General features: G+C 64.5%; 223 protein-coding genes, 3 tRNA genes, 1 other RNA gene, 3 pseudogenes and 1 riboswitch (1 of these 231 cut by a window edge). Of the genes and pseudogenes, 162 read left to right on the forward strand and 68 right to left on the reverse strand.

Annotated elements, in window-relative coordinates:
• On the reverse strand, window positions 1-143 hold the beginning of the coding sequence (locus F8O07_RS06080) for a helix-turn-helix domain-containing protein (protein ID WP_158031194.1). Its footprint begins 1417 nt before the window's first position; the window shows 143 of its 1560 coding nt (coding positions 1-143); it begins with the start codon at window positions 141-143; its stop codon lies beyond the left edge, outside the window.
• A gap of 134 nt (window positions 144-277) precedes the next feature.
• Between F8O07_RS06080 and F8O07_RS06085 the strand changes: the two genes are divergently transcribed.
• Complete coding sequence (locus F8O07_RS06085) at window positions 278-688, forward strand: hypothetical protein (protein WP_158031195.1); 411 nt, start codon at window positions 278-280, stop codon at window positions 686-688.
• Between the two features lie 243 nt (window positions 689-931).
• Here F8O07_RS06085 and F8O07_RS06090 read toward each other — a convergent pair whose 3' ends face one another.
• The gene (locus F8O07_RS06090; protein WP_158031196.1) at window positions 932-2638 is read right to left on the reverse strand and encodes an L-lactate permease; all 1707 of its coding nucleotides are present in this window, start codon (window positions 2636-2638) and stop codon (window positions 932-934) included.
• A 122-nt stretch (window positions 2639-2760) separates the two neighbouring features.
• On the reverse strand, window positions 2761-3435 hold the full coding sequence (locus tag F8O07_RS06095; RefSeq protein ID WP_225733608.1) for a FadR/GntR family transcriptional regulator: 675 nt from the start codon (window positions 3433-3435) through the stop codon (window positions 2761-2763).
• 184 nt (window positions 3436-3619) lie between these two features.
• On the opposite strand from F8O07_RS06095, the gene F8O07_RS06100 reads away from it, so the two are divergent.
• From F8O07_RS06100 to F8O07_RS06125, 6 genes are all read left to right on the forward strand, one after another.
• Complete coding sequence (locus F8O07_RS06100; protein WP_158031198.1) at window positions 3620-4402, forward strand: (Fe-S)-binding protein; 783 nt, start codon at window positions 3620-3622, stop codon at window positions 4400-4402.
• Entirely contained in the window at window positions 4399-6063 is a 1665-nt protein-coding gene (locus tag F8O07_RS06105; RefSeq protein WP_158031199.1) for a LutB/LldF family L-lactate oxidation iron-sulfur protein, read from the forward strand. The genes F8O07_RS06100 and F8O07_RS06105 overlap by 4 nt, the downstream gene beginning before the upstream one ends.
• Window positions 6060-6692 carry a LutC/YkgG family protein gene (locus tag F8O07_RS06110; protein WP_158031200.1) on the forward strand — a complete coding sequence of 211 codons (633 nt, stop codon included), beginning with the start codon at window positions 6060-6062 and terminating at the stop codon, window positions 6690-6692. Before F8O07_RS06105 ends, F8O07_RS06110 begins: the two co-directional genes overlap by 4 nt.
• 66 nt (window positions 6693-6758) lie before the next feature.
• Window positions 6759-6855: riboswitch (TPP riboswitch) on the forward strand.
• On the forward strand, window positions 6848-7642 hold the full coding sequence (locus F8O07_RS06115) for an ABC transporter ATP-binding protein (protein ID WP_158031201.1): 795 nt from the start codon (window positions 6848-6850) through the stop codon (window positions 7640-7642). Its footprint overlaps the riboswitch before it by 8 nt.
• On the forward strand, window positions 7639-8415 hold the full coding sequence (locus F8O07_RS06120; RefSeq protein WP_158031202.1) for an ABC transporter permease: 777 nt from the start codon (window positions 7639-7641) through the stop codon (window positions 8413-8415). The genes F8O07_RS06115 and F8O07_RS06120 overlap by 4 nt, the downstream gene beginning before the upstream one ends.
• Before the next feature lie 149 nt (window positions 8416-8564).
• Window positions 8565-9623, forward strand: coding sequence for an ABC transporter substrate-binding protein (locus tag F8O07_RS06125; protein WP_158031203.1), 1059 nt, complete (start codon window positions 8565-8567; stop codon window positions 9621-9623).
• A gap of 108 nt (window positions 9624-9731) precedes the next feature.
• Here the strand turns inward: F8O07_RS06125 and gdhA are convergent, their stop codons facing one another.
• Entirely contained in the window at window positions 9732-11093 is a 1362-nt protein-coding gene (gene gdhA / locus F8O07_RS06130; protein WP_158031204.1) for an NADP-specific glutamate dehydrogenase, read from the reverse strand.
• Window positions 11094-11255: 162 nt separating this feature from the next.
• The gene (ilvD, locus tag F8O07_RS06135; RefSeq protein WP_158031205.1) at window positions 11256-13112 is read right to left on the reverse strand and encodes a dihydroxy-acid dehydratase; all 1857 of its coding nucleotides are present in this window, start codon (window positions 13110-13112) and stop codon (window positions 11256-11258) included.
• A gap of 132 nt (window positions 13113-13244) precedes the next feature.
• On the opposite strand from ilvD, the gene F8O07_RS06140 reads away from it, so the two are divergent.
• The 5 genes from F8O07_RS06140 to F8O07_RS06160 all read left to right on the forward strand — a co-directional run bounded on the left by F8O07_RS06140 (window position 13245) and on the right by F8O07_RS06160 (window position 19435).
• Window positions 13245-14018, forward strand: a complete 774-nt coding sequence (locus F8O07_RS06140) for a LiaF transmembrane domain-containing protein (protein WP_158031206.1) — start codon at window positions 13245-13247, stop codon at window positions 14016-14018.
• Window positions 14018-15139 (forward strand): alpha/beta hydrolase, encoded by a 1122-nt coding sequence (locus tag F8O07_RS06145; protein ID WP_158031207.1) that lies wholly within the window; start codon window positions 14018-14020, stop codon window positions 15137-15139. The genes F8O07_RS06140 and F8O07_RS06145 overlap by 1 nt, the downstream gene beginning before the upstream one ends.
• Before the next feature lie 83 nt (window positions 15140-15222).
• On the forward strand, window positions 15223-15972 hold the full coding sequence (locus F8O07_RS06150) for a TIGR00645 family protein (RefSeq protein ID WP_158031208.1): 750 nt from the start codon (window positions 15223-15225) through the stop codon (window positions 15970-15972).
• Complete coding sequence (locus tag F8O07_RS06155; protein WP_158031209.1) at window positions 15972-17696, forward strand: ATP-binding cassette domain-containing protein; 1725 nt, start codon at window positions 15972-15974, stop codon at window positions 17694-17696. The genes F8O07_RS06150 and F8O07_RS06155 overlap by 1 nt, the downstream gene beginning before the upstream one ends.
• Window positions 17693-19435: an amino acid ABC transporter ATP-binding/permease protein gene (locus F8O07_RS06160; protein WP_158031210.1), complete on the forward strand. Its 1743-nt coding sequence runs from the start codon at window positions 17693-17695 to the stop codon at window positions 19433-19435. Before F8O07_RS06155 ends, F8O07_RS06160 begins: the two co-directional genes overlap by 4 nt.
• An 18-nt stretch (window positions 19436-19453) precedes the next feature.
• On the opposite strand, the gene F8O07_RS06165 is transcribed toward F8O07_RS06160, so the two are convergent.
• Window positions 19454-20125: a metal-dependent transcriptional regulator gene (locus tag F8O07_RS06165; protein ID WP_158031211.1), complete on the reverse strand. Its 672-nt coding sequence runs from the start codon at window positions 20123-20125 to the stop codon at window positions 19454-19456.
• Window positions 20126-20204: 79 nt separating this feature from the next.
• Between F8O07_RS06165 and F8O07_RS06170 the strand changes: the two genes are divergently transcribed.
• The 5 genes from F8O07_RS06170 (at window position 20205) to F8O07_RS06190 (ending at window position 26695) form a co-directional block, all read left to right on the forward strand.
• Window positions 20205-21890, forward strand: coding sequence for an AMP-binding protein (locus tag F8O07_RS06170; RefSeq protein ID WP_225733201.1), 1686 nt, complete (start codon window positions 20205-20207; stop codon window positions 21888-21890).
• The gene (locus F8O07_RS06175) at window positions 21887-22618 is read left to right on the forward strand and encodes a polyprenol monophosphomannose synthase (RefSeq protein WP_158031212.1); all 732 of its coding nucleotides are present in this window, start codon (window positions 21887-21889) and stop codon (window positions 22616-22618) included. Before F8O07_RS06170 ends, F8O07_RS06175 begins: the two co-directional genes overlap by 4 nt.
• 106 nt (window positions 22619-22724) lie before the next feature.
• Complete coding sequence (locus F8O07_RS06180; protein ID WP_192496663.1) at window positions 22725-23276, forward strand: YceI family protein; 552 nt, start codon at window positions 22725-22727, stop codon at window positions 23274-23276.
• A 219-nt stretch (window positions 23277-23495) separates the two neighbouring features.
• Complete coding sequence (gene pta / locus F8O07_RS06185; protein WP_158031213.1) at window positions 23496-25586, forward strand: phosphate acetyltransferase; 2091 nt, start codon at window positions 23496-23498, stop codon at window positions 25584-25586.
• Complete coding sequence (locus F8O07_RS06190) at window positions 25583-26695, forward strand: acetate/propionate family kinase (RefSeq protein WP_158031214.1); 1113 nt, start codon at window positions 25583-25585, stop codon at window positions 26693-26695. The genes pta and F8O07_RS06190 overlap by 4 nt, the downstream gene beginning before the upstream one ends.
• Here F8O07_RS06190 and F8O07_RS06195 read toward each other — a convergent pair.
• Window positions 26628-27353 carry a GntR family transcriptional regulator gene (locus F8O07_RS06195; protein WP_158031215.1) on the reverse strand — a complete coding sequence of 242 codons (726 nt, stop codon included), beginning with the start codon at window positions 27351-27353 and terminating at the stop codon, window positions 26628-26630. The two genes, F8O07_RS06190 and F8O07_RS06195, sit on opposite strands and share 68 nt — an antisense overlap.
• Before the next feature lie 77 nt (window positions 27354-27430).
• Here F8O07_RS06195 and F8O07_RS06200 point away from each other — a divergent pair, with 77 nt between their 5' ends.
• From F8O07_RS06200 to F8O07_RS06355, 32 genes are all read left to right on the forward strand, one after another.
• Window positions 27431-29326, forward strand: coding sequence for a DEAD/DEAH box helicase (locus F8O07_RS06200; RefSeq protein ID WP_158031216.1), 1896 nt, complete (start codon window positions 27431-27433; stop codon window positions 29324-29326).
• A gap of 216 nt (window positions 29327-29542) precedes the next feature.
• Window positions 29543-31027, forward strand: a complete 1485-nt coding sequence (locus tag F8O07_RS06205; RefSeq protein WP_192496664.1) for a cytochrome ubiquinol oxidase subunit I — start codon at window positions 29543-29545, stop codon at window positions 31025-31027.
• Window positions 31028-31045: 18 nt separating this feature from the next.
• A complete protein-coding gene (gene cydB, locus F8O07_RS06210) occupies window positions 31046-32080 on the forward strand; it encodes a cytochrome d ubiquinol oxidase subunit II (protein WP_158031217.1) in 1035 nt (344 codons plus the stop codon).
• Window positions 32081-32279: 199 nt separating this feature from the next.
• Complete coding sequence (gene cydD, locus F8O07_RS06215; protein WP_225733254.1) at window positions 32280-33989, forward strand: thiol reductant ABC exporter subunit CydD; 1710 nt, start codon at window positions 32280-32282, stop codon at window positions 33987-33989.
• Window positions 33986-35770 (forward strand): thiol reductant ABC exporter subunit CydC, encoded by a 1785-nt coding sequence (gene cydC / locus F8O07_RS06220; protein WP_158031219.1) that lies wholly within the window; start codon window positions 33986-33988, stop codon window positions 35768-35770. Before cydD ends, cydC begins: the two co-directional genes overlap by 4 nt.
• A gap of 51 nt (window positions 35771-35821) precedes the next feature.
• On the forward strand, window positions 35822-38353 hold the full coding sequence (leuS, locus tag F8O07_RS06225; RefSeq protein WP_158031220.1) for a leucine--tRNA ligase: 2532 nt from the start codon (window positions 35822-35824) through the stop codon (window positions 38351-38353).
• Window positions 38354-38517: 164 nt separating this feature from the next.
• On the forward strand, window positions 38518-39204 hold the full coding sequence (locus tag F8O07_RS06230; RefSeq protein ID WP_158031221.1) for a helix-hairpin-helix domain-containing protein: 687 nt from the start codon (window positions 38518-38520) through the stop codon (window positions 39202-39204).
• The gene (locus F8O07_RS06235; protein ID WP_158031222.1) at window positions 39201-41444 is read left to right on the forward strand and encodes a ComEC/Rec2 family competence protein; all 2244 of its coding nucleotides are present in this window, start codon (window positions 39201-39203) and stop codon (window positions 41442-41444) included. Before F8O07_RS06230 ends, F8O07_RS06235 begins: the two co-directional genes overlap by 4 nt.
• Window positions 41445-41501: 57 nt before the next feature.
• The gene (gene holA, locus F8O07_RS06240) at window positions 41502-42512 is read left to right on the forward strand and encodes a DNA polymerase III subunit delta (RefSeq protein WP_225732811.1); all 1011 of its coding nucleotides are present in this window, start codon (window positions 41502-41504) and stop codon (window positions 42510-42512) included.
• A gap of 110 nt (window positions 42513-42622) precedes the next feature.
• Window positions 42623-42883 (forward strand): 30S ribosomal protein S20, encoded by a 261-nt coding sequence (rpsT, locus tag F8O07_RS06245; RefSeq protein WP_158031224.1) that lies wholly within the window; start codon window positions 42623-42625, stop codon window positions 42881-42883.
• 78 nt (window positions 42884-42961) lie between these two features.
• The gene (gene lepA / locus F8O07_RS06250) at window positions 42962-44830 is read left to right on the forward strand and encodes a translation elongation factor 4 (protein ID WP_158031225.1); all 1869 of its coding nucleotides are present in this window, start codon (window positions 42962-42964) and stop codon (window positions 44828-44830) included.
• The gene (gene hemW, locus F8O07_RS06255; RefSeq protein WP_158031226.1) at window positions 44827-45981 is read left to right on the forward strand and encodes a radical SAM family heme chaperone HemW; all 1155 of its coding nucleotides are present in this window, start codon (window positions 44827-44829) and stop codon (window positions 45979-45981) included. The genes lepA and hemW overlap by 4 nt, the downstream gene beginning before the upstream one ends.
• A 92-nt stretch (window positions 45982-46073) precedes the next feature.
• Window positions 46074-47108 carry a heat-inducible transcriptional repressor HrcA gene (gene hrcA, locus F8O07_RS06260; protein ID WP_158031227.1) on the forward strand — a complete coding sequence of 345 codons (1035 nt, stop codon included), beginning with the start codon at window positions 46074-46076 and terminating at the stop codon, window positions 47106-47108.
• Window positions 47109-47172: 64 nt separating this feature from the next.
• Entirely contained in the window at window positions 47173-48273 is a 1101-nt protein-coding gene (gene dnaJ, locus F8O07_RS06265; protein ID WP_158031228.1) for a molecular chaperone DnaJ, read from the forward strand.
• Window positions 48273-49142: a 16S rRNA (uracil(1498)-N(3))-methyltransferase gene (locus F8O07_RS06270; RefSeq protein WP_158031229.1), complete on the forward strand. Its 870-nt coding sequence runs from the start codon at window positions 48273-48275 to the stop codon at window positions 49140-49142. The genes dnaJ and F8O07_RS06270 overlap by 1 nt, the downstream gene beginning before the upstream one ends.
• 25 nt (window positions 49143-49167) lie before the next feature.
• Window positions 49168-49518 carry an HIT domain-containing protein gene (locus F8O07_RS06275; RefSeq protein ID WP_158031230.1) on the forward strand — a complete coding sequence of 117 codons (351 nt, stop codon included), beginning with the start codon at window positions 49168-49170 and terminating at the stop codon, window positions 49516-49518.
• Window positions 49463-50599 (forward strand): PhoH family protein, encoded by a 1137-nt coding sequence (locus F8O07_RS06280; RefSeq protein WP_158031231.1) that lies wholly within the window; start codon window positions 49463-49465, stop codon window positions 50597-50599. Before F8O07_RS06275 ends, F8O07_RS06280 begins: the two co-directional genes overlap by 56 nt.
• Complete coding sequence (ybeY, locus tag F8O07_RS06285; RefSeq protein ID WP_158031232.1) at window positions 50596-51063, forward strand: rRNA maturation RNase YbeY; 468 nt, start codon at window positions 50596-50598, stop codon at window positions 51061-51063. Before F8O07_RS06280 ends, ybeY begins: the two co-directional genes overlap by 4 nt.
• Window positions 51060-52409, forward strand: coding sequence for a hemolysin family protein (locus F8O07_RS06290; RefSeq protein ID WP_158031233.1), 1350 nt, complete (start codon window positions 51060-51062; stop codon window positions 52407-52409). The genes ybeY and F8O07_RS06290 overlap by 4 nt, the downstream gene beginning before the upstream one ends.
• The gene (era, locus tag F8O07_RS06295; protein WP_158031234.1) at window positions 52406-53392 is read left to right on the forward strand and encodes a GTPase Era; all 987 of its coding nucleotides are present in this window, start codon (window positions 52406-52408) and stop codon (window positions 53390-53392) included. The genes F8O07_RS06290 and era overlap by 4 nt, the downstream gene beginning before the upstream one ends.
• A 144-nt stretch (window positions 53393-53536) precedes the next feature.
• The gene (gene leuA / locus F8O07_RS06300; RefSeq protein WP_158031235.1) at window positions 53537-55315 is read left to right on the forward strand and encodes a 2-isopropylmalate synthase; all 1779 of its coding nucleotides are present in this window, start codon (window positions 53537-53539) and stop codon (window positions 55313-55315) included.
• A 6-nt stretch (window positions 55316-55321) separates the two neighbouring features.
• The gene (recO, locus tag F8O07_RS06305; RefSeq protein WP_158031236.1) at window positions 55322-56062 is read left to right on the forward strand and encodes a DNA repair protein RecO; all 741 of its coding nucleotides are present in this window, start codon (window positions 55322-55324) and stop codon (window positions 56060-56062) included.
• A gap of 12 nt (window positions 56063-56074) precedes the next feature.
• Window positions 56075-56920, forward strand: coding sequence for an isoprenyl transferase (locus F8O07_RS06310; protein ID WP_158031237.1), 846 nt, complete (start codon window positions 56075-56077; stop codon window positions 56918-56920).
• 105 nt (window positions 56921-57025) lie between these two features.
• On the forward strand, window positions 57026-58411 hold the full coding sequence (locus F8O07_RS06315) for a glycine--tRNA ligase (RefSeq protein WP_158031238.1): 1386 nt from the start codon (window positions 57026-57028) through the stop codon (window positions 58409-58411).
• Window positions 58408-59592, forward strand: a complete 1185-nt coding sequence (locus F8O07_RS06320) for a CPBP family intramembrane glutamic endopeptidase (RefSeq protein WP_158031239.1) — start codon at window positions 58408-58410, stop codon at window positions 59590-59592. The genes F8O07_RS06315 and F8O07_RS06320 overlap by 4 nt, the downstream gene beginning before the upstream one ends.
• 3 nt (window positions 59593-59595) lie before the next feature.
• On the forward strand, window positions 59596-60864 hold the full coding sequence (dusB, locus tag F8O07_RS06325) for a tRNA dihydrouridine synthase DusB (RefSeq protein WP_158031240.1): 1269 nt from the start codon (window positions 59596-59598) through the stop codon (window positions 60862-60864).
• Window positions 60865-60868: 4 nt separating this feature from the next.
• Complete coding sequence (locus tag F8O07_RS06330; RefSeq protein ID WP_158031241.1) at window positions 60869-62194, forward strand: deoxyguanosinetriphosphate triphosphohydrolase; 1326 nt, start codon at window positions 60869-60871, stop codon at window positions 62192-62194.
• Between the two features lie 84 nt (window positions 62195-62278).
• Window positions 62279-64216: a DNA primase gene (gene dnaG / locus F8O07_RS06335; RefSeq protein WP_158031242.1), complete on the forward strand. Its 1938-nt coding sequence runs from the start codon at window positions 62279-62281 to the stop codon at window positions 64214-64216.
• 43 nt (window positions 64217-64259) lie between these two features.
• Window positions 64260-65189 carry an NAD(P)-dependent oxidoreductase gene (locus F8O07_RS06340; protein WP_158031243.1) on the forward strand — a complete coding sequence of 310 codons (930 nt, stop codon included), beginning with the start codon at window positions 64260-64262 and terminating at the stop codon, window positions 65187-65189.
• A 28-nt stretch (window positions 65190-65217) separates the two neighbouring features.
• Window positions 65218-66513, forward strand: a complete 1296-nt coding sequence (locus F8O07_RS06345; RefSeq protein WP_158031244.1) for an alpha-hydroxy acid oxidase — start codon at window positions 65218-65220, stop codon at window positions 66511-66513.
• Between the two features lie 66 nt (window positions 66514-66579).
• Window positions 66580-67038: a GNAT family N-acetyltransferase gene (locus tag F8O07_RS06350; protein ID WP_158031245.1), complete on the forward strand. Its 459-nt coding sequence runs from the start codon at window positions 66580-66582 to the stop codon at window positions 67036-67038.
• 152 nt (window positions 67039-67190) lie between these two features.
• Window positions 67191-67811 carry a TetR/AcrR family transcriptional regulator gene (locus F8O07_RS06355; RefSeq protein WP_158031246.1) on the forward strand — a complete coding sequence of 207 codons (621 nt, stop codon included), beginning with the start codon at window positions 67191-67193 and terminating at the stop codon, window positions 67809-67811.
• Window positions 67812-67838: 27 nt separating this feature from the next.
• On the opposite strand, the gene F8O07_RS06360 is transcribed toward F8O07_RS06355, so the two are convergent.
• The gene (locus tag F8O07_RS06360) at window positions 67839-68441 is read right to left on the reverse strand and encodes a GNAT family N-acetyltransferase (protein WP_158031247.1); all 603 of its coding nucleotides are present in this window, start codon (window positions 68439-68441) and stop codon (window positions 67839-67841) included.
• Between the two features lie 80 nt (window positions 68442-68521).
• On the opposite strand from F8O07_RS06360, the gene nrdI reads away from it, so the two are divergent.
• Entirely contained in the window at window positions 68522-68950 is a 429-nt protein-coding gene (gene nrdI / locus F8O07_RS06365; RefSeq protein WP_158031248.1) for a class Ib ribonucleoside-diphosphate reductase assembly flavoprotein NrdI, read from the forward strand.
• An 80-nt stretch (window positions 68951-69030) separates the two neighbouring features.
• On the opposite strand, the gene F8O07_RS06370 is transcribed toward nrdI, so the two are convergent.
• Window positions 69031-69103, reverse strand: a tRNA-Asn gene (locus F8O07_RS06370).
• A gap of 158 nt (window positions 69104-69261) precedes the next feature.
• Complete coding sequence (locus F8O07_RS06375; protein ID WP_158031249.1) at window positions 69262-69507, reverse strand: hypothetical protein; 246 nt, start codon at window positions 69505-69507, stop codon at window positions 69262-69264.
• 157 nt (window positions 69508-69664) lie between these two features.
• Between F8O07_RS06375 and F8O07_RS06380 the strand changes: the two are divergent.
• Window positions 69665-69748 (forward strand): annotated as a pseudogene (locus F8O07_RS06380).
• A 143-nt stretch (window positions 69749-69891) separates the two neighbouring features.
• On the opposite strand, the gene def reads toward F8O07_RS06380, so the two are convergent.
• Window positions 69892-70458: a peptide deformylase gene (gene def, locus F8O07_RS06385; RefSeq protein WP_158031250.1), complete on the reverse strand. Its 567-nt coding sequence runs from the start codon at window positions 70456-70458 to the stop codon at window positions 69892-69894.
• A 111-nt stretch (window positions 70459-70569) separates the two neighbouring features.
• On the opposite strand from def, the gene F8O07_RS06390 reads away from it, so the two are divergent.
• Together F8O07_RS06390 and F8O07_RS06395 are read left to right on the forward strand one after the other, a co-directional pair.
• The gene (locus F8O07_RS06390; RefSeq protein WP_158031251.1) at window positions 70570-71493 is read left to right on the forward strand and encodes a DMT family transporter; all 924 of its coding nucleotides are present in this window, start codon (window positions 70570-70572) and stop codon (window positions 71491-71493) included.
• 21 nt (window positions 71494-71514) lie between these two features.
• Window positions 71515-72390 carry an SGNH/GDSL hydrolase family protein gene (locus F8O07_RS06395; RefSeq protein ID WP_158031252.1) on the forward strand — a complete coding sequence of 292 codons (876 nt, stop codon included), beginning with the start codon at window positions 71515-71517 and terminating at the stop codon, window positions 72388-72390.
• Here the strand turns inward: F8O07_RS06395 and F8O07_RS06400 are convergent.
• Window positions 72380-73114 carry a hypothetical protein gene (locus F8O07_RS06400; protein WP_158031253.1) on the reverse strand — a complete coding sequence of 245 codons (735 nt, stop codon included), beginning with the start codon at window positions 73112-73114 and terminating at the stop codon, window positions 72380-72382. The two genes, F8O07_RS06395 and F8O07_RS06400, sit on opposite strands and share 11 nt — an antisense overlap.
• An 87-nt stretch (window positions 73115-73201) precedes the next feature.
• Between F8O07_RS06400 and F8O07_RS06405 the strand changes: the two genes are divergently transcribed.
• The 8 genes from F8O07_RS06405 (at window position 73202) to F8O07_RS06435 (ending at window position 77398) form a co-directional block, all read left to right on the forward strand.
• Window positions 73202-73555, forward strand: coding sequence for a LexA family protein (locus F8O07_RS06405; protein WP_158031254.1), 354 nt, complete (start codon window positions 73202-73204; stop codon window positions 73553-73555).
• Window positions 73537-74862, forward strand: a complete 1326-nt coding sequence (locus F8O07_RS06410; protein WP_158031255.1) for a Y-family DNA polymerase — start codon at window positions 73537-73539, stop codon at window positions 74860-74862. Before F8O07_RS06405 ends, F8O07_RS06410 begins: the two co-directional genes overlap by 19 nt.
• 108 nt (window positions 74863-74970) lie before the next feature.
• Window positions 74971-75044, forward strand: a tRNA-Ile gene (locus tag F8O07_RS06415).
• A 168-nt stretch (window positions 75045-75212) separates the two neighbouring features.
• A complete protein-coding gene (locus F8O07_RS06420) occupies window positions 75213-75428 on the forward strand; it encodes a helix-turn-helix transcriptional regulator (protein ID WP_158031256.1) in 216 nt (71 codons plus the stop codon).
• Window positions 75429-75738: 310 nt separating this feature from the next.
• Window positions 75739-76620, forward strand: a complete 882-nt coding sequence (xerC, locus tag F8O07_RS06425; protein ID WP_192496665.1) for a tyrosine recombinase XerC — start codon at window positions 75739-75741, stop codon at window positions 76618-76620.
• A 54-nt stretch (window positions 76621-76674) separates the two neighbouring features.
• Window positions 76675-76905, forward strand: coding sequence for a hypothetical protein (locus tag F8O07_RS06430; protein ID WP_158031258.1), 231 nt, complete (start codon window positions 76675-76677; stop codon window positions 76903-76905).
• Between the two features lie 9 nt (window positions 76906-76914).
• Window positions 76915-77058, forward strand: a complete 144-nt coding sequence (locus F8O07_RS10560) for a hypothetical protein (protein ID WP_192496666.1) — start codon at window positions 76915-76917, stop codon at window positions 77056-77058.
• 43 nt (window positions 77059-77101) lie between these two features.
• Window positions 77102-77398, forward strand: coding sequence for a hypothetical protein (locus tag F8O07_RS06435; protein ID WP_158031259.1), 297 nt, complete (start codon window positions 77102-77104; stop codon window positions 77396-77398).
• A gap of 6 nt (window positions 77399-77404) precedes the next feature.
• On the opposite strand, the gene F8O07_RS06440 is transcribed toward F8O07_RS06435, so the two are convergent.
• Window positions 77405-77986 (reverse strand): adenylate kinase, encoded by a 582-nt coding sequence (locus F8O07_RS06440; RefSeq protein ID WP_158031260.1) that lies wholly within the window; start codon window positions 77984-77986, stop codon window positions 77405-77407.
• Window positions 77987-78084: 98 nt separating this feature from the next.
• On the opposite strand from F8O07_RS06440, the gene F8O07_RS06445 reads away from it, so the two are divergent.
• From F8O07_RS06445 to F8O07_RS06490, 10 genes are all read left to right on the forward strand, one after another.
• Complete coding sequence (locus tag F8O07_RS06445) at window positions 78085-78417, forward strand: hypothetical protein (RefSeq protein ID WP_158031261.1); 333 nt, start codon at window positions 78085-78087, stop codon at window positions 78415-78417.
• A 13-nt stretch (window positions 78418-78430) separates the two neighbouring features.
• Window positions 78431-80014, forward strand: a complete 1584-nt coding sequence (locus F8O07_RS06450; protein ID WP_158031262.1) for a hypothetical protein — start codon at window positions 78431-78433, stop codon at window positions 80012-80014.
• Between the two features lie 106 nt (window positions 80015-80120).
• Complete coding sequence (locus tag F8O07_RS06455) at window positions 80121-80426, forward strand: hypothetical protein (RefSeq protein WP_231830914.1); 306 nt, start codon at window positions 80121-80123, stop codon at window positions 80424-80426.
• 54 nt (window positions 80427-80480) lie between these two features.
• Complete coding sequence (locus tag F8O07_RS06460; RefSeq protein WP_158031264.1) at window positions 80481-80858, forward strand: hypothetical protein; 378 nt, start codon at window positions 80481-80483, stop codon at window positions 80856-80858.
• A gap of 72 nt (window positions 80859-80930) precedes the next feature.
• Window positions 80931-80998, forward strand: a tRNA-Ala gene (locus F8O07_RS06465).
• A gap of 99 nt (window positions 80999-81097) precedes the next feature.
• Complete coding sequence (locus F8O07_RS06470) at window positions 81098-81685, forward strand: hypothetical protein (RefSeq protein WP_158031265.1); 588 nt, start codon at window positions 81098-81100, stop codon at window positions 81683-81685.
• A gap of 53 nt (window positions 81686-81738) precedes the next feature.
• Window positions 81739-82302, forward strand: coding sequence for a hypothetical protein (locus tag F8O07_RS06475; RefSeq protein ID WP_158031266.1), 564 nt, complete (start codon window positions 81739-81741; stop codon window positions 82300-82302).
• Between the two features lie 6 nt (window positions 82303-82308).
• Entirely contained in the window at window positions 82309-83451 is a 1143-nt protein-coding gene (locus tag F8O07_RS06480; protein WP_158031267.1) for a hypothetical protein, read from the forward strand.
• Between the two features lie 11 nt (window positions 83452-83462).
• A complete protein-coding gene (locus F8O07_RS06485) occupies window positions 83463-85964 on the forward strand; it encodes an ATP-binding protein (RefSeq protein ID WP_158031268.1) in 2502 nt (833 codons plus the stop codon).
• A gap of 47 nt (window positions 85965-86011) precedes the next feature.
• Window positions 86012-86968, forward strand: coding sequence for a DNA-methyltransferase (locus tag F8O07_RS06490; RefSeq protein WP_192496667.1), 957 nt, complete (start codon window positions 86012-86014; stop codon window positions 86966-86968).
• On the opposite strand, the gene F8O07_RS06495 is transcribed toward F8O07_RS06490, so the two are convergent.
• Both F8O07_RS06495 and F8O07_RS06500 read right to left on the reverse strand, forming a co-directional pair.
• On the reverse strand, window positions 86945-88126 hold the full coding sequence (locus F8O07_RS06495) for a hypothetical protein (protein WP_158031270.1): 1182 nt from the start codon (window positions 88124-88126) through the stop codon (window positions 86945-86947). The genes F8O07_RS06490 and F8O07_RS06495 overlap by 24 nt on opposite strands.
• 138 nt (window positions 88127-88264) lie before the next feature.
• Complete coding sequence (locus F8O07_RS06500; RefSeq protein ID WP_158031271.1) at window positions 88265-89293, reverse strand: KTSC domain-containing protein; 1029 nt, start codon at window positions 89291-89293, stop codon at window positions 88265-88267.
• 37 nt (window positions 89294-89330) lie between these two features.
• Here F8O07_RS06500 and F8O07_RS06505 point away from each other — a divergent pair, with 37 nt between their 5' ends.
• Window positions 89331-90161 carry an HNH endonuclease family protein gene (locus tag F8O07_RS06505; protein WP_225733203.1) on the forward strand — a complete coding sequence of 277 codons (831 nt, stop codon included), beginning with the start codon at window positions 89331-89333 and terminating at the stop codon, window positions 90159-90161.
• 6 nt (window positions 90162-90167) lie between these two features.
• Here the strand turns inward: F8O07_RS06505 and F8O07_RS06510 are convergent, their stop codons facing one another.
• The 5 genes from F8O07_RS06510 to F8O07_RS06525 form a co-directional block, all read right to left on the reverse strand.
• Window positions 90168-93683 carry an FtsK/SpoIIIE domain-containing protein gene (locus F8O07_RS06510; RefSeq protein WP_158031272.1) on the reverse strand — a complete coding sequence of 1172 codons (3516 nt, stop codon included), beginning with the start codon at window positions 93681-93683 and terminating at the stop codon, window positions 90168-90170.
• Between the two features lie 8 nt (window positions 93684-93691).
• Window positions 93692-94267: a nuclease-related domain-containing protein gene (locus F8O07_RS06515; RefSeq protein ID WP_225733204.1), complete on the reverse strand. Its 576-nt coding sequence runs from the start codon at window positions 94265-94267 to the stop codon at window positions 93692-93694.
• Window positions 94264-94404: a hypothetical protein gene (locus F8O07_RS10565; protein WP_192496668.1), complete on the reverse strand. Its 141-nt coding sequence runs from the start codon at window positions 94402-94404 to the stop codon at window positions 94264-94266. The genes F8O07_RS06515 and F8O07_RS10565 overlap by 4 nt, the downstream gene beginning before the upstream one ends.
• A gap of 787 nt (window positions 94405-95191) precedes the next feature.
• A complete protein-coding gene (locus F8O07_RS06520; protein ID WP_158031274.1) occupies window positions 95192-96160 on the reverse strand; it encodes an ATP-grasp domain-containing protein in 969 nt (322 codons plus the stop codon).
• Entirely contained in the window at window positions 96153-96395 is a 243-nt protein-coding gene (locus F8O07_RS06525; RefSeq protein WP_158031275.1) for a hypothetical protein, read from the reverse strand. Before F8O07_RS06525 ends, F8O07_RS06520 begins: the two co-directional genes overlap by 8 nt.
• A 203-nt stretch (window positions 96396-96598) precedes the next feature.
• Here F8O07_RS06525 and F8O07_RS06530 point away from each other — a divergent pair, with 203 nt between their 5' ends.
• From F8O07_RS06530 to F8O07_RS06540, 3 genes are all read left to right on the forward strand, one after another.
• Window positions 96599-97744: a hypothetical protein gene (locus F8O07_RS06530; protein ID WP_158031276.1), complete on the forward strand. Its 1146-nt coding sequence runs from the start codon at window positions 96599-96601 to the stop codon at window positions 97742-97744.
• A 74-nt stretch (window positions 97745-97818) separates the two neighbouring features.
• On the forward strand, window positions 97819-98229 hold the full coding sequence (locus tag F8O07_RS06535) for a LexA family protein (protein WP_225733256.1): 411 nt from the start codon (window positions 97819-97821) through the stop codon (window positions 98227-98229).
• Window positions 98211-99491, forward strand: a complete 1281-nt coding sequence (locus F8O07_RS06540) for a Y-family DNA polymerase (protein ID WP_158031277.1) — start codon at window positions 98211-98213, stop codon at window positions 99489-99491. Before F8O07_RS06535 ends, F8O07_RS06540 begins: the two co-directional genes overlap by 19 nt.
• Window positions 99492-99495: 4 nt before the next feature.
• On the opposite strand, the gene F8O07_RS10765 is transcribed toward F8O07_RS06540, so the two are convergent.
• Window positions 99496-99624 carry a hypothetical protein gene (locus F8O07_RS10765; RefSeq protein ID WP_263969995.1) on the reverse strand — a complete coding sequence of 43 codons (129 nt, stop codon included), beginning with the start codon at window positions 99622-99624 and terminating at the stop codon, window positions 99496-99498.
• 224 nt (window positions 99625-99848) lie between these two features.
• On the opposite strand from F8O07_RS10765, the gene F8O07_RS06545 reads away from it, so the two are divergent.
• A complete protein-coding gene (locus F8O07_RS06545) occupies window positions 99849-102368 on the forward strand; it encodes a DEAD/DEAH box helicase (protein ID WP_158031278.1) in 2520 nt (839 codons plus the stop codon).
• Window positions 102369-102452: 84 nt separating this feature from the next.
• On the opposite strand, the gene F8O07_RS06550 is transcribed toward F8O07_RS06545, so the two are convergent.
• From F8O07_RS06550 to F8O07_RS06585, 8 genes are all read right to left on the reverse strand, one after another.
• Window positions 102453-102806, reverse strand: a complete 354-nt coding sequence (locus tag F8O07_RS06550) for a hypothetical protein (protein ID WP_158031279.1) — start codon at window positions 102804-102806, stop codon at window positions 102453-102455.
• Window positions 102803-103102, reverse strand: coding sequence for a hypothetical protein (locus F8O07_RS06555; RefSeq protein ID WP_158031280.1), 300 nt, complete (start codon window positions 103100-103102; stop codon window positions 102803-102805). The genes F8O07_RS06550 and F8O07_RS06555 overlap by 4 nt, the downstream gene beginning before the upstream one ends.
• Window positions 103103-103134: 32 nt before the next feature.
• Window positions 103135-103710, reverse strand: a complete 576-nt coding sequence (locus F8O07_RS06560) for a hypothetical protein (protein WP_158031281.1) — start codon at window positions 103708-103710, stop codon at window positions 103135-103137.
• 535 nt (window positions 103711-104245) lie between these two features.
• The gene (locus F8O07_RS06565; RefSeq protein ID WP_158031282.1) at window positions 104246-104569 is read right to left on the reverse strand and encodes a hypothetical protein; all 324 of its coding nucleotides are present in this window, start codon (window positions 104567-104569) and stop codon (window positions 104246-104248) included.
• Window positions 104566-104793, reverse strand: a complete 228-nt coding sequence (locus tag F8O07_RS06570; RefSeq protein ID WP_158031283.1) for a hypothetical protein — start codon at window positions 104791-104793, stop codon at window positions 104566-104568. The genes F8O07_RS06565 and F8O07_RS06570 overlap by 4 nt, the downstream gene beginning before the upstream one ends.
• 24 nt (window positions 104794-104817) lie before the next feature.
• Window positions 104818-105402, reverse strand: coding sequence for an FHA domain-containing protein (locus tag F8O07_RS06575; protein ID WP_158031284.1), 585 nt, complete (start codon window positions 105400-105402; stop codon window positions 104818-104820).
• Window positions 105395-106000, reverse strand: coding sequence for a hypothetical protein (locus tag F8O07_RS06580; RefSeq protein WP_158031285.1), 606 nt, complete (start codon window positions 105998-106000; stop codon window positions 105395-105397). Before F8O07_RS06580 ends, F8O07_RS06575 begins: the two co-directional genes overlap by 8 nt.
• Window positions 105997-110457 (reverse strand): FtsK/SpoIIIE domain-containing protein, encoded by a 4461-nt coding sequence (locus F8O07_RS06585; RefSeq protein WP_192496669.1) that lies wholly within the window; start codon window positions 110455-110457, stop codon window positions 105997-105999. The genes F8O07_RS06580 and F8O07_RS06585 overlap by 4 nt, the downstream gene beginning before the upstream one ends.
• A gap of 176 nt (window positions 110458-110633) precedes the next feature.
• Between F8O07_RS06585 and F8O07_RS06590 the strand changes: the two genes are divergently transcribed.
• From F8O07_RS06590 to F8O07_RS06605, 4 genes are all read left to right on the forward strand, one after another.
• A complete protein-coding gene (locus F8O07_RS06590) occupies window positions 110634-110930 on the forward strand; it encodes a WXG100 family type VII secretion target (protein WP_158031287.1) in 297 nt (98 codons plus the stop codon).
• Between the two features lie 134 nt (window positions 110931-111064).
• Window positions 111065-111361: a WXG100 family type VII secretion target gene (locus F8O07_RS06595; RefSeq protein WP_158031288.1), complete on the forward strand. Its 297-nt coding sequence runs from the start codon at window positions 111065-111067 to the stop codon at window positions 111359-111361.
• Between the two features lie 107 nt (window positions 111362-111468).
• On the forward strand, window positions 111469-113763 hold the full coding sequence (locus F8O07_RS06600) for a DNA/RNA non-specific endonuclease (protein ID WP_225733205.1): 2295 nt from the start codon (window positions 111469-111471) through the stop codon (window positions 113761-113763).
• A complete protein-coding gene (locus F8O07_RS06605) occupies window positions 113760-114179 on the forward strand; it encodes a hypothetical protein (RefSeq protein WP_158031289.1) in 420 nt (139 codons plus the stop codon). Before F8O07_RS06600 ends, F8O07_RS06605 begins: the two co-directional genes overlap by 4 nt.
• A gap of 332 nt (window positions 114180-114511) precedes the next feature.
• Here F8O07_RS06605 and F8O07_RS06610 read toward each other — a convergent pair whose 3' ends face one another.
• From F8O07_RS06610 to F8O07_RS06665, 13 genes are all read right to left on the reverse strand, one after another.
• Entirely contained in the window at window positions 114512-114919 is a 408-nt protein-coding gene (locus F8O07_RS06610; protein ID WP_158031290.1) for a hypothetical protein, read from the reverse strand.
• Window positions 114920-115019: 100 nt separating this feature from the next.
• Window positions 115020-115334: a hypothetical protein gene (locus tag F8O07_RS06615; RefSeq protein ID WP_158031291.1), complete on the reverse strand. Its 315-nt coding sequence runs from the start codon at window positions 115332-115334 to the stop codon at window positions 115020-115022.
• Window positions 115331-115717: a hypothetical protein gene (locus F8O07_RS06620; protein ID WP_158031292.1), complete on the reverse strand. Its 387-nt coding sequence runs from the start codon at window positions 115715-115717 to the stop codon at window positions 115331-115333. Before F8O07_RS06620 ends, F8O07_RS06615 begins: the two co-directional genes overlap by 4 nt.
• A 44-nt stretch (window positions 115718-115761) precedes the next feature.
• Window positions 115762-117093, reverse strand: coding sequence for a hypothetical protein (locus tag F8O07_RS06625; RefSeq protein WP_158031293.1), 1332 nt, complete (start codon window positions 117091-117093; stop codon window positions 115762-115764).
• The gene (locus tag F8O07_RS06630) at window positions 117093-119474 is read right to left on the reverse strand and encodes a hypothetical protein (RefSeq protein WP_158031294.1); all 2382 of its coding nucleotides are present in this window, start codon (window positions 119472-119474) and stop codon (window positions 117093-117095) included. The genes F8O07_RS06625 and F8O07_RS06630 overlap by 1 nt, the downstream gene beginning before the upstream one ends.
• A 932-nt stretch (window positions 119475-120406) precedes the next feature.
• Window positions 120407-121126, reverse strand: coding sequence for a hypothetical protein (locus F8O07_RS06635; RefSeq protein WP_158031295.1), 720 nt, complete (start codon window positions 121124-121126; stop codon window positions 120407-120409).
• Between the two features lie 53 nt (window positions 121127-121179).
• Entirely contained in the window at window positions 121180-121527 is a 348-nt protein-coding gene (locus F8O07_RS06640; protein WP_158031296.1) for a hypothetical protein, read from the reverse strand.
• A complete protein-coding gene (locus F8O07_RS06645) occupies window positions 121514-121801 on the reverse strand; it encodes a hypothetical protein (RefSeq protein ID WP_158031297.1) in 288 nt (95 codons plus the stop codon). The genes F8O07_RS06640 and F8O07_RS06645 overlap by 14 nt, the downstream gene beginning before the upstream one ends.
• A gap of 65 nt (window positions 121802-121866) precedes the next feature.
• Window positions 121867-122448: a nucleotidyltransferase domain-containing protein gene (locus tag F8O07_RS06650; RefSeq protein WP_192496671.1), complete on the reverse strand. Its 582-nt coding sequence runs from the start codon at window positions 122446-122448 to the stop codon at window positions 121867-121869.
• A complete protein-coding gene (locus tag F8O07_RS10570) occupies window positions 122420-122719 on the reverse strand; it encodes a hypothetical protein (protein ID WP_192496672.1) in 300 nt (99 codons plus the stop codon). The genes F8O07_RS06650 and F8O07_RS10570 overlap by 29 nt, the downstream gene beginning before the upstream one ends.
• Window positions 122716-123690 (reverse strand): DNA adenine methylase, encoded by a 975-nt coding sequence (locus F8O07_RS06655; RefSeq protein ID WP_318655795.1) that lies wholly within the window; start codon window positions 123688-123690, stop codon window positions 122716-122718. Before F8O07_RS06655 ends, F8O07_RS10570 begins: the two co-directional genes overlap by 4 nt.
• The gene (locus tag F8O07_RS10680) at window positions 123626-125149 is read right to left on the reverse strand and encodes a hypothetical protein (RefSeq protein WP_225733207.1); all 1524 of its coding nucleotides are present in this window, start codon (window positions 125147-125149) and stop codon (window positions 123626-123628) included. The genes F8O07_RS06655 and F8O07_RS10680 overlap by 65 nt, the downstream gene beginning before the upstream one ends.
• 119 nt (window positions 125150-125268) lie before the next feature.
• The gene (locus F8O07_RS06665; RefSeq protein ID WP_158031301.1) at window positions 125269-125670 is read right to left on the reverse strand and encodes a hypothetical protein; all 402 of its coding nucleotides are present in this window, start codon (window positions 125668-125670) and stop codon (window positions 125269-125271) included.
• 398 nt (window positions 125671-126068) lie between these two features.
• On the opposite strand from F8O07_RS06665, the gene F8O07_RS10685 reads away from it, so the two are divergent.
• Genes F8O07_RS10685 through ligA form a run of 7 tightly spaced genes read left to right on the forward strand, consistent with a single transcriptional unit; the run spans window position 126069 to window position 130645 of the window.
• A complete protein-coding gene (locus F8O07_RS10685; protein ID WP_225733208.1) occupies window positions 126069-126389 on the forward strand; it encodes a C40 family peptidase in 321 nt (106 codons plus the stop codon).
• Window positions 126389-126604 carry a hypothetical protein gene (locus F8O07_RS06675; protein WP_158031303.1) on the forward strand — a complete coding sequence of 72 codons (216 nt, stop codon included), beginning with the start codon at window positions 126389-126391 and terminating at the stop codon, window positions 126602-126604. The genes F8O07_RS10685 and F8O07_RS06675 overlap by 1 nt, the downstream gene beginning before the upstream one ends.
• Window positions 126601-126900, forward strand: a complete 300-nt coding sequence (locus F8O07_RS06680; protein ID WP_158031304.1) for a hypothetical protein — start codon at window positions 126601-126603, stop codon at window positions 126898-126900. The genes F8O07_RS06675 and F8O07_RS06680 overlap by 4 nt, the downstream gene beginning before the upstream one ends.
• Complete coding sequence (locus F8O07_RS06685) at window positions 126897-127682, forward strand: hypothetical protein (RefSeq protein ID WP_158031305.1); 786 nt, start codon at window positions 126897-126899, stop codon at window positions 127680-127682. Before F8O07_RS06680 ends, F8O07_RS06685 begins: the two co-directional genes overlap by 4 nt.
• Window positions 127679-128059 (forward strand): hypothetical protein, encoded by a 381-nt coding sequence (locus F8O07_RS06690; protein ID WP_158031306.1) that lies wholly within the window; start codon window positions 127679-127681, stop codon window positions 128057-128059. The genes F8O07_RS06685 and F8O07_RS06690 overlap by 4 nt, the downstream gene beginning before the upstream one ends.
• On the forward strand, window positions 128056-128640 hold the full coding sequence (locus F8O07_RS06695) for a TetR/AcrR family transcriptional regulator (protein ID WP_192496676.1): 585 nt from the start codon (window positions 128056-128058) through the stop codon (window positions 128638-128640). Before F8O07_RS06690 ends, F8O07_RS06695 begins: the two co-directional genes overlap by 4 nt.
• 7 nt (window positions 128641-128647) lie before the next feature.
• A complete protein-coding gene (ligA, locus tag F8O07_RS06700) occupies window positions 128648-130645 on the forward strand; it encodes an NAD-dependent DNA ligase LigA (protein ID WP_192496677.1) in 1998 nt (665 codons plus the stop codon).
• Between the two features lie 19 nt (window positions 130646-130664).
• On the opposite strand, the gene F8O07_RS10585 is transcribed toward ligA, so the two are convergent.
• A complete protein-coding gene (locus F8O07_RS10585; RefSeq protein ID WP_192496678.1) occupies window positions 130665-130841 on the reverse strand; it encodes a hypothetical protein in 177 nt (58 codons plus the stop codon).
• Window positions 130838-131032 carry a hypothetical protein gene (locus tag F8O07_RS06705; protein ID WP_158031309.1) on the reverse strand — a complete coding sequence of 65 codons (195 nt, stop codon included), beginning with the start codon at window positions 131030-131032 and terminating at the stop codon, window positions 130838-130840. Before F8O07_RS06705 ends, F8O07_RS10585 begins: the two co-directional genes overlap by 4 nt.
• Before the next feature lie 83 nt (window positions 131033-131115).
• On the opposite strand from F8O07_RS06705, the gene orn reads away from it, so the two are divergent.
• The 20 genes from orn (at window position 131116) to F8O07_RS06805 (ending at window position 150909) form a co-directional block, all read left to right on the forward strand.
• Window positions 131116-131706, forward strand: a complete 591-nt coding sequence (orn, locus tag F8O07_RS06710) for an oligoribonuclease (protein WP_158031310.1) — start codon at window positions 131116-131118, stop codon at window positions 131704-131706.
• Entirely contained in the window at window positions 131703-131903 is a 201-nt protein-coding gene (locus F8O07_RS06715) for a hypothetical protein (RefSeq protein WP_158031311.1), read from the forward strand. Before orn ends, F8O07_RS06715 begins: the two co-directional genes overlap by 4 nt.
• Window positions 131904-132130: 227 nt before the next feature.
• Window positions 132131-132469 carry a hypothetical protein gene (locus F8O07_RS06720; protein WP_158031312.1) on the forward strand — a complete coding sequence of 113 codons (339 nt, stop codon included), beginning with the start codon at window positions 132131-132133 and terminating at the stop codon, window positions 132467-132469.
• An 8-nt stretch (window positions 132470-132477) separates the two neighbouring features.
• On the forward strand, window positions 132478-132843 hold the full coding sequence (locus tag F8O07_RS06725; RefSeq protein WP_158031313.1) for a hypothetical protein: 366 nt from the start codon (window positions 132478-132480) through the stop codon (window positions 132841-132843).
• A complete protein-coding gene (locus tag F8O07_RS06730; RefSeq protein WP_158031314.1) occupies window positions 132830-133258 on the forward strand; it encodes a hypothetical protein in 429 nt (142 codons plus the stop codon). The genes F8O07_RS06725 and F8O07_RS06730 overlap by 14 nt, the downstream gene beginning before the upstream one ends.
• Before the next feature lie 639 nt (window positions 133259-133897).
• Window positions 133898-134152: a hypothetical protein gene (locus F8O07_RS06735; protein WP_158031315.1), complete on the forward strand. Its 255-nt coding sequence runs from the start codon at window positions 133898-133900 to the stop codon at window positions 134150-134152.
• Between the two features lie 1119 nt (window positions 134153-135271).
• Window positions 135272-136960 carry a GspE/PulE family protein gene (locus tag F8O07_RS06740; protein WP_158031316.1) on the forward strand — a complete coding sequence of 563 codons (1689 nt, stop codon included), beginning with the start codon at window positions 135272-135274 and terminating at the stop codon, window positions 136958-136960.
• A gap of 48 nt (window positions 136961-137008) precedes the next feature.
• The gene (locus F8O07_RS06745; RefSeq protein ID WP_158031317.1) at window positions 137009-138235 is read left to right on the forward strand and encodes a type II secretion system F family protein; all 1227 of its coding nucleotides are present in this window, start codon (window positions 137009-137011) and stop codon (window positions 138233-138235) included.
• Window positions 138236-138243: 8 nt separating this feature from the next.
• The gene (gene pilM / locus F8O07_RS06750) at window positions 138244-139845 is read left to right on the forward strand and encodes a pilus assembly protein PilM (protein ID WP_158031318.1); all 1602 of its coding nucleotides are present in this window, start codon (window positions 138244-138246) and stop codon (window positions 139843-139845) included.
• Window positions 139846-139885: 40 nt separating this feature from the next.
• Window positions 139886-140539 carry a hypothetical protein gene (locus F8O07_RS06755; protein WP_158031319.1) on the forward strand — a complete coding sequence of 218 codons (654 nt, stop codon included), beginning with the start codon at window positions 139886-139888 and terminating at the stop codon, window positions 140537-140539.
• Window positions 140536-142206 (forward strand): type IV pilus twitching motility protein PilT, encoded by a 1671-nt coding sequence (locus tag F8O07_RS10805; RefSeq protein ID WP_318655794.1) that lies wholly within the window; start codon window positions 140536-140538, stop codon window positions 142204-142206. Before F8O07_RS06755 ends, F8O07_RS10805 begins: the two co-directional genes overlap by 4 nt.
• Window positions 142193-142912: a prepilin-type N-terminal cleavage/methylation domain-containing protein gene (locus F8O07_RS06765; RefSeq protein ID WP_158031320.1), complete on the forward strand. Its 720-nt coding sequence runs from the start codon at window positions 142193-142195 to the stop codon at window positions 142910-142912. Before F8O07_RS10805 ends, F8O07_RS06765 begins: the two co-directional genes overlap by 14 nt.
• On the forward strand, window positions 142900-143469 hold the full coding sequence (locus F8O07_RS06770) for a hypothetical protein (protein WP_158031321.1): 570 nt from the start codon (window positions 142900-142902) through the stop codon (window positions 143467-143469). Before F8O07_RS06765 ends, F8O07_RS06770 begins: the two co-directional genes overlap by 13 nt.
• 283 nt (window positions 143470-143752) lie before the next feature.
• Window positions 143753-144004, forward strand: a complete 252-nt coding sequence (locus F8O07_RS06775) for a hypothetical protein (RefSeq protein ID WP_158031322.1) — start codon at window positions 143753-143755, stop codon at window positions 144002-144004.
• A 1-nt stretch (window position 144005) separates the two neighbouring features.
• Window positions 144006-144770, forward strand: a complete 765-nt coding sequence (locus tag F8O07_RS06780) for a prepilin peptidase (protein ID WP_192496679.1) — start codon at window positions 144006-144008, stop codon at window positions 144768-144770.
• Window positions 144771-144843: 73 nt separating this feature from the next.
• Window positions 144844-145350 carry a single-stranded DNA-binding protein gene (gene ssb, locus F8O07_RS06785; protein ID WP_158031324.1) on the forward strand — a complete coding sequence of 169 codons (507 nt, stop codon included), beginning with the start codon at window positions 144844-144846 and terminating at the stop codon, window positions 145348-145350.
• 68 nt (window positions 145351-145418) lie between these two features.
• Window positions 145419-148163 carry a phage tail tip lysozyme gene (locus tag F8O07_RS06790; RefSeq protein WP_158031325.1) on the forward strand — a complete coding sequence of 915 codons (2745 nt, stop codon included), beginning with the start codon at window positions 145419-145421 and terminating at the stop codon, window positions 148161-148163.
• A gap of 20 nt (window positions 148164-148183) precedes the next feature.
• The gene (locus tag F8O07_RS06795; protein ID WP_158031326.1) at window positions 148184-148912 is read left to right on the forward strand and encodes a hypothetical protein; all 729 of its coding nucleotides are present in this window, start codon (window positions 148184-148186) and stop codon (window positions 148910-148912) included.
• Window positions 148909-150174 (forward strand): C40 family peptidase, encoded by a 1266-nt coding sequence (locus tag F8O07_RS06800; protein ID WP_158031327.1) that lies wholly within the window; start codon window positions 148909-148911, stop codon window positions 150172-150174. Before F8O07_RS06795 ends, F8O07_RS06800 begins: the two co-directional genes overlap by 4 nt.
• A 12-nt stretch (window positions 150175-150186) precedes the next feature.
• The gene (locus F8O07_RS06805) at window positions 150187-150909 is read left to right on the forward strand and encodes a hypothetical protein (RefSeq protein ID WP_158031328.1); all 723 of its coding nucleotides are present in this window, start codon (window positions 150187-150189) and stop codon (window positions 150907-150909) included.
• On the opposite strand, the gene F8O07_RS06810 is transcribed toward F8O07_RS06805, so the two are convergent.
• The 3 genes from F8O07_RS06810 to F8O07_RS06820 are packed head-to-tail and all read right to left on the reverse strand — an operon-like array spanning window position 150895 to window position 153744.
• Window positions 150895-151887: a J domain-containing protein gene (locus F8O07_RS06810; protein ID WP_192496680.1), complete on the reverse strand. Its 993-nt coding sequence runs from the start codon at window positions 151885-151887 to the stop codon at window positions 150895-150897. The genes F8O07_RS06805 and F8O07_RS06810 overlap by 15 nt on opposite strands.
• A 16-nt stretch (window positions 151888-151903) precedes the next feature.
• Window positions 151904-152287, reverse strand: coding sequence for a hypothetical protein (locus F8O07_RS06815; RefSeq protein WP_158031330.1), 384 nt, complete (start codon window positions 152285-152287; stop codon window positions 151904-151906).
• Between the two features lie 8 nt (window positions 152288-152295).
• Window positions 152296-153744 carry a UvrD-helicase domain-containing protein gene (locus tag F8O07_RS06820; RefSeq protein ID WP_158031331.1) on the reverse strand — a complete coding sequence of 483 codons (1449 nt, stop codon included), beginning with the start codon at window positions 153742-153744 and terminating at the stop codon, window positions 152296-152298.
• A gap of 53 nt (window positions 153745-153797) precedes the next feature.
• Between F8O07_RS06820 and F8O07_RS06825 the strand changes: the two genes are divergently transcribed.
• From F8O07_RS06825 to F8O07_RS06880, 12 genes are all read left to right on the forward strand, one after another.
• Window positions 153798-155903 (forward strand): AAA family ATPase, encoded by a 2106-nt coding sequence (locus F8O07_RS06825; RefSeq protein WP_158031332.1) that lies wholly within the window; start codon window positions 153798-153800, stop codon window positions 155901-155903.
• Between the two features lie 29 nt (window positions 155904-155932).
• Window positions 155933-156838, forward strand: a complete 906-nt coding sequence (locus F8O07_RS06830; protein WP_158031333.1) for a hypothetical protein — start codon at window positions 155933-155935, stop codon at window positions 156836-156838.
• Window positions 156835-157230 carry a hypothetical protein gene (locus F8O07_RS06835; RefSeq protein ID WP_158031334.1) on the forward strand — a complete coding sequence of 132 codons (396 nt, stop codon included), beginning with the start codon at window positions 156835-156837 and terminating at the stop codon, window positions 157228-157230. Before F8O07_RS06830 ends, F8O07_RS06835 begins: the two co-directional genes overlap by 4 nt.
• Window positions 157194-158012: a hypothetical protein gene (locus F8O07_RS06840; RefSeq protein ID WP_158031335.1), complete on the forward strand. Its 819-nt coding sequence runs from the start codon at window positions 157194-157196 to the stop codon at window positions 158010-158012. The genes F8O07_RS06835 and F8O07_RS06840 overlap by 37 nt, the downstream gene beginning before the upstream one ends.
• Window positions 158013-158066: 54 nt before the next feature.
• On the forward strand, window positions 158067-160265 hold the full coding sequence (locus F8O07_RS06845; protein ID WP_158031336.1) for an ATP-dependent DNA helicase: 2199 nt from the start codon (window positions 158067-158069) through the stop codon (window positions 160263-160265).
• On the forward strand, window positions 160252-160827 hold the full coding sequence (gene lepB, locus F8O07_RS06850; RefSeq protein ID WP_192496681.1) for a signal peptidase I: 576 nt from the start codon (window positions 160252-160254) through the stop codon (window positions 160825-160827). The genes F8O07_RS06845 and lepB overlap by 14 nt, the downstream gene beginning before the upstream one ends.
• 33 nt (window positions 160828-160860) lie before the next feature.
• On the forward strand, window positions 160861-161181 hold the full coding sequence (locus F8O07_RS06855; protein ID WP_158031338.1) for a hypothetical protein: 321 nt from the start codon (window positions 160861-160863) through the stop codon (window positions 161179-161181).
• Window positions 161178-161411, forward strand: coding sequence for a hypothetical protein (locus F8O07_RS06860; protein ID WP_158031339.1), 234 nt, complete (start codon window positions 161178-161180; stop codon window positions 161409-161411). The genes F8O07_RS06855 and F8O07_RS06860 overlap by 4 nt, the downstream gene beginning before the upstream one ends.
• A complete protein-coding gene (locus F8O07_RS06865) occupies window positions 161404-161730 on the forward strand; it encodes a hypothetical protein (RefSeq protein WP_158031340.1) in 327 nt (108 codons plus the stop codon). The genes F8O07_RS06860 and F8O07_RS06865 overlap by 8 nt, the downstream gene beginning before the upstream one ends.
• Window positions 161727-162080 carry a hypothetical protein gene (locus F8O07_RS06870; RefSeq protein WP_158031341.1) on the forward strand — a complete coding sequence of 118 codons (354 nt, stop codon included), beginning with the start codon at window positions 161727-161729 and terminating at the stop codon, window positions 162078-162080. Before F8O07_RS06865 ends, F8O07_RS06870 begins: the two co-directional genes overlap by 4 nt.
• Window positions 162081-162999: 919 nt before the next feature.
• Complete coding sequence (locus F8O07_RS06875; RefSeq protein WP_192496682.1) at window positions 163000-167049, forward strand: DNA polymerase III subunit alpha; 4050 nt, start codon at window positions 163000-163002, stop codon at window positions 167047-167049.
• 34 nt (window positions 167050-167083) lie between these two features.
• Window positions 167084-169024 (forward strand): LGFP repeat-containing protein, encoded by a 1941-nt coding sequence (locus tag F8O07_RS06880; RefSeq protein ID WP_158031343.1) that lies wholly within the window; start codon window positions 167084-167086, stop codon window positions 169022-169024.
• A gap of 6 nt (window positions 169025-169030) precedes the next feature.
• Here the strand turns inward: F8O07_RS06880 and F8O07_RS06885 are convergent, their stop codons facing one another.
• The 6 genes from F8O07_RS06885 to F8O07_RS06910 all read right to left on the reverse strand — a co-directional run bounded on the left by F8O07_RS06885 (window position 169031) and on the right by F8O07_RS06910 (window position 175650).
• On the reverse strand, window positions 169031-169702 hold the full coding sequence (locus tag F8O07_RS06885) for an SOS response-associated peptidase (RefSeq protein ID WP_158031344.1): 672 nt from the start codon (window positions 169700-169702) through the stop codon (window positions 169031-169033).
• 423 nt (window positions 169703-170125) lie between these two features.
• Window positions 170126-170620 (reverse strand): hypothetical protein, encoded by a 495-nt coding sequence (locus tag F8O07_RS06890; RefSeq protein ID WP_158031345.1) that lies wholly within the window; start codon window positions 170618-170620, stop codon window positions 170126-170128.
• Between the two features lie 163 nt (window positions 170621-170783).
• Window positions 170784-172868, reverse strand: a complete 2085-nt coding sequence (locus F8O07_RS06895) for a DEAD/DEAH box helicase (protein ID WP_158031346.1) — start codon at window positions 172866-172868, stop codon at window positions 170784-170786.
• Between the two features lie 15 nt (window positions 172869-172883).
• The gene (locus F8O07_RS06900) at window positions 172884-173345 is read right to left on the reverse strand and encodes a hypothetical protein (RefSeq protein ID WP_158031347.1); all 462 of its coding nucleotides are present in this window, start codon (window positions 173343-173345) and stop codon (window positions 172884-172886) included.
• Between the two features lie 97 nt (window positions 173346-173442).
• Entirely contained in the window at window positions 173443-173985 is a 543-nt protein-coding gene (locus F8O07_RS06905) for a hypothetical protein (protein WP_158031348.1), read from the reverse strand.
• A 33-nt stretch (window positions 173986-174018) separates the two neighbouring features.
• Window positions 174019-175650, reverse strand: a complete 1632-nt coding sequence (locus tag F8O07_RS06910) for a RecB family exonuclease (protein WP_192496683.1) — start codon at window positions 175648-175650, stop codon at window positions 174019-174021.
• A gap of 850 nt (window positions 175651-176500) precedes the next feature.
• Here F8O07_RS06910 and F8O07_RS06915 point away from each other — a divergent pair.
• From F8O07_RS06915 to F8O07_RS06950, 8 genes are all read left to right on the forward strand, one after another.
• Window positions 176501-177487, forward strand: a complete 987-nt coding sequence (locus F8O07_RS06915; protein WP_158031350.1) for a hypothetical protein — start codon at window positions 176501-176503, stop codon at window positions 177485-177487.
• On the forward strand, window positions 177487-177888 hold the full coding sequence (locus F8O07_RS06920) for a hypothetical protein (protein ID WP_158031351.1): 402 nt from the start codon (window positions 177487-177489) through the stop codon (window positions 177886-177888). Before F8O07_RS06915 ends, F8O07_RS06920 begins: the two co-directional genes overlap by 1 nt.
• Window positions 177889-177931: 43 nt before the next feature.
• Window positions 177932-178432, forward strand: coding sequence for a hypothetical protein (locus F8O07_RS06925; protein WP_158031352.1), 501 nt, complete (start codon window positions 177932-177934; stop codon window positions 178430-178432).
• Window positions 178429-181068 carry a hypothetical protein gene (locus F8O07_RS06930; RefSeq protein ID WP_192496684.1) on the forward strand — a complete coding sequence of 880 codons (2640 nt, stop codon included), beginning with the start codon at window positions 178429-178431 and terminating at the stop codon, window positions 181066-181068. The genes F8O07_RS06925 and F8O07_RS06930 overlap by 4 nt, the downstream gene beginning before the upstream one ends.
• A 3-nt stretch (window positions 181069-181071) precedes the next feature.
• The gene (locus F8O07_RS06935) at window positions 181072-181779 is read left to right on the forward strand and encodes a hypothetical protein (protein WP_158031354.1); all 708 of its coding nucleotides are present in this window, start codon (window positions 181072-181074) and stop codon (window positions 181777-181779) included.
• Window positions 181780-181904: 125 nt separating this feature from the next.
• Entirely contained in the window at window positions 181905-182174 is a 270-nt protein-coding gene (locus F8O07_RS06940; protein ID WP_158031355.1) for a hypothetical protein, read from the forward strand.
• On the forward strand, window positions 182171-182989 hold the full coding sequence (locus F8O07_RS06945) for a hypothetical protein (RefSeq protein ID WP_158031356.1): 819 nt from the start codon (window positions 182171-182173) through the stop codon (window positions 182987-182989). The genes F8O07_RS06940 and F8O07_RS06945 overlap by 4 nt, the downstream gene beginning before the upstream one ends.
• Before the next feature lie 3 nt (window positions 182990-182992).
• The gene (locus F8O07_RS06950) at window positions 182993-183454 is read left to right on the forward strand and encodes a hypothetical protein (protein WP_158031357.1); all 462 of its coding nucleotides are present in this window, start codon (window positions 182993-182995) and stop codon (window positions 183452-183454) included.
• Window positions 183455-183466: 12 nt separating this feature from the next.
• On the opposite strand, the gene F8O07_RS06955 is transcribed toward F8O07_RS06950, so the two are convergent.
• Window positions 183467-184366, reverse strand: coding sequence for a hypothetical protein (locus tag F8O07_RS06955; protein ID WP_158031358.1), 900 nt, complete (start codon window positions 184364-184366; stop codon window positions 183467-183469).
• 136 nt (window positions 184367-184502) lie between these two features.
• The gene (locus F8O07_RS06960; RefSeq protein WP_158031359.1) at window positions 184503-185102 is read right to left on the reverse strand and encodes a hypothetical protein; all 600 of its coding nucleotides are present in this window, start codon (window positions 185100-185102) and stop codon (window positions 184503-184505) included.
• Window positions 185103-185330: 228 nt separating this feature from the next.
• Between F8O07_RS06960 and F8O07_RS06965 the strand changes: the two genes are divergently transcribed.
• Window positions 185331-185747, forward strand: a complete 417-nt coding sequence (locus tag F8O07_RS06965; RefSeq protein ID WP_158031360.1) for a hypothetical protein — start codon at window positions 185331-185333, stop codon at window positions 185745-185747.
• A gap of 57 nt (window positions 185748-185804) precedes the next feature.
• Window positions 185805-186554, forward strand: a complete 750-nt coding sequence (locus F8O07_RS06970; RefSeq protein WP_158031361.1) for an NERD domain-containing protein — start codon at window positions 185805-185807, stop codon at window positions 186552-186554.
• On the opposite strand, the gene F8O07_RS06975 is transcribed toward F8O07_RS06970, so the two are convergent.
• Window positions 186500-187048: a hypothetical protein gene (locus F8O07_RS06975; RefSeq protein ID WP_158031362.1), complete on the reverse strand. Its 549-nt coding sequence runs from the start codon at window positions 187046-187048 to the stop codon at window positions 186500-186502. The genes F8O07_RS06970 and F8O07_RS06975 overlap by 55 nt on opposite strands.
• A gap of 45 nt (window positions 187049-187093) precedes the next feature.
• Here F8O07_RS06975 and F8O07_RS06980 point away from each other — a divergent pair, with 45 nt between their 5' ends.
• The 7 genes from F8O07_RS06980 (at window position 187094) to nrdH (ending at window position 194649) form a co-directional block, all read left to right on the forward strand.
• Window positions 187094-187360, forward strand: coding sequence for a hypothetical protein (locus F8O07_RS06980; protein ID WP_158031363.1), 267 nt, complete (start codon window positions 187094-187096; stop codon window positions 187358-187360).
• A gap of 9 nt (window positions 187361-187369) precedes the next feature.
• A complete protein-coding gene (locus tag F8O07_RS06985) occupies window positions 187370-187963 on the forward strand; it encodes a metallophosphoesterase family protein (RefSeq protein ID WP_158031364.1) in 594 nt (197 codons plus the stop codon).
• Between the two features lie 57 nt (window positions 187964-188020).
• Window positions 188021-188332, forward strand: coding sequence for a hypothetical protein (locus tag F8O07_RS06990; protein ID WP_158031365.1), 312 nt, complete (start codon window positions 188021-188023; stop codon window positions 188330-188332).
• A gap of 230 nt (window positions 188333-188562) precedes the next feature.
• Window positions 188563-189204, forward strand: coding sequence for a S8/S53 family peptidase (locus F8O07_RS10590; protein ID WP_192496685.1), 642 nt, complete (start codon window positions 188563-188565; stop codon window positions 189202-189204).
• Window positions 189201-193760 (forward strand): helicase-related protein, encoded by a 4560-nt coding sequence (locus tag F8O07_RS06995; RefSeq protein WP_192496686.1) that lies wholly within the window; start codon window positions 189201-189203, stop codon window positions 193758-193760. The genes F8O07_RS10590 and F8O07_RS06995 overlap by 4 nt, the downstream gene beginning before the upstream one ends.
• Window positions 193757-194329, forward strand: coding sequence for a DUF2637 domain-containing protein (locus tag F8O07_RS07000; protein ID WP_158031367.1), 573 nt, complete (start codon window positions 193757-193759; stop codon window positions 194327-194329). The genes F8O07_RS06995 and F8O07_RS07000 overlap by 4 nt, the downstream gene beginning before the upstream one ends.
• A 56-nt stretch (window positions 194330-194385) precedes the next feature.
• Window positions 194386-194649, forward strand: coding sequence for a glutaredoxin-like protein NrdH (gene nrdH, locus F8O07_RS07005; protein WP_158031368.1), 264 nt, complete (start codon window positions 194386-194388; stop codon window positions 194647-194649).
• Window positions 194650-194655: 6 nt separating this feature from the next.
• Here the strand turns inward: nrdH and F8O07_RS07010 are convergent, their stop codons facing one another.
• Window positions 194656-194976, reverse strand: a complete 321-nt coding sequence (locus tag F8O07_RS07010) for a hypothetical protein (RefSeq protein WP_158031369.1) — start codon at window positions 194974-194976, stop codon at window positions 194656-194658.
• A 54-nt stretch (window positions 194977-195030) separates the two neighbouring features.
• Here F8O07_RS07010 and F8O07_RS07015 point away from each other — a divergent pair, with 54 nt between their 5' ends.
• The 7 genes from F8O07_RS07015 to F8O07_RS07045 all read left to right on the forward strand — a co-directional run bounded on the left by F8O07_RS07015 (window position 195031) and on the right by F8O07_RS07045 (window position 202565).
• Window positions 195031-195954: a hypothetical protein gene (locus F8O07_RS07015; protein ID WP_158031370.1), complete on the forward strand. Its 924-nt coding sequence runs from the start codon at window positions 195031-195033 to the stop codon at window positions 195952-195954.
• A complete protein-coding gene (locus tag F8O07_RS07020) occupies window positions 195954-197693 on the forward strand; it encodes a cell division protein FtsK (RefSeq protein ID WP_158031371.1) in 1740 nt (579 codons plus the stop codon). The genes F8O07_RS07015 and F8O07_RS07020 overlap by 1 nt, the downstream gene beginning before the upstream one ends.
• Before the next feature lie 48 nt (window positions 197694-197741).
• Window positions 197742-199832 carry a trypsin-like serine protease gene (locus tag F8O07_RS07025; RefSeq protein ID WP_158031372.1) on the forward strand — a complete coding sequence of 697 codons (2091 nt, stop codon included), beginning with the start codon at window positions 197742-197744 and terminating at the stop codon, window positions 199830-199832.
• 95 nt (window positions 199833-199927) lie between these two features.
• Complete coding sequence (locus F8O07_RS07030; RefSeq protein ID WP_158031373.1) at window positions 199928-200404, forward strand: hypothetical protein; 477 nt, start codon at window positions 199928-199930, stop codon at window positions 200402-200404.
• A gap of 3 nt (window positions 200405-200407) precedes the next feature.
• Complete coding sequence (locus tag F8O07_RS07035) at window positions 200408-200725, forward strand: hypothetical protein (RefSeq protein ID WP_158031374.1); 318 nt, start codon at window positions 200408-200410, stop codon at window positions 200723-200725.
• On the forward strand, window positions 200722-201639 hold the full coding sequence (locus tag F8O07_RS07040; RefSeq protein ID WP_158031375.1) for a hypothetical protein: 918 nt from the start codon (window positions 200722-200724) through the stop codon (window positions 201637-201639). The genes F8O07_RS07035 and F8O07_RS07040 overlap by 4 nt, the downstream gene beginning before the upstream one ends.
• A gap of 14 nt (window positions 201640-201653) precedes the next feature.
• A complete protein-coding gene (locus F8O07_RS07045) occupies window positions 201654-202565 on the forward strand; it encodes a hypothetical protein (RefSeq protein ID WP_158031376.1) in 912 nt (303 codons plus the stop codon).
• A 55-nt stretch (window positions 202566-202620) separates the two neighbouring features.
• On the opposite strand, the pseudogene F8O07_RS07050 reads toward F8O07_RS07045, so the two are convergent.
• A pseudogene (locus F8O07_RS07050) lies at window positions 202621-202917 on the reverse strand (MvaI/BcnI family restriction endonuclease); the annotation flags it as partial.
• A 49-nt stretch (window positions 202918-202966) separates the two neighbouring features.
• Window positions 202967-203143, reverse strand: a complete 177-nt coding sequence (locus tag F8O07_RS07055; RefSeq protein WP_158031378.1) for an antirestriction protein ArdA — start codon at window positions 203141-203143, stop codon at window positions 202967-202969.
• Between the two features lie 196 nt (window positions 203144-203339).
• On the opposite strand from F8O07_RS07055, the gene F8O07_RS07060 reads away from it, so the two are divergent.
• Window positions 203340-204515, forward strand: a complete 1176-nt coding sequence (locus F8O07_RS07060) for a DNA cytosine methyltransferase (protein ID WP_225733257.1) — start codon at window positions 203340-203342, stop codon at window positions 204513-204515.
• Window positions 204512-205126 (forward strand): Eco29kI family restriction endonuclease, encoded by a 615-nt coding sequence (locus tag F8O07_RS07065; protein WP_225733209.1) that lies wholly within the window; start codon window positions 204512-204514, stop codon window positions 205124-205126. Before F8O07_RS07060 ends, F8O07_RS07065 begins: the two co-directional genes overlap by 4 nt.
• Window positions 205127-205151: 25 nt before the next feature.
• On the opposite strand, the gene F8O07_RS07070 is transcribed toward F8O07_RS07065, so the two are convergent.
• Both F8O07_RS07070 and F8O07_RS10850 read right to left on the reverse strand, forming a co-directional pair.
• The gene (locus F8O07_RS07070; protein WP_158031380.1) at window positions 205152-206252 is read right to left on the reverse strand and encodes a DUF262 domain-containing protein; all 1101 of its coding nucleotides are present in this window, start codon (window positions 206250-206252) and stop codon (window positions 205152-205154) included.
• A 50-nt stretch (window positions 206253-206302) separates the two neighbouring features.
• Entirely contained in the window at window positions 206303-207079 is a 777-nt protein-coding gene (locus F8O07_RS10850; protein ID WP_158031381.1) for an FRG domain-containing protein, read from the reverse strand.
• 141 nt (window positions 207080-207220) lie between these two features.
• Here F8O07_RS10850 and F8O07_RS07080 point away from each other — a divergent pair, with 141 nt between their 5' ends.
• Complete coding sequence (locus tag F8O07_RS07080) at window positions 207221-207442, forward strand: recombinase family protein (protein WP_158031382.1); 222 nt, start codon at window positions 207221-207223, stop codon at window positions 207440-207442.
• A 103-nt stretch (window positions 207443-207545) separates the two neighbouring features.
• Here the strand turns inward: F8O07_RS07080 and ssrA are convergent.
• Window positions 207546-207904, reverse strand: a transfer-messenger RNA (tmRNA) gene (ssrA, locus tag F8O07_RS07085).
• Between the two features lie 147 nt (window positions 207905-208051).
• Here ssrA and F8O07_RS07090 point away from each other — a divergent pair.
• The 7 genes from F8O07_RS07090 (at window position 208052) to F8O07_RS07120 (ending at window position 214464) form a co-directional block, all read left to right on the forward strand.
• Complete coding sequence (locus F8O07_RS07090) at window positions 208052-208297, forward strand: hypothetical protein (RefSeq protein ID WP_158031383.1); 246 nt, start codon at window positions 208052-208054, stop codon at window positions 208295-208297.
• Between the two features lie 19 nt (window positions 208298-208316).
• The gene (locus F8O07_RS07095; protein ID WP_158031384.1) at window positions 208317-209342 is read left to right on the forward strand and encodes an ArdC family protein; all 1026 of its coding nucleotides are present in this window, start codon (window positions 208317-208319) and stop codon (window positions 209340-209342) included.
• A gap of 8 nt (window positions 209343-209350) precedes the next feature.
• Window positions 209351-212398, forward strand: coding sequence for a hypothetical protein (locus F8O07_RS07100; protein ID WP_192496688.1), 3048 nt, complete (start codon window positions 209351-209353; stop codon window positions 212396-212398).
• Complete coding sequence (locus tag F8O07_RS07105; protein WP_158031386.1) at window positions 212395-212952, forward strand: crossover junction endodeoxyribonuclease RuvC; 558 nt, start codon at window positions 212395-212397, stop codon at window positions 212950-212952. The genes F8O07_RS07100 and F8O07_RS07105 overlap by 4 nt, the downstream gene beginning before the upstream one ends.
• Before the next feature lie 64 nt (window positions 212953-213016).
• A complete protein-coding gene (locus tag F8O07_RS07110; RefSeq protein WP_225733210.1) occupies window positions 213017-213460 on the forward strand; it encodes a prepilin-type N-terminal cleavage/methylation domain-containing protein in 444 nt (147 codons plus the stop codon).
• 97 nt (window positions 213461-213557) lie between these two features.
• Window positions 213558-214004: a hypothetical protein gene (locus F8O07_RS07115; RefSeq protein ID WP_158031387.1), complete on the forward strand. Its 447-nt coding sequence runs from the start codon at window positions 213558-213560 to the stop codon at window positions 214002-214004.
• Window positions 213982-214464, forward strand: a complete 483-nt coding sequence (locus F8O07_RS07120; protein ID WP_158031388.1) for a type II secretion system protein — start codon at window positions 213982-213984, stop codon at window positions 214462-214464. Before F8O07_RS07115 ends, F8O07_RS07120 begins: the two co-directional genes overlap by 23 nt.
• 24 nt (window positions 214465-214488) lie before the next feature.
• Here F8O07_RS07120 and F8O07_RS07125 read toward each other — a convergent pair whose 3' ends face one another.
• The 3 genes from F8O07_RS07125 to F8O07_RS07135 are packed head-to-tail and all read right to left on the reverse strand — an operon-like array spanning window position 214489 to window position 217207.
• Window positions 214489-216285 carry an SIR2 family protein gene (locus tag F8O07_RS07125; protein ID WP_158031389.1) on the reverse strand — a complete coding sequence of 599 codons (1797 nt, stop codon included), beginning with the start codon at window positions 216283-216285 and terminating at the stop codon, window positions 214489-214491.
• 56 nt (window positions 216286-216341) lie between these two features.
• Window positions 216342-216962, reverse strand: coding sequence for an aminoacyl-tRNA hydrolase (locus F8O07_RS07130; protein WP_192496689.1), 621 nt, complete (start codon window positions 216960-216962; stop codon window positions 216342-216344).
• A 47-nt stretch (window positions 216963-217009) separates the two neighbouring features.
• Window positions 217010-217207, reverse strand: coding sequence for a hypothetical protein (locus F8O07_RS07135; RefSeq protein ID WP_158031391.1), 198 nt, complete (start codon window positions 217205-217207; stop codon window positions 217010-217012).
• Window positions 217208-217292: 85 nt separating this feature from the next.
• Between F8O07_RS07135 and F8O07_RS07140 the strand changes: the two genes are divergently transcribed.
• From F8O07_RS07140 to F8O07_RS07180, 9 genes are all read left to right on the forward strand, one after another.
• Window positions 217293-217637, forward strand: a complete 345-nt coding sequence (locus F8O07_RS07140) for a hypothetical protein (RefSeq protein WP_158031392.1) — start codon at window positions 217293-217295, stop codon at window positions 217635-217637.
• Window positions 217634-218416, forward strand: a complete 783-nt coding sequence (locus F8O07_RS07145) for a hypothetical protein (RefSeq protein WP_158031393.1) — start codon at window positions 217634-217636, stop codon at window positions 218414-218416. The genes F8O07_RS07140 and F8O07_RS07145 overlap by 4 nt, the downstream gene beginning before the upstream one ends.
• 19 nt (window positions 218417-218435) lie before the next feature.
• Window positions 218436-219305, forward strand: coding sequence for a hypothetical protein (locus F8O07_RS07150; protein WP_158031394.1), 870 nt, complete (start codon window positions 218436-218438; stop codon window positions 219303-219305).
• Window positions 219306-219347: 42 nt separating this feature from the next.
• Complete coding sequence (locus F8O07_RS07155; RefSeq protein WP_158031395.1) at window positions 219348-220190, forward strand: hypothetical protein; 843 nt, start codon at window positions 219348-219350, stop codon at window positions 220188-220190.
• A 19-nt stretch (window positions 220191-220209) separates the two neighbouring features.
• Window positions 220210-221094: a hypothetical protein gene (locus F8O07_RS07160; RefSeq protein WP_158031396.1), complete on the forward strand. Its 885-nt coding sequence runs from the start codon at window positions 220210-220212 to the stop codon at window positions 221092-221094.
• Entirely contained in the window at window positions 221091-221498 is a 408-nt protein-coding gene (locus F8O07_RS07165) for a hypothetical protein (RefSeq protein ID WP_158031397.1), read from the forward strand. The genes F8O07_RS07160 and F8O07_RS07165 overlap by 4 nt, the downstream gene beginning before the upstream one ends.
• A 194-nt stretch (window positions 221499-221692) precedes the next feature.
• The gene (locus tag F8O07_RS07170) at window positions 221693-222403 is read left to right on the forward strand and encodes a hypothetical protein (RefSeq protein ID WP_158031398.1); all 711 of its coding nucleotides are present in this window, start codon (window positions 221693-221695) and stop codon (window positions 222401-222403) included.
• Between the two features lie 328 nt (window positions 222404-222731).
• Window positions 222732-223205, forward strand: a complete 474-nt coding sequence (locus F8O07_RS07175) for a hypothetical protein (protein WP_158031399.1) — start codon at window positions 222732-222734, stop codon at window positions 223203-223205.
• A gap of 74 nt (window positions 223206-223279) precedes the next feature.
• Window positions 223280-224209, forward strand: a complete 930-nt coding sequence (locus F8O07_RS07180; RefSeq protein ID WP_158031400.1) for a hypothetical protein — start codon at window positions 223280-223282, stop codon at window positions 224207-224209.
• A gap of 563 nt (window positions 224210-224772) precedes the next feature.
• On the opposite strand, the gene F8O07_RS07185 is transcribed toward F8O07_RS07180, so the two are convergent.
• The 3 genes and pseudogenes from F8O07_RS07185 to F8O07_RS07195 form a co-directional block, all read right to left on the reverse strand.
• Entirely contained in the window at window positions 224773-225651 is an 879-nt protein-coding gene (locus F8O07_RS07185) for a HipA domain-containing protein (RefSeq protein ID WP_225733258.1), read from the reverse strand.
• 150 nt (window positions 225652-225801) lie between these two features.
• Window positions 225802-226107, reverse strand: a pseudogene (locus F8O07_RS10695) (HipA N-terminal domain-containing protein); the annotation flags it as partial.
• A complete protein-coding gene (locus tag F8O07_RS07195) occupies window positions 226100-226315 on the reverse strand; it encodes a helix-turn-helix domain-containing protein (protein ID WP_158031403.1) in 216 nt (71 codons plus the stop codon). The gene F8O07_RS07195 and the pseudogene F8O07_RS10695, both read right to left, overlap by 8 nt.
• Window positions 226316-227069: the final 754 nt, after the last annotated feature.

Consider the following 227069-nt stretch of genomic DNA (forward strand, 5'->3'; position numbering starts at 1 on the left):
ATCGCCGACTGACTGGTGCCGACCTGTTCGGCGAGCTCTGCCTGCGTGAGATTGCGGCCCTGCCGGGCGCTGCGAATCAGCAGCCCGACCTGCTTCACGAAGGGCGAGGGGGCGTTGGGGGTGGTCTTGATCGCCTGAGTCATATGCGCGAGTGTATCTCGTATCTGAGATATTCGGAATGTGACACGCAGGGTCGGAGCAGGCGGTCACGGTTTCGGCTCGGTAGTCTGAACCCGGTGCGGATGTGCCGCAGCCTCTGCCACGAAGGAGCATTCAGATGAACGCCGACTCTCGCAACTCGAAACCACGCATGAGCGCATCGTCTGGACCACGAGAGCGCGGGTGGGCGGGGTGGAAGCTGACCGCCTGGGCGGCGGGCATCATGCTGGTGCCTCTGATCGTGCTGCTCTTCGTGCCGAATCACGAGATCTGGACGCTCGCATGGTTCGCCTATGTCTCGCCGATCATCGCGGTCGTGTTCGGAGCCATCTGGGGCCGGGGGCGTGAGCACCCGAGCGAGCTGTGGCAGCTGCCGGCGGCCGTCGCGGTCATTTCGGCCGTCGTGGTGTTGATCTTCATGCGGCCGTTCGACGTCATGTCGGCCACGATCATCGTCGGCGAGTGCTTCGTCGTCGGCATGATCGGAACCCTGGTAGGGCTCGGTCTGCGCAAGCTTTCGGGCAAGTAGCGCTTCACACAGACGCGCCTGGCGCAGGGCGCTGGTGGCGGCAGGCGGGGGATGCGTCGTGCGCAGCACAGAGTCTGACACCGCTGGCCGATCGCGTCTGGACCTGGCAGTCGCTGACGAACCACGGGCATCCAGCCAGATGACGCAGCCGAAAGGGCATGCGAAAAGGCCCGGTCTGCTTCGCGAGAGTGCGAGGCAGACCGGGCCGAGTGCTGATCAGCAGTCGAGCTGATCAACGGTGGATCAGGCGGGGATCATCCAGCCGAGCACCGGTGTCGACTGCAGGAACACGATGATGCAGACGACCAGCAGCAGACCGAGCGACCAGGGGAGCGCCTTGCGCAGAATGGTCGACTCCTGACCCTTGAGATCGACAGACGTTGCGGCGATCGTCAGGTTCTGCGGGCTGATCATCTTGCCCACGACGCCGCCTGACGTGTTGGCAGCCGTGAGCAGGTGCTCATTGATGCCGATCTGGTGAGCAGCCGTCTGCTGCAGCTTCGCGAAGAGAGCGTTCGCCGAGGTGTCTGACCCGGTGACCGCCGTGCCGAGCCAGCCGAGGATCGGCGACAGGAAGGCGAAGAACACGCCGGTTGCGGCGAGCCACTGACCGATCCAGATGGTCTGCCCGGAGAGATTCATGACGTACGCGATCGACAGCACGGTGGCAACCGTGGCCAGCGAGATGCGCGACTTCACGATGGTGTGCCAGAACTCTGCGAGAGCCTGCCCGACTGTCATGCTGAACTTGCCGCCTGCGGTGAAGATGCTGAACACGATGGCGACGATGATTCCGGCGATCAGCAGCGTCGTACCGGGCGACGACAGCCATGTCAGTGTGTACGTGGCCGACGAAGAGATCTTGCCGTCGGCGGTCATCAGACTCTGGCTGAGGCCGGGCCAGGGAATCTTCAGGTCGGTGCCTGCCAGCAGCTTCGGAATGTTGGCGCCCATCGTCCAGAGCTTGGTGAAGCCGAAGAGTGCGATGACGATGATGTACGGCAGCAGAGCCATCCAGACACGCACGCCGGTGAGCGGCTCTTCTTTGACCTTCGACATCTGATCTTCGGGGGTCGTGGGCTTCCAGAACTTGAGCAGGATGGTGGCGATCAGGAAGCCGCCCAGTGCAGCGACGACGTCCGTGAGCTCGTAGACGAAGTGGTGAGCGCACCACCACTGCAGCACAGAGAAGGTGAGGCCGGTCACCAGTGCGGGGAACCAGAGCTGTCGCACACCGCGGAAGCCGTCGAGGATGAGCAGCAGCAGAATCGGCACAACCCATGCGATCAATGGGGTCTGCACGCCGACGACCTGTGCGATCGCCTCGGCCTGGGCCCGCTTGTCGCCGTCACCGGCGGTCAGGTTGCCGGCGGTGGTGATCGGCACGGCCATGGCGCCGAAGGCGACCGGGGCGGTGTTCGCGACCAGCACCGCGAGCGCGGCGCGCAGCGGCGGCAGACCGAGCGCCACCAGCATCACACCGGTGATCGCGACGGGCGCGCCGAATCCGGCGAGCGCCTCGAGCAGGCCGCCGAAGCAGAAGGCGATCAGCACAGCCTGGATGCGCATGTCGCCGCGACCGACGCTCGAGAAGATGCGTCGCAGGTCGTCGCTGCGCCCGCTGAGCACGGTGACCTCGTAGAACCAGATCGCCGTGATGACGATCCACATGATCGGGAACAGGCCGAAGACCGCTCCCTGGGTCGCTGCGGCGAAGGTGAGCCCGACCGACATCTTCATACCGAAGATGGCGACGAGCATCGCCGTCAGCAGCGCTCCGAGACCGGAGCGCAGAGCACTGATCTTGAACCCTCCCAACAGCACGAAGAACACCACGAGTGGGATGAGTGAGACGAGAGCAGTAAGCGGAAGGCTGCCGCCGATGAGGCTTGACTCCAGATTGGGAGTGAAGCCATCGCTAAGCAGGACCGCGGTGTCTGAGGGCGACATGGTCGTGATTCTCTCCTTCGAGAAGTCGGACGTTAGAGACGCAGATGCGTCGTTCGGGCAGATTATCTGGCGTGGTCAGACCACGTCAAGTCGTGAAATACGGTTAGTGTCTCAGGAGCGGGTCAGGCCGCTGCTGTGTGGGCCTCGGTCAGCTGGTAGTAGCCCGTGATGTGGTCGGTCACCAGGCGCGTCGCCGCCTCGTGGTCGCCGCGACGAAACGCCTCGAGGATGCCGGTGTGCTCGGCGTGCAGAGTGCGTGCGGTGGTCGGCCAGTCTGGCAGCTGTCTTGCGCGGTCGAGTGTGTGGTCGGCGATTGCCGTGCGCATGCCGTCCATGAGCGTGGAGATGAGCGGATTGGCCGCAGCGTCTGCGAGCGCGGCGTGAAAGCTGGCGTCCAGCGCCAGATACTGCTCGACGGGAAGGTCGGGGTCGGCCATACGATCGAGCAGACGCTGGGCCACCTCCCAGTCGGTGTAACCGGGGTCGGCGTGGCCTGCGACCCAAGACTCGAGCAGCAGACGGGTGTGTACGACGTCTTCGAATCGCACACTGCGTGAGCTGAGCTGCATTCCGAGCGCGAGTGCGAGAGCCTGCTGCGGCTCGGCGATCACGATGGTGCCGGAGTTCGGGCCTGAGCCCGTCGCAGAGGTGAGCGTGCCGAGTGCCTCGAGAATGCGCAGGCCCTCTCGAACCGTGCTGCGTGAGACCCCGAGCTGCTCGGCGAGCTGGCGTTCTCCGGGCAGACGATCGCCGACCGCGAGCGTACCCGCAGCAAGCTGGTCTCTGACCCAGGACATCACCGTCTCATGTGCTCTCATAGCGAGATGAGGATACCCTACATTGCCGCGTTTCCGCGAAAGTGGTGGCATGGACTCCAGCGGCGCCCGCTCGTCGAAAGTGTGGTCAGACCACAGTGTCGACGCCGGTTCCCGGGCACAGCCGCCAGCTGATTCTGTCAGTCGCAGCGAACGGAGGCACTCCATGCGAGTGGGAATTTTCGGAACGTGTCTGGTCGACACGCTCTATCCAGATGTGATCAGGGCGACGGCTCGTCTGATCACCAGACTCGGCCACGAGGCGGTGTTCCCCGAGGGACAGACCTGCTGCGGCCAGATGCACATCAACACGGGCTACCAGAAAGACTCTCTGCCGCTGGTGCAGAACTACGTCGACGTCTTCGGCGACTCGTCGATCGACGCCGTGGTGCTGCCGAGCGGCTCGTGCACAGGGTCGGTGCGACACCAGCATCCGATGATCGCCGGAAAGTTCGGCGACGAGGCGCTGAGCCGAGAGGTCTCGTCGGTCAATGACAAGACGTACGACCTCGCCGAGTTCATCGTCGACGTGCTCGGTCTCACCGACGTCGGAGCCTACTTTCCGCACACTGTGACCTACCATCCCACCTGCCACTCGCTGCGCATGATCCAGGTGGGCTCGCGCCCGTACCGACTGCTGCAGAACGTCGAGGGCCTTGAGCTGCGCGAGCTGCCCTTCGCAAAGGAGTGCTGCGGCTTCGGCGGCACCTTCGCCGTCAAGAACGCCGCGACCTCGACCGCGATGGTCGAAGACAAGGTCAAGCACATCGAAGAGACCGGCGCAGAGTACTGCGCCGCCGGGGACGCCTCGTGCCTGACGAACATCGGCGGAGCCATGTCGCGCCTGCAGCTGGGGACGAAGACGATCCACCTCGCGCAGATCCTGGCCTCGACGCATGCCGACGCCGATCGCTCGATCACGTTGCTCGGCGAGGAGGTGGCCGCATGACCACGTTCCTCGGCATGCCGGCGGTTCCGCCGGTCGCCCCGGCAGGGGTCGGCAACCTGCGCGGCACAGAGAAGTTCCAGCAGGCAGCGGTGCACGAGCTCGCCAATGAGCAGCTGCGCCGCAACCTGAACTTCGCCACGCACAAGATCCGCGACAAGCGTCAGCACGTCGTCGACGAGATGCCCGACTGGCAGCGTCTGCGTGAGGCCGGTTCGCGCATCAAGCGCGAGGTGCTCGCCAACCTGCCCGATCTGCTCGAGCAGCTGGAAGAGAAGGTGACCGAACACGGCGGCCAGGTGCACTGGGCTCGTGACGCCGCAGAGGCGAACGAGATCGTGCGCGGCATCGTCGCCGATCACGGCGCGAAGGAGGTGCTCAAGATCAAGTCGATGGCCACGCAGGAGATCGGCCTGAACGAGTACCTCGAAGAGCACGGCATTCATGCTCAAGAGACCGACCTGGCCGAACTCATCGTCCAGCTCGGGCACGACAAGCCCTCCCACATTCTGGTGCCGGCCATCCATCGCAACCGCAGCGAGGTGCGCGACATCTTTCTCAAAGAGATGCCGGGCGTCGACCCCGAGCTCGACGACAACCCCGCCCATCTGGCTGAGGCGAGCCGTCGCTTTCTGCGAGAGAAGTTCCTGACCTCGAAGATCGCGATCTCGGGTGCGAACTTCGGCATCGCCGAGACCGGCACGCTCTCGATCTTCGAGTCGGAGGGCAACGGGCGTATGAACCTGACCCTGCCCGACACACTGGTCACCGTCATGGGCATCGAGAAGCTGCTGCCTCGCTTCAACGACCTCGAGGTCTTCACCCAGCTGCTGCCGCGCTCGTCCACCGGCGAGCGCATGAATCCCTACACCTCACTGTGGACCGGCGTTACCCCTGGTGACGGCCCGCAGGAGTTCCACCTCGTGCTGCTCGACAACGGCCGCACCCACGCTCTCGCCGACGGCATGGGACGCGAGGCGCTCAAGTGCATTCGCTGCTCGGCATGCCTGAACGTCTGCCCGGTCTACGAACACGCCGGCGGACACGCCTACGGATCGACCTACCCGGGCCCGATCGGAGCCATTCTCTCGCCGCTGCTGACGGGCATGGAGGACTCACACGACCCCAACAGCTCGCTGCCTTACGCGTCGAGCCTGTGCGGGGCCTGCTACGAGGTCTGCCCGGTCAAGATCGACATCCCGTCGATCCTCGTCGAACTGCGCGACCAGAAGGTCAACACCGTCGGCTCCGGGCTCGAGAAGCCGATGCTCAAGACCGTGGCGTCGGCCATGAGCTCCGGCAAACGCTGGCATGCGGCGCAGAAGGCGGCCAGCATCGGCGGCCGCATCGTGGCTGGCCCTGACAAGAAGATCACCAAGCTGCCCGGGCTCTTGGGCGGCTGGACGGACGCCCGCGACTTTCCGGCGCCGGCGAAGCACTCGGCTCGCGAGTGGTTCAAGACCGCGGATGCCAAACGTGAGCTGGCGGCCGAGCAGGCGCGTTCCAGCGCCGTGCAGGCCGATCTGACGCAGCGCCCGGGCAACCAGGACGCCCAGCGAGACGCCGATTGGGAGCGCAGGCCCATGCCCGCAGGCTTCGGGGGCCCCGCGGCGCCGTTTGAGCAGTCCGAAGAACGAAGCAGCACGCAGGGGAGCACAAAGTGAACACCGCACGCGAAGACATCCTGGATCGCATTAAAGACGCGCTGCGGATCGCGCCGCCGGTGGTCGAGCCCGTGGTGCGCGACTATGACGCCGAGATCGAGCTGCCCGACGCTGAACGCATCGATCTGCTGATCGATCGGCTCGAAGACTACAAGGCCGAGGTGCGGCGCGCCACGCCGAGCACCATCGGGGCAGAGGTCGCCTCGGCCCTCGCCTCCGTGCAGGCGAGCCGCGTCGGCATCCCGCCGGCACTGGATCGCAGCTGGCTGGGAGACTACGCGGGCGAGGTGCAGGTCGACGACGCGTCGATCCCTGCCGCATCGCTCGACAGCCTCGATGCCATCGTCACCGGAGCGGCCGTGGCCTGCTCGATCAGCGGCACGATCTTTCTCGACGGCAGCGGCACCCAGGGCCGCCGCGCCCTGACGCTGGTGCCCGATGTGCACGTGTGTGTGGTGCAGGATGCAGAGATCGTCGTCGACATGCCGGCGGCGATTCGGCGGCTGGTGCCGGAACGGCCGATCACGATGATCGCCGGGCCCTCTGCGACCTCGGACATCGAGCTGCAGCGCGTCGAAGGCGTGCACGGCCCGCGCACCCTGATCGTGGTGATCGTCTCGGCCGAGTGACTCGCCCAGACTGAGCAAACCCAGACCCCGGTCGGCCGTGTGCCGACCGGGGTCTGCTACGCTTTCGACGAAGACACGGGGTGCTCCGAGATCTGGAGCTGAGATGAGACCCGCTGAACCTGATCTCGTTCACACGAGCGGAGGGATGTCACACGATGGAATCGACGCGCGTCGAATCCGACACCGCAGTCGTCGTCAGCGACGTGGCCTACACGCCTGAGGGCGCAGCGGCGCCGGTGCTCGAAGAACTGCGCCTGAGCATCCAGACCGGCGAGCACGTCGCCGTGATCGGTCGTTCCGGCTGCGGCAAGACCACCGCCCTCTCGGTGATCGCCGGGCTGCTCACACCAGACGCAGGCACGGTCCGGGTGCTCGATCACTCCGATCCGGCCGAACGAGTGCGCAGCTGTGCGCTCATGCCTCAGGGCGACTCCCTGCTGCCGTGGCTCTCCCTGGTCGACAACGTCGCGATGCCGCTGCGCAATCGCGGCGTCTCCAGGTCAGCCGCACGCGAGCAGGTGCGTCCACTGGTCGAGCAGTGGGGGCTCGGCTCGGTCGCGCACCGCCGCCCGCATGAGCTGAGCGGCGGCATGCGACAGCGTGCTGCTCTGCTGCGCGCCCTCGCCGCCGACAAACCCGTCCTGCTCGCCGATGAGCCCCTGGGAGCCCTCGACGCGATCACCCGTGCCGACGGTCAGACCTGGCTGCGCGAGCGGCTGCGCGATCGACAGACCACGCTCGTGCTGGTCACCCACGACGTCGACGAAGCCCTGCTGCTGGCTGATCGGGTGCTCGTGCTGGCCGGACGGCCTGCGCGCGTGACCGCTGAGAGTCGCGGCTGGTTCGGCGATCCTCGCTCGCGCACCGAGCTGCTCGCAGACGTCGATCTGGCCGCTGCGCGCACCGGTCTGCTGACCGCGCTGTCCGCAGAGGGGGCGATGCGGCGATGAACACGCGCAACGCACAGAGCCGCCTGCACCGGGTGCTGCCGCCGGCCACTGCGGTCGTGATCGTGCTGGCCGTGTGGTGGGGGGCCACCACGTGGCTCGGAGTGCCGAAATACCTCGTTCCGGCCCCGCAGGACGTCATCGTGGCACTCGGCCGCTACTGGGGCACGCTGTGGTCGGCCACTCTCGTGACCGGCAGTGAGACTGTGCTCGGCCTGCTGGTCGGCGTTCTCGCCGCCGGCGTCATCTCGGTCACGGTCTTCGCGGTGAAGCCGCTGCGCAGCGCTCTCGAACCCCTGCTGATCGGCACGCAGACAGTGCCGGTCATGGTCTTCGCCCCGATTCTCACGATCGCGCTCGGCTACGGCATCGCGTCGAAGGTGGTGATCGTCGCGCTGCTCTGCTTCTTTCCGGTGACTGTCAGCCTGCTGTCGGGCCTGCAGAGCGTCGACCCGCGACTGATCGACACGATGCGCACGCTGTGGGCAAGCCCGAGCGCGCTTTTCTGGCGCGTGCGGATGCCATTCGCACTGCCGCAGGGCTTCGCCGGGCTGCGCATCTCGGTGACCTTCGCTCCCGTGGCCGCAGTCTTCGGCGAGTACGCCGGATCGAGCAATGGTCTGGGCTATCACCTGATCCAGGCGATTCCCAGACTGCGCACCGACTTCGTCTTCGCCGAGGTCGTGCTGCTCACCGCCATGACGGCCGCCCTGTATCTGCTGACGCTGCTCGCCGAACGCCTGGTGTGCGGCTGGCAGCGTGACAGCCTGCGCTGAGCCCCGACCTCGGGCGACGTCGGCGATCACGCCGATCGATCGGCGCACCGACCCGGGCCGTCACACCCAGAATCCCGGTACCGATGCCACCTCCCAGAACCGATACCACTTCCACGAACCGATACCACAGAGAAGACGAAGGAGAGACAATGATCACCTCGCAGACCGCGTCCCAGAGGCGGGCGCATGCAGGCATCCGCCGATCGATGGGCATGGGGCTCGTCGCCGGAGCCGCCGCGTTCAGCCTGGCGCTGAGCGGATGCTCGAGCCAGCAGCAGGATTCGGCCGCCTCAGACGGCCTCGACCCGGTGAGCGTGCTGCTCGACTGGACGCCGAACCCCGACCACGTGTCGCTCTATACGGCGCAGCACACCGGAGCGTACGAGCAGGCCGGGGTCAAGGTGGACTTCACCACGCCGAGCGGCACCGCAGACGCCGCGAAGATGGTCAGCCTCGGTCAGACCGATCTGGCGATCTCGTACGAGCCCGACACCCTGATCGCCGAGGGGGAGGGGCTCGACGTCATCTCGGTGGGCGCGCTCGTTCCGACCAGCCTCAACTCGGTGATGACCTGGGAGGGCTCGGGAATCAACGGGCCGCAGGACCTCGCCGGCAAGAAGGTCGGCACGTCAGGGCTCGCCTCGCAGGAGACGACGATGAACTACATCGCCAAGAAGCACGGCGTCGACCCTTCGACGATCACCTACGTGAACCTGTCACAGGGGCTCAACCAGCCGCTCATCGATCATCAGGTCGATGCGACCATCGGCGCATACCCGAACATCGAGGGCGTCGAGCTCGCCGAGCACGGCAGCTTTCCGTCGTGGTCGAACACCGAGCTCGGGCTGCCCGACTACGACGAGCTCGTCGTGATCGCCCAACGTTCGCGTCTGCAGAGCGACTCGGCCTACGCCGAGCGCGTGCGCAAGTTCCTGGCCGGCACGGCGAAGGGCCAGGAGGCGGCAGAGGCGAGCACCGACACCGCGGTCGAGGCTCTGACCGGACCGACCGACGGCGCCTACGACCCCGATGTGCTGCGCCGGATGGTCGAGCGCACGGTGCCGCTGCTGAAGAACGACGGAGGCTTCGGTCACCAGCCGGAAGACGACTGGGCCGCGTACGCCGCCTGGATGCACGAGAACGGTCTGCTCGAGAACGAGTACGACGGCCGTCAGGGACTGACCAACGAGTACCTGCCCGGCAGGTGATCGAGGCTCGGCAGTGAGAACGGGCTGCGGAGACACCGAACGGTGAGTTCTGGCGTCTCCGCAGCCCTTCGTCTGTGCGGCGGCCTCAGCCGCGGGCTGCGTCGATGATCAGATGACGCCCTGTGCGATCATGGCATCGGCCACGAGCTGGAAGCCGTGGATGTTCGCGCCGCGCACGTAGTCGCCCGGGTGACCGTACTCTTCGGCGGTGCGACGCACCGAGCGGTGCAGCCGGGTCATGATCTGCTCGAGACGCTCCTCGGTGTATTCGAACGTCCACGAGTCGCGCGAGGCGTTCTGCTGCATCTCGAGTGCCGAGGTGGCGACGCCGCCGGCGTTGGCCGCCTTGCCCGGGCCGAAGAGCACACCGGTCTTCTGGAACGTGCGCACCGCGTCTGGAGTGCAGGGCATGTTCGCGCCCTCGGCGACAGCCCGGACGCCGTTGCGCACCAGGGTCTCGGCATTCTCGGCGTTCAGCTCGTTCTGAGTGGCGCAGGGCAGAGCCACGTCGATGCCGTCGACATCGGCGATGTCCCACACCGAACCGCTGTCTCGGTACTCGGCGCGGCCGCCGCGGCGCTCGACATAGTCGCGCACGCGACCGCGCTCGACCTCTTTGATCTCGCGCAGCAGCTCGAAGTCGATGCCGTCGGGGTCGTGGACTGCTCCCTGGGAGTCGGAGGCGCCGATGACCGTGCCGCCGAGCTGCTGAACCTTCTGGATGGCGTAGAGCGCGACGTTGCCTGATCCTGAGACGATGACTTTTGCGCCGTCGAAGCCCTGCTGGCGAGTCTCGAGCATCTCACGGGCGAAGATGACGGCACCGTAACCGGTCGCCTCGGTGCGGGCACGCGAGCCGCCCCAGCCGATGCCCTTGCCGGTGATGACACCAGACTCGAACTTGTTGCGCAGACGCTTGTACTGCCCGAAGAGGTAGCCGATCTCACGGGCGCCGACACCGATGTCGCCGGCTGGCACGTCGACGTACTCGCCGATGTGGCGCTGCAGCTCGGTCATGAACGACTGGCAGAAGCGCATGACCTCACGGTCGCTCTTGCCCTTCGGATCGAAGTCGGAACCGCCTTTGCCGCCGCCGATCGGCAGACCGGTGAGCGCGTTCTTGAAGATCTGCTCGAAGCCGAGGAACTTCACCGTGCCGAGCAGCACGCTGGGATGAAAGCGTAGACCGCCCTTGTACGGGCCGAGGGCGCTGTTGAACTGCACACGGAATCCGCGATTGATGTGCACGTGATTGCGATCGTCCGTCCAGGGAACACGGAAGATGATCTGGCGCTCGGGCTCGCAGACGCGTTCGAGGATCGCCGATTCGGCGTATTCCGGGTGACGTTCGAGCACCGGCTCCAGCGACTCGAACACCTCGTGTACCGCCTGGTGGAACTCTCGTTCGCCAGGATTCCGAGTGAGCACGGTCTGGTACACCGAATCGATGAACTCAGCTGCTTTGGACATTCATGAACCTCTCTGCACGGCTGCTCGGGGGCCCGTTCGAAGTGCCCACCGGGGCACACACGGCGGCGTGCGCACCTCGCTCAGTCTACAAAAGACGATGCGGGCCAGACCATGGCGACGCCATCATCCGACCCGCATCCTGATGCGAACCTACTCTGTCGATCAGTAGATCGCGTCGATCTTCGCCTTGTCGCGAACCGCTCCCTTGTCAGCTGACGTCGCCAATGCGCCGTAGACCTTGAGCGCGGTCGAGATCTCACGCTTGCGATCTTTCGGGTGGTATCCGTTGCCCTCTTCGAGGGCGGCGCGGCGCTCGGCGAGCACCTCGTCAGAGACGTTCAGTTCGATCCTGCGATTCGGGATGTCGATGGTGATCGTGTCTCCGCTCTCGACGAGCGAGATCAGGCCGCCGGATGCCGCCTCGGGGGAGACATGGCCGATCGAAAGCCCCGAGGTGCCGCCGGAGAAGCGGCCGTCGGTGATCAGCGCGCACTTCTTGCCCAGGCCACGACCCTTCAGGAACGACGTCGGGTACAGCATCTCCTGCATGCCCGGGCCGCCCTTGGGCCCCTCATAGCGAACGACGACGACGTCGCCGGCCTTGACCTGCTTGTTCAGGATGACGTTCACTGCGTCTTCCTGCGACTCGACGACGACGGCCGGTCCGCTGAACGTCAGGATCGATTCGTCGACGCCGGCGGTCTTCACAACGCAGCCGTCCTCGGCAAGATTGCCGTAGAGCACGGCCAGGCCGCCGTCTTTCGAATAGGCGTGGGCGACGTCGTGGATGCAGCCGTCCTCGGCGTCGAGATCGAGCGTCTCCCAGCGTTCTGACTGCGAGAACGCCTTGGCGCTGCGTTTGCAGCCCGGAGCCGCGTGGAACAGCTCGAAGGCCTCGTCGGTCGCCTTGCCGCCGCGCAGATCCCAGTCGTCCAGGTACGAGCTGAGCGTCGGGTGGTGCACTGAGTGCACGTTCTCGTTCAGCAGGCCGCCACGGTGCAGCTCGCCGAGAATGGCGGGAATGCCGCCTGCGCGGTGCACGTCTTCGACGAGGTAGCTCCCGTTCGGCGCCACTTTGCACAGGCAGGGCACATGGTGCGAGAGGTCGTTGATGTCGTGCATCGTGTAGTCGACGCCTGCCTCCTGAGCCGCTGCGAGCAGGTGCAGAATCGTGTTGGTCGAGCCGCCCATGGCGATGTCCATGGCCATGGCGTTCTGGAACGCCTCACGTGTGGCGATCGAACGGGGCAGCACACTGTCGTCTTCGTCGTCGTAGAACCGGTGGCACAGCTCGACCACGAGCGAGCCTGCGTTCTCGAAGAGCGCGCGCCTGGCCGTGTGCGTGGCGAGAGTGGTTCCGTTTCCGGGCAGCGACAGACCGAGCGCCTCGGTCAGGCAGTTCATCGAGTTGGCCGTGAACATGCCCGAGCACGATCCGCAGGTCGGGCAGGCGCTGGCCTCGAGTCGGAGCAGGTTCTCGTCTGACAGGTTGGGGTCGGCCGTGCCTGACATCACCGAGATGAGCTCGACGCGCTTCTTCACGGTGCCGTCGACGAGAACTGCCGTGCCGCCCTCCATCGGGCCGCCTGAGACGAAGACGGTCGGGATGTTCAGCCGAAGCGCGGCCAGCAGCATGCCGGGAGTGATCTTGTCGCAGTTCGAGATGCAGACCAGCGCGTCGGCCTGGTGGGCGTTGACCATGTACTCGACGGAGTCGGCGATCAGGTCGCGGCTGGGCAGCGAGTAGAGCATGCCCGAGTGGCCCATGGCGATGCCGTCGTCGACCGCGATGGTGTTGAACTCGCGGGGAATACCGCCGGCGGCGCTGATCGCCTCTGAGACGACTCGCCCGACGGGAGCGAGGTGGGTGTGTCCGGGAACGAACTCGGTGAAGCTGTTCGCGACTGCGATGATCGGCTTGCCGAAATCTGATCCGTCGACGCCGGCGGCGCGCAGAAGGGAGCGAGCGCCGGCCATGTTTCTGCCGTGGGTGACGGTGCGTGAGCGTAGATTGGCCATCTGCCCACAATACCCGCCCTCTCGGCTCACGTCATGTGAGGTCGCCCTGTCTTTGTCCCCGGCCGGTTTTGGAGCTTTCCTGCTGCCCGACTCGACGACCAGGCAGTGCGGAGGGTTGGCTAGAGTTGAAGCATGAGAACAGTGGGCTCCCGCATCATCGCAGGCGTCGTCATCGTGGGCGTGGGGCTGGTGCTGCTCGCCAACGTGGTGATCCCGGACTTTCAGATGGGCAGCGTCTTTCGTCTGATCATCGGCATCGCCGTGATCGCCTTGGGCGTCTCGACGCTGCTGTCGTCCTGGTCGAATCTCTGGTGGGCGTTGGCGCTCGTCGTCGTCGGCACCGCACTGATCCTCGACAACTTCGGTCTGCTGCCGTTCAGCCCATGGGCACTGATCGCACCGGCCGCTGTGATCGCGCTGGGCCTCAGTGTGCTGACGAGACGTCGCCCGAAGGCGGCGGCGAGCACGTCTTCGACAGACCATTCGGCTCCGAGCTCGCCAGCCGAGGCGTCTGCCGCAGAGGGGCACCGATTCGGCGCACGTGAGGGCGACGCCGCCCTTGACCAGAACGTGACGGCGGTGCTGGGCAGCTCCGAGGTGCGCAGCACGGCACACGGCTTTCGCAGCGCGTCGATGACTGCCGTGCTCGGCTCGTCGACGCTTGATCTGACCCGTGCCGTGCTGGCACCGGAGGTTCGCATCGAGGTGCTCGCGTTGATGGGCGGCGTCGAGATTCGCATTCCGGACGGCGCCCGGGTGCGGGTCGAGGCGACGGCTCTGCTCGGAGGCGTCGAAGACCGGTCGGTCTTCACCGCGTCGGCTGCCGATCCGTCCGTCGCGTCTATGGCTCCGGTCGTGGTCATCGGCGGGCAGATCATGCTGGGCGGCCTCGAGGTTCGCAACTGATGCGCAGCACGCACGAGCCGGGCGCGCCTGGCCCGACTTCAGCAGGCGCGTCGACGGCCGGGCTGACGCTGCTGCGCCGTTGTGCGACGGTGCTCGGCATGCTCGTCGCCGTTCTGGTCTCGCTGCTGCTCGTGGTGGTGCTGAGCTTCGTCACCACGCCGATTCCCGGCGCGCTGCTGATCCGGTCGTCGTTCAACGCGGGAGGCGTGCAGGGCAACGAGGCACTCGGTGCCTACGCACCGGCCGACGTGCGACGTGACGCTGATCTCGCCTACACCTCGAGCGGGCGCGCAGACGAACGACTAGACGTGTACCGACGTGCGGACGCGACAGAACCGGCCAGCACCGTCATCTGGGTGCACGGCGGCGGCTGGGTCGGCGGCGACAAGTCGCAGGGCGAGAACTACTCGCGCATTCTTGCGGCGAGCGGAGCGACCGTGGTGCAGATCAACTACACGCTCTCACCAGAGGCCCGATTCCCGACTGCGGTGCAGCAGCTCGACGCAGCCACCAGCTACCTGCTCGATCACGCCGACGATCTCGGCATCGCGGCTGACCGTCTCTTCTATGCGGGAGACTCTGCCGGATCGCAGGTCGTGGCGACCTATCTCGCCGCCCTCGGAAGCCCCGACGAGGCCTCGCTGCTCGGCCTGCAGCCGCAGGTTCAGCCGAAACAGGTTCGTGGGGCGGTGCTCTTCTGCGGTGCCTATGATGTTGGCGCCGTGCAGGCGACCGGTCCGTTCGCCTCGTTTCTGAACACAGTGATGTGGGCCTACAGCGGCGTGCGCGACTGGCAGAGTGGCGAGATGCTTCGCCAGGGCTCTCCCATAGACGCAGTGACGGCAGACTTTCCTCCGACGTTCGTCAGCGCAGGCAACGGCGACCCCTTGGAGTCGCAGTCGCGGGCGTTCGCCGCTCATCTGCAGCAGCTCGGAGTGCCGGTGGTCACGCAGTTCTACGACACCGATCACGAACCGCCGCTGCCGCACGAGTACCAGGTGCTGTTCTCGCAGTACCCCGAGGCGATCGCTGCGACGCGCGCAGCCGTGGCCTTCGTCGGCGCACACGGGGGAGGGGACGTCGACGTCGACCGTGTGCCGGTGCTCGCTGCTGCGCGATGACGTCGGGTGCAAGTAACATGAGTTCGTCACTCCATAGTCGCCAATGACGTCGACTGGGACCACCCACACACGTCAGGAGCTCGATGTCCCCCTCTGATCACCACCAGCGACGTCAATTCGCCGTCGGCCGTCAGTCGCAGAACTCGCAGACATCGAACATGCTCGGCTACCTGATCTTCGCCAGCAGATGGCTGCAGGCTCCGCTCTACATCGGTCTCATCGTGGCGCAGCTGATCTACGTGATCGTGTTCTGGGTCGATCTGTTCCACCTGCTCGCCGATGTCTTCACCGACTGGGGCAAGCTCGATGAGACCACCATCATGCTGACCGTGCTGGGGCTCATCGACGTGGTCATGATCGCGAATCTGCTGATCATGGTCATCATCGGCGGATATGAGACGTTCGTCTCGAAGATCAACGTCGACGGCCACCCGGACGAGCCCGACTGGCTGTCGCATGTGAACGCGAACATCCTCAAGGTCAAGCTGGCCATCTCGGTCATCAGCATCTCGTCGATCCATCTGCTGAAGACCTTCATCGAAGTCGGCGATCTCGGCGCAGAGCATGCGCACAACGTCACCGGCGAGAGCTACACGACCACCGGCGTGATGTGGCAGGTGTTCATCCATCTCACCTTCATTCTCTCGGCGGTCGCCATCGCCTGGATCGAACGCATCCAGCGCCCCGAGCACCACGGCGAGACCGCGTCCGGCGCACCCGCGCTGCCGGGGCATCCGTCTGCACCCGATGCCGTGCACCCGGTTGAGCAGGTGGCCTCGGCCGCGGCGTCAGAGCCGGCAGCGACGCACACCGGCAAGCCGCGTGACCACTGATGCACGAAAGTCGGTCAGCGGCTGACGTGCGACGGCACCCCGGAGCAGTGCGCGAGGCTCTGCCCGTCGCTGTCGGCCCCAGCCGGCTGTCGCGAGCGGGGCTCGCTCTGTCGGTGGCGCGCACCGTGCTGCTGGCCGTCGGCGTGGTCGCCTTGGGAAGAACGCTTGCGACGGCCTTCGGACCTGACGGCACGGCGGCAGCGGCGCACCTGTTTCTGGTGACGGCCGTCGCGTTCGCCGGCGTCGTGATCGTGCAGTTTCTCGGCGAGGCCGCTCAGGACGCAGCCGAGCGGCAGCTGCAGACCGAAGTGCGCGAGAGCCTTCTCAGACGGCTGGGTGGCCCGGCCGACGCCGACGATCGGCTGCCCGCCGAGGGAGACTTCGCCGATCTGGCCACCGCTGACGCCGCGAAGTACGCGACCTACCGGGCCGAGTTTCACGGCAGCATTCTCGCCGCGCTGCTCTCGCCCGTGATCGTGCTCGTGGTCATCGCACTGGCCGTCGACCCGGTGCTGGCCGGATGCCTCGCGGCTCTGGTCGTGCTCGTCACTGCAGCGGTGGGCGCCTTTCAGCGTGTCACCCGAAAGTCGATGGGCGGTTGGCGGCGGCGCGAGGCCTCGCTGGCCGTGACGTTTCTGCAGGGGCTCCAGGGGCTGCGCACGCTGGCGCTGTTCGGCGCCGGCGACCGGTATCTGCAGCGTCTGGCTCGCAGCGCGGAGCAGCAGCGCACCGAGGTCATGCGGCTGCTGGCGGTCAACCAGCTGCTGATTCTCGTGCTCGACGGGCTGTTCTATGCGGGCGTGCTGGCCGGTTCGGCTCTGCTGGCCGTGTGGCGGCTGCGCAGCGGTGCCATTGACGTGACAGAGGCCGCGGTCGTCGTGCTGCTGGCGGTCGTGATGAGTGCGCCTCTCGACGTGGTCGGCAAGTTCTTCTATCTGCGTGCGCAGGGTCAGCGCGCCGAAGGCCGGCTGGCGCGCGTGATCGGCGTGGGCGGCGGTGACTCACGACACGAGACGGCACGACGCGCACCCACGGCTCCGTCAGACGGCAGCCTGCTGCGCATCGAGCAGGGCACACTCGTGACGCCAGACGGGCGCGAGCTTGCGCAGGGTCTGCAGGTCGACATCCGTTGCGGCGACCGACGGGCGATCATGGGCCCCAGCGGCGTCGGTAAGTCGACACTGCTCGGCGTGATCGCTGGTCGTCGCGAGCTCGGAGCCGGCACGCTTGAACGACTTCCCGGGCTGCGCACCGTCGAGGTCGTGCAGAACCCGGTGATTCTCTCTGGCACTGTGCGTGAGAACCTCGCGCTCGGTCTGGGGCCAGAGGCCGACCAGAGTGCGACGGGCGACGGTTCGTCGGATGCCGTGGACGATGCCGCCTGCTGGCGTGCGCTTGAGCTGGCCGGCCTGAGCACGACGATCGGCGAACGACTCGGAGGTCTGGATGCGGCCCTTGGGGAGCGCGGAACGGGGCTCTCCGGTGGCCAGCGCCAGCGGCTCGCGGTTGCGCGCGCTCTGATGCAGCCCGTGGACGTGCTGCTGCTCGACGAGCCGACCAGCGGCCTCGACCGCCAGACCGGCGAGCGTCTGGTCGACACGCTCGCCGACCTGCCCGAACACATGGCCGTCGTCTGCGTCACACATGATCCTGCGGCGTTCGCGCGCCGTATGACCACGTCTCGTCTCACGACGGACGGTCTGCACGATGAGAGGTCACGATGACGAGCGCGACGCATGCGAGCACGGCAGACACGCTGCGACAGCTGCTGCCGATGACGAAGGGGTTTCGGGGCAGTCTGGCCGGTTCGTTCGCATTGCGTCTGGTCTCGCAGGCCACGGGAATCGCAGCGGTCGTCGCCGGGGTGCTGCTGGTGGCGGCGAGTGCCCGCGGCCAGGTCTCGGTCTGGACCGTGGGGCTGGTGCTGATCGGCCTCGCTCTGGTGAAGGGCCTGACTCGCTACGGCGAGCAGTATCTCGGGCATCGCGTCGCGTTCATTCTGCTGGCGCGCCTGCGCGTGCGCTTCTTCGCCAGCCTGCTGCCGCAGGCTCCGGCAGTCACGTCTCGCAGCGGCAGCGGCGACCTGCTCTCGCGTGCAGGCCGTGACATCGATCGGCTCGAGGTGTTCTTCGCGCACACCATCGTGCCGGCGGTGAGCGCGGTGATCGTCAGCGTCGGTGTGGTGTTCGCGCAGTGGCTTCTGACCGGGTGGCCGGCAGCGGTCGTCGTTGCCGTCGGTCTGCTGCTCGCCTTCGGCTGCGCCGGGCTGGGACTGCGCGGCGAGGCGCAGACCGCGTCAGAGGGTGCCCGACTCGACGGCCTGAGTGCACAGTTCGCCGCCGAGACGATGCATGCGCTGCCCGATCTGCGCGGTCTGCACGCGATCGATCGTCGGCTCGGCCGCTGGCACCAGCTGAACCGCAGGCACGCCGACATCATGTGTGCGGAGCAGCGGCTCGGTCGCACCAGGCGAGCGCTGGTCACTTTGGTCTGGCTGCTCACGGTGCTGGCCTCGGTGCTCGTCTCCGCTGCCGACTCGCATGGCGGAGGGCTGCTGCAGGAGCCGCTGGGCGCAGCGCTTGCGGGTGCCGCACTCGCGTTCTCCGCGTTCGCCGCGCCGGAGTCAGTGGTCGGATTCGTCAATGAGTGGCGTGCTGTGCAGGCGGCAGCGCTTCGTGTGCAGGCGACGATCACGCGCGAACCCGAGGTGACGTTTGCCGCTGAGGAGACTCCCGAGTCGTCGGTTGCAGCCGCAGACTCTGGCGATCGGGGAGCGGCCGCGGTGATCGGTCCGCTGGTCTACCGTCACGAGGCTGTCGGCGGCGCTCACGGGCCGCAGGTGCGCGTGCCGGAGCCGATCAGCATCGAGGCGGGCTCGCACGTGCTCGTCGAGGGCTCGAGCGGCAGCGGCAAGTCGACGCTGGTGGATCTGCTCGCACGTGTGCACGATCCGGATTCCGGCTCGGTGCAGATCGCCGGTCGCGATCTGCGGGAGCTGAGCCGTGCCGAACTCGTGCGCACCGTGGCTGTGGTCGATCAGTCGACGTTTCTCTTCGACGCGAGCATCGCCGAGAATCTGCGCATCGCACGGCCTGACGCCAGCGACGACGACCTGCGCGAGGTGTGCGCGACCGTCGGCCTCGGTGCGTTCGTCGACAGTCAGCGCCAGGGCATCCGTACGCGGCTCGGTCGCGGTCGCGGGTGCGTCGGGCTCTCGGGAGGTCAGGCTCAGCGGCTGGGTCTGGCACGCGCGCTGCTGGCTGAGACGCCGGTGCTGCTCGCCGACGAGGTCACCTCTCAGCTCGATGCGCGCACGGCAGACTACATTCGCCGCGTGGTGCTCGATCCTGCTTCGGGACGCACCGTGCTCTGGGTCTCGCACCGGGACGATGCGTGGAACGGACCGGTCGTCGCGGTCGGTGAGACCGGTGTCGTGCGGCTGGTCGCAGCCGACGATCGCTGACGACCGGAGCGGCTGCCCCTACTCGGTGACGAGGATGTTGCCGGCGGCAGGCAGACCGAGATCGAGCGGCTGGCCGTTCATCACCAGACGAATCGTGCCGGCAGCGGGGATGCGCTCTCGAACAGTGATGGTGCTGTCGAGGGTCAGACCGATGTCGGTGAGATAGCGCAGCAGCTCTGGGTTCTCGTCCGAGACACGGCGTACGTGCACGGTATGCCCCTCTGGCACCTCGCTGAGCGGGTGGGCGTCGAGAGTCGGAATGCTGCCGTCGGCTCGCGGTATCGGATCGCCGTGCGGGTCGCGGGTGGGAAAGTTCAGACGGGAGTCGAGCCGCTCGATCATGCGCGGGCTCACCGCGTGCTCCAGCACCTCGGCCTCTTCGTGCACTTCGTCCCAGTCATAGCCGAGATACGACACCAAGAAGGTCTCGAGGATGCGATGGCTGCGCACGAGGTTCACCGCCGCCGATTCTCCGGCCGGGGTGAGCGTGATGTTGCCGTAGCGTTCGTGCACGACATAGCCCTGATCGGTCAGCCGACGCACTCCCTCTGAGACGGTCGAACGTGTGAGGCCCATGCGCTCGGCCAGCTGGCCGGTGGTGATGGGATCGCCCGACCACTCGGCGAACTGCCAGATCTCTTTCAGATAGTCCTGGTTCGTCTGCGAGAGGGCTGTGCGCGGGTCTGACATGGTTTCGATTGTACGTGCCGTTCATCTCGGTTCATGGGCGATCCCTCAGGTGGTTCACCTGGTGGGGCATAATTGACCCGTGACTGAGCAGCAGAGGCAAGACGACATTCCGAGACCGTGGCTCGACCTGTATCCCGATGACGTGCCGAGCGAAGTCGGCGCCCTCGAACACCGGTCGATCGTCGATCTGGTCGATCAGACATGTGCCCGTTTCGATGATCGCAAGGCGTTCACCAACATGGGGCAGACGCTCACGTTCCGTGAGGTCAAACAGCTCTCAGACGACTTCGCCGCCTATCTTCAGGTCTCTCTGGGGCTGCAGCCCGGTGACCACATCGTGCTGCAGATGCCGAACCTGCTGCAGTACCCGGTCGCACTCTTCGGCGCCATAAAAGCGGGCCTCGTCGTGGTCAACGCGAACCCCCTCTATACCGCTCCCGAGACCAAGGCGGTCATTCTGCAGTCGCGAGCGCGCGCCATCGTCGTGCTCGAGATGTTCGCAGACAAGATCGCCGAGATTCTGCCCGACACCACCCTGCAGAACGTGATCATCACCCGCCCGGCAGACCTCTGGCGCAGTCCGGCCAGACGCGTGCTGACGAACGTCGGCATGAGGCTCAAGGGCATGGTGCCGAAGTATCGCCTGCCCGGAGCCGTCGACTTTCGTGACGCCATCGCGCACGGGGCAGACCTGCGTCTGCAGCCCGTCTCGGTCGGACTCGACGACGTCGCACTGCTGCAGTTCACCGGCGGAACGACGGGCACGCCGAAGGGCGCCATGCTCACGCATCGCAACCTGCTGGCCGACTCCCAGGCCATGCGGCACTGGATGCGCGTGATCCTGGACGAAGGCGCCGAGAACGTTCTCGCAGCGCTGCCGCTCTACCACGTGTTCTGCATGACGGTGAACTGCCTGTGCTTCTTCGCCTATGGTCTGCACAACGTGCTCGTGACCAATCCTCGCGAGATCTCCCCGCTCGCCAAGACGATCGTGAGAGAGCGAACCTCGGTGATCATCCTGGTCTCGACTCTCGCTCAGGCGCTCCTCGAGAACCCTCGGTTCCTGAAAGCCGACTTCGACTTTCTCAAACTGACGGTGGCCGGCGGCATGGCGCTGCGCGAGTCGACGGCGAACGAGTGGCAGAACGTCACCCAGCGCCCCATGCTCGAGGGGTACGGGCTCACCGAGGCCTCACCCGTGGTGAGCGTGAACCCGACGTGGCTGCCTCCGATCATCGGCACCGTGGGCATTCCGCTGCCGTCGACCGAGATCAAAGTGCTCGACGACCACGGTCGTGTCGCGGCGTTCGAAGAGCCCGGAGACCTCTATGTGCGCGGCCCTCAGGTGATGAAGGGGTATTGGGAGCGCGAGGACGAGACAGCCGAGGTGCTCGACGCCGACGGATGGCTGGCCACGGGCGACGTGGCCGTGCTGCATGACAACGGCTACTTCTCGATCGTCGATCGCCGGAAGGACATGATCTCGGTGTCCGGATTCAACGTCTACCCGAACGAAGTCGAGGCGGTGCTGAGCGATCACCCACGCATCAAGACCGCCGGAGTGATCGGCGTGCCTGACGAACACTCCGGCGAGGTGGTCAAAGCCTTCGTCGTGCCGGCTGACCCCGAACTGACCGAACAGGAGGTGCGGCAGTACGCCCGCCGCTATCTCACCGGATACAAGCGCCCGCGCTACATCGAATTCCGTGACGAGCTTCCGCTGTCCAACGTCGGCAAGGTCATTCGCCGCGAGCTGCGCGATTGAGCGCGCCAACGGGGGAGACGCTGGTCGTCATTCCCACATACAACGAACGAGAGTCGCTGCCTGGAGTGCTGGAGCGGCTGTTCAAGATGCTCCCCGAGGTTTCAGTCCTCGTGGTCGACGACGGATCCCCAGACGGCACGGGCCTGCTCGCCGACCGGCTGCGGGAGCGGCATCCGTCGCTGTCAGTGCTGCACCGTGACCAGAAGCACGGCCTCGGACCTGCCTATATCGCGGGCTTCGAGTGGGGCGAGGCCCACGGGTTTCGCTATCTGGTCGAGATGGACGCCGACGGATCGCATCTGCCTGAGCAGCTGCCGCATCTGCTCGCAGCAGCGGGTGAGAATCGGCTTGTGCTCGGATCTCGATGGGTGCGCGGCGGCACGATCGTGAACTGGCCGTGGTACCGCAGCTCGCTGTCGCATGCGGCCAGCATCTACTCCCGACTGATGCTCGGCCTCGGCCAGCGTGACGTGACCTCGGGATATCGGGTCATTCCCGTCACTGCGCTGCGAGCGCTTCGGCTCGACGAAGCGGCCAGTCATGGGTACTGCTTTCAGATCGACGTGCTGCGGCGCGCCGTGGCAGCGGGGCTCGATGTGACCGAAGTGCCGATCACCTTCGTCGAACGTGAGAACGGCCGCTCGAAGATGGATCTCTCGATCATCGTCGAAGCTGTGCTGCGGGTGACCGCTTGGGGCATGCAGCGGATGCTGCCGACACGCCGCTGAGAGTTGCAGATTCCGCTTGCGCTGGTGCATTCATGTGGATACTGTTGTAGATACAACCACTGATGTGCGGACGAACGCCCGACATCTCAATGAAGGAGCAGACATCATGACTCAATCCGCAATCGCAGGCTTCACCTCGGGCACGTGGCAGATCGACCCCACACACAGCAGCATCGGCTTCAGCGTGCGTCATCTCGTCACGAAGTTCCGCGGCAGCTTCACCGACTTCTCCGCAACTCTCACCACGGGCGACGACGTGCTCGATTCGACCGTGAGCGCCGAGATCAAGGCCGCGAGCATTTCGACCGGCAACCCCGACCGCGACGTGCACATGCACGCGCCTGACTTCTTCGACGTCGAGAACCACCCCGAGCTCACGTTCCGTTCGACTGCGGTGCGGTACGACGGCGATGACCTGGTGGTCACCGGAGACCTCACGCTGCGCGGAGTCACGAAGAGCGTCGACTTCCAGGTCGAGGTCGGGGGCATCACGACGAGCCCGTACGGCCAGACCGTTCTGGGCATCGAAGCCGACACGACGATCAAGCGCGAGGAGTTCGGACTGGAGTGGAACAGCGCCCTTGAGACCGGCGGCGTGCTGCTGGGCAGCGATGTGAAGATTCACATCGAGGCCGAGTTCGTGCTCGACCAGCAGTGATCGTCTGCCGCCGGCCGCGCTGAGCCGGTGACAGAGCACGACGGCCACGGGAGATCCTGAGATCGATCCCCGTGGCCGTCGCCGTGTCTGCAGCCTGGTGCGCTGCTTCACGAAGAGTTCACGGAATGGCCGTTCGAACCCCGGGCGAGCTGTGGGGCACGTTCTGTGCGTGCGATAGTCTGGAGGGGCACCGACGCACAACGAACAGATGGAGATCTCATGCCCGACGGACTGCTCATCACTGGTGTGGGGGAGACCTCTGGAAAGTCGCTGGTCACCATCGGGCTGCTGCGCCAGGCTGCTGCTCGGTACGCTCGTATCGGCTTTCTGCGGCCGATCACGTCGGCTGACAGACCGACCGAGTCGCGCATCGTCCAGCTGGCCGAACAGCTGCTTCCCGAAGGCGCTCTGACCGCTGTCTCGGTCATGACCGCCGCGCATGCCGAAGAGCTGGTGGCCGACGATCGCACAGACGAGCTCATCGCCGAATGCCTCGGCGCGTTCGAGAGGCTCGCCGCCGAAGTCGACTTCGTCATCATCGAGGGCACCAACGCCATCACCGTGCCCGTGCACGGTGAGCCAGACGTGAACGTCGCTCTCGCGCGGCACCTCGACGTGCCGCTGCTTGCGGTCGTCGACGGCTTCGGGCGCAGCGCCGCTCGTGTCGCCGCCGCGGTCTCGCTCACACGGCAGCGACTTCGCCAGGCGCGTTCCACCCTGATGTGCATCGTGGTCAACCGCGTCTCACCCGAGGTCATCGATGAGGCCCGCACGCTGATTCCCTCGGGGTCGCTCGGGCGTCCCGTCTACCTGCTGCCCTATGTCGAGAGCCTCTCGTGGCCGAGTGTCGAAGAGACGGCGGAGGCCATCGAAGCGCTGCGCATCGGCACCAATGGCGACGCCGATCATCTGGTGCGTCGCATCACCGTGGCGGCGATGGAGGCCGAGCACGCGCTCTCCGTCATCGGCTCGGGAGCGCTCGTCGTCGTGCCCGGTGACCGCGTCGAGCTCATCGAAGCGGTGCTCCAGGCCGCCCTTGCCCCAGAGGCCGTGATCATCAGCGGCGACTTCGACATCTCTGAGCGCCTGCAGCGCGTCGTCGCCGCGGGCAGCATCCCCGTCTACTGCAAACGCGCCGACACCTTCGCCGTCGCACAGGCCGCCAGCCGGGTTCGCGGCGAGATCGGTGCAGGCAACCCGACCCGCACTCGGCAGGCGCTGAAGACTTGGGACGAGCACGCCGACGGCGCCGAGATACTTTCGCGTTTCGAGTTGTCCCTGCGCGACGTGACCACCCCCGAGCGCTTCGCCTACGAGCTGGCCCGTCGAGCCCGTGCGGCTCACGCTCGAATCGTGCTTCCCGAGGGAGGCGACCCGCGCATCCTCACGGCAGCTGCAGAGATCGCGAAGCAGGGTCTCGTCGATCTCGTGCTCTTGGGCGACCCCGACGAGGTGGCGAAGCTGGCGCGTCTGCACGGGGTGAGTCTCGATGGCATCGAGATCATCGACATCGATCAGTCCCCGCTGCTCGACGAATTCGCACAGACCTACCAGCAGCTGCGCGCCCACAAAGGGGTGACGCTCGAACAGGCGGCACAGCAAGTCCGCGACCCCAGCTTCTTCGGCACTCTGCTGGTGCACTCGGGGCGGGCCGACGGAATGGTCTCGGGCGCGATGCACACGACCGCCGACACGATCCGTCCCGCCTTCCAGATCATCAAGACCCGGCCCGGCGTCCGCGAGGTCTCGTCAGTGTTCCTCATGTGCCTGCCCGATCGGGTGCTGGTCTATGGCGACTGCGCCGTGATTCCGAACCCGACGCCCCAAGAGCTCGCCGGCATCGCCGTGTCCAGCGCCCAGACGGCGGCCGCCTTCGGCATCGAACCTCGGGTGGCGATGCTGTCGTACTCGACCGGAACCTCAGGACACGGCTCCTCAGTCGACGCTGTGCGCGAGGCCACCGAGCTGGCTCGCGCGGCCGCACCCGAACTGCCGATTGAAGGGCCGATCCAGTACGACGCAGCCAGCAACCTGAAGATCGCGGCTGGCAAACTGCCCGACTCGCCGGTCGCCGGGCGCGCGACGGTCTACGTGTTCCCCGATCTGAACACGGGCAACAACACGTATAAAGCGGTGCAGCAGTCGAGCGGCGCGATCGCCATCGGGCCGGTGCTGCAGGGGCTGCGCAGGCCCGTCAACGATCTGTCCCGCGGCTGCACCGTCGATGACGTGGTCAACACCATTCTGGTGACGGCCGTACAGGCGGGGGCCACGAAAGCCGCCGAGACGCAGAAAGAGGACAACGCATGAGCATGCTGCTGGTGAACGCGGGTTCGTCGAGCCTGAAGCTGAGCGTCGCCGATCAGGACGAAGTCGTCTACAACCGCACGGTTGCGACGCCGCCGGCCGAGATCACCGACGAAGCGTGGGCCGAGCTGATCGCCGACTTCTCGTCGGTGAGCGGCGATATCGAGGTCGTCGTGCATCGCGTGGTGCACGGAGGTCGTCTCTTCGGTGAGGCCGCGATCGTCGACGACAAGGTGATGGCCGGCATCGAAGAGCTCACCGATCTCGCGCCGCTGCACCAGCCGCCGTCGGTGGCGACTCTGGAACGGCTGCGTGCGCTGCTGCCGGAGGCGACGCAGATCGCCTGTTTCGACACTGCGTTCCACGCCAGAATGCCGGCCGAGGCCTATACCTACGCGATTCCTCGTGAGTGGCGCGAGGGTCTCGGGGTGCGCCGCTTCGGCTTCCACGGTCTTGCACACGAGTACAACGTGCGCGAAGCCGCACGCATTCTCGATCAGGATCTCTCCGAGCTGCACATCGTCAGCGCCCACTTGGGCTCGGGTGCCTCCCTGACGGCGGTGCGCGACGGGCACAGCGTCGACACCACCATGGGCTTCACTCCGCTGGAGGGTCTGGTCATGTCGACCCGTTCCGGCACGATCGACCCAGCGGTGTCGGCATGGCTCGTAGCGAACACCGGCCTGAGTGTTCGTGAGGTCATCTCTCGGCTTGAACGCCAGTCTGGTCTGCTCGGCCTTGCCGGTGACACGCACATGGGCAACATCGTGAACCGTGCGCATGCCGCCGAGCCTTCGGCACAGCTCGCGCTGGCCGTCTGGGCGCATCGTGCGGCAGGCATGATCGGGCAGATGACGATCGCTGCTGGTGGGCTCGACGCACTTGTGTTCAGCGGCGGCATCGGCGAGAACTCGCCGGCTGCACGTGCACTCGTGCTCGAACGTCTGCGCCCGCTCGGCGTTCGCTTCGACGAGCGGCTCAACCGCCGCAACGAGATGAACAGCCAGATTCAGACCGAAGGCTCGTCGGCCGCGATCATCCTGGTCAAGACTCGCGAGGACGTGACGATGATCCGGCAGGCCGAGGCCCTCCTGTGGCAGCGCGATCACTGATCGCCTGCTGCGCGTAGCGTAGATAGGCCTCGGTGTTTCGCTCGCGATGAGCTCGGATGAAGGCCTCGACCTCGTCGGGCGAGGTCTTCTTCTCGAGCATCTGCAGCAGGTGCTCGTGCTCTTCGACCAACCCGTCGACACGCCCGGGCAGCAGGCCGAAGACGGCGCCTTTGACCGCGGCGGCCTTGGCCCAGCCCTCGTTGAGCGTCTGCATGAGGTATCGGTTGGGGCAGTCGCGGTAGAGCACGCGGTGAAAGAGCGTGCTGAACCGGTTCGCCTCGGCGAAGCGTGACGCCTTGAGCGCCTCGATCAGATGGCGGTTGTAGAAGCGGGCCTCGTCGATGGTCTGCTGCCGCATGTGCGGAACGGTCTGTGCGACGGCAGCGCCTTCGAGCACCGAGAGCGTCGACATCATGTGCCGGTACTCCTGCGGCCGGAAGTCGGTCACCTGCGCACCGACGTTGTGAGCGAATGTGACCAGGCCCTCTGACTCGAGCAGCCGGATCGCCTCGCGAACCGGAACCGGAGACATCTTGAGCTCACGAGCCAGCTGTGAGATGACGAGACGCTGGCCTGACTGCAGTCTGCCTGCGGCGATCGATCGCTTGATGGCGTCGCGCGCCTGCAACGCCTTGCTGTTCGTCTGCTGCTCGGTCATCGTGTTCTCCCTCAGGATCCCGCGTCAGTCGCAGTCCTCGATGACTGCCGTGATCATAATAGGACAGTCCCGAGGAAATGCCCGTCGGCAGGCCGCAGACCCAGGGAATCACCGGCCCCGACCAGAGCGGCCCACGTCGGCCCGACAGGCGCACGTCGTCGGCTGCGGGTACAATCTCTGCCGTGCACCCCCCAATCGACTTCGGCAACGCGTCTGCCCGCGATCTGCCCCCGGCCTACCCGCGCCGTGCGGCACGAGGCACCGCGAGTCGACTGCGCGCCTGGCAGGCTGAGGCTCTTGAACGGTACTTCGCCGAACAGCCCAGAGACTTTCTCGCAGCAGCGACCCCTGGAGCAGGCAAGACCACCTTTGCACTGCAGCTCGCCGCAGGGCTGCTCGATCAGGGAACCGTCGATCGTGTGCTGGTGGTCGCGCCCACCGAACATCTGAAGCGCCAATGGGCCGAGGCCGCAGAGCGAGCGCTCATTCGCCTCGACCCGAACTTTCGCAACGCCGATCGCGTCTTCGGCTCGCACTACGTGGGCGTGACGGCAACCTATGCACAGGTCGCCGCCAACGTCGAGGTGCACAAGGCACTCGCCGAGGCGAAGCGCACCCTGGTGATTCTCGACGAGGTTCATCACGGCGGTGACGCACTGAGCTGGGGCGACGCCATTCGCGAGGCCTACGCGCACGCCACACGGCGTGTCTGTCTGACTGGTACGCCGTTCCGCTCTGACGAAGCGCAGATCCCCTTCGTCACCTACGAGCCGCAGCCCGACGGCTCGAAGATCTCACGCGCCGACTACACCTACGGCTACGGCCGTGCCCTGCACGACGGCGTGGTGCGCCCGGTGATCTTCCTGACCTACGCCGGCAACATGCGCTGGCGCTCCCGCAGCGGTGACGAGATGAGCGCCGATCTGGGCGCACCGGCGACCAAAGACATCATCGCCCAGGCCTGGCGCACGGCGCTCGACCCGCGCAGCGACTGGATCGGCTCCGTGCTGCGTGCGGCGGATGCTCGGCTCACGCAGGTGCGTCGGGGAGTGCCCGATGCCGGCGGGCTCGTGATCGCGACCGACCAGACGCAGGCTCGGGCCTACGCCGGCATCCTCAAACAGATCACGGGGGAGTCGGCGACCATCGTGCTGAGCGACGAAGACGGCGCGAGCGATCGCATCGAAGAGTTCTCGGCAGGACAGCAGCGCTGGATGGTCGCCGTGCGCATGGTGTCGGAAGGCGTGGACGTGCCTCGGCTGGCGGTCGGCGTCTACGCGACGAGTGCGAGTACGCCGCTCTTCTTCGCCCAGGTCGTCGGGCGATTCGTGCGAGCTCGCAAACGAGGCGAGACGGCCACCATCTTTCTGCCCAGCGTGCCCGGTCTGGTGGGTCTGGCACACGAGCTCGAGGTCGAGCGCGACCATGTTTTGGGGGGTCCGAAAGACCGGGACGACGACGGTCTCGAAGACTCGCTGCTCGAACAGGCGAACCAACGCGAGGCCGCATCCGACGATCTTCTCGACGGCGTCGACTTCGAGCCTCTCGAGGCGCAGGCCGCCTTCGACCGAGTGCTCTTCGAAGGTGACGAGTTCGGGTCGGGCGCCGAAGCCGACAGCTTGGAGGAACAGGACTTCCTCGGTTTCCCCGGCCTGCTCGAACCCGACCAGGTGCGCTCGCTGCTGCGGTCTCACCAAGACGAGATCACGAAACGCAAACAGCGCAGGGCGGCGGCGACGCCCGAGACCGAGGCCGCGTCGAACGAGCCGCTCTTCAAACAGCTGAAGGCCAAGCGAGCCGAACTGCACCAGGCGGTCTCGGTCTGGGCGCAGATCAGCGGCGAGTCGCACAGCAGCATTCACTCCAGGCTGCGGCGCATCAGCGGTGGCCCTGCGGTGCCGCAGGCAGACCTCGGGCAGCTGCAGAAGAGGCTGCAGACCGTTCGCGGGTGGATGCACCGCGGACGTCGCTGACGCGCAGCGCCGCTCTTCGCCATCCTGGCGCCGAACGTCGTGTCAGCACGGCGCAGAAGCACTCGATTCGAGCTGTGACAACGTTGATTCGTCTCGATTCGACACAGGTTAGGGTCGTCTACTTTGCACTTGTATACAAGCCGGAGTAACGTCTCCAACAGGTGTCGCCGACAGGTGTCGGAGACCGAAATTTCACTGGAGTGAAGAGGAACGCACATGACCGATACCTTGGCCGTGCTGCAGAGCGACCCCACGGCACTGGCGCTGGCGCGCTGGCAGTTCGGGCTGACGACTCTGTACCACTACCTGTTCGTGCCGCTGACGATCGGGCTGATGCTCATCGTCGCGATTATTCAGACCGCTTGGGTGCGCACCGGCAAGGTGAAGTACCTGCAGCTGACGAAGCTCTTCGGCAAGATCTTTCTGATCAACTTCGCCATGGGCGTGGTGACGGGCATCGTCCAGGAGTTCCAGTTCGGGCTGAACTGGTCGGAGTACTCGCGCTTCGTCGGAGACATCTTCGGCGCCCCGCTGGCCATGGAGGGGCTCTTCGCCTTCTTCTTGGAGGCCACGTTCATCGGCGTCTGGATCTTCGGCTGGAACAAGGTGTCGAAGGGCGTGCACCTCGCGTCGGCCTGGCTGACGTCGATCGCGACCATCCTCTCGGCCTACTTCATCATCGCCGCCAACTCGTTCATGCAGAACCCGGTCGGCTACGAACTGAATCCGAACCGAGGGCGCGCAGAGCTGACCGACATCGGCCAGGTGCTCACGAACCCGGTTGCGGTTTCGGCGTTTCCGCACGCGATCACGGGCGCAGTCGTGTTCGCCGGCGCAGTGATCGTAGCCGTGAGCGCCTATCACCTGCGGCGCAATCAGCATGTCGAGACGATGCGCACCGGCCTCAAGATCGGTGCCTGGTCGGTGCTCGCGGGCTTCGCGGGCGTCTTCCTGAGCGGCGACCAGCTCGGCCTGGCCATGGTGCACACCCAGCCCATGAAGATGGCGGCTGCCGAAGCGATGTTCGAGACGAGCACTGGCGCAGACGCCTCATTCTCCGTCTTCACCCTCGGCACGCCCGACGGCCACAGCGAGCTCTTCTCTCTGCGCATTCCCTATCTGCTGTCGTTCCTCTCGACGCACACGTTCAACGGCACTGTCGAGGGGCTGACCGATCTGCAGGCGAAGTACACCCAGCAGTTCTGCACGGATGCGCTGAACCCTGCACTGACGTGCCCGACTGATGGGTCGTTCATGCCGGTGCTCTGGATCACCTACTGGAGCTTCCGCTGGATGATCGGTCTGGGAGCGTTCAGCGCGCTGATCGCTCTGGTCGCGCTGTGGATCACCCGCAAGAAGAGCCGCATCACGGTGCCCGACTGGTTCTGGCGTGTCGCCATCTGGGCCGCTCCGGTGCCTCTGCTCGCCAACCTCGTCGGCTGGGTCTTCACCGAGATGGGTCGACAGCCCTGGATCGTGTTCGGCCTGATGACCACCGAACGTGCGGTCTCGCCGAACGTGCCGGCGTGGTCGGTCGGCCTGTCGTTGGCCTTGTTCACCTTGGTCTACGGGGCACTGGCAGTCGTTGAGTTCAAACTCATCAAGAAGGCGGCTCAGGCCGGTCCGCCAGAGTTCGACGCAGACCACAGCGGAGATGAGACCGCAGAGGTCGATCCCCACAAACTGGCGATCACGTACTAGTAATGGAGATTTGATCAAATGACTCTCGAAATTCTCTGGTTCTTCATCGTCGGGGTGCTGTTCGTCGGCTACTTTGTGCTCGACGGCTTCGACTTCGGCGTGGGCATGTCGCTGCCCTTCCTCGGCAAGAACGACACCGAGCGCCGGCAGATCATCAACACGATCGGCCCGGTCTGGGATCTCAACGAGACCTGGGTGATCGTGGCTGGCGCCTGCCTGTTCGCCGCCTTCCCCGAGTGGTACTCCACCCTCTTCAGCGGTGCCTACCTGGCACTGGTGCTGATTCTGATCGCGTTGATCTTCCGAGGCGTCTCGTTCGAGTACCGCCACCAGGGCCACCACGAGAACTGGAGCAAGTGGTTCGACTGGTTCATCGTGATCGGCTCTGCCGTTCCCGCCCTGCTGTGGGGTGTGGCGGTGGCCAACATCGTCAACGGTCTGCCGATTCTGAAGGTCGAGCACTCGTTCATCTATCAGGGCACACTGCTGACGCTGCTCAACCCGTACGCACTGCTGGGCGGTCTGACCACGCTGCTGCTGTTCTTCACGCACGGAGTGCAGTTCGTCGGCCTGAAGACCGACGGCAAGGTCAAGGCACGCGCCCATCGGCTGGGCCGCTCACTCGGCCTGATCACCATCGTCGTCGCGGCACTCTTCCTGCTGTGGACCAACATCGCGCACTTCTCGCCGCTGGTGCTCGTGCTCTCGCTGCTCGCCGCTGTGACGCTGATCATCAGCTACTGGTGCAACTGGATCGAGCGTGACGGCCTCGGCTTCACCTTCACCGCTCTGACCGTCGTCTTCGCGGTGCTGGCGCTGTGGATGGTGCTGTTCACGAGCTACCCCGAGCACATGGTGATGCCGAGCACCTACGGTCTCGAGAACAGCCTGACGCTCACGAACGCCTCGAGCTCGACGAACACACTGTCGTTCATGACCTGGGTGGCGGCATTCGCTCTGCCGGTCGTGCTGCTTTACCAGGGCTGGACCTACTGGGTGTTCCGCAAGCGCGTTCGCCGCGTCGACATCGAGCAGGCGGCCGTGGCACACTGACACCCTAGCTGCCGGAACGAACCGCTCCAATCGTCTGCATGACTACACTGTTGTGGCAGGCGAGGGGAGCGGTTCTTCCGTCTGCAGGACGCAGCCACCTGAGGCGTGGGGCTGCGCAGAGATCTTCGAACACGAGGTGTGAACCATCAAACCCATCGACCCCCGGCTGCTGCGCCGGGCAACGGCCGCCCGAGGCTACCTGCTCGTCAGCGGGCTCATCGGTCTGCTGCAGATCGCCTGCATTCTGGTCTTCTCATGGGCGGTGGCACAATGCGTGGCCGGTGCGCTCATGCAGCATCTGACCTGGAACGAGAGTCTGCACCTGGTCGCACTCGCCGCGGCCGCCCAGGCGATTCGTGCCCTGCTGGCATACGCGTGGAACGTCTCTTCAGAGTTCGCCGCGGCAAAGGTCAAAGCCCAGCTGCGTGAGCAGATGGCTGAACGGTTCGCGGCATTGGGCCCCGCCTGGCTCGCTAGCCGCTCTGCTCCGCAGCTCACGACCGTCTATGGGCGTGGTCTGGATGCGCTCGACGGCTACTTCTCGAAGTTCCTTCCGCAGCTGGTGCTCACGGTCATCTCCGTGCCGGTCTTCCTGTTCGTGCTCTGGCGTGAAGACCTGCCGTCTGCGATCACGGTGGGCGTCACCCTCCCGCTGATCCCGATCTTCATGATCCTGATCGGCTGGTACACCCAGCGGGTGCAGAACTCCGAATGGGAGGCCTCACGAACACTCTCCGGTCACTTCGTCGACGTCGTCACCGGTCTCTCTACGCTCAAAGTCTTCGGGCGGCAGTGGCACCAGCGTGACGTGATCTCGACCGTGACCGACCACTACCGCCAGCGCACCATGCGCGTGCTGGGCATCTCGTTCATGTCGGGCTTCGTGCTGGAGCTCGCGTCGACCCTGGCGGTCGCACTCGTCGCCGTGTCGATCGGCACACGTCTCATCGGCGGCGAGATCGATCTCTACACCGGTCTCTTCGTCCTGCTGATCGCACCAGAGGCCTTTTCTCCGCTTCGCCTCGTGGGCTCGCATTACCACGCGGCCACCGAGGGCATCTCGGCCGCCGACGACGCGCTGAGCGTGCTCGACGAGCCAGATTCTCGGCCTGGCGCGCACCCGGCCGCCCCGATCCGCAGCGCCAGTCACGACGCGATCACGGCATCCGCAGAGTCACCGTCGAGCCGCAGACCCGCAGACCTGCGACTCGAAGACATCTGCGTCTCGCGAGGCGACGTCGAGCTGCAGCCGGTCACGCTGCGCGCCGAGGCAGGCCGGCTCACAGTGGTGAGCGGTCCGTCAGGAGCCGGTAAGAGCAGCATCTTCGCGGCGCTGCTCGGCTTCGCGCCGGCGACGGGTCAGGTGATCTGGCAGGGCGAACGCATCGACCTCGAACGAGACGCGCCGCTGCGGCCCTTCATCGCCTGGAGCGGACAGCGCACTGATCTCTTTCCGGGAACGATCGCGAGCAACGTCGCCCTCGGGCTCAACTCGGGCGACCACGTCGATGCCGATCTGCTGCGGCGCTGCCTGAGGCTGGCCGGCGCGGGTCGGCTCGATCTCGACCAGGTGATCGACCCTGTCGGCGGAGGCATCTCGGGCGGGCAGGCCCAACGCGTCTGCATCGCGCGCGCCTACTACCGTGCCTTCTCACACGACTGCCGCATCGTCCTGCTCGACGAGCCCACGAGCGCCGTCGACGAGCAGACCGAACGCGAGATGATCGCCGGTATGCGAACCATGGCGCAAGACGGGCGCGTGGTCGTCGTCATCAGTCATCGTCCGCGTGTCATCGCTGCGGCGGATGCTCGGGTGTCGATCGCCGCGCAGCCGACGGGCCGCGCAGGCGGTGCGGTGGCGAGCGCATCCTCGGCGTCGCGTGACGAAAGAGACGGAGTGGTCGCATGAATCGTGGCAGGACTCTGCTGCCGGCACCCGGCGTCGACGAGCGGCTCGCCAGACTCGCCACCCCAGACCCGAAGCGCTTCTGGGCAGGTGTGCTGTTCGGCGTGCTGAGCGCCGCGGCCGCCATCGGGCTGACCTGGGCCAGCGCCTACCTCATCTCGGCGAGTGCGATGCGCCCGCCCATCCTCACGCTGATGGCGATCATCGTGAGCGTTCGGGTCTTCGCGCTGGGACGCGCATCGTTCCGTTACATCGAACGTCTGCTCAGCCACGACGCCGCATTCCGCATGCTCGGGCGACTGCGTGTCGGTGTGTTCGAGCGACTCATACCGGGTGCGCCTGCGAACCTCTCGCATCTGGGGCGCGGCGATCTGATGAGCCGCTTCGTGTCGGACATCGACGATCTGCAGGATCTTCCCCTGCGCGTCTGGCAGCCGCTGCTCACTTCGCTGCTGGTGAGTGCCGTCACGACCGCGCTGCTCGCACTGATCTCTCCGATGGCGGGTCTCGTGCTCGCGCTGAGCCTGATCGGCGCCGCGGTGTTGGGCGGCGTGCTGCCTGAGCGGGCGACCTCGGCTCGCACCCGAGACGCGGCGCCGGTGCGTGCCGCACAGAACGAGCACATGCTGCGCATGCTCGAGTCGATGGACGTGCTGACGGCCTACGACGCGCTCCCGCAGGCTCAACGCGAGGCTCAGAGTCTGGCGCGGCGGCAGTCGGTGATCGACCGCTCGCGTGCCGCCACACAGGGGCTCGTCGACCTGTGCCTGGCCGGATTCACCGGCATCGCCGTGATCGGCGCGATCTGGGCAGGCGGCACCGATCTGCAGGCCGGAGCCTTTCCCGGCAGCTGGCTGGCGGTGCTGGTGCTGGTGCCGATGACGATCTTCGACGTCTTCTCGCAGGTGCCGACCGCCATGACGGCGATCGAGAAGGTGCGTGTGGCCTCGCACCGCATCGGTGCGGTCATCGACGACGGCAGACGGCTCAACGGCGGGGCCGACGATGCCGGTTCCGGCGCTGGTGCAGACGGGGATGCCGGAGCCGAGCCCGCACCGCAGGCAGACGAGCGAGCATCCGCATTCGCGTCACTGCAGCTGCGAGACGTCAGCATCGGCTGGCCGGGAGCCCCGATCATCGCCGAGGGCATCGACCTCGACCTGAGGCCTGGCCGCCGTGTGCTCATCACCGGTGCGAGCGGTGCAGGCAAGAGCACGCTCGCTGCCACACTGGTGCGCTTTCTCGACCATCGCTTCGGAGGGTATGCGATCGATGCGCAGGACGTGCGCGACCTCGGCGGCGACCGCGTCCGTCGCGTCGTCGGTCTCTGCGAGCAGCGACCGCACCTGTTCGCGTCGACGGTGCGCGCCAACCTGCTGCTGGCGCAGCCCGAAGCCGAAGACGACCTGTTGCTCGCGGTTCTGCGCCGTGTGGGACTCAATGATCTGATCGAGTCACGCGAGGGTCTCGACACGGTGGTCGGAGAGAACGGACAGCTGCTGTCGGGCGGGCAGGTGCAGCGCCTCGCATTGGCACGGGCTCTGCTCGCAGAGTTCCCGGTGATCGTCTTCGACGAGCCCACGGCCAACGTCGACCCGGAGCTCGCAGACGAGCTGCTCGTCGATCTGCTCGCCATCGCTGGAACGCACGGCAGCACGAGAGACGGTCAGGCTCCCGCGGTCGTGCTGATGAGTCACGATCGGGTTCCCTCGGCGCTGGTCGACGAACATCTGCATCTGGCCGACGGGCGGTTCACGCGGGTCGACGCGGTCGAACAGGCGTGATCGAGTAACCTTGAGGCGGTCTGCCTCGTTTCCGACAGACCAGCGCGATCCATGAGAACAGGTGAAGAAGAGTTGAGCGACGAGACGGCAGAACAGCCAGAGTACGACTTTCGCAGACTGCAGCAGAAGTGGCAGCCCATCTGGGCCGAGCAGCGGCTGTTCGACGCCGAACGGGCGGTGACCGAGCACCCCGATCGACCGCGCAAGTACGTGCTCGACATGTTCCCCTACCCGTCGGGCGATCTGCACATGGGCCATGCCGAGGCGTTCTGCTACGGCGACATCGCGGCGCGCTACTGGCGTCACCGCGGCTACAGCGTGCTGCATCCGATCGGCTGGGACTCGTTCGGCCTGCCCGCCGAAGACGCTGCGATCAAACGCGGCATCAACCCGCGCACCTGGACCTACGACAACATCGCGCAGCAGAAGCGCAGCTTCGAGACCTACGCGCCGAGCTTCGACTGGTCGCGTGAGCTGCACACCTCCGACCCGGAGTACTACCGCTGGAACCAGTGGCTCTTTCTGCAGATGTACGAGCGCGGGCTGGCGTATCGCAAAGACTCTTGGGTCAACTGGGATCCGGTCGACCAGACCGTGCTGGCCAACGAGCAGGTGCTCGCCGACGGCACCAGCGAACGCAGTGGCGCCATGGTCGAGAAGAAGAAGCTCACGCAGTGGTATCTGAAGATCACTGACTACGCCGATCGGCTTCTCGACGACCTGGATCGACTCGAGGGCCATTGGCCGGCCAAGGTGCTGCAGATGCAGCGCAACTGGATCGGACGCTCGTACGGTGCAGACATCGACTTCCGCATCGAGGGCCGCGAACAGCCGGTCACCGTGTTCAGCACACGGCCAGACACGCTCTATGGGGCCACCTTCATGGTGGTCGCGCCAGAGAGCGATCTCGCAGCGGAGCTCGTCTCGGCCGCCAGCCCCGAAGCACGAATGCGTTTTCAGGACTACCTCGAGCGCACCCAGCACGCCACGGAGATCGAACGGCAGGCATCTGACAGGCCGAAGACCGGCGTGTTCCTGGAACGCTATGCGGTGAACCCGGTCAACGGCGAACGTCTGCCCGTCTGGGCTGCCGACTACGTGCTGGCCGACTACGGTCATGGCGCCGTGATGGCCGTGCCCGCGCATGATCAGCGTGACCTCGACTTCGCTCGCGCGTACGATCTGCCGGTGCGGGTCGTGGTGAGCAGCGACGATGATGACCCCGCCGAGAGCGGTGTGGCGGTCACCGGCGACGGAGTGCTGACCAATTCGGGCCCGCTCGACGGCCTGCACAAGGACGAGGCGATCGCACAGGTCATCGAGAAGCTCGAGGCCGACGGCACCGGTCACGGCACGAAGACCTACCGGCTGCGCGACTGGCTGATCTCTCGCCAGCGCTACTGGGGCACGCCGATTCCCGTGCTGCACGCCGAAGACGGTTCGCTGGTGCCGGTGCCGGAGTCTCAGCTGCCCATCGAGCTGCCCGACACCGAGGGTCTCGACCTCAAGCCCAAGGGCACGTCGCCACTGGGCGCCGCCACCGACTGGGTGCACACGACGATGCCCGGCACCGACGAGCCTGCGCTGCGCGACCCGGACACGATGGACACCTTCGTCGACAGCTCGTGGTACTACCTGCGCTTTCTCAGTGCGAACGATGCGACGCAGCCTTTCGACCCCGAACAGGCCCGCCAGTGGGCGCCGATCGACATCTATGTGGGCGGCGTCGAGCATGCGATCCTGCATCTGCTCTACTCACGGTTCATCACCAAGGTGCTGCACGACATGGGCTGGGTCGACTTCGACGAGCCATTCACCTCGCTGATCAACCAGGGCATGGTACTGCTCGACGGCTCGAAGATGTCGAAGTCGAAGGGCAACCTCGTCGAGTTCGCCTCCGAGCTGCGTGATCACGGCGCCGACGCGCTCCGTGTGACGCTCGCCTTCGCCGGGCCGGTCGAAGACGACATCGACTGGGCAGACGTCTCAGTGCAGGGCTCGGCGAAGTTCCTCGCTCGTGCCTGGCGCGTCGCTCGTGACGTGAGCAGCGCATCCGCCGCAGACGCCGCGGCTCTCAGCGACGGTGACCTGACCCTGCGGCAGGCCACGCACCATCTGCTGGCAGATTCGCCCGACCTGATCGAGGCGACGAAGTACAACGTGGTCGTGGCGCGTCTGATGGAGCTGGTGAACCTCGCCCGCAAGACGATCGATCGACCGCAGGGGCGTGGAGCCGCCGATCCCGCTGTGCGCGAGGCCGCTGAGGTGCTCGCACGCGTGCTCGACCTGTTCGCGCCCTATCTGGCCGCCGAGATGTGGCAGATGCTCGGGCATGAGGATGCCGTGGCTTTGTCGGTCTGGCCTGTGGCCGATCCGTCTCTGCTGGTTCGCCAGGAGGTCACGGCGGTCGTGCAGGTCAACGGCAAGGTGCGCGCCCGTCTTCAGGTCTCGCCCGAGATCGCTGAGAGCGAGCTGCAGGAGCTCGCGCTGGCGAACGAGCACGTGCAGGAGCTGGTGGGCGACCGCAGCATCCGCCGTGTGATCGTGCGCGCGCCGAAGCTGGTCAACATCGTGGTCGGCTGAGTTCCGGCCGTCTGACGGAGACGTGCCCCGGTCGGTCGGCTGAGTGATCTCACCCGCTGCCGACCGGGGCACGTCTGTGTGCACAGACGGTGTCGTCCTTCGAACCTGTGCACAGCAGTGCCCGGGGCGGTGCGGGCAGATGGGCGATCGACCACAGTCGAGGCATGCCAGCTCCAGAGCATCCCACGACGTCGACCCGTTTTCTGCACGCTCGAGCCCTGATTCTGCTCGCCGTGCTCGCCTTGGTCGTCTGCGTGCTGCTCTCGGCCTGTCAGGGCTCGAGGCATTCGGTCGTCGAAGCCGGTCAGGACACAGCGTCTGACGGGGGAGACCTCAACGCTGCCTCGGGTGCGCCAGGCGAAGCGAATCGCACGCCGGGCGGTGACGACGGCGTGCACGTGCATGTCACCGGCGCAGTGCGTGCCCCGGGTCTGCATCGGCTCGATCCAGGGCTGCGCATCGCCGATGCCATCGAGAAGGCCGGCGGGTTCGCCGACGACGCCGACGTCGAGACGCTGAATCTCGCCCGTGTGCTGGTCGACGGCGAGCAGCTCGTCATCCCGCGTCGCGGCGAAGAGGCTCCTGCCGCATCGGCACCGAGCGGGTCCGCATCCGGATCGGCCGGCGCAGCATCCGGTGCGACCGCCGGCGGTGCTGGCAGCCAGATCAATCTGAACTCCGCGACGGCCGATCAGCTGCAGACGCTGCCTGGCGTGGGGCCCAGCACCGCGCAGAAGATCATCGACTCGCGGGCAGCCGAAGGCCCGTTCAGGTCGGTCGATGACCTGACCCGAGTGTCGGGCATCGGTGAGAAGACGCTGGAGAAGCTGCGCTCACGGGTGACCGTATGAGGGGCAGGAGGCGTTCGCTGCTGGCCTCACCGCAGCTGATCGAATGGCGGCAGCTGAGCGAGGTGCGGGGTGAACGCCCCAGATGGCGCGCTGGGGCGGCGCTGCTGGCAGTGCTCGGCGGGTGGACGCTCGCGTTGAGCCAGGGAGCCGGGGAGCCAGCCGCGCGCAGCGAGCTGCGGCGCAGTCTCGAACTCTTCGATCCAGACTGGGCAGAGCAGATGCGGGCTGCGTTCGGCCGCATTCTCGCAGACCTTGGCGGGCTGCTGCCGCTGAGCCCCGAGGTCACCGGCCTGATCGGAGGCGTCTCAGTCGGCGTGGTCGACGGGCTGCCCGACACGACGGACGCGAACATGCTCGCCACCGGCCTCGCCCACATCACTGCGGTCAGCGGGTCGAATGCGGCGGTGCTCGTCGGCATGGTGCAGGGGCTGCTCGGGCTCATACACACACCGAGACTCTGGCGCGGCGTGGGCGAGCTGGCCGGCATCTGGGGGTTCGTGCTGCTGGTGGGCGGCGAGGTCACCGTGCTGCGAGCGGCGGCCATGCTCACACTGGTCACGCTGCTGCGCCCGTGGAGCGGCGGCCGCGGCGTGGTCGGCATCTGCGTCGCCGTTGTGATCCTGCTGCTCTGGGAGCCGCAGCTTGCCGGCAGCGTCGCGTTCGGGCTGTCGGTGACGGCGACAGCTGGCCTGATGCTGTTCAGCGGACCGGTCGCCCGCTGGCTGTGTCGATGGATGCCCGAGGCGATCGCGAATCTGCTGGCGCCCAGTACGGCCGCACTGATGGCGTGTCAGCCGCTGCTCCTGCTGATCGACGGGCAGCCCGCGTCCGGTCACCAGCTGGCTGCGAATCTGCTGGCTCTGCCCGCAGTGCCTGCGGTGACGGTGCTCGGCGTGCTCAGCTGCCTCACGGCAGCGTGGGCACCGTGGCTCGCCGTCGTCTTCGCGATGCTTGCGGCTCCCGGCGGGTGGTGGATCGGTCAGGTCGCGGCGCACTTCAGCTCGCACCCGTTCGGCGCGATTCCATGGCCGTCCTGGCCAGCAGGCGGAATGGCGAGCGGGCTGCTGCTCGCGCTCTTGACCGTCGGCACCCTGATCGGCTCCGGGCATGGGCCGACGTCAACTGCGTCTTCATCGACCGGCTCACGCCGATTGAGCATTCGCTCCTCAGTAGAACGACGAGACGACGAAGCGCACCGACCACGACGGCGCCGATCGCGACGGCATCGGCCGCGCCTGAACTGGCGGCGGCGCGTGCGGCTGGCCAGCTTTGGCAGCGCGCTGTTGGTGGCGACTGCGGCTGTGGCGGTCACCGGCATCGGCCACGTGCTGTCGGCCAGTCGGCTGCCGGTGGGCACGCCGATACTGCAGTGCGATGTGGGGCAGGGCGACGGCCTGCTCGTGCAGGGCTCCGGCGCAACCGTGCTGATCGACACAGGCGAGTCTGCGCAGAGGATCACCGACTGCCTGCGCGGGGCGCAGGTCACCGCAATCGACGTCGTCGTGCTGACACACTCGGACGTCGACCATGCCGGAGCCACCGAAGCTGTCGCGAAAGTGGCTCAGGTCGACACTGTTCTGATCCCCGACGTCGTCGACGCGAAGCTGGATCGTGCGGCCGGGCGGCTGCAGGCTCGTCGGGTCGTGCGTGCCGGCCTCGGCGACGCCGGGAGCATACAGGCGGTCTCCGGTCTCGACGATGCACGCAGCTCGACACAGCAGACACCGGCTGGGGCCGGCATCGCGTGGCGTGCCCTGCACCCCAAGAAGGCGGCGCCAGGTGCGGCAGGGGGCCGACCCGTGCATGACCCGAACGCCAGCAGTCTCGCGATGCTGATCGATCTGCCAGATCTGCGCCTGCTGACGCTCGCCGACCTCGACGCAGACGGGCAGCGATCAGTCGCTCGCGAGCTGTCTGCGCTCGGTGTGCGAAGAATCGACGTGGTGAAAGTCGCCCATCACGGTTCCGCCGATCACTGGCCGGGCCTCTACCTCGAGCTGCGGCCCGCCCTGGCGCTGATCTCCTGCGGTCGCGGCAACTCCTATGGGCATCCGACGTCCAAGCTCCTGGCCACGCTGCAGCGCAGCGGCACTGCTGTTCGCCGCACCGATCAGCACGGCCGCGTGGCAGTGAGCGCCGAGCCTCCCGAGGTCGCGGAAGGCACGCGTGAGGCACCCCGTGCGCACGAATCGGCCAGAGGAGGTCAGCGGCTCGCGGTATGGTGTGAGCACGGCTGCTGAGCCGACACGACGTCGACCCGGCACACAGACAGAATCAGAGCGAAGACGAGGAGTCGCGTGGCGGCGAAGGGCAAGATCCAGCGTGCACGATGGAGCCAGGTGCGTCTCGCACCGATCGTTCTGCTGAGCGGCCCAGAAGACCTCTTGGCCGATCGCGCCCGACAGCTGCTGCGTGCCGCAGCGCAGCAGCAGGCGAGCGATCAGCAGCAGGAGGTCGAGTTCTCTGATCTTGACGCACGAGAGTACGCCTCCGGCTCACTGCTGAGCGTCGCGTCGCCTTCGCTGTTCGCTCAGCCGCGTTTCATCTGGGTCGATCACCTTGAGCAGATGACCGATGCCTTTCTGAGCGATGCGATCGACTACATCGGTCAGGCCGATCCCGATGTGACCGTGGTGCTGAGACATCGCAAAGGGGTCCGCGGCAAGAAGCTGCTGACGGCGATCCGCGATGTGGCCTCTGCGCTCGAGGTGGAGTGCGCAGAGCTCAAACGCGACGATGACAAGCAGACCTTCGTGCGAGAAGAGCTGCAGTTGGCGGGTCGGCGCATCGACCCCGATGCGGCTCGGGCGCTCGTCGACGCGTTCAGCGCAGACACCACAGAGCTGGCGGCCGCCTGCAGACAGCTCGTCGCAGACGTGACCGAGAACATCACTCGGGCTGACATCGACCGCTACTTCGGCGGGCGGGTCGAGACGACGGGGTTCGCCATCGCAGACGCCGCACTGGCGGGGCAGACTGCGAAGGCCCTGGTCTTGGTTCGACACGCCGGGCAGCAGGGCATGAACGCGGTGCCGATCGTCGCGGCGATCGCGACGAAGGTGCGCCTGATGGCCGCCGTCTGCGAGGTGCACGCCTCTCCGCAGCAGCTGGCCTCGAGGGTCGGGGGCGCACCCTGGCAGATTCGGCGTGCTCAGCAGGATGCGGCACGGTGGAATCCCGTGGAGCTGGGTCGTGCCGTGCGAGCGGTGGCCGACACAGACGCCCAGATCAAGGGGCAGTCCGTCGACGGCGGCTATGCTCTGGAGCGGCTCGTGCGCAGACTTGCGACACGACGCATCGGCAGTTGAGCGCCTGCCCCGGCGTTTGGTAGTGTAGATGCTTGGCCTGCACACCCTCGGTGTGATGTGTCCGTGTCGAACCCGACCGGGCTTACCAGAAGACTGACAGAAAGACGACAGTGGCGAACATTAAGTCCCAGAAGAAGCGCATCCTCACCAACGCCAAGCGCACTGAGCGCAATCGCGCGCTGAAGAGCGAACTGCGCACCCTCTCGCGTAAGACCCGTGAGGCCGTCGCAGCAGGCGACAAAGAGAAGGCTCAGGCCGAACTGCTCATCGTCTCGAAGAAGCTTGACAAGGCGGTCACGAAGGGCGTTCTGCACAAGAACACCGCTGCGAACCGCAAGTCGAAGCTGACCAAGCAGGTCAACTCTCTCTGAGTCTGAGACCCAGGAGTTCGTGAAGGCCCGCCCCTGAGCGGGCCTTCTGCATAGCAGGCCGCAGAGAAAGAGGAGCGCATGCCCAGAGTCACCGACCAGCAGGCACGTCAGATCGTGCCCGCAGCCACCGACTCGAAGCGCATCCGCAACTTCTGCATCATCGCGCACATCGACCACGGCAAGTCGACCCTGGCCGATCGAATGCTGCAGATCACCGGCATCGTCTCTGACCGTGACATGCGGGCGCAGTATCTCGATCGCATGGACATCGAGCGCGAGCGCGGCATCACGATCAAGAGCCAGGCTGTGCGCATGCCGTGGGGTGTCGGCGATCAGGGGTACGCCCTGAACATGATTGACACGCCCGGTCACGTCGACTTCACCTACGAGGTGTCGCGTTCTCTGGCGGCCTGCGAAGGTGCCATTTTGCTGGTCGACGCGGCGCAGGGCATCGAGGCCCAGACTCTGGCCAATCTCTATCTGGCTCTTGAGAACGATCTGACGATCATCCCGGTGCTGAACAAGATCGACCTGCCCAGCGCCGACCCGGAGCGCTTCGCCGCCGAACTCGCCGGGCTGATCGGCGGCGACCCCGCCGACGTGCTGCGGGTCTCGGGCAAGACCGGCGAAGGAGTCGAAGCGCTGCTCGACGAAGTCGTGCGCCGCATTCCAGCACCGCAAGGCGACCCCGACGCGCCCGCTCGTGCGATGATCTTTGACTCTGTGTACGACGCATATCGTGGCGTGGTCACCTATGTCCGGGTCGTCGACGGCCGGCTGAAGCCTCGCGAACGCGTGCAGATGCTCAGCACCAAGGCGACGCATGAGATTCTCGAGATCGGCGTCAGCTCGCCAGAGCCGAGACCGAGCGACGGTTTGGCCGCGGGCGAGGTCGGCTATCTGATCACCGGGGTGAAAGACGTTCGACAGTCGAAGGTCGGCGACACGATCACCACACATGCCCGGCCCGCGACCGAAGCGCTGCCCGGCTATGACGAAGCCAAGCCGATGGTGTTCTCGGGGCTCTATCCGCTTGACGGCAGCGACTACCCAGATCTGCGCGAGGCGCTTGACAAACTCAAACTCGAAGACGCCGCGCTGATCTACGAGCCAGAGACCTCGGTGGCACTCGGCTTCGGCTTCCGCTGCGGGTTTCTGGGCCTGCTTCATCTCGAGATCATCTCGGAGCGTCTGCGCCGCGAGTTCAACCTCGATCTGATCGCCACCGCACCCAGCGTGATCTACGACGTCACCGCCGAAGACGGCACCAAGGTGCACGTCACCAACCCCTCCGAGTTTCCAGACGGCAAGATCGTCGATGTGCAGGAACCGATCGTGCGTGCCACGATCCTGGCGCCGAAAGACTATGTCGGCGCAATCATGGAGCTCTGTCAGTCCCGTCGCGGCACCATGCAGGGCATGGACTATCTCAGCGAGCAGCGCGTCGAACTGCACTACACGCTGCCGCTCGGCGAGATCGTCTTCGACTTCTTCGACCAGCTGAAGAGCCGCACACAGGGCTACGCCTCGCTTGACTATGAGCAGACCGGCACCCAGAGCGCCGACCTGGTGAAGGTCGACATCTTGCTGCAGGGAGAGAAAGTCGATGCGTTCAGCGCGATCGTGCATCGCGATGCGGCCTACGCCTATGGCGTGAAGATGACACAGCGGCTGCGCGAACTGATTCCTCGCCAGCAGTTCGAGGTGCCGATTCAGGCGGCCATCGGCGCCCGCATCATCGCTCGCGAGAACATTCGTGCCCTGCGCAAAGACGTGCTGGCCAAGTGCTACGGCGGCGACATCTCGCGCAAGCGCAAACTGCTCGAGAAGCAGAAAGAGGGCAAGAAGCGCATGAAGTCGATCGGTCGCGTCGAGGTTCCGCAAGAGGCCTTCATCGCCGCGATCTCGAGCGACGGCGGCGGCCAAAAGGGCGAGAAGCGCAAGTGACGTTCAGCGTCTATGTGCACATTCCGTTCTGCCGGGTGCGCTGCGGATACTGCGACTTCAACACCTACACCGGCACCCAGCTGCGCGGCTTCGGCCAGAGCGAGTATGCGCAGGTGGCGGCCGACGAGGTCGGCTACGCCGCCAGCGTGCTGCGCGACGGCGATCATGCTCCCGACCAGGTCGACACGGTCTTCTTCGGCGGCGGCACCCCGACCATGCTGCCGGTCTCCAATCTCACCATGATCCTGCACCGCATCCGCGACGAGTGGGGCCTGGCGCCCGACTGCGAGATCACCACCGAGGCGAACCCCGAGACGGTCGACGCCGCCGCCCTGCAAGAACTCGCCGCGGCCGGGTTCACCCGCGTGTCGTTCGGCATGCAGTCAGCCGTGCCGCACGTGCTGCGCACTCTCGACCGGGTGCATCGCCCCGAACGCATTCCACTGGTGGTGCAGTGGGCGCGAGCAGCAGCGCTGCAGGTGTCGCTCGACCTGATCTACGGCACGCCGGGGGAGTCGATGGCCGACTGGCAGACCAGCGTCGACGAGGCTCTGGCACAGCATCCCGATCATCTCTCGGCCTACGCGCTGATCGTCGAGCCGGGCACGAAGCTGGCCCGCCAGATCAGGCACGGCGAGGTAGCCGAACCCGACGACGACCTCACCGCAGACAAGTACGAGTGGCTCGATGCCCGCATGCGTCGCGAGGGTTTCGAGTGGTACGAGCTCAGCAACTGGGCTCGCGTCGTCGATGACGACGTCGACCGACGCTGTCGACACAACCTGCGCTACTGGCACAATGACGACTGGTGGGGCATCGGCCCCGGTGCGCACAGCCACGTCGGTGACCAACGCTGGTGGAACGTGAAGCATCCTGCTCCCTATGCCGCCCGAGTGCGCGCCGGCGAGAGCCCGGAGGCGGGCCGCGAGACTCTGGACGCCACCGCTCGCTACGAAGAGCGCATCATGCTGGGCAGTCGGCTGCGCGAGGGCATCGGCGTGGCCGAGATCGCCGCTGAGCGTCGCGACGAGCTGCCCCTGCTGGCCGGCGACGGCCTGCTCGATGCGGATGCGCTGGCAGGTGGGCGAGCAGCGCTCACGCTGCGTGGTCGCCTGCTCGCCGACCGCGTGGTGGCAGATCTGATCGCATAGGTCTGGCTCGCGCCGTGAAGCGACAGGCGCGCTATGATTAGCACTCGAGACATGAGAGTGCCAGCAGCGGAGTCAACCCGGAGGTGATTGCCATGGCGACCGAACGAGGTCTCGCGGTGCTTCAGGCGATCGTGAACGACTATGTGGCCACCCGAGAGCCGGTCGGCTCGGCGGGTCTGGTCTCTCGACACCAGTTTCACGTGTCTGCGGCCACCATTCGCAATGACATGTCGGCTCTGGAAGACGAGGAGCTCATCTCAGCGCCTCATACCTCGGCCGGCCGCGTGCCGACTGAGAAGGGCTATCGGGTCTTCGTCGACAACCTGACACGGCTGCGCGGCATCACGGCGCCGCAACGCAGAGCGATCGAGCGGTTTCTGACTCCCGGCGAAGCCGATCTCGATGTGATGATCGAGAAGACGGTGCGTCTGCTCGCTCAGCTCACCAACCAGCTGGCCGTCGTGCGATACCCGACGTTCTCGAGCACGCGCGTGCGCAAAGTCGACATCGTCGACGTCGAGGGCGGTCGTCTGCTCGTGGTGCTGATCACCAGTCGTGGCACGGTCGCACAACATCACGTGACACTGCCGGCCGGTGCGTCGGCGCAGTCGGTGCGGCCATCGGTCGTGCGCCTGCGCGCGCTGATCAACGACCAGATGCGCGGCGTCGACCTCGAGCAGTTCGGCGACCGCGCCGAGCAGGTGCGCGAGTATGCGGCACCCGATGATCGTCCGCTCGCCGAACTGCTGCTGGGTGCGCTCGAACTGGGGGTCGAGGGCTCTCGGTCAGAGCGTCTGGTGGTTGCCGGCACCGGCAACCTGATGCGCACTGAGGCCGACTTCGACCACACCCTGGTGCCGGTGCTCGAGGCCATCGAAGAACAGGTGGCTCTGCTGCGTCTGCTCGGCGAGATGGGCGCCGAGGGGCGCGACATCACCGTGCGCATCGGTCGCGAGAACGAACACGAAGGCCTCGAAGAGGCTGCCGTGATCTCGAGCGGGTATGGCTCCGAACAGCGCGGCGAGTACGGCAGGCTGGCTGTGCTGGGCCCGACGCGCATGGACTACCGCGCGAACATGGCGGCCGTCCAGGCTGTCGCCAGCTATCTGTCGAAGATGCTGCGATGACCGCGAACCGCACGAATCCCGCCCCTGAGGCGAACGACGACCATCACAATTGGAGACGAACAGAATGACCGATCACTACGAAACACTGGGCGTGTCTCGTGAGGCGAACCAGGATGAGATCAAGAAGGCTTACCGCCGCCTGGCACGCAAGCTGCACCCCGATGTGAATCCCGACCCGCAGGCTGCAGAACAGTTCAAGCAGGTGACGCTGGCCTATGAGATTCTCTCGGACGAGACGAAGCGCGCGCAGTACGACCGCGGCGACACGGGTGACGGGCAGTTCGGCTTCGGCGACATCTTCGACGCGTTCTTCGGCGGCGGGGGAGGCGGTCGCGGACACCGCGGCCCCAAGCCACGCCAGCAGCGCGGGGATGACGCCTTGGTGCGTATCAACGTCTCGCTTCGTGACGTCGTGTTCGGCGCCTCAGAAGACGTCGAGGTCGACTCGGCGAAGGTCTGTGAGACCTGCACCGGCTCGGGCGCAGCGCCCGGCTCGTCGCCGGTGACCTGCGACTACTGCCACGGCGAGGGCTACGTTCAGCAGCAGGTGCGGTCTCTGCTCGGCAACGTGCTCACAGAGGCCGTCTGCCCGATGTGCAAGGGCTACGGAACGATCATTCCGCAGCCGTGCCCCGACTGCGCCGGCCAGGGCCGCCTGCGCTCACGCGAGACCATCACGGTGCCGATTCCGGCAGGCATCGACAACGGCGTACGTCTGCACCTTGCCGGTCGCGGTGAGGTCGGCCCCGGCGGCGGGCCCCGCGGCGACCTCTACTTCGAGGTGCACGTCGAGAACGACGAGACCTTCACCCGCGACGGCGACGACCTGCTGGCCTCACTCGAGGTCTCGATGACGGATGCGATTCTCGGCGCCAGCGCGAAGATCGAGAGCTTCGACGGCCCTCTCGACATCGAGGTCAAGCCCGGCGCACAGAGCGCTGACGTGATCACGATCGCCGACCACGGCGTCACGCACCTGCACCGCAACTCGCGTGGCGCGCTGCGAATCTCGCTGCGGGTGTCGACTCCCACCAAACTGAGCGGCGATCAGCGGCGTCTGGTCGAACAGCTGGCGAAGCTGCGCAACGACGAGGCACCGCACCTGACCAGCGCAGCGAAGTCGGGCTTCCAGCGCTTCCGCAAGCGGTTCATGGGTCGCGGCTGATGCCGCTGTTCCTGCCCGAGCAGCTGCTGCGTCTGGAGCTCGCCGCCGACAGTGACGAGCAGACCGTCAGCCGCACGCTCGCCCAGCTGCCCGGTCAGGCGTTTCACGATGCGGCCACCGCATCCGCATGGCAGGCGCAGCCCGGTGACCTCGTGGCCTTCGCCGGCGCCGAGGCGCACCACGCGACCTCAGTGCGTCGGCTGAAGCGAGACGAGACCCTGAGCGTCGCCGACGGCACCGGGCTCGAACTCGTCGGAGCCGTCGCCGCCACCACCAAGTCGATGCTCGCGCTGCGCGTCGAACAGCGAATCGCCCATGAGCTGGCGACGCCCTCGCTGACCCTGGTTCAGGCTCTCGCGAAGGGCGGTCGTGACGAGCTCGCGATTCAGAGTGCGACCGAGGCGGGTGTGGATGCGGTGGTGCCATGGCAGGCGAAGCGCAGTGTGTCGGTGTGGCAGGGGCGCAAACTGACGACGGGGCAGGAACGTTGGGCGTCAGTTGTGCGCGAGGCAGCGAAGCAGTCGCTGCGTGCACGTGTGCCAGAGGTCGGCGAACCGGTGACGACGCCGCAGCTTGCGGCGGCGTTGGACGGCGCGCAGGCAGACGCAGCAGGAGGGCGGCTAGCCCTGCTGCTCGACCCAGAGGCAAAGGAACGGCTGACCACGGTGTCGCTGGATCGGGCCGTCGAAGCAGCACACGGCGAGGTCATGGTGATCATCGGCCCTGAAGGCGGAACGGACCCCGCCGAACGCGACCGGCTGATGAATGCCGGGGTGATCCCAGTGCGTCTGGGCGAGAGCGTGCTGCGCACGTCGAGCGCCGGTCTTGCGGCGATCTCGGTCCTGAGCGCCCGGCTCGGCCGGTGGTGACCGGCGGGCGACTAAGATGAGGAGCATGAGCGCCGAGACACCCAGCATCTTCAGCAAGATCATCGATCGAGAGATTCCCGCCGACATCGTCGCCGAGACGGACGACCTGATCGCGATCCGCGACATCAACCCACAGGCCGAGCTGCACCTGCTGGTGATTCCCAAGAGCGCCGACTTCCGCGATGTCGTCGAGCTTGCCGAAGAACCCGAGCTGCTCGCCAAAGTGGTGAAGATGGCCGGCGATCTCGCCCGCCAGTACGCCGACGGCGAGTTCCGACTCGTGTTCAACACCGGCGCTGCCGCAGGGCAGTCGGTGTTCCATGTGCACGCCCACGTGCTCGCCGGCCCGACACTCGACGAGGGAAAACTTGTCTGACGCTGCATCAGAATCCACCCGCGGCACCGTACGAGTGCCGCTGAGCACCTCGGCGGTGCGCGTACTCGGCGCCGGCGACCTGCACCTGCGTCGCATGGAAGAGCAGTGGCCCGGCCTGCGGTTTCAGGTCGACCGCGACGGCATCGAGATCAGCGGATCGGGTGAACAGCGTGATGCCGCCGCACGACTCATCGAAGGGCTGGACGCCGAGGCGCATCATCGGCAGATCACCGGAGCCGTCGTTGACGCCGTGCTGAGACAACAGGCGTCGACTGCGCTGGGCTCTGTCATCGTCGGCGAAGGCACGCGAAGCGTTCGCCCCAAGACAGCCGGCCAGCAGCGCTACGTCGAGGCGATCGATGAGAACGTCATCGTCTTCGGCCTGGGCCCCGCCGGCACAGGTAAGACCTACTTGGCGATGGCCAAGGCCGTGCAGGCACTGCAGCGCAATGAGGTGAGCCGGATCGTGCTGACCCGACCGGCGGTCGAAGCCGGCGAACGACTGGGGTTTCTGCCCGGTGGGCTGCAAGAGAAGATCGACCCATATCTGCGCCCGCTCTACGACGCTCTGGGCGAGATGATGAGCCCCGAGTCGGTGCAGAAGCTGCTCGAGCTCGGCGTCATCGAGGTCGCACCGCTGGCCTACATGCGCGGCCGCACACTCAACAGTTCGTTCATCATTCTCGACGAGGCCCAGAACACCACGCCCGAGCAGATGAAGATGTTTCTCACACGGCTCGGCTTCGGCTCGCGAATGGTGGTGACCGGTGACTCCAGCCAGGTCGACCTTCCGGTGCGACGCAGCGGGCTGATCGACGCCGAACGTGTGCTCGGCGACGTCGCCGACATCGAGATGGTGCGTCTGAGCAGCGACGACGTCGTGCGTCACGGCCTGGTCAGCGCGATCATCGAGGCCTATGACGATCGTGCGGCGGCCGCCGAAAGCCGCGAGGCACCCAGCGCGGGCGAGCCAGCCGGCGCGCGGGAGCATCCGCATCGCCACACCACCCAGCCAACCGCGCCCGGCGAGAACGACGGGCGACGAACCACGCCGCGAGCGTCAGAAGGAGCACAGCAATGAGCGTCGAGATTCTCAACGAATCGGGCGTCACGATCGACGAGGGCCGCTTTCAGCGACTCATCACCTATGCGCTCGACGAGCTGCACGTGCACCGTGATGCGGAGCTCTCGCTGATCTTCGTCGAGGTGCCGGCGATGGAGCAGCTGCACATCCGCTGGATGCACGAACCGGGACCGACCGACGTGCTGAGCTTTCCGATGGACGAGCTGCGGCCGGGAACCTCCGATCGCCCCACAGACCCCGGGGTGCTCGGCGACATCGTGGTGTGCCCCGACGTCGCGGCCGAGCAGGCGGTGCGCGCCGGACATCCCGCTGAGCAGGAGATGCTGCTGCTGGTCACGCACGGCCTGCTGCATCTGCTCGGCTTCGACCACGCCGAGCCCGACGAAGAGAAAGAGATGTTCGCTCTGCAGAACGAGATTCTGATCACCTTTCTGCACAACGAGCGCGTCGCGGGACGATGACTCTGTCGCTGATCCTGATCGCCGTGGTGCTGATCGGCGCCGGCGGAGTGTTCGCCGCCGTCGAGGCCGCGATCGTGACACTGCCGGTCGCTGAGATCCGCGAGATCGCCGAAGACCACCCGAAGCAGCGCAATCGTCTGCTGGCCATCGCCGCGCAGCCGCGCGAACATGCCAACACGGCGGCTTTCGAACGTGTGCTCAGCGAGATGGGCGCTGCGGTGGTCGTGACGATCGCCCTGGTCAACGCCCTGCCGAACATGGTGCTGGCGCTCATTGTCGCGATCGTCGCCATGACGCTGGCGTCGTTCGTGCTGGTGGGCGCGTCGCCGCGCACCTTCGGCATCAACCGGCCAGAGAAGGTGCTGGTTCGCACGGCTCGTCTGATTTCGATCTCGCGAATCGTCATCGGGCCGATCGCGGTGTCGCTCTCGTCATACGGCCGTCGAACGAATCGTGTCGCCGAGGCCGATCAGGATGACGACACGCAGCTCATGCATCTGGTCGACAAGGCCGTCGAGCGCGACGTGCTCGAACAGGGGGAGCGCGAGCTGATCCATCAAGTGGTCGAGTTCGGCGACACACTCACGCGGTCGATCATGATTCCACGCATCGACATGCGCACGCTGGATACGACGACCACGCTCGACGACGCGATGGACGTCTTTCTCGAGAGCGGCTATTCGAGGCTTCCTCTGCAGGACGAAGAGACCGAAGACGTCGTTGGGGTCGTCTACCTGCGCGACGTTGCGCGCGCGCTCTTCGAACAGGATGCCGCACGCGAGGGTCAGCGCACCGTCGAGTTCCTGGCACGTCGGCCGAACCTTGTGCCCGAGTCGAAGCCGATCGACGATCTGCTGGCTCTGATGCAGCGCACACGTCGGCACATGTGGATCGTCATCGACGAGTACGGCTCGGTGGCGGGGCTGGTCACGCTGGAAGACGTCATTGAAGAGCTGGTCGGCGAGATCAGCGACGAGCACGACCGCAACGCCTCCGAAGTCATCCGTCTGGCGCCGCACCGCTACCGTCTCAGCGCGCGACTGGCCTTAGACGAGCTCGGCGACCTCTTCGACGAAGAGCTCGAAGACGATGAGGTAGATACGGTCGGCGGTCTGCTCATCAAGGCGCTGGGGCACCTTCCGGCCCTCAACGAGCGCGTCGTGGTGGGTGACCTGTCGCTGACAGCCGCCAGAATCGACCCGCGAAGCCACCGCCTGCTCACCGTCATCGCCGAGCCCGCAGCAGGCGCCACGGCCAGCACGAATCGTCCGCAGACGACCGAGACCACACTCGAGCGCGCCCAGAGTCAGCGCGGCGCCTCCGACACCGAGAGAGACCGATCATGACCGATTCCGCCGAATCACCCGTTCAGCCTGACTCCGAGGTCAGTGCGCCGGCCGCGCCAGAGGCCGCGACCACATCAGCAGCAGACCGTCATCCCGACTTCCATGCCGGCTTCGTGGCCTTCGTCGGCCGCCCCAACGCGGGCAAGAGCACCCTGATGAACGCACTCGTCGGCGAGAAGGTCGCCATCACCAGCGCGAAGCCGCAGACGACACGACGAGCGATCCGCGGCATCCTCACTGCCGATGCCGGACAGATCGTCGTCGTCGACACACCTGGTCTGCACCGCCCGCGCACGCTGCTGGGGCAGCGGCTGAACGACATCGTCGAGGCCGAGCTCGACGGCGTCGACGTGGTGTGCGTGTGCCTGCCGGCCGACGAGGCGATCGGCCCGGGCGACCGGCGGATCATCGAGCAGGTCGGGCGACATCCTCGTGCCAAGCGTGTCGCGCTGCTGACCAAGACCGACCGGGTGCGGCCAGATGACGTGGCCGCCCGGCTGATCGAGATCGATGCGCTGGCCGAGTGGGCGACGCTGATTCCGGTCTCGGCGGTGACCGACGACCAAGTGGATGTCGTGCGCGACGAGCTGATCCGTCTGCTGCCCGCCTCGCAGCAGCTCTATGACGCCGAAACCCACACCGAGGACTCAATCGAGGTGCGCGCCGCAGAGCTCATTCGCGAGGCGATGCTCGAAGATGTGCGCGACGAGCTGCCCCATTCGCTGGCGGTGGTCATCGATGACGTCGAGGCCCCAGAGGCTGAGGGCGGAGTCACCAAGATCTACGCCAGCGTCTTCGTCGAACGTGACTCGCAGAAGGGCATCATCATCGGCAGAGGCGGGCAGCGGCTGAAAGCGTTCGGCACCGCGGCGCGCAAGCAGATCGAACAGCTGATCGGCGGCCGCGTGCATCTCGATCTGCGGGTGAAGGTCGCCAAAGAGTGGCAGACCTCGCCGAAGCTCCTCGATCGCCTCGGATTCTGAGCGCTCGGGGTCTGCTATGCTGTTGCGCATGCGTTCGGTGCAGCTTCTTCTTAGCCGCCGCGGCGAGTCTTAGATTCTAAGACCTTCCTCGCCGCGGAGTTTCGTCGTGGTCTTGACACGCAAGTCTCGAGGAAGAGAAGCACAATGGAAAACCGCCAGCAGCCCAGCGGCATGCACACCGACAAGTACGTTCCCTATCACCAGCAGTTCTCCGTCGAACTGCCTGATCGCACCTGGCCCGATCAGCACTTCACGAAGGCCCCGCGCTGGTGCGCAGTCGACCTGCGCGACGGCAACCAGGCTCTGATCGATCCTATGGATCCCCACCGCAAGCGCGTGCTCTTCGATCTGCTGGTCGAGCTCGGGTTCAAAGAGATCGAGGTCGGCTTCCCCTCCGCCAGCCAGACCGACTTCGACTTCGTGCGGTCTCTGATCGAAGACGGAGCGATTCCCGACGACGTGACCATCCAGGTGCTGACGCAGGCACGTGAGCACTTGGTGCACCGCACCTACGAGGCGCTGCAGGGCGCCAAGCGCGCCGTCGTCCACTTCTACAACTCGACCTCCGTGCTGCAGCGCGATGTCGTCTTTCACAAAGACCGCGCCGGAATCATCGACATCGCCGTCTCAGCAGCGCAGCTGTGCAAGCGACTCGAGGGGGACATCCCCGACACCGAGATCACGTACGAGTACTCGCCAGAGTCGTACACCGGCACCGAGCTCGACTTCGCCGCTGAGATCAGCAACCGCGTCATCGAGATCATCGACCCCACTCCTGAGCGCCCGATGATCCTGAACCTGCCCTCAACCGTCGAGATGACCTCGCCGAACGTCTACGCCGACTCGATTGAGTGGATGGGACGCCATATCGACCGCCGTGACTCGGTGCTCATCTCGCTGCACCCGCACAACGACCGCGGCACCGGTGTCGCTGCAGCCGAGCTGGGCTTTCTCGCCGGCGCCGATCGCATCGAAGGCTGCCTGTTCGGCAACGGCGAGCGCACCGGCAACGTCGACCTGGTCACCCTGGCGCTGAACCTGTTCACGCAGGGGGTCGATCCCGAGCTCGACTTCAGTGACATCCCGCGCGTTCGGCGCATCGTCGAGTTCTGCAACCAGCTCGATGTGCACGAGCGCACGCCCTATGGCGGCGATCTCGTGTTCACGGCGTTCAGCGGCTCGCATCAGGATGCGATCAAGAAGGGCATGGAACGCATGCAGGCCGACGCCGATCACGTCGGCAAAGACTTCAACGAGATTCCGTGGGCGGTGCCCTATCTGCCGATCGATCCGAAAGACATCGGCCGAGACTACGAGGCGATCATCCGCGTCAACTCGCAGTCGGGCAAGGGCGGCGTCGCCTATCTGCTGAAGGCCGATCACAACCTCGATCTGCCGAAGCGCCTGCAGATGGAGTTCTCGTCGGTCATCCAGCACAAGACCGACTCCGAGGGCGGCGAGGTGAGCAGCCCGCAGATCTGGTCGATCTTCTCGGACGAGTACCTGCCGGCCGACAACCAGGGCAACAAGTGGGGCCACTACGAGCTGCTCGGTCTGAGCACCACCTCTGAGATGACCGGTCAGGTGCACATCGAGGCGAACATCCGCCGCGGCGACGAGCGCAGGCAGGTGGGCTCCACCGGCAACGGTCCGATCGACGCGTTCGTCAACAGCCTGCGCGACGCGGGAGTCGACGTGCAGGTCGAAGACTACGTCGAACACGCGCTGAGCTCGGGCCGTGACGCCGTGGCAGCCGCCTACGTCGACGCCAGCGTCAACGGGGTGCGTCTGTGGGGCGTCGGCATCGACGCAGACAGCTCGACGGCGGCTCTCAAGGCTGTGGTCTCGGCGGTGAACCGCGCGATCCGAGCTGAGACGGCAGACGCCGAGCGCGAGCCGGCCACCGCATCCGCAGGAGCCTGACCCCGCGTGCCCCTGTATCGTGATGAGGCGGTCGTGCTGCACACCCATGACTTGGGCGAGGCCGACCGCATCATCACGATGCTGGCACGCCACCACGGGCGGCTGCGAGCGGTCGCCAAAGGTGTGCGCCGCACCTCGTCGAAGTTCGGCGCACGCCTCGAGCCTTTCAGCGTCGTCGACCTGCAGTGCTTCGAGGGGCGCACTCTCGACACCGTCACCCAGGCCGTGACCTTGGCGAACTTCGGTGCGGCCGTCGCCGGCGACTACACGAAGTACACTGCGGGCACCGTGATGCTCGAAGCCGCCGAACGGCTCAGCGCCGAGACGGCGAACCCGGCGCTCTACCGACTGACCGTCTCGGCACTGCGGTCACTGGCCCGCGGCGAACACGATCCCGTCTCGACCGCAGACGCCTTTCTGCTGCGTGCGCTGTCGCTCTCTGGGTGGGCACCGTCGTTCGCCGACTGCGCACGCTGCGGCGCACAGGGGCCCCACCGACTCTTCTCAGCCGTTGCCGGCGGCATGGTCTGCGACACCTGCGCTCCGAGCGGCTCACTCGCCGTCGAACCGCGCACACTGGAGGTGCTCGCGGGGCTGCTTTCGGGCGTTTGGGAACTGGTCGACGGCGCCAGCGACGACGATGCACTCGCGCGATCACGGGCACACGAGATCACCTCGAAGTATACCCAGTACCACCTAGAGCGTCGTGTGCGTTCCCTGCGTCACCTCGACGGTCAGGGCACGTAGAATCAGAGCGCTATGACATCCTCAGCTGATTCGAAGCCCACCATGCTGCCGCTGGACTACGCCGGCGGGCAGCCGCCGAAGATCCCCGCGAAGTTTCTGCCGGCGCATGTCGCGATCGTCATGGACGGCAACGGGCGGTGGGCGAACCAACGCGGTCTCACCCGCACCGAGGGGCACCGGGCCGGCGAAGAGGCACTGCTCGACGTCGTCGCCGGGGCGATCCAGATGGGGGTGAAACATCTCTCTGTGTATGCCTTCTCGACCGAGAACTGGAAGCGCTCGCCCGATGAGGTGCGCTTTCTGATGGGCTTCAACCGCGATGTGCTGCACCGGCGGCGCGATCAGCTCCACGCCTGGGGTGTGCGCGTGCGCTGGGCTGGCCGGCGCCCGAAGCTCTGGCGCTCGGTCATCAAAGACCTCGAGATCGCCGAAGAGCTGACCCGAGACAACACCGTGATGGATCTCACGATGTGTGTGAACTACGGCGGGCGGGCCGAATTGGTGGATGCCATGCGCGCGATGGCCGAAGAGGTGGCCGCCGGTCGGCTGCGGCCGCGCGGCATCACCGAACGCACCATCGAGCATCACCTGTCGACCTGGCCCGTGCCCGACGTCGATCTCTTTCTGCGACCCTCGGGTGAGCAGCGCACCTCGAACTTTCTGCTCTGGCAGTCGGCCTATGCCGAGTTCGTCTTTCAGGACGTACTCTGGCCCGACTTTCGGCGGGCGAATCTGTGGGATGCCGTGGTCGAGTACGCGCATCGCGATCGCCGGTTCGGAGGTGCGGTCGATCATCCCACCGAGGCGTCGGGGGAGCGAACGGTCGAGGCTCGCCCGGATTCTGTGCCGGGCGTCTAGACTGGAGAACGGGTGCCTGCGTGCGCCCAAGCCCTTTCGACCGCGGTCGTGTGACGTGCCAGTCATGTCTCGATCTCGGCGACAGCCAATGAATCAGGAGTGCGTGTGTCCAAGTCATCCCGTCTCGATGCGGTCATCTCACTCGCGAAGCGTCGCGGGTTCGTCTTTCCCTCTGGAGACATCTACGGAGGCACGCGTTCTGCATGGGACTACGGCCCTCTCGGCGTCGAGCTCAAAGAGAACATCAAGCGTCGCTGGTGGGACGACTTCGTGCGCGGCCGCTCCGACATGGTCGGTCTCGACTCGTCGATCATTCTGCCGACCAAGGTATGGCAGGCGTCTGGGCACGTCGAGACCTTCACCGACCCTTTGGTCGAGTCGTTGCACACGCACAAGCGCTATCGTGCCGACCATTTGATCGAGGCCTACACCGCGAAGCACGGTCACCCGCCTGTCAACGGCCTCGCCGACGTGAATGATCCTGAGACGGGTCAGCCAGGCGCATGGACCGAGCCGCAGCAGTTCTCGGGGCTGATGAAGACGTACCTCGGCGCCGTCGACAACGAGCAGGGTCTGCACTATCTGCGCCCCGAGACGGCTCAGGGCATCTTCGTGAACTTCGCCCACGTCGTCACCGCGGCGCGCAAGAAGCCGCCGTTCGGCATCGGCCAGATCGGCAAGGCATTCCGAAACGAGATCACGCCCGGCAACTTCATCTTCCGCACTCGTGAGTTCGAACAAATGGAGATCGAGTACTTCGTCAAGCCAGAAGACGCCGACGAGGCGTTCAAAGCCTGGGTCGAAGACGCCTGGAACTGGTTCGTCGACCTCGGCATCGACCCGGCCAACCTGCGCCGGTTCGACGTGCCAGAAGATGACCGCGCACACTACTCGACCGGGACGATCGACGTCGAGTACAAGTTCGGCTTCGAGGGCGGGGAATGGGGCGAGCTCATGGGCATCGCGAACCGCACAGACTTCGATCTGAAGAACCACACCGAGGCTTCGGGCAACGACCTCAGCTACTTCGACCAGGCCACCGGCGAACGCTACATCCCGTACGTCATCGAACCGTCGTTCGGACTGACCCGCTCGCTCATGGCGTTCCTGGTCGACAGCTACGACGAAGAAGAGGTGCCGAACGCCAAAGGCGGCACCGACAAGCGCACCGTGCTGCATCTCGACCCGCGTCTCGCGCCCGTCAAGGTGGCCGTGCTGCCGCTCTCGCGCAACGAGAAGCTCTCGCCCGAGGCACGGGGGCTGGCCGAGCGCCTGCGCAAGCACTGGAACGTGCAGTTCGACGACTCCGGCGCGATCGGCCGTCGCTACCGTCGTCAAGACGAGATCGGCACGCCCTTCGCCGTGACCGTCGACTTCGACACCCTCGACGACCATGCCGTGACCGTGCGCGAACGCGACTCGATGACGCAGGAGCGAGTGTCGCTCGACCAGATCGAAGGGTACCTGGCGCAGCGGCTGATCGGCGCGTGACCGTGCCCCGCTCTCAGCGCGAGCAGTCGCAGCCACTCGGCTGGCAGCACCAGCCATTGGGCTGGCACTGGGAGTGGGTGCGGCCCGAGCCTCTGCAGTTTCACCGTCTGCAGCTGAGTCTGCCCAACTACCGCTGGTGGCGGCCTCTGCTGACGCTGCTGCTCGCGGTGGTGTACTACCTCGTGCTCTCAGTGCTGCTGTTCGTCGTCTACGGCATCGCGATGTTCGCGAACAGCCGCAGCGGCCTCGCCGGTCTCGAGGGGCTCGACACCTCTCGCGTCACCGATCCGATGACGCTGTCGCTGCTGCTCGTCTCGGTGATCCTGATGGCGCCGGCCGTACTGCTGGCCTGTCTGTCAACCGGTCTGCGACCGTGGCGGCATATGCTCTCGGTCACCTCGCGCATCCGCTGGCGGTGGATGCTCTGGTGCGTCATGCCTGCCGTCGTCACGTTCGTGGGCACGCAGCTGCTGGTCTCTGTGCTCACGATCATCGCGTCGCTCACGACGGGCGGCATCTCAGACCATGAGGCGAGCGAGCTGTCGAGCACCCAAGGATGGGTCGGGTGGCCGACCTACGCCGTGCTGCTCGGCATGATCATCGTGCTGGTACCGCTGCAGGCGGCCACCGAGGAGCTCGTCTTCCGAGGGCTCCTTCTGCAGACCGTCGGCGGCTGGGTGCGTCGGCCGTGGCTGGCGGCCATTCCCAGTGTGCTGCTCTTCACGGCAGGCCACGGCTACGGTTTCTGGGGGCAGCTGAGCATCGTCGTCTTCGCCGTCACCACGGTCTGGCTCACGATTCGCACTGGCGGGCTCGAGGCCTCGATCGCGTTGCACGTGGTCAACAACGTGCTGCTGTTCGTGGTGCAGGCCACCGGCATCACAGGTGACGACACGCTTGAGGGCTCTGCTGACACGCCGATCGTGCTGTTCCAAGAAGTGATCCTCTGCGGCTCGTTTCTCTGCTGGGTGCTCATCGCGGCGCGTCGTCGTCGCATTGACAACAGGTTTCATCCTGCGCCGCACCCGGTGCCCGTGTGGCACGGAGCGCAGCCGACGTTCGCAGCGCAGCCGACGTTCGCAGCGCAGCCGACCGACGACACCGTCTCTATCCGAACCCTTCAGCCGTCGACCGACGGCGATGACGAACAGCATCCCCCGATGCAGAGAACACAGAAGTAGCGCATGACAGAACATCTCACCGCTTCGGCCGATGCCCGACCTGCGACGCAGACGGGCGCAGAACGGCGGAACGACGCCGCATCCGCACCAGCAGACGTGCCTTCGGCCACTCGGGGCCTGCAGATCGGCCGCCTGCACGTCGACACCCCGGTCGAGCTCGCACCGATGGCCGGCATCACGAACCGAGCGTTTCGGCATCTTGCCCGCGACTATGGCGGCGGCATCTACGTCTGCGAGATGATCACGACGCGTGCCCTCGTCGAGCGCAACGCCGAGACGATGCGACTGATCACGTTCGACGACGACGAGTCGCCGCGATCGGTGCAGCTCTACGGCGTCGATCCGAAGACCGTGGGCGAGGCGGTGCGCATGATCGTGGCCGAAGACCTCGCCGATCACATCGATCTCAACTTCGGCTGCCCAGTGCCAAAGGTGACCCGCAAAGGCGGGGGAGCGGCTCTGCCCTGGAAGCACGACCTCTTCGCCTCGATCGTGCAGACCGCGGTGCGCAGTGCGGGCGATCTGCCGGTGACGGTCAAGATGCGCAAAGGCATCGACAACGATCACATGACTTTCGAGTGGGCCGCGAAGGCAGCCCGTGACGCCGGTGTCGCAGCGGTGGCGCTGCACGGGCGCACGGCGGCCGAGCACTACTCTGGGCATGCCGACTGGTCGGCGATAGCCCGCCTGCGCGAGATGCTTCCCGATGTGACGGTTCTGGGCAACGGCGATATTTGGTCGGCCGAGGATGCGATCCGCATGGTGCGCGAGACCGGAGTCGACGGCGTGGTCGTCGGTCGAGGCTGCCTGGGACGACCTTGGCTGTTCCAAGACCTGGAGCGGGCGTTCGCCGCGTATGCCGCCGACCCGACGAGGCCGAGCTACGAGTATCAGCCTGCGCAGCCGAATCTGCGAGAGGTCGGGCAGGCTCTGCTGCGGCATGCGCGTCTGCTGGGCGATTTCTTCGACGACGAGATGCACGCCTGCCGCGACATCCGCAAGCACGTCGCCTGGTACTTCAAGGGGTATCCGGTCGGCGGCGAGCTGCGCCAGCGCATGGCGCTGGTCGAGACGTTCGGCGAGCTCGAAGACCTGGTGGGGCAGCTCGACGCAAGCGTGCGCTATCCGGGCAAAGACGCCGAGGGGCCGCGTGGTCGCGCCGGTCGCCCGAAGCGTCCGCACCTGCCCGAGCACTGGCTTGAGTCGAACCTGCTCGACGCCGAGCAGTCGTCCTGCCTGCTCGAGGCCGAACTCGACGTGAGCGGCGGCTGATCGCATGAGCGAATGTGAGAGCGGGGCGCGCGACAGTCGTGCGGCTGCCACGGTGACGGTCACATCTTCGGGGCGCTTGAAGCGGGCGAAGTACTCCAGGGCCGACCGGGAGCGCTGGTACCCAGAGACGCACACGAACCGCCGCGGCGACTTCGAACGCGACCGCGGTCGAATGATCCATTCCTCGGCTCTGCGCCGGCTGTCGGCCAAAACCGGTGTGTTCTCGCCGACCGCGGGCCTCGACTTCGTGCGCAACCGACTGACGCACTCGCTCGAGGTCGCCCAGGTGGGTCGCGAACTCGGCAAGTCGCTCGGGCTGAACCCCAATCTGGTCGACAGCGCCTGCCTCGCCCACGACTTCGGCCATCCGCCGTTCGGACACAACGGTGAGATGGCCCTGGCCGAGTGGTCAGTGCGCTTCGGCGGCTTCGAGGGCAACGCGCAGACGCTGCGGCTGCTCACCCGCCTTGAGACAAAGCGCATGGTCGACGGAGTCAGCTACGGGCTCAACCTGACGCGTGCCACGCTTGACGCCACCGCGAAGTATCCCTGGGGCGTCGAAGAGGGTGTGCGCCGCGCCGACGAGACCGGGGGCCCGCTGAAGTACGGCGTCTACGCCGACGATCTGCCGGTCTTCGAATGGCTGCGAGCCGGGGCGCCCGCAGGGCGGCGGTGCATCGAGGCACAGGTCATGGATCTCAGCGACGACATCGCCTACTCGGTGCATGACTTCGAAGACGGCATCGTCGAGCGCTATGTCGACCCCGAGATCATCAACGACCCGCAGCATCTCGACGAAGTGCTGCGCGGCGCGATGATCTGGACGGGCACACGGCACTCGCCAGACGAGCTGGCCGCTGCGCTGCATCGTCTGCAGCGGCTGCCGCTTTGGCTCTGGAACTGGAGTGAGAGCCGCGAGCATCTCGCCCAGCTCAAAGATCTCACCAGCGAGCTGATCGGCCGATTCTGCCGATCAGTCACTGAGGCCACCCGTGATGCACATCCAGTCGGCAGCCTGATCCGGTACCGCGCCGACGTCGAGCTGCCGGCCACGACCTCAGCCGAGATCACACTGCTGAAAGGCATCGTGGGCATGTTCATCATGGCCTCTGACAGCCTGCAGCCGTATTACGAGCGGCAGCGCTCGATGCTGGCGGCGCTGCTCGACGCGCTGTGGTCGACCGGGGATGCACATCTCGAGCCCGCCTTCCGCGAGCTGTGGCGAGCGGCACCCGATGACGACGGGCGTCGGCGTGTCGTCGTCGATCAGGTGGCGACGCTGACCGATCTTTCGGCCGAGCACTGGTACGCACGTTTCGTCGAGGGATAGCCGCGCCTCGTCGACGCACCAGCGAGGAAGGTCGCGTCGAGCCCCACGGGGGCGGATCAGCGCCGAGGATCTAGACTGGTGGGCATGGCCGGACGGATTGCACGACGCGACATCGACGAGATTCGCTCGCGCATCGACATCTCTGAGGTCATCGGCCAGTATGTGACGCTGAAGTCGGCCGGCATCGGCTCTCTGAAGGGTCTCTGCCCGTTTCACGACGAGCGTTCGCCCTCATTCCACGTGCGCCCCCAGCTCGGCTACTACCACTGCTTCGGATGCGGCGAAGGCGGCGACGTCTTCACGTTTCTGCAGAAGATGGATCACGTCACCTTCACCGAGGCGGTCGAGCAGCTCGCCGATCGGCTGGGCTACGAGCTGCACTACGAAGACGGCGGCCCCGATCTGCAGGCTCGCGGCCGTCGTGCCCGCATTCTCGAGGCCAACGAGGCTGCACGCAGCTGGTTCGCCCAACAGTTGAACAGCTCCGAGGCGAAGGTCGCCCGCGCCGAGCTGCTCCGCCGTGACTTCGACTCCCACGCAGCCCACGAGTTTCACATGGGCTATGCGCCCAAAGGCTGGAACGGCCTGCGCGACCACCTGCAGCAGCGCGGATTCACCAATGACGAGCTGATCGCCGCCGGGCTCGTCTCACAAGGCCAGCGCGGCATCTACGATCGGTTTCGCGGTCGACTGATGTGGCCGATCATCGATCTCACCGGCCGCACGATCGGGTTCGGTGCCCGCAGACTCTATGACGACGACCAAGGGCCGAAATACCTCAACACGCCCGAGACCGACGTCTATCACAAGGCAAAGGTGCTCTACGGTCTCGACCTCGCCAAACGCGCCATCGCGAAGAAGCGTCAGGTGGTCGTGGTCGAGGGATACACCGACGTGATGGCCTGCCATCTGGCCGGCGTCGACACTGCCGTCGCCACCTGCGGCACCGCCTTCGGCCCGGGGCACATCGAGGTCATCCGACGGGTGCTTGCCGACGATGCCTCTAAGCCGGCCGAGGTGATCTTCACCTTCGACCCCGATGAGGCAGGGCAGAAGGCCGCTCTGCGCGCGTTCGCCGAAGAGCAGCGCTTCGTCGCGCAGACCTACGTGGCCATCGCACCCGACGGCCTTGACCCCTCAGATCTGCGTATGAGCCGGGGCGATCAGGCCGTGCGAAGCATGATCACGGCGAAGACCCCGCTTTTCGAGTTCGCCATGCGCCAGGTGATCAAGCGCTTCGATCTGAACACTGTCGAAGGCCAGGTGCAGGCGCTGCAGCAGGCCGCTCCGATCGTCACCAGTCTGCGCAACCGGGCGCTGCAGCCCGGCTATGCCCGCGTGCTCGCCGGATTGGTCGGGGCAGACCCCGACGAGGCCCTGCGCGCGGTGCGAGCAGCCGAACGCGATCGGTCGCGGCGTTCGACGGCTTCGCCTGAGGCGCCTGCGGTGAGCGCGCAGCAGGTGGGGTCGGGCTTCGTCAGAGCCGGTGATGCCGAGCAGCGGTCGGATGCCGTGGTCGCGCCCGCCCCCGCTGTGCCGGTGCACCGAGCCGATCTGCCGATGGGCTCGCAACATGCCAGACGCGAGGTGCAGCTCGCCGAGGCTCTTCTGCAGGTGCCCGAGCTGTGCCCGCCCGATCTGCGCAGCCGAGTCGAACAGCTGCCGGTCAACGAACCCCGCCTGCGTCAGCTGCTCGAAGTGCTGTTCTCGGTGCCGAACTACGCCGAGCAGAAGAACCGCGTCGAGACGGTCGGCGAGCGCGTCGCGCCCGAGCTGCAGTCGTTGGTCGGCGAACTGGCGATGATCCAGCTGCCGGTGAGCACCGGTGCCGAGGCTGCCGCCTATGCACGCGAGGTGCTGACCCGGTACCTGCTTGACCGACTCGACCAGCGCATCCGCGAGCTGCTCGGTAGACTCTCGCGAGGAGCGGCCGTCGCTCCGCCAGACCAGGTGCGCAACGTGCAGCGCATGCTCGTCGACCTCGAGCAGGAGCGCAGAGACCTGCAGGAGTCGATCGCCTGAGTCTGTGACACACGCGATTCAGTCATCACACAAAGGAGTTCCCATGACGATCACCGTTCTTCCCGAGGCTCAGGCCCCGTTCGTCAAGGCCGTCGCCGCAGGCGGCGTCGAGGCGCAGCCGCTCAGCGCCGAGACCGAGGGTGTGGTCTGGCTCGATCCGAAGGGCGCCTCGCAGCTCGCTGAGGTGCTCGACGCCAACCCGCAGGTACGCTGGGTGCAGCTGCCCTTCGCCGGCGTAGACGCGTTCACCGACGTCTTCACGAGACACAGCTCGATCACGTTCACCTCTGCCAAGGGCGCCTACGACGAGCCGGTCGCCGAGCATGCTCTGGCTCTCACTCTCGCTGCGCTGCGGGACTTCGGCCCCTACTCACGGCGCACCAGCTGGAGCGATCAGGCCGGCCGCTCTCTCTACGACCTGCGCGTGGCGGTCGTCGGTGCAGGCGGCATCGGTCGTGAGATTGTGCGTCTGCTGCAGCCGTTCCGCGCGAAGATCACGGTCGTGCGACGTCGTCAGCAGCCTGTCGAAGGAGCTGAGCGCGTCGTCGACGATCAGACGTTCCGCAGTCTGGTGGCAGAGTTCGATGTGATCATCCTCGCTGCGGCGCTGACGGCCGGCACGAAGCACCTGCTCGGTGCCGAAGAGTTCAAGGCGCTGCCGAACGACGCGGTCGTCGTGAACATCGCCCGCGGCCCGCAGATCGACACCGATGCGCTGGCCGAGGCCATCGCCCAGGGCGAGATCGCGGGCGCAGGCGTCGACGTGACCGACCCCGAGCCTCTGCCCGACGGTCACCCGCTGTGGACGGCGGGCAACGTGATCATCACACCGCACACGGCGAACACCTGGGCGATGGCGCAGAAGCCGCTGTCAGCTCGAATCAGCCACAACGTGCGCGCATTCCTCGGTGAGAGCGACGGCGGCAGCGCCGTCGAGTTCGCCGGTGTGGTCGACAAACAGGCCGGCTACTGAACCACGACGAGAAGAGATCAGCAAGACAATGACGAAGCGTCGATTCCCAGACCCCAAAGAGTTCAGCCAGTTTCTGCGGCTGAAGCCGTTCGAGCCCAACGGCAAGAAGCGCCGACTCGACAAGGCTGCCGACCTCTGGGACATCCGGCTCATCGCGAAACGTCGCACTCCCAAGGTGGCCTTCGACTACACCGACGGTGCGGCCGAGAGCGAGATCAGCCTGCGGCGGGCACGACAGGCCTACCGCGACATCGTCTTTCACCCCTCGGTGCTGCGTGACATCGCAGAGATCGACACCAGCACCGAGGTGCTCGGCGCCAGTGCCGCCATGCCGCTCGGCATCTGCCCGACCGGCTTCGTGCGCATGATGAATCACGAGGGCGAAGTCGCTGCTGGGCAGGCGGCACGCGACGCAGGCATTCCGTTCAGCCTCTCGTGCATGGGCACCACCTCGATCGACACACTCGCCCAGAGCACGCCAGGCGGTCGCAACTGGTTCCAGCTCTACCTCTGGAAAGAGCGCGACCGGTCGCTGAAGCTGATCGAGCAGGCGCAGCAGGCAGGCGTCGATACGCTGATCGTGACGGTCGACACCGCTGTGGCCGGCGCCCGCCTTCGCGATGTGCGCAATGGCATGACCATTCCGCCGAGGCTCACCGGCAAGACGTTCATGAACGGTGCCGTTCGCCCATGGTGGTGGTTCAATTTCTTGACGACCGAGCCGCTCCGGTTCGCGGCGCTCGATTCCTGGCAAGGCACGGTCGGCGAGCTGGCCAACCAGATGTTCGACCCGACCGTCTCGTTCGACGACGTCGACTGGCTTCGCGAGCAGTGGAAGGGCAACCTGGTCGTCAAAGGCATTCAGAACGTGGATGACGCCAAGCGGGTGCGCGACCACGGCGCCGACGGCGTCTGGCTGTCGAACCACGGCGGGCGACAGCTCGACCGAGCGCCGGTGCCGCTGCACCTGCTGCCAGAGGTGCGTGCGCAGCTGGGCGACGACTACGCCATTCTCATCGACACCGGCATCATGAACGGTGCCGACATCGTCGCCGCCGTGGCCAATGGTGCCGATATGGCGATGATTGGGCGCGCCTACCTCTACGGGCTGATGGCTGCGGGCAAAGAAGGCGTCGCCAAGGTGCTTGAGCTGCTGCGAGGCGAGTACACGCGCACCCTGCAGCTGCTCGGCGTCAACAGCACGGCTGATCTGACCCCGGATCATGTCGAGCTGCTGCAGCGGCTGACCCCGTTGGCACGGCCTCATGCCGCAGCAGGGCAGCTGTCGACCGCCCGCTCAGGCCGGAAGACACGACACAGCTGAGGCAGCAGCCGTCATGCAGACGTATATGCTGAGGTCTTCTCGGACAGGGTGCCATATGATGCTGCCATGAGCACACTGAGACTTGAAGAACTGAACGCGAAATACATCATCGCTGCCAACGCGCTCTCGCTGAAGCCAGGCCAGGCGCAGTACATCGCTCCCGTCTCGTACTCAGCTGCGGTCTCGGTGGTGAACCCCGACACCGCGTGGCAGCGCGTTGTGGTCGATGACGAGACCGACGAGGTCGTCGGCTTCATCCACGGCAGCTTCGACCCGCACGCTGATCGCGACGAGTTCAGCGCGGCTCTCTGGCGCATCCACGTAGACGCCCGGGGGCAGGGCAGGGGCATCGGGCGGTTCGCCGTCGAGGCCTTGGCCGACGAGGCTCGGACACGCGGCTTTGGGGCGCTCTATGTGATCTACGAACCCGGGGAAGACGGCCCCGGACCGTTCTTCGAGCACGTCGGCTTCATGACCATCGGCGAGACCCCCTATGGCGAGTCCGTGGGGCGCATGTCACTGTGATACCCCGCTCAGTCTGAGCAATCACATGCGGGTGTCACATCAGACGATGATTATGCGATACACTGTGCAACGGGGGAACCAATGGGGGGACCGTTCGTCTCGGGTCTTCGGGCCCGAGACGAACCGTATCGGACATCTCATCTAGGAGCCCCTTGACTGATCCCCGTCTCACGTCAGCACGCGAGGGTTCCCGTCGACCTCTTGACGAAGGCGTCTCTCAGGCGATCATCGATTCCGTCGTCGACATCACGCTCGCCCACGGGCTGCGTGAGGTGACGATCTCATCGGTCGTGACCGCGGCGAAGACCACGAGACCTGCGTTCTACCGTCGCTTCAAGAGCCTCGACGAGATGCTGCTGTTCGTCGCCAACTCACGCACCACTTCGTTCGACGCATCAGACCGCGAAAGTCTCGAAGAAGATCTGTACGCCGTCCAGCTCGTCTCCGTGGAACGGCTGAACGACCGATTTCTTCGTGCCGTGCTGCCGTATCTGGCGTATCGCGGCATGTCAGACGGTTCTTCTTTGCACCTGTTGAACAGGGATTTCATCAGTCCCTTTCGTGACGCGGTCAGGTTTGCGCTCGAACGTGCAGTCGATCGTGGAGAGATCAGCCAGATGCCGGATCTGAGCGAGGTCTGCAATGTGCTCTCTGGAATGCTCGTGCCCGATGCACTCTGCTCGGAAGGCTCACGAGACCTCACAGAGCGAGACGCCCGCCGTTCGGCACAGGTCGCCGCGTTAGCTGCGAGGCTCGAGCCGTCAGACGGCTGAGTGCCAGCCTAGGCCTGAGATGGTCGCTCAGCGATGGTCTCGGAGGATGCTCTTCGTCATATAGCGGCCGGTGCGCATGCCGTCGTGCGAGATCGGAACCGGCAGCAGCTGATCAGTGCCGGGCGCCAGGATGGGCAGAGTCACGTTCTGAGTGTCGTGCCCGGTGAACCCGAGCGCGGCGAAGAACCCCTCGGATGCCTCTTGACAGACCTCTTCGGCGAATGCGTAGACCCCCGCGATGCTGGGATGCAGAGACGAAATCGCCAGGGCAGCCTCGATCAGAGCCCGGCCGACGCCGGTTCCACGCTGCTCGGGAATGACCGCGAGCTGGGGGAGCAGCGCCCACTGCGAGACGAACGAGCGTGCGATACGTGGGTCCAACCCATTTGCGATGATCATGTAGACCTCGGTGTCTGCCCGGAGCACACAGGCACCCAAGAGGGTTCCGTCATCGTCGCGTGCGGCGAGCACCGTCTCATCGACTCCTCCAAGGGATCGAACCAGTGCGGCCGTCTGCGCATCGGGTTCGTCAGGAAACAGCGGCATCGTCGTCTGAAGCTCTGCCTGGAGCAGAGCGCGGCAGGCGGCGCGATCGTCAGCGCTGCGTGCGCGTTTCACCGAGAAAGACATGACCAGCAGTCTACTGAGCGATTCGGCAGCTCGCCGGCAGGGAACCGATCGGCACTGCGGCAAGAGGCATGATGGAGAGCATGAGAGAGACGCCGATCTACTATTACTCGTCAGCCAGTGGCCTGGTGCGACGCTTCGCCGGGCATCTTAACAGAGACGTGCGCGACCTCTCAGATCACGACGTGCGCAACAGCGTCACCGACGGCCCCTGGGTGCTGCTGACGCCTTCGTACAAAGCTGGCAACGGGGCCAATGACACCCTGCCGAAGGCCGTGCTGAGGTTTCTGGCCTCGCCGCAGAACCGACGACACATGGTGGGTGTCATCGGATCGGGAAACCGTAACTTCGGCGAACACTACCAGGCAGCCGCACGACAGATCGCGCAGCGTTCTGGACGACCGATGCTCTTCGAGTTCGAACTCTCGGGCACACAGGAAGACGTGGCACGGTGCCGGGAGATTCTCGCCGAGCTGGACGAGAGGCTGGATGAGAGACATCGACTGGTGTGAGCCTGAACCGGCAGGAAACCTGAACCGGCATGGAATGAAAAAAGCCCCCGCCAGGATGATTCGACCGGCTGGGGCTTTAGCTCCCCCGGTTGGACTCGAACCAACAACCCTTCGGTTAACAGCCGAATGCTCTGCCAATTGAGCTACAGGGGAATACCGCGTTGCAACTTCTCCATAATAGCAACTGGCCGACGTGGTGCAAAACCAAGGCGGTTCTGCCCGCCTCTGCGCGCAAGCTCGGGCGTGTCGTCAGACGCAGAACGCCCCCACCGATCAGGGCAGGGGCGTTCTCGGTCTGGCTGCCGAGAGAATCAGTCGTTCGAGAACCAGGTCGACACCTGCAGGGCGGTGAAGAACCCGGCGGTCATCATGAGCAGACCCAGCAGGTGCTCCCAGAGCCCGGCGTCGCCCTTCATCGGTGCGTTGCCGAGAACGAAGCCTCCGCCGATGAACAGGCCCAGCGATACGATGACGAGAATCAGCGAAGTGAATGTCAGGCCGTGGCTCGCGGCCTGAACCTTGCGGCCCTGTTCGTTCTTGGCGCTTGGCGCGTTCATAGTCTTGCTCCTCGATACGTTGCGTGGTCGGCGCGTGGCGCGGAGTGCGACACGTCGTCGTCAGCAACCATCATCTCACGCAATACGCGCAGCGCCCATTCACACTCTGTCATCTTGGCCACCGCAAAACTGATCCGCCGTAGCATGAGCATGTCAACGCGGTGTATCCAAGTGGACGAAGGAGGCGGTCTCATAGCCCGCCGCACGCCAGCCGTCGCAGGTTCGAATCCTGCCATCGCGTCTCTACTGAGTGTCGTGCTTTATGCGACTGGGTCGCGATTTGAGCAGATATCTTACCAACGGTTTGCATCTGAGCCGATGATCTACGTACTATTTCGTGTCTGCTGATCTCGCCTTCCCCCCCTGTGAGGTCAGCAGACTTTTTTATGCCTCGACGTCGTCGACCCCCGGCGTCCACGACAGCCCCGGCCGGCCCCATTTCTGTTTGCGAATGATCTTGCGCGCGGCATATGCGTGAGGATCCTCTAAACGGTCGACGTAGAGAATGCCGTCGAGATGGTCGTACTCATGCTGAAAGATGCGAGCCAGCCACCCCTCAGCTTGTACCTCGTAGGGCTCTCCGTTCTCGTCTTGGGCCTTCAGAATCGCCTGAGTCGCGCGTCGCGTCGGAAATCTCAGCCCAGGCACCGAGAGGCACCCCTCTGCGTCATCGTCGTCATCCAGCTCGTCAAGGGGGAGTGGAGTGATCCAGAGCTCCGGGTTGGCCGCGACGCCTTTGTGCTCGATGCCCTCGTCATCGGTCCACCCGTAGACGAAGAGACGGGCGTCCAAGCCGATCTGCGGTGCAGCGAGCCCCACGCCCGGTGCTTCGTACATGGTCTCGAACATGTCGTCGACCAACGTGTGCAGCTGGGCGTCGAAGGCGGTCACGGGCTGGGCGACGTGGTGCAGCACGGGTTCGCCCGTCACCACGATGGGAAGAATGGTCATGCCTCCATTATCCGTCGCCGTTGCAGGATCGGCCGACGCACCGTGCCTCAGAGCTGTCGCCTCGGCATCGACCGATACGATAGAGACACCGATCGAACAGGACGTGAATCCGTGGGCAACGCCATCGCCATCCTGATCGCAGCGCTCGGCGCCGTGATCATGTCCATCGGCACCCAAATGCAGAGCTCCGGCGTCGCCAAGACCGACAAGAGCATTGACGAGCAGGCAGGCACGGGCGGGTTCAGTCTCCGCGAGCTGCTGAATCTCTTTCGTTCGAAGCGCTGGGTGATCGGCACACTGCTGCTCGGGCTCTCTGTGGTCGTCCAGGTCACGGCGCTGAGCATGGCGCCGATCATGGTCGTTCAGCCGATCGGCATCATCGCGCTCGTGCTGACCACGTATCTCAACGCGCATCTGGCCAATCTGCACATCGGTCGCTCCGTGCTGACCGGCGTCGCCATGTGCATGGTCGGCATCGGTCTCTTCGTGATCATGGCCGCGACCATCGCGGTCGATCACCCCGTCACCGATCGTCGGCTCATCGAGGTGCTCCTGCTGCTCGCCTGCGTACTGGTCGTCTTCGCCATCGGCTTCGCGCTGTTCGGTCGCAGAATGCGTGCCGTCGTCTACATCATCGGCGCGGGCGTGCTCTTCGCCTTCGTCTCGACGCTGGCCAAGCTGCTGGTCGCGCGCGTGCGAGACGGCAACTTCGAATGGCTCACGCTCGTCACGGCCCTCGCCCTGGCCGTCACCGCGGCACTCGGGTCGTGGTTCGTGCAGAACGCCCATGCCTCGGGGCCGCCTGATCTGGTCATGGCCGGGCTCACCGTGATCGACCCGTTGGTGGCCGTGCTGATCGGCATGATCGTGCTCGAAGAGGCGACGAAGGCTCCCTTGTGGATGCTGGCCGCTTTCGTGATCACCGGTGCGATCGGGGTCGGCGGCGTGTTCGTCATCGCGCGCCATCATCCCCAGGTGCGCGGCCTCAAGCGGGCTGAGGATCGCCTCAAGATCAGTCCTCCGCCGCACTCCTGAGACGGGAGTATCATCGTCGCTGTGCAAGGCAAATGGGTTCGCAGAACGATCGGGGCCGCCGCCATCGCGGCGACCGTCGCCGGTGCTCTCTTCCTGTCGACTTCGCCTGACGCAGCCGCCCGGCTCGCACCGGGTGCGGTGTCGACCGATGGCGCAAATGGTGACCACGCAGCGAGCCGCAGTGACGCCTCGAACGGCACAACGGCGTCCACATCAGGGGCCCAGTCTGCGCCACCCCGGCTCGGCGCCGTCGGCGACCATGACGACCCGACTCAGCGTGCTGGCGCCGACATGCTGGTGATCGGTGACTCGTACACCTCGGGTGAGATGCTCGACGACCCGACCGAGCGGTTCACCTCTCTCGTTGCCGAGCGCATGGGCTGGACAGAGAACAACGTGGCCTTGGGCGGCACCGGATACGTGACCGCCTGGGGAACTCCCGACGCCCCGCGACCGGACTATCAAGACGTGCTCGACAGCCTGCCCGACCCCGCTGCCGATGTCGTCATGGTCACCGGTGGCGGCAACGACATCGGGGCGTGGGATGACTTCGGTGACCAGTACGACGCCGTGCTCAGCTTCTTCACCGATCTGCGCGACCGTTACCCGCAGGCCACGATCTATGTGGTCTCGCCGTTCTGGAACGCGGCCGACGAGCCGGACTCGCTGCCGCAGATTCGTGACGACGTGCGACGGGCCTCCGGTGAGATCCACGCGACCTATCTCGATGTCGGGCAGATCATGCAGGGGCATCCCGAGTGGATTCTCGCCGACGGCGACCACCCGAACGAGATCGGCAACGAGGTGATCGCCGACCGCCTGATCGAGCTGATCGACGCTGCGAGAGTCGGCCGTCACGACGCCGGCGATTCGACGTCTCAGGCGCTCAGAGACTGATCGCTGCGGTGAGCGAGCCGGGCGGCACCTCGGTGAAGCCGGCATCTTCGACGCGCACCGCCAGCGGACCGGTCGGAATGCCGGGCACCACGTTCACCGCGCAGCCGGCAGCGATCCAGGCCGCCGCCTCGACCGGGCACTCGTCGCCGAAGATCTGCACCGCGTGCCCGAGCTGGGCGATGGTCTTACCGGTCGACATGTGCAGCGCGTCGTTGACGTGCACCGTGATCGCGTCGGGGTGAGGCGGGCGGCCCGTGGCATCCGCCTGCAGGCCGGCGACCTGCGCACTGCGCAGCACCGGCGGGTATTCGGACGGACGCAGGGGAGCGAACACCGCGACCGTTGCGCTGCTCACGGTCACGGTGACGTGCGGCAGAGCGAGGGCGTCGATCTGCTGCCAGGCCCGGTTGCGGGCGCGTTTGACGATTTTGCGGATGCGATCGTCGGTCCAGGTACGTACGCGTGCGACGCACTCAGGGCGGGCGTCGTGCAGCATCGCGGTGATCGCGAGAGCGACCGCGTCATAGAGATCTTCGGCACCGGCCTGCAGGTGGCCCTCGGGCGTCTTCGCGCCGTTAACGACGATGACGAGCGCGAGCGGGTCGACCTCGTCATGGGGATGCGGCAGGCCCGGTACGTGCGACGTGGTCGCCGTGTTCGATGCGGGCGCGGTCGGTGCGCATGCACACCGGGGTGCGGTCAGGGGAGTCTCTGCAGTGCTCATCAACCACATGGTAGGCGTGCCCAGCCTGCTCATGTCGGAGGCACCGGATACAATCGAACATACATTCGAACGATCGGAGGTGTGGTGATGGCAGGTTTTCCCTCTCCCGCGCAAGACTATTGCGACGGCACGCTCGATCTGAACGAGTATCTGATCGACGATCCGTTGACGACGTTCGTCGTCAAAGTCGTCGGTGACTCGATGGTCAGAGCGGGTATCTTCGACGGCGACGAGGTCATCGTCGATCGTTCGCGCACCCCGTCAGACGGCAGCGTCGTCATCGCCGTGGTCGACGGGGAGCTCACGATCAGACGGTTTCGGCTGACGCCTTCCGGTGCCGAGCTGCATGCAGAGCATCCCGGGCATTCAGTGATCCGCATGCGCGAAGGCCAGGAGCTCTCCATCTGGGGAGTCGCAACACGATGCCTGCATCGACTGTGAACGGGCCGGCGGGCAGCCGATCGACGACAGGCGGCGAACGTTTCGCCCTCGTCGACGTGAATTCGTGCTTCGCGGCATGTGAGCGCATCTTTCATCCCGAGCTCGAAGGAAGACCCGTTGTCGTGCTTTCGAACAACGACGGCTGTGTGGTCGCGCGCAGCGCAGAGGCGAAGGCGATGGGCATTCCGATGGGGGAGCCATGGTTTCGCATGCAAGTCTGGGCAGGCAAGAACGGCGTGGTGGCACGTTCGTCGAACTATGAGCTCTATGGCGAGATATCCGGGCGCATCATGTCGATGCTCCGGCGGTTCAGTGACTGTGTCGAGGTCTATTCCATCGATGAGGCGTTCGTGCGCCTGCACGGCACCACAAAGCAGATGACGGCCACCGCTCGCGAGATGCGCCATCGCATCCGCCATGACATCGGGGTGCCGGTGTCGGTCGGCATCGCGCCCACCCGTACCCTCGCAAAGCTGGCGAGTCACGGCGCCAAGCAGAACGCGGCGCTGAACGGGGTCGCCAGCATCGACTGGTACTCAGCTGAGCAGCTCGATCGCATTCTTCGGGCGACGCCGGCCAGCGACATTTGGGGCGTGGGCCGGCGCACGAGCAAACGACTCGCCGTCTTGGGAATCGAGACCGCAGCTGCGCTGCGCGATGCCGACGTCGAGCAGATGCGCCGTCGGTTCAGCGTGCGCATGGCCCACACCATGCTCGAGCTGCGCGGTCAGCCGTGCATCGACTACGACGTGCAGCCCGGCGTGCGGCAGCAGGTGATGTACTCGAGGTCGTTCTCGACACCGGTCACGACCGTTGACGAGATGCACGAAGTGCTGACGGTCTATGCGCAGTATGTGACCCGGCGGCTGCGCGCACAGAACTCTGTCGCCGGGGCGGTGCACGCGTTCGCTTCGACGGCGTGGGCGAGCCCTCCAATGCACACGGCGAGCGGTGCGATCGAGGTGATGCCTCGAACGGACGACCCAGTCACCGTCGCAAAGCGAGCGTGCGCGCTGATCCTGCCGCGCATGCTCGAAGACCGCCGCTATGTGCGCGCCGGCATCACGCTGAGCGATCTGCGACAGCCGGGGGAGCAACAGGAGTTCGACCTCTTCGACGAGCAGCCTGAGACGATGCACCATCTGGGATCGATGCTCGATCAGGTGAACGACCGACTGGGCGGCCACGCCGTCGGGCTCGGCGCAGCAGGGCTGAAGGCCGGGCCGGCGTGGCAGATGAAGCGTGAAATGCTCTCGCCGCGAGCGACGACCAGATGGGACGAGCTCGCGACCGTCGTCGCAAAGTGATCTCGAAGGCGCATTCTGCGAAACGCTGGCCATCGGACTGCAGCCCAGAGCACCGCACCCGGTAACATTGACTGCTGGCTGCGGCGCATCAGCGCGCAATCGTGGTCGGGGGCGTTAGCTCAGCTGGTTAGAGCACGGGACTCATAATCCCTTGGTCGTGGGTTCAAGTCCCACACGCCCCACGTTTTGCCCCGGTATTCCGCGGATCGCCCCTGATCCCGAAGGGCCGCGGATGTTCCAATCCAGCAAAAACTCAGCAAAAACCCCTCCGAACAGTGGTCTCGGCTCAGGCATATCCCGATTTGTCCCGCCTGCGAACGTGGCCGCCCTCGACGCGCATAGGGGAGTGCATGACACCACAACATGCAGCATCGCCATCCCTGTTGACGATCAAAGATCTCGCCCGGTATCTGAGCGTCTCGGAGAAGACGATCCGCAATCTGCGGTCGAAGGGCGAAGGCCCTCGCGCAGTGAAGATCGGCGGATCCGTCCGTTGGCGGCAGGAGACCGTCGACCAATATCTGCTGGAGATGGAGGGAAACTCTCCCGATCAGAAAGCAGCCTGAGCTGATGGGTCGGCCGACGAAAAGTCCGGGTTCGCATTCGCCGTTCTCTGTCCATCAGGCAGGGGAGCGTTGGATCGCCAGATGCCGGGTCTACCCGATGGACGGCGTCTCACGTCAGATCGAGCGCAGTGGCCCTGACCCGGCTACAGCGCTGGCACTGCTCCAAGCGGCGGTGACGCAGCTTCTCGGCAGTACTCACACTCTCGGCGTCGACTCGACACTCGAAGCCGCTGGGAAAATGTGGCTTGAGGCATATCGGCGGTCTCACCCCAATGCTGCCCCCGGGACACTCGACCAGTATCAGCGTTGCTTGAATCGGACGCTGCACAACCGCCTGTCGAGAGTGCTGATCCGCGAACTGAGTGTCCCCCTACTCGAAGGCATCGTCGCCAGCATTCTGGCGGAACGGGGAGCGTGGAACGCCAAGATGTCTCGGATTGTGCTCAGCATGGTCTGCCAGCATCTCGTGCGCATGGGGCTCATTGAGCGTGACTTCGCGGCTGCGACCACACCGATCAGGCCGGCGAAGACGGAGCGCGAGGCGCTGAGCGCTCATGATGTCGACGTGGTGCGCAGGGTGCTGATCCAGTGGGAGTCGACGAAACGTCGGGGCGTGCGGCCGAATGCGGACATCCGTCGGATCCTCGACGTGGTGCTGGGGACGAGCATGCGACCGGGGGAGGTGCTCGCCCTGAGGCGCAGGGACGTGCTGATCGCCGACGAGCAGGTGTTCGTCTCTGTGAACGGAACCATGCAGCAGAACGGGCAGCGCAAGCCGACACCGAAACGGGCTCGTCAGATGCGCATCATCTGTCTGCCGGTGTTTGCCGCCGACATCATCATGACGAAGCTGCAGGTGCAGACGGACGACGACGGTTACCTCTTCCAGACTCGGCAGGGCACACCGTACCTGCTGAACAATCTGGACCGGGCCTTTCGGAAGTTCCGTGACTGGGCCGTCGACCAGGGGCTGTTCGACGATCTCGAGTCAGCGGTCGACAATGTGCTGTTCTCAACGATGCGCAAGACCGTGGCCACGGAGATCGCCTCCCTCGGTGATCTGGAGCTCGCAGCGAAGCTCTTGGGCCACGCGTCGACGGAGACCACACGGCGGTTCTACATCAAGGAGCTGCCCTGGGTGGATCAGCGCACGGCAGCGCTGCTGCAGGACGCATTCGGATACGGCGACTGAACCAGACGACCCGGCGCCGGACAGTGGTCGGGTTGGAACGCATACGCAATGGTCATGGAGGACATCTCAGCCAAAGTTCAGTCTGTCGTCTCGTGGTTGTCCGGGCTCACCGGGCTGTCCGCCGGCACCATCCTGCTGCTCGCCGCATCCAGTGGCATTGCGTGGGCGAAGAAGCTGGCGAAGGTAGCGGTCTTCGTCTTGCTGATCGCCGTTCTCGTGTTCGGGTACCTGCATGGATGGTTCGCGTTCCTCGGCGCTGACCCGCGGCTCTACCGAGGCGCATAGGTCGAATGCATGGACACATTCGAGAGCACACAGTCAGCTCGGCATGACGAGGGTACGCGGTTCTTCCGAGGACTCGGCTACGGCCTGGCGTTCAGCCTCCCCGTCTGGGCGGCGATCGGGGCGACCGTCTGGAGGGTGACCCTCTACCGGTGATCCGTCGGCGACTTCAGCTCGAGTGGCAGCACACATTGCAGGCATGAGCTCCTTCGACCCGGCCAAACACCCTCGCGGCAATCTCACCACCGGCAACGGCGGCCAGTTCGCTGCCCGGAGACTCACGATCAGTGAGGTCAGCCTCGACGACGGTCCACCGCCGCCTCCGGCGTTCGGGCGCAAGTACCAGGGGCTGCACGAGCACGGCTTCCCACCGCCACGGCAGGTGCCACCCCTGCAGGTCGCACCTGGCAGTGATCCCGACGACCCGGAAGCCGTCCGCTACCGGGTCGAACACCGTGACCGTGGCCCCATCCCGCCGATGCCACCGGCGCGCTGAACGACTTCAGGACACGTTGTACCTCGCGAAGTCTGCCGCAGCGTGGGACAAGTCTTCGAGCGTACCGTTGTTGAAAACCACAGCGTCGAACGCCCCTGACGTAAGAGAGCGCTCGGACGGGTGAGCCGCAAGACGACGGTCGATGTTGCGATCCACCCAGATTGTGAACCCTCCGAGCCGTTTGATCAGGGCCAGCTCGTTCGGGAATCGTACCCCTGTGATGACTACACTGGCTCCTTCGTTGAAGGCCTCTTCGATTCGTCGCTCGGCGATGTTTACCCAGCAGTTCTGGTTGATGATGTTCCGCCCGACGTCGGTGCCGAGGCGTTGGAGTAGGGCACGGACCTCCGGGTGGGCTTTCGCCTCGGTGAACGAGAGACCGCTGGCGATGAGGTCGCTGAAACGCACGCCCGGTTCGACGTACGGGTTCAGCGCAGCGAGGGCATCATGCAGGGGGTCCGAGAACCCCAGGACGACCGTCGGCTCGTGATGCTCTGCCAAGAGCCCTGCAAAAGTGTCTTTCCCGGAACGGTAGTGTCCGCCGATGCCGAACAGGCGCGGGTAGTGCGTTGGAGCAGATTCGGTCATGCGGTGGTCTATGCGCGTGGCAGCAGCCCACATTCGTCGATGGGGCGTCGACACCGACTTGGAACGGACGCGAACCACACCAGACTTTGGGAGAGTACATGGGCAGATGGAATCGGTTCCTGCATCCGCGAGGCAACCGTCGAAACGGCAATCCAGGGCAATTCGCTCAGAAGCAGCAGGCTGCACCGGAGACGACGCTCAGCGGCATGTCTCCTGGCGCCCGCTCGATTGCGCGGATGCTCGTGGAAGATGACTTCCAGATCAGCTCCCGAGACTACGACACGGAAGCGATCGTCGAAGAGTGCTTCGAGGAACGAGACGATCACGTCGGGCTCAAGCCGGCGTACCGCGAGCCCGGGAGCCTGATGGCGGCCTTACCTGGTTTTCAGCGTGAGCGACACGAGAAGGACCCCAACCGCCTCTCCGCATAGGCATTTGGTGTCCATGTCGAACAGTGAGGACCTCATGCTCAAAACTCCACGCGGGCGCATCATCACCAGCGCGCTCCTCTCGCTTGCCCTGCTGTCCAGCGGTGCACCAGCTGTGGCCGCAGACGGTGGGCAGCCGACGCTCGAGCCCAAGCTGAGCGTGACCGACTTCACCGAGACCGGCATCACCGTCACCTCCCAAGGAGTGAACTCCTTCTTCCTGACAGATGAGAGCGACCATTCCAGCGACCGGTCGATACGCGGGTACGTATTCTTCGACCCCGACATGGTCAGTGAGACGACCATCCCAGTCAACGACGTCATCGACATGTTCGCCAACAAATTGGGCACAGACCACGGTCGGATCAGGATTGAGGGCTATGCGTTCTCGACTGATCTGGACGAGAGGGGGCAGGGGCCTCTGGCCACCGCAGAAGTCGACATTCCGGAGCCCGGCAGCACCGACTCGACTGTCTCCTTCGTCTCCAAAGACATCAGCGACAGCTCTGTGCTCCGTGTCGGTGACGATGTCGAGTACGTGCAATACGCGCTCACGCACGATGGCCATGTCTACTCCGATACGCTGCCGGTCGCTCACGACGACACTTGGGGCGACCCCAATATCACCACGAGGTCCGTCAGTATCGACTCACCATTCCACAGCGGGTTCATCGACCTCGAGTCAGGTGATCCGGTGAGCGTCACCGGGTACACCAAGGACTGGAAGAAGACTGCCACAGAGACCGCCGTTGTCAACACTGATGCCGCGGACTCGAACGCCGTCACCATCACGGACGGCGGACGAAAGGGGAAGGTCAACGCAGGTGGCGTGCACAATGTGTCCGTCATGTTCAATGGCTCGAAAGCAGACATGCCAGATCCGAGGCTGTGGCATGTGGGGCTCAGATTCACCACCGACGCGGACGGCAACTGGGACATGGCCCACCCCGACTATGTCGAAGCCACCACACCTCCAGGTGTGGATGGGGACATCTTCACCACGGATGAGTGGAAAGCGAAGCTTCAGACGCTGTTCTCCACGCCGGGCACCCATGCATACGTCGATGCGTGGGACACCGAACCAGTCGAGAGCGGCAAGGGGTGGTCGAACTGGGGCCACAACATGCGAGAGTACGTCGTTGCAGACTCGGGGACTGTGACCACCCATGCGATGTCCCGAGGACGGGTGACAGTCAACGGTGAGGTACCGCACGGTGATGAGCGCTTCGCGAATCGCTATCGGAATGTCCAGCTCCCCGTCCTATCCGACAGCGGGTCAGAGGACACTGACACCCCGACCACTCCGGTGGACCCCGATACCCCCGCAACACCCACTGATCCAGCAGCCCCAGGGGCTGACAACCAGACAGACGATGATTCGTCGGCGACGCAGGCCCCCGGTGAGGTGCAGTCGGAAACGCCTGACAGTGAGAATGTCGTCGTGCACGATGACCCGGCGGCCACGAGCGGGCTGCTCGCCCGAACCGGTGGTTCGTCAGCGACCATCTGGATTGGTGCCGCAGCCCTGGCCCTTGTGATCGCAGGCGTCGTCATCATGACTGTCGCTCGTCGAAAGGCACACCTGCCAGCGCACCGGTGATGGGCGCATAGGTGGTCCCATGAAGATTCTGCGGTACAGCGGGCCACGTTCGCTCGCAAGCGATTTCGGGCTGAGAGCGGACGAAGTCGGGATCGTCTCGCCGGGGATGGGACCAACTCTCATCCACACTGGCGTTCATGTCGCTCTCCCAGATGATGTCTCAGCGATCGTCTCGCTCTACCCGGAGCAGCGGGCTCGAGGTCTGCACCTGGACGGGGCATCGACCTTTCTGCCCCCGGGCTTCACCGGCGAGATCACCCTGCTGCTGATCACCGCAGGTCCGAGGGTCGTGCCGGTGAAGTCCGGGCAGCCGCTCGCACGCCTCACACCAGTCCGTGTGGTCGCACTGCATCCAGTCCGAGTGCTGGCTCCAGCAGCGCGCGGGCTCGGAGGTCGACTGGAGGGAGTGTGACGGCATCCGCGCATACGACCTTCTGACAGCACCTCTGCAACGAAGGAGCACACCATGACTGAACAGCGCATCTCCAAACGGATCCGCACCGCACTCGATCGCACCGCCGACATGCCCGGAGTCGCTGTCGTCGTGGGGGAGCGTGCAGCTGACATCGACTACGACAGCCTGTATCTGGCACGTGTGATCGGGGTCGTGAAGATCACCGATGAGAGCCTCACCTCCGCTGACGAGGACGGGGTGCTCCGGATCGACACCAGCGACTTCGACGACCCGTACGACCGCATCCAGTACTTCCTGCGCGCGATGCTCCAAAGCGCCGGCGTCGCCTTTCAGCACAACGGCGAACACTCACTGCTGATCCGCGGCCTCAGCCCGATCGACGTGATGATCATCCGCGGGTTCGCAGCGCAGCAGCAGGCGGCTGCCTGAACACAGACTCGACGGCAGGGGCCCCACCTTCACCGGCACCCTGACCTTCACCGGCACCCTGCCGTCGACCATGGGGCTGTAGCTCAACGGCAGAGCGCAGGTAGGCCGCCTGGTTGCTGGTTCGAATCCAGCCAGCCCCACAGAAGCGCCGCACACATCCGTGAGGTGGAACAGCCCCAGAACAGACGGAGAGAGCAATGGCAACAAGCGCAGGCCCAACACGAGGAATCAATGTCGGAGTGACCCCCGGAAATGGCACCCCCGGAAGCTTCGCACCACACGCCCACAGCCACTATGACGGCCCCGACCTCGGGCAAGAGCCGAGCGTGCCAGCCGAAGCGGTCGCCGCGTACTTTGCGGCAGTGTCCAGCCGGCCGAGGTTCGACGAAGGCGAGCACTATGCTGCCAACCACGTCGTCGCAGAGCACCTGCTGCTGACCTCACCAGAAACCGCCCACCTCGACGATGACAGTCTGCACCGGCAGGCCGCGGTTCTCGGCGAGCTCGCATTCCAGGCCGGGCAGCCTGTCGCACAGACCGCCGCACAGGAGCTGGATCTCGTGCAGTCCGACGTGAGTGTCAGCCAAGCGACCGTGCTCGCCGAGAGACTCGCAGGGCTCTGCCAGAAGTCATGGAAGCGCTCATTCCAGTCACGTGACCCGCTCGAATCGCAGGTATGGTCGCAACGCTGCCGGGCCTATGCGTTCGCGGCAGTGGACACCGCTGGCGGATTCACCATCGCCGAAGACCGGGAGGCAAAGGCCTCACGTGTCGCCAGCCGTCTGGGGGAAGGCATTCCACCTGCGGAAGTCGTCGCTGAACTCTGACTCTCACCGCTACGCATAGGTATCCGTCGTACAGCCAGACGATGGAGGAGCGCATGAGCGACCAGCCGCAGAAGACCCTGACCCGACGAGCGATCCGGACGGTCGTAGACCTCGCACTGGCGCTCGATCATGGGCTAGTACCGTCTCAGGTCGTCACCGTTACAGCTGTCGCGCTCGGTGTCTCCCGCCCGGAGGTCCCCGACACGAGTGAGCTGATCTCGCGCATCCTCCTCTCCGACGACAAGGCCACACCGATCGCTGACGTCATCCGTCTGGCTGCCGTGGACCCGCTCGACCTTGCTCTCGAAGTCCTGTCGTTGGAGCGCGAGGGCATCAAAGCAGTCTGGTCAGTCCTCGAAGCCCTCGGTGCGACGGACGGCGGGAGACTCCCGCAGGCCGACACTCAGGCTGCTCGTCGGACGGCGCAGGTGCTCGCCCGGTTGTCGCCGGAGACCATCGCCATCGCCGAGGCAGCAGCGCAGTTCTGCCGCGGCGTTGTGCCGAAGTCAGACGCGGTGCCGGAAACCGCTGAGCTGGACGAGGAGCAGCTGGAGTCAGAGGAGACGGCACCCGAAACGGTGAGCGACGGGTTCCTCAGCGCCTACGAGGAGGACTGACCCGCTGTGGCCAGATCGAAGAAGTCGAAGAAGCCAGCTGGAGCGAAGGCATCTGGCCCTCAGAGCGCCACACCGTGGCAGGACGCCGGCCTCGTCGACGTTCCAGATGAGCGGTCCCCTGTCAACGCGAAACAACCGAAGTGGCGCAAGCGCTACCGGCTGCTGGCGTGGGCGTCACTGATCGGCATGCCCATCGTGCTCGTGGTGGATCTGAGTCTCGCCACAAAGATCATGGACCCGAGCTTCGGCAGCTCCGCCGTGCAGGTGGCTGACCAAGTGGACTCTGTCGGGAAGTCGACGGCGTGGCTGACGATGCAGAAATGGCTCGCCGGCGACCCTGCACCGATGCCGGGAGCAACCATCGTCTCCTGGGACGGCTTCTCGACGAAGAGCCAGGACAAGAGCGTCTCACAGCAGGTACTGCAGGCGTGGGGCGAGCGGGATTACTCCGTGGAGATGCACCGGTTCACCCTGGTTGACAAGGCCGGTCAGGTGTACGAGGCTGACGTGACCGTCGCGGTCGACGGCAATGGCCAGTCTGAAGCGGTCGGCACGCCGTCGGCATTCCCGGTCGCGCCGTCGTCGAGCGGGTGGTCGACGAAAGGTCCGTGGATGGACACCGTCGAGACCACGAAGACCGATGCCATGAGCGAGGCCGTCAACAACTGGGCGAAGGCCTACACCTCTGGGGACTCGGCGACACTGCGTCTCGCGGTCGGGGATCAGGACGCCAGCCACACGTACATGACGCTCGCGAAGGTCGGCTCTGTCTCCACGATCATTCAGAAGGCGGCGTACAAGCCGATGCTCAAGGACAAGACCTACGAGTCACAGCAGAACCCGTCGACGGTGATCGCTCAGGTCGAGATGAAGGTCGCATGGGACGGTCAGGACCCGCGCGAAGTCGACTCGAAGGGGCAGAAGCAGACGTTCGACGTGCTCATTGAGAGCGCGAACACCGCCAGCCCGAGAGTCGTGGCCTGGGGTGCCACCGGCACCGGGCCCGACCTTGAGCCCTACCAGAATGCTGTCACCGGCCGCCAGATCAAGAAGGACGCCGGCCAGGCGAAGACCCAGCCGACGCAGCCCGCCCAAGCACCCACCGATCAGCAGCAGCCTGATCCGTCGGTGCCGATGGATGCGCAGTAGAGGAGCAACCTTTGAGCAAACACTCAAACGCCGGCGGCATGCACCAGCCAGCCACACACCCCTCGTGGCCGACGACAGTCCGTTCCCGCAGAAAGAACGGCATCATCCAAGGCATCAGCAATGACGTCTGGCTGTACAAGCGCGTGCCGCTGGCGCCGATCCGTGACGCGAAGACCGTTGAGGACGCCCTCGGCGCGCAGCGTGTGCTCGACAACGCCTTCGAGGCCTGCGCATCACTCGCCAGCGTCAGCGGGTCAAAACGCGGCATGAACAAGGGCCGCTACCGACAGTTTCATCTGATCAGTGTGGTCGTGCCCAGATTCTTCCAGCCGCCGATCGACCATCCCATTCACGACTATCTCCTGGAATCTCACGGAGACGTCGTCACCCAGGAGAAGGTCGTGCTGTTCGGTGTCCGGCTGAACAATAAGTTCGCCAGCCGTGGCTTCAAAGAGGCGGTCGAGTCTGTTGTTGACACCATGGTCTCCGGTGGAGTGCCGATCTCAGACTTTGAGGCCGACTATCAGAAGGTGAACGCCGCCCTCGAACGCGCCGGACTGCTCGACATGCGCGATCGTGACTTCAAACTCGCGAATGGGTGGTGGAACTTCGGACGGAACCCCGACATCCCCTTCGTGCCGTACCGCGACCACGTCAGATTCTTCACCGACAGTCGAGCGACCCGGGCTGCCGAGCTGATGGGGTTCGACAAGCCAGAGCTCTGGGACGACATCGAGGGGCAGCGCCCACTGACGTTCGCCGCCGTCGGAGACTTCGACCTGAAATACACCTCGGAGACCGAGTCATGGGTGCGCTGGGCGATGGCGCTGCAGGACGTCGGCGCTCCGATGATCTCCATCCGGGGACTGGTGGAGCCGCCGAAGATCACCCGCTCGGAGGTGCGAGGGCAGATCGTCCAGTACCGTGGCGACATCCGAGACCGCCAGTCAGCAGGCAAGCTCTCCAAAGACGAGCTGGAGCAGAAGCTCGCCGAGCTGGAGTCGATCGACCAGGCGTACTCAGCGGCTGGCTCCGCTCCTCCCACTCTTGTGGACACCTCGATCGTCTGCGCCATCCCCGGGCAGGTCGCCGACCTCGAAGACATCAGCATGGGCACCATCTTCTCCATGAACGCCATGAGCGACAGACAGGATCTCGCCTGGATGGAGTCGCAACTTGCCAGCCCGTGGCGATCGAACCCAAATCTGGAGGATCTGCCATCCACGACGGTCGCATATTCCGGGGTGCTGTCACAGTCGGCGGTTGGCGACGAATCAGGCATCTGCATGGGGTTCACCCAGAACGACAGCCAGCCGGTCTGGCTGAGCCCAACCGCCGTGGCCGACGAAGACGTACCGCCGATCTTCCTCGTGGCAGCAGGCTCCGGGTCAGGCAAAACCATGATGCTCCTGAACATGGCCGACCAATTCAGCCGCATGTCGGTTCCGAACATCATCGTCGACCCCAAGTACGGGTCAGACCACACCGCTGCAGTCATCGCCTCAGGCGGCCAGGTCATCTCCATGGACGACCTCGCCTCATCGGACGGCGCCCTCGACCCGCTGCGCTTCTCCGTCGACAACCCGCAGGAACAGATCGACACCGCCGCCGCCACAATCCTGCAGATCCGCCCATGGGCCGAGGAGCCGGAACGCTACGAGCGGGAGCTCAACAGCGCCATCTCCTACGGCGTCCGTCAGCGTGGCGCGAAATGCACCGGAGAGGCGCTCGCGTACGCCTACAAAGACGGCAAGGCGTCCAAAGAGATGGTCATGCCGATCTTCCAGCTGAAACAGGACAGCTCGCTTTTCGGCTCATTCTTCGGCATCCACCCAGAGTCTGCGGCGCTCGGCTCCTACGACGGCACCACCCTCCTGAAGCTCGGGAAGACCCGACTGACACTCCCCACGAACCCGAACGCCCACAGGAACCTGAACGAGCGCATCGGCGTTGCAGTGGTGAAGATGATGTTCGTCGGAGCGATGATGAGTCTGACAAACCGTGACGGCGTGATCCTGCAGGATGAGTCATGGCTGCTGACGAACACGAGCCCCGAGGCAGCCGAGGAGGCCGGTCGTCTCTGCAGGTCGATGCGAGTGCTGCCCGTGTTCTTCTCCCAAGACATCACCGGAGCCATCCGCGCTGGTCTCGGCCCCCACGTCTCGCGTGTCGCCATCGGCCACATCCGTGAGCGCAATGAGGCCATCGCTGCCCTGCAGGTCGCCAGAATCGAACCCACGCCTGACGTCGTCCAGCGGATCATGGAGAAACCGATGCGTGGCGGCTCGGATGGCAGCCAGGTCGTCAACTGGTCGTCCATGGCATCGCTGCGCCGGCGCAACCCAGACGGTACCAGCGAGATCGTCCGAGGTTCGGTCTTCATCATCACCGACCTCGCAGGACGATCCGCGCCGGTGGAGATCCGGCTGTCGAAAGAGTTCCTCGCCCGGGCCTCCACGAACCGTCAGGACATCATTGCGCGTGAACAGGCAGGTGCCGCCTCACCCGCATAGGTGTCAGCATGGGATGGTGTGCGACACAAGGTGACTGCCGGCAGCTGATGCGTGAACTCGACAACTCGAGCGTCGACGTGATCATCACCGACCCGCCCTACGAGATCGGGCAGACGCAGAAGCCCGGCCTGCACTGGGATGACCACGGCATCGCATTCGACCCAGACGTCTGGGAGCAGTGTGCTCGAGTGCTGAAGCCCGGCGGGCACCTCGCAGCATTCGGGGCCTCGAAAACATACCATCGGTTGGCCTGCGCGATCGAGGATGCCGGGCTCGTCGTCAGAGATCAGCTGATGTGGCTGTACGCCTCCGGTATGACGAAAGGGCTTGCCTTCGACCGTGTGTTCGTGAAGACTGGCCGCCCAGACCTGGCTCACGAGTACGCCGGCACGCACTCCAAACTGAAACCGGCGCATGAGCCAATCTGCTTGGCAGGCAAGCCGTTCGACACGAACATGCCAGACGGCGTCGCCCAATGGGGAACCGGCACCCTACAGATCGACCAGTGCCGGGTGCCGACCGAAGATGAACTCGGTCGCATGCCCGGGCAGTCTACTGATGTTCTGCGCCTCGGCACCAGGGATATGCCGAGCTCCACGCACGAACTCGGACGGTTCCCGACGAACGCAATCCTCGTCGACGACGGCGCAGGAACCACACGTGAGCTCATCGACGATCTGGTCATCACCGGGCGCCCCAGGCAGGTCGCCCACATGTTCCCGAGCGTGGTGGACCAGGTGTTCTATTCGTCGAAGGCCGCCAAAAGCGAACGACCCACCGTCGACGGGGCCGGGCATCTCACGGTGAAGCCCCGTGCTGTGATGCGCTGGCTGGTGAGCCTACTGGTGCGTCCGGGGCAAGTCGTCCTGGACCCATTCTGCGGGTCAGGTACGACTCTGCAGGCAGCTGACGAGCTGGGGGCCGAGGCCATCGGATTCGACCTTGACCCCCACTCGATACGCCTCGTTCAGGCCCGTATGTCAGATCGCAAGACCAGCCACTGACGATGTGAGACGGACGACCATCTCCTCAATCCGCTCGATGCGGCCGCCGGCGCCCAGGCAGGTGGCCACCCTCTTCAGCGCAAGGTCTACTCGCAGGTCATCCCACTGCTGCGATTCCCGCAACGGGCTGAGCGAACCGTCAGCGCGCACCCGCGAGCACCTCGTAGCGATTACCGCGGAAACTGCCTCCGGCACTGACTCCTCAGCCGACTCAGGCAGCAGCGCGCTCGCGGCGTCAGTGATCTGGGCGATGTGTTCGTCGGTCGGCCGGATCGCACCGGCGATGAACCCTCGCATCACCAGAGCCGTCGTGCGCGGCCCTGACTCCAAGAGCGTGGAAGCCTCAGCGAGTGTCAGCCCGTCCCAGAACCGCAGGGCAAGGTCCGGGATGCTGTTCTGCTGGCTGGCGGTCATGGTCCCTTCGACAAGGGCAACCCACGCGGCCAGTGACTCGAGCGGCAGCGACGGTGTCGTCTGCAGCAGACGCTCCAGCGCTCGTCGACCGTCTACGGTGGCGACAGGCCGGCCGGAGATCCCCAGGTAGGTGAGGACTCCGACAGCGGCGGGATGCATCAGCTCTCTCGGGCGCCGGTCCGTAGACGTGAGCATCCGATCGAAGGTGTCCAGTGCCTGGTCGAACCGCTGGTCGTCTGAGGTGGTCTCGTCGTCGGTGGCCAGTGCGGCCTCCAACCGGATGCTCGCGGCGCTGGCGCGCTGCGATTCCGACGGGTCCTCGCGGATGATGCCGGTGAAGGTCTCCGATTTTGCTGCGCGAGCTCGAATATCCCGATGCTTGGACAGGGCGGTCATCTTCATCATCTGCCGTGCCCACCCCAGCAGCGACCGCCCGGATCGGATCATCTCCAGATCGAGTGTCGAATGAGACCGTGCTGTGTCACGGATAGCCGCGATCTTCTTCTCAATGTCGAAGACGATCTCATCCACCAGGTCATGGCCGATCTGACCTGAGAACCGATAGCGTCCGAAGACGACCTGCTCTGCCACTCTCGCCTGGATGACGATTGCCGCGAGCTGGCCGCGCACATGTCGCTCCTGATCGGGTGACTGGGAGCCTGAGTAGTAGGCGCAGACGAGGTCTTTGGCTTGCTGGTCGTACTGGTCGTTGATCGCACGGTACGGTGATGTTGTCTCGGCCATGAGCGTCGGGCACGGTCAGGCTCCGCGCACATACGCGGATTTGAAGCCGATGTGCCCCCTCCGCGCTGGCATGTGCGCGGCCCGATCGCACGGCGTTACGACGCATATAGTCCCGTAACACCCGCAACGGAATAGATGTCAGCTGATGGCGGCATCCCGGTCGACGATGTTCACCGGTTTCACACCCGCTCGGTCCTGCTGCCTGACCCCAAAACGACGCTTCGTCTGATCGGGGTCGAAGACCCGACCGGTGACCGGGTCGAGTTCGACTTTCGCCCGGCGGGCGCGGCCTTTGATGATCGCGTTGTAGCGTTCACCGGGGGAGCGGGCGTTCAGGATCTGAGACGCCGTCTGCTCCGAAACCTTGTAGCCGTAGACTGTCCCGCCCATCCGCATGGCGAGCACGCCTCGTGCCTTGTCGTAGCCGGCCTCGCTGATGAAGCTTCGACGCTGAGACAGCGGCTTGAGAGGCACACCCATCTGCTTGGCACGCTGTCGCCGACGGTTCATCAACGAGCGCACCGAGCTGAGCGCGGTTCGAGGGCGACGCGACTCGAGGACGGCGTTGGCAGCCTCCGCGAGCTTCAGTCCCACCTGGTCGGTCGGGTCGAAGCCGAGAGCTTTCGTCGACCAGACTCGAGGCTCATGCTCGGTCACTCGCACCCATGAGCTCACCTGCCGGCCGTTGATAGTCGCCGAAACCGGCACGTCGAACGTGCGGTACCCGTGCGTCGCCGAATAGCGGCGGATCGCAGTCGCGCTCGGCATCCGAAGGGTGACACCAGCGCCCTCATACCTCATGCGGTGGGTGCGGCGGTTGCCGGACAGCGCCCGCCCAGAAGTCTGCCCGGGCGTGTAGTCGTCGGGCATCTTCTCGAAACCTGCGCCGGCGGCCTCGTGCTCTGCCGAGATGAACGACCCCGACCACCACCGCTTGATGCCACGGGTGTCCGACGGGTCAAGCGATGTCGATGCTGCGGCGGCGCCGACGGAGCGGCTGCTGTCGGCGAGTGCCTTCGCCCGCTGCTGCTGTGCGGTCTTGCTGACGTTCAGTGGGTGAGGCGCAAGCGACACCTCCGGCGTGCTCTGCAGCTTCTCCGCGAAACTGCCGGGGGTGCCTTTGCCCGGGGTGATGCCGATGTCTTTGCCACGGATGTGCTCGCTCATGACCAGTGATGTGTGCTGCCCGCGCACATGACGGGACATGAAGCATCTGAGTGCAAAGTTCGTCGTCATCCTGGTGGCCGTCATCGTCGCGGCAGGCCTCGGCAGCATGAAGCTCGGCGCCCTTGACGCGCTGAAACAGGCGGTCGGCACCACCTGGAGCGACCCGCAGACGCAGGGCACTCTCAGGGACCTGTTCGGCACGGGCCGCGACGTGCTCTCCAACGGCTCGAAGGTGATCGCCGACGCCGCCACTACGATCGCTGGGCAAGGCGATCAAACCTCTCAGGTGCGGGGCTCCGAACTCGGCTTCGACGTCAGTCAGGTGAAAGACACGCTCGGTGGCCTGCAGGTTCGCGCCGATGACCGTGGCGACGACTACAACCGGGAGGGTCAGTTCGGCCCGGCCTGGCAGGACGTCGACGGCAACGGCTGCGACACCCGCAACGACATCCTCGCCAGAGACCTCACCGCCGTCCGCAAGGATGGCAAGTGCACCGTGGTCTCCGGGCACCTCGAAGACCCGTACACCGCCCGGGGGATCGACTACCAGCGCGGCCGGGCAACCTCATCCGCAGTGCAGATCGACCACCTCGTTCCACTGAAGAACGCCTGGCAGTCCGGTGCCCGCAACCTCAGCCAGGAACGCCGGGTCCAGCTCGCCAACGACCCGCTGAACCTGCTGGCCGTCGACGGCCCGACCAACCAGGCGAAGAGCGACAAAGACGCCGGCGAATGGCTCCCGGCGAACGCCGCCTTCCAATGCCAGTACGTCGAGCGCCAGGTCTTGGTGAAAGCGAAGTACGGGCTCTGGGTCACCAATTCGGAGCGTGACGCCATGGCTGGTGTCCTCGACCGTTGCCAGCAGTGAGCGGGATCAGAAGTCGTCGTAGGTCTCTGGTACCACCGCTGGGTTCGCTGAAGACGGTTCTGATGCGCGCTCAGGGTCGGTCTCCGGTGACGCCACGTCGTTGAAGAAGCTTGCGAGGTCGTCAGCGATGTCGACTTCCTCGACAATGCCGACATCCTCAATGACCGGTGTCTCGTCCACGACTTCGACCGTGGTCGTGCCGTCGTCTTCCTCCAAGACGCCGAGACGGTGGCCTGAGCTGTTCCGTCGGTACACATCCAAGTCCGGCAGCTCTTCCGGCCGCAGCGGCGAGCGACGAGTCTTCAGGTGCGCGCCGAGATCCGCTTGTGGCGTGTACCACACCTGAATGACCTGCGTAGGCCCGACCAACGGCTCCCACAATCCGCGGCCTTTCGGTATGAAGGACCCAAGCTCGGGCGCATCGTCCGGGTTCCGCAGCGCCGACATTCTGTCCCCGTAGGAGGCCTTTCCGAGCAGCGTGCGTGCCAGGTTCACTTTCAGGTCGCCACCACCTGGGACCGTGTCCAAGAGCTTTGCAGAGAGCTTCTGAGTTCCGAGCAGCAGAGTCACGCCTGCAGATCGTGCTTCGCGTGCGATCTTGCCGGTGATGGTCCCGATGGTGGCTTTGTCGCTGTTGAGCGCGATCACGCGTTCCCGCTCCGCCATCTCATCTGGATCACTCGACGGGTCAGGCACCTGTTCCTTGCCCATGAGCGAGGTGAACTCATCAACCATGACCCAGATGCGGGTGGGTCGCACACTCTCCGGCAGGTCCGCGTATGACGGCACGCCATGAGCGGCATTGAGGTCTTTGCGCTTGGTCACTTCGGCATAGATGTGCTTCAGTACCGCCGCAGCATCGGTGATCGTCGATGCGAACGCGGATGCGTAGGGGCGGACGAATGCGAAGTCGGCACCGCCTTTCATCGGGTCGATGATGTAGACGTGCTCCTCATGTGCCGCCGCAGCGTAGATGAACGTCTGCGCGAGCACAGATTTCCCAGAGCCGGTCAGGCCAGACAGGAGGGCATGAGGACTTTCCTTCGGGTCAAAGATGACGGGCTCGCCTTCGACCCCCATGGCGAACGGCACGCATCCCTCGTCTGCGAGGCGATCGACGAGCTCGAAGTCGTACGGGACGCCTTTCGGCAGCGGGTTCTCTCGGCAGACGAGCATGCGGACATGGTCGGGGCCGGTTTCGCTGTCGCGAATGTCGATGAAGTCGTTGCCGGATGCTGCCCTGAGTTTGCCGACCTTCTCCCGGACGTCGGCGGGCGCGAGCCCCATCGGCAGCTTGAACGTGAGGTCCTGCACCCGGTCGTTGTGAGGCAGAACCCCCGCTGAGACGAGTGAGGGCACTGCGCCGTTCTCGCTGACGACTTTCGCGGCGATGAAGACCTGCTGCCAGTTGAGGCTGGTCACATACTCACGGTTGCTGTCAGCCGGGTTCGCGTACTCGATGCCGTCAGCACCGGGAGCTGCGCCGATGACGATGGTGGCCCGCCCGGTCTCCGCACGGTCGACGATCAGCCATTCGACACCAAGGGTCTGCCGGATCTTCTCTGACTGTCTCCGGAGTGCATCGAGAGTCACTCCGGCGCCGAGGAAGATGTCCATTCGCCAGATGGTGCCGGACGACGTGGCGGTGGTCAGAGCGGTGAGTTTCGTCAGGTGCGGGCGAGCGAGACGGCAGGCGTCGAACGCGTGGGAGAGGAAGCCGGCCAGGATGAGCCGCTGCGCTTCGTTGCCTCGCCCCGCCGGGACATAGTCCTGTGGAAGGGTCGGCAGGTCTGTTCCCGCGGGCACGGAGACGACCATGAACGCTTCGGAGTGGGCGCGACCATCTCGGCTCGCAGGGTCCTTCCACGGCTGCACGGAAGCGAACGGTGCCGCTTTCAGCGTGGTCTTCAGCTTGTGCTCGGTGTCCTGGTTGGTGAACTCCGCAGGCGTGACACCCTGAGGTGTCACGAAGCCCCAGGTACCGACTGTGATGCTGCGCGCGACACCCGTTCTTCGGTCGATGTGGCGGTACTGGTACTCGCGCTCCGTCGACGGTTGCAGTACCGGTTTGCGTCCGCCCTGTTTGACGATGTCCGTCCAACGTTGATCCCAGCGACGAACCCTCGCGAGCTCGTCGAACCGGTGCACCCAACGCGGTTGAATGCGAGCGATCGGTGGTTCGGTGAGAGCACCAAGGTATGCGCAGTCATTCTCCGGATCGGCAATGATCTCGCATCCGAGTTCTGCCGCCACACGATCGAGGATGCCGAGCTCCATGAGGACGCTGACGGTCACGTCAGGGTTTGCCGGGCTGCGCCACACTGTGCCGAACGCGGCCCTCGCATCATCGAAGCCGTCGTCGGTGTCTCGCTGAGATGGCGGGTCCGTGATCGGGGCGAGCTGCTCGAGGACGAGCGGCGGGAGCTTCTGCACTGCGTAGGCGGCGCGGGAGGCGACTGTCTCGATGACCAGCTGGCGGATGTCGTCGTCAGTCTCGGCGGCAGAGACGGCTGGCCAGTCGTCCGTGAACCAGGTGATGACGCGAAACCGTGTCGGATGCGATGTCGACGGCACTGGCTGCCCCTGGCTGTCGAGGTTCGGCTCAATGAGCAGTGCGACGGTGGCTCCCGGGTCGACGAGGGTTTCGAAGTCCTGCAAGCGAGCGAACATGCCGCGTGACCCGACCTCCGGAGGGGCGTCGAACGTGTCGATGGTGGCCACGTCGCCAGACAGCCGGGAACGGTCGACCAGACGCGGGGCCGGGTCGAGCTTCAGCACCTCCCAGCGAGGAGCCCACTGTGCGCGCCCATCGACCATGTCCCGCCAGTGGGCGATGACCGGCCCATGGAGCCCCACCTGCAGGGAGAAGGGGACGCAAGCAAGGCCGAGAAACAGCGAGCTGAGGAACGAGACCTTCGACCCAAGCGCACAACCCGCGACAACCACGAGCGCAGCCGCGAGGACCCCGGAGCCGAGACTGATCATGGTACGCAGGTTGCTGGAGGTCAGCCGCTTCCAGACCTCGGGCAGATCGAGTCCGGGGCGTGGCTGGACATCATCGGCGAACTGCCGGGCGATGGCCGGAACCTGTAGAGCGAGCACAAACGCGCCCCACGCGTTCAATGCCGGGAACAGCGGCCACACCACCTGAAACGGCGCGCTCAGCGGCAGGAACCATCCCGCGACCCCTGTGAGAAGCGCGGTGAAGGAAGCCATGAGCGGCGGCCAGCCGATCGAGCTGATCTGGGGGACGATGAGTGAGAACCGTCCGGCGCGGAACATCTCGTGGCGGGACATGGACTTCTGCTCCGCCGTAGATGCCGGCTGGACTCGACCGGTTCGGTCTTTCTTGCCTGTGAGGATCGGCGGCTGAGAGAACCAGCATGCAGCGACGACGAGGATCCAGAGCAGGGCGACGGCGGGTACCTGCCACAGCCACCAGGCGAGCGCGGCGACCGGCACGGACCCGACGAGCACCCATGGTGCGATGTCGGTCTCATTCTGAGGTGGTCTGACAGCCATGAACCGACCTATGCGTGAATAGCCAGCTCGGCGAGCCGGTCAGTGATCTGCGTCCGACCGGGCTTGGCGCGGATGGCTTGATGGCGAGCGAACCTCGGGCCGGCGACGACACGAGCTCCCCGTGGACGGTAGAGCCCGAGACGAAGTACCGCATGATCGTTCGACGGCCACACGACCAGCAGACAGTACACACGGGCACCAGTCCGCAGGAAGCCACGGACAGCCTGCTCCGCCATCGGCAGCGTCTTCTTGTCCGCGAACGGGAACCGCTCACCCCCACGTCGAGACACACCCCTGAACGTCCAGTAGAAGCCCGGCTTCCAGACTTTGGAGTCGATCAGCCACACGTCGCTGCCGGAGACCACGATGTGGTCGATGTTCGCGCTGATCCCCGGGATCGGTATGCGGCAGTCGTGGATCACGTCGGCCCCGCCGGGACGCATCGCCAGGCGATCCAGCACCTCGGCCGTTCGCAGCTCGCCTGTCCGTCCGATACGAGCGACGTCCTCGTTCGCAGCCCACCCCGCGGAGTGCTGCAGCGACCCACCAGGCACTCCGATCACCCGACCGTACGAGCGCGTCACGCGAGCACGCTCTTCACCAGGATGACAATCACCCCGAGGGCGAGCACGCCGGTGAGCGCCCAAACGATCCCGCGGACCTTCGGCTGGTCAATGAGCTTGTTGTTGTCGTCTTCGTCTTCGCGCAGCAGGAACTTCATACCGGGGATGTATGCGTGCGAGGGGACTTTCGCGGCGGGGAGTTGCCGAACGCCGCCGAGAGTATGTCCTGTGCGGGGCTGTGCGCGTCACTGAGGCACTGGGGGCAGTTTCGGTGTGATGGGGTCAGCTGTGGGCTGGTAGGGCTGCTGGGGCCGTTTCTGTGCTGGCGCGGGGTGGTCTCGGCGGTGGGGTGCTCTCGAGTGGGAAGCGCCGGGGCCGATCTCGGCTGTAACGACATCAGCTCCAGCCGTGGGCTGGAACGACAGTCGCTGTGCTCCTGTCACCGCTGTCACCGCGGTGTCACCGGTGGTGTGGTGACAGCGAAGCCCTACTGCGGTCTGGGCAGGAGGGGGTTGTCACCACTGTCACCACTTTTTGTAGACCTCATGTAAGAGAGAGATATATAGGGGGCTCTCCCCCCCCCTCTCTTCCTCTCATCTGGAGGGGGTGTCCCCCAATCGTGGTGACAGTGGTGACAGACCCCTGCTGGCCAGTAAATATATGGGATGTAGCGTCACACGAGGGGTGGTGACAGGGTGGTGACAGCGGTGACGGCGGAAATGTGTTATGCTCTCCCCGTGCGAGCCGGGGAGAGCATAAAGGTTTTTCGGCCCCGGTGTGCGGCTTCTGCGGTTCGGTCCGTTTCTGTGGCGCGGGTGGCCTTCGATCGCGTCCCACACATGGTTTTCACGGGTTCCGAGGGTTGTCTGGTGGTTTTCCGGAATGTTATGCTCTCGACACAGCGAGAGAGAGCATACAGGTTCCCAAGGGAGCCGCTGGCGGCCGCTACCGGCACCATTCTTCGAACAATGCGCGCACGTCTGATGCGTACAGCTCAGAGTTGTGCAGTCCGTTCATCTCGATGGCAACGACTTCATCGGTGTCTGTTTTCAGTGCGATATCCACGACGTAGTCGCCACAGGTGGAATGTGCTTCCCGCCAAGCAGCCGTGTAGCTCTCCGCCCATTGCAGATACCGTGCCACCAGCTCCGGCGCCTCGAAGACGGGAGACGCACCCCGAGTGCGCTCAACCCTCGGATCGAATGGGCGTGCGAGCGCGTCGAGCGGGGTGAGGTGCTCGATGCAGCCCGCACCAGTCACGACCTTGTGACCCACAACGAAGAACCTGTACTCAGCGCTCAACGGCACCCATGGCTGCACCAGGAGTGCACCAGGGCGGTCGGGCGACCACATGCTGACCTTGCTGAAGAAGTCATGGCTGTCGAACGGCGACGTGGTGGTGAAGAAACTCATCTTCGGGTCGATGTCTTTGACACAGACTCGTCCAGGAGCCAGTGCGTTGATGGTGTCCTTCGTCGCAGGGAACCCCTGACCTTCCCCACACGTGGTGCGGATGACCGGGCGCCCGGCATGCGCGAGAAACACCGGCTCTGCCCAGTAGCTGTTCACGACTCGTTCGCCTTCCAGACGGGGATCGCTGAGATACGACTGCGAGAGGTGTCCGATGTTGGCGACCGGACCGACGAGCTTCATGCGAGCGAGACGACCGGCATCCGTGCAGACCTCGCCCGTTGCCGCGTTCACGGCCTGGCGCTCAGTGGTCGTGCGGACCCAAACATGCTCCCTGGGATGCACGTTCAGGAGGGTGTCCAGCCGCAGGATGGCTTCCAGCCAGTCTTCCCGATCGCCGGTCGGCTGAGAGCTCGGGTGCCAATGCTGCCAGAGCGCCTGGAGCTCTGGAAAGCCACTGACGTAGCCCATCGGGGTCGACCAGAAGAGGATGTCTTCAGTCATGCTGAGACCTCCGAAGCGTCAGACGCGCGAAGAGGTCGCGGTTCGCTCCCTGTGCCCGCTGTTGTGCTTCGGCTTCGGTATCAAAGAGCGCCCAGAAGCCCAGTTCGTTGTCTCCGATGGCGTGGACGGCCCAGACTGTTCGTCCGCCCTCGGGGGATACCTGCTGCAGAGGGTCAGTGACGGAGACGTCCTCGATGAGGCGATGCCCACCGCCGTAGACGATCACTGCGGGCACAGTGACCGAGGCGGGTGTCCTGGACGTGTCAGGGAAGCCAGCGAAAGCCTCGCCGGTCCACCCCCAGAGGAGACCTTCCTCGTCGAGCAGGATCACTCCTCTGCGTCGCTGTCTCCGCAGGGGCTGTGGACGCTGCCGGTGTCTTCTCATGCCACTCGTGTGCGCGGTTGGCTAGGATTACCGCGAGCTGATCGGGGGAGCGGATGATGTCGGATGACGAGCTGGCGCAGGCTGCCGCACAGGTGAGGCGACGGATGCGCGGCACTGCAGTTGACGTTTCGGTGAACATCGCCGAAGCGATGAGCGTGTTCGCACCACTCGGGTGGGCGATGTCTGCGGTGTGGCCATACCAAGGCACCGTCCGTGCCCTGAAAGCTGCGGAAGACGGCGCCACGACCGACCAGCTCGACCAGATACTCACCGACATCTGGAACGGGGAGCACGCACGCTGGATGGAGATCGGGGTCGAGCGCCTGCGGCGAGGAGGCAACGCTCACTGGCCGTTCAAGGCCGACCTCTGGCGTCGCGTTGATCTGGTCCAGAAGGCGATCCCACACCATCAGGCAGGTGCCTATGAGGCAAGCATTCCGATCCTGTTCGCGCAGATTGAAGGCCTTTCGTTCGACATCACTGAAAAGGCCTTCTTCACGAAGTGGCAGCCGATTCCAGCGGTCGACGACGAGACCCTGGCTGGCCTGGGCGGCAACATCGAGGTCGTCCGCAGGGTCTGCAACGCAGACGTCAAACAGCGGCAGTCCTTGGGACAGTTCTCCAGGCACGGCGTGATGCACGGGCGAGAGCTCACCTACGACACGAAGGTCAACTCGACGAAGGCGATCGTGCTGACCATCAGCGCCTTCGAGCACTGGCTGCCACAGGCGGACAAAGTCGCAGCAACACTTCGGGCCGAGCATGGGCGAGAGGTCGCCGGTCATCCGGGTGTCGACGAGACAGGCCGGTTGCTTGACGATCGCGGTGTGCCCGAGCTTCGCAACGTCAGGTACGACCTCGAAGGCCGGTACATGCTGTGGATCAACACTGGTGGGATTGAGCCGTTCGATCTGCGCCGAGATCTTGGCGAACTTGCAACGACACACGGTGCGGCACGGGGCAGATTCACAATCCATGGTGACAACGTCGCTTTCTGGTGGAGCTATCGACTGCCGAGCGGGCACATCCTCGGCTGGGCGGCCCGCAAGATCCGTCCAGGAGCGCATCCGCCGCACGAGTCCTGGTGGTGGGGTGCCGCGGCGGCCCCGGAGAACGCACCCTGGGAGGACCCGACCGGTTGGGCCCAGTACCCCGGGGACGCCGAGGGCGCTTGGCGTCCGGACGACCCACTCTTCTAGGCGTGTCGGCAAAGACACCTATACTCTGAATTGAACATGTGTTCGAATACTTGGAGGTGGTTGCCGTGGCACAGATTGCGAAGATCGAACCGCACGGTCGTGTGACCGTGCTCGCCGCACTGAGCCCGGTTCATGCTGGGTTCCCCTCGCCGGCGCAGGACTACTTCGACGGCTCCATCGACTTGAACGAGCATCTGATCGCAGACCCCGTAGCGACCTTCATCATTCGTGTCGCCGGCGACTCCATGATCGGCTGTGGCATCAGCGACGGCGACGAAGTGATCGTGGACCGCTCGCTGCGGCCCGTTGACGGCAGCATCGTCATCGCCGTCGTCGAAGGTGAACTCACCATCAAACGGCTGCGCCTGACCGGGCGCGGCCCGCAACTACACCCGGAGAACCCCGACTACCCGGTCATCCATATCGGCGAGGGGCAGGAGCTCTCCGTGTGGGGCGTGGTGACCAGATGCCTGCACCGAGTCTGACGCGGTTCGCGCTCGTCGACGTGAACTCCTGCTTCGCAGCCTGCGAACGAATCTTCGACCCGTCCTTGGAAGGCCGACCGGTCGTGGTGCTGTCGAACAACGACGGCTGTGTGGTCGCACGAAGCGCCGAGGCAAAGGCCTTGGGCATTCCTATGGGCGAGCCGTGGTTTCGACTGCAGGCCTGGGCCGACAAGCACGGGGTCGTGGCGCGCTCGTCGAACTATGAGCTCTACGGCGACATCTCCGGACGCATCATGGCGATGCTGCGACGATTCAGCGACCAAGTCGAGGTCTACTCGATAGACGAGGCCTTCGTTCGCCTGAGCGGCACCGTCGGTGAACTGGTGTCCACCGCCCGTGAGATACGCCGACGCATCCGCCACGACATCGGCGTGCCCGTCTCCGTCGGTATCGCCCCGACCAGAACGCTTGCGAAACTGGCCAGCCACGGTGCGAAGTCCAGCCGAACGCTCGCAGGGGTCGCCTGCACCGACTGGTACACGCCGGACCAGATGAACCGCATCCTCGACTCCACGCCGGTCAGCGAACTCTGGGGAGTCGGCCGCAGGGGAGTGAAGAGACTCTCCGGTATCGGCATCGAAACGGCGCTGCAACTCAGGGACTCTGATCCCCAGAACATGCGCAGCAGGTTCAACGTGAACATGGCGCACACCATTCTCGAGCTGCGCGGCACACCATGCATCGAGATCGGAGACCACGACGCCATCCGTCAGCAGGTCCTCTTCTCCCGCTCCTTCTCAACGCCCGTGAGCACGCCGACAGAGATGGGGCAGGTGCTGTCCATCTACGCGCAGAACGCCAGCCGAAGACTGCGAGCGCAAGGGTCAATCGCGGGCTCTGTCTACGCGTGGGCTCAGACAGCCTGGGCGACACCCCCGATGCACACCGCAGCCGCCGCCTGCGAGATCGTCCCTCGGACCGCAGACCCGGCGCTCATCACCAGAGCGGCGACAGGACTGGTGCTCCCCAGGATGCTCGAAGGGCGCCGCTACGTGCGAGCCGGGGTGAGCCTCAGCGACATCGCACAAGCCGATGACCAGGTGCCCTTGGACCTCTTCGACGCAGACACACCCGCATCACGGGTCTGCGGTCTCATGGACCGGGTGAACGATCGGCTCGGCAGGGGAGCGATCGGGCTCGGGCTCGCGGGCCTGCAGACACCACCAGACTGGCAGATGAAGCGGGAGATGCTCTCTCTACGGGCGACCACGCACTGGGACGAACTCGCGATCGCACGATGACGAGCTACCGGCCTTCCACCTCAGCAGCACGCGCCAGATCATCCGCGGACTGCGCAGACCCCGCGGTGTTCAGCAGACGGAACACCTCGGCCTCGGCAGCCAGGGACTTCACCTGAGCCTTAATTGCCGGCATCGGCCATTGGGAGCTCATAACCATACGCGTGTACCTCGAACGCGGCGCCGTCTGCGAAGGTGAAGTCCCCTGACGCTCGATACCGCGTTCCTCACGCCCCTAGGCGGTCACACTGTCGGCAAGCTGGCGACGTCCTGTGAACCACACACGTAGGCGTAGGGTTTGGTGGCAGGCAGAATGACGGCCGACAGATAGACGACGCGAGATTGGGGCGGACACGCAGAATGAGCATCTTCAGCAACATTGGTCAGGGAAATCCAGCTGACAGCACCGTCGACCCGAAGCAGCTCTTCCGTGCCCTTCCGAAACCCTCTGGGTCGCCGTTCCGTTTCCCTCACGACATCCAGACAGAGGTCTGGGACAAGTGGTTCCAGCGACGCAATGAGCCTGACCTCGTGGTGAAGATGAACACCGGGAGCGGAAAAACCGTCGTCGGACTGTTGATTCTCAAGTCCTCACTCAACGAGAAGAAAGAGCCAGCCGTCTATTTGGTGCCCAACAAGCAGCTGGTCGCACAGGTTTGCAGAACCGCCGATAACTTGGGAATCAAGTGGACCAAAGACCCGCGAGACCCAATCTTTCGCCAGCATCAAGCCATACTCATCACCACAGTGCACACCATGTACAACGGCAAATCGAAATTCGGACTCCACGGTACCCTTGCTCAGTCGATCCCGGTCAGCACGGTGATCATTGACGATGCACATGCCTGTATCCCGATCATTGAGGAGCAGTTCTCGCTTACTATTCCTGCGCAATCCCCGCAGTATCGTGAGCTCCTGGCCCTGTTCAACGAGGAGCTCAAGAAACAGTCAATGGCAGGGCACACTGCGATCATGGAAGGTAGAGGGACACGGTCGGTTCCAGTGCCGTATTGGGATTGGCAAGCTCAGCAGGACAGTGCATATCGTATCCTCAGCACCTTCGCGGGTGACGAGGGACAGAACGAGAATGCGCAGTTCGGCTGGCCGATGCTGCAGGAGCATCTTCAGCTCTGCGAGGCAGTGTTTTCGCCTCAGCAGGTCGAAGTGCGACTACCATACCCTGATTTGGCAGTTGTGCCCTCCTATATGAAAGCCAGTCGCCGCATATACATGACCGCAACTCTGGCGGACGACTCGATGCTCACGACACATATGGCTGTGGCGTCGGAGTGCGTCACCGACCCAATTGTTCCCTCATCGGCAGGCGACCTTGGCGATCGGATCATCTTGACGCCAATGGAGACGAGCCGCGTAATCACCAAAGAACAAGTACTCGCAAGCGTGCAAGTGTGGGCGCAAAACCGTAATGTTGTCGTAATCGTTCCATCACGACATCGAGCGCAGGACTGGGAGTCCCTCACAACGGAGATCCACGACGCCAGCACCATCGAGAGTGTGGTGCAGAAACTCACCCGAGGTCATCTGGGACTCGTCGTGCTGATCGCCCGCTATGACGGAGTCGATCTGCCTGGCGACGCTTGTCGGATTCTCATCCTCGACGGACTTCCGGAGCGCTACTCACCGTTCGAGCAAGTGGAAGCTGCCGCGCTCGGAGGCACCGAGACCATGAACGTACGCCAAGTGCAGCGCATCGAGCAGGGTATGGGGCGCGGCGTGCGCTCCACCGACGACTACTGCGTCGCGATGCTGCTTGATCCTCGGCTAGTCGAGAGACTCTATGATGCCAGCGCCAAGGAACAGCTCTCGCCAGCGACCCGCGCTCAGTACGAACTGTCAAATGCTCTCGCGGCGGAGGGTCGGGGTAAAACAATGTCCTTTTTTGACGAAGCCATTGAGGGATTCCTAGAGCGCGATCCGGAGTGGGTTAGCGCCAGCAAGCAGTCGATCGCCAATGTCACGTATGGGGAGGCCAGCGTCGTGCCTCCCGAGGTCAGGGCCGAGCGTGATGCCTTTACTTGCGCGATGTCTGGCCAGTATTTGGAGGCAGGTCGGGTCCTGCAGCAGATCTACGACAAGGTCCCAGACAATCGGCTCAAGGGCTGGCTCAAGCAGCGCGGCGCAAGCTACATCAACCTCGTTGACCCCGAACAGGCACGTAAACTGCAGTACAGCGCCCGCACCGACAACAACTACATCCTCAAGACTTCGGGGCAGTCCTCAGCTCGTCGCCAGCCGTCCAACGCGAACCAGGCAGCGGAGGCGGCCCAGTACATGAACAAGAACTACTCAACCCTCCAGAGCTTCGAAGTCGGCATCGAGTCGTTGCTCCGCGACCTCACCCCGAGCATCGAGTCAGGCACCTACAGGCGGTTCGAGGCAGCGTTCGAAACACTCGGGTGCATCCTCGGTTTCACGTCATCTCGGCCCGATAATGAGTCTGGTCGTGGGCCGGACAATCTTTGGACGATGAGCACTGGACAGCACTGGGTGGTCGAGGCAAAAAGTGAGGCGGCCGCTGAGACGATCAGCCGTGACTACCTCGGGCAGCTCTCGGGGTCTGCCGACTGGTTTGACGCTACATACGCAGGCACCTCATTCACACAAGTGCCGATCCTCATTCATCCATCACGCACACCCAACTGGGACGCAACTCCGCGGCAGGGGGCACGTATCATGTCCTTCGAACGTCTCAAAGAACTACGAGACGCAGTCAAGAATTTCGCCGTGGCACTTGCGGATAAAGAGCGCTTCCGCGACCAAACAGCAGTCGGGGCAAACCTCCGACAGTTCCACCTCAGCGCAGATGAACTGACACAGCAGTGGACCCAGGACTTCCTGCCTCAGGCATCTCAGCACTAGATCATTGAGGAGAGGTCGCCGTCATCGCTAGAAAAATGCGAGGAGGTAGCCGGAAATCACTGTACTGGCGCCACCCGTCGCCGATCACTCACTGTCCTTGATGGTGAGGGGCACGTGATACTGAGCTGCGGAGTCAGTCAGGTATTCACGGCACCGGGCATTGACTGCCTGGATTCCGGTGACGGTGATGGCCTTGACTCGTCGCGACAGGACATGCACCGCGGCGTCGATGAATGACTGGTTGAGTGAGGCGGTCATGCTGCCGTCAAGCTGGAGCTCTTCGGCGTGACTCAGGTCGATGGCGTTTGCCCATCTGGTACCGGCGGCGCGGGAGGCCCCGAGTCTCGGGAGCTCGGCGATGACGATTCGGGCCTGTACCGATTTCGACTGATCCTCTGTGCGCCGGTGCAACTCGTCTCCATCGGTGCGGTGTGTCATGCAGCCGCCTCACCACCGTGACGAGCGATCAGTTCGCGGACGTCCTCGACTTCGACGTAGCCGCGCCAGTGCTGGTCACGGTTGATGATCCAGCCGCCCTCTGGCGGTTCGACGCCCTCCGGTATGACCACCTCGAGGTGGGTGTATGGTCCGGCGGAGTCGGCCATTGGCAGACTGTGCACGAGGCTGTTCGCGTAGACGCCGAGCACTGCGCCGTCCGCGCAGGTGATAATCCCGGAGGCCTGGTCCGTGGTGCCGTGGTCGATGATTCGGTCAAGTGTGGCGGTTGCGCTCATGCGGCTTATGTGCGCGGAGTGGCGCAGACCGCTCACTCGGGGAGACGGACGGTGATGGTGTACCCACTGCCGTAGTACCCGTTGCCCGGGGTGCCGACAGCGGTGAGGATCGTGCGGTCGGGCACTGTCCCGCCTTCCGCGTACACGGTGATGTGGAGGTATTCGAGGTCGTCGCTGTCGCATTCCCTCTGTTGCGTGGGGAACTCCACACGAGTGATGGCGTTGTCGAACGCTTCTAGACGGGTGATCGAGTAGTTCCCGGCAGAGCACCCTCCGCACCCGATATTTCCGGAGACTTCTAAGCGGATCCCGGAGTCCAAGACGAGGGTCCGTCCCTCTTCAACCCGTGTGACACGACACCCGAGGAGTAGCTCACGGATGATCTCCGATCCCGCATCGGACACGCGCTGACCGTCGCGCACCAAGGGCACGAACTTCTTCTCCCAGGCTGCGACAGTCGTGCGGTTCAGTCGACCCGCAGGCAGCGCCCGCCATGCGATCCTGCGGAGCGTCGTACTCGTCGGCCCGTCACCCACAGGGTCGGGGACAATGACCACGGGCGTGCGGTCACGGCGACGGATCCATACGGAACCGGGCTCGATCATCATGATGTGACTCCTCCGGCTGTTGCACTCATGATGTCCATGTGCGCGGGAGTCTCGCTGTCGCGCTCGTCGTGGAAACAAGCTCCCATTCGTCGTCGACGAGCCATTGGAGCGTCCAGCAAGTCTGGCCGACGTCGACGAACCTCCACCTGTGCTCACCGAGTTCGAAGCTGGAGCTCTCAGTCAGCGGGCCGTTGACAGCGCGTTCCAGACGTGAGCGCAGTATGGCTGCCACGACTGTGAGTCGTGGTTCTTCTGTGGCACAGAGGAGGAACCGGTACGCAGCAGAGGCCGTCCGACTGCGGACTGCCGCACGGGTGCGCTGAATGATCGCCAGTCGCGTCGGGCGCAGGCTGAGGACAGCACCAACGTGGACGAGTACTGCGGCTGCGGACATAGTTACTGCGAACCACCAGCTCGAGGAACCCAGCAGCCCGGCGACCAGCACCACTTCAGGGCCGAGGACGATCGCAGCTCGCTCAAGCGCGGTCATCGGGTACGGTGGCCAGCCGCGGTGAAGTCTGCTCATGCCCATCGTCTATGCGTGCCCCAGACCCCGATACTCCACGACACGACCTGCCCTCAAAGCCGCCCGGATGCCTGCTCTCATTCCAGGTGTGATGCCGTGGTCGACGTAGACGACCGTCGCGTCGGCTCGCTCCGCAATCGCGAGACCCGCGGAGATTCCGAGGTCCCGTTGGAAGGGGTCATGGTCGTCGAGGACACCATCTTGCGTGTACAGCAGGTGGCTGGCAAACGGTGCCTCACCGCGCGACAGGCAGTCTGCAAGGCACTCCCTGGCGTAGGTGACATTCTCATAGACAGTACCGGCGTATGGAGATTCGACAACGACCACCCTCATCGGGCTTCCGCCTCGGCGTCTTGGATCACACGCAGGCGGCGTTTGCCTCCCACTTGTGTGCCGTCGCCACGGCGGAAGCGGTAGACGATTCCTCCACGGTGCACGATGACCTGAGTCGCGGTCAGACGCTGCACGAGTACACGCTCCCGGTAACGCAGGTGAGGCACATCCATCCAGAGTGGAGTCCCGATTTCGAGGCGGGTGAAGTCATGCGGTGAAGTCATGATGATGATGTGCGCGGTGCCGGGTTAGGCGGCGCTGATGTGGATGCTGTGGGGGCCGATGCGCAGGGTGTCGCCGGTGGTGATGATGGTGCGTGTGTGTGGGTGTAGGCGTGTGGTGTGGCCGTCGTGTGTGAGGTAGGTGCCGTTTCCTGAATCGAGGTCGGCTGCCCAGAGTCTGCCGTCCGTGGTTGGTGCGATTTCGACGTGGTTGCGGGAGATGATGTGCTGTGGGTCGTCGATTGTGATGGTGTGCTGCGAGGGGGAGGTCTGATCGGGGCGGCGTCCGATGATGGTGGGGCTGGTGATGGTGTGTTCGGTGTGATTCGAGATGATCAGCTTCCACCTGTTTTCGTGCGCCCTGGGTGCGCTGGTCTGCGAGAGGCGCGGCGGGGGCGAGGTGCGGCCAGGTGCGGCGGGGATTCGTGGGGGTGCGCTGACGATGTCTTGTGAACGCCGAGGCAGGGTGTAGGGGGTGGTGACGTGTGTGCTGGTGCCATAGGCGGCTTCGAGCGCTCTCAGATCGAAATGCCCGGTGCCGATGGGCGCATTGGATGTAACAGCTGTGACGAGGTTTTGCCCGGTCTTCTTGGGAGTGTGGCGTTTACGCATCTGCGGTCTCGGTGAGCTCGAGTGTGGCGGTGACGGTGTCGAACAGTTCGGTGAGCGGGTCTGCGAGGTCGAGGGCGGGCGAGGCGCAGCTGATCAGTGCGATCTGGTCGCCTGCGGGTACGAAGGTCTGCATGATGAGGCTGCGCACGATTGTGTGGTCGTGGTCGATGAGCATGTCTCGGATTCCGGTGAGGCGTGGTGCGAGGCCTGCTTTGGGCAGGACGGCGGTCGAGAGCGTCAGTGGGGTGTCGGGTGAGTCTTCGGTGTCTTTGATGCTTTGAATCTGGGTGATGATGGCAGTCTCGGCGTCTGTGCCGGGTGTTCTCGGTGGTCTTGGCAGTGATGAGACGGTGACTGAGCCTGGGATCAGTGCGCCGTCTGCGGGTATGGCGAAGCATGCGCAGTATCGGGCTCCGGCATCCCATGCCTGTCTCGCGGTGGTGCGCAGGTATCTGGTGAGGTCTGCGCGCAGCGGTCGCAGCTCGGGGTTCTCGTCGATGCGTTTTGCTACGAGTGCGGTGATCGACGCGTCTCTGGTGTTCGGGCGCACGTCGAGTTCGCTCCAGTCGGAAGGGATCGTGATGGCGAATTCGGTCATGAGTGTGCCTCTCTGCCGGGCGTGTGGCCTGCTGCCGTTCGGTGTGCCTGTTCAGTGTTCTCGGTGTTGGCCGTGGACGCTGGGGCCAGGGGGATCTGCACGGCGCGCAGTCCTGTGCCGGCGAGGTTGGCCCAGCCGCGCCCTGCCGGTGTGTCGGCGTTGATCTCTGCTCGGGTGATGCGTGTGCCGATGAGGTCGCCATCGGTCAGCTGCTGCGGGTCGAGCAGAATGCCCTGCTGGTTCTTTCTGATGTCCACTCTCCATGAGCTGAACCCGGTTGCGACGTCTGCGAGGGTGCCGGCGATGACGATCGCCGCCTGGTGGTCGATCAGGGTTGGGATGATCTGTTTGAGCCACGCCTCGGCAGGCATGTCGCGGGTGAGTTCCACGTCGTCGACGAGCAGCAGATGGTGCGCGTCATCGTCGATCAGCAGTGTGAGCGACTCCTCGGTGATCGTGGCAGGGTCGGTCAACACCGTGGCGCCAAGCGCCGCAGCGTGCTCGGTGAGTGCGTTGCTGCGTGGTGTGATCACCGTCAACTGCCATCCGCGTGCTGCAGCGGCCGCAGCGATGGTGCGCAGTGTGTTGGTGCGGCCCGATCGGGCAGGCCCGGCCACCAGCAGAGTCGGGGTGAGCTCCGGGGAGAACTGCTGCACGGTGACGTCTTGACCGCCGAGCCCGAGTGGCAGCCCGGTCAGGCCGTCTGCCTCGTCGATGAGCTGCTGCCAGGTCAGGCTTTCTGGCATGAGCCGCACGGCGTGGGGGCGCTGGTTGCTCGGGATGCTGCGGTCCCGGTCTGCGAGCCTGGTGGCGAGTGCGGAGACGGCGTCTGCCTGCGCCCTTGCGGATGCGTCTGCACTGACGAGCGCGATCTGCATTTCGGTGCCATCCCCTGCGGTGAAGGCCCGCCCCGGAGGAATGGACTCCGGCATTTTGCGTGGGGTGAGCCCGGCAAATCCGTAGTCGTTACGGTCGGTGAGGTTGAGCAGGATCTTACGGTCGGTGAGCGCCGCAGTCCGTCCGACCAGCAGCTGTCGGTCGCCGGCGATGACGAAGTGCACACCGACGGATGCCGCTTCGCGCAGCATCGTGTGCACGGCCTCGACGACCTGTCCGGCGTTGACGTCGGCGAACATCGCGGTGAATGCCTCCCACCCGTCGATGAGCATCATCAGTCGCGGCGGTGCCTCGCCGAGGTCGAGCTGTTCAAGCTCGGTGAGGTTGGCGACTCCGACACTGGTCAGCAGTCGTTGCCGCTGACGAATCGTCTCTTGCACGCGGGCCAGCAATCGCACCATGCCATCAGTCTCGTGGCGGGCGATGACCGAGCCCACATTGGGCAGAGCTCGCAGGGCAGCGAGCCCGCCAGCGCCACAGTCAATGGCGTGGAGGTGTACGCGATTCGAGGGGAATCGCACACTCACCGACGCAGCGATGGTGCGCAGTGCGGTCGTTCTCCCCGAACGAGGGGCACCGACGACGAACAGGTGGGCGAAGTCGGCGAAGTCGATGGTCTCTGTGCTCTGCTGCTGCTGATCCGGCTGGTCTGAGAGTGCGAATCCTGCGGGTGAAGTCCCCGCAGCGCCCGTACCCGAGTGGCGTCCAGATGGAGGCTGGATTTGGTCGAGGGTGACGATCTGGGGCAGTGCTGGCAGCCATGGACGGCGGGGCGCGCGGCCCTCCAGCGCCTGCCACGCCTCACTGATTGCTCCCACAAGGTCGGCAAGATCGGTTGCAGACCCCGCGTCCCTACCGTCATCGGCGCGCCTTCGCACGGGCGACGGCGCGGCAAGATCGTCGAGGCCAATGGTGGTGATCAACGGCTCGGTCGGCCCGGAGTCGCCATGCACCGGTCGCCGACCTCCGACACGACCCGATTGAAAGGGCACCAACGAAGTCGATCCGAGTCTCGCGAAAGCTCGCCCAGGGGTAGCTTTGGAGATCTGCGCAGCGTCATCTGCATCGATGACGTCAGTGGATTCCGCAGAGTCTGTCACACGCAGGGCGATGCGCAAGTTCGTGTTGGCCCGAATCGCCGGTGAGATGACTCCGCTGGGCCGCTGGGTGGCGAGCAGCAGGTGAATGCCGAGAGAGCGTCCACGCTGGGCGATGTTCACGAGACCGTCGACGAAATCCGGGAGTTCACGCACCAGAGAGGCGAACTCGTCGATGACGATCAGCAGTCGCGGCAGCACCGGCAGCGACTGCTGACGCTCCCTCTGCTCCACATAGTCTTCGAGGTCTTTCGCACCAGCGCCGGAGAGCACCCGCTCCCGGAACGCCAACTCGGCACCGAGGGAGGCCAGGGCACGCTCCACCAGGTGGGAGTCCAGGTCGGTGACCATGCCGACCGTGTGAGGCAGACCCACGCAGTCCTTGAACGCAGCTCCCCCCTTGTAGTCGACGAGCACAAAGGTCATCCAGTCTGGTGTGTTTGCGACGGCGAGTGAGGCCACGATCGTCTGCAGCAGCTCGGACTTTCCCGAACCGGTCGTGCCTGCGATCAGGCCGTGGGGGCCGTCCGCTCGAATGTCGATGGCAAACGGGCCGTCCAAGGACTCTCCGATCACAGCCGATGTCGAAGCCGGATCCAGCGCCCACCTCGCGGCGACTGCCTGGCTGGTCGGAGTATCGAGATCGAGCACGTCCAGCAGCCTTGACGAGTCGGGCACGGCCGAATCCGTCACGCTCGGGCTGACATCCTCGACACCGGCCACAGCACGGCAGGTGAAATCGGTCCAAGCGCCATCCACGAGATCCTGTCGCACGTCGACCAGTGTCTCCTCCGCCTGCCGCTGCACTCGCACGCGAGCACGACGGCAGTCGACGACAGTCTGGCACTCTTCTGGCAGCAGCCTGGGATCCGTCTCTGTACACACGCAGAACACCCCGACAGCAGGGCCGTCGCGCAACACCCTGAGCAGGCCCGGCATCGTGCGCAGCCTGTGCGCGTCGGCGATGAACACCACCACCGTCGACCCGAAGCCGACTGGTGACGTGCGCTGAGTGCCTGCGGCCTCGTGCCGCTGATCGATCAGCGAGATCAGTTCGGCGATGCGTGCCGCGATGTCCGTGGCCCCGAAGCCCACCGTGCGCATCACGGGCTGGCCGAGAGCAGGGCGCAGCGAAGGCAGCCACCGGGTCGTTCCCCACCGTGTCACAGCCCCGCGGTCACCCGGTTCCGGAGCGGCCAAGAGATACAACTGCGTGTCGCGTGGAGAATGCAGTACTGCGACCTGCGCCAGCCACCAGGCGATCATGGCGTCCGCGCTCTCATCGCCAGAGACCCCGACAACCCCGACATCAGCCAACGAAACCGTCACCGGGGCATCCTGCACATCCCAATGCTTGGTACGCCTATGCTCAAGCTGTTCGGGGTCGTCCAGACTCACGACAGATGGTGCGGTCTGCGTACCGACCCGCAACTGCAGATAGTCAGTGTCTCTCGGACGCCGCTCCCACAGTCGTGGCGTCGGCCCAGCGGCGATCACTGACACGGCCGCGGGATCAGGAAACCTGTCGTGTCGCAACCGTCGATCCGCGGCGACAGCTGTCAAGGTGTCGGCCTCGATCTCGGTGCGATCATGCTCGTACTCGCCCAGACGTTTCTGGTACTGCGCCCGCCCTGACCGTTTCGAGGCAAACCAGTTGCCCACCAGCATCAGTGGCGAGAACAGACCGAACAGCAGCATCGTTGCCCGCTGATACACCAGAGCCATGGTGACTCCCATGACCAGTGGCAGCAGCGCTGTCAGCCACGGGATCGAGCGTTTCGACTCCTCCTGCGGCCGAGGCGGCAGACGAAACCTTCCCTCGACAGCAGGAGGCACGATTCTCGGCGGCCTGTTGAACGCAGCGACACCACGCTCGGGTACATAGTCCACAGCAGCGCGCTCAACACCCGCCGGCTGCACCTCGACGACCACATCGTCGTAGGAGAGCTGATCACCCCACGCAAGCACTGTGCGCTCGGAAAGCGGGGCTCCCCACAGCGTCGCCGCAGAAGAGGCACCCTGTGGTATCGCAGCCACGCTCCCATGGCCTTCGACGACCAAGACCACGTCACACCCGAAAACACCCTGTTGTCGAGTGCGTACATGCGCCCCAGCGTCGGCACCCAATACGAGAAAGCCTGCAGTCAAATAATGAACACGGCCAGCTCCAATGCCGGAGACCACACGCACCTGCACACCCGCATCAGGGATCGTGGGCCCGGGCTGAGGCCTGTCCGCGATGCCCAGGAGCGACACCCACGACCCCTCGTGCAACCCGGTCTCGCCCAAAACGGCATCGGGAGGGAAGACAACGCCGTCCACAGCGACTTGCACCTGATCGGGCGACGCCTCACTCGCCGTGACGTTGAGCAGAGTCGGCACAATGGCTGCGACCGAAGACTCTGCCTCGACATCCAGAAAGACCGTCGAACTCGCACCGGCGGCGACGTCCAGCACACTCACCAGCACACGCATCGGGCCCCCGAGTTTCTGCTTGAAAACGAACGACACCAGACTACTGGTGCTTCGGTGAACAATACGTAACGTTGCGAATACTCAGTTGTGCGGGAAGGCCACGCGGCGATAAGGTTCCCGTGTGCCCAGATCGGTGCACGGGAGAACACTGGAGGGGAATCCCCATGGCAAATGTCAAGGTCACCTATGACGAGCTCAGCACTGTCGCAAGCCAGCTCACCACAGGCAAGGGCCAGCTCGAAGACCAGCTCACACAGCTGAAGAACCTGGTTGACAACCTCATCGAAGAAGGGTTCGTCACTGACACCGCCTCAGGGGCGTTCGGTGCTTCATACACCGAATTCGACACCGGAACAAGAAATGTGCTGCACGGCCTCGACGGGCTTTCCCAGTTCCTCACCCGCGCTGCTGACCAGTTCCAGCAGACTGATTCTTCGCTGGCCTCATCACTCGGCAACTGAGCCGCGCAGTAGCAGCTCATACCGGTGTGCGGGCCGCAGCGCCTATGCACCGATGCCACGCCTGACCGGTCGAACACGCAGCTGGCAGGTCGTGGCCGCAGACTCATAGTTCTCTGGTCGAGGGGGAGACACATATGCCTGATCTTCAGGTAGACATCAGTGCGCTGACAGGCCTGGCCGGGCAGATGCGTGGCACGTCGAATCGACTGCACGGTTTCGGCGGCGGCATAGACCACGGCGCCCTCGGTGACGGGCAGGTCGGTGCAGCAGCTGGTGAGTTCGATTCCCACTGGGGTGAAGTCACCGAGAAGATCGACACGAACATCGACTCTCTGTCTGGCATGCTCTCCGACTCGGCCACGTCATACCAAGACACCGACCAGCAGATCGCAGCCTCACTGACCACGCAGACCAGCGGCGGGGGCATGTGATGGGCAGGTTCAGTGATTGGTCGCCGGCTGACCAGTCGGGGGACCCGACCCCGGGTGATGCGTTTGGTGTGCGGGGGTTGGCGTCGCGGTGGGATCGGGTAGCGTCAGTGGCCGCTGATGTGCAGGCCACGCTCGAGCAGGTACGCTCGGCTTCGGGTTCTGGCGTGTGGGTTGGTCAGGCCGGTGATGTGTTTCGTGACAAGCTCGGGGATTTCCCGGATCAGGTTTGGCGGGTGCGGGATTCGTTCTCACAGGCCCGTGACGCGTTGAACTGGTGGGCGTCAGTGATGGAGTCTCACCAGTCAACGGCCGACCAAGGTCTGGCTTCCGCTGTTGCGGCGCAGGCTGATCTCGCCTCGGCGCAGGCCTCGCTGGCCTCCGCGCAGTCTGCTCAGCAGTCTGCGCAGGCCGAGTACTCGCAGCAGAACAGGGTATTCCAGCAGTGGGGATCTGCACCCGCCGGTCAGGTGCCTGCTGGGTTGAGTGTGCCGTCGGGGTCTGTGGTGCGCTCACTGTACCGGCAGCAGCAAGACGCCGCAGGCCGTGTCGGGTCGGCGTCGACCCAGGTCGGTGACGCGCAATCCCGCCTGGACGCGGCCAGGCGTTTGGTGGCCTCGGCCAAGCAGTCGTACCAAGAAGACGCACACACCACGGCCGGGCGTCTGCAGGCCGCGACCGACAGTGCGATCCCCGCGGACTCTTGGTGGGAGAAACTCACCAACTCGGATGCGTGGAAAGTGCTGGTCACGGTCGCGACGGTCGTGGTCGTGGTCGCTGCGGTAGCGGGGCTGTTCCTGTCGGGGCCTGCGGGGTGGATCGCTGCCGGTATCGCGTTCGGTGCTGGGGCGTTGTTGACGGCTGACGATATCGCGGAGTACGCGAAGGGCAACATGTCGACCGGGCAGTTCCTGCTGGCGATGGGGCTGAACTTCATCCCGGGCGGGGCGATCGCCAAGGGCGGCAAGGCCCTGGCAAAGGGAGTCGGCGCGATCGCTCGTGGCGCGGGCAGGGTGGCTTCCGCGTCTGGTCGTGTCGGGCAGGTCGCGACCCACGCCGCAGACGCTGTTGTGTCCGGGTCGAAGAAGGCGTGGAGTGCCGCCCAGCGTGCGGGTGACCGGGTGTCTGCCGCGTCGCAGCGTGCGTGGGATGGTGCGAAACGGTCGGTTCGCATCGACCCGATCTATCAGGGCGTGCTCGCCTCGGGCAAGCGCGCGATCGACAACGTCACGGATCTGGTGGCCCGCGCGAGTGGGCGGCCCTCGTTGGCACACGCCGGCGCCAACGCCGAGCGCTTAACATCACGGATCACCGGCGACCTCCACGACGGAGCACACACCAGACAGGCCACCGCCCCAGACACAGGCACGAGCACTGGCCGGCACTCGGCGTCCGGCGGTCCTGACGCGGGCTCGCCCGCAGGCCATGGGGATTCCTCTGCTTCGCCCCACAGCGACACGCCCCGCAGCGAGACCGCTGGTGACGAGCCCAGGTTCGGGCAGCGTGCCACCGATGCCGAGCAGGACGCCGCACGATACGGCGGCGAACAATCCGCACCGTCGCCCACACACACCGACACCCCCGCGGGCGCCCCAGACCCGGCACACACCCCGGCCTCCCCGGATGCTGGACACGCACCGGGTACACCGCACGCCGGGGACGCACCTGCCGCACGCCCTGACACGCCCGAGGGTGCACCGGGGCAGGGCGACTCCACCGCCCGCAACGAGTCTACGAATCCTGTCGAAGGTGAAAACAGAACAAGCGCGGACGGCGATGCTGCCAACCATCAAGTCAATGGAGGCTCTGACAAGGATGTGTTGGACGCCGGTTCAGACGCCACAGTTGGCGATGGCACCCCCGCGCATACTCCAGCTGAAAGCACATCGAACCGCTTAGCAGCTTCGAACACTCAGGGCGGATCAGCTGATGTGATCACTGACGGATCCCACCTGAACCCTGATGGATCCCTCAAACCTAACGTCACATACAAGACAGGAGAGTTCGACTACCAGTACACGACGGACGAAAACGGCTACATCTCCCACTTCCATGCCGACGAATTGCACCTGACAGAACGGACTGAGAGGCTCAAACATGATCCAGATGTGCCAGGAAAGCTCCCAGGCGACCATGCCGGGCATCTCGCTGGCGATCGATTCGGCGGCTCACCTCACCTCGATAACCTTGTCGCACAACTTGAGCACGTCAACCTATCCGAGTACAAACGCATCGAGAACGAATGGGCACGTGCACTGAGACCAGATACAGCGGGCACAAGCAAGAGCGTTCAAGAAATAGATGTTCATATTCAAACAGACCCGTTAACTGGCAGACCACGACAATTCACTGTCGAGTATGTGATTGATGGTGAATACACGTACAAGGAGATTTTGAATCTATGAGTGCTTTTGAAGATGTACTTGGATCCGCTGTCAGCGAGATGGTCGGAGCCGCGTTAGAGTACGCACCACGGGTAGACGAGGTCCTCATCTACTTCTCCAATGAGAACGGTGCGCGCACCGCCGACGTTGCATATCTTCAAGACGGAGAGGTGTTGACGAAAGATCATGTAAATGCGCCCGATTCTTCCTCTGCTATGAAGCGCGCCTTGTTGAAATACATCGTTTCGCAAGTTGCACGCGTTCAGGCCGCTGCCGACGCTAGCCAGGCGCAGCCGTCTCCTACAGCAGGGCGCATCAGATACAGTACAGTCACAAGATCCGTAGATGTGGATCTGAGTTATGAGCCAGAGCTGACTGATCTCGAGACAAGTCCATCGGATAAGTTTCATGATTGGCTCCAGAAGGTTCATCATTGAACCGCAGGTACCCCGCTTTGAGCACTGACTGCTTCGCATACGCAGCACATCACCGATGTCTTCTGGGCCATCGTTAGATACCCGATCTGCTCTACAGCGGTTGTCCTTGTCATCGCACGGTCTCACCTCTCAACATCCTGTTCAGGCCGAAAAGTCCAGGCAGAGCTGTTTTATCAGCACGCCCTAAGATCGGTCACTCACGCAAAATGTCATTCACGCTTATCAGTCGCAGTCCGAAACGTGGCTGAGCCTGCTAGCGCTCCTTTGGCACCGTCAAGTTAACCCCTGCTGCAGTTTCTCTCCAGAGCGATCTGCGTGCAGTCGGCAGACACCTAGCTGATGCCGTCGAGTGAACGGGCGAGCCGGTCGAGACGGTCGCTGTGTTCGGCGGCGATGGCAGCGAGGTCGTCGTCTGGTGTGACCTGCGCCATCGTGTCGGTGAGGGTGACGAGTGCGCGTCGGGTGCGGTCGAGGCGACACCATGAGATGAATCGTTTCGACTGTGCTGCGGTGAGCGGGCGCACGTAACCGTCTCCGCCGATCTTCTTGCCGCCGGAGATCGACCAGGTGGATCCGTCTTCGGTGGTGAACCGGCGGGGTGTCCGGCCGGTCACCCGGACGATGATGCGGCTGTCGTCGATCATGACGAGGTCGCCGGCGGCGATGCTCTCCAGCGGTTGCGCGGCACGCAGGGGGAGCGGTTCCGGCGCTTCACCGGTGTCGGGTTCTGGCTGATTCATCGGCCGCCTCGACCTTCGCTGACGCGAACCTCCGCGAGGTCTTGGCGGCGTGGGTCGGCGATGGTCGCCGGCCGGACGAGGTGAGCGATGCTGTTGTTCTTCATGGGTAGATGTCTCCTTCAAGGATGTCGTGGATGGTTTCGGCCTCAGTAGGGGTGAGGCCGAGTTGTGGGTCTTCGGCTGCGATCTTGAGCAGCCCGGCCCACTGTTCGCTGTCCTGTGGCATGCCGGTCGAACCTGCGAGGAATGCGCGGACGATGTCAGCGGTGATGACCTTCCGGTCTGCGCCACTGAGTCTCGGCCACTGGGCGGCGACGACGGCGACCGTGTCGGACACGATGTAGGTCATCCGCCCGAGGGCGTAGCGAACCGCGGAGACCAGCACGTGCGAGGGAATGTTGTGCAGGAGGGTCATGGCTGCACCTGACGCGCCTGTTGCCTCAGCAGGTCGGCGCGTCTGAGGTCGCGTGTGAGCCGGGTGGCCCAGCTGCGCAGTCGGGGGATCGCTCGTGTACCGGAGCGGGGGTCAGCGAACACGTCGTCCAAGGTCATGTCCGTGGCGCCGATCGGTTCACCGTCACAGGCCTTCGTGAGAGTGAAACGAACGAGGTCGCCGGTTATTCCGATCACCTCGAAGGCGAGGCCGAAGCCCACCTCTTCGAGCTCATCGGCAAGTGCGGTGAATCCGGCACGGAAGCTCTCACTCGCCCGTCGGTCGCCTGCCTCTTCGGTGAGGCCGAGCTGATCCAGCTGGGAGTGCAGGCTTTCGCTGAAGTCTGTGCCTGTCGGTGTGCTCATCGGTGTTCCTCTCATGTGCTGCACTGCTCCTATGCGCGTGGGGTTCACCAGCGCATCCGACGGGGGACGACACCGGACGGAATGCCGTTCAGCGCTCGTCTCGGGGCGAGGTCGCAGATGTCGTATCCGAACGTCTGTGCGAGGTTCGCCGCCACTGGGTCGCTGCCGCTGGTGCCACGCAGCCAGACCGGGTTGCCGTAGACGGGGGAGAGATTCACCAGGGCCCGTCGGGCATCGAAGCGGGGTTCGAACTCGACATCGAACGGGTCGGCGATGCTGCGCATCTTCCACGGGGAATCCGGCGGGCCCGTCGGAAACCACGCGTTCAGGGGCGCCATCCACGAAGACACCCGCCCGGGGGATGGGAACCAGTCACGCCAGTCGATCACCCCGATGCGCTCGGACGTGCGGTTGCCGGGGAAACCAGGGGTGTTGCGCACCGCCAGCCGGATGGCGTCGAAGGTGCGTTTCCGAACGTTGCGGCTCACGAACGTGTCACGGTTCGGGTTCTCCGCGGTGACGAACAGCACCACCAGTCCACTGTCGCGCAGCGGCTTCTGTGCCAGCAGACGACACCATCTGGCGAGCTTCGCGGGAACGTTCGACGTCGACGCGGTCAGCTCGATCGCCACCCGCAGACCGTCCTCACGGACGACGACCGCGTCAGCGTCGAACGAGGGGTGCCAGCCACCGCTGATCAGGTCCTGGATGCGCCCGAGGTGCTCCCCGAGGACTGCACCGACGCCGCAGGTCTCAGCGATGCGCAGACCGACCTCTGTGGTGACGACACCGTGCCGGTCATGCATCCCCGCACCGATGGCAGCCTCCTCAACCCCGGCGGTCACACGCAGCCTCTCCGCGTACGACGTCAGCGGGTACAGAACCTGCTCCACCGCGGACCCCCGAGCCAGGCGGTACAGGTTCGAGCGGGCTGACCGATCCGTGCGGCGCAGCGCGTCCGTGTGCACACCGACGTCCACGAGACCCAGGTGGAACAGGTCAGTCATCAGCGCCGACCGTCCCGACGCGAGGCGTGCGATCCCGGTGACTGCGGCGAGCTGCTCGGCTGACATGTTCTGCCAGACGGTCAGTGCGCCGACGATAGCGAGCGTCTCCTGCAGACGGCGCCCGTGCAGCCGATCCAGAGCACCTGCCTCATCGCCGTTCAGCCACCACGGCGGGCGGGCGAAACCGCCGGCCATCTGCCGGTGCATCTGGTGGACGTTCACCCATGATGCCTTCGAGCCGACGGGCCAGAAGTCAGACCAGTACGGGTCGATGCGGTCTCCTGCGGTGAGTCCCTCTGGAGCCATGCTGCGGGTGTCGCCGAGCGACTCGGTCGGACCGTCGTAGAGCTCCGGCGCACACGCCGCCATCAGTACCCCTGAGCGGCCCGGTAGTCATCGACGACAGCTCCGGAGCCGGTCTCGAAGTTCGACAGCGCACACGTGAACGCCGGCTGGCGGGTCTTGCCGACTTTCGTGCGCACGATCGCCACATACGGGGGCAGGTTCACGATGTCGGCGGGCTGCCACACGGACCCGTCGGCGGCGAAATCGTCAGCGAGCTGCTTCGCCACCTGCGGGTTGTCCTGAGCGAACGCCAGCACCGTGCCGAACCCGGTGACCGCCTCCTTCACCCGCTTGTCCAGCTGCTCGGTGCGCTGGGTTGCGAACACCGGCTGCACGCCGAACGAACGGCCCTGGTCTCGCAGCCACGTGATGATCTCCGGGTTCTTCCCGGCAAGGAGTTTCAGCTCGTCTGCGAACACGGTGACATGCCGGTGCATGTCCTGCCACCCGGAGCATCTGCGCTTGATCGCGTCATACAGGGTGTACATGAGCAGCCCCGACATCTCCTCCGTGAGCTTGTCGTCGATGGGCTGGCCGCCGATCGACTGCCCGGTGTTCACGACAATCGTGAGATGGTCGTCGAGCACCTGATCCCAGGTGAGTCTCGCCGGACGCGACCACCACTGCTCGGCCGCCAGCAGGTTCGTGATCTTGTTCCGCGGTGCTTGGAAGAGGTCACCACGTTTCGACGGGGTGAGCCCGGAGAACAGGGGAGTGATCTGCGTCGCCGCGAAGCCCAAGTCAGTGTCCTCACCGGCATCCAACCGCATCGCCTCGCCCTGCAGCTGACCGGCCAGAGCGACCGCGACATCGTCACCTCGTTCACCCATCAGTGCCGCCGCGTACAGGAACGGGGAACCGGAATCGGGCACCCCGTCGACGACGGTCGCGATGCCCTCCGGCTTCTCGGAGATGACGAACGCGGCAGCGAACACACGGCGCAGCGTGTCGAACGAACGCTCCTGGATGGAGTCTTCGCCGAACGTGTACTTCAGCGCCCCGGCGGCGAGACGTGCGCGGAACTCGACCGAACCGATCTGCGGCGGGAACAGGTCGATGCCGGCCCGTTTCGGGTCGCCGAGCTCAACGCGGTAGACGGGCTCTCCGGCGTACTGGGCGAACCTGACATAGTGGTCGGCGCCGTCGCCCTTGTTCTCGAAGGCGATCAACGAATTGTGGGCGCCGGGGAAACCGGGCCGACCACTCGGTTGCGCCTTCTCCAGAGCCGTCCAGCCGAACACGTTGTGCACGAACACCGACTTGCCGGTGCCGGCGGAGCCGAGGGCGATGATGCCGGAGAACATGTCCGCCGCCGACAGGTGCACACCGTTGGAACCGGCGACACCGATCAGCGGACCGACGTTGTCCTGAACAGCTGCGGGTGCTTCACGACCGGCGGTGCTGTTCTCGCCCGACGCCGCACCAGCCTGCGGTGCAGCGAACGCTGCGATCAGGTCTGCTCCGACCATGAAGGAAGTGCGCGCCAGAGGGTAGTCGCCGGGCTGGGAGTCATGGGTGACGCCCTCCTTGTCGACGAACGAACGCTTCGGCGGACGCGGCGGGCGAACATCCGCTCGAGCCACCGGGAACAGACCCGTGAATCGCCCCAACCTGGCCTTTGAGGCCAACGTCGGGATGCGTCCGACACCGGTGAGCACTCCGGCGACGAACAGCACCGCAGCCGCAGCCCAGCACAGCACCGCAGCACTGTCGAGGCGACCGGTGGAACCCGCGACGAAACCCAGCAGACCCGCAACGCCAGCGCCAGCCAGAACAGGGAGCCCGGCAGCCCACGTCGAAGGGGAGTAGGTCTCGATCGGCAGGTCGAAACCGGGGAGGGCTGCGAATACGGCGTGCAGCAGGTTGTCCGCCGAGACACGGTCAGTCGACCCCGCGTAGACAGCCGCAACCGACGCACCCTCACGAGTCGAGTGATGCTGACTTCGCTCATTGCCGAACTGCGCGGACAGCCAACGCCGCCACCACTTCTTCTCACGCCGGGCAGGCTGTCTGGACGAGATCGCCACCCAGTCACCGACCCCGAGGCTCAACGCCAACGCACGGGCGGTCTCCGCAGGGTCGGCTCCCGCGACAGTCTCACGAGTCTCGATCGACACCCGCCGGGGGATACGTGCTGCGCGCATCACAGCTGTGACCGGCAGGTCAATGTCCGACTCATCCGAGTGGGCAGCGACAGACACCGCCAGCTTCACCGCCGAGTCTTTCGCCGACGCGTCCACCGGGGTGACGACCGCGTTGTGTATACCCGCCTCATCACGCCAGACCACGATCGAAGAACCGTTCGGTCGAGCGTTCGCCCACGCCTTCGAGCGCATGATGAACGTCGTCGGATTCGGCTCAATGGTCCCAGCCCGGGTGAGGAGGAACGAACGGAAATCAGTCATGCCAGATCCATATGCGTCTCTTGGCTTCGACACCCCCGAGAACGCCCAATGGCCGCCGCCGACCCCGCCGTTCGGGCACCCCTCCCACTCGGGGTTGTTCTCGACCGCCGCGCTGCGCCGCCCTGTTCCGTCCTCCTCGTGCGCTCCTGTGGGTGCTGGGCTCGTCGTCTGTCTCTGGGGTCGCGTCGGTCTTCCCCTTGGTGTGGTCGGGGCTGCGCGGTGCGCTTCCGGTCCGGTGCGTCGGCCCGTGTGCTTCCTGCTTGCCGTCACCCGAACTGGTTCGTGTGCCGGTGGGGTCGAACCGTTGGTTCGCCCTGCGACTTCGTCGCGGGAGCGCGTGGCGCTCGCGGTGTGCACTGGTCGTGCTCACGCACCGGTGATCTGGGTCTCCGGTGCATCCTGGGGCTGGTCTCGGGTGAAGCCGTCGCGTGTGTTCGAGCAGCTGTTCGCCGCCGGGAGCGCAGAGCACCACCGTACGGGCGGCGCGGGTGACGAAGTCACCGAGAGACTGAAGGTCACCGGGCAGACCGGGGCAGGCACGTCCGTGACGGGAAGACGCACCGGCATACGGGACCGGGGTCGACCATGCACGGGAGGGCTGGTCGGGGCGAAGCCCCAAGGTGCTCCCGGGAGGTGCCCGAAGTCGCGAGGGTACGACCCAGGTTGGACGTGTCAGGCCAAGCCGAACAGGCGGGCATGTCGACGAACAGTCGACGAGCCGGACGGGCGCGAAGGGCAGACGCGACGAGCGCCAAGGACAGACGGGAAGGGTGCCGCTGCGCGCGAGCCCCGGGACGAAGCCGGCCCCACCGGGGCCGGCGGAGTGGGAGGGGCGAGCACATAACTATGTGCCCGTTCGGCTGTCGCCGGCTTCACCCTGAACCGTCAGGGAGCAACGGGCCTGTCGGCTGGATCAAATACTGCCACTCTAGCTACTCCTGGTGCGTCATCTCTGCAGTCATGTCCCGTGCAATTGGTGCACGGTTTGAACGACCCCCACGGTACAGTCGCCAAACCCTTCCCTGCCCTGCCGACGATTGGAACGTGACATACCAAGGGTTGTTGCCTTGCCCGCGAGCACGCCAGGCGCCCACGATATTTGCAACAGTCCAATCGCCGTTTTGGTCGGGCATTTCCCTCCATGCGGCGGCAAGGTCGCCAACGACATGCAGAGGCACGTCCTGCTGCGTGAATGTTTCACCTTCTTTGCCATCCACCTCAACGACGGGTATTGCGCTTCTCTGCGTAACCACCTCGTCATCGTCGGACTCAACGTCGTCTTGGTAACTCTGTTCGTCTGCACTTAGAGGCAAACGAGTAAGCCCTGCCAGCTGCTGCTGAATCGTAGACGTGTTGTTCGCAATTCCGTTGAGCACCTGTCCCGTCTGTGCGTTTGTTCGGCGCGAGTCGTTATCTTGTCTGCGGAAGATGAGCAACGCGATTACGATCCCCACGACCGTTAAGAACACACCAGCCCAACTGACGATGTTTGCGACGATGGTCGTGAGGTTGCTGTTCCCAGCCGCAATAAAAGCAAGGATAGCGAGTACGAGAGTAGTGCCGGCCACGATGGCCCAGTCGACCTTACGTAAGTTCTTGTACATCGGTTGGCGCTGAGTCTCTGATGTTTGAGCTGCGGTGTCCTGAACCATTTGTCCCCCTCGGGTGTTGCAGTGTGTCGGCTTACTGTCCTGTAAGCGCTCATCTACCATAGCGCCGGCGGCATGGCCTCTTGGTAGACGGCGCCGCTCGGCAGTCGCATGTTCGAGCTGTATTCGATGTCGGGTAGCTGCTCCCGCAGTGATGCTTCGAGTTCGCTGATGATGAGGTCTCGCAGCATGTCGGCGTCAGGCAGACGGTCTGAGATCGCGGCGGTGAGTGCGTTGGTCAGTCTGGTCAGCTGTGGCGTGGTGAGCGTGAGGTCCCGGTAGCGTCTGCCGAATGCGGTCATACGGTGTGCGCGCGTGTTCGCCTCGGTGCACCTCTCGCATCGACAGCCGTGGTAGCTGTAGCCGACCTTGGTGCCGTGCGGGGTGCTGTCAGTCTTCGGCAATGAGGTTTGTGACCCGCTCGAGTTCCGCCTTCGCCTCGGCGAGTCTCTTCTCAGCCTGGGCGACAGCGCGGTTCTTCAGCCGGTTGGCTTCCGCTTTGAGTTTCGCGGCTCTGGCGTTCGCTTCCTTGCTGGCTTCTTTGAGCTCGTCGGCTTTCGCACGCGCCGTCTCGAACTCGTCTAGGACGACGCTGTACGTGCGGTCGGGGTTCTTCGGTCTGCGTGCCATGTGCGGCCTCTTTCCTCTGCGATTCTGGTCGATGAATGCCAGTCGCATTCTACCCGTGGAGCGTCAGCGCCTTGGCTGGTGTCCGGGCACAGGGGACCAGAAGAGGTGGCTGTTCACGCTGGGTTCCGAGCAGGGTTGATCTCTTCTGGTAGCTGCGGAGGCATCCGCATGTCCGCTGTCGTGGCGCCGAGCACCCAGGCGATCTCCGTTGCGGTGAGCTCCGGGCGCAGCCTGCCGCAAGACTCGATCTGTGCTGCCTCGATCTGCAGTCGTCTGGCGTGAATGAGCCGCTTACTGGTGACGCGATCCCGTCGAAAAGCTGCCTGCGTCCGGCGGAACGTGGACCGGACAAGCGTGCCTGTGCTTCGCCACCTTCGCAGGAAGGGCGCCCATGCATCTGTGATCTGAGCGGATGCCGAGTAGAGCGCTTCGAGCGCCTGAGGTACGCCGCGGAACACCTGAGCCATGAACTCGTCCACGCTGACGACGGTGACGTCGACATCCGCCCGGATGATGTGCAGCGGACGTGGCATCCGGCGGTCGACGACGAGGGAGAAGTCGTAGTCTGAGCCGGGGTGCTGGAGCCCGTAGAGCCTGGAGCCGTGCACGGTCTGCAGGATCACCCCTGGCTGCAGGTCGGGCAGTGCACGCTGCTTCGCGATCAGGTCAACGATGTGCTGGGTGCTCGGTATCATCGTCGGGCACGTCGATGACGTCGAAGTAGGAGACGTATCGGACACCGATGCCGTCGAGGTCGGCACCCAGCGTGATGTTCCCGTACCGGTCGGTCCGGTAGTCGCCGTTGAGTGTTCCCGTGGCTCCGCTGTTGCGCCCGCCGATGAGACGTACGCGCCACACTCCCGGGTCGAGGCGTCTGCTTCTCGCCAGTCGGTAGACGTGATCGTACAGCGCATTGGCCATCTCGTCAGCGGTGGTCTCTGGTGTGCTGTCGGGGGTTTCGCTCATGCCATCGTTGTGCGCGGAGGACTGGTGTCGATGAGGACTTCTGACCGCTCCGAACCCGATGAGGTGATCGACGAATACCGTGTGTCAAGTGTTCGCAGCCCCGGTGCCCATGCGTAGAGCCCGCGGATGAGGGGAACGTCGTTGTAGACGATGAGGCTGCGCCCGGGGCGCTGTCGGAGTGCTGTCGCGAGCTGGGCGTGTTCGCTGAACCTGTGCCGGTAGAGCCGATCACCATCACCGGGGTACGGAGGGTCGATGAATGCGAGTCCATCAGGGTGCGTTGAGAGCGTCTCCTGCCAGCTCGTGGGTCCAGGGGCTGCGCTGAGTCTGCCTGCGTGTGCAAGTTCGACGATGATGCCGAGTCTGGCCAGTGTCGTCTGACGGTTCCACCGGTCGGTGATGCGAGCCGCACCGTCTGTCTGCGCCCAGCCGCCGAGCGGCCCTGCCATGGGGATGGCACCCCACGCGGTCCGTGACAGGAACAGTGTGCGCTGTGCGAGCAGCTGCTGATCCGTGGTGTCCAGCTCCTGCCAGTACGTGAACAGTTCAACCGTTGGTCGGGTGGCGGCGAACCAGTCGACGAGTGGAGTGTGGTCTGTGGTGAGCACGTGCCAGAATGCGGCGACACCGGGGTCGGCGTCTGCGATGTGTGCCCGATCGATGATGCCGGCGGTCACGAGGGCGATGCTGACCGCCGCGGAGCCGGCGAAAGGCTCGACGATGCTGACATCGGTTGCATGCAGCAAGTTCCCGATCAGGGGTGCGAGCGCAGACTTGCCGCCGGGGCATCGCAGCGGCGAACGGGGGATTGACACATGACCCTCTGGTGCGTGGTGGTGGGACAAAGACCGCCTCGCGTGTCCATGGAGTAACACGAGAGGCGGTCTTCGGGCGGAGGCTGGAGTGTCAGGCGCGGCGTCGACGTGACGCAGCGGTGATGGCAGCACCGAGCAGGAGCAGCGCAAGTCCACCGCCGAGGGCAACGCCGTCTTCTGCTCCGGTTCGCGCCAAGTGACCTTGGTTGTCTGTCGATGCGGGTTCGGCAAGCTTCACTGTTCCGTCCCCGTGCACGATGTACCGCTGCTTCACCGGTGTCGTGAACGACGCGACTGTGTACTCGACCTGCTCCTTGGACGAGTCCTCAGTCAGCTCCGGGGAGCCGTCATCGGTGGAATCAGTGGGATCGGACGGAGTCACACCGGGGTCGGTCGTGTCGACGGGGTCGACAGGGGTCACTGGGTCACTGGGGTCGACTGGGGTTTCACCGGGGTCGGTGGGATCAGTCGGGTCGACTGGCGTCACTGGGTCAGTGGGGTCAGTGGGGTCGGTCGTGTCGACGGGGTCGACTGGGGTTTCACCGGGGTCGGTGGGATCAGTCGGGTCGACTGGCGTCACTGGGTCAGTGGGGTCAGTGGGATCGGTCGGATCGGTGGGGTCGACCGGAGTCACCGGATCGGTGGGATCCACAGGGTCGATGGGATCGACCGGGGTTTCACCGGGGTCGGTGGGATCCACCGGCACATTTGTGGTGGCATCGACGACGTACGAGTAGAGGTCTGTCGCACCGTCGACTCGACGGACCGTCAACGTGCTTGTCCCATCGGGAATCGCAGAGAGAAGCTGGTCCAGACTCAGGCCGAAGACCCCGGCGAACCACTCCGGCGGCGTATACGGCTGCTGCTGGCTGTCGTAGCCGTAGTCGGCAAATCGTTCGAGCGATGCCGTGAGGTCGGTGAACGCCTGCTTCCCGTCAACGTTGATCAAGTATCGGTGCTGCTGCGCTTCCAGGTCACCGGCCATGTCGTTGACGAACCCGGTGTCCGAGGACGAGGTGTTCACGGCGGTGCGCTGTGCTTCCGCGTCGGCGGTCAGCGTCTGGGCTGACTGCTCTGCCGCTTCGGGGTCTGGGGCCCCGGTGAGCTCGGTGTCGGCCGTGGGAGCGGCATCTGGCTCATCGGGCTGTTCAGCTGCTGCCGGTTCCGACTGGAGCGTCTCAGTCACGTCGGATACCGCGGTGGTGTGCTCCCGCGCCGGTGACTCGCTGTCGTGTGTGGAGGTCGCATTCGACGGGGCGGCAGGCTCCGGTGCGACAGCCGTAGGGGCCGTCGACGTCTTGGGGGCTGGTGCGACTGTCGCTGGTTTCGCAGCGGGGGACGGCTCCGCCGGCTTTGCATCGGCTGCAGACGCTGTACTGGGCTTCGTCGCTGGGACGGTTGCAGCGCCGGTCGGGCCGACCTCGACGGTCTTCGTGGGCGATGGCTGGTCGGCCGCTGTGGCAGTCTCTGCAGCAGGTGTCGCGGCCGCAGGGGGTTCGGCTACCGGAGCCGGCTCCTCAGCGGCGTTTGCGACTGACGGGGCGACGGCCAGGGCGAGAGTGGCGGATGCGATCCCGATGCCTCCGTAGAGGGTCTTGCGAATGCTGTTCTCCATGATCTGTGCTGCTCAGCCCTTCCCGGCCGGGGTGACCGGGGCTCGTGTCAACGGGGGCCGAAGCTCCTTCCTGACGCTCTTGTGCGCGGAAATAGCATACGCCTGTTGCGTTACACCTGTTACTCAACGACGGTGAATGAATCGATCATCCGGTCGAAGAGCCACAGCGCGTCAAAATCGTCGGGGGAGCTGGAGACGCACGCGATGAGGAATGACGCCCCTCGGTCGTTGACGATCACCGCCGTGACACCGAACGGCTCGACCGTGTCCACCCTGACGAGCTGGCCTGCCGTCTGCGGTCGAATATCAGGGAGCAAACCCGCTTCAGCTCCGCCGATCTGCCCGATTCGCTCGAGCACCGAATGAACAGTGACCTGGGCTTCAATCGTGCTGACCTCCACGTGGTGGCGATGATCCGGACTGTCGAAGGAGAGCGCAGAAGGCCCAGCAAGATCCTGCAGCGGATGAGGCCACGGCGGAGCGGGAACCCAGCCATCTGGGACGTCGACAGCGACTTCCATGTGTGGGCTCCTTTCTCGGTGTCCAGCAAGCGCCGCATAGGTGCCAACTGACGAGCGGGAGGAAACGCGTGACAGGTGTTGCGAAAAGTGCTGCAGGTCTGACAGCGGTCTTCACCGCGGGACTGTTCTGCCTCGGTGGAGCTCCGGCCGCCGAAGCGCAAACCGCAGAGACCAGCCAAGTCCAAATGAGCCCGTCCCAAGCCGGTTCATTGCACCAGACACTACACGTCGAGACCCCGAACAGCCCAAACGGGCCAGACGGTGCAGTAGAGCTTGTCACGGCTTCGACTCCGCCGCAGACAGCGACTGTCCCTGTCGCACCAAACGTCCCGGTGGCCTCGAGCCCCGGGCCTTCAAGGGTCGACCCGATTCCTGAGAAGGCAGGGCACGCTGACGCCGTGTCCGTGGCGACCGCGTATCTGGGGACCCCGTACGTGTGGGGTGGTGCGGCACCCGGCGGGTTCGACTGCTCAGGGCTTGTGCAGTACGTCTACGCGCAGCTCGGCATCAGATTGCCCCGTGTGGACACCGCACAGCGGGCAGCGGGCGTCGAGGTCAGCGCCTTGGATGCGCGCCCAGGCGACCTGGTGTGGAAGCCCGGACACATCGGGATCTACATCGGCGGTGGGCGGATGATCCACGCACCGAAGCCCGGCGACGTCGTGAAGATCGCCTCCGTCGACGCTGTCGGCATGACCACATTCGTACGGGTCGGCTGATGCTCAGGGCGACGACCCACGGAGCCTCGAGAGGGCTCGGACGACCACAGTCATGGGTGCTCACCGGTGAAGAGCTGATCCCCGTCTGGGACGACGAGCACTTCATCGGCCCCGCCGACTCCCCGAAAGGGGAGACCGTCGACGAACTCGCAGCCGCATTGGAACAACAGCAGGCGCATGTGCAGCACCGCACAGAAATGGAGAACAGAGCATGATCGCGGACACCTTGCCCGAACGGCTTCGGCTGATCCTTCACACCCCGGCCGGACTGCCCCCACGCGGCGAGGTCCAACGCCTGCGCTCTGCGGTGGACACCATCCCCGGTGTCTGCGCAGCCCAAGTCCGGACGGGCCGCCTGCAGCCGGCCGGAACGCCAGTGGTGACCGTCGACTACAGTTCGACCGGCCCGACCGCACCAGTGGACACGCTGACCGGCATTCTCGCCGTCATCCGCACGATCTTCGATGATCGTGTCGAGTCGATCTCGGTCGACCAGGAGCCTGACCTGTGAGCACACCGATCCAGCACCTTCTCGGTGCACCAGAGTCACGGTACCTCTCGGCCGGCTGGCGACGATACGCACGCGCCGTCAGACCCGTCTCGGTGAGCAGCGTGCACGTGTCAGGTTTCGCCACGGTCAGCGCCGGCGCCGGCGAAGGGCGCACAGTCGACCATCTGTCGTCGATCGATGTGCTCGCCCTCATGGAGCCAGTGCTGCGCTTGCTTCGTCCTGCCGGCGGATGGGCGGTCACAGAGCTGGACGTCCGCACGCCGGCGGAGCCGACCCCATTGGGCGACCAGATTCCCGTTCGTCTTGAACTCGTCGACGCCGCGGGGACAACCAGCACCTACACCGGTCGGATCGGAGGGTTCCCGGTGACCGTCACGGGGATGAACGTTGACGGTTCGGACATCGTTCTGGTCGACTCACGTCTGCAGACCCCGGAGACATCAGTTAGCTCTTGGAGTGCTTCAGATTCACAGATCGCAGCGGTGCACACACCGACGACAGCCCTTCCGCTGTGCAACGTTGTCGCGATCGTCGGAGAACTCATCGAGGCAGCTCTGGTTCAGACGACTGGCACGGATCGTGAACAGCTCGGTGACATCTGGATGCGGCGTATCCGGGTGCGGCGGAAGCCGACCGCTTTTCAGAACATGTCGCGATCTGTGGTCACCTTGGAGCGGCTGCAGGAACTGTCGGTCAGAGGGAGCCGTGTCTTTGACGTTCATGCGAAAGCGGAACTCTCGGGGTCGGCAGTGGTTCACGTCATGCTGGGGGTGATCAGGTGACCGGCGCAGAGGACCCGATGCGTCAGGAACGGGAGCGAGTCTGGGCCGTGGCCCGTGCCCACGCGGACGCCGGGAGCACACCGAGACAGCTGCTTGACCGGTTTGCCGACCTGTACGAGCATGACGACGAAGTGTACGCGGGCATGCGCCTGGCGATCGCGGATCCCGGCAGCATTCCCCGCCCTATTGACGTGATGAAACCGTGGCTGCACGCGCTGCCGGGTATGCCGCCAGATCAACTTCAGCTCATCGTGTGCGCCATCATGGGTGCGCGGTGTATCGGCGAGGTCCAATGCATGGGGCGCCACGAGGCGGCCGAGCTGATCAGAGAAGTCGGTGAAGATATGATCGAAGTTCTGGGATGGGAGCAGTCATGAGGAAGAAGCGAACAGGCGGACGGCCACGCGACACGCAGTTGGGTACCGCCATCGACGAAGCTCTCGTCGCCCTCGTCTTGAAGCAGGGCGTGTATGAGACCACGATCGCTGAGATCGCAGAAGAAGCCGGCACCACGCGTCAGGCGTTCTACCGTCGCTACCCGGACATCGACCATGCCCTTCTCGCGGCCCTCGCCAGACGGTTCCCGCCGGCACCTGCACCGGACACCGGTGAGCTCTTCAGTGATCTGGTCGCGCTTCAGGAGGAGGAGATCGCCATGTTGAACGACCCTTTCTTCCACGCGGCGTTCCCGAGACTCATGATGCTGGCCGTCAATCAGACCACCTCGGAGGACGGGCTCGGCGGCGACGTCGTCGACCCTCGCAGGGTTCGGGTCCAGCAGGTCATCGACCGTGCCCGTGAGCGCGGTGAGGTCGGCGACGACATCGACGTCTCAGTCATCTGCGACCACCTGCTGGGGGCGCTTCTTCCGACGGCGTTCATGAACGGAGGCCGCCGTCTCACCGGGGATGACGCAAGACGCTCCGCTGTCGCCGCTCTCGCAGCAGCCCGCGCATAACGAGTCCATGACCGCAGAACGCACGACCTACACCGAGAACGTCCGTCTGGCCGAGCGTGCAAACGCTGCCTATTACCAGTCCAGCGAGCCGATCATGTCGGATGGGGCGTTCGACGCGCTGCTCGAGCGGATCGGCACCTACGAGGAAGCCCACCCTGATCAGACCGTCTCCCATCAGCTGTTCAGCGCACCTGGTGGCGGTCTTGACGGGGAGGGAGCTGACGTCGCCCACGAGGTGCCGATGCTCTCCCTTGACAAGGTCCGGACTCTCGAAGAGATCGGGAAGTTCGTTCAGCTGATGATCTCACTCGGCAGCCCGGTCACCTTGGAGCCGAAACTGGATGGGCTGGCCATCTCCCTCGAGTACCGCGACGGGCGGCTGTTCCGGGCCTCCACGCGTGGGGATGGGCGCACCGGGGAGGACATCACCGGCAGACTCGCCGCGATCAGCCATCTCACCGGAGTGCCGGAAACCGTGCCGGGTGCGGACGTCCTTGAAGTCCGCGGTGAACTTCTCATGTCGAAATCGGATTTCAGCGAATCGAACGCGAATCGAGTCGCGTCGGGGAAGGCAGCATTCGCGAACCCCCGCAATGCGATCGCCGGAACCGTTCGCGCTGACACCCTCGGCTACGACTCGTCGGCCACGTTCATCGCCTACGACGTCCCAGGCTCCGACGAAGACGCGGACCTGTTCGCCACACACCTCCAGCAGCTTGGGTTCATTCCGTCGAACGGTCTGCTCGACGAAGTGTTCTACGCCGACGACGAGTCTGTGTTGGATGCCGTTGAACGCTTCGGTTTCGCGCGGGAGCATGACGACTACCCGTACCCGACCGACGGCATCGTGATCAAAGCGGTTCGGGCTGGTATCCGCCCGAAGCTCGGGGCCACATCCCGGGCGCCACGGTGGGCGATGGCCTACAAGTATGAGGCGAAGAAGGCGACCACCGTCCTCCGTGACATCGTCATGGACGTGGGCCGCACCGGTAACATCTCGTTCACCGGGGTGTTCGACCCGGTGCATGTCGACGGGTCAACGATCGCACGTGCGACCCTCCACAACTTCGCGTTCATCAACGAGCGTGACATCCGCGTCGGGGACACCGTCGAGGTGTACAAGGCCAACGATGTGATCCCACGGATCAACCGGAGCTTCCCAGAGCTGCGTGACGGTACGCAGCAGCCGTACGACCCCGTGCGGGTCTCGCCGAAGTCCGGGAGCCCGCTGGACACCGGTGAGGTGATCTGGCGCTCCACTGATCCAGCCGACTCCTTGGGTTCATGGGTGTCCTACGCCGTCAGCCGTGACTGCCTCGACATCGAAGGCATCGGCGGGGAGATCGCAGCCGCACTGGTCGAATCCGAGCTGGTCGGCGACATCGCAGACCTGTTCTCGTTGACCGTCGAAGAACTCACCACCCTGCAGCTCGGTGAGGGGCGAACACTTGGTGGGCGCAATGCCGCGAAGATCGCGGGCGAGATTGAGGCGGCGAAGGCCCAGCCGCTCGCGCGAGTGATCACCGCGCTCGGCATCCGCCGTTCAGGCCGAACCTTCGGGCGCAGGCTGGCCGCCCACTTTCAGACCATGGCAGCGTTGCGCTCAGCCGACGTCGACGAGCTTCAGCAGGTTGAGGGGGTCGGGCCGGAGCGGGCGCGACTGTTCCGCGACGGGCTGGACCGACTGGCACCCGTTCTTGACAAGCTCGCTGCCGCCGGCGTGAACATGGGTTCGCAGGTCGCTGACGACCAGGCTGCTCGGCCGCTCGACGGCATGACGGTGGTCGTCACCGGTGCCATGACCGGGGCACTGGCGGCTCTGTCTCGCAACGAGATGAATGAGCTGATCGAACGCGCCGGTGGGAGAGCCTCGGGCTCGGTGTCGAAGAAGACTTCGCTGCTGGTCTGCGGTGAGGCCGGGTCATCGAAATGGCGGAAAGCCACAGAGCTTGGTGTCCGAATCGTTACGCCCGAGGTGTTCGCCACTATGGTGGAATCGGTCTGACTGGAACGAGCCGGGCTGTTCAGCGTTCGACGAAGTAGGACAGCAGCAGCTGGTCGTCCGGGATCTGTTCGAGCGCGGCTGCTCTGGCGCTCTCGTAGTCCGCGCCTTCCCCTGATGCTTTCAGCACGGGGACTTCAACGGCGTCGTCATGCCCTGGTCTCTCACGTGGCTTGCGGTAGGAGATGATCACCTTCATGTGTGGGATTCTACCGCCGACAGCTGATCGACTTGCTCCTGCCAATCCACGGCTGTGTACGCTTCCCCGAGCTTGCCTCGGCAGAGCGCACGGTAGGCCAGCGCCCACCTGAGGTCGTCGAGGATGCCGCAGATGTCGTCTTCGATGTGTGCGAGTTCGGTCGCAGGGTCGATCATCATGGGTAACAGCATGGGGGACGCCAACGCTGTGCGCCCCCTTGTGCACAAGGGGGAGTGATCTCACGCGCATAGTCTCCGGTGAAGGAGGCCACAACATGGCACATCAGTCCGAGGTCGGGATCGACGAACGGCGTCTCGCATGGATCGACACGGAGACGACCGGGCTCTGCCCGTTCACCTGCGGCAGCCGTCTTCTGGAGATAGCCTGCCGCATCACCGACAGTCGGGGGAACCTGGTCGACGACGGAGGGTACCGCGCGGTTGTTCGCTACACCCCCACGGAGGCGCTCGAGCTGCGTGCAGCGGCCGATGACGTCGTCAAGGCCATGCACTCCAGAACCGGTCTGTGGGGGCGTCTGCCGTTCGGCACACCACGTGAACAGGTCGAGTCGCAGCTGCTCGACTACATCAAACGGTTCGCGCCCAAGCGCCGTCAGGCCCGGCTGGCCGGAAACTCGGTCGCACTCGATCGGAAGTTCCTTGAAGCGGAGCTGCCCGCAGTTGAGCAGTGGCTGCACTACCGCGTGGTCGACTGCTCGTCCACTCGGTTCGTCCTCGAAGCCCTCGGGCACCATGGCACGCCTTTGGAGGGCGTTGACCCGGAGCACACCGCGTGGGACGACATCATGGGGTCGATCGCCGAGTACCGGTGGCAGCTGGCGGAGCTGAGCGGTGGCCTCGAATGACCCCGAAACCTCGGTTCCGACGTCCTCTGATCGCCCGGGACACCGTCACCACGGAGGTCCACCCGGGCCGCTGGGTCATCGACGCGATCTTCCGCGACCGTGACGAGTCCTGGCGCGACGTTGCCGTGCTGCGCAGTCTTGACGCGGACGACCACCGACAGCCGATCGTCCGGCTGGAAAGGCTCCACCTCGCATGAACACACCCGATGCAGCGCGAACCGCCCGCGAAGGGGGTGCGGGCGGTTCACAGAGAGCAGCATACGTCCGGGCTGCGGATCGGCACCAATCCTCACAGACCCCATTGTCTTCGGAGCAGGCCGATGCCCTGGACGGAGCGCTGGCCTCCCTTGGGCTTGACGCATCAGATGTGGCTGCGCACCTTCGTCTCCAGCTGGACGACCCGAACGCACTGCACCGACAGCGCATGGGCGAGATCGTTGCGGATGCACTCAGCAGACTGGACGACGTCTCTGCAACGGTGGAGGACTCTGCGGACATGATCGGCTTCAGCCTCATCTACGGGGCGGTGCACACGACAGCGCATCTCAACCGTGCATGGCGCGTCCTCGTGGGTCTTCCCGCTGACTACGACGGCGGGTTCATCGACTGGGAAATCACCCCCTTGCCGGACATGCCGGGCGTGAACGACCGGTTCTACAGCCGTGAGAGTCACTCGAGTGTCGAGAGTTCCAGATGGTTCAACACATGGGCGCGACGGTGGACTCGCATGGAGACTGAAACCGTGGGAGAGCCACGCGCATAGGCTGTCCCATGAGCAGAGACATCGAGCGGCACCTTCAAGGGATCACCGACGCACGACAGCGCCTCACGACGGCAGCGTTTCTCGGAGCAGCGACAGTTGCCGTCGACACTGCAGACCTGCGAGAAGTGTTCCTGGGTCTTTCTTCCAAGAATGAGGTCATCCGCAGACTCTTGGACCGTATGCAGGAACTCGAGCGCGACATGTTCGCCAACATCCCCCTGTCACCAGCTGACCGTGAATGGGATCCGAACGACCAGTTCACCGCCTGCGCCAAAGACCGAGCACGACGGGTCCAGGAGGCACGAGTGGACATGCTTTCCATCGCCACCAGCAAAGACACGCTGTCCGTGCTCGGCGGTGATGACCGTGCATGACTCACCGTTGCAGGCGGCCATCGACTCCATGCAGGTCTGCCGACGCCAGGCGCCCGGAGAATGGGACGCTGAGAGCGTCGAGGCGGCCCGAGGCCTGACGGAGCAGCTCAGTGCTGCGCTTGGCTGGCCCGTCGTGGCCGCTGCTGTACGCACAGCGATGAAAGACGAGATCGTCTCTGCGACGAGTCTGAAGACCGGTCAGGAGGCGTACCTCGAAGCCTCTGCAGAAGACATCTGGGATGAGGCCATCACCACTGCACTGGCTTCGCTGGTGACGAGGCTCGCGGGGGAGACCATCACCAGTGTGAGAGCAGCACTCGCGGCGAGCAGTGCCATCACTGTTGCAGGCAGCGGTGGAGCATTGGAGCTCCTCGAACGGTGGGCCGCTGACGTCACTACAGGGGGCTGCCGGTGAACCCGCTGCACGAAGACGAATGGCTCACCGCGGTCGATCGTGTGACAGGCGAGGTACTTGAACGCGTCGAAATCGGGCACCTGAACGATTCGGCTGTTCAGGCCGAGGCGAGGCGTCTGCGTTGTGCTCACCCGGGGTGCGAGATCATCGAGGACATTGCGCTCACGTGAGTGTCGGCCTGCACCACCGCGTGCAAGCCAGTGACCCCGTCGCCGCAAACATCCTCTGGTCGCGTACTGGACTACACTGCGCTGAGCTGCACTGGCCACAGCCGGCAGCGGAGAGCCCCGTTTTCCTGTGCGGATCTACACGGGTGCACGGGCGACAGCATCAGGTGGAAGACGCCGGCGTACCCCCAGCACCAGCACCATTCAGTTCTGACTCTCTGGTTCGGAGTGTGTCTTTCGAGGACCGATTCCAGAACTATCAGGCAGTACAGATGACGAGCACTCTGCTCTGCAATACCACGATGTCACCGACGTCATGAGCTTATGATCTGCCTGCATTCTGTACTGAATGTGCACCAGGCTTTCGCGACTCTGCATTCCATTAATGACCAGATAGTCTACTTTATTCCGTTGCCCGGTTCGGCGGTTCTGGGACTACGCCTGCCAATACACCTCCGCGCAAAAGAGCAGCATGACGAACGACAGCACTCGCGAATACACGTTGGCGAATCACTTGATCAACTCAGACGGAGATCTCCAATCGCTGCCAATGGGGAGCGTGGTCGTCGGTGGGTCAGGTGGGGTCTTCGAGAAGTCATCAGAGCGGTACTCCGACGGTACGTCCTTCTGGTTTCAGACTGGTCATGATGACGCAACCGCCGGCGACCCTGACCTGCCGGCGCTGCTGGTGTACCTTCCTGAAGACCAGAAGTCCACTGCTGATTGAGAGCCCCGGTCTGACTCTGGCGGTGAAGCCATCACAACCGGTGCGCCAGTTGGGAGGCAGCCCCGTCATGGAGCCCCGCACAGCCCCGTGGTGGCTTGAGGCGTGTCTGGTGTGGAGCATCGAAGCCCGCTCGTGTTCGAACAGGGCAGCCCATCTACGCTCTGAACTTCGCGCCCGACCCTGACCTTGTGAGCGGGGTGATGGTCGGCGCCCCGCGGCACCAGGCGTACTCCCAGCCCAACAGCGATCGAGGCGCCAGCGGCGCAGTCACCGTCATGCCGGGATGGCTGAGTGAACTGCCGGCTCCGGACCAGGTTCTCAGGGCCGCATACCCACCCTCTTCACACGGAGAATGGTGACGAGAACAGCCGATGGTGCACCGCCATGGATGGGGAGTGAAATGGCGACCGCCGGATTTGATGGGCTCACACCGGCAAGCGTCCGGGCTTATCCCGGTTTCTGCCCGAGACCACAATGATTGCGACACGTTCGCAACATGCGCTGTTTCTGCCCGTTCAGCGCTCCAAACCCGAACCAGCCCGGCCGCCGAGGCCACCACGAATGAGCGTTTCTCCCACGAAAAATCGCGGAATCTTCCCCAAATCGTTGATCCGGCCGAAAAACTCTTGATAGGCTCTCGCCTCTCGGTGAGAGCCTATCAAAACCTCCCGGCCTCCCCTCCTGTCACCGCTGTCACCAGCCTGTCACCACACCGCTGTGACGCTACATCCCGCATGAATACTGGGAAGCAGGGGTCTGTCACCGCGTCACCGCAAAAATAGGGGGACCCCCTCCAGATGAGAGAGATAGAGAGGGAGAGGGGCCTCTATATATCTCTCTCTTAATGACATCAGAAAAAGTGTGGTGACAGTGTGACAACCCCCTACAGCCCAGTATTTATGCGGCCTCTAGCGTCACCACACCTCCGGTGACAGCCGGTGACACCGGTGACACGAGGGGAAGGCGCCAGTCAGACGACTGTGCCCGACAGGAGCGAAAGCGCAACCTGAACGACTGTGCTAGACGGGAGCGAGACCACAGTCGAGAGTGAGTCGCCGACGGCGGTCTGACGGCAACGCCTCGGGTCGAGGCCATCGTCTGTTCGCATAGTCCTCTGGTGTGAACAGCAATCCACTCCTTGACGCACTCCAAGCCGACGGGGTCGCAGCCTCGGTGATCGCACGTGTCCCTGATGAGAGCGCCCAGTCCTCGTCGAGCACGTTCACCTGGCTGCTGGACAACGGCGGTGTCGACGACGTCAGACTGTCTGCTGTGGCTTCTGCGGTGTCGAGGCTGCCGATCGCCGATGTGCCGAGCCCCTCCAAGGTCGACCGGGACGCGGCGAGACTGATTCCTGGGAAGCTCGCCAAGCGGTTCGCGCTGCTGAGTGTCGCTGATGACGGGCACACGATGGATCTGGTCGTGTCGAACCCATTCGACCGCACGAGCATCAACGAGTGCTGTGTGGCTGCCGGCCGCCGCGCCCGACTGTCCGTCGCGCCGCGGTCGAAGATTCTCGAGACGGTCACGGAAATCTACAGGTCGGATCAGAGTGAGGCGCTCGACTCCCTCGGGGAGGACCTGAAGCACCAGCTCGCCGCGCAGAGGAGCGACACCTCAGACGACCGGCCCGGGGATGATTCCCCGGTGGCTCGTCTGGTGAACGTGATGATCCAGCAGGCGATCGACGACGGGGCGAGTGACATCCACATTCAACCGACCGATGATGACGTCGTCGTCAGGCATCGCATCGACGGGGTCCTGCGCAACGTCACCCGTCACGAAGGTGCGTTGCACAGCGCTCTGATCAACAGGCTGAAGATCATCTCTTCCTTGGACATCGCAACTCGGAACACGCCCCAGGATGGTCGGTTCTCGTCTCGAACGACCAGCGGCACGGTGGACATTCGTCTGGCACTCTTTCCGACTGTCCACGGGGAGGCTGCGGTCATGCGTCTGCTGACTCATGGTTCGTCTCCGATGTCGATTGAGGATCAGGAGTTCGCTCCTGGTGCACTCGCCTCGTTCAGAAGTGCATATCATTCTTCGTTCGGTCTGGTGTTGGTCACCGGCCCGACAGGTTCTGGTAAGAGCACAACACTTCATGCCGCACTTTCGGACATCAACGACCCTGCGGTGAACATCATCACAGTCGAAGATCCAGTCGAGTTCCGTTACCCGGGTGTGAACCAGATTCAGGTGAACGAGAAGCAGAATCTCACGTTCGCTTCCGCACTTCGTTCCATCCTCCGCGCTGACCCCGACGTGCTGCTCGTCGGTGAGCTCCGTGACAAGGAGACCGCCTCCATCGCCATCAACGCCGCCTTGACCGGACACCTTGTGCTGTCGACCCTGCACACGAACGACGCGTCCGGCGCCGTCGGACGTCTCGTGGAAATGGGGGTGAAGCCGTTCCTGCTGTCGTCTGCGCTCCGAGCAGTGGTCGGTCAGCGTCTGCTTCGCCGGCTCTGCCCGCAGTGCAGGCGCACCGTGACGGTGACCCTCGGCCAGCTGCGCACCATGGGGTTCGGCTTCCCAGCTGATGCCGATCCGGCGCTGCGCATGACGGTCTACGAGCCGGGAGGCTGCGAACGTTGCGACGGCACCGGTTACCTCGGTCGCCTTGCCATCCGGGAGGTGATGCCGGTCGATGAGCAGATGGCCCTCATGATCGCCACCGGGCGGCCGAAGGAGGAGCTCCAGGCTCACGCGGTCGCGCACGGCATGGACACCATGCGCATGGACGGCCTGCGCAAGGCACGAGCGGGTTCAACGTCGCTGGCGGAGATCCTCCGCGTTGTCGGATGACGCTACGCATAGGTGTCGATTGTTGGCAGCTGATGCAGAGGAGAGCTGATGCCGAAGTTCAAATACGTCGCGCGTGACCGACACGGTCGTCGGAAGCGGGGCAGCGACCACGCCACCAGTCAGGAGGCTCTTGCGAAACGCATCGCGGAGCGCGGCGGGACCCTGCTCGGCGCGCATGAGGTCGGTGACTCGGGACTCAACAAGGACATCAGCATCCCGGGGCTGGGCGGTGGAGCAGTCAAGGCGAAGAGCCTGGCCATCGTGGCCCGTCAGCTGGCGACCATGGTGGGTGCGGGGCTTCCACTGTCGGAGGCGCTGCGCATCGTGTCCAACCAGTCCGAGTCGAAGCCGCTCGCTGCGGCTTTGACGGGGGTGCGCGCCGATGTGATCGCGGGGACGAGCTTCTCCGAAGCGCTCGGGGCACATCCGGAAGTGTTCCCGCCGCTGTTCGTCAGTCTGGTCCAAGCCGGTGAGGTGTCCGGTGAGCTGGCACGCACCCTCAATTCGGCCGCCGGGGCCTTCGAACGTCAGCACAAGCTGCAGGCGAAGATCAAGTCTGCGATGACGTACCCGGTGATCGTGCTGGCGATCGCGTTCATCGCGGTGATCGGGATCATCTGGCTGCTGGTCCCGAAGTTCGAGGACATGTTCGCCACGCTCGGCGGGTCCCTTCCCGCGGCGACCCAGCTGCTCGTGAACATCAGCCATCAGATGTTCTGGCTTGGCCCGCTGCTGATCGCTCTGGCACTCGCCGGCATCATCTTCGTGCGCACCAGTCGGAACAAGGACTTCTTCAGACGGCGCTGGCATCCGCTGATGCTGAAACTGCCGATCATCGGTTCCCTGGCTCGCAAGCTCGCGGTCGCCCGGTTCTCCGACGCACTCAGCCTGCTCACGAACGTGGGCGTGCCGATGCTTTCGAGCCTGGAGCTCGTCGGTCGGGCGTCGAACAATTGGGTGGTGGAGAAAGCGACCACGGAGATGGTCGAACAGATCCAAGCCGGCCGGTCCGTCTCCGGGGCGATGAGCGACCAGGAAGTCTTCCCGGAAATGGCGACGGAGATGATCGGAGCCGGTGAAGCCAGCGGTGACCTGCCGGTCATGCTCGACAAAGTCGCCGAGTTCTACAACGACGACGTCACTGAGGCGACTGAGCAGCTCACGTCGATCATCGAACCAGTCATGATCGTCGTCCTCGGTGCGGTCATCGGCGGCATCGTGATCTCCCTGTACCTGCCGATGTTCCAGATCAACACCCTCATCTCGAACTCTTAGGAGCACTCGTGGCCATTCTGAACAGCCGACGGACCGTCGGACTCGACATCAGCCAAGGCGGACTTCGGCTCGCTGAAGCTCACATCGACCACGGGACTCCCGTCGTCGATTCCTACGTCTCACGCGTACTCCCTGAGGGGATCGTCTCCGAGGGCGCCATCATCGACGCCGAACGGTTCAGCTCCATCCTCCGCGAAGCCTTCGAAGCGGGCAGGTTCTCCTCGAGGAACATCGCGGTGGCCGCGTTCGGGCGCCGGTCGGTGGTGCGTGAGATCACCATGCCACGTCTGAACCGTCAGGAGACCCGGGCCGCCCTCGCTGTCCACGTTCCGACGGAGGACCCGCTGCCGTTCGATGCGGGGGAGGCCGTCTTCGACTTCATCCCCGTCGAGGACGTGAAATCCGGCTCGAAACCGAAGGTGCGCGGGATGCTGGTCGGGTCAGCGTCACAGCCGGTCATCTCGATCATCGCCGCAGTGAAGGCAGCCGGTCTGCGGGTCGTTGCCGTCGACTCCGGCCCAATCGCCGTGGTCAGGGCCATCCCCGAGACTATCGCGGAGAGCGGCGACTACATCCTCATCGACATCGGCCGTTCGACCTCCTCTGTCGTGTACGTCTCTGGTGGGCGCCCCCGGCAGGTGGAGATCACCATGGACGGTGGCGACATTGTGACCGAACGGCTCATGGAAAAGCTCGGGCTCACCCGGGGTGCCGCTGAGAAGGTGAAGCTTACCCGAGACCCGAACGTGCTCGAGCGCTACCGTGCGCAGTTCCAGGAGGTCTTGGAGGACACGGTCACCGATATTGCCTGGTCGGTGGAGGGCATGATGCAGGCCCATGACCGGATCGGGCAGCTGGTCCTCACTGGCGGTGCCGCTCGCCTGCACGGGATCGAACGTGCCTTCGCTGACCGTTTCCGTGTCTCCGTCTCAGCTCCGGAGTTCACATCCGACGCCGGTGAGGAGGTATCGCTCGTCGCCGTTGGTCTGTCGCTGGCCGAGCATGGTGCGTCGGCGAACCTGCTGCCGAACGAGGTGAGCGCGAAGAAGAGCCTGTCCAAGGCAGCTGCTGTCAGCGTTGCCACCGTTGCGGCGAGTGTGCTCGTATTCGGTGCTGTCCTCGGGGTCACCGGCGGGAGAGCGGCCACGGCTCAGGATCAGCTGGATTCGGCTACCTCGCAGAATACGCAGCTGAGTGCCGAGTACCAGCAGGTCGCAGATGCGGAGCAGACCGCCCGGCGGGTGTCACTGCTGAACACGGATCGTACCGCGGCGACTGCCGTCGAGTCGGACTGGTCCGACATCTTCACCCGCATGAACGCAGTCACTCCCGCCGGCATGGACATCAGCGCGTTCACCATCAACAGCTTCGGGTCGTCCGGGTCAGCAGCCGACAGCGGCGGTGACGGGCTGAGTGTCGCCGTCTCCACCACGAGCAGCACCCTCCCTGACCTGACCGCATGGCTGAACGCACTGAAGTCGAACCCGGATGTGGTCTCGGCGAAAGTCACCAGCTCGGAGCGCAATCAGACAACCGGTCAGTACCAGACGAGTGTGACGGTCGCCCTCACCCCGAGCTTCACCTACCGCTACGTGCAGGGTCCCCAGTGATCCGGCGAAGCCACCACCGAACGAACGATCCGAGGGAGCCATGACCAGTACACCTACAGCAGCGATCCGCAGATTCGTGCTGCCGATCGTCGTTCTCGCAGCGATCGGAGGGTCTATCGCGGTGGGAATGTCGAACATCTCGAAAGCGAACGATCTCACCAGTCAGTCGGAGAACGTGCAGGACCAGAATGTGCAGCTGCAGCAGAAGGTAGACCTCGGACGTGAGGCTTCGGGCCGGATCGCGGACCTCACGTCAGAGCGCGACACGCTGACTGCTGCGATCCCCTCGTCACTCGATCAGGAGGGGTTTCTCGCGGAGCTGTCCGGCATCGGAGCGCGGGACGGCATCAGCATCGACGGACTCACCCTGGCGGACCCGGTCGACATGTCGACGCTCTCCGCGCAGATGACGCAGGCCCTGCAGACGGTCTCACCGGACGCAGCGCAGAAGGCGCAGGAGTCCACCGCCGCTCTGACCGAGGCGGCCGGAAACGGGCTGCAGGCCGTACCGGTGTCGGTGACCGCGTCAGGCGAGTACCGGAACATCTCGGCGTTCATCTCCGGCGCCCAGCATGCCGGCAGGATCTTCTGGGTCAACGGCGCCGACATTCAGGCGCAGAAGTCCGGCGACGTGCCCTACCGTGTGATCCTCAGCGGGTTCATCTTCGTCGCACCGGACGGTGATGCGAAGTGAGCGTCCCCGTCAGACAGTGGCATAAGGCTCTGCGCTACAGCCTCGAGCGCGTGGTCGAGCAGGGCGCCAGCGACCTGCACATCGCAAGCGGAGAAGTCCCGCTGTACCGGGTGAGCGGCGAACTCCACCCTGTCCCCGGCCTGGAGGGGCAGGCCTGGCCGGATGCGGTCATGCGCGCTGTGGTTGCCTCGATCACCACCGAGGATCAGCTTGGTCAGCTGCGACGTGACAAAGAGCTTGACTTCTCCATCGACCTGTCGGAGGACGTGCGGTTCCGAGTGAACGTGCACTTCCAGGATCACGGTGTCGGGGCGGTGCTGCGTCAGATTCCCACGCATGTCGCGAGCCTCGAGTCTCTGGGCATGCCGCAGGTGCTCAGGAAGCTCGCGAGCCTGCCGCGCGGACTGGTACTGGTGACCGGCCCGACCGGGTCGGGGAAGTCGACGACACTCGCCGCGATGATCGATTTCATCAACGCCTCCCGCCGTGAGCACATCATCACTATCGAGGACCCGATCGAGTTCGTCCACCATTCGAAGCGCAGCTTCATCACTCAGCGTGAGGTCGGACGTGACACCAATTCGTTCCCTGAGGCGCTCAAACGGGCGCTCAGACAGGACCCTGACGTCATCCTCGTGGGGGAGATGCGCGACCTGGAGACGATCTCCACCGCCATCACCGCCGCAGAGACCGGGCACCTCGTGTTCGCGACCCTGCACACACAGGACGCGCAGCAGACCGCTGACCGGATCATCGACATGTTCCCCGCCGGGCGCCAGGAGCAGGTGCGTCAGGAGCTCGCGGCGACTCTGCGGGGGATCGTCACTCAGACGCTGGTGCCCGCCGAGGCGGGCGGTCGGGTTGCTGCGCACGAGATACTCGTGTGCACGCCGGCGATCGCGAACATGATCCGCTCGGGCACCACCCACCAGATGCTCTCCGCACTGCAGTCGGGAGCGAAGCTCGGGATGCACTCGTTGGACCAGCATCTGGCCGAGCTGGTCCGCAGGAACAAGATCACGAGACAGGCCGCGCTGAACGTCTGCCACAGTGCGGAGACCCTCGCCGGGTACCTGTCGAACGCAGAGGTGACAGTCATGACCATCACACGCCTGCGCCAGCAGCGCGGGGACTCCCTCGCGGAGGTTGTCGTCTCCATGTTCATCCTCGCCCTGCTGGGGCTGTCGCTGCTGCCGCTGATCACCTCGGTGGCTGTCAACGGATCCGGTGTCGGCTCCCATGACCGGTCTGCCCGTGCACTGGAGCTCGGCATCAACGCAGTGCAGGACGCATCGAGTCGGGCCTCATCGCAGTCACCTGACTTCGCCGGTGCTGCAGAGTTCTCGAAGCGCTGCACCGCGTTCACCGACTCTATGAAGGCCTCGGTCGCCGAGCAGAGACCGGAGACCCCGATGCGGATCGATCTGAAGCCGAACCGCTCCCAGCTGGACAAGCCGGAGCGGACCCTCTGGTTCAACCCCGCGACCGGGGCAGTCACCGGTGACTTCTCTCAGTTGTGCACGGACATGAACTCGGTGCAGCAGCTCGCTGACGTGCCGTTCCGCGCTCAGGTCACCACCTGTACCAGCACCAGCCAGTCGGTCGAGCAGTGCACTGCGGCCGGAGGCCGGACCCGCACGGAGGTGACCACCATTGTCAAACAGTGACCTGATCCGCCGCCTGCTCCGCCGACGTGTCGAAGACCAGCGTGGAATGACCCTCGTTGAGACGATCGTCTCGATGGCGCTGATGCTGATTGTCATCCTGACGATCGGCGGGCTCGTGAACTCGAGCATCACTGTGACGAGAACCGCCCAGGACCGCACCCGCAACGTCACCGACGCCAACACGATCGCCCAGTCGGTCCAGAACGGCGTGAACGACTCCTACGGCCTGCTGACCGGTGAGGCGGCCCGCACACGTTTCCCCGGCGGGTCTGATACGGACGTGAACGCCGTGGTCGCCCTGACCCGTGACCGTCAGGCGGGGACGTGGCAGTGCCGCGCGTGGGCGTATGAGCCGTCGACGAAGACGCTGTGGTCCAAGGTGAGCACCGTCATCGGTCAGACCCCGGCGGGCCTGCCTGTCGGGTCCCAGACCGGGTTCTCACGACCTGCTGATGCCACTGAGGACGGGTACCGTGCCGCAGGCTGGCAGCTGCTCGCCGGCGACGTCACCCCGCAGGCAGGGCATCCCACGCCTTTCGCGATCGACACCGTCCACCGGGAGTTCGGTGAGGCTGCCAGCGCCATCGACCTCCACTACGGGATCGGGACGGGCACAGCCACAGCGCGTACGTCGACGCTGGTGTCGGTCGACAGCGGATACGGGGACGGGGACATGGAGAGGGTGGGCAGCACATGCCGAAACTGATCAGCGCGCTGCACCGGAGACTTCGACGGTCCGAAGGCGTCACACTCGCCATGGTCGTCATCGCCATGTCGATCCTCGCGGTGCTCGCAGCAGGGCTCACCGTGTCGCTCCGATCGAGCACAGGGGTCGCCTCAGACTCCGACGCGCGCTACCAGGCGCGTGACCTCGCCTACTCCCTCAACGAACTCGGCGTGCACCAGGCACGCTACGTCGGGGTCCCTGACTTCAGCCCGGGGAAATGCTACTGGTGGTCGAAGTCGGGTGCCCAGCCGGGCGATACCGCCGGGTGCACGAAGCTGACGTCCTTCTCGACCTCGGAGGCCACAGATGCGATCACACACGGCCTGTTCACCGCCGACGCAACGGGGGAAGTCATCATCCGCTTCGAGGACCCTCACACCGGGAACTCATCGATCGGTGCGGCTGCGGAACCCGCAGACTCGACCGTCTACGCACGGATGGTGGTCACGTCGAACACGACGGTCAAATCCAAGGGGGCGAAGAGCCAGGACCAGAGTTCTTCGCAGACCAGCGTCTATGACCTCACCTTCGGGTGAGGTCACGCGCACAGGGGAGACATGACCGCCTCACCAGAACCGTGCACCATCCCGCAGCCGCAGCCGCAGCCGCACCCGAGTGCTGGCTGTCCTAGCCTGTGGAGCCGGCTGAAGGCACGTCACCCGTTGCTGAAGCCGACCCTCGACTTGATCTGGTGTCTGGCGTTCATCGCGGGTTCTGCCTACGTCCTCGTCGCTCTTGCGTACCGGGCGCTGCCTCCCGCATAGAAGTTCTGAACCAGGCTTCGGCGCCCAGTCGAAGCCGCACGGAGGGAGACCCATCATGGCTGACCAGATAACCGTTACCGAACACGACGGCCGGCTCTATGTCGGCATGCCGACGCCCGAGGGGGTGATGGCGCTGGAGGTGGTGGAGGACGGCGGCAGGCTCCTCTTCGACCCGGTGACCGAAGCGGACGAGAGACTGTGTGCCGTGTTCCAGCCTAACCCCAAGGCGCTGGTCGAACGCATCGGGCGCTACCGTCGTGCGATGCAGCGGGCAGTGGCCGCCCATCATCCGCTCGCGGCACGTTGACGTGCTGGCTCTGGTTGCAGCGTTCGGGGTCGTGGTCGGCAGCTTCCTGAACGTGGTCATCTACCGGACGCCTCGCGGTATCCCGCTCGCCGTCGGCCGATCGCACTGTCCGTCATGCCTGGCTCAGCTCACCTGGTGGGAGAACATCCCCATCCTCTCGTGGATGGTGCTTCGCGGTCGCTGCGGACACTGCGGCTCGTCGATCAGTGCCCGGTATCCGCTCGTCGAGGCATCGAACATGCTGGTCTGGATGGTGCTCTGGATCTCCCTCCAGCCGACTGACGTTGCTGCGATCGTCCAGTTCGTCCTCCTGGCCTGCACCGCGAGCACGCTGCTGGTCATCACATGGACGGACATCGACACCGGGCTGATCCCGAACACGGTCACCTTGCACGCCTCCCTGATCGGCGTCGAGCTCGCCATCATCTGGGTGCTGCTGCAACCGATGCCCGAAGACGCTGCCAGAGGCGCTGTGATCGGCGCCGTCGCATACGGCCTGCCGGTGATGCTGTTCGCGCTCTTCGGTGGGATGGGTATGGGGGACGCGAAACTCGCGCCGCTGTTGGGCCTCACACTCGGCAGCCTCGGCGTACCGTACCTCGTGGTCGGTGTGAGCGCGCCCTACTTTCTCGCCCTCCCTGCAGCCCTGCACATCATGCGGCAAGGTCGCGGAGGCCGGTTGGTCTTCGGTCCTGCGCTGGCCGCAGGGTGGTTGCTCGCGGTCGTCTTCGCTCCCGCGATCTCTGCGCTCGTCTTCCGCGCATAGATGTCTTACGAGCGGCCGGGAGGTCCGGACGCTTCGCCAGCAGGCGAAACACACATGAGGAAATGAGCACACAATGGCGAACAACGTCCAGACCTTCTACGGAAACGTCACCGCTGACCCTGAGCTGCGCTACACGCAGGGAGGCACCCCAGTCGTATCGTTCAGCATCGCCCAGCAGAACGGCCACTTCGACCGTTCGAAAGGCGAGTACGTCGACGAGCAGGCCACGTTCCTGCGGGTCACCGCTTGGCGCGGTCTTGCGGAGAACATCGCCGCTTCACTCCACAAAGGGCAGCGCGCGGTCGTGATCGGCGTCTTGAAGCAGAACGACTACGAGGACCGTGAGGGCAACAAGCGGACCGGTTTCGAGATCACCGCAGACGACGTCGCCGCATCGCTGCTGTATGGGAAGTCGGAGTTCTCAAAGGTGAACCGTGGTCAAGGGCAGGCGAACGGCGGCCAGCAGGCCCAGCAGTCACAGCCGGACGCCGGGCAGACGGCAAGCCAGTCGCAGAACAGCCAGCCTTCGAGCTCGCCGGCAGCCCCGGCAGCTGACGACGATGACGACGACGACTTCTAAGCACCCGACGCGGTAGTGCAGAGGGCTCCACAGGTGACTGTGGAGCCCTCTTCGCATATACGGAGGGTATGGGTCTCTCGAACGTGCCGTGGGCGGTGGTCGCGTTCATCGCGTTCATCGTCATCCTGCTGCTGCAGACCAGGCACACCCGGCACAGCCATCGACGTCAGACCGACCCGCAGCGGGTGTTCACGAAAGAGCAGAGGCAGCGCGGTTCCCACCGCTGCGGCGGGAGATGTGAGCACAAACCTCTGTTCGGTCGCCGCTGCAGTAGTCCCGGAGCTCACGGCGACCACATCTACCCGTGGTCGTTCGGCGGGGCTACCGCCATGTCGAACTACCAGCATCTGTGCGCCCGTCACAATCTCGCCAAGTCAAACCATGTGCCGTCGAAGCTGTACATCTGGCGGCTGGAGCGGCGACGACGCCACTACTTCCCGCAGGGGGGAGGACCCGCACGTGGAGTGGCGGATGGGAAGGGCCAGATGACAATCATCCACCAGCTGCGGCAGACACTGGCCGTGACTGTGACAGCACTGACCGTTGCCGCCTCGTTCGGCGCCGGTGTGATCCTCTCCCCAGCGTCGCATACACCCACTGCTCAAGAACTCAGCCGGACAGCGATGGTGTCCGACGGTGTCACCCCGGCTCTCATCACGCGAGCGGAAGCCGCAACGCTCGGAGGGCAGCAACCGAACGCCCCGGTTGCAGCAGACGTCTCGCCCGACGACGTCGCCCACGACCCCGGTACGCTGGATGACCTGTTCGCACAGCGTGAGAACGACCGCGTCACGCTGAACAGCATCGAACTGTCCTGGATGCTCGCCGCCGGCCAAGCCCTCCAGTCGAAAGGGGTGAACCTGTACGACAGCACCGAGCTGAAGTGGAAGCTCGGGGTGACCCTCCAAGTCCTCGATCCCGACTCGACGAAACGGCACATGACCACCGACGCACGGTATGTGCCAGCTGCAGACGACAATCACTACGAGCTACCGGCGGAATCCGAGCAGAACACTGACGTCAAACAGAGAATCGAGGACACGAAGAAGCTCTATGTCGCGCTCGGACGGGTCGCAGGCCTCGACGACAGCGCAGCGGAGCAGGTCTACAAGACCGGACTGCGCTGGGCACTGGGGCAGAAGGCCACCTGCGGGTCAGGCAGCACGAGCGGGAACGGGAAGCTCGAAGGCAACGGCAACCTCGAGAAGATCTACACCTGGCTGATGACCGGCCCCGGGTTCACCGCTGAGCAGGCCTCAGGGATCGTCGCGAACATCGAGCATGAGTCCGGGGGAGACCCCGCCGCGACCAACGGGTCCTTCACGACATCGCATGCCTATGGGATCGCGCAGTGGATCAACGGCAGGCATGAGGCACTCCGGGACACGATCAAGCAGAAACTCGGCGACAAGTTCTACGTCAGCACGAAGTCCAGCCCTCCAGCCAGTGAGGTGCTCACCCCAGAGGAGCTCGACCAGCTGCTGCAGGTGGAGCTGGACTTCCTCCAGCAGGAGCTGCAGACGGGGTTCAAGCATGTTGACGCCGGGGTTCGTGCGACCAGCACACCCGAGGACGCCGCTGAAGTGTGGGTGCGGAAGTTCGAGATCCCGGAGAATATGGACTACAACGTGCAGGTGCGTCGCGCTTCAGCCACCGAATGGTACGCCGCGCACCAGGGCAGTTCGTCGGCCAGCAGTGACACCTCGTCTTCCACCTCAAGTGACACGAGCACCGCAGACACACCGGTCACGAAGGGTTCGAACATCGCGCTCTACGGTGACTCTCTGTCAGTCGGGATCATCACCAAGTGGACCGGCAGCGCCGTCGACGGAGAGTGGGCCAGTGACGCGCAGGGCAGTAACGGCAACGCGTACCGTGGCGGCTGGGCCAAAGTGGGGGCCAGCAGCGCCACGGTCGCTGATAACGCGAAGCCCGTGGACGGCGCTGATGTCGCGGTTGTGATGGCTGGAACGAACGATCAGGGGTCGTGGGGATCCGGCGACCAGGCCCCTGTCGCAAACGTCGAACGGGCGCTCAAAGCCACGGGGCAGTCCAATCTGGTTGTCGCAGCTGTGGCACCGTCAGACGCCAACGGGGAGGGTTCGAAGACCTACAACGATGCGCTGAAGCAGGTGGCCGAGCGTAACAGCTGGAAGTTTGTCGACCCGTGGACGGAGCTTCGCGCCGACGACGGCCGATACAAGGACGAGTTCCGCAGCGACGGCACTCACCCGAATGACGCCGGCTATCAGAAGGCCGCTGACGCGCTCTCCTCACTGATCAGCAGCGGCAACAAGACCGCGGCTCAGACCTGCTCGCAGAGCGGCGGCGACACGAGCGGTGCCGTTCCACAGTTCGTAGGCGACATCGCCATGCCGCTGGCCACGATGATCCAAGGGTCGAACTACGGCATGCGTCTCCATCCAACCCTTGGAAAGATGCGCTTCCACTACGGCACCGACTATCCGGTTCCGACGGGCACGGCGGTGTTTGCGATCGCTGACGGTACCGTTCAACGGGCGAGCTCGATCGGTGGTTGCGGCAACACAGTCGAGATCTTCCACAACATCAACGGGAACCAGATCGCCACACGGTACTGCCATCTCAGTCAGCTGGAGGTGTCCGCAGGTGACACTGTCGCGAAGGGCCAGGAGATCGCCAAGTCGGGGAACACCACCGGAGGCACAGGCACTTCGACCGGCCCTCACCTGCATTTCGAGGTTCGCACCAGCTGGTCATTCGACCAAGACTGGCAGACAGCGGGCAACTCAGTCGACTCGGATGCGTGGCTGAAAGCTCAGGGGCACAGTTGATCTTCGCATAGTGACTGGGTATGCAGGCATTGAGCTCATGGGTGGACAGCCACCGCAAGTCCACTGTCGCGATTGCCTTGTTCATCGCCGTGGCTCTCGTGGCTGGCCTGTTCATCGCTCGCCAGGCCCGGTGGCAGTCGGAGCAGGACGCCCAAGCGGCTCGTAACGATGCTGCGGCGCAGGTGCCGACGGCGGACCGGAGCGGAGATGAACCGGTCGGCGGCTACGAAGCCGATCTGCCAGACGAGATTCCGGTGGACCCTGCAGCCCGCAACCGGGTCCAGCAGGCGCGAGTGGATGCCGCGGCAGGGTTCACGAAGGACCAAATGCGTCGGGCTCAGCTGGCGGCGCTGTCCATGTCGAGGTACCTGTCGCAGGAGAACCAGGAGCAGCGCCTCACGCGGCTTGCCCAGTACTTCACCGCAGACGCTGACGGAATCGCCACCGACACCCCGGTACTTCGCTCGACTCGGTACCTCGGTCAGGTCGGTGCCGTCGAGGAGACCTCTTCAGCGATCGGTGCCGCCGGCTCCGGCTTCGTGTCAGTCAGCGACAAACTCGGCACCGGTGTGCCGTACGCCGAGGTTCTGGTCCCGATCGACTGGCAGGCTCAGATCACCCTCGACGGGGCAGAACCGCTCACGTACATGGGATCGGCGTCATGGACGGTGTGGGTGCCGTACTACGGGTCCGACGGTGACAAGGCCGTCGCTGTCACCGAACCGGACCGTGGGAGCATCGGCCTGTGAGCGGCGGAACCCCGAAGATCCCGTCGAAGGCACCGTCGAGCGGAGTGAAGAAAGTTGGTGGTGCGGCAGCGGTACCCAAGAGCCGCTCCACACCAGAGCTCCCACGTCGCACGCCGGACGGCGCACCGGCACGCCAGCAACCGGGTAGACCCGGCGCGAAAGGTGCGGGCGGATCACCGGCGGGGCCGAAGAACCAAGCAGGAGCGGGCAGCGCAGGCAAAGGCCGAGCACCTGAGACAAAGGGTGCCTCCGACCCGAAGCAAGGTCAGGGCAAAGTCGCAGCTCAAGCGGCGGAAGTCGCCGACACCCTCAACTCCGGAGGCACAGAGAAAAAGCCGATGGGCGCGAAATCCCGTGCCATGCAGGCGGAGAACCTCGAGGAGGAAGACCACAAGCAGAACGCCGCAGTCAAGACGGCGGGCGCCGCGCTGGACGTATCCGGTCTTAGTGGCACGGCCCGCGGCCTGACCGGTCGCATGTCGGATGGCTCGAAGATGGACACCGGCCAACGCGTCTTGTCCATCGCCTCTGACTATGTGCCGTACCTGCGTGAGATTGCGAAGATCCCCGGGTTCGAGAAGGTCATCGGGAAGATCAACAACAAGCGCTACATCCTGATGGTCTGGCTGTCAGCAGTCGGCCCGTTTCTCCCCACAGTCTTCGCGTTGATGGTCGTCGTCGCCATCGCGATGTCCGGTGTCAGCACCCAGCAGAGCGCACTCATCCAGGCGGCCACGAAAGTCCAGCAGGAGGCAGCCTCAGCTGACGAGCAGGTGCAGGCTCAGCAGTGCGTGACAGGCACCAATGCGACGAAGACCGACGACATGGCGAACGGCTGCGACAAGGTCAACGTGACCTCGTCCGGCGGCGGTGACGGCAGTTCGTCGAACGAGCTCGGATCAGCGTCAGCCGACCGCCAGGCGGTCGTCGACTATGCCAGACAGTTCCTCGGAGTGCCGTACACGTGGGGAGGGAACAACCCCGACGAAGGCATGGACTGCTCCGGCTACATGGTCTGGATCTTCACGAAGTTCAACATCAGCCTCCCAAGAACCGCAGAGGCCATGAGAGATGTCGGCAAGTCCGTCACCAAGGATCAGCTGAAACCCGGCGACCTGATCGTCTGGACCGATCATGGCCACGTCGCCATGTACGTCGGCGACGACAAGATGGTGGAGGAGCCGAAACCGGGTCTCAGCGCACGCGAAGTACCGTTGCGCGACCCGGACAAGACGATCTTCCGCAGCATCATCAACGACTGAGGGGAACCCGGAATGAGCATGCAGCAGTGGTTCAAAGAGCGCCGTCGGGCAATGACTGTAGCGGCAATCGTGGCCGCAGCCGTCGCATTGGTCGCCCTTGCAGTACTGCGCACATCTGTCGACGCCCCAGGGCAGACAGGTGGGGGCAAGGTGCCCGACGCTGTCGCCTCACTGCCGTCCGAGGATGCGCATGACGAGAGCGGATCTACACCACAGGCGGGCGCTGCAGCTGATGGCGATCGTCGGCAGCAGGCACTCGAGGATCTGGACCGCATCCGCTCACTGCGCGGTGCAGGCCTCGTGCCGGGCGAACTGGACTTGGCAGGGCGTGCGGTGTCGACGTTCCTGACTTTCAGCTCCAAGGAGACGGCCGACGACCGCGCCTCGAGGGTGTCCACAGCCCTCGAAGACACCCCAGCCGACGAACCGTCAATCGCCCAAACGATCCTCGGCCGCCGTGACGTGCAGGTCCTCGACTTGGAGGGCAAGGTCACTGATGCCTCGGTCTGCGATGTCAGCGACTATCGGCAGGATGGGGTCGTCGACGCTGAAGTGTGCGTGACCGTCGCATGGCAGGCGCACATCAGCATGAAGGACGGCACGGGGCTCTCCGACCACACGGAGTCAGGGGTGGGAACGTGGATCGCAACAGTTCCGTATGAGCGCAGTGTCGACCGCGCCCTCACGATCCGCGAACCGTCATCAGCCGATATGACCTGGTCAGTGGACCGCTGAACGCCCAAGCAGGTCGGGCATCCGTTCAACCCGGCGCAGGAGAAGAAACGCCGACAGCACATTGGGCGACGTCGTCGTGGTCGCCTGTGTCCCCGTCGCGTTCAGCAGCAGGCAGGTGCCGGGCCGGACTGTATCTGGGCGATTCCAGAGCACCGTTTCCATCTCTGCGTCCGAGTCAAGGTCGGCGAGCAGGACCAGCGGGCGGCCGTGATCGGCGTTCTGTTCCTGGACCATCCAAATAGTTCGCTCACCTGCGTTGTTTCGCAGCGTGACCAGCGCGCTCGCCGTGCGTCGGGCACGGAGCACCGCGAACGACAGAGCGATGAAGGAGGCTGCGCAGAACGCCAGTGCTGCGATGACCATACGGGGCACCATGTATGTCTCGCCGACACCGACGAAACCTGCTGCTGGGATCAGGGCCAGGCCGGCCCAGCGTTTCACCTGCAGCCGACGGGCCCGGAGGATGAGCGCACCAGCCACACCGAAGAGCAGTGGGATTGCGTTGTCACCGCTCACCATGACTGCGGCGGTGACGGCTGCGACCGCACTGACGGCTCCCGGGATGGTCAGCCAGAGCAGTGCACAGCGGCGCAGACGGGCAACGTCGATCATGTCAGCCAAGGTGACCTGTGGTGCCGAAGGCTCCGGGTGCGAGGAGAAGACGGGTACGCCAAGGTTGAAAGTGGAGTCGGCCTCCGGTCCGCTCGGCGGTTCCGGCTCCGGCTCCGGCTCCGGCTCCGGCTCCGGCTCCGGCGCGGGCGCAGGCTTGTGGTCAAGATCGTAGCGGGCACGCAGCTCGCTCGTGCGGATCAGGTTGTAGGCCGCGTTGACGAGTGCTGTCGCTTCTGCACCGGCCTCACCGACAAGGTCAGGGTGGTTCTTGCGAACCTGTGCCTTCCATGCGGCACGGATGACTGCATCATCAGCATCGCGTGTGACGCCCAGCGTCTGATATGGGTCTTTCGGGGTGCTCTCCACTGGTGTCGCTCCAATCTCAGATGAACAGGTAGACGGCCAGCCCGACCACGGTGACGACCAGCTTTCCCACTGCGAACCAGATCGGCCTGCCGGGCAGGTCGGGGTTGCGATGTTTCAGCACCATGGTCCGGACGCCGGCGTGGAGTGCGACAGGCAGCACCAGCAGGCTCGCCGTCCAGAACAGCAGGGCGAACCCGTTCGCGTAGACGGTGAGTCCCTCGCCGAACCGGAAGTAGACGCCGATGATGAGCAGACCCAGCGGCCAGCTGATCCGTGAGCGGTATCTGATCAACAGCTCACGAACCGTCAGTTCAGGCCACGCGAACGTGTGAAGGTAGGCGAAGAGCCGCTGGTGGAGCATCGGTTCTCGGCCTGCGGGGTCATGTCGGCGTCTGATCATGCTGCGGCCTATGCGCGCCCATCGGCAACAGCCATGGCGTCCAGATGCCGTTTCGCACGGGTGACTGCGACGTAGTTCACCATGGCCTCCTCCTGTGGCAGGCCCTCCTTGCGGTTCGCTTCGATCATCTCCGTGAAGTCGGAGGCGAGCCGCACATGCCTCCACTCGCGGCCTTTCGCCTGATGGCAGGTGGTGACCACCACTTCGGCGTCCTCCTGCGCTGCAGCCGTCTCCAGAGCGGCACGAATCCGGTCGCTGCCGTACGAGTCGACGATGGAGACCTGACCGCGGAGCTCCATCGGGCATTCCGGCTGCTCGGCGTACTCGACCACCTGCTCCCAGCTGCTGAACTGCCCGAAGTCGGCGTTCGAGGTGAAATGGCGCTCCAGCAGGTCTTCGGCGACACGGGCGACTTTCATCATGCCCTCGGTCTTCGACTCGCCGACGACACCGACTCGGATGCCACGGTCCTGCATGTTCAGCATCTCCTCGATCATGCGGGCGTTCGTCCGGCAGATGATCGCGTTTGGTGTGCGGTGGCTGTTGTGGTCAAGCCAGACGCTGGACTTCGGGCGCATCCCGGTGATCCGCCTGTTGTCGCCGAGACGGGAGAGCCAGTAGTTCGCCTCCTCGGCGATCGCCTGCCCGAACCGGAATGAGACGGTCATCGGCAGCCGGTTGCCCGAGAACGAATCCAAGGCGTCGACGGCGCCCCGCCAACCGTAGAGCTGCTGGGCGGAATCGCCGACGGTGATCACCTGTGCGTCCGTCTGCTGTGCGATCACGTCTGCGAGCACCGGGTTCGCGTCCTGCGCCTCGTCGAAGAGGATGAAGTCCTGTTCCAGCGTGGGATGGGACATCGCCCACATCTTCATGATCTGGTCGTGGGTGACCGGGGTCGCGGCGTCCTCCAGCTGCGCTGAGGACCAAATCTGGCCGGCGATACTCCGGATGAGCGGAGCGAGCCGTACCTGCTGGTCTGCGTTCAGCGTCATGAGCTCCGGGAAGACGACGTCCTGATCGGTGATGGTGTCGCGGTTCGACTGGCAGAAGCTCTGCACCGTTCGGAGGCCGAGATGCATGGTCTGCCAGGAGCTCAGCCGAATCTCACCGTCTGCGTAGGGGATGGCGCCCCACGCCTCCTTGCGGGCTTTCGCGTCCGGGAGTCTGGCTCCGTTCCGGTTGCGCCGGGGCACGCCGAAGGCGTGGTAAGCGATGGAGTTCGCCGTGGAGACACGGGTCGTCGTCGGGAAAACAGCGCGTGCGTCTGCTGCGACGTGGCGGTTGTAGGCGAGGTATAGGCCGGGCTGACCGCTGCGCTGCGCCATGGTTCTCAGAATCGTGGTCTTGCCCGAACCAGCGCACGCCTCAATGGACAGTCTGCGCCCCGCTGTGAAGGCGTCAAGGATGTTCTGCTGCTCATCCGTGAACCGGAGCTGTGCGGGTGCCTGTGTCATGACTGCGTTGTGCGCGGAAGCTGCCGCAGCCGACGCCGCATAGGGGGATGACGATGAGCACACATATCGGAGTCGTAGAAGTACCGGGCCTGGTCGAGCCGCTGACCCGGGCCGGGTTCGACGTGATCACCGGCGATGAGTGGAAGTCAGCTGCCAGGGCAGTTAGAGACGCACGAAAGCTGGTCGGTGCGTTTCCGATCATCATCGGTGACGTCAGCCGCCCCGCGATACAGGCATGGGTGGATGCGACCCTGTCACGTCGTGATTCGCGCATCCTGGCCATCGTCGACGAAACAGTCGCAGACCGGGCAGATCTGAACAGCAGCAGCGACCTGTTCACTGTCATGCGCACCCCAGTCACCGTCGAGCAGCTACTGGCCTGGTTGCAGGTCGGCTCTGACACCGGGCTGCACGGCACGCTGGAGGGTCTGATGACTTTCGTCACCTCGTCACCAGAGCCCGACGTTGATCCCGAACTGGCTGATCTGTTCGACCTCGATGCGGCCGACACCTCCGCAAGTGTGGCCCTGCCGACCGATGAGACAGAAGCCGACGAAAGTGGCTACGACGACTTCACGCCGACACCGGAGCCTGTGCAGCGGTCAGAGACGCCCTTGGCACCACCGCTCCCAGAACCGGAACCACGAGCAGAACCGATCCTGCCGCTCCCGACCCCAGAACAGGAGCCAGAGGTCTCGAAGTCGGCTCCGGAGGCTACAGACTTCCCGCTGCCAGAGCCGACCCGTGCGTCGGACGTGCAGCCGGAGCCGCTGCCCGAACCGCAGCCAGCACCTGTGCCACAGACGCCCGCACCTGAGGCTGAGTCCACGCGCAGCATCATAGACGAGCTGTTCAGCACCGCACCGGCAGCCCCACCATCAGGTGAGCCTCTACTACCAGCCGCGCCTCATCTGATGCCGGCCCCCGAGAGACCACCGAGCGCCAGCTCGGATGACTTCCTCGCCGAGCTGTTCGGGAGCCCGAGCCCGGAACCAGTCGCGCCTGCTGCGCATGCACCCGAACCGTCATCCGATGAGCCGGTGCTGGAGGAGGCAGAACCAGTCGACGTGGTTCCGGAGCCACCCGCAGAACTGTTCGTGCCGCCAGTACCTCTCATCGTCGACGGGGAGATCGGGCCGCTGCCGAAAGACGACCGTGCGGTCGCCGAAGAGGAGTCTGCCGAGACCGTTCGGCAGCATGCCGACGCGTTCGACGAAGCCACCGTCGTCGCCCCGGAGGTCGGGCATATCACGCCCCGTGATTCGCTCCCGCGCTACCCGGAGTCGAGCACCCCCGTCGTCTTCACGATGGCGGCGAAAGGCGGTGTCACGAAGACGACAACGGCGCTGTCACTGGCGCACCGTGCGGCAACCGTGTACGGCAAACGGGTCACTGTCATCGACATGAACAGAGGCCAAGGGTCGATCTGCCAGATGCTCCGGATGGATACCGAGCGTCGCCTCACTGATGAGGGGCTGCCGACGGTCTACGACATGGCGGTGACCCGGCGTCCGGAGGCTGCACTGATCCTCCCGGAGCGAGCCAGCCATTTCCGGCCACATGAGCTCCCGCCGATTCCATTCGCTCTGATGCTCGCCCCGACGGACCTGCTCAACGACCCTCTCCTGGTCGACGATGCCCTCTACCGCACAGCAATCGACTATGCCCGGACGGTCAGTGACTTGGTCATCGTTGACACGCAGATCATCGAATCAACCGATGTCTCCGGCCTCGTCGACAACGTGATGGCCCCGCTCGTGCGTGAGCGCGGTGCGTGGGCGGTAGGGCTGTTCGAGAACAACCGTGAGGCGATCGCCAATCTGAAATCGCGTCTGGAGAGCGACTTCTCCGGCGCCCCGACGGGCCGGGTCCTGCTGGTCACCTCGCTGATCCACGAGCGTTCAGAACTCGAGACCGGCCTCCTGTCTGGAATCGAGACACGGTTCCAAGGGCTCGGCCAGTATCTTGGGGCGACCTTCTACGATGCGGCGTTCCGCGACAACCTGAACATCGGCCTGTTCGACTCGTCGAGCCCCGCGGTCGCCGAGGTCACCGACAAGATCGTGTCACGAGTGCTGGGCGAGCCCCCACGACTGGAAGCGAGTGAAGTCACACCGAAACGAGAGAAACGGCGGGGCCTGTTCAGGAGACGCAGGTGAGGGGAGCGCCTCCTGCTGCGGAGCGGATCGTGGAGAAGCTGGAGGCCTGCCTGTGGAGCCAGGCCGCCGCACACCTCGATCTGGATGCGTGCCCGGCCAACGGGGTGATTGCCCTACTACCCCAGTTCGCCCTGCACCCGCCGATGATGAACGTCGGGCGCAAAGCGCTGACCAGGCACCTGCTGCACCTGCGGCTCCAATGGGATGAACCGATCGTCCAGGTCGTCCCATCCGGGACTGTCGTCACCGCGCAGTGGTGCACGACATCCCTCGGGCATGCGCTGTCCGGGACGAAGGTTTTCCTCGCCGACGACATTGCAGGCGAGCAGTACTTCGGCCAACGGCAACTGCACCGAAAAGTCTCCCGCCTCCAGCGCGCAGGGGTGCGTGCCCGTGCGGAACTGCTGCACCTGTTCGAACCGTTCGTCCGGGAGCAGCTCGAGCGTGCCAACTTCTCCCTCTCATCGGAGATCGCGGACTTCCACAATCGGTCGACGCCGACGAGGAGCCAATCCCACAGCGAGAACCTGCTCGACGACACAACCGTGGAGCAGATGGTCACCGAGATGCTCTACGGCACCAGCGAGCGACGCTCAGACGTGGAACGGCTCATTGACAAGGCTCTCGCCCCGGAGTCTTTAGACGGGTGCGATCTCGACCGCATCTTCAGATACGGGGTGTGGTCTCGGGCGCGTTCGACCGTTCAGCGAGCGATCGGCGACCCCCATATCGGACCGAAGATCCGGAAACTGGTTGGCAAGGCGGACAACCTCACCTACGCGCAGGTCATCGAGCGATACCGGCAGCTGTATCCACGTGAGCACCTCTCCTGGGAGCGCACGGTCAAAGCGCTCTCTGCACCGCTGCCTCAGGGACAGACGTTCACATGGGCTGCGGAGACGCTCGAACGTCAGCCGAAAGAAGCTGCCCTATGAGTCCGGACATCGTCGCCGCACGTGATGCTCTTCACATCGCACGCCTCATGCGAGCAGAGTACCTGCTGGGGGTGAACGACGCCGTACTCACCATCGACGACGTCATCAGGTCATCCCGGCAGCCCGCGCGCTCACCTCTGCGGAGAATCCAGCTCAGGCAGCTGCTCATGGCCCAAACGGGGACGGGGCCGAAGGGCGCTGACCTGACCATCGAGCGGATGTTCGATCTGCTTGAACTCCGCAGGCCACCGAAGAGACCCACGATTGCCTGGCTCCTCGACGAACGGGCCGGTGGTGTTCGGTTGCGCGCATTCCTCGACGCACGGACCACCTCAAGCGAGCCTCCCTGGCCGCAGTGGCCCTACGAGACCACGAGGGGGAAGTCGCAGTGAGAAGAGATGACGCGAACGGGGCGGCAGGAGAGTGGTTATCAGGGCGGATCACCACTGACGAGTTCCTCGCCCAGCTGAGGACACCCGCCATGAGCTGGGTGCGCTCGGCAGCGTCCCGCAACAACCTTCCGTACGCCGAATACGAGGATGCGCTCTCCGAGGTGATGGTCGCACTGGTCCGTGCCGTGCACCTCTACGACAGCACCCCCGCTCTGAAAGCCAATGTCAAGAACTGGTCGGCGATGCTCCGGCAGGTCGCCGTGCGGGAGACCTACCGGTTCTGCTCGGCCCACCGCCAACATGGTGTCGGTGGTCTGTCTGCGATGACTCGACGCAGCGCCAGGATCACCAAGGCGCGGCGCGAGCTGACGGCGGAGCTCGGGTACGAACCGGATGACCAATCCGTGGTCGACCATGTGAACGAGCAGGTTAACCGGTCGGTCCGCGACCCCGTCAAGGCAGGGGCACGTGTCTCCGTGGACGATCTCCGTCCCCACCGGGTTGTCACCGGCGATGACGCCCACATGGAGCGTCTCCGAGCGGCTGACGTTCAACAGGACGTAGACGTCGCCATCATGATCGACCGGGTCATCCGGGAGTGCGAGCGCCGAGACCCTGCCGTCGGGTCGGTCGCGCGGGCGTGGGTCGGACGAGTCGCCGCCACCGGGGAGGTCGCCTCTGTCTCCGAGATCAGGTCAGCCACCGGGCTGTCGGTCAGAACCGTTCGCGCCCACATCGAACAGGTCAGGTGCGCGCTCACACAACGACTCGACGAACGGTGACCCACGCGCATAGGTGCCACGGAAAGAGGAACCACAGAGCGACGGAGTTGACGGATGACCGAAGATACGAACGAGGCCGAGGTCTCTGCGTTCCTGCATGAGCTGGTCGCGGACGCGGTCGGGCCCGGCGTCACGCCACGATCAGGTCAGTCCGCTCTTGCTCGAGACATGGCGGGAAGGCCCCGAGTCGCCGGCGAGGCACCGACGGGCGTCGGGAAGTCGTTCGCCGCACTCGCCAACGCTGCCGTGAACGCGCGACACGGTCGCCGAACCCTCATCTCCACCGAGTCGTTGTCCCTGCAGTCCCAGATCATGAACAAGGACGCACCGGCAGCGCAGGCCACTGACGCCCGGCTCCGCGACGACGGCAGCTCATTCAGCATCGCGGTTCTCAAGGGATGGTCGAACTTCGTCTGCCTGGCGAAGGCGATCGCTTCCGCCCGTGAAGCGGTCGGCACCCCGTTCGCCGGCAAGGTAGGCGCCGAGGAGATTCCAGAGCTGCTGGGGAGGCTCGGTCGAGCCACCGGTGCCGTCACCGTGGAAGATGTCGACTACGACGCGTCCGAGATCGTTCCAGCACTGCGTTGGGCGCTCGATGGGGCGTCAGACACCGGGGACCGAGCCGACTGCAGCGTCCCCATGAGCCGCGGGCAATTCCGTCACCTCTCCATCTCCAGTGAGGAGTGCGCTCGGACCAAGTGCCCGTTGTTCGACATGTGCTACCCGCAGGCAGCGAAGAACGCCGTCGCAGAAGCTGACGTCATCGTCACCAACCACAGTGTGCTGGCGGTTCAGGCGGCGAAAGCGATCCCTGTCATCCTCGGGAACGCGAACGTCGGCCAGATCGATCAGGTCATCGTCGACGAAGCCCACGCGCTCCCGCAGACGGTGCGCAGCCAAGGTCAGGAGGAAGTCTCCGCCCGCAGGGTCAGGTCGCTCATGCGTTCGGCGAAACGCCTCGTCGCACCTGGCAGCGGCACACGCGTCGACCGATGGTTCGCTGAAGGCAAACGGCTTGCAGAAGCCCTCCAGACGACGTGCTCATCATGGCTCGACAGCCGGCAGAACAACGACGGTGCATTCGTCCAAGACGACCTGCCTCTGGACAGCGTTCGTGAACAGCTCGAGGGGTGGGCTGGAACACTCATCGGCCTGATCGACCCGCTGGAGAAGATCGCAGCCGCCGGACACGACATGAAGGGTGTGCAGTCAGCACGGCACATCCGCTCCGCCGTCACCCACTTCACCCACGCCATCGAACAGGTCGCCGAGCACCGCGGTGGGGTCGCCCGGTGGGTGGAGCAGGTCCGATTCCGCGACGGGACCGAGATGCCGGCGATGCAGTCCGCTCCGGTCAGCGTCTCCGGCATGATGGCCACGAACCTCTGGGAGTTCGAGGGCGGCGAGGAGAACGACCCGATCCTGCCGCCGGAACGGATCGACCTGATCAGCGGCACCCTGCAGAAGAGCATCGGGCAGGAAGCCGGGCTCGACGTCGGCTGGAGTGAGTACGAATCACCGTTCGACGAAGCCTACGGCGAGAGCCTCCTGTTCGTCCCGAAGTTCACCGCCGAGCAGGCGGACCAGATCGCCGACCCCGGGTACAAGGGGCGCTGGCGCTTCTCGACGCAGAAGCACCGTGACGTCGCGGCACGCATGACCGTCGATCTGGTGGGGGCCTGCAGCGGTGGTGGCATCATCCTCAGCGCGAACAGTGCCAATGGACGCGAATACGCGCGCAGGCTCCGTCAGGCGTACCCGCAACGGACCATCCTCGACCAGTGGTCTGGGGCTGGGGTGCAGGAGCTCGTCAGCGAGTGGCGCGACGACCAGCAGGCCATCCTCATCGGCACCAAGTCGATGATGACCGGAGTCGACGGCCCCGGACGCACGTGCGAGCTGGTGATCATCGACCGTCCAGCACGCGCGCAACGCAACCCTGTCGATGAAGCGCGCGTCCAGCTCATCTACGAACGCACCGGCGACCGCTGGGGCGCTGACCGCTACGTGTACGTCGCCGACGCCGCGATCCTCCTCGAGCAGGCACTCGGGCGGCTGATCCGCTCCACCGACGACATCGGGGTCGCCGCAATCCTCGACTGCCGTCTGACGAAGACCTCCGTGGTCAGCTACCCGACACCGACCCGGAACCTGTACCTCCATGCGGCCAGGCGGTTCACGCAGAAGACCACCAGTCTCGGGAAGGCCCTCGACTTGCTGGGCCGGATGGGAGGCGGACGTGCAGCCGCGTAGCCAGAGGATTCTCACCGTCATCGGGATCGCCGCCGCCGCATTCGTCTGCGGGCTGGTGCTGAAGCTCACCGTCCTCGGGATCTGGCTGGTTCCCTCCGATTCCATGGCACCGACCCTGCAGTCAGGCGACGTGGTGTTGGCGGTCCGGCCGGGGACGAGCGTCAGTCAGCTGCACCGCGGCGACGTCATCGGGTTCGCAGACCCCGGAGGTTGGATGACCGACGACCCCGACGACCACAGCCACCAGCTGGTGAAGCGTGTGATCGGGCTCCCCGGTGAGCACGTCAGCTGCACCGTCGGGTCGGACACAATCGAGATCGACGGTCGCCACATCGTGGAGCCCTACCTGGACCAGCCTGCCTGCACGGTCGCCTTCGATGTCACCGTCCCAGAGCACGCCGTGTGGATGATGGGCGACAACCGCTCCGACAGCGCCGACAGCAGGTACCACCAGGACACGCCTTCCGGCGGGTTCGTCAGCGACCAGTGGATACGCGGCCGGGTCGTCGGGATACTCAGCCCGTTCCAGCGGATCACGCAGCTCCCGCGCACACAGGGCTGAGACGCACACCACGCACCCCGTTGGAGGAACCCGATGACCGAACACTACTTTCAGGGTGTCGCGTGCAACAGCGCAGACGAAGCGTCTTTGGCAGCGGAGATTCCACTCTGCCACGTCGACAACCCACCCGTGGACTCCGCTTACATCGCAGAAGCCGTTATCGGTTCAGACTGGCTCAAACAGCATGACCGCCAGCTGCAGGACACCGCATGGCAACAGGGTTTCACGCGCGGGTATCAGGAGGCTCAGGGGTACCACGGGCTCGGCGACCTTGGATGCGAAGGCCCCGACTCCTTGGACTGTGACATCTCATCTCCATACGCAACACCGACAGAAACAGGAGACAGCATTTGAGCAAGGTCACCGCATGGCTGGTACTGCGCGACACAGAGCGCAAGGGGATCGTGGCAACGCAGGTTCGTCAGAATCGGCCGCCGCTAGCAGAAGACGAGGTAGCTGTGAAGCTGTCGCTTGACGTCGACAGGCGGATCTTCGACGCCCCTGTCACTGTCACCGCGACGATCGCCGCTGACGATGTCGTTCGCCCGGAGATCAGAGCAGAGGTGGGAAGCGGCAATGAATGAGCATGATGAGGCTCTGCATCAGGCTTCATCCGCACCCGGCGAGGTGACTGTGATGGATGCTTTTGGAGAGTTGGAAGAGACCATTCGTGAGCGCGTCTACGACCACGCGCAGAACATCCATACGTTCATTGGGAACGACTCGTTTGAGCAGCGAGACATCGTTCTCAACCAGACAGCCAGAGACTTGCTTGAATCGGTCGCCTACCTACTGATCGAAGCTGAAGACACGACGTGCGCCGACTTCGCTGACAAGCTGCTCGGGCACCTTGGCCTGCTCGACGACGAAGGCAACCTCAAGGAAGAGGGGGCAGAACGATGACCGATGCAAGGCATGAAGCTGAACGGCAGGCAGCACAGCCGGTAGACATCACCGAGGACATGGTGGCGGTCGCGGTTGAGGCGGTTGAGTCTCTGGACTGGGGACAGCGGCATGGCGGGGAGGACCCGTCAACCGATCAGATCGTGCGCGCAGCGCTCACCGCTGTACTTGGAGGAGGAGATGACGAACGCGACGAGGCCCTTCATCATGCGGAGATCGCACTCAGCAGAGCGGCAGCCGCGAACGCTCAGCTTGGACGGGTACGGGCGATTGTCGACCGTTCACGTGGTGACTCTCTCGACTGGCCCGTGCTGTGGCAGGAACTCGACGATGTGCTCCAAGAAGGGTGAATCATGAGCCCAATCACATCTGAGGCTTCCCGTGGAAGCAATTCACTTCTGGATGGATGTGCAAGACCTATCGCAAGCGCGGAAGACATTCAGCGGCTTGGGGCCTGAGGCCGACTTCGAACAGGGGAAGAGTGGACCTCCACTGCTCAAGAGCGCTTGGATCGCGAACTGCCGATAGTGCGGAGATCAGGCGGCCAGCCACATAGCCGAGCGACAGCGTTACTCTCGGTCTTTCTCTGCATGACACCCCTGTAGTCTGTCCGACATGGACTCTCAGGGGTGGCTTGGACTCCGGCGAATGCCTCGCATAGGCACCGACTTCGAGGTCGATCTCCCGAGATGCCGTCTCTGGTCCATCCTGCAGCACGAAGTGCATGGTCAGTATCACCACATTGCCGTGTACTGGGTCCTGACGAAAGGACCGGTCGGGTGGCTCTATGAGGAGGACTCGGACGCGCTGTTCGAAGGCGGCTTTCTCAGTGCCGTCGGCGACCGGACGTTCTGTCAAATCTGGGTGACACGCAAGTGGGGGAGAGTCCTGCCACCACCGCGCTGGTCGGAGTACCTGCGCTTGCGCGGGATCGGTCCGAATTGGGCACAAGAGCTCCAACAGCAGGATGGCTGAAATCGCCCGGGACCGGTCCCAGCTCAGTGCCTGTGCCGGCGATCCGTCGATGCTCTCTGCGTAGTCGTCCAAGGTACACAGAATGCCTTGGTGCGCCCAGCTGCGGAGGGCGGCTGCTTCGAACCTTCCATACCCGGACGACCCTGCCCCGGCGTGAGACCGCCCATCCCTATCTGTCACCATGCCTGATTCATACCAACACGTGTTCAACTAAGTGTTGGTACAGCTGCAACGTCCCTGCAGATGGGGACACGTTCGAGGCGACCGGCTGGGTCCACGCGCATAGTCATCTGCATGTTCACCCACCTGCACGTGCACACCGAGTACTCACCACTCGACGGTGCCAGCCACCTGCATAAGCTGGTGGCACGTGCCGCGGCCGACGGGCAGCTTGCGCTGGCGATCACAGACCACGGGAACATCGGAGCCGCGTGGGCGTTCCAGCAGGAATGCGAGGCAGCCGGGGTCAAACCGATCATCGGGTGCGAGGTGTACTTGGCGATCGGGTCGCGTTTCGAGCGTGACAGCCTCACCGTGGAGGCCGACGACTCAGCCGACTTCGATGCAGCATCGGCCAGAGAGAAGACCAAACGCTACTACCACCTCACTCTGATCGCGCAGAACACGGCCGGGTGGCACAGCCTGAACCGCATCCTCGTGGAGGCCGAACAGCACGTCTGGTCCCACCCCCGCATCGACTACGACCTCCTCGCCGCCAACAGTGAGGGCCTCATCGTCCTGACCGGCTGCCTCGGCGGCCCCGTCCTCGGGAACATCTCCACCGCCGTCTCCGAACGTTCACGGGTCGACATGCCAGACGTGCCCGCAGGCCTGCTCCCGGACGCCGATGAGCTCGTCAAGGAGATGGCCGAGCTGGACGCGGTCGCCACGCCGGACGAAGGCAGTCTCGAGCAGCTCGAACTGCGCCGCTCTCAGCTGGAGCTCGCCCGAACCGAACTCAACAGCCGGGCAGCGCACCCCTTCTTCGACGCCTACCGATGCGCCATCGGTCACGAACGTGCTGCCGACGAAGCCGAACAGCGGGCCCGGCAAGCACTCGAGGCCATGATCGCCGCGGTCGGCCACGACAACGTCTACGTGGAGGTGATGGAGCATGACATCGCTGCTGAGTCGGCAGCACTGCCGGCTATGGCTGCTCTCGCCGAAGAGTACGGGCTTCCTCTGGTGGCGACGAACGACTCCCACTACACCGCGCCCGAGGACGCGGCCACGCATGAGGCGATCCTCGCCATGCAGTCCGGGAAGGCCCTCGATGACCCGAAGCGTTTCCACTTCCACGGTGCCGGCTACCACCTGCGAACCGAGGCCGAGATGCGCGCGCTCCGCCCAGAACCGTGGTGGCAGACGGCCTGCGACAACACCGCCTTGGTCGCAGACCGGGTACAGCCCCGGGTCCTGCCGAAAGCGCGGATGCGACTGCCGAAATACCCTGTGCCTGACGGGTTCGCCGACGAGATGGCATACCTGCATCATCTGGTCGCACGCGGTGCGCGCACACGGTACGGCAACCCGCTGCCCGACGATGTGCGCCAGCGGCTGCGCACGGAGATGTCTGTCATCGGTCAGATGGGCTTCCCCGCCTACTTCCTGATCGTCCACGACATGATCCGGTGGGCGAAAGACCACGGCATCATCGTTGGGCCCGGACGAGGGTCGGCTGCTGGATCTTTGGTTTCCTACTGCCTCGACATCGTCACCATCGACCCGCTGCGACACAATCTGCTATTCGAACGGTTCCTGGAGCCCGGTCGAAAAGGCATGCCCGACATCGACACGGACTTTGAGAAGGCCCGTTTCAACGAAGTCTACGACTGGGCGCAGCGCACGTACGGGCATGAATCGGTCGCGAGGATCGGCACGTTCGCGATCGCCACCACCAAGCGGGCGATCAAAGACGCGGCACGTGTGCACCGGCTGTCAGGGCTTGGGGATCGACTGTCGAAAGCTGTCCCCGTCGTCGGTGGGAAGCCCTACACGTTCACACAACTCGCAGACGAAGACGACCTGAAAGGGGAGAAGTACCGCACGGTGCTGCAGCGCTCAGGCGCCGACGGTGCACAGATCGTCGACCTCGCAGAGAAGTACGCGAACACCATCGCCGGCACCAGCGTCCACGCCTGCGGTGTGATCATCTCCGGCAAGCCCCTCGTCGGGAACGTGCCACTGCGGATCGACGCGAAAGAGGCGACCGAGGGCCGGCAGGTGTTCATCACGCAGTGGACGGGCCCGGAGCTGGAGGAGCTCGGCCTGCTGAAGATGGACATGCTGCGCATCCGAAACCTCGACGTGATCGCCAAAGCCATCGAGTACATCGAGGCGACCACCGGGGAGCACATCGACTACTACGACCTGCCTGACCCGGACACCCAAGGAGACCCCCGAGTCGCTGCAGCGTGGCAGCTGCTGAGGGAAGGCCGCACAGCCGGTGTCTTCCAGATGGACTCCGATGGGATGCGCAAACTCACCCAGCAGGTGCAGCCGACCAATCATGAGGACCTGACCGCGATCCTCGCCCTCTACCGGCCCGGTCCCATGGGAGCCGGCATGCACGAGACGTACGCGCGCCGCAAGACCGGCCGTGAAGCCGTCGACTACAGCTACCTGACCGACGACCCCGACGAGGCCCGGTGGATCGACACCGTCCTCGGCGAGACGTACGGCGTTTTCGTCTATCAAGAGGAACTTATGCGCTTGGGAACCGTCGTCGCAGGGTTCGACGCAGCCATGCGCTCAAAGCTGCGCAAAGCGGTCGGGAAGAAGAAGCGGGCGCTCCTGGATGAGGTTTTCACTGCACTGAGAGATGGTGCCGGCCGTCAGTTCACTGATGCGTCGGGCACCATCACCTCACCCGTGTTTCAGGCGGCGACAGTCGAGCGGCTCATCGACACCATGCAGGGTGCAGCGTCGTACCTGTTCAACAAGTCCCATGCGGCGGCGTACGCACAGGTCTCATTCAACACTGCCTATCTGAAAGCGAACTGGCCGGCAGCGTACGGTGCGGCGCTCCTTGCCTGCACAGATGATGACGAGAAGCGTCTCACTGCGATCAACTCGCTCAGAGACGAGGGTGTCGCCATCCTCCCACCGGACGTGAACCGCTCCCGCAGTGAGACGTTCCCGGAAGACGACACGTCGATTCGCCTCGGGCTCGGTGAGGTCAAAGGGGTCGGTGTTGTCGGTGCTGCGGTCGTCGACGGACGTCCGCAGGAGGGGTACACCTCACTCGGTCATCTGAGGGAGGTGCTCGGCCCGGCTTTGGACGCAGGTGTGCTCGAAGGCCTGATCTGTTCCGGTGCCTGCGACAGGTTCGGGCCGAGGCTCGGGATGCTCACCGTGTGTCGGGCCCTGCCGAGCGGTGAATCGATCGACATACCGGCGGTCGAGTTCGGTCTGCTGGAGCGCAGCGTCCGGGAGCGAGACCTGTTGGGGGTGAGTCTCTCCGATAACCCGTTGGCCCGCTACCGCTCACAGGTGAAAGCGTGGCGTGTGCCGGGGATCGAGGACGCCGCTGACGGTTCAGCGATGGGAGCGCGGGCAATCCCGGTGCACCGGATCCCGGACGCCGAGGGTGCTCGTGTGGTGGTCGCCGGTGTCCTCGCTGGTGCGAAGGAGCGCGCGTACTCGAAGGGGCAGATGCTGTCCGTCGTCATCGAAGGCGGCAGAAGCTCCATCCGCGGGGTCATGTGGGCCGAGGACTTGGCCTCCCAGCAGCGCAGCGAGGACGGCCTGCCGCCGGTCGGCTCCGTTGTCGCCGTGAGCGCCCGTGTCCGCGTCCGTGAGGTGGAGGTCACCGACGAGCGCGGGGAGGTCATCGACGTCGAGCAGGTGAAGGAGCTCACGGTCATGCATCTGTGGCGCATCCCGATCGACGAGGGCCTGCATGAGGACCGGCTGACCGTTGAGGCAGCCCAGCAGGCGTTCGCGCTCATGCGTGAGCAGAAGGTGCAGCGGTTCGTCGACGTACAGCCGCAGGCTGGGGAGTTCAGTCCGCTGGAGCAGTGTCTGCTGGCACCGCTTCGGAAGCGTCCTGTGGTCACGGTCACAGTCTGCCCCGTGTGTGGAAGGCACCGCTACATCACCGGGTCGGGGCCCGCTCGGTGCACGATCACCGCAGGTTGCATCGGGCGCCCGGTGAAGGCGCTCACCACTGCAGGACGCACGGCGAGAGCACCCAGTGTGGTTCCTCCGCAGGCACCGCACCAGGAGACACCGCCTGAACCGACTGTCGACGAAGACCCCCATCCTGCGGCAGCGACAGCGGACGCACACCGTCATACCCCGCGTCCGCCGACTCAGCATGCACTGCGTGCGACGCTGCTGTGACCTCAGGGGATCGCCCTCCGCATATAGCTGAGGTATGAGCTCTCTGCTGAAAACTGTCGTCGCCACCGCTGTTGCGGTGATGGTCGGTGTTCCCCTGTCGATCGGGTCGGCAGCGGCCCCGCAGGCTGAGGCCGCCCCGGTGCTTGCCGCGACTTCTGCCGCAGTGTCCAAGTCGAAGCTGGACACCACGTACACGCAGCTGTCGGATCAGGCCGCCCTCGGGGCCAGAACCGGGTCTCTGAGCGGTCTGAAAGACAACGGTGAGATCCTGTACACGCAGAACTCTCTGATCTACGCCCATGACAGCTGGCCTGTGGGCGTACCCATCAAACAGGGACCGATCCTGAGTGCGTACGCTCAGCAAGGCTATGAGCACGGATGGCTCGGATACCCGATCACGCAGGAGACCACCCGGTACGGTGGCACCGTCCAAGAGTTCGAGGGCGGCTGGGTGCGGGTTGACAGTTCAGGTGCTGTCACAACCGGTGGTGGACGGTTCGGCTCCGACATCACGGATTACGGGACCGCTTCGTCCAACGTCGGAGCCAACTACACAAACCAGGGTGCGGCTGGAGGCAAGCTGGGCCAGCAGACGACTGGGATCAACTGCGGCATCATCCGGGGAGGATGCTGGGCGGCGTTCACCGGCGGTGAGATCTGGACGTCGACGTACACGCAGGGCTCGGTCACTGACTGGCGAATCATCGACGCCTACGGGAAGACCGGATACGAGAACGGCTGGCTCGGCTACCCGGTCATGGACAGCAGCAGTGGCAAGGGCAACCCCGTCGGCGGCTCCTATGTGAACTTCGAACATGGCTCCATCACCGTGGACGCCGGAGGTCAGGTGACGGTCTCCCAAGCTCTCTACAACGTCGGACTGCCAGGCGACGAAGGCTGCTCCTACGCGCAGACCGGCGACAACCCATACCGGGACTCTGTCTGCTGGATCGACATGTCGAAGTTCGACGAAGCCCAGGCTCGCAGCACCGCAGGTCAGGACATGACGCTGAACCTCGATGGCGGGTATGTCGCGAAGTTCAAGTTCAAGATCCGGGACGCCAGCGGCCGTAAACGGGCACCGGTGTCGTCACTGCCCGTTCCGACTTACTACGCCGCAGGTCTCGGCAACACCGGCTTCGAATCGATCGCTGGCCAGCCTGCCCTGCTGTTCCACGGTCAGCAGGGCTCCGGCGTCTCCATGAGGATCGATTCGATTACGGTCACCGACCCGACTGGCGCTCCCGTTCCGGACTACGCTTTTGTGACCGGTGACTCGGAGTCCACGGAGGCCGGCGAGACGGTCATGTTCCGGTCCGATAAGACCTTGACGAAGCTCGCATCGCTGCAGGGAGGGACAGGTCGAGGCTGCGACGACACCCGCACGCAGACCACCGGGCTGCTCGTCACCTGCACCGGACCTGCCGGCGGCACCATGCATCAGGTCAACGGGCCGTTCTGGCCGTTCATGCAGTACGACGTGCAGAAGTCCGGGAACATCCTCTATTACAGCTACGCGCCCGGGTACATCGATCAGGAGATTCGCGCGGACACCCCGAACGGTGCCATCTTCGGGTTCTTGGTAACGAAGGCCAGCGCCACAGTGAAAGCACCATCCGATGCACGCGGTGATGACCCGAAGTTCACGGCCTCGGTGAGCTCAGGGTCGAACTCCGCTTCGGTCGACGCAGCACCGGGGGAGACGCAGAGCACCGACAGCCGAGTGTTCCTCAGCGGATCGGACCTGAAGTACCGGGTCGATGTCGCAGGCTCCTCACCGGCCTGGTACAAGTACAACTGGACATGCACGAGAAACGACCGCGCCGACCCCACGCTCACCGACGGCGTCGGAGACGGCAACGAAATGACCGTGCCGAAGACGAAAATCAGTTTCGGCGACCGCATCTCCTGCTCCGCCGATGTGCAGCTACGCCCGGTGACGTTTGAGATGAAAGACCGCTACTGGCGGCAGTGACCGCTTTCAGAGTGCCGCAGTGAGCTCCGGGCCGTTTCCTTTCAGCGGTGCGACCTCATGCCAAGCGAGCGATCCAGCGGTCTCGATGCTCGAACGGGTCAGCTCCCCGGTCAAGGCGTTGCCGTCGGCCTCGGGGTCCAGCCACGCGTCGACGAGGGTGCGCTCAATGGTCACCGGCATGCGGTCATGCAACCACGCGAGCGGGGCAGCGGCATCCTGGGTGAGGACTGTCGCAGTCAGCGCCCAGCCGTCGTCGGCACTGGCTGCAGGGTCATGCCACCAGCTGTAGAGGCCTGCGAGTCCGAACGGCTCGTCGCGATGCACATAGAAGGGGGTCTTCGACTTGCCAGCGGTCTGCCACTCGTAGTATCCGTCGATGGGGAAGATGCAGCGTCGTCGTGTCATCGAGGCGCGGAACGTCGGCTTCTGCCCGGCGGTCTCGATGCGAGCGTTGAATGTCGGGAACTTCAGCTTCAGGGTCTTCGACCATGTCGGAACCAGTGACCAGCGCGCCGGGACGAGACGGCGAACCCCGTCCTTGTCGCCGTCGAGCACGATCAGCGCATCCTGCGTCGGCTTCAGATTCCACGACGGCTCAAAACCGGAACCTTCGACTTGGGCGACGTCGAACAGAGCGACGTAGTCACTGGTCTTCGCCTGCACGATTCGTCCACACATGGCTTGAGCCTAACGTGACAGCCGAGGACTGAGTGAATTCACCGCACCAAGACGAGGGTGCTGTCACGGTATCCCCGTGCAGATTCATCACTCACGGTGGACGTCGACGCGCAGCTTCATCCGGCGACCTGCAAGATGCGCCACCGACACTGGCGCCAGTAGGGACTCAGAGCCCCGAGGCCTTCTCTGACTCGCCATCTTGCTGTCAGCAGGGCTCCGGGGCTCTGTGCCTATCGATTTCGATGGATGCTCCACCACCCCACAGCTGCGGCGCATGGAACCATGACGAAGGTGTGTGGCAGGAGCATGTTGATGAACTGCTGTGCACCACCGCCACCGATCAGACATCCAACGAATAGAGCGACATACGAGGAGAGCGCAAGCACCGCAACCACCCACAGAATGCGCTTCCTCATAGTGGCCTCAGCAGACCGAGTTCCAGTCGATGGCTCCGCTGCCAGCCGCTAACAGCAGTTCGCAGGGGATACCCAGTGCTCCAACGGAGCCAGCTGCGGCCAGTCCGCAGATTGCTGTGCCCCAGATGGTGTACAGCCCATACCCGGCCCAGGCACGTGCACAGTGGATACCCCAACCGTAAGTTGTGACCTGACCTTCAGATGGCTGGCAGCTCAGTGAAGGCGTTGAGTCCGGCAGCACCTTTGCATGCTCCTGAGTCGAGATCTCCCGAGCCTGCTGCAGGTCTACGACATCAACGAGGTTCGCGGCCAAGAACTCCGTCGAGACTCCAGCGTGCGCTGCAGCCTCCTGGAGCGCTCCGGATGACGTCAGCAGCTGTACCTTGGTTGTGCTTTGATCATTCTCTGCGGCGGTGGCCGGGCTGACCATGCCGAGACCAACGAGGGCTGCGCAGACCATTGCGATCAGCGCTTTGATGAGATTTGTCCGTGTGAGTGTCATGCAGGTTTCCTCCCTTTTGGTTACAGGCGTACCGTATCATGCGTCACGCATAGTCGAAGAGAATGAACGGGTTTTGTCCATTGGCTGCTATCTACGGCACCCATCTATGCAGCCCGCACCTCAGACGGTCGGTACGCGCAGAAGCCCCAGCTTGGGCCGGAGATCACCCTCTGACATGTGACGTCATCTGATCAACCCGAGCCTGAATCAGGTTCACGAGCACGTCCGTAGCTGTGAGATCGTCGTCCTCGTCGACGTAGACGCTGTTGTCGCCGCCGATGGTCGCGTCGAGGAACTGCGCCTTCCGATGCAGCGTCGCCTGCACGATAGGGTCGAGCGTCCCCTGGCAGACCAAGGTGCCGATGGACACCTGGTCTGCGGTCTGGCCGGTGCGGTGGGCCCGGTCTTCCGCCTGGACGACGATCCCAGGGGTCCAGTCGGTCTCCACGAACAGCATGCTGTGGCACCGGGTGAGTGTGATCGCCACACCGGCCGCATGTGTGGAGCAGACGAGTGCCCCGACACGACCGGCTTGGAACTCGTCGATCAGATGATCGCGATGCTGCCGGTTCATGCCGCCGATGATCATCGCCGCACCGTCGATGTCAGGCACTTTCGCCGCCAGCGCCTCAGTGACCTCCTTGTGGTGAGTCCAGACGATCAGCGGGTCACTGAAGGTGCCGTCATCAGACCGTGTCTGAGCGATGTGGCTGGCAATCATCTCCTCCGCGACGGGAACTTTGCAGACACCGGCAGCGCGTCGCAGCTGTGAGATGTACCCGAGGTTGCCGGTCGCGTAGTCGAGGATCGCCTCGTGGTCGGGGAGGGCCCCGTGCTGCTTGCGCCACTCCTTCAGCCACGTGTCGATCTTCTGGTTGATCTCCTTGTGCGCCCGGTTGAACTCCGCCATCGGTGCGTCCACGTAGATCGGATACCGGTGCTTTGGCGGCAGCTGGGGACTCACCTGCGCTTTGGTGCGGCGGATCATCACCTCCCCGGACAGCTTCTGTTGCAGCCAGTCCTCCCCTTTGCGGGAGGGCCGCAGACGCCCGTACCGGTCGAGTGTGCAGGTGTGGTCGAGCAGTTGCCGGAGCCCGCCGAACACGGAGACGTCCTGACCGGTGAACTCCATCAGCGGCGCGAGCTCCGCCGGCGACTTCAGCATTGGCGTACCGGTCACGGCGATGCCCTGCGCCCTGCAGTCGTGAGTCAGCTGGAGGACCGCTTCGCTGCGTCGGGAGCCGTAGGTCTTTCCCCGGTGCGCTTCGTCCCAGATGACGACGTCCGGCCCCCATTCGGTGAGCGTCAGTGCGAGACCTTCCCTCTGCGCCAGCAGACTGTCAGCGACCACGACCGCCACCGGTCGATCTGATCGGTCCGTCGGTGGTGTCACCCAGCGCTTGCGGGAATCCGCCGGCGGCAGAAGAGCGAAGTTTCGGACGGTCGCGTCCGAAGACTCGATGCCGCACCGTTCGAGCTCGCGCATCCAGTTGGTGATCGCCAGCGGGGGAGAGACCACGAGGATGCGTCGTGCACCCATCAGAACAGCGGCCGCGAGGGAGCAAAAACTCTTACCAACGCCGGGCTCATCTGCGAGGAGTCTGCGCCCACAGGCGACAGCCATGGCACCGACTTTCTGGTAGCCGAACAGGTCGATGCCGAACCAATCGGGGAGGCGTCCGACGGTGCTCACCATGAGGTCACGGTCGGCTCTGCTGAGGTGCCGCGGGCTGATCGCCGTCGATGCGCGCACAAGCGCTTCTTGCAGCTCCTTCGATGGGCTGGTGCTCTCGGCATGACGCATTCGGCAGAGCTGAAGTGCTTCTTCGGAGAACCGGACCCCAGCGATCGGAGTATTCCCATCGGGGCATACATCGGCGATGGGAAGAAGGAACAGCCCACGCTTCTGATCCCATGCAGCGGACAGGCCGAGCAGCTCCTGGCAGGCGGTTCGACCAACCAGCATGGGTCGGACGAGGACGTGCCGCTTGTTCTTCGACAGCTTCGAGACAGGGGTGAGCCCGGAGTCGAACGGTTCGGTCAGGGTGAATCCCCAATGCTTGAGAAGGGCTTTCGGGGAGGCCCCGATGCCGTTCGTCTCCCATGCCTGGCCGTTCCACCAGATCGCGCCCGACAGATGCTTGCGGAGGAAGTCGATCAGCGGGCGTCCACGGTGCCTCTCGTTCTTCGCGAAGCGCAGTTCGACGGTCGGGGTGCGTCGATCCGGCTTCAGAGTCGCTGTTCTCATGCCGTGTGGGCGTCGTCAGTTCTCGGGGGAAGGCTGCGCCGTCGCTGTGCCCAGTGACTTCTGCGCGGTCGCAGTCAGGTCGATCAGCCACGCGGAGTCTGCGTTCTCACGGGTGAGTTCGATGTCACCGACTCGTCCTTCAGCGTCTTTCGCCTGGACGACGGCGGTGTCCCCGTCTGTCTGCTCGGACACAACGGTCAGTGAGGCATCAGCCGATGAGTCACCGCTGTCTGATCGGCAGGAGCTGATGAGCATGTCGGCGATCTTCTGACCCGGCACGACCAGCGCCGCCATCTGGTCGCAGTCGTGCGCCTCAACTGCGGAGCTGAAGTCTACGACCACCTCTAACGGCGTTGCCAGACCGCTGCTGGTCGACTGGTCGTCCACGGCGGGGGAGTCTGCTGCACATCCTGTCACGGTCGCTGCCGTGCCTGCGATCAGGAGCGCTGCAACCGCGAGGGCGCGTCTGGTGGTCATGTGTCCTCCTTGGGACTGGTCGACGTTCGTGCTGGAACGACCTATGCGAGAGGCCGCACCACCTGGATGGCACGGCCTCTGCTGGGTTCGACGGTGGTCAGTCCTTGTGGAACTCGCCGGTGTCACCGAGGTCGACGAGGTGCCGGAGGATCTTCACCTTCCGGTTCGCATCGGTCTTGAGGGTCTCGTGGGCTTTGAACACGATGACCTTGTGGCCGACGAGCGCCGACGCCTGCTTCGCAACGATCATGCCCTCGGGGGTGTCGGTGCGGTCAGTGCGGATCATCTCGGTCCCCTCCGGGAAGCTGAACCCCTTCCGGTCGGTGAGGAAGCCCTTGTGCACCTTCTCCAGCAGGTCATGCTGCGTCCACTCGGTTGGCTGCTGGATCAGGTAGACGAGCCCTCGGGTCGAGCTCTTCTCCTTCTTGACGAGGCCGACGACCGCGGTGAAGACGTCGCAGTTCTCGAGGGCGTCAGCTGCCGCGACGATCGGGTTGTTCTCTCCGCTGAGTTTCGCGGTCAGCTCGTAGATGCGAGCTTTCACGCGGGCGTCGTGCTCGCGTCGGGTCTCCCCGTCGATGTCGGGCGTGCTGCGCATCGCGTCGAGGATGATCAGGGTCTTGGTGATCTGGTCTGCCATGGTGTGCTCTCCTAGTGGTCTGTCTCTGATTGGCTATGCGGCGTTGCCGAGCTGGGTGTCGAACGGGCCCGGCTGGGGGAGCGCCTCGAACACGCTGAAATCCGTGTCGGGGAGCGTGTCTCCGCGGTCCCAGAGCCACAGGCTCTCGTCGATCAGGACGATCACGTTCTTGCGCACCTTCTTCGCCCAGGCGCGCCAGCCGTCAGCGTCGCCGCCGACGGGAAGCGGGGTCGACTCCATCACGGTGAACAGCAGGCCGCGCACCCGTGTGTTCGCCGACGACTGCCAAGAGAACCGACCGGTGACGTGGCGTTCACCGGCGCGCACGATCTTCGCCAACAGCACTGCGAGAGTCTCGATCTGGGCCTTCTTGATCGACTGCCCCGGGTACGCCTGCTTGAGAGCAGCGGTCGCTCGGTTCAGGATCGCGAACGCCCCCTGTGCGGCATATGACCCGATGTTCAGGTCGTCGTTGAGCATCTCATCCCACGGTTTGCCCTCACTGAGGTGTCTGGTCGGTGGTGCAGGTTTCGCCTGAGGTTCCGCGGTGGTCTGTTCGGTCATGGTGGGCTTCCTTTCGCTCTCAGTGCCCCTGTGCGCGGGAACACCGCCACGGGTGATGCCGCACGCGGACAGCAGCGGGAGGTCGATCTGACGCGCGCTCGGCAACCCCGGTGCCCGGTCACTGGCGACACGACCCTCCGCTGCGGCTGCAGGGCAGACCGCGACCAGCGGGCACCATCCGCACAGGGGGCCGGTTGTGGTGTCGTAGCTTCGTGTGTCGGCGAGTCTGTTGTGCGTCGCCCAGTTCTCGGAGAGTTTCGCCGCAGTCTGTTCCAAGGCGTCGGGGGAGAGGTCGACGCTGCGGCTGCGCCCGACCATCGTGTACAGCAGGTTCGCCTGCACGGGGTCCGCGATCTCCCACATCCAGCGGTCGCGCTCCTTGGCGTACTGTTCCTTGAACCACGCTTCGTCACGGTGGCGGACGATCGTGCGCAGCGCCAGAGCGTAGGAGCGCAGTTGGTCGCCGTAGTGGTCGCCGTACCGGCGCAGCTTCTGCTGCGAAGACCATTTGCCGGTCTTGTAGTCGTCAATGGAGGGGATGACGAACCCGCCTTCACGGCCGAGGATGGAGACCCGGTCGAGGAACCCGACGATCGGCACAGCGGCATCCGTGATCGGCAGTCCGAAGATGGACAGCTCCGTCGCGAAGACATCCACCTCGGCCGGGTCCTCGAGCTCCCAGAGCCCGAGAGCGATCGTGTCGAGGTAGTCCACCCACCGCTGCCGGGTGGCGTCGTCATCGAAGAGATCGGCGGCGAACCGATCACGTGCAGCACGGTAGGTCGCCTTCGTCCGCTGTTCCGGCGCGGTCGTGAACATGTGCTCGAAGATGTCATGGACGAAGGAGCCGGCGTCACGGGCGAGAAACGGGTCGATCAGGTTCGGCATCATCTGCCCGGCCGCCCAGCTGGCGTGGCAGCCTTCCATCGCGTTGGAGACGCTGGCGGAGAAGTTCCTGCGACGCAGCTTGTGCTCCCGGAGGGTGTCCTCCGAAACGACCAGCGCATCACCGTCCCATGCGGCGCCGGAGATGAGAACATCATCCGATTTCGGGATCCGCTGAGTGCGGTATTTCGTGACGAGACTGCTGGCTCCAGGCATGAGAGCGATGTGCGCGGAAGGCAGTGAAGGGGAGATGGTCAGCAGGTTCGAGCGCCACATCTCCGCCCGGAACCGGGGCCGTTCAGCGCAGGCTGAACAAGCCAAAAAGCGAACTCAAACCGGTGTTAGGCTCGCGCCGCTAGTTGCGAGCCTAACACCGGTTTGAGAAATCCACCACCAATTCTCACCAAAAACCGTGCAACACAGACCAGAAACACCACGCACAGCCACCGACACCACCCCGCAGGCACCACCCGGGCATGCTTCCGGCAGTCGCCGGGCTCGGAAAAATCGCGGAATCTTCCCCAAATCGTTGAGCCAGCCGAAAAACTCGTGATAGGCTCTCGCCTGTCGGTGAGAGCCTATCAAAACCTCCCGGCCTCCCCTCCTGTCACCGCTGTCACCAGCGTGTCACCACACCGCTGTGACGCTACATCCCGCATTTTTACTGGGCTGTAGGGGTCTGTCACCACGTCACCGCAAAAATAGGGGGACCCCCTCCAGATGAGAGAGATAGAGAGGGAGAGGGGCCTCTATATATCTCTCTCTCTTAATGACATCAGAAAAAGTGTGGTGACAGTGTGACAACCCCCTACAGCCCAGTAAAAATGCGGGATGTAGCGTCACCACACCTCCGGTGACAGCCGGTGACAGCGGTGACACGAGGCTGACGGGAGCGAAGGCGCAGCCGGAGTGAGTGTGTTCGACGGGAGCGAAGGCCGACACCGAGCGAGTGTTCCCGCGTCGGTTGAACGATTGCACCCAGCGCGGTACAGCCTGGAACACTTGAGACAGGCCCGCTCTCCAACGATGTGTCAGCTGCCGACGTCAGCAGCACACATCCGAGGGCATGAGCAAGAATGCAACGACCTTCGACGAGTCGCTCCACCCTCGCGGCAACCAGGCCACCGGCCACGCCGGCCAGTTCGCTGTCAAAGAGCAGTCAGCCTCGGAGGTCACCCTTCAGGAGCGGCCACGCTCCCGGTACCGTCGGCTGGGCCCCAAACGTACAGTGGAGGGTCTTAGCGATGCTGAGGTGTTCGACGTCGCACGCCGGCAGATCTTCAACTACGCGTCGAAGTGGGGTCTGTCCGGCAGTGACCGGGATGAAGCACTCGGTGACCTGCTGCTGGATCTGGCGGCGAAACAGCACAACGGGAAAGCCATCAGCGGGGCTCTGATCAACGTGAGCGCACGTGCGGTGGCAAGCCGCTACGTGAACGGCCCCCACATCCGGCATGAGGACGCGAAAGCGATGACCATGCTGAAGACAGATGCTGACGCCTTCCGGGAGCTGTACGGGCGAGCCCCGAGCGCCCATGAGATCGACGGCATGGCCGCTCACATCCGTGAGAACTGGCATGACCGTAATCACCGCCCGAGCGACCGGTTCCACCGCCGCATCGAGGACACCCGTGCGGTGAGCCTCGACCGGAGCGTGTTCGACGACGGGTCCGACACGCTGGGGGACACGCTCGCCGGTGAGGAGACGACACCGCTGGCACATGTCGACCTCTCACAGGTGACTGGTCAGCAGCTCGACCAGGCGTTCACGCGCTCGCGTATCCCGGCCCCTGCGGTGCTGTCCATCGGTCGGGCCGCAGATCTTCGCAGCCAGGTGAGTGAGCCCGCCCGGGAGATCGCACGGTTCCGGACCGGCGCGCTCTACAACCCGCAGGTCTTCGAGCCGTGGGGGAACCCTGACGACGAGGCCCGGAAACGGATCGCCGACCGGCTCATCGCCACCGGTGACCTCGCAGACCAGATGTGGCATATTGCGGTCGATCGTGCCTCCGGAGTTCCTGCTACGCATATCAAGACATCGAAGGCCGCCTGATGGGCGGCACGACCACGAGAGGGCCGGGAATGGACATCATCGGATACGGCGACCTGCCGGTCATCACTGACGCAGCGTCGAACATCAACCTGCAGTCGAAATGGGGGACCTTCTGGGGGTCCGTCTCCAGCGCTCTCTCCGGCGTCTCCGGCGTGATGACCATGATCACGATCGTCGGTTTCGTCGTGATCGTGATCAGCCTCGCGAAGTTCCTCTACGAGAAGCGCAAGTCCCAGGGTGCTGGCGGCATCGCAGGTCAGCAGGCGAAACCGATCTGGTGGGCTCTGGCGCTCGGCGGCCTGCTCATCGCACCTGAGGTGCTCATCCCGATCTTCCTCGGGATCTTCGACATCCTCATCAACCTGGTCATCAACCTCGGCAACTCGGCCGGCATCTGGTGATCCGCGTCTGCGCCTGGTGGGTCTCGCCGCATACATCTCAGTCATGAGCATGTACACGCTGACGGAGCTGACCGGGCGCAGACGCAACCAGGACCGCACGATCGTGATCGCGACGGTCGAGGCGTCGAAGCGCACCTGGGTGGCCGGCATCCTCGGTGCCATCGGCGGTGGGATCGTGGCAATGCCGCTGGTGCTGCTGACCGCGGGAGGCCCGATCTTGGGCGCTGCGGCCGGCGCTGCGGCAGCGATCTTCCTGTTCACGAAGCGCAGCTCCACCGGGCTGAAGCAGGAGTACTACAAGCAGTTCCGCGACCGGGCGAAGGCGAAGAAGAGACTTGGCGTGCTCACCATGTGCAATGAGCCGGTGCGTCTGGATGTCGGCGTGTCCCGGATCGTCCCCAGCTCCCGTCGACTGGTCGACGAACCATTCATCGGCGGTGAAGCCCCGGACGTGAAACGGTTCCATGCTTCGGACACCTCGAATCGGCCTCGCCTGCACGACCGCAGGCCGCGCATGGATGTGACGCATACGGATGGGGTGTGAAGCCAGTGTTCGGTACAGCCAGACTGCGGGTGCGTGACCTCGCCCTCCGGGTGACGGTCGCCATGTCGTCATTCGTGTTCGCCCTGCTGGGGGTCGCCCACGCGGACAGCCTCGAGGATCGCCTCCCGGCGTTCCGGTGGCTGGGCTCGACGATGAGCCTCCACTCACGCGTCGACTGGACGAACGCGCAGGAGCTGATGGGCTCCATCTCCCGGGCGACGGTGCAGTCGTGGATGCTCGGCATCTCCCAAGCGATCTGGGGCGGGACGATCGGTCTGCTGAAGTTCGCGCTCACCGACTTCAACCCGACTGATGCGGCAAGCGGTGCGATCGACTCGGGGACGAAGAACCTCGCCTCAAGTGTCGGCGGGTCGACCCTCATCATCATCGCGGTGATCATCGTCCTGATCTCCGCCTTCTACAAGAAGCGCAAAGGCCAGGCCGGCGCTCAGACGTGGCGGCGACTCGGGTTCATCCTCGGTGTCGCCATGATCCTCACGGTCTTCGCCACCAGCGACAAGATGACCCCGACGAAGGTGGTCGGGTCGGTGTCGAACCTCGCCCAATCTGCGGTCGGGTCGCTGACCACGGGGCTCACCCCGGATTTCGGCGGGTCGAAGGACAGCATGTCGAGTTTCTACATCGACAACATGCACAAGGCTTACTTGGCTGACGGGAAGGCGAACGCCCAAGTCGATCAGATCAGCCGACTGTGGGAGCAATCCGGCCTGCAGGCGTACAAACGTGTGCAGTTCGGCGGCAGCAACTTCATCGCCGACGATGTCTACGCCCCCTGGCTCGACCTCATCTCAGGCACGCCTGCGGAGGAGATCAAGCAGCATGCCGGGTTCACGCAGAACGACGTCAAATGGGATTCGCCGGCGATGCTCAACAACCGTCTCGATCAGGGTGACTCCACCCTCACTGACCAGGCGATCTTCGCGTGGGCGGCCTGCGCCTCCAGCGATGGCGGCTCGAGCTGGTACGTCCGTGACGTGTTCCGACCCTCTGAGGGCAAGTCGTTCAAGACAATGCAGGAGAACGGCAAAGAGGGCGAAGAGTGCTGGAAGATGTTCAACAAGACCGCCGGAAACTACGGCGACGTCTTCGACAACGGCAAGCCGGCCGACAACGTGAAGAAATGGCTGGAGGGCGTCGATGACGTCAACGCCGTTCGTGCCGATTCCCTGAACATGTCCAACCTGGACAAGGGCACGGCGATCATCAACTTCTCGGATGCCGTGCACGGGGCTGACGCCGGGTCGGGGACCATGGAATCGATCACAGCACTGGTCGTCGCGCTCGTCTGCTTCATCGTCTTCGGTGTGATCTTCGGCGGCATCATCATCTTCATCAAGGTCATGATCATGATCATGACCGCCGTGCTGGTCATTGCAATGGTGGTGTCCATCTTCACGCAGAACGGCCCCACGATGCTCGCGCGCTACGGCAAGCAGTTCTTCGGCTACCAGTTCTTCGCCGCAGGCTCTTCAGCGATCCTCGCGGTCGTCCTGTGGATGACCGGCATGGTGTCTTTCGCGATCAACGGCCTGCTGGCCGGCATGGGGTCGAACCTGCTCACCTCGTTCATCGCGATGCAGGTGCCGGCGTGGGCGCCGATTCTCTCCATGGTCGGGCTCCACCAGGTGTTCACCAAGCTGCTGAAGATGCCGAGCCCGTTCACTCTCGGCGGGGCGAAAGCCTGGTCGACGGTTGGTGCGGGGGCGGGCCCTATGGTCGGTTCGGGGATCGGCTCATGGCTCGGCAACAAAGCCGCGAACGGTGCGAAGCGCGCCGGTTCCGCGGTGGCCAGCAAAGCCACCGGTGGCCGGTTGGGCGGTGCAGGCTCCGCGGGCAATGGCCCGAAGAAGCTCAAAGACGCCGCCCCCGTCGCCGGAGCGAAGGGCGCACCCCAGGCAGCTGACCTGTCGAAGAAGCATTCGAAGCAGCTGGGGAAGGCCGGCATTGACGCAGGGGAGGCCGCTGCCGCGCTCGCGTGGTCGAAGGCGAACAAGGACAAGCTGCCGGTCTCCGCGGGGAGCAAGCTCCGGAAAGCGATCGCCGAGTCCAACGCAGCCCATCCGCTTGCCGCGCTCGACGCTCAACGCCGCACGAGACAGCGCTTCCTCGCCGGTACCGGACCGACTATGGGGCAGAGGCTTGCTGCGCTGGGAGGCAGCGATGAGGCCAGACTGTCACTGGCGGCCGCGAAACAGCAGCGCTCGGATGCGATGCGTCAGCTGAATGCGCACAAGGCCGACCATGCTGACACGCCGATCCGTGACCAAGTGCGCAGCATCTCGTCGGCGGCACTCGAGTCTGCGAAATCGTCAGTGTCGACCGCGATCGCCCAGGTTCGGGAGAACCCGTGGCAGGCTGCCGCCACGGTCGGCAAGGTCGCAGCGGTCACGGCAGTCGGCGCAGCTACTGGTGGCGCCGGCATCGCGGCACTCGCCGGTGGTGCCTACCTTGCTCGCCGGACGGTCAAGCAGGCCGGTGCGAACCGTAGGGTCGCCCAGGCGAAGAGCGCCATGGACATGTATGAGCAGCATAGTAAGTCAGCTTGGGGCAAAGCCCCTGCAGCTGCTGAACGAGCCCAGTCGAGCCGGCCGGTCGACAATACACAGGGGGCGTAGGCTATGGCTGACCTGACCGCGCTCGCTCAGCAGCCCCGAGACTTCCTCGGGCGTTGGATCGAGCACCGCAACTCGATACCGGAGATCGACCCGCTCATGACCAGCGACGAATACTATGCCGGCTCCACATGGGATAAGCCCGCCGCGCCGCGTGACCCCCAGAGCCTCTACCGGTTCTGGACCGACCCTGCTTTGAAGATCCACCCGAACGCGATTCTGAACTTCATCGACATGCACGATGAGCAGGCAGATATTGACCACCGGTTGTTCCTTCAGTTCGTCGCCAAAGCTTGGCGTGGACAGAGGGGCAATGGGGAGAAGTTCGATCGCGGCGACCCCCGGGCGAAGGCTGACTGGGCAAATGTCGAGAAGACGGCAGACAAGATCTGGTTCCACGAAAACGCCGCTCAGCTGAACCCGAACACCGCCGAGGTCGTCTTCCGCTCGTCGAAGATTCTCTGGCAGTCACAGCTCTTCTACGACGAAGCCGATAGGGATGCCGTTCGCCAGTTCAAGGTGATCATGCCCGTCCATGGCAATCCTGAGGTCACAATCCAGCAGGTTGAGGGTCGATACCGCCTAGTCGAGGAATACACACCTCCAACGGTTCCGGGCGTTTACAGATCCCCGCTTCTCGGTGGTCTCGGTAAGCGCGCCGCTTGGGAGTACCCAGCACGCTACGAGAGCACGAACTTCAACGAGCAGTGGTAACACGTCCGTTACGGTACATGTGTAACATCTAGGGTGTGACTGCCACTAGACAAAGAACATTCGCTGCCCCTCTGCTCATCCTCGCTGCCGCCTCCGGGCTCGCCGGTTGCAGCAGCACACCGCAGATGACGACCGACGAAGCCTGCCAAGTCGTCCTCGACGACCAGTACCGGCTGCACCGTGCTGATGCCGACGCCTCCCAGGTCTCCCGTCTCGCTGACGCGTACGAGAACATCTCGCAGCACAAGGATGACTTCGACATCACCATCACCACCGGCTACGACGATATGGACCAGCAGATCAGCCAGCTGGCGAAAGACATGCGCCACTCGAAGACCATCGACGACGACGGGTACGCCTACGTGGGTAAGCTCTGCTTCGGAGGTCGGCGATGAAGCACCGCACACCAGTGGTCGCAGCCGCCGCACTCGGCGTCGCTCTGGTCCTCGCCGGATGCGCGGAGTCGCCGGAGCATCAGCAGGCCGCATCCGACTGCAACCAAGCACGAGACGACCTCTCTGCCGCAATCGAGTCTTTCCAAACCATCGGCTCCGACCAAGAGGTGTCGCGGGCGCTTCAAGCGAAGGCCGAAGACATCGGGCAGACCGGAACCGACGCTCAGGCGGCGATCCAGAAAGCCCTCGGCACCACAGTCGACGAAGACGTTCCAGAGTGCAGCGGCGGCACCGACCAGCTGAACTCCACCGCGGATGATCTGCAGAATCGGAAGTCCAGCGCCCAGCAGCCCACGGATGAGGCGAAGCTTCAGACGCGGAACGTCCGCGCCGCCTATGAGGACGCGTTCAAGACACAAGCCGCTGCCATCAACGGGAAGGCCACCAAAGCCTGGGCCTTCACCGACAATCTCGACCCGGTGAACCTCGGGTCAGCCTCGGCCGACGTGGCGAATGCCGCGAAAACAGCGCCAGCCGTGACTCAGGCGAAAGCCAATCTGAAGACCGCCATTGACGCGTGGAACACGGCCCAGCAGACGTCCGGGTTCGATCTGCCGAGCACTGCGGACAGGACCACGCTTTCTGCGAGTATTGACACTGCATTCAAGACTCTCGTGAACGCGTACTACGACACGCTGGACTACTCCGCGGCGAACCCCGGGTCACCAGCGAACGCCAAAGAGCTCGTCCGACAGGACACCCTGAGCGGTTACGAGAAGGCATCAGCCACTCAAACGCCCGCGAAGACGGAGTGAACGATGCCTCTCCTGCTGCTCATCGTCTTCGCCATCATCGTGCTTGTCGTCGCGGTGGTCTGGAAGGTCCGGCCGCTGCGCTACCTTGCGTTGACGGCGCTCGGTCTCTCCTTCACTTGGACGTGTCTGCAGGCGCTCGGCAGAGCGCTCTCCGCTGTACCAGCGTGGTTCTGGTGGACGCTTGTCGGCGTGGTCGTCGTAGTCGTGGCGGCATCCGTTGCCGTACACGTCGTTCGCGCCCCTGCCCGACGCCGTGCGCTGGAGGACTGGCAGGCCCGTCGGTCGGCTGCAGCCCAGGCTCAGGAGACTGAGGCCGACCGGCTCATGCACGAAGCATTCAACGCCGACGGTTCACTCAAGCAGCGCTCGGGACCACCGCCTCGCCTGACGCCGCCTCCGATGCCGCCTGCTCCTGCAGGACCTCCTGCACAGCCGGCTACTGATCAGAGAGAACAGGACTGGTAGCCCGCGGCTTTCTCAGGCGACGAGCCGGAGGTTGGGACGAATTCGCTTGCCCCGTGAGCGGGGGAGCTCCCCGTCCCAGCCAGGCAGCTTCGCGTCAAGGAGCGCTTTGCGCTCCGGGGTGATGATGAGGTACCGACGAACGGACGCGAACCAGACGCCCTCTGGCTCGCTGCGGTATGGGAACCGTCCGTTCTTCGCACGGAATCGCACGACCCCTTCGACATGCTCTTCGAATGGTTTGCGGTTGCGGATCGGGCGCTTCATGCTCCAGCCTGGCAGTTCTCGGTCGAGCGTCTGCCGCTCCTCGTCGGTGAGTTTCTCAGCGATCCATCGGCTGGCGCGTACGTTCTGCAGCCATGCACCGTTCGGCTCGGATGGGGCCGGGTAGCGCCCCTCACGAAGCAGGAAGTCACGGATCTGGGCGACCGTCTGATCGAACTCGATCTGGCCCGGTGTCTTCGCCCGCGCACCGCGACGCCAGTCGGGGTGGAGCCCCTCCAGCAGATCCAGTCGCTCAGGGGTGAGAACGATCGACCCGGCACGACAGTTTGAGAGGAAGATTCCGTGCGGCTGAAAGTCGTTCGGGAGTACCTTGTGCTTGGCGATGAAGCGACGAAGACCCTCAATGTGCTCCTCAAAACTGTGTGACCGAGCGCGTTTCGGTTTCCGTCTCCACCCTGGCAGCTCACGGTCGAGGACCTTCCCTTGCGAGACGGTGACTCCGACGGTGCGCTTCTCGCGTATCCAGCGACCGTTGGGATCGTCCTCGCGGGGGAAACGGCCCGTCTGACGCTGGAACTGCTTGATCTGGTCGATCCGGTGCATGAACGTGATCGTCACCCCGGACGGCCAGGCGCGGTCGGGGAGGTCCTTGCGGGTGTTTCGCACGACCTGCGGGCGCTTGTTCGTCAAGTTCGTCGGACGCGGTATCTGACCTGCCGCATAATTCCGTGCACATTCGCTCATGCATCGTCGTGTGCGCGGGGGCAACCGAGGAATTGAACTCGGCTCGAACCAGTAGAATACTGGGATCAGTCGAAGGGGACATCTATGCTTCCCCTTGGTCGTCCTTACCTGCTCCCTCCTGTTCGCTGTTTTCTACTGCCTTCTGGTCTTCGTTATCTTCTGCACTGAGGAACTTGTAGAGAGATCGGACCTCGTCCTCAGTCATCTTCACCGTCGTCATCACACACATCAGCCAGCTTGGTTTGTACTTGCGGCAGCGGCCGTCCAGTCTTCGGCGAAGGCCCCAACGTGCACCACCAATACAGAGGAGGAGAGTGAGCAAGAAGAGGAAGAACCCACCGAAGAAGTACGCCCCGTCAGGCTGACCCGCATGAGCGAAAATCATTGCTAGGGAAAGCAGGATTCCGAGCAACACCAAGACGAATGGATTGCACGGATTGCTGTACAGAGCGGAGATGAACTGCTCACGGATGCAGGTGGCGTGGAATCTGTGGAAGATTTTGCCATCCACTGTATTGCGGTTCTTCCGCTCCTTGTCGAGTTTGGTCAACTCCGTCTGTACTGTGAACATCTTCGCTTCACGCGTCGACTTGTTATAGGCCTGGTAAACGAAGCTGCCGAATTGACCGGCTACAGCTCCTGATCCAGCCCCGATAAACGCCGCAATGATACTTGTATCCATATTCCCCCCTGGTACTTGACCTGCTGAAACCATGCCCAAGCAGATAGCTGTGAGCTCAACGAAAGGCATGATACACCGAATAATTCAAGCCTCCTTTTCTTCATCGGGAGGCTAGGCGGATACTCATGCTCAGAACACACGAGCGTTCTCTCAGTTTGAAGGTGCTTTCATCACCCCGCCGCATACACCTCCTTGTGACTGCACCGCGCAGTCGGATGGAGGACAGACATGCGCACTTCGGACGTCACACTGGAGAACCCGGGCAACCAGGTTGGTCTCGCCATAATGCAGCTTGAGCGAAAAGTGCCCGCAGGATCGGTTCCCGTCGGTACGGAGACCGAGGTCGACGGTGAACGCTTCCGTGTCGTCCGTCGAGGTGTGGCTGGAGAGTTCGTGCTCGCCCTGTCTGTGATCCTTCTGACTGCCCTGCTGGTCGGCGTGCTGCAGACGATGGTGTGGGCTGCGCCCCTCATGATCTCCAAGGTGCTCTTCGCCCTCGCCTCTGCTGCGATCGGCATCGTCCTGGTCGCGACCATCGCCAGACGTCCCGTGCTCGGCACGAACGTCTGGGGTCACATCGTCGGCCTGCCCACCGACTCAGCCAGCAAGACTGCCCCCGCGCACACTGCCGAGCATGACCAGTGACACATCCGCTCTTGCCCGACCCATAATCTTGGCGCCGGACGTGAGGCCGGAGCGCTGATGTCATCGTTCTCGTTCCGTGGCTGGTCGAAAGGCGCGGCATCACGCGTCTACGTCGACTGTGACGGAAGAGCGGCCGGGCACATCGACTTGGTCACCGGGAACCTCCACCCGGCACCGGGCTGTGTAGAGCAGCTCACGGCCGCGACCGCGGTCTTGGTCTCACGTCTCGCGGGGAGGGCGGACATTCCCGGGGATCTTGCTCTGCGTCCACCGGGGTTCATGCTCACGGAGCTCTTAGAGCGAACCCGCACCCCGGATCGGCGAGATCGAATACGCTCCGGCATCGCAGGTGAGATGCGCACCGCCCGGGCGCTGAACGGCATGACCGGGGTTCGTTCGCTGCATTCTCTTCCGCTTGCCCCCGACCATGATCTGGACCATGTCGTGTGCGGTGGTGCCGGGGTGGTCGTCGTGAACACGAAGTCGACGGTGTTCGACTGCACGGTGGATGACACCGGGGTGGCGTATGTCGGCGGTCACCATCAGGAGTGGGCGGTGAAGGCGCGCAACGACGCTGATGCTCTGGAGTCCATGCTGCGCCGCTCAGGGGTGAGCGCGCCGGTGAGCTGCCTTGTGGTCGTGTGGGCGAAGACGTTCACCGGCGTCGGTCGCACGGTCGTCCCGGGGGAGAGGCTCACCTCCGTCCTGTCGGGGATGGGCTCAAACGTCTCAGCTGCGGTCGTTGACGCCGCCTATGAGGTGATGCGGCACCCGTCGTTCTGGGAGTCGACGGCGAGGATGCGTTGATGGAATGAGGCTGCTGAGAGGCCATCCGGCACCGCCCGGTCAAGCACCTGCAGTCCATCCCAGACGATCAAAGCGGAGTAGTCGAACACCTGCCCGTCGAAGCTGTCCAGTGCGGCGGCCATCCGGGAGGCTGCGGTTGGGGAGGACTCGAGCTGCGAAGCGGAGACCAGTAGGACCAGTCCGATGGTGTCCATCACGCCTCGGAGGTTCGTCGCCGCGCCGATCAGCGCCTCCAGACGGTTCGTGAGGTTCTTGCTGAACCCTGCGTCGAATCGGGTGCAGAGCACGGCGACGGAACCGGTGACGACATCGATCCGTTTCCGGTAGAACCGTCCGTGCACCGGCATCAGTGTCTCAGCCTCTCGTCCACGGTGTTCGAACTCGCTGGCGACCCAGTCTCGCAGCGCCTGCGCGGGCAGCCCACCGGCGCTCCTCGCGTTCTCGATCCCAGTGCCCTGCAGTGCATGTTCCAATCGGGTGATGGTCTCGGTCATGACTGTGGCCTATGCATCGCCGCTCGTACGCATATGGACACCTGAGTGGACGAGATCGAGAACCTGAGGAACCGGCTGGTGAACGCCGGCGACGCCGCCCGGCACCTGTACCGGACCGCCACGGTCAGCGACGAGGACCGGCCGTGGTGGGATCAGCTACTCGCGTCAGTGCTGTCGCCGCCGACCCACCCTCGATACGGCAATGTGCTCGATACGGGTGACGTCATCTGGGCAGCAGATTTCGCTGAGGCCCAGCTCATTCGTGAACGGTTCGGGTTTCCGATCGCCTTGGAGAACGCCGACGGCGCATAGGCGTCAGTCATGAGCACAGACAAAGGCGGTGCCACCTGGTACACATCGGACCCGCACTTCTTCCACCGGCTGGTAGCGGGTCTCCGCGGTTTCGATGACGTCGAGGCCATGAACGCTTCCATCGTCCGCCAGTGGCGCTCTCAAGTCAGCGACCGCGACACGGTCTTCGTCCTCGGCGACGTGTGCGTGAACCGAGTGGCAGAGACTCTGGCACTCGTCGACGGCCTGCCGGGGCGCAAGCATCTGATCACCGGCAACCATGACGCGGTTTCACCCCTGCACCGGGAGGCGATTCGTCGTCTGCCCGTCTGGGCGGAGGTGTTCGACACAATCCTGCCGTTCGCTCGTCGACGGCTCGCCGGCCATGATCTGCTGCTCAGCCATTTTCCCTACGAGGACTGGGGCGACGGGCCGCAGCGCACCGGATGCCGTTACCGGCAGTACCGCCTGCCGGATCTGGGTCTGCCGCTACTGCACGGTCACACGCACGGGCCGGAGCACGCCCACGACCGTCAGCTGCACGTCGGCTGGGACGCGTGGGGTCGGCTGGTGTCCCAGACGGAGGTCATCGCCTGGCTGGACGGGCTCGCAGCGGGGGAGTGACCGATGTCTCAGGGCTCAACTGACCGGCCCCGCTTCTTCCGCGAGGTGCATGCCGGCATGACGGTCTCCGTCCACTGCGAAGGGTGCGGCAGATGGTTCCGGTGGAAGGCGGTCGGGCATCCGGTGGTGCACACCCCGCCGACGTACCACAGCAGGGAGTGCGCGAAAGCCCACCGTCGCAGGCTGCTGGACAGCATGCCGGTGAAGTGCCCTCGGCTCGACAAACGGGTGTACCTCACCTGCCGTGAGGCGGAGATCGTCTGCGAAGCCCACCGCAGACAGCACGGCGAGCTGCTGAGACCGTACCGGTGCAGGTGCGGCGCACTCCACATCGGCCGTCTGCACTACCGCGTCATCGACGCCGGGTGAAAGCCGTCGCTGCAGCGCTCACCCTCTCATCGGCCTTGGCTCTCCTTCCGTACGCCCCGCCCACGCCGGGCCAGGACCACGTTGACTCAAGTTGGCTGGCGGGGGTTGAGCGCCTGCACATGTCCGGGAGCACGGGGGCCGGAGTGACCGTCGCCGTCTTGGACACCGCGGTGAATCCCGGGCGTGTGCCAGTCGGTCAGGTGTGGCCGAACACATGCGGTGGAGTGTCCGTGAGCGCTGACGGAGTGCGGGCCAGACATGCGACCAGCGTGGTCTCGATCGTCAGCGCTCTCGCTCCTGACGCGACGATCGATGTCCATCCGGTCGGCACCGCTGACCTGCACGGGCGCATCTCCTGCGAATCCGACCGCTCGGCCGCGATGGCACGCGCGTTCTCCGATGCCGGCGGCGCGCAGGTCATCCTCGTCACCTCCACGGTCGCGCGCTCACCGGAGCTGGACCGTGAGGTCCGCGATGCGGTCGCCCGGGGTGCGTTCGTGATCGTCGCACGCCCGGAGAGCGCGGTGGTCGACCGCTCGTCGCTGCTGGCAATCGACGGTGTGATCGGTGTGCAGGCAGTCGATGCGACCGGAGACGTCCCCGAAGGCCACTTCGCCGAAGACCCGGAGATCGACGTGGTCGCCCAAGGGGTCGACATGCCCATGTTCGGTGTCCTCTGGGGTCGCGTCACAGGCTCCGGAACATCACTGGCGGCACCGGTCGTCGCCGGATGCGTCGCAGCGGCCGGCGCAGATCCTCTCTCCTTCGGCTGGCTCTCCGAGCAGATCGTCGTCACACCGCAGTCGACGCTCCGGCACGCGCCGCTCCGCGCACAGGTGCCTCCAGACGCACAGACACGGAGGACCGAATGAGCCGTTACACCCGCTACCTTGATGCACTGGAAGAGTCAGCCAAGGCGTCACCAGACCCGGACGTCATCCGGCACTGGGCAGGGTGGGGGCCGTTGGCTCCGCTGATCGACGAGATGCACCGGGGTACAGGCACAGACAACGCGGACGTCGCGAGACTTCGCACCCTCCAGCCGGCCACGGTGAACGTCGACAATTCCTTCTACACACCCGAGGCGCTCATCACCGCCTGCTGGGGGCTCGTCACCGCATCCGGGCTCACAGGAGGCCGGGCGCTGGAGCCCGGATGCGGGTCCGGCCTGTTCATCGCAGCCGACCCACACAGCTTCTCGTGGACCGGCGTCGAAGAGGACCCGACTGCCGCCCGGATGGCTCGGGCGTTGAACCCGGACGCAGTCATCGCCGAGTCCAGATACGAGGTGTTGCAGCATGCTCCCAGTCGATACGACCTCGTCATCGGCAACGTGCCGTTCGCGAACACCCGTGTCCTCGACTGGCAGACCCGTGAATTTTCGCCGTCTGTGCACATGTACTTCCTCACCCGCGCGCTGGAGGAGCTGCGTCGCGGAGGTCTGCTCGTGTGCGTGACCTCCCGGTTCGTCATCGACTCGCCCTCGAACGCCCAGCTGCTCGCGGACGCCGGCGAGTTCATCGGCGCCGTCCGTCTGCCATCCGGCACGTTCCCCGGCACTGACGTGGTCGCCGACGTCATCGTCATGCGCGCCGGACGCAGCAGCGGAGCGCTGCAGGTCGCAGACTGGTTCACCGACCACCCCGAGATGATCGCCGGTACCATGGAGCACACCGGCTGGCGGAACGGGATCACCGTACGCGGCGACGAAGACGACACTGCCCGCGCATTCGGTCACCTCACCAGGCTGGTCGCCGGGGTCTGTGCCGAGCAGCCAGCTGCACAGACCGAGACGCTGGCTCTGCAGCCAGTCGAAGACGCTGACGGGCATCCGATCGGATCATTCCAGCTCGTCGACGGTGGCATCGTGGAGATCACCGATGACGGTCCAGTCCCGGTGAAGACCAACCGGGAGCTCACCGCACTGATCGGTCTGCGTGACCTCGCCGCCCGCCTGATCGAAGCCGAGACGCAGGGCTCAGACGGTCTGGATGAGCTGCGGGCGGAGACCTTGGCCGCCTACCGCGCCTATGTCGCCAGGTGGGGTGCGCTGGGCCGAGGCACGCTCGCAGAAGGCCGACCGGATCCTGACACCGGGCATGCAACCCTGTCGTGGCGACGGCCTCCGATGGGCGGGTTCCGACGAGACCCGGGAGCCGCACTGACCTTCGCTCTGGAGGTCTTCGATCAGGAGAGCGGTGATGCGGCACCAGCGCCGATCCTCCTGCACCGGGTGAACGTGCCTCCGACACCGGTCACCTCCGCTGACACCCCTGCAGATGCTCTGGCGGTATCTCGCGGCGAGGGCAGGGGCGTGGACCTCCAGCGCATCGGCGACCTCCTAGGGCTCACCCCGCAGGAGGCTCTCACCGCTCTCGGCGACCTCGTGTTCACAGACCCGTCCACGAACGAGCTCACCACAGCGGACCAGTACCTGTCCGGCGATGTACGAGCCAAGATCGCCTCGGCTCGAGCGGCGGGTCTCCAGCGGAACGTCACAGCCCTCGAGGCGGTCCAGCCGACGCTCCTCACTGAGACGGACATCTCCATTCACCCGGGCGCGGCGTGGATTCCGGCGGACGTCATCGCCGATTTCACCGACGAGGTCTTCGGTGGCCGCTGCAGCGTCGACTACGACCAGCTCACCGGCCACTGGTCCGTGTCCCGCGGCTGGGCCAGCGGGCAGGCGCGGATCAGCTTCGGCACCGACGACCGGGAACCGACACAGCTGCTGGAGCACCTGCTGAACAACACGGCCCCGGTCATCACCCGCGAGGTTCCCGTCGGCGACAGCTGGCGGGAGACCCGGAAGGTCAGAGACCAGAAGGCCACGCTCGCCTGTGAGGAGCAGATGCAGGCGATCGCGGAGCGGTTCACCACCTGGGTGTGGGAGGACCCTGACCGGGCGCACACGTTGGTCGGCATTTACAACACCCTGTTCAACAGCCATGTGCCGCGGACGTTCACCGGGGAATGGCTGACGTTCCCGGGGCTGGCTGCCGGGTTCACCCCGTGGGGTCATCAGCGACGAATGGTGGAGCGCATCATCTCCTGCGAACGGGTCCTCTGCGGGCACCCGGTCGGGGCGGGTAAGACCAGCGAGTCCATCATGGCCGCCGTCACCCTCCGCCGGTTCGGGCTGGCGTCAAAGCCGCTGATCGCCGTTCCGAACCACCTGCTGGAGCAGTACGCCCGAGAGGCCCAGCAGCTGTACCCGACGGGGCGGTTCCTGGTCGCCACGAAGGACGACCTCACGCGTGAGCGCCGACGGCTGTTCGCTGCCCGGTGCGCGACCGGAGAGTGGGATGCGGTGATCGTCACCCACCAGGCGTTCGCCTCTATCGCCCTGTCCACAGCAGCGGACCAGTCCATCACCGCCCGGCAGGAGTCGCAGGCTCTCGACGGACTCTACGAACAGGGAGTGACGGCGACGAAGCAGCTGTCGAAGAAGCTGCGGTCCTTTCGGACCAAGGCGGAGAAGATGGCTACTGGAATGGGGGACCGAGATCAGGTGTTCTTCGACCAGCTGGGCGTCGACTACCTCATGGTCGACGAGGCCCACATGTTCAAGCGCCTCGACGTCGGTGCCGGCCGTGACCAAGGATTCTCCACCGGGTCTTCGAAACGCGCGTGGGATCTGCAGCGGAAGATCGAATGGCTGGCGTTGCAGCACCCTGCCCGTCCGATCGTCACCCTGTTCACCGGAACCCCGTGGTCAAACTCGATCGTGGAGACATTCGTCTGGCAGCGCTACCTGCAGCCGGATCGACTGGCCGCCGCCGCTGTGTCGTCGTTTCCGTCATGGGCGTCGACGTTCGTGCGCTTCGAATCCAAGGTGGAGGTCTCACCAGACGGGTCGACGTTCCGTGTGCAGCGCCGGCCTGCGGTCATCCAGAACCTGCCGGAGCTGATGGGGATGCTCTCCGACGTCGCCGATGTGCTCACCCCGGAGCAGATCGGGCTGCAGCGACCGGACTTCACCGAACGCAACGTCGAGGTCGCCCCGACCTCGGCGCAGGAGACGTTCATCCGTGAGCTGGCCGAACGGTCCGAGGCCATCCATCAGGGGGCGGTCCCCGCCGAAGAGGACAACATGCTCAAAGTCTGCGGCGACGGCAGGAAGGTCGCCCTGGACCCGCAGCTGGTGGCCTTGGACGCAACCAGCCCGAAGGTGAACGCCGCAGCCGACGAGATCGCGCGCATCTGGGATGACACCCACGACCGCCGCTACCGCGGCCGTCAGGCCCCGGGGGCACTCCAGATCGTCTTCTGCGACCTCGGCACCCCCGGTGACTCTGGAACGCAGACGTACGGGCGGCTCAGGTCAGCGCTCGTCGAACGCGGTGTTCCCGCAGACCGGGTGCGCTTCATCCATGAGGCGAGCACCGGCCGTCAGCGCGACGCACTGTTCCAGCAGTGCCGGGACGGGCAGGTGTCCGTGCTGATCGGGTCGACGGAGAAGATGGGAACCGGCGCGAATATCCAGGACCGTGCGGTCGCCGTCCACCACATGGACCCTCCGTGGCGTCCATCCGACATCACCCAGCGTGAGGGCCGAGCGCTGCGACCCGGGAATCTGAACGACCATGTCCAGATAATCCGGTACGTGGCGCGCGGCACCTTCGACGCGTTCAGCTTCCAGACCTTGGAGCGCAAGGCCCGGTTCATCGCACAGCTGATGGGGGCTTCCAGCGGGCAGCGTGAGGTGGAGGACATCTCCGACAGTGTGCTGACGTTCTCGCAGGTGAAGGCGATCGCTGCCGGCAATCCGATGCTGCTGGAGCACGCTCAGGTGAGAAGCGACATCCGCAGGCTCCGGGTGCTGCGCGCCGTGCAGTCGCAGGGGGCGAAACGCGCTCTCAAAGATGCCGAGGTGATCGCCTCGGAGGCGACCCTGCTGAAAGAGCAGGCGACCACGCTGAAGACCAGTCTGGAACGCCATGACCCCACCGGAACATGGGACAGCGTCCCCCGCGCAGTGCGTTCGATCCTGCAGGGGAGGTCTTTCAGCGAGGTCGCCGAATGGCAGGGACTCGTCCTGAACGTCCGGGACTGCCGAGCCCAGAGCGGTCGGGTGGAGATCGACGTCACACGTCATCGTTTCACACCGGGTGCGATCCCCGTCGGACATGTCTCCGCTCGGGCGTTCTCGGATGTCCCGTCGGCCGTGCGCCTGATCCGGCAGTCGCTGGCGCGATGGGTGACCAAGCACCTGCACGTCGAGGAGCTCGAGCGCTTGCAGAGCCGGTCGCGGGCATTGCGCTCCCACTCGGATGAGATGACGGCGAGCGCCGAGGCATTCGTGTTCGACCGGCAGACAGAGCTGGAAGCCGCCGAGTTCCGGCTCCGTCAGATCGAACGGGCCATGGAGGAACGCGCCATTGAGGATGCACGCCCGGAGTCTGACGTGGAAGCGGTCGCCGCATGAACGCGGAGAAGCGTTCGACCGCCGACAACCGGTTCGTCTACCGGATGGTGAACGTCGGTGTGATCCTCACCGCCGTCGCCGCCACGCTGGTCTCTTGGCAGGGACTCGTGTTCGTCGGACGTTGGGCGGAACTTCCGGAGCGGATGCTGTGGCTGATGCCGCTGATGATCGACCTCCCCATCGTCGTGTTCACCTTGGGCGGACTCGCCAGACGCTCCAGAGGGGAGAGCTACTGGTTGTTCAGTCTCGCCGGGTACGGGCTCACCATGGTCAGTGCGATTGCGAACTTCCTGCACGTGGTGTCCATCCGTGGGCTCGGGTCACTGGAGGGCGTGGCAGGGTCGTTCCTCGCTGCCCTCGCCCCGGTGCTGGTGCTGCTCACCACGGAGGCTCTCGGCGCACTGCTGGCGAAACCGTCTGCCGCCGCGGCGGACACCGAATCAGCTGCAGCCACAGTCGATGCGCTCACCGCTGCGCTGGAGAGAGCTGGGACGGCCCTCACCGCCAGCAGGCAGGAGATCATCGAGCTGGAGAAGTACCGCGACAATTTCGGGCGAGGTCACGCATAGGGCAGTGCACATGAGAATGTGCCGGCGCAGGTCGCGTCGAGCTGGAAAGGAACCACATGAGTGTCACCGTGTTCAGCAAACCAGGCTGCGTCCAGTGCAGCACCACGTACCGGGCACTGGAGCGACGGGGGATCGCGTTCAAGACTGTCGACATCACCGTGGACGATGCAGCACACCAGAAGGTGAAGGACCTCGGGTACATGCAGGCGCCGGTCGTGCTCACCGACGACGGAGTGCACTGGTCAGGCTTCCGCCCCGACCTGATTGAGAAGTACTTGGTGAAACCGGCGCATGCACAAGAAACCGCCGTCGCCGCCTGATCCGCACTATCCGCCTTCGAACGTGCGTCTGGCCTCATCGAAATCCGGTGAGTCCAGACGCACTGTCGTCGAGGCAGTGACCGTGGACCCGTCTGAGAGACGAACGTCTGGCAGCAGGCCCTCGTACGTTGCGCGCGCTTCCCAACCGTCACCGTCGCGGGTGATGGTCACTTCACTGGCTGCCGGGCAGATGTCTTCAGGCTCGACACCCGAGCTGCTGGCGGTCAGCGCAACGGGGGTGAGCTGCACCGACGCCGGAGTCTGCCGGGTGGGCGCGAACCGTCCGTCGCCGGCATGCAGGTTCCCGTGTGCGTCGAATCCAGTCATACCCGTCATGTGTGCTGCATCAGGCAGCGGGCCTCGCACGCATACGCAGAGGGCATGACGGAAACCACCGCGAACTTCGCACACTACCCGTTCCTGCTCGACGAAGGGCAGACGCTCCTGCTCCCCGGCGGCTCCGCTGCGATCGTGAAGCTGTGGGATGATTTCGCCGAGCAGACCGGCATCCCCCTCGAGGACTGCTCCTGCACACCGATGGTCGCCCTGCCGATCCCCGTGGCCGGCGCCGTGGTCACGGAGAGCCTGAACATCGACGAACTGTGGCTGCCGTGGCTGTGGATGCCGGAACGCCTCGGACGTCCCACCGAGGGGGAGTCATCCTCCCACTGGCAGCTGCGGGTGGCGTTGGAGACAGTGCTGAACGGGCTCTACGACAGCGACCTCGGCGAGTGGGTCGACGCTCTCGGTGTGGTCGGCCTCGACAGCACCGACGCCGACGTACTGAACCGGGCGGCAGCACACCTGCTCGGCGATCCGGACCAACTGCTCTCCACGCTTTCAGACACCCTCTACCCGCACGCGAACATGCGACCGGCGTGGGAGATCGCCGACCAGCTGGAGCCCCTGCACCCGAGCATCGCCTGGCATGCGGCGGCGAAAGACCTAGCGGCATTCTTGGACGTTCAGGCCGAGACTGCGTCCACCGCACGTGAGCTCGCGAACGCCGCAGAGTGGGCGTGCACGATCGGTGGGCGCATCTTCTCGAACACACCGCCGGCGGCTCCGGGCCAGCCCACCCCGGCGAAACTGCTCAAAGCTGTTCAGGAGACGTCGGTGCCGACGTGGAAGAAGTACCAGAAGAACCAGGTCACAGCGGAGGGCGGGCCCTTCCAGTACCTGCACCGGGTGTTCGACACCATCGTGCGGGAGACCGAACCTGCCGTGGAGCATTACCGCACGTTCCTTGACGCCGATGAGCCCGAGCAGCAGGCCATCGAAGCCGGATCCGACGGTGACCGCTGATGGCTCAGCGAATCGAACGGAAGATCGCCCGGTTGCCTGCGGCGTTCGACATTGAGAAGCACGCCGACCGTCTGGCGGCCTGGGTGAAACAGTCCGCGGTGTTCGGCCCCGACTGGGACCTGCAGAGCGTCTCCGTCGACGAACGCACCGTGACCGCCATTCGACGCAACGCGGTCACCGAGGTGACGGAGACGACTGTCCGCTCCCGTCCGAGGAAGCTGCTGGGGCTCCCACGGGGGACGAAACCCGGTGACGCCGACAAGTACGCGGCGGAGTACGCGGACACGTTCCCCGACTTCTTCATGACGAAGTTCGACCCGTACCTGCTGCAGGCGACCATCACCAAGATGAGTGCGGAGGAAGTCCGTTGCCGTGACGCCGTCGCCGGCGCTCTCGGGGTGAAACCATGGGACGTGCAGGTGTTCGCGCACCGTGGCGGTGGGTTCGACTTGGAGCTTCCGCCCACGTATACGCCCAGCAAGCATGACGACAAGCTCGCTGAAGTGGCGACGACGATTGTCGGACGCCCCGGCTGGTTCGTGCGCACCCAGCCGGCGAAGCTGACCGCGCAGATCGTTCCCGCGGAGCTCCCCAGCTTCGAGAAGGCGTACCCGTACCCGACGCTGGGTCGGCTGCGCCCGAAGTCGTTGTCCGACTCACTGCAGCTGCCGCTCGGGATGAGGCTCGGCGGCCCGGGGGAGCCGAATGACCAGTTGGAGTTCGACTTCGACGGCACTCCCGGCGCGCTGGTGTCCGGTACCGCCGGCTCTGGTAAATCGGTGACGGTGAACGCGCTCATCTTCGGTGCCCTGCAGCGCGGCTGGGAGCTGGTGGTCGTCGACGTTCCGCACAAGGCGATCGACTACGAATGGGTGAAACCGTACGTGCGTCGAAACGGGTTCGGGTGCGCATCCAAGGCGGCAAGCCTCACGGCGCTGAAACTCGTCTACGAGGAAGGGCAGCGCCGGGCCGGGATGCTCGCCGAACATGGTGTGCAGAAATGGCAGGAGCTGCCAGCGGACGTTCGTGCTGCAAACCCGCTCATCCTGGTCGTCATGGATGAGGTGACCGGTCTGTTCGCCTCGGACCCGATCCCGAAGGCCCTCCCGAAGGATCACCCGGAACGCATCGAAGCAGAGCAGCACGCCATGGAGACCGACCTGCTGAAGATGGTGACGGCGAAGATCCCCGCGGAGATGCGCTTCGTCGGCATCCGCATCATCCTCGCCACCCAGATGGCACAGGCGAACACCGGCATCTCCGTGCCGTTGAAGACGAACCTCGCCAACCGTGTCCTGCAGGGGGCGAACCCGTCGAAGAGCGCCCGAGGCCACGCCTTGAACGACCCGGATGCGGCCCCGCACATTCCCGAATGGATCCGTGCGGACAAAGGTCAGTCCCGCGGTGTCGGTGTCGCCGAGCTCGAGGGTCAGACCCCGTGCGTGTTCAAGTCGTTCTACGCCTCCACCGACTCCTACCTGCAAGCGCTCGAGCAGCTCCAAGCCCCGAAGACTGCGACACCGGAGCCCACCGCAGCCCAGATCGACAAGTACGTGCCGAGACTCGACGACGGGCTCGACGAGGACGGGGACCCCCGCCCCCAGTTGGCGGAGCCGACCAAGCGTTTCGGGGCGAAGAAGCGGGCGCTGGAGGACTGGGAGATCGACCCGGCCACAGGGAAACCACTGACCGGGTTCGCGAAAGCGAACGCCGCACGCCACCAGCTCGGGGGCGCTTGACCAGCTGCTCCGCATAGGTCGAGGGTGCCCGACAACCTCAGGAGGACCATGGCTACCAGCCCCGTACGTAGACGTCAGACAGCAGCGAAGATCGCCGGAGCAATCGGGGTCCCCGTCGCCCTTGCCGTGATCGGGGGTATGACGATCACCCCGGCGAACGCCGAACCAGCTCACGGCACAGCAGCAACCGCGCAGGCCCTGATCGCCCAGGTGCAGGCAGCGGGAGACTCTGCCGGTTCCAGCGCGCTGATGGGAGCGGCGACCGACTCGTTTGGCCGGACGGTGGCTTTCGTCAACGACTCCGACAGTGACGCAGGGGCCCTGCGGTCCAGCATCGACGGGCGAAACGCTGCAGGCGCTGACATTCAGCTCGTCTCCCTGTCCGGTGAACTGCACAGCGCTGCAGCCAGCACTCTGGTCGGCGGTGCCGGCACCGGCATCACCTTGGCTGACGGCAGCGGCTACGTGTGCTCGGTCGGTTTCCCCGCGTGGTCGAAAGCTGGGAAACCTGCGTTCATCAGCGCGGGCCACTGCTACGCCTCCGACCACAACGCAGAAGTGTGGCAGACGAAGCCCAGCAGTGACACAGCCAGCGGCACCGGGCAGGGCTACTACGACCCGGTCGAGAAGATCGGCACAGTCGGGTTCACCCAGTTCGGCGGCCCCGGGGACACGAAGGGCGCAGACGGGGACACGAGCTCCATCGACATCTCCGCGGTCGATGTCACCAATACGGCGCTGACGCCGCGACCTCTGGTGACCGACTGGACCACGGCCGCTGGCGAAGACCTGTCCGCCTCGGCGACGCCGGTGAAGTCTGTCGGTGCGATCGACCCGTCACAGCCGGTGAAACGTTCAGGCCGGACCACGGGCATGACTGCCGGCGACGTCACCAAGACAGCCGATGGCGCGTACATCACCGACGGCTGGATGCTTGTCGACGACCACTTCGTCAGAGGTTTCGGCATCACGGCGAAAGCCGACCATGGAGACTCCGGCGGTCCCATCGTTCAAGGGGATCGGGCCGTCGGCGTCGTCTCCGCCATTGGCACGCTCTGGGATGGAACACCCCTCACCTGGGGTGCTTCACTTGTGGACTCGCTGCCGTCGACCGGCGGATACACCGTCGCCCAGTTCGTGGACGTGCCGCAGGTCTCCACGGTGAAGACCGGGGACACCATCGGCACCGGCTCGACGATCTCCGGCACCGGTCAGCCCGGTGACGACATCTCTGCCACCTTCACCGGTGTGCCGGACGTCGTGAAGGCCACTGTCGCCGCCGACGGAACATGGTCGGTGGCGGCGCCGAACACCCCAGGAGAATACGGGATCGCCGTGCACGCGACCCGCGGGTTCGACTCCTCGGACACACTTTCGATCACGGTGAAAGTCGCCACAGGGGCACCGGCCATCACCTCGCCCTCAGGTGTTGTCACCGACACGGTTCGTGAGATCTCAGGTACCGGCGTCCCTGGTGCCACCGTCTCCGTGACCGGTGATGTGACCGCCACGGCCACCGTCGCCGATGACGGTAGCTGGTCGGTGTCAGCAGACCTCGGGTACGGCAACCACCAGGTGAAGGCCACACAGGTCTACGCCGGCCAGACGTCCGCCGAGACGACCGCGTCATTCCGGGTCGCACCCGAGGCGCCTGTCATCACCACGCCCGCCGACGGAAGCGTCTACAGCGACGGGAGCGCACCTACGGCGGTGAACGGCACCGGCCTCCCCGGCGCAGCAGTCACCGTCGAGATGGACGGACGCTCGACTTCGACCACGGTCGCTGATGACGGAAGCTGGTCGGTGCCAGTGACAGTCTCACTCGCCGGTGGGCAGCATGTCATCTCAGCCACCCAGTCGGTGAACGGTTCAGCGTCCGCCGCGGTGCAGACGACGATCACCGTGAACGCACCCGCAGCTCCGTCGGCACCGGGGGACCAGCAGGGGCCAGCCGAGAGCGGTGACACACCGACAGGTGAACCCGTCCCGGTGGATGCGCAGACCGTGAGCGGCACGCTCGCCCAGACCGGCGCCGGACGGGGCGTCATCTGGGCTGCCGGTGCCGGTATCACAGCGCTCATCGCGGGCGCCGCGCTGTCCATCCGAGGCGCGCTGAAAGCTCGACGTCTGGACAGCTGACGAAAGCTCCACGGAGGCAGGAGGAACTTCCGCGCACAAAGAGTGCAGGCAGACTGCCTCTCGCCTCCGTGCGAGCAACCCAGAAGGAACGACACATGAGCACCTACACCCGCGATGGACAGCCGACCGCACCCTACCGTCTCGAGTTCCCCGACGGGAACCGTCTGGAAGGAGAATCACCGTCGGACCTCATCAGCGGTCTGATCCCCGGATACGAGGCGCTCACCGACGATGAAGCGCTCGAAGCGCGCGTCGACCACATGGAGGAGCACGCGGATACCCTGCAGGCGATGCTGCTCATCGGTCTCGCCGCCGACCAGCCGGGCGATGGTGATCCCGCCGACCCTCTGGACAAGGACGACCGCCTGTTTCTCACCACTCCGAAGGACCAGGCCGTCACCGGCGAATATCACGGCCCCATCGACCTGATCCTCACCACCACGCAGTACCAGCCGTACACGGACGACGAACGCCCCACCGGACGCATCGTCTGGCTCGACCCGGAGACCGAGACGTCATTCCTGACCACTCTGGCAGAGTCCTCCGATCTCACCTACGTGACCGCGGAATAGCCAGTGGACACCGACCCGAGCATCCTCGCATTTACGGTGGTCGCCTTCAGCGTCATCGCAGTCATCCTGTGGCATGCCACGATGCTCTTCCTCGGCGGGCTGCTCATCTTGGTCCCACTCGGCTGGTTCGTGCACGCGAACCCCAGAATCCACCGGCTGCGGCTGGTGAAGCAGCACCGCGAGCGCCAGCCGAAAGCGCAGGCACCGTCGAAGCCGAAGAAACCCAAGCGGCCGACGATCATCCGCCGACGTCGAGGCGCATCACCGTCAGCAGTGCTTCGCATAGGTGATGGGCATCCGAACGATCAAGGAGACGCATGACACACCCACGGGACACACTGACCGGCACGATCGCCGAGATGGTCGACGGCCGAGTACCAGCGGGGGAGGTGCACCGCATCAGGGATCACAACCTGCTCTGGATCGCAGAAGACTCCGTCATCGATCTCCACGAGGTAGTCGGACTCTCCATCGGCACCGACAGCCGCTCACAGGATGTGCTGCAGCTGCGGCTGCGGGGCGGACGGACGATCACCCTCGACTACGCAGTTGATGCACGGCTGCGCCTGCCCCTGTTCGACGCGATCTCGGCCAACATCTTCGCGGGCGAACCGCTGGTGACCCTGCTGCTGCCCGCCCCGGGGCCGGTCGGAGAGAGTCTTCCCCTGGTCCAGCCGCCAGTGCCGGATGCCATGGTCGAAACCGAGACGGCTGAGCCGCCCGTGGAACAGGACGCACACCGCGATCATGAGACCGGAGCTGATCCGCTGGCCGTGCTCGAGGAGAAGTTCCTCCGACCAGACGATGAGGTGGCAGAGCCAGATCCAGAGCCAGATCCAGAGCCCGCCCCGCATCAGACGATCATCTTCGATGAGGCTGAGACCGTCGAGCTTCCCGTCCAAGAAGACGCGGACGACGAACGCGACCTCCTGGACGACCTGATCGGAGATGAAGCAGTGCCGGACATTCCCGAGCCGTTCGCACCGACACACGCACCGGAAGATGCCGACGCCGACTATGCAATCCCCGCACCCGCCGGTCCCCCGGTCTCAGAGCCTGACGAGGACTCTGCAAATGCAGTGCCACCAGCACCGGAGCGGCCGAAAGAGTTCGACCCCGACAACCAGTCTCTGGAGGACTGGCTCTCCGGCCTCCCCACCCCGAATCAGGAGAAGCTCTCCGTGTCCCACAACGTCCGGCTTGAGAAGAAGCCGCTGCTCCCGTACGAGGATTGAAAGGACACCTCAACATGAAAGCCTTCGCAAAACAGACACCGACCCGACGCATCGCTATGCTGACGGCCGCACTGGCGGTGACCGCCAGTGCCCTTCTCTCTTCCCAGACGTCACTGCAGACCGCACCAGCCCATGCAGAGACATCGGTGACGGCAGCGGCCGAATCGGCCCGCACCGTGGAGTCGTTCTCGTGGGCGGACTCCGGCCTCATTAACGATGCGGCCGGAGACCTCGTCACGCAGAAGCACCGCTACAGCATCTACCTCGAGGACGCCAGCACACCGATCCTGTCAGGCTTGAAGATCAACCTCGCCAAGGCAGGAGACCTCGACCCGAACAACCCGACGCTCGCTCAGCTGGCCGCGGTCGTCGGCACAGATGAAACGTCCATCCTCAGCAAACTCAATGTCGGGGCGAACCACCTGAAAGTCCGTCTCGACGGCGACACCACCGAGAAAGTGCTCGCCACCGCCGACGTCACCGTTGTGCAGGATGCAACGCCGGACCCTGACCCCGGCACCGACCCGACTGATCCGGGGGAGACACCCACCGATCCCACGGACCCTGTCACGCCCGTCGACCCCACCGACCCCGGTGATCCTGCTACGCCGGTCGATCCCGAGGATCCCACCGACCCGGGCGATAGTCCTGTCGACCCCACCGACCCAGCTGTGCCTGTTACCCCCGGCGACAACGACAGCTCAAGCGACGAGGGCACAGTCCCCGCGGCATCTGACGATGATGCTCAGGGTGCATCGGCGACACCTGCACAGAGCGGCGATGCAGCAGTACTCACCGACGCTGCCTCCGACACCAAGCTCGCACAGACCGGTGGCGATCCTGGAGGGCTGTGGATCGGGATCGGCGCTGCTGCACTGCTGGTTGCAGGCGGATCCACCATGACACTCGTGAGACGCCGCGGCTGAAGCACGCGCAGTCAGATCGCCGCGATGTCCTAGGCACCGGCGGTCTGACTGCGTCTCAGCTGAGGTCCACCCGCTCGAAACTCCGGTAGAGGCCGCCGAGAGCTTTGCCCGCCGTACGAAACTGGTTGCGGCGCTTGAACTTCCAGACCTGAGCGTCGAGGTCAAGCGTCGCCTTGATCCCGGGGTCGTAATAGACGGTTCCCTCTTGCAATGCATCGAGGAATAGTCCGAATCTGGTGCCTTCGCCGAGCCAGACGTGATCCTGTAGCCTCAGATGCTCTCCAGGCCCATCTGTGGTGACTGGAATGAAGCATGTTGCGGCGTGCTTCTTCTTCCAGTGGTCCAGCAGCTTGGCGAAGCTCCATGGTTGCCGTCACGCGCAGATTCTCGTGGTCGAGAACTCAGAGCTCGTCGTGCCCATCCGTGCGAATGTGGATGCCGTGGACGGTCGCCGGGACAACCTCGTCGGCGATCTCAGCGTCGAACCAGTCGCTGGTAGGTGTCCCCCTGTTGTAGTAGGCCAAACAGTCGGTCCAAGCCCTCGGCGTCGTGTCGGTGGCAGATGGTGTGATTATCATGGCAGCACCTCCTCATGGTGGAGGGTCGTGCGCACGGCAGGTATTCCTGCTCGTGTGAATGGACACGGTTATACCGCCGCGCTGCTCTCAGGAGGGCCCCCGAGGCCCGCTGTTGCGCGGCAGAGTCAGAAGAAGACGCGCCTCACACAGTGCCATGTTCAGGCCAAGGAGAGTGTAAGGTTATTTCGTGAGAAGTGTGGAGTTGTTTGCGGGCGGAGGTGGTTTGGCTCTCGGTACCCACCTTGCAGGGTTCAGCACCGAAGTGGTGGCAGAGTGGAACCGCTGGGCCTGTGACACCGTGCGTGAGAACAAGCGTGCGGGGCATCAACTCGTCGCCGACGTTGATGTCCAGGAGGGCGATGTCCGGGACATCGACTGGGCTGGCGTCCCGGAGGGAGTCGACCTCGTATCCGGCGGGCCTCCGTGCCAGCCCTTCAGCGCTGGCGGGCGCGGGCGTGCTGCGGACGACTCGCGCGACATGTTCCCCGCCACCGCTGAGGTGATCCGCCAACTGAGGCCACGTGCCTTCATCGTTGAGAACGTCCGCGGGCTCACACGGACTGCATTCACTGATTATTTCTCTTACATCCAGCTCCGTCTCGCCCATCCCGAGTTAGTGTCGAGAGGCGGCGAGACTTGGGGCGACCACTATGCACGACTCCAGGCAGAGCACACAAGCGTGCGTTCCGATCTCCAATACAAGGTACTCCCAACACTTGTGAACGCCGCCGACTACGGAGTGCCACAACAACGGTGGCGCGTCTTCATTGTGGGTTTCCGGTCAGACCTCGATGCAGAGTGGTCATTCCCCAAGCCGACGCACTCGGCAGGCGCACTTCGCCAATCTCAGGACAGCGGAGAGTACTGGGACCGCCACAGCGTGGCGAAAAGCCAGCAACACGGCATCCGGTCGGCAGCCTCCACGCAGGATCTGGGTATGAGACCGTGGCGGACCGTCAGGGATGCCATCTCCGATCTGCCTCGACCTGGAAGCAGGTCGGTTCTCAACCACGTCATCCAGCACGGGGCTCGTTCCTATCCCGGGCACACCGGGTCCTATATAGATGCACCTGCCAAGGCGCTCAAGGCGGGCGTCCACGGCGTCCCTGGCGGCGAGAACATGCTGCGGCGACCCGACGGAACCGTGCGCTACTTCACTGTTCGCGAGGCGGCGAGGCTGCAGACTTTCCCTGACTCGTACATCCTGCACGGCCCGTGGAGCGAGGCCATGCGCCAGTTAGGCAATGCGGTGCCGGTCATGTTGGCCGAGACTGTTGCGCTGTCCGTGCGCGAGCACCTGGCTCTCGCAGACGCGCGCCAGCGAGCCGACCAGTTGGTAGCCGAGGGCCGGCACTTGAGGATGGTGTCGTGAGCAACGAGAGCTTCAACCCGCTGGCCATGGATTCCCTCGCCGAGTCGATCGTGAATCGACTTATGGATACCGTTCCGGTCCCCCTTGCCGGTATCCCACGCTTCCGTGGTGCCGGCGTCTATGCGATCTATTACACCGGTGACTTCCCTGCCTATGAGATTGTCCGCGAACGTAACGCCGACGGTGCGTGGTCACTCCCGATTTATGTCGGGAAGGCAGTTCCTAAGGGCGGGCGTCAGGGGCTCGACGTCGGACAGGACCCGAACAACACGGCGGTATGGAGTCGACTCGGTCAGCACGCCAAGAGCGTCGAGGCAGCGACAAATCTTGATAGCGCAGACTTCCACGCTCGATGGATAGTCGTCGACGACATCTGGATCGCACTGGGTGAATCAGCCCTGATACGCGATACTCGGCCGGTCTGGAACGCGATGGTCGACGGGTTTGGAAACCACGACCCGGGAAGAGGGCGGCACAGCGGGCTGGTGCCTCAGTGGGACACCCTTCATCCTGGTCGAGGCTGGGCAACTAAGTTGACTGCACGAGAGGCTGGGGCAGCGGACCGAATCGCCGCCGATGCCGCCCAGTATCTCAGAGAGAGACACCGATAGGTCGCCCTTCCCCGTCTAAGGCCTGCTAGACCTCATCAGATTCGTCGACCAAGGGGAGTTCGCCTTCTTCCGCAAGTTCTAATCCGTTTAGCGGGGCGCTTTCTGAGTAGCCCAACACGAATGCGCTGAGTATCTCGGCGCGTCGATGAAGCGCGCTGCCATCGTTCGTGGATTGCACCAGACCGTTGTATTCGCGGAGTCTGGAATTCGCTTGGGTCGCATATTCTGGATCCGTCTCAGGCATCTGTGCCGCCGAGTGCCTGAGTTCCTCAAACTTCACCAGCTTCATGCGACCTACAGTGCTCGAAAATCGTGGATCTCTGAACGCGAGGTAGTAGACAACCACAGTCCCTATTGAGGCAAGGAGTCGATCTTCAGGGTCGAACACCTCGACCATTCCGTCAAGAACCCCCTCCGCGCGAGCCCGGTAGGCTTCCATAGCTTCAGAAGAAACTCGTGGAGAACTTCCCCGCGTTGCGGTGAACAAGTTGTAGAGCGTGGCAGCTTTGGTGTCCGAGATCTTGTTACGAGTAGCAATCTGTTGCTCGATTGCCAAGAATTTTGCGCCGAGTTCCCGGTACTTATACCGTGCACTGCGAATAGGAGAACACTGGACCAGAAGCCTATGCTCAGCTAGTGAGTTGGCCGCGTCGCGCGTTGGCCCCTGAAGCGCGTTACGGCGCTCCGCCGCATTGAGCGACATCGAAGCATTGAGCCGTTGGAACATTTCCTCGATCAAATCGCCACTATCGCTCACAACTTCTACGATAGGCAGTTCGAAATCGAGAAATCTGCGCGCCAGGATCGGATACCTATCGCGAAGCTCCGAGAGAGTGAGCCTCTCTGCGTTGACGCTGTCATCCTCAAAGAAGATGAAGTCCTCTGGAAGTGAAACCTCGTCAGCAAGGAAGCCGAGAATCGTCTCAAGCCGCTGTTTCCCATCAATCACCGCATACTGATAGGCAAGGCCCTCAGGCCCAAGTCTCCGGGACCTGAGCGCCTCAAAGTACAGTTTAGGAATATCGAGACCATTGATGATGGAATCGATGAGCATGCTTCGAGCGGCGTCGCCCCATACGCCACTCTCCCTCTGATATGGAGGGTCTAGGTCAACTACCTCACGCATACGCCGGAACCTGGCGATGCCGATACCTGCAAGTAGTTCGGTACGGATTCTCACACCAGCCCCCGTCCATGCCCGACGCTTATGCGGCGCGCTACTCGATCTAGATCTCGATAGATTGAAACCTCGTTGAATCCCAGTGACTCAAGCTCTTCTCTCATGCCTTCTTTCGCATCGCCAGGAACAGTGAAAGCCTGGATCGCAGCAGCCACTCTTAATGGCTCAGGTTCATCACTTCCGTTGGGAACCTGGGAAACGGTAAAGGTTCCGTTCTGCATCCGGATCCGATCAAATAGCATTGGAGCAACTACGGCGCGTGGCTTACAGGAATGCTCCCCATCGTTCCCTGGAAGATACTCGTTCAGCCTCTTATCACTCTCTGCGAGAAGCCTAGGATGCCCGCCATTATTGTCCCCAGCTTCCTCGTTCAACGCGTGAGGGTGCATCACAAAGAACTCTCCATCGGCCTCTACTCCAGTAGAGTCTCGAAGGCGTTCACATGCGAAGTACAGGGCGACCAAGGGACTCTGGGACCAATCGAGGAGCCGAGTCGGCAGCGAATGGTGTTGCGCAAAAACTATCCACCCCCACTCGTCGAAGGCATATTGGACACCCGCCGCTGCAGCCTCCTGCCGGAACCGCGCAAGCATCGCCTTCTCTGTTGTGCGATGGCGCTGTTCTCGGAATGCCGACGGCTCCAGCTGCCAAGTCGCATCTCGATGTCCTCGATACCAAACCTCTCGACCGTCAGCTGTGATCGGCTTTAGCTGCCGCAACAAGTCGCTCACGGATCGGATGCCTTCATCGGCCCCGCTAGAAATTGACGTCACGCGCTATACATTACCCGACGCGAAGCCGCCGCTTGGTCGACGTTCAACACCTGCTGTACGTGGATGGAAGAGCTAGCACCATGGCAGATCTAGCGCGTTAGGTACCGAAGATAGGCGGTCAAGTCCCCCGACGAGGGCGACGTGGTCCGGGTGGAGTCGATCCACCGGTTGGCCTGCAACACCCGCATCCTGCTGACGATCGTCGACGAGCTGGCGGCCAAGGGTGCCGTGGTGAAGTTCGTCAACACGCCGCAGCTGAAAGTCACGACCAAGGAGGACCGGGCGATGCTGGCGATCATCGCCCCTTGCGCGCAGCTGGTGCGCAAGTCGATCCGAGAACGCCAGATGGGGGCATCGCTCTGACCATCGCGTCGTGTTTTTTCAACGACGGTGCACAGATCGCCCACGAGCACCTCGTCGAGACACATAAGAAAGGGAGAAGTGTCAGAGTTCGACATTCCCTCAGAGGTGGAGCCGGCGGGAATCGAACCCGCGTCCAGGCACCGCATCACACCGACGTCTACGAGCGTGTCTCAGGTATGAGTCTTGGGCGGCCAGTCACCTGAGCGGACTGGTGCCGCTTGCTTCGCCGCCGGTGCTGTCTCGCCCCGCCCTCCGGTAGCACACGGTCGGGGTCTCAGTCTCCGTGGATGACGGGTTCACAGCGGCGGAGACTTCCGCTGTGGCCCCGGACTCACACCGCGAGGGCGAAGTCTGAACGCTTCTGGTTGGCGTCTATCGGGTGACGGCATGTTTCACGAGGTGTCCGTCATTCCTCGGCTCGCGGTCGCTGTTCAGTTGTGCCTGTCGAAACCTTTCGGCCCCGGGTGGGAACCGGCCGCCTCACGCCAAGGGGGTAACGCGAGGCGGCCGGCCTGTCGATCACCTATGCGGCGACCGACACCTGTGCTGTGCGCGGGGTCTCGCACGCATACTTCACAGGCATGAAACGCCTGAGTGAAGGACCGGCAGATGAGTGAACAACGACATGAGGCGCTGGCCGCGCTGGTGGCTCTGGAGACGATGCGACGACCATACGATGTCGCCGACCTCCTGACGTCCGAAGTGCTCGGTCAGATCGACATGGATGAGCGCGCCCTGATCGTTGAGCGCGCTGAAGAGATCATCCAGGAGGCGGTGGACGTGGTTGCCGACGAGCACTTCACCGAAGACACACCCGACACGGTCTTCGACCCTCTGGTCGACGCAGAAGGCTGAGCCGTCCACAACTGACGGTATGGCATCCACGGCAGTCAGAGGCAGAGATCGCGGGCGAGCACCGGGCAGGGGAACCCCCGGCAGCTTCGACATCAAGGATCAGACGAAAGCCGAAGTCACCCTTGATGCTTCCGCTGGGGGAAGCAAACCATCGAAGACCCAGCAGTTCCAGCAGCAGGTGGCGACCGAGATTCTCGCGCGCATGCAGGAGGGCACCGCTCCGTGGCAGAAAGCGTGGCAGCCCGGCGCTCTGCAGGGCCGTCGTGCGGTGAACGGTTCAACCGGTCGCCCCTACTCGGGGCAGAACAGCCTGTGGCTGCTTGTCCGCGGGTTCGATCGAGGGTTCACGGATCCGAGATGGGTCACGTTCAACCAGGCGAAGAAAGCCGGTGCGAAGGTCAGGCAGGGCGCGAAGGGGGAGCGCATCCTCATCTACAAGCCCTTCGAGCGGAAGAACGCCGACGGTACCCCGAAACTCGATGAGAAGGGGCGCCCGATCACGGGTGCGTTCGCATCGACTGCGACAGTGTTCAACGCTGAGGAGATCGACGACATGCCAGCCATGCCCGGCAGTGTCGAGCGCGAGCGCACGTGGGAGGACGCCGGCACCGGTGAGGCTCTGATCGCAGCCAGCGGTGCTCACATCGTCCACCAGGACCAGTCGCAGGCGTTCTACGTACCGGGGTCGGACACGATCACTCTCCCGAACAAGGAGCAGTTCGACTCCGAGACCGGCTACTATTCGACGGCCTTCCACGAGCTGTCCCACTGGACCGGGCACTCCTCGCGACTGGACCGTGGCACCCACGACGGGTTCGGCGGGCACGAGTACGCGCGCGAGGAGCTGGTCGCGGAGCTCAGCTCATTCCTCATCGCCGGTGAGACCGGGTGCGGGTACGAGCCGAGCAACAGTGCCAGCTACTTGCAGGGGTGGGCGCAGCGGCGGGACCAGTCCGATCCGCAGAAAGAGGTGCAGGCGGCGCTGCACGACGCCAGCAAGGCGACACAGTTCCTGCTCCGCCCTCTGGAGGATGAGCCCGCATAGGTTGACGCATGAGCAATCCCGCGTATGGCCCTGACCAGTATTCACCGAACGTGACTGACTCCGGTGCTCTGAAGCTCGCCGACTCGGCCGTCGCTCCGCTGGTTGCGGCAGCCCGAGGGTACAGCTGGCTGCAGCAGGATGCCGTGAAGACGTTCGTGACAGACAAAGGCATGGGGCCGGGGAACACGAAGACCGCTCGGCAGCTGCGGGAATGCGTCGCCGACACTGGTGCGATGGTGATGCCGTGGTTCCGGGTCGACCGGGTGCTGGAGGATGTGTCTGCGGGTCGTCAGCCGCATTTCGATGCGCTCCAATATCGTCCGACGAGACCGCGCACGTTCGAGGATGGTCGAGTAGCGAAGTATGAGCTGCGTCTCGGTGACCCCTCGGTGATCGATGTGCACCCGGCGACCCCGAAGTCATGGTTCGAACCCGGCGGCACGGCACGGATCATGGTCACCGAGGGCATCCTGAAAGCGGATGCTGCTGTGACCGCCATGTTGAACGCCGCGGACGTCGATCCAGAGATCCTCGCATCATCCGGGCTGCCGGAGGCATCGCGGGTCACGCTTACTGAAGCGATGGAAGCCGTCCCGGTCAAACAGCGGACACTCGTGCTCGCTCTCGTCGGTGTCGGCAACTGGCACCGCAACGCCCTCGAGTTCTCCGCCATCCCACTGAAAGACACACAGACCGTGCTCGCGTTCGACGCCGACGCGGCAACCAACATCAACGTGTGGACGCAGCTGGACCGGCTGACCACGTTCCTCTCGGACCGCGGTGCACGCGTAGCGTACGTCGACCTCGCCGAAGCGAACCTCGCTGACGTACAGGCCGGCGGCAAAGGCAAACTCGGCATCGACGACGCTCTCGCGAAGTACTGCGACTGGGCTGACTTGGTCGCCTACGACCGGCTGCAGCAGAACCTGCCCGCCCGTCCGAAAGACGACGTGGTCGCCAAGGAGGGTGCCTGGCGGGTCACCGGTTCGTCCGACTCACAGCCTGCCGGCACCAAAGTGCAGGTCTGCCACGAAGTCCAGTCCGAGTTCGGGGGCAGCACCGGCACATTCCGTTGGAGCGACCGCTTCCCATTCGCGGGCCGGATGGATCGCCTCATCTCCAAGCGAAGCCCGACGAGCACGGAAATCGAATCCGGTGTCTACGAGCGCGGGTGGGCCCCGAAAGACAGCCCAGAGCTGGAGAAGACCGCGGTGCTGGAGCTCGGCTGGATCGACCCGGTGTCCGGCGACCCGAAGTCAGTGAAGGTGGAGGGCCCTGCACAGGTGATCGCGTATCAGGAGCCACGGGATTGGGCGCGCCCGAAGAGCGGTGTGGACCTCCCGATGGATGTCTTCTCCATCCCGGAGTTCCCGCCGGCGAAAGAGGGACGCGAATGGCTCAACGCGGTCAAAGCCCACCGCGCCGCTGACACCCAGGTGGTCACCGCATGGGACACGCTCGGCTGGGTCCCCGTACCCGGAGCCGACTACTGTGCGTTCATCGCAGGCAACCAAGTCGTCACCCCGATCGGCGAGGACCAGCGGAAGGTCATCTCCGCTGTCTCCGAAGTGGACCTGCCCGGGGCGAGCAGGTTCGGACTGAGGCTGCCGGAGGGGGAGGTCGGCAGCGAAGAGTGGAAGGAGCATGTTCGCCGCGCGGTCCGCGACGTGTTCGCCCAGTACGTCTTCAGCGGCGTCTGGTCCGACCGTGGAACCGCGGCAGTCGTTCTGGCAGCGGGCCTGAGACCGTACGTCCCGGTGAAGACCCATTCGGTGGTCTACCTGCAGGGCCCTCCGGGGAAGGGCAAGTCGTGGACGGCGTCAGCGATCGCAAGCTTCCATCAGGCGGCACCCGGGCTGTTCGACAACAACAGCCTGCCGTCAGGGGCGAACTCGACCGCGTTCGCGACGGAGATCGCCGTGTCGAAGGCGAACCTGTGGATCGTCGACGACATCGCCCCGACGCTCGACCGTCGGAAAGCTGACGAGCAGTCGTCGAAGATCGCCGACCTGATTCGCTCCATTCACAATTCTGCGTCGCGGCAGCGCGGCAACGGCAACGGCGGGCTCGCGAAGACCCGGACGCCGAAAGCCCTCCTGGTGCTCACCGCGGAGAACAACGCCCAACTTCGCAGCGTGCGCGACCGCACTCTCGAGGTCACGTTCGGAGACGGGTCGCTCAGCGACGGGGCGAACGGTCACCTCGTCGAGGAGGTCAGCGGTTTCAGAGACACCAACCCGGCTCCCGCCACGCTCGCCGGTGCCCTCGTCCAGTACCTCCAGCATGTGGCTCTGCAGACAGCCCACGGTTGGGAGGACACGGTGCACACGTTCAAGGAGATCCGCTCCCTCGTGGAGGACCAGTACCGCGAGCGCATGCAGGCGAAAGGCGTGAACCCCGCGAACGTGGCAAGGAAGGCGAAGATCGGAGCCGACCTCGGTATCGGTCTGCAGGCGCTCGCTCACCTGATGGCGTGGGTCGGCGGTCTCGACCGCGAACTTGCGGCGGTGAGCGCTCAAGGCGAGGACACCCTGTTCCAAGCGCTCGGCGACCTGACTGCGAGCAACGCCCTCGGCCAGCAGCTGCATTCGCCGGGCGCCACGCTGGTGGAAAGCATCCGGGGGATGCTGCTGTCCGGTGAGGCCTACTTGGACAGCGCTGCAGGCGACGGGACCCCGCCACTCGGAGGCGATGCAAGCGCCGGCAACGCCCAGCTCGGCTGGATGCGCACACCGGAGGGGGAGTGGCGTCCCCGTGGGCGGTACATGATCGGGGTGGTCGCCGAGTCACCGGACGACACCGATGAGCGTGTGGCCCTCATCGTTCAGAAGCCGACCGCGAGTCTCGCCCTCCGCTTCGACCCCACCATCGGGCACGGGTCTGACGGGTCGACCATCTTCCGCAACCTGTACACGGAGAAGCTCGTGCACCCGCACTACCAGAACCATCTGCAGGCCAACGACCGGGTGTCGGTGCAGATCAGACGCTCGAAGAACGTGCGGTTCCGGGGAGTTCCGTTGAAGCTGTCGACGATCTTGGACGGAGGTGCCGAATGAGCGCTGCAAAGACGGTCGTCGGTCTTGATCTGAGCCTCACCGGCACTGGCCTCGCCCGTGTGGTTAAGGGCGGCCTCGAGGTGAAGCGCATCGGTTCTTCGGGCTCTGCGGATGCGACTTTGTCGGAACGGTCGGGGAGGCTTCATTTCATGGCCGAACGCATCCTCGACTGGACGGGCACACCGGTGCTGGTTGCGATCGAGTCACCCGCGTACCGCAGCTTCAGCGGTCACGCCCATGACCGGTCTGGGCTGTGGTGGTCGGTGGTCTCCGCGTTGTTCAGCAGCGGTGTCACGGTCGCTGAAGTGCCGCCTGCGACGCTGAAGAAGTACGCCACGGGGAAGGGCACTGCGAACAAGGACGCCATGATCGCAGCCATGGTCCGCCGCTTCCCAGACGTGGACATCAACGACAACAACATCGCCGACGCTGTGGCCCTAGGGTGCGTGGCCGCACGACTCGTCGACCAACCGATTGACGGTGTCCTCTCGCAGGCGAGAGGTCAGGCGTGGAAGACCATCACCGACAGGATGGGGGATCTTCAGATCGGCTGACTCCTGCTACGCATATGTCTTCGTTGACCGGTCAGAGCCGGAGACAAGAAAGGCATCACCCCCGATGAAGACACATAAGCGCATGGAGCAGCGGCTCCGCGACTGGCAGGTACGACGAGCACACGGCGAGCAGGGCTTCACCCTCGTGGAGCTGCTGATCGTGGTCGTGATCCTCCTGATCCTCGCAGCCATCGCAATCCCGATCTACCTGGGCCAGCAGGACAACGCCCGGCGCTCGTCGGTGAAGTCGGCCCTGCAGTCTGTGCAGAACCAGCTCGCCGCCGACTCGATCGAGAAGGCCCTGACCACCGCTGCGATCAACTCCGCGATCACCAGCGCCGGCTACTCGACCAGCACGGCGAAAGGGCAGGTTGTCTTCTCCGCACCGGCCGCGACCGATGTGACCTCTACCGGGTACAAGATCAAGGCCGGCTTCTCGAAGGACGGCACCACCATCGAGTACAAGTTCAACGTCGATCAGTCGGGCAAGATCAGCGAGAACTGGTAGGCGCCACTCCGTCTGACCAACCGCACAGGGCCGGTGAGCTTGCCATTGCTCCCGGCCCTGTGCTGGTCCTCCGCATAGTTCCATGGGTGTGACACACATGAATCGATTGCCGAAGACGCTCACATGCTGCGCTGCCGGTGCCGCCCTCCTTGTCGGGCTGGGCTTCGGCGTAGTCGCTGCGGTCAGTGGGCATCAGGCAGCCGCAGCGGACCAGCGGGTGATCGACGCACTTCGCGTCGCCCATGGGAACGTGGTCACCGGCCAGGGCGACAATGACGACCAGTCGATGACCATCCCACAGATCCTGGTCGCCTACGACCAACCGGCAGATGTCACCTACACGGCAACGCCAGAAGACACCCCCGTGCACTCGTTGACCAGCTGGACAGTCACCGGCTGCCTCGGCTCCACCTGCCACACCATCGACCAGAACGGGGCGATCGACCCGGTCCACGATGACACCGACCAGGTGAACACCGACGACCTTCCACAGCCCACCCAGCCCGAAACGGAGCACGTCGATGCCACACCTGACCAGAACTGACGACAAGTCAGAGCACGGGTTCACGCTGCCAGAGCTCATCACGGTCATTGCGATCAGCCTGATCATCGCCGCCGTCGCCGTACCCTCGTTCCTAGGCTTCCGCGCCTACAAGCACAACAGCGAGGTCAAAGCCTCCCTCACCTACGCGTCCGACCAGCTGAGCATGGCGAAGGCGACACGCAGCAGCGACAAACAGACACTCGGCGAGGTACTCAACGGTCGAACCGGGGTGTACGACAAGTCAACGTTCCCAGCCGGCGTCCACGTCTGCACGGATGTGGGTTCAGCGCTCGACGCCAGAGGAAACAGTCTCAGCTGGCCAGTGAGCTTCTCCCAAGTCGAGGACTGGAAGCTGATCGGATACTCCGACGACGTCAACCGCACCACCTGGTACATCGACCGAGAGGGAAACCTCACCTCCGACGAATCGAACACGAGACCGGTTCTCTGCCGGTCGTGAAACTCAGGTTGAATATCGGGGATGTCAGTAGGGCTGATTCGGGTAGTTATTCTTTACTAACGAATCACGCAGACCTTCGACCCCGTCAGAGATAGGTTTACCAAGGTATGCTTCCCATGACCGCCGTCCCTCCTCATCGAGTTTTTCAGTGAACCTATCCTGAGAGAATGGGCGTTTGGGTTCATCACGCGTCCAGCCGGCATGTCTCGATATATATAGGCCGTTCTCTACGTACCCATGAAGATCTGATGCAGGGCCTTGACTGACTATAAGTGCGTGTCGGTACAATCGATCAATGACCGCGTTCCGTACTCGTTCTGGAGATGCGACGAAATCACTGAACAAACCTTGCAGGGAGTCGAGCAGGAGCTCATCTACAGGATAGTTTCTTCGACTATATTTGCCGCTTGCGAAGGCTTTCACAGTGTCACTCGGGAGGCAATCCGTTTGAGACAATGCCAACTCGAAGGGGAGAGCCTCACCTAGGCCGTTTTGGACCGTCAACTCCGTCTCAGATTTAATGAACAGTTCTTCTCGCCCGGTGAGGCTGGCTAATGTACCAATGATCGATTGCAGAAGAAAGCTCGGCCATTTGCGGAAAGGGGCGCGGACAACGGTGCTTCCTTCACGTAGGACAGACCTGTCCGCTAGCTTCTGCAACGTTTGAAGCCACAGCTCGTCAAGGCTCCCGTTATCGTGCCATACGCCTGCGATCACCAATCTATGAAGAGTCTGACAACGACTTAGGCATGATTCCCATGCATTCTCAAGTTGCTGGACAGATTCAGATGCGGAGGAAAGTACTCCAGACTGGTCCACCCAGTCCATGACCCGATCGGCTTCGCCCATCACCAAGTCATACAGTTCGATACGGTGAAGAGGGTCAGGAAGGTAGCGCTTGAGCTTTGCGACTGCCAAGTCGGTCGTCAGCTGTGGTACCTGCATTCTCTCCAGAGCCTGAAGACTGTCGTCTAGTTCAGCGAACATGTGGTCCGCGTCTTCTGTCTGAATGACGTTACCATTGGCGTTCTGAATGATCGCCTTCGCAGGGTCACCTTTGGAGCTTCTGCTGTCCCAGTAGAGACCGTAGCGTCCGCAGCCCGATTCGAGCAGTTTTCGGAGCTCGATGTCCCAGTCGGCTGACCATCCACAGATAATGACGCCGAAGTCGTTGAACGCCTGCGAGATCACCTGGGAAAGATGTTCTGGATATTCAGCTTTAAGCTCCCCCACTGTGTTGCGCACAGTGTCGTCTGCGTAGTCGCCGTTGACTTTCAGCACGGTCACTCGCCCACGACTGAGAGGCAGGGCTGTTGTCGCCTTTGCCTCAGTGGATATGACCTGGTAGTCAGAGACGCCGTTGTCTTCCAGAGCTTTCTCGATGAGCCGATCGAAGTTCGTTGTGACGATCGTCGTGATGTACCCGGCTTTCACCATGCGTGCGATCCGCTCGTGGGCGATGCTTGGTTTTGCCAGTTCGCCCTCAGCCGTGTTCGTGAAGTACTTGCTGAGCCTGTCACGTCGTTCCACTGGGTTGCTGGTGAGTTTCTCTATGACCTGGGAATACCCCAGTTCCTCGCTGAATGTGTCCTTCCACCAAGCCCCTGCCCAATCGGGGCTATTAGCTTCCTCTCGGAGCTGCTCCACCCGCTCTGGGTACTTGGCACAGGCGACTTCGAGGGCCAAATCCTTCGTTACCTCCCATCCTGTCTTCACCAGAGCACCGCGAGAAGCGCCGGAGCCCAGCATGATGCAGTAGGACTTGGGCTGGGAGTGCAATGCCAGTGCGAGAATCGTGCTGGGGGAGAGTGGGTCAGCCACGTCGAGCCTTTCCGGGGCAGGACCGTCCCTCCCCGGTGAACCACTGTAGACGGTGGTCAATCAACCACTACAGTGACCGAACCCGGATCGATCTCTGTGTGTCCAGCGTCAGTGATGACCACGCTGTGCTCACCGGAAGTGATGCCGTTGACGAGGTTGATGTGGCCTCCTGCGTCGAGCCAGAGTCTCGTCCGTCGCGGATGAGCGCTGACGAACACCTGTACAGCGTGGCAGACCTGCGCGATGATCTTCCCGGTCGTCATTCCAAGCGCATCGTTGACATGCATGACGAGCCCGCCTGGTACCGGCGGTCGACAGCCGGACTCCAACTTCAGTCCTGAGACCTGCGCTGATCTGACAGCTGGAGGCTGCTCTTCGAGCGCCATGGGGGAGAACACGATCATCTCTGCGGTTCCAACCCGAACATGAGCGTTCAGGAGTGAGTCGATCGTTTCGATCTGTTCCCATCCCTTCCCCCGTGCGCGTTTGACGATCTTCGCGAACGGTCCATCCACCCAGTGTTCAACTGCAGCGATCACCTCAGGCCGTCGATCCGCAAGGATCATGAGCATCCCACGCACCGCCGCGTCGACTGCGTCCTCCCGGGTGACCTGCTGGCCCACATGGTGCTCGGTTCGGAGAACGAACACCATGGCCGTACCGTTGCCAGTGCGCATGCTGCGGCCCCTCTCCTCGGAAGTTGACATAGAACGCCTATGCGACGTCAGGCGGCTGCGGACAGCTCACCCTCTGACTGCGCTGCTCGTGCAGTGGCGAGCCCGGTGACCTGCTCTGACCTGATCGTCCATCCGTCGACGAGCTGAGCCCGTCCAAGAGCCGCCGCCTCAACAGCTGACTCCGCTTCGACCGTGACGGTTGCCGTCTGCTCGAAGGCGACTGTGACCTCGTACTGCTGCGCCATGATGCTCCAATCACGAGTGGCGTACCAAGCCGTGTGCGCGGACCCGCCGAACAGCGAACCGTCCGGTGCCGCGCACATACCAGGCATGACGGTCACAGGCACGCATCGAAGTCCCCGAGTCGGGGAAACCATCCTCCTCGACGGCGACCGTTTCGCGGTCATCGGGCGGGGCGTCGAGTCGCCCGCCGAAGTCGCAAAGCGCATCACGAAGGGCGGAAGACGATCGCATAGGCCCGGCTGGCTCCAGCGCATGTTCATCCCGACACTCTCCGACGAGCGCGAGCGGCTGGCACAAGCCGGCCTGATCCCAGCGGCCGGAGCCCGCACGAGCGGATTCCACCTCCAATCCCTCTCCGACGGGCATCTGATGACGGTGCCGTCAGGAAGATACGACATCGAGCCCGCATCTGAGAACGGAGTCCTTCTGTGAACCCATTCGATCCGACCCAGCACCCACGCGGCAACCAGAGCACCGGCCACGCCGGCCAGTTCGCAGCGAAGACTCAGACGAGCAGCGAAGTCTCTCTGACCACTCTGGAGCAGGAGCGTGAAGCTTTCCGCCAGCACCGCAGGGAGAGCTACCGAGACGCTTTCGTCCATGCACGCAGTCAGCTGGATTCGGCTCGGAACGCCTATACCGGAGTGCTCCTGACTGAGATGCATCCTGACATTCGGTCTGTCAGTGTGTCACACGATCACAACGGCAATGTCACTTCGATCACGGCGTACCGGACAGCGGGCCGCAACGAGCGACACATTGTCGCGCAGGCAGACACACCAGCAGCCTTCTTCGATCGAATCGGGATCACAGATGCCGAGGAGAGGCGCTTCCTGGCGAACTCCCCAATGTTCATGGGCGCCCAGGACATGGTCCAGAAAATGTTCACCGTCTCCGTCGATAGGGCCCCTGGCGAAAACTCCATACGGACCCAAGAATCGACGATCCTTGACGCCTCCCAATCGACAGGGAGTGAGATCGTGTTCCCTGACGAGCAGAGACTGAGCATCACCGCCTGGATGGGGCGAGACGCAAGCCCGGTCATCGCCATTGACACAGGCTGGGGTGAGCAAGGCACAGGAAATGTGAGGGTCGCCATGAACGACAACGACATCTTCAATTGCAACCCAGAGACCGACGAATACAGCGGCGACGAGGAAAAATACCGGCACCTGTGTGAGGTGGCCGGAGTCGACCCGGACGACTCTTGAGCCGCGCACAAGCCCATGTATGAGCACATTCGACCCGACCCAGCACCCACGCGGCAACCAGGCGACCGGCCACGCCGGCCAGTTCGCAGCGAAAGCGCAGTCGGCCAGTGAGATCGGTCTCACACGGGCTGACCGTGAGGAAGCAGTAGCGGCTGCGTGGGAGCGCCACGACTACGCTCGTGCGTGCCGTGGGCTCGAATACGGTCGACTGGCTTCGATACGTCTCCACGCGATAGACCCGAGGCTGTCTGCGGTCAGGATCGTTCGCAGCCGAGAAGACGATGAACGGTTCGAGATCACCGATTACCTTGGCACGGTACCTGACTGGCACCCCATCGAGGAGCACCCGAGCGCCGAAGAGCTTCAGGACACGCTCAACCAGACCATCGGCTGCGACGAGGACTGCGACCAGCGGGCGGTGTCGTCCGATGCCGCTGCCTATCTGGCGACATATTCGACGACACACGTTTCTGGGTTCGACGATTTCATTGTGATGCCAGTCGTCCCGTTCACGTCTGTTGAAGAAGAGTCCACGAGGGTCCAGCATGCTGAGACCGTGGTCGAGCAGGCAAGCGAGTCAGTCGCTGACGCGGTCGCCGACCTGGCCGTGGCGAAGCTCAAGACAGAGCACCCCGGGGTCACGGCATTGACTCTCACCGCTGACCCCGACGACGGGTACCTGCACGTGCAGAGCGCGAACGGCGTGGGCGGAGGGGTAGACGTGCGTACGGATCGTGCGATAGAGGATTTCGCGGACAGTCTGGGGTTCGACCGTCTCGCCGCTGAGGAGCAGGACGTTCGGCAGGCGGTAGACCGCCGGCTTGGCTCGGGGGCATGGCGTCCGGGCGGGGTTGCGGTCGCCCCCACAACTGGCCACGGTTCCTACTGACCCGCGTAATGCGGCCGTCGTAGGCAGCTCACATATCGAGTCATGAGCACTTTCAACGCAGCCCAGCACCCACGCGGCAACACATCGACCGGGCACGCCGGACAGTTCGCCACCAAGGCTCAGAGCACCGCTGACGTGAGTCTGGGCGGCGCGCCGGATGACGTGGCCTCCGAGCTGGAGTCACGGTTCCTGCAGGACCCGCCCACACTGTCCACGAGCAGCTATCACGGGCTTTACATGAACCGCGAGAACTGGGGGCCGAGCCTCGCGTTCCTCCCCGCTGATGTGCCGGCTGAGCAGGCGAGCACCGACGACTTCATCATCTCGACAGGGGAGGCCAAAGGGGCGTTCGTCAATGCCCGTGGTGAAGATGTCCGTCTGTCTGACGCCAGCGACGAGCATTACCGATTCGTCGGGCCGATCTCTGATGATGCCGTCGTCCAGCAGCGTGCGGCCATCTGGGCGGCAGGGGCGGAGCACCTCGAAGCGGTCACCGCATTCGAGCAGGACGGTAGAGCCATCTTCGCCGAACTCGAAGACAACAGGGGAGTGAGCGACTACGACAAAGTCAGGTTCAACGGGGTATCGGTGATCGGAACAGCACGGGTAGACGGCCAGCTTCGCCGGGCCTACGGGACGGCGGTGGGAGGCAGTAACGCCGACGGTTCACGGGCGTTCAGGCTCGCAGTCGACACTCAAGGCAAAGTCCGCACCCTGTACGGTGACGATTCGCAGAAGCAGCAGCGATACCAGCAGGTACTCGACGACCATCCGGAGGAAGTCGCCCGCATGGCCGGTCACGTCACCAGAGTTTTGGAGGCCAGCAGGAGGCATCAAGAAGCTCAGGAAGCACTGCGTCAGCAGACCGGCGAGTACTACGGTTGAGCCGCACACAACCTCAGGCATGAACGCATTCGACCCGAGCCAGCATCCGCGCGGCAACCAGAGCACCGGCCATGCCGGCCAATTCGCCGCTAAACCGCAGAGCGCAAGTGAGATCAATATCGTCCAGCCTGATGGCCCCGGCCTCCGAGCAGAGTACGCGAGAGTGGTCGCCGACTACGGATCGGGTCTGAGCGCCGACTCTGCGGACCGCATCACCCGCGAGAGGATCGAAGACGACACTCGCTACATCGTCGGGCAGGCGGCTCTGGATGAGGCTTACAGTGGCGTGCCGGTCGAACGCCGGCCACAGGCGTTAAGCGCGCTTGCCGAGTCGAACGCCGGCCAGCTCATCGACGGGGAACTCCAGGACCGAGCCACCTCCCACGCCCTCGTGGGCCTGCTCGAACAGTTCGAGGCTGGCACTGTTCTCGAAGTGTCCAACTGCCACTCCGACGGGCGCTACCGCCTGCACCAGATGGCTCGACCGGGGGACAGGGCATGGAAGACCCCGGAGCAGCTCGGGGTGACCGATCTCCGTTTCTACCAGCCCATCCGCAACGACACATGGCTGGCATTCTCCGGCGCCCAACCCACATTCAGAGAGGGTGGGGTCACCGAACAGCGGCTCGTATCGACAGGAGTCGCCTGCACGTCTACGACCCCGCCTCCACCGGAGCAGCGAGAGAAGATCGCTCTCGACCTGATCGACCAGATGATCAATCAAGACCAATTTCGCGGCTACATCCCCGCGGAGCCCACAGACGACCTGCTCGCCCATATCGACCAGTCCGTCTACACGGATGAGGTCGTTGACCAGCTGCATCTGGACAGTGCCCGCGACCTCCCGGAGAACCTCTGGGCCACGTGGCGTGAGCACGCCCACGCGAAAGAGACCCGGTCGTGAGCGCATTCGATCCGGCGCAGCACCCACGCGGCAGCGCCGGTCAGTTCAGAGCCACGGAGCACACTCCAGCTGAGCTTCGTCTCGGTCGAGCGCTCGAGGCAAGTGAACGCTCCTTCGAACGGCAGCGCCAACCCAGCCTGCGCGCACTCGCCGAACAGGCATCCGACATCATCCGGCAGCACCCCGAGGCCCGCTACGCGGTTCGCACCACCGGTGACAGTGTGAGGCTGCTCGACAAACGCTGGAACCGGGTCGGTACGGCAACGCTCAGCAACGGCTGCGCCAGCGATGCGGAGCTGATCGACTTCGGGCTCGTCGACAGAGAGGACGAGGGACTCACGTTCTACCTGCGCTCCCTGATAGACCAGCATTACGAAGCACAGCAGCACACATCACAATCATGACGACATTCGTTTCTGAACTTCACCCACGAGGGAACCAGACCACAGGTCACGCCGGACAGTTCGCAGAGAAAGCTCACAGTGCAGGGGAAGTCTCCCTCGCACAACCCCCGATCTCCTTCCCCCTGCCGACGACGACCGCCGTTCTGGCAGCCCAGGAGCTTCGTGAGGCAAGCCGAAAGCTGTCGGCACTGACCATGGCAGAAGGTGCACGACGAGTCCTCGCCCAGCATCCGAATGCAGCAGCACTCACTGTCGGCATCAACCACGACCCGGTGAGCCCCGGCGTCGGCCCGTACGTCGACGTCCAAGACGCGGGTGGTGCAATGATCGCTCGTGGTGTGCCGTTCACGTGGGCGGAGCGCGACCCGAACGTACTGGAGGAAATGGGCCTCGTCACCGACTGGGACAACGACAGCGACGGGCGCATGTCTGGTGTCGTCAGACTCGCGGACCTCGCAGCCCAGGTGCAGGAAATCCAAGATGGCCCAGCAGTCACCGACGATGACGACGACCTGATCTTGAGCGCCAGAGACGGCCGCATCCGCTCCGACCTGAAGCAACGCGCATGGGCGACAGAGCATACAGCAGCTGCCGCAGTCGCTGCCGAGTCGTTCGCGGCTCTCCAAGAGCAGTACCCCGAAGCCGACTCCGTTGAGTTCAACATCTACACCGACGACAACGGCGACTATGTGAGCGTGTGCGACGCAACCGTCTACGACGCGTTGGGTAGGGTCGTCGTCGACGACTACGAGGACTTCGACCTGTACGACACCGACCCGGAGGGTGCCATCCGGTTCGGCGGGCTCCGGCAGGAGAGCCCCGGGTGCCCAGTTGTGCTCACGAGAGACAACGCAGCGGCCAACCTCAGGCAAGCACTTCAAGACGATCGGGAAGCCCGTTGGTGATCGCAGAAGCGATCTGGCGGGGCGGCGACTGCCTCATAGAGCCCGGTTCACGACACCGTACCGCCGCGGGGAGAGTCACCTCGCATGCTCCAGCCGCGCCGACGCAGCCGATCACCGAGAGGAAGCTTCGGTCCTGGTTTCGCCGCCTCGACACATGGCTGGCGCACGAGGGGAACGCCGAGCGCAGGGCACGTGGACTGTTCCCGTGCGACTACCTTCACAGCAGCCTGTCGCCGGCCGACCGGGAGGAGATCATCCGACTGCTCTTCGCCCCATCGTGGCTAGGCGCCCGTGAACCGCTGATGAGCCAGCAGTCCACATGCCTAGTATGAGCACATTCGACCCGACCCAGCATCCCCGCGGCAACCAGGCGACCGGGCACGCCGGCCAATTCGCCGCTAAACCGCAGAGCGCAAGTGAGATCGCAATCGAACCGGGCGCTGAAGTTCTTGTCGGCGACTTCGCTCTCAACGGCGTCACCTATCCTGATGCGCGAGTGACATTCTCCGGAACCGAGGACAGCGGTTCCGTCGTCCTCTGGAACGATGAGGGCGAAATCGCCGACATCTCAGTCAACATTCCTGGAGCGACCCCTGCCGAGGGGTGCATCTTCGTCAAGAATTGGTCCGAGAATGCAGGGATGCTGGAATCGCTGGAAAGCGCCGGCATTGGCACACGAACTGGCAGGTATGTAGAAACCGGGTTCGTGTCCGCGCCCGAATTACGGCTCAACCGGGCGGTACCGACAAGTCCGATTCCGGGATCCTCTCGAGCAGGAGACACCGCGATCACGTACGGCTAGAGCGGCGTCGATTTTGTGGACAACCATCCGAACGGCCAGACACGCACCATGCAGTAGCCGCGCACATGCCGGGCATGAGCGCATTCGACCCGACCCAGCATCCACGCGGAAACCAGAGCACCGGCCACGGCGGCCAGTTTGCAGTCAAAGCCCAGTCCGGCTCAGAGATCAGCCTCGGCACCGGCGGCCGCGGTTCCATCGAGGGCATGCTCTGCCACCGGGAGGCGGGCCGAGCAGAGACCATCCTCTTCGACCCGATGATTCGTGAGAACGAGGCCGACGGGTACACAATCCACAGTATGACGATCAGCCACCGGCACGGTGACCTCAATGGCGCTGCCGGTGCGCTCGTCAACTTCCTGAAGGTCGACGCGGGAGAAGAGGGGCAGGACCGGGTCACAGCGCTCCTGCGCGGACAGACCGAACGCAAGGTCACCCTGCTCTCACATGGCGAGTCCGGTGCACTGCGAGTGATCGAAGGGCGCGCGATGGACATCGACGGCACTGACTATGTCCTGTTGAAAGGCAGCAGGAAGCAGGCCTACCGGGTTGACAGCCTGAACGTCATCGACGCTGTCGACGGCTACGGGCACACCACGCAGTTCGAGTCCAGCGTGCACAGAGCTGCCGCAGCCATCCCGAGCATCGAGCGTGCCACAGTCGACGACATCCCCATCGACAACGGTACCGCGCACGACCAGGTCGCAGCAGTCTTCATCTACAACGCCCCGAACTTCACCGGCGACCGCAGCGGACGCGGTTCCATCATCTACGCAACCGACATCACCGAGGACGGCGACGACCCCATCATCAACGGTGCCTTCGTCTTCCCGCCGGAATCCGGGCTCGTCAGCGAACACGGGTCCATCCGTCTGTCTGCGCTTCAGACGACGGGCGGCCGAGTCTCCAGCATTCAGCCCACCTTGTTCAGTGAGGCCCTGCAGTACGGCGATGACGTCAACTCCGGCGCTCGCAACATTGCCGAGCTCTACGCGGAACTATGACGATCAGCTCAGCAATTTCGTCAGCAAAAACTCTTCCTCGGGTTGCTGGAATCAGGACAAATCGGGATAATCGGCAGTACCTTGTATACGCGGGCGTATCCGCTGGATGCCAGTAAAACAAAGGGGAGAGAGGGCCTGGCAGGCTCTCTTGATCGGTAGAGTCAACGGGCGACGGGAAATAACCCTTGGTCGTGGGTTCAAGTCCCACACGCCCCACGTTCTGCCCCGGTATCCTGCGGATCTTTCCTCGTCACAGAGGAGCGCAGATGCGCTCAGGCAACAAAAATCTGCTCTCACGTGCCTTGCCCGCCGAAGTATCCCGATTTGCCCCGTTGGATTCCGGCGCCTTCTGCGGCCCGCATAGGGGCATGAGACAGAACGGCACCGGCATCCAGCGACTCCTGCCATCAACGAACTCGCAGAGCTCCTCAACATCTCGGTGAAGACCATCAGGCGTCTGCGCATGCGTGCGACTGGCTCAGATCGGCGGATCGCTGAGATGGCGGCCAGAAGGCGTAGCGGCCTGCCTCGTGTTCGCGGGTCGACTATCCGCGCACTGTGGCTCAGCTGCGCGCTTGTGGTCGCAGCCGGAACGTCTCGCGCACGCTTGCGTACAGGGGCGAGTTCTCCTGTACTGCCTCAACGGTGCGGCCCAGAATGCCGGTGTCGTCGAGGGCTTGGAGCTCTCCGGCCTCGGCCTCGAGTGCTGCGGCGAGGTTCGTGACCGTGTCCTCCACGATGCGCTCGGATTCGTCACGTGGCACACCGAGCGTCCGTCCGGCTTCGACCAGCGCTTCCGGGAGGATCTGACGAAGATCATAAGTGCCGCCGAGTCTCAGGCTTGACAGGATCTTCCTGTCGTCGTCTGCGTGGATGTACGGCGCGTAGGAAACCACGTCGTACATCGGTGCCAGCCTCACCGTGTCTCCGTCGAGCAGCAGGGAGTAGTTCTTGGCGTGTGCGTCGGTGTTGAACAGGAATGTATTAGCGACGACTCCGCGCAGAAAGTCACGCGACGCCTGTAAGGAGTCGTCAGCTGTCAGCTGGGCTCTGAACAGCTGGGCGATGTCCCCGAGCCCGGGACCTCCGTCGCTCTGGTATTTGTGGGCTGGGTCGATGCCGATCGCCTGGCAAAGGTCCTCCTGGTGCCGGCGGTGGACGGTTCCGTCACTGCCCTGGTACCTGTCGTAGCGTCGAGAAACGATCGCACGCACCGACTGGTCGGGTGCCTCCCAGATGTCGGTGTCGGCGGCGGGTATGCCGGCTCGGGCGAGTGCTCTCAGACATAGCAGTTCGACTAGGTCGGATTTCGGGAATGCAGCACCATCGCGTGGCAGTGGTTTCAAGATGTACGTTGTGGGCTGGGTGCGATCGGGTACAGCCCAGTCGCTGGACTCTGTCTTGACGAGGGCGAGTTTGGGCTGGGCACCTGCGATGCTCATTCGCTGTGTTTCGGGTGCAGGGGTGCCGCTGCGGTAGGTGTCGATCACTTCATGGAGCGCCTGGGCGAGTTCGCTGTCGCTGATCGGGCTCGGTGGTGTGCTGGTACTGAGGCTGTCCTCGACGGTCTCACCGGGTTGCACGATCTGGAGCGCCCCGGCGACATCGTGTCCGACATGCTCCAACAGTGCAAACGGTGAGTTGGCTGACACCCGGTAGCGTGTCGCCATGGCTGACAGCGCCTGCGCGTTGTCCGGCAGCAGCCCCTGCAGGAATGATCGCACGACCTTGTTCTTATGGCGTGTCTTCGACACTGGCATAGACAGCTACAATGGTGTTGCATTCTCCCGCTGTGTGTATTCGGTGTCGTACTCGAATGTCAGGTTGCCAGCCCCGGACATGTGTAGGTTCCCGATCTTCACGCCGTCCATGTGCACGTCGAGTCGGCGGTCAGTCATCGTTCACCTCTAGGTGGGCATCAAGTGCGTCGAGCACGGCCATGATCAGCCGTACGTTGGCCGCCGGTTTGCCGAGCTCGAGCTGGGCAAGCCAGCTGCGCGACACGTGAGCCTTAGCGGCGAGCTGATGTTGAGTGAGGCCGCGTTGCTCGCGAAGTGTCGCAACCCTGCCACCCAGCATGCCCATTGTCTTCAATGGCCGTCCCATCGCACTCTCCTATGTACACGTTCGTAAACAATGCCTATTGTACACGCTCGTGAACAATATGAAATGTATATGTTCGTGTACAGCCCAGTTCTGTAGCGTCGCTATCAGGCCGAGTGAGACAGCCATTCCGCAGACAGGAGCGTGCGCCAGATCACAGCCACATCAGTGTTCATGAACATGTTCGACCACCTGCTCAGACGGCGTACGAGCGGTTCAAGGAGGCTCGCGCGGCAATTGTCCTCACCCATTTGCCGCAGGGAAAGCGAGAGCCGCTGGTCAAATCATCGCCTTCACACGCCGGCGACGATGTTGAGGCAATCAGCCAAGAACTCGAAGCCCAAGGTCAGCCGTCAATTGCAGATCTCGGACGGATCCAAGTAAGAGGCACCCTCAGCTGGTGGAGACTTCACCGCAAGCGGAAGAACATCCTTGCAAAACTCGGCTGACAATCATCGAATCTGACGCAGACCGTCGGCTCAGAACTGCACCATTCTCTCAAACAACGCCTTGGGCGACAGTGACTTTCCTCGTCTGACTGCGATCAGAACGGCAACCACGAAAACCACGACGTAGAGCATCAGAGTAGTTGTCCAGTAGCCGTCTCTCGAGACGACAAAGAGCGTGAGAAGTATCGCCCAGACGAGTGGATACAGCAAATACCATGAGATCGACCTCAGTGAGGCTCGCCGGTCTTCTTCCTTATCTTCATTGCCGGCAGCTGAGGGGCCTGATCGAGATCTTCGCCCTCGGGCCA

It is taken from the genome of Pseudoclavibacter sp. CFCC 13796 (assembly GCF_008831185.1).
Lineage (GTDB): Bacteria > Actinomycetota > Actinomycetes > Actinomycetales > Microbacteriaceae > Pseudoclavibacter_A.

Excerpts from the sequence above, each read along its gene's own strand:
- F8O07_RS06620 (WP_158031292.1), bottom strand. The coding sequence starts at position 115,717 with ATGAGCACACCGACAGGCACAGACTTCAGCGAAAGCCTGCACTCCCAG.
- nrdI (WP_158031248.1), top strand. The coding sequence starts at position 68,522 with ATGAGAGAGACGCCGATCTACTATTACTCGTCAGCCAGTGGCCTGGTG.
- dusB (WP_158031240.1), top strand. The coding sequence starts at position 59,596 with ATGACAGAACATCTCACCGCTTCGGCCGATGCCCGACCTGCGACGCAG.
- cydC (WP_158031219.1), top strand. The coding sequence starts at position 33,986 with ATGAATCGTGGCAGGACTCTGCTGCCGGCACCCGGCGTCGACGAGCGG.
- F8O07_RS10565 (WP_192496668.1), bottom strand. The coding sequence starts at position 94,404 with ATGAAGTTCCTGCTGCGCGAAGACGAAGACGACAACAACAAGCTCATT.
- F8O07_RS06665 (WP_158031301.1), bottom strand. The coding sequence starts at position 125,670 with ATGGAAGTCGCTGTCGACGTCCCAGATGGCTGGGTTCCCGCTCCGCCG.
- F8O07_RS06645 (WP_158031297.1), bottom strand. The coding sequence starts at position 121,801 with ATGCGACTGGCATTCATCGACCAGAATCGCAGAGGAAAGAGGCCGCAC.
- F8O07_RS06190 (WP_158031214.1), top strand. The coding sequence starts at position 25,583 with ATGAGCATGCTGCTGGTGAACGCGGGTTCGTCGAGCCTGAAGCTGAGC.
- F8O07_RS06730 (WP_158031314.1), top strand. The coding sequence starts at position 132,830 with ATGACCGTGCATGACTCACCGTTGCAGGCGGCCATCGACTCCATGCAG.
- cydB (WP_158031217.1), top strand. The coding sequence starts at position 31,046 with ATGACTCTCGAAATTCTCTGGTTCTTCATCGTCGGGGTGCTGTTCGTC.
- F8O07_RS07010 (WP_158031369.1), bottom strand. The coding sequence starts at position 194,976 with ATGACTGGATTCGACGCACACGGGAACCTGCATGCCGGCGACGGACGG.
- F8O07_RS06865 (WP_158031340.1), top strand. The coding sequence starts at position 161,404 with ATGAATGAGCATGATGAGGCTCTGCATCAGGCTTCATCCGCACCCGGC.
- F8O07_RS06735 (WP_158031315.1), top strand. The coding sequence starts at position 133,898 with ATGACGAACGACAGCACTCGCGAATACACGTTGGCGAATCACTTGATC.
- F8O07_RS07180 (WP_158031400.1), top strand. The coding sequence starts at position 223,280 with ATGAGCGCATTCGACCCGACCCAGCATCCACGCGGAAACCAGAGCACC.
- F8O07_RS06420 (WP_158031256.1), top strand. The coding sequence starts at position 75,213 with ATGACACCACAACATGCAGCATCGCCATCCCTGTTGACGATCAAAGAT.
- F8O07_RS07135 (WP_158031391.1), bottom strand. The coding sequence starts at position 217,207 with ATGGCGCAGCAGTACGAGGTCACAGTCGCCTTCGAGCAGACGGCAACC.
- F8O07_RS10585 (WP_192496678.1), bottom strand. The coding sequence starts at position 130,841 with ATGAAGGTGATCATCTCCTACCGCAAGCCACGTGAGAGACCAGGGCAT.
- def (WP_158031250.1), bottom strand. The coding sequence starts at position 70,458 with ATGACCATTCTTCCCATCGTGGTGACGGGCGAACCCGTGCTGCACCAC.
- F8O07_RS06510 (WP_158031272.1), bottom strand. The coding sequence starts at position 93,683 with ATGGCTGTCAGACCACCTCAGAATGAGACCGACATCGCACCATGGGTG.
- F8O07_RS06570 (WP_158031283.1), bottom strand. The coding sequence starts at position 104,793 with ATGACTTCACCGCATGACTTCACCCGCCTCGAAATCGGGACTCCACTC.
- F8O07_RS07020 (WP_158031371.1), top strand. The coding sequence starts at position 195,954 with ATGGCTCAGCGAATCGAACGGAAGATCGCCCGGTTGCCTGCGGCGTTC.
- F8O07_RS06405 (WP_158031254.1), top strand. The coding sequence starts at position 73,202 with ATGGCAGGTTTTCCCTCTCCCGCGCAAGACTATTGCGACGGCACGCTC.
- F8O07_RS06845 (WP_158031336.1), top strand. The coding sequence starts at position 158,067 with ATGACCGAAGATACGAACGAGGCCGAGGTCTCTGCGTTCCTGCATGAG.
- F8O07_RS06125 (WP_158031203.1), top strand. The coding sequence starts at position 8,565 with ATGATCACCTCGCAGACCGCGTCCCAGAGGCGGGCGCATGCAGGCATC.
- F8O07_RS06180 (WP_192496663.1), top strand. The coding sequence starts at position 22,725 with ATGACTCAATCCGCAATCGCAGGCTTCACCTCGGGCACGTGGCAGATC.
- F8O07_RS07140 (WP_158031392.1), top strand. The coding sequence starts at position 217,293 with ATGACGGTCACAGGCACGCATCGAAGTCCCCGAGTCGGGGAAACCATC.
- F8O07_RS06530 (WP_158031276.1), top strand. The coding sequence starts at position 96,599 with ATGATGTCGGATGACGAGCTGGCGCAGGCTGCCGCACAGGTGAGGCGA.
- F8O07_RS07115 (WP_158031387.1), top strand. The coding sequence starts at position 213,558 with ATGAATCGATTGCCGAAGACGCTCACATGCTGCGCTGCCGGTGCCGCC.
- F8O07_RS06160 (WP_158031210.1), top strand. The coding sequence starts at position 17,693 with ATGACGAGCGCGACGCATGCGAGCACGGCAGACACGCTGCGACAGCTG.
- F8O07_RS06995 (WP_192496686.1), top strand. The coding sequence starts at position 189,201 with ATGAGCCGTTACACCCGCTACCTTGATGCACTGGAAGAGTCAGCCAAG.
- F8O07_RS07090 (WP_158031383.1), top strand. The coding sequence starts at position 208,052 with ATGAGTGAACAACGACATGAGGCGCTGGCCGCGCTGGTGGCTCTGGAG.
- ybeY (WP_158031232.1), top strand. The coding sequence starts at position 50,596 with ATGAGCGTCGAGATTCTCAACGAATCGGGCGTCACGATCGACGAGGGC.
- F8O07_RS06705 (WP_158031309.1), bottom strand. The coding sequence starts at position 131,032 with ATGCTGTTACCCATGATGATCGACCCTGCGACCGAACTCGCACACATC.
- F8O07_RS06595 (WP_158031288.1), top strand. The coding sequence starts at position 111,065 with ATGCCTGATCTTCAGGTAGACATCAGTGCGCTGACAGGCCTGGCCGGG.
- F8O07_RS06140 (WP_158031206.1), top strand. The coding sequence starts at position 13,245 with ATGAGAACAGTGGGCTCCCGCATCATCGCAGGCGTCGTCATCGTGGGC.
- F8O07_RS10570 (WP_192496672.1), bottom strand. The coding sequence starts at position 122,719 with ATGAGCGAAACCCCCGACAGCACACCAGAGACCACCGCTGACGAGATG.
- F8O07_RS06960 (WP_158031359.1), bottom strand. The coding sequence starts at position 185,102 with ATGGATACAAGTATCATTGCGGCGTTTATCGGGGCTGGATCAGGAGCT.
- orn (WP_158031310.1), top strand. The coding sequence starts at position 131,116 with ATGGCACATCAGTCCGAGGTCGGGATCGACGAACGGCGTCTCGCATGG.
- F8O07_RS07185 (WP_225733258.1), bottom strand. The coding sequence starts at position 225,651 with ATGAGCATCGCAGGTGCCCAGCCCAAACTCGCCCTCGTCAAGACAGAG.
- F8O07_RS06290 (WP_158031233.1), top strand. The coding sequence starts at position 51,060 with ATGACTCTGTCGCTGATCCTGATCGCCGTGGTGCTGATCGGCGCCGGC.
- F8O07_RS07160 (WP_158031396.1), top strand. The coding sequence starts at position 220,210 with ATGAACGCATTCGACCCGAGCCAGCATCCGCGCGGCAACCAGAGCACC.
- F8O07_RS06720 (WP_158031312.1), top strand. The coding sequence starts at position 132,131 with ATGGGCGAGATCGTTGCGGATGCACTCAGCAGACTGGACGACGTCTCT.
- ilvD (WP_158031205.1), bottom strand. The coding sequence starts at position 13,112 with ATGGCCAATCTACGCTCACGCACCGTCACCCACGGCAGAAACATGGCC.
- F8O07_RS06520 (WP_158031274.1), bottom strand. The coding sequence starts at position 96,160 with ATGACTGAAGACATCCTCTTCTGGTCGACCCCGATGGGCTACGTCAGT.
- F8O07_RS06825 (WP_158031332.1), top strand. The coding sequence starts at position 153,798 with ATGAGCACACATATCGGAGTCGTAGAAGTACCGGGCCTGGTCGAGCCG.
- F8O07_RS06635 (WP_158031295.1), bottom strand. The coding sequence starts at position 121,126 with ATGGTTCAGGACACCGCAGCTCAAACATCAGAGACTCAGCGCCAACCG.
- F8O07_RS06275 (WP_158031230.1), top strand. The coding sequence starts at position 49,168 with ATGAGCGCCGAGACACCCAGCATCTTCAGCAAGATCATCGATCGAGAG.
- F8O07_RS06675 (WP_158031303.1), top strand. The coding sequence starts at position 126,389 with ATGCTCAGGGCGACGACCCACGGAGCCTCGAGAGGGCTCGGACGACCA.
- F8O07_RS06990 (WP_158031365.1), top strand. The coding sequence starts at position 188,021 with ATGACGGTCTCCGTCCACTGCGAAGGGTGCGGCAGATGGTTCCGGTGG.
- F8O07_RS07155 (WP_158031395.1), top strand. The coding sequence starts at position 219,348 with ATGAGCACTTTCAACGCAGCCCAGCACCCACGCGGCAACACATCGACC.
- F8O07_RS06350 (WP_158031245.1), top strand. The coding sequence starts at position 66,580 with ATGAGCACACTGAGACTTGAAGAACTGAACGCGAAATACATCATCGCT.
- F8O07_RS06805 (WP_158031328.1), top strand. The coding sequence starts at position 150,187 with ATGAGCATGCAGCAGTGGTTCAAAGAGCGCCGTCGGGCAATGACTGTA.
- F8O07_RS07150 (WP_158031394.1), top strand. The coding sequence starts at position 218,436 with ATGAGCACATTCGACCCGACCCAGCACCCACGCGGCAACCAGGCGACC.
- F8O07_RS07195 (WP_158031403.1), bottom strand. The coding sequence starts at position 226,315 with ATGGGACGGCCATTGAAGACAATGGGCATGCTGGGTGGCAGGGTTGCG.
- F8O07_RS06895 (WP_158031346.1), bottom strand. The coding sequence starts at position 172,868 with ATGAGAACAGCGACTCTGAAGCCGGATCGACGCACCCCGACCGTCGAA.
- F8O07_RS06770 (WP_158031321.1), top strand. The coding sequence starts at position 142,900 with ATGCCGAAACTGATCAGCGCGCTGCACCGGAGACTTCGACGGTCCGAA.
- F8O07_RS07045 (WP_158031376.1), top strand. The coding sequence starts at position 201,654 with ATGAAAGCCTTCGCAAAACAGACACCGACCCGACGCATCGCTATGCTG.
- F8O07_RS10765 (WP_263969995.1), bottom strand. The coding sequence starts at position 99,624 with ATGCCGGCAATTAAGGCTCAGGTGAAGTCCCTGGCTGCCGAGGCCGAG.
- F8O07_RS06695 (WP_192496676.1), top strand. The coding sequence starts at position 128,056 with ATGAGGAAGAAGCGAACAGGCGGACGGCCACGCGACACGCAGTTGGGT.
- F8O07_RS06630 (WP_158031294.1), bottom strand. The coding sequence starts at position 119,474 with ATGACTGATTTCCGTTCGTTCCTCCTCACCCGGGCTGGGACCATTGAG.
- F8O07_RS06455 (WP_231830914.1), top strand. The coding sequence starts at position 80,121 with ATGGGACCAACTCTCATCCACACTGGCGTTCATGTCGCTCTCCCAGAT.
- F8O07_RS06610 (WP_158031290.1), bottom strand. The coding sequence starts at position 114,919 with ATGAATCAGCCAGAACCCGACACCGGTGAAGCGCCGGAACCGCTCCCC.
- F8O07_RS06150 (WP_158031208.1), top strand. The coding sequence starts at position 15,223 with ATGTCCCCCTCTGATCACCACCAGCGACGTCAATTCGCCGTCGGCCGT.
- F8O07_RS06870 (WP_158031341.1), top strand. The coding sequence starts at position 161,727 with ATGACCGATGCAAGGCATGAAGCTGAACGGCAGGCAGCACAGCCGGTA.
- F8O07_RS06340 (WP_158031243.1), top strand. The coding sequence starts at position 64,260 with ATGACGATCACCGTTCTTCCCGAGGCTCAGGCCCCGTTCGTCAAGGCC.
- F8O07_RS06950 (WP_158031357.1), top strand. The coding sequence starts at position 182,993 with ATGCCTCTCCTGCTGCTCATCGTCTTCGCCATCATCGTGCTTGTCGTC.
- F8O07_RS06085 (WP_158031195.1), top strand. The coding sequence starts at position 278 with ATGAACGCCGACTCTCGCAACTCGAAACCACGCATGAGCGCATCGTCT.
- ligA (WP_192496677.1), top strand. The coding sequence starts at position 128,648 with ATGACCGCAGAACGCACGACCTACACCGAGAACGTCCGTCTGGCCGAG.
- F8O07_RS07120 (WP_158031388.1), top strand. The coding sequence starts at position 213,982 with ATGCCACACCTGACCAGAACTGACGACAAGTCAGAGCACGGGTTCACG.
- F8O07_RS06205 (WP_192496664.1), top strand. The coding sequence starts at position 29,543 with ATGACCGATACCTTGGCCGTGCTGCAGAGCGACCCCACGGCACTGGCG.
- F8O07_RS06790 (WP_158031325.1), top strand. The coding sequence starts at position 145,419 with ATGGGTCTCTCGAACGTGCCGTGGGCGGTGGTCGCGTTCATCGCGTTC.
- F8O07_RS06230 (WP_158031221.1), top strand. The coding sequence starts at position 38,518 with ATGCCAGCTCCAGAGCATCCCACGACGTCGACCCGTTTTCTGCACGCT.
- F8O07_RS06910 (WP_192496683.1), bottom strand. The coding sequence starts at position 175,650 with ATGCCTGGAGCCAGCAGTCTCGTCACGAAATACCGCACTCAGCGGATC.
- F8O07_RS06815 (WP_158031330.1), bottom strand. The coding sequence starts at position 152,287 with ATGATCAGACGCCGACATGACCCCGCAGGCCGAGAACCGATGCTCCAC.
- dnaJ (WP_158031228.1), top strand. The coding sequence starts at position 47,173 with ATGACCGATCACTACGAAACACTGGGCGTGTCTCGTGAGGCGAACCAG.
- F8O07_RS06835 (WP_158031334.1), top strand. The coding sequence starts at position 156,835 with ATGAGTCCGGACATCGTCGCCGCACGTGATGCTCTTCACATCGCACGC.
- ssb (WP_158031324.1), top strand. The coding sequence starts at position 144,844 with ATGGCGAACAACGTCCAGACCTTCTACGGAAACGTCACCGCTGACCCT.
- F8O07_RS06435 (WP_158031259.1), top strand. The coding sequence starts at position 77,102 with ATGAGCTCCTTCGACCCGGCCAAACACCCTCGCGGCAATCTCACCACC.
- F8O07_RS06095 (WP_225733608.1), bottom strand. The coding sequence starts at position 3,435 with ATGTCCTGGGTCAGAGACCAGCTTGCTGCGGGTACGCTCGCGGTCGGC.
- hrcA (WP_158031227.1), top strand. The coding sequence starts at position 46,074 with ATGGCGACCGAACGAGGTCTCGCGGTGCTTCAGGCGATCGTGAACGAC.
- F8O07_RS06360 (WP_158031247.1), bottom strand. The coding sequence starts at position 68,441 with ATGTCTTTCTCGGTGAAACGCGCACGCAGCGCTGACGATCGCGCCGCC.
- F8O07_RS07025 (WP_158031372.1), top strand. The coding sequence starts at position 197,742 with ATGGCTACCAGCCCCGTACGTAGACGTCAGACAGCAGCGAAGATCGCC.
- F8O07_RS06195 (WP_158031215.1), bottom strand. The coding sequence starts at position 27,353 with ATGACCGAGCAGCAGACGAACAGCAAGGCGTTGCAGGCGCGCGACGCC.
- F8O07_RS06900 (WP_158031347.1), bottom strand. The coding sequence starts at position 173,345 with ATGACCACCAGACGCGCCCTCGCGGTTGCAGCGCTCCTGATCGCAGGC.
- F8O07_RS06975 (WP_158031362.1), bottom strand. The coding sequence starts at position 187,048 with ATGACCGAGACCATCACCCGATTGGAACATGCACTGCAGGGCACTGGG.
- F8O07_RS06890 (WP_158031345.1), bottom strand. The coding sequence starts at position 170,620 with ATGACACTCACACGGACAAATCTCATCAAAGCGCTGATCGCAATGGTC.
- F8O07_RS06495 (WP_158031270.1), bottom strand. The coding sequence starts at position 88,126 with ATGGCCGAGACAACATCACCGTACCGTGCGATCAACGACCAGTACGAC.
- pta (WP_158031213.1), top strand. The coding sequence starts at position 23,496 with ATGCCCGACGGACTGCTCATCACTGGTGTGGGGGAGACCTCTGGAAAG.
- F8O07_RS06115 (WP_158031201.1), top strand. The coding sequence starts at position 6,848 with ATGGAATCGACGCGCGTCGAATCCGACACCGCAGTCGTCGTCAGCGAC.
- F8O07_RS06625 (WP_158031293.1), bottom strand. The coding sequence starts at position 117,093 with ATGGCGGCGTGTGCGCCGGAGCTCTACGACGGTCCGACCGAGTCGCTC.
- F8O07_RS06100 (WP_158031198.1), top strand. The coding sequence starts at position 3,620 with ATGCGAGTGGGAATTTTCGGAACGTGTCTGGTCGACACGCTCTATCCA.
- F8O07_RS06235 (WP_158031222.1), top strand. The coding sequence starts at position 39,201 with ATGAGGGGCAGGAGGCGTTCGCTGCTGGCCTCACCGCAGCTGATCGAA.
- F8O07_RS06555 (WP_158031280.1), bottom strand. The coding sequence starts at position 103,102 with ATGAGCGCAACCGCCACACTTGACCGAATCATCGACCACGGCACCACG.
- F8O07_RS06090 (WP_158031196.1), bottom strand. The coding sequence starts at position 2,638 with ATGTCGCCCTCAGACACCGCGGTCCTGCTTAGCGATGGCTTCACTCCC.
- F8O07_RS06330 (WP_158031241.1), top strand. The coding sequence starts at position 60,869 with ATGAGCGAATGTGAGAGCGGGGCGCGCGACAGTCGTGCGGCTGCCACG.
- F8O07_RS06615 (WP_158031291.1), bottom strand. The coding sequence starts at position 115,334 with ATGACCCTCCTGCACAACATTCCCTCGCACGTGCTGGTCTCCGCGGTT.
- F8O07_RS06540 (WP_158031277.1), top strand. The coding sequence starts at position 98,211 with ATGCCTGCACCGAGTCTGACGCGGTTCGCGCTCGTCGACGTGAACTCC.
- F8O07_RS06560 (WP_158031281.1), bottom strand. The coding sequence starts at position 103,710 with ATGATGATCGAGCCCGGTTCCGTATGGATCCGTCGCCGTGACCGCACG.
- F8O07_RS06430 (WP_158031258.1), top strand. The coding sequence starts at position 76,675 with ATGGAGGACATCTCAGCCAAAGTTCAGTCTGTCGTCTCGTGGTTGTCC.
- F8O07_RS06200 (WP_158031216.1), top strand. The coding sequence starts at position 27,431 with ATGCCCGTCGGCAGGCCGCAGACCCAGGGAATCACCGGCCCCGACCAG.
- F8O07_RS06500 (WP_158031271.1), bottom strand. The coding sequence starts at position 89,293 with ATGAGCGAGCACATCCGTGGCAAAGACATCGGCATCACCCCGGGCAAA.
- F8O07_RS06165 (WP_158031211.1), bottom strand. The coding sequence starts at position 20,125 with ATGTCAGACCCGCGCACAGCCCTCTCGCAGACGAACCAGGACTATCTG.
- F8O07_RS07110 (WP_225733210.1), top strand. The coding sequence starts at position 213,017 with ATGAAGACACATAAGCGCATGGAGCAGCGGCTCCGCGACTGGCAGGTA.
- F8O07_RS06490 (WP_192496667.1), top strand. The coding sequence starts at position 86,012 with ATGCGTGAACTCGACAACTCGAGCGTCGACGTGATCATCACCGACCCG.
- F8O07_RS06505 (WP_225733203.1), top strand. The coding sequence starts at position 89,331 with ATGAAGCATCTGAGTGCAAAGTTCGTCGTCATCCTGGTGGCCGTCATC.
- F8O07_RS07015 (WP_158031370.1), top strand. The coding sequence starts at position 195,031 with ATGACGGAAACCACCGCGAACTTCGCACACTACCCGTTCCTGCTCGAC.
- F8O07_RS06970 (WP_158031361.1), top strand. The coding sequence starts at position 185,805 with ATGTCATCGTTCTCGTTCCGTGGCTGGTCGAAAGGCGCGGCATCACGC.
- F8O07_RS06755 (WP_158031319.1), top strand. The coding sequence starts at position 139,886 with ATGACCAGTACACCTACAGCAGCGATCCGCAGATTCGTGCTGCCGATC.
- F8O07_RS06445 (WP_158031261.1), top strand. The coding sequence starts at position 78,085 with ATGGGCAGATGGAATCGGTTCCTGCATCCGCGAGGCAACCGTCGAAAC.
- lepA (WP_158031225.1), top strand. The coding sequence starts at position 42,962 with ATGCCCAGAGTCACCGACCAGCAGGCACGTCAGATCGTGCCCGCAGCC.
- F8O07_RS06905 (WP_158031348.1), bottom strand. The coding sequence starts at position 173,985 with ATGGCAGACCAGATCACCAAGACCCTGATCATCCTCGACGCGATGCGC.
- F8O07_RS06460 (WP_158031264.1), top strand. The coding sequence starts at position 80,481 with ATGACTGAACAGCGCATCTCCAAACGGATCCGCACCGCACTCGATCGC.
- F8O07_RS06650 (WP_192496671.1), bottom strand. The coding sequence starts at position 122,448 with ATGATACCGAGCACCCAGCACATCGTTGACCTGATCGCGAAGCAGCGT.
- gdhA (WP_158031204.1), bottom strand. The coding sequence starts at position 11,093 with ATGTCCAAAGCAGCTGAGTTCATCGATTCGGTGTACCAGACCGTGCTC.
- F8O07_RS06565 (WP_158031282.1), bottom strand. The coding sequence starts at position 104,569 with ATGAGGGTGGTCGTTGTCGAATCTCCATACGCCGGTACTGTCTATGAG.
- F8O07_RS06920 (WP_158031351.1), top strand. The coding sequence starts at position 177,487 with ATGGGCGGCACGACCACGAGAGGGCCGGGAATGGACATCATCGGATAC.
- F8O07_RS06545 (WP_158031278.1), top strand. The coding sequence starts at position 99,849 with ATGAGCATCTTCAGCAACATTGGTCAGGGAAATCCAGCTGACAGCACC.
- F8O07_RS06715 (WP_158031311.1), top strand. The coding sequence starts at position 131,703 with ATGACCCCGAAACCTCGGTTCCGACGTCCTCTGATCGCCCGGGACACC.
- F8O07_RS06940 (WP_158031355.1), top strand. The coding sequence starts at position 181,905 with ATGACGACCGACGAAGCCTGCCAAGTCGTCCTCGACGACCAGTACCGG.
- F8O07_RS06345 (WP_158031244.1), top strand. The coding sequence starts at position 65,218 with ATGACGAAGCGTCGATTCCCAGACCCCAAAGAGTTCAGCCAGTTTCTG.
- F8O07_RS07070 (WP_158031380.1), bottom strand. The coding sequence starts at position 206,252 with ATGCGTGAGGTAGTTGACCTAGACCCTCCATATCAGAGGGAGAGTGGC.
- F8O07_RS06550 (WP_158031279.1), bottom strand. The coding sequence starts at position 102,806 with ATGACACACCGCACCGATGGAGACGAGTTGCACCGGCGCACAGAGGAT.
- F8O07_RS06105 (WP_158031199.1), top strand. The coding sequence starts at position 4,399 with ATGACCACGTTCCTCGGCATGCCGGCGGTTCCGCCGGTCGCCCCGGCA.
- F8O07_RS06120 (WP_158031202.1), top strand. The coding sequence starts at position 7,639 with ATGAACACGCGCAACGCACAGAGCCGCCTGCACCGGGTGCTGCCGCCG.
- era (WP_158031234.1), top strand. The coding sequence starts at position 52,406 with ATGACCGATTCCGCCGAATCACCCGTTCAGCCTGACTCCGAGGTCAGT.
- F8O07_RS06725 (WP_158031313.1), top strand. The coding sequence starts at position 132,478 with ATGAGCAGAGACATCGAGCGGCACCTTCAAGGGATCACCGACGCACGA.
- F8O07_RS06375 (WP_158031249.1), bottom strand. The coding sequence starts at position 69,507 with ATGAACGCGCCAAGCGCCAAGAACGAACAGGGCCGCAAGGTTCAGGCC.
- F8O07_RS06885 (WP_158031344.1), bottom strand. The coding sequence starts at position 169,702 with ATGTGTGGACGAATCGTGCAGGCGAAGACCAGTGACTACGTCGCTCTG.
- F8O07_RS06935 (WP_158031354.1), top strand. The coding sequence starts at position 181,072 with ATGGCTGACCTGACCGCGCTCGCTCAGCAGCCCCGAGACTTCCTCGGG.
- F8O07_RS06310 (WP_158031237.1), top strand. The coding sequence starts at position 56,075 with ATGACATCCTCAGCTGATTCGAAGCCCACCATGCTGCCGCTGGACTAC.
- F8O07_RS07095 (WP_158031384.1), top strand. The coding sequence starts at position 208,317 with ATGGCATCCACGGCAGTCAGAGGCAGAGATCGCGGGCGAGCACCGGGC.
- F8O07_RS10560 (WP_192496666.1), top strand. The coding sequence starts at position 76,915 with ATGGACACATTCGAGAGCACACAGTCAGCTCGGCATGACGAGGGTACG.
- F8O07_RS06450 (WP_158031262.1), top strand. The coding sequence starts at position 78,431 with ATGTCGAACAGTGAGGACCTCATGCTCAAAACTCCACGCGGGCGCATC.
- dnaG (WP_158031242.1), top strand. The coding sequence starts at position 62,279 with ATGGCCGGACGGATTGCACGACGCGACATCGACGAGATTCGCTCGCGC.
- F8O07_RS07130 (WP_192496689.1), bottom strand. The coding sequence starts at position 216,962 with ATGCGCACTGGCAACGGTACGGCCATGGTGTTCGTTCTCCGAACCGAG.
- F8O07_RS06880 (WP_158031343.1), top strand. The coding sequence starts at position 167,084 with ATGAGCTCTCTGCTGAAAACTGTCGTCGCCACCGCTGTTGCGGTGATG.
- F8O07_RS07055 (WP_158031378.1), bottom strand. The coding sequence starts at position 203,143 with ATGATAATCACACCATCTGCCACCGACACGACGCCGAGGGCTTGGACC.
- F8O07_RS06795 (WP_158031326.1), top strand. The coding sequence starts at position 148,184 with ATGCAGGCATTGAGCTCATGGGTGGACAGCCACCGCAAGTCCACTGTC.
- nrdH (WP_158031368.1), top strand. The coding sequence starts at position 194,386 with ATGAGTGTCACCGTGTTCAGCAAACCAGGCTGCGTCCAGTGCAGCACC.
- F8O07_RS06590 (WP_158031287.1), top strand. The coding sequence starts at position 110,634 with ATGGCAAATGTCAAGGTCACCTATGACGAGCTCAGCACTGTCGCAAGC.
- F8O07_RS06410 (WP_158031255.1), top strand. The coding sequence starts at position 73,537 with ATGCCTGCATCGACTGTGAACGGGCCGGCGGGCAGCCGATCGACGACA.
- F8O07_RS07105 (WP_158031386.1), top strand. The coding sequence starts at position 212,395 with ATGAGCGCTGCAAAGACGGTCGTCGGTCTTGATCTGAGCCTCACCGGC.
- F8O07_RS07030 (WP_158031373.1), top strand. The coding sequence starts at position 199,928 with ATGAGCACCTACACCCGCGATGGACAGCCGACCGCACCCTACCGTCTC.
- F8O07_RS06155 (WP_158031209.1), top strand. The coding sequence starts at position 15,972 with ATGCACGAAAGTCGGTCAGCGGCTGACGTGCGACGGCACCCCGGAGCA.
- F8O07_RS06270 (WP_158031229.1), top strand. The coding sequence starts at position 48,273 with ATGCCGCTGTTCCTGCCCGAGCAGCTGCTGCGTCTGGAGCTCGCCGCC.
- F8O07_RS06945 (WP_158031356.1), top strand. The coding sequence starts at position 182,171 with ATGAAGCACCGCACACCAGTGGTCGCAGCCGCCGCACTCGGCGTCGCT.
- F8O07_RS06985 (WP_158031364.1), top strand. The coding sequence starts at position 187,370 with ATGAGCACAGACAAAGGCGGTGCCACCTGGTACACATCGGACCCGCAC.
- F8O07_RS06475 (WP_158031266.1), top strand. The coding sequence starts at position 81,739 with ATGAGCGACCAGCCGCAGAAGACCCTGACCCGACGAGCGATCCGGACG.
- F8O07_RS06575 (WP_158031284.1), bottom strand. The coding sequence starts at position 105,402 with ATGCGTAAACGCCACACTCCCAAGAAGACCGGGCAAAACCTCGTCACA.
- leuS (WP_158031220.1), top strand. The coding sequence starts at position 35,822 with ATGAGAACAGGTGAAGAAGAGTTGAGCGACGAGACGGCAGAACAGCCA.
- F8O07_RS07175 (WP_158031399.1), top strand. The coding sequence starts at position 222,732 with ATGAGCACATTCGACCCGACCCAGCATCCCCGCGGCAACCAGGCGACC.
- F8O07_RS07100 (WP_192496688.1), top strand. The coding sequence starts at position 209,351 with ATGAGCAATCCCGCGTATGGCCCTGACCAGTATTCACCGAACGTGACT.
- F8O07_RS06580 (WP_158031285.1), bottom strand. The coding sequence starts at position 106,000 with ATGACCGAATTCGCCATCACGATCCCTTCCGACTGGAGCGAACTCGAC.
- F8O07_RS06145 (WP_158031207.1), top strand. The coding sequence starts at position 14,018 with ATGCGCAGCACGCACGAGCCGGGCGCGCCTGGCCCGACTTCAGCAGGC.
- F8O07_RS06775 (WP_158031322.1), top strand. The coding sequence starts at position 143,753 with ATGGCTGACCAGATAACCGTTACCGAACACGACGGCCGGCTCTATGTC.
- F8O07_RS06875 (WP_192496682.1), top strand. The coding sequence starts at position 163,000 with ATGTTCACCCACCTGCACGTGCACACCGAGTACTCACCACTCGACGGT.
- F8O07_RS07170 (WP_158031398.1), top strand. The coding sequence starts at position 221,693 with ATGGCAGAAGGTGCACGACGAGTCCTCGCCCAGCATCCGAATGCAGCA.
- F8O07_RS06680 (WP_158031304.1), top strand. The coding sequence starts at position 126,601 with ATGATCGCGGACACCTTGCCCGAACGGCTTCGGCTGATCCTTCACACC.
- F8O07_RS07040 (WP_158031375.1), top strand. The coding sequence starts at position 200,722 with ATGACACACCCACGGGACACACTGACCGGCACGATCGCCGAGATGGTC.
- F8O07_RS06280 (WP_158031231.1), top strand. The coding sequence starts at position 49,463 with ATGTGCACGCCCACGTGCTCGCCGGCCCGACACTCGACGAGGGAAAAC.
- F8O07_RS06965 (WP_158031360.1), top strand. The coding sequence starts at position 185,331 with ATGCGCACTTCGGACGTCACACTGGAGAACCCGGGCAACCAGGTTGGT.
- F8O07_RS06440 (WP_158031260.1), bottom strand. The coding sequence starts at position 77,986 with ATGACCGAATCTGCTCCAACGCACTACCCGCGCCTGTTCGGCATCGGC.
- F8O07_RS06400 (WP_158031253.1), bottom strand. The coding sequence starts at position 73,114 with ATGAGCACTGCAGAGACTCCCCTGACCGCACCCCGGTGTGCATGCGCA.
- F8O07_RS06855 (WP_158031338.1), top strand. The coding sequence starts at position 160,861 with ATGACCGAACACTACTTTCAGGGTGTCGCGTGCAACAGCGCAGACGAA.
- F8O07_RS06745 (WP_158031317.1), top strand. The coding sequence starts at position 137,009 with ATGCCGAAGTTCAAATACGTCGCGCGTGACCGACACGGTCGTCGGAAG.
- F8O07_RS06820 (WP_158031331.1), bottom strand. The coding sequence starts at position 153,744 with ATGACACAGGCACCCGCACAGCTCCGGTTCACGGATGAGCAGCAGAAC.
- F8O07_RS06925 (WP_158031352.1), top strand. The coding sequence starts at position 177,932 with ATGAGCATGTACACGCTGACGGAGCTGACCGGGCGCAGACGCAACCAG.
- F8O07_RS06915 (WP_158031350.1), top strand. The coding sequence starts at position 176,501 with ATGAGCAAGAATGCAACGACCTTCGACGAGTCGCTCCACCCTCGCGGC.
- leuA (WP_158031235.1), top strand. The coding sequence starts at position 53,537 with ATGGAAAACCGCCAGCAGCCCAGCGGCATGCACACCGACAAGTACGTT.
- F8O07_RS07000 (WP_158031367.1), top strand. The coding sequence starts at position 193,757 with ATGAACGCGGAGAAGCGTTCGACCGCCGACAACCGGTTCGTCTACCGG.
- F8O07_RS06605 (WP_158031289.1), top strand. The coding sequence starts at position 113,760 with ATGAGTGCTTTTGAAGATGTACTTGGATCCGCTGTCAGCGAGATGGTC.
- F8O07_RS10680 (WP_225733207.1), bottom strand. The coding sequence starts at position 125,149 with ATGGAGAACAGCATTCGCAAGACCCTCTACGGAGGCATCGGGATCGCA.